The organism is Stieleria marina, assembly GCA_007741555.1.
Taxonomy (GTDB): Bacteria; Planctomycetota; Planctomycetia; order Pirellulales; family Pirellulaceae; genus K23-9.
The window spans coordinates 6,516,879-6,747,564 of the sequence record CP036526.1; the positions used below are offsets into that span (position 1 = coordinate 6,516,879).

A 230,686-nucleotide genomic window follows, 5' to 3' on the forward strand; every position below is an offset into this window, starting at 1 on the left:
TGGCACCGGACCAAAAAGAGTACGCCCAAGCAATGGTGGATAGTTTGTCTTCCTTGCTTCCCAGCAAGCAGATCCGCGTCGCACTTCTCTACCCCGAAAAAAAGACCAAAGTCGAGGCGGTTCAGCCATGGGAGCAGTCGGCAAGCACGCATGGGGACGAAAACGCATCATCGAAACCCGACGTCGCGCAACGATTCACTCAATACGCCAACTCTCTACTTGAGTCTCATGGAGATCGGATTCGAATCGACGTTGTTGTTGCGCAACCGTACGACACCGAGGACGTCAACGAAAACACGACGGCGCTTTTGGGTCAGCGCACCGAGTTGTACGACGCGGTAGTGGTTCTCGATGTCCTGCCCGTTGCTGGAAACCTAATCAAGCAAATTGAATCGGACTTAAATGGCGAAAGCAAGTTACTGCTCTCGCTAGACGACCTCGATTGGTCGAAGATCGACTATCCCTACGCTGAGTTCTCACCCGAACTTGGGCTGGATTTTTTTGGGCCAGTCGTTCGTCTATTACTGGGCAGGTCAAAGCAAACAATTGCAGTCATTTCATCTCGAGATCCAGAAGGCATCTCGCTGGGAAACGAGATTTGGTCCTCGCTTCAACGGTTCGATGGTGACCCCAACCGCCAAGTTGACTTGGCGATCTATCGGAGTTTTAAGCCGGGGAAACAAGATTTTTCGCAAATGGTCTCCGAGATAGACGATCGCCAGATCGAGCTGGTCTTCCTGGCGGGATCCGGCGAAGACGGCGCAAGACTGATGCGACAGGTTCGCGAAGCGGGCCTTGAACCGACGATTGTTTGCGGGCCAGATTTCGAGGCCTCGTTGACGTCGGCCAAAGCAGACCCGGCGCTGAATGGTGTTAAGGACAAAATCAAGAAGTGGCTTGACGAACAACAGGGACAATTGTCCGGAAGCCGACTCACAGGTAAAGATGTTTTCGCTCGGTTGCGTGCAGACGGCTATCGTGGTTCCGAAGTCGCCGTTCGTCGCTTTGTAGCCGAAAATAACGGCGGTACGTTTGTCACGTCGACGTTCGATCCGCACGCAAGTAACGGCAAGGTGCATGCCTTCCTGGATGCGTTTCGCAAGAAGTACGCCGACGCACCGGCCGACGCATCAGCCGCAGAGGGCTACCAAGCCATCCATTTGCTCTGGCACGCATTTCTGCGCAGCCGCACTCGATCGCCGCAGCTTACCGCCGAAGCACTCAAACTTTTTGTCACGGAAGGCAGCTTCGAGGAGAGTCGGTTTTCGCCACAGGGCGAATTGACGAATCGCCCGATCTATCTGAATCGCATCCTCCACGACGTATCGAAAACGCAGGGATAGTCCCGCTGGACCCAAAACTCATGTTGACACAAATGTTTGATTCTCAACTACTTGCCGTAGTTTTTCTTCATGACTACCGCATCATGGCGGCAGTCTATTTCGTCGTCTGCTTCATGGTTGGACTTGGCGGTCTGGATCGCCGTGTTGGCTTCTGGGGACATTTTTTGCTTGCCCTCATTATGACGCCAATCGTTGGTGTTGTCGTGCTATGCACGTCCGAGCCAAAGCCAAAAGCTATCCGAAGGAAGGAATAGATGTCCGCGCCGTTCATCCAACAACCGATAGGGCGTAGCAAAAAGACGCGTCCGGCGTTCAGCATTTATCGACAGATATCGATCGCGGTCTGTTGCATATCGCTCGTAACCGGATGTGGCCGTGGTGTTGTTGAGTACTCGCTTTTGGACGAACCAGAATCGTCTCAGCCAAACGCCGCATCGGAGAATCCCAACTCCGCAAAGCAATCGTCTGGTAAATCGACGGAAACACTTGTCGTAGCGAAGCGTGCAGATTCTCCATTCTTCATCGCTCCCAAGCGAGTCAATGGATCAACGGTCGGAAAGATGCTCCTGCAACGTGGGCAATCGAAGAATGACGCGATTCTAACGATCGCTGCGGTCAATATTCTCGCCAATTCCAATGCCAGTCCATCAGCGGAGCAAACGGCTGTTTGGGTGGGGCATCTTGATGAAATCGAAGCGAAGGCCAACGACGAAGAACTGGCGGGGGAGCTTATCAAACGGGTACGAGCGATCCTGCTTGAAGAACCTAGCCCAGACGCGGTCGACGGCGACCGTACCTGGGCAGTGGGAATGCATCGATTCACGGATGTTGGCTTGGGCGAACTTGTCGCAGCATATGGTGCAGACTGCAATAATCATTTTGTTCAGTTGGCCGGACTCGCACTGCTGGCAACCGCCGACCAACAGTCGGGACTTCCGACCTCCGACGAATTAAACGTACGCGTGCAGCAGTTTCTAAGCCGTGGCGCCACACGCGACTGGATTGCCTTGGCGGACGTTGTAACGCAGCGGATCGACCAACGTGCCGTACTCCAGATGCAGCAGCGACCGGGGCAAGATTGGACGCGTTTTCTCGGTCCGCAACAAAACGGTCAGTCGCGTGAAGACGATGTATGCAAAGAATGGCCCGAAGGAGGTCCGCCCGTGCTCTGGCACTTTGAAACGGGACGTGGATTCGGAGCATGCTCGATCAAAGACGGGAAGCTCTATTTGTTCGACCGTGCGGGCGATTTCAATCGATTGGTGTGCCTTGACCAAGAAACGGGTGAGATGCTCGGTGAGACGTTCGCGTATCCAGCCAAGGCAAAGTCGCCTGGAGGTTATCGTGGCCCAAGATGCTCACCAGTGATCGATGGCGATCGCGTTTATGTCATTGATGAGACAGGCGTTTTGCACTGTGTCCAAGCGGGTACGAGTAACGTTCTCTGGAAGAAAGACACTTCAGCGGAGTTCGACGTTGCGGAGAACCGTTTTGGCGTCGCTGCGACGCCAATGGTCGTCGACGATTTGCTGTTGCTGATCGTGGGCGGCGGCAAGATCGATTCGTCTTCCCATTCAAGCACCAAGCAACCAACGCCAAATGGGTCGGCGGTGGTCGCGCTGGACAAGGAAACTGGAGAGATCGTGTATGCCGTTGGCAATCATCTCGCGGATTACGCCTCACCAGTGACTGCGAAAATCAACGGCGTCGACTTGGTGCTGGCCTTCGTACGCGATGGCTTGGTCGCAACTGCCGCCAATTCCGGCGAGATACTCGCTCATTTTCCATGGCAAGCCAAGGACCTGATGAGCGTCAATGCGGCGAACCCCGTAGTGGTTGGTAATGAAGTTTTCGTTTCAAGTGCCTTTGGACAAGGTAGCGCGCTACTGCGTGTTGAACCAACGGGCTTCGTTCCCGTGTGGAAAGATGCATCAGAAAGCACTGAGAAACGTTTTGAAGCGTACTTCAGTACGCCCGTTTTCCATGATGGATACCTCTATGGATGTTCGGGAAAGGACTCGCATGACGCGGTTCTGCGGTGCATCAAATGGAGCACGGGCGAGGTGATGTGGAGCCAAGACGGACTCAATCGTGTCTCACTGATATTGGCCAGCGGCAAATTGATTTGCTTGACAGAGTACGGCGAACTCCTTCTCGTCAACGCGACTCCCGAGGCTTATCAGTTGGCGTCGCAAGCGAATCTTCCGTTGCCATCGACCGAGAGGCTTCCACCAGAGGTCCGCGTTCCCGGTTTGTTGGAATATCCATGCTGGGCTGCACCGGTGTTGTCACGCGGATTTTTGTATCTGCGTAGCGCGAACCGACTGGTATGTCTCGACTTGGTACCTTCCGAGGGAGACCGAGAGGAGGAACAAGTCATGGCGGGTTCTGATTCAGCCGAGGTTCCATCGCTCGGCATGGGCGAACAAACGCCAGCAAAGTCAGACACGAATTCCATCGCAACTGACGTATCCAAAAGCGGTCCTGATACGAAGCGTGTCGAATCAGAACAGTCCGAGCCAAATCAATCCGAGGCAGTTAGCAAAGTCGCCGATGCCCCAAGCGCCGAAGTGGTAACACGCACGAATGAGCCTGCGTCAGTCGAAACAACTCAGCGATCACGAAATCCGCTGTTGATCGGGTTTCGCGAGTGGACGACTACGAACGGAAAAAAAGGCTTTCTAGCCGTCGTTTCCGCGACCAAAGACGAAGTTCTGTTTCGTAAGACAAGCGGAGACAATCAGGCATGTCCTATGGCAGTACTCTCCAAGGCGGACCAGAGATTCATTGCCATCGCTATTAAAGAGAAACGATCACGCAGTCGCGATGCCGACGCCACTCAAGATGAGCCGCCGTCCCCCCAAGGATGGCGTAGCCGTGACAATTGATAAAAGGAGTTGACATGGTCTTAGAAGCATTTGTCGTCGCCAGTTCAATTTGGGTTGGCAAGCGAGTTTATAGAGATTCAAAAAACTGCTTGGCACCATCAAACGGGCGCAGCAGACGACGAGTCGCTACAAGCAACAAGCCACTGAAAATACTTCCCGTAAGAGAACAACGTGCGTGCCGGCAGTTGGCAGTCGCGGCATCGGGCTTGGGATTGGCTGTGGGATGCGCCGTTGGTCTCGCAGCTTTGACATTGCTAACGATTCCGATTCTTGCCTATGGAGCCGTCGCACCGCTCTTCGCCAGACAAAGGAATTCGAGCCGCTCACGACCAATCAGTCACGACTTGTTCTTTGCAATCTTGGCAGCCGGAGTCCTTGTGCAAGGATTCGTTTTGACAATCGGCGTATTTCAGCTCGTATACTACAGATCCGAGTTCCTACTGATCCGGACTCGGCCCAAGACACATCCGATGCGAAAAAACAGGAACCCAGGCTACACTCAGCTAGCGAGGCTTCCGTGTGGGAACGGCACTCGACTGGTGCCTCTGGGCGAAATTCAGATCGACGACGTTGTGATCGTCGCAGCAGAAGAGACCATCGCAATTGACGGCACGATCGTCGTTGGAGCCGGCGTCATTGACGAGAGCATGATCACGGGTGAATACGTCGCAGAAAGAACAGTGGGCGATCAGGTGTACGCCTCAACCGTGTTACTTCAGGGTGCTTTGGAAATCCTAGTGGAACGCATCGATGACCAGAATCGCAATCAGATTCCTGCCTCCGCCAAACGCAAAGTTCAATAGAGTAACATCATCAACAACGTCGCTGTTTTTAGACTGTAGCTGCACGGAGGATTCCGGGGGCAGTTATCAACGCAAGACACATTTGGTAACGATGTTGCAATCGTTGTTAAAGCGATGAGACTACTTTGCAGCAACGACGTTTTGGTGCAAAAACAAGTCTGATGAAACAAGAAGCCACCCCGTTGCGTATCTCTGCAGGCAATCGCAGGCTTCGCTAACTAGGAAAGCCCATCAAATTGGACTACCAGCTTTCTACCGCGTTTTCGCGATGCAACTGGTATCAACCAACTTGATTAGGGACAATTTATGATCGCCTGCAAGCACGAGAGGCCTGGTGACTCAAGCAGGCACAATTCAGCGAGGTAGCAAACCTTCATTCTGAACGCGTTTGAGTTCGTTAAGCGATATCATCCACTCCTTGGATCGACCTCGGCCGCTTTTCCGCGTGGATGCGCCCGAGCCGACACCATTCTCGCACCGTGAACTCGGCTTCTCCCAGGATCTGTGCGACCTCGGCCGTCGCGTAGAACTCTTTGGGAGGTTCCTGGTCGACTAAGTTGGTCAGAAGAAGCTCGATGCGGTCCAGGCGGGCCAGCAGTTCAGGGTCGGTGTTCATGGCTCTTTTTTTTCACGCGGATTTGGTCGGTGAATTCGGTTGGTCATTAGGTGACATCCGGTCGGGTGATCCGTGGAAGACACGAATTCACCAGGCCGGATTGAGTTGTTGATTGACTGCCTATTCTGGCGGCGCTTTCGCGGTTGCCGTTTGGGCCTTCTGTTTCCATTGGTTTTTGCATGCCTGCTGGCAACACTTCCAACAGAGTTCGGATTCGCGGAACAGTCCGCCCTCCATCGTGGCGATCACTGTTTCCTTCGATTGTTTTTCGCACCACGAACACGTTCCGTTTTCGTTCAGTCCACTTATGACAACTTTCATTGCTTTCGCTCCTCTTCGGTTCCAAAGTCTGTGACGGAAAACGTTCCCGTCGATCATTGATCGCTTCGAGCTGGCGGCCCGGTGTTGTTTTGGTTGTTGAATTAGCTGTTGGATTGCTCCGCTATTTTCAACAGGCTCGTTTCTATCGGTGCGGCGTTTAATCCCCTCCCCTACCGCGTGAAACGCGGTACCGGGGTTTTTGCGAAAACCCCGGTTAGTGTTAATCCCACCCAACCATCCCTCTCGTCCTTCAATTCACATCACCAGTCGTCCTACTTCCCGTCCAACATCCCGTCCCTTCATTGGAATTGCCCACGAAAAGTTGACAGTGGATCGGCAGATGTCAGACTTCTCTGACAGGAGATCCGAATTATGGACGCACGCCGAGTATTCAGCCGAGAATTCAAATTGGCAGCCGTTAAGAAAGTCACCGAACAAGGGCTGTCCTATGCAGCTGTCGCCCGAGACCTGGGCGTACGCGACAATCTGATTCGCAACTGGAAGAAAAAGTTCGAGCAAGATGGCACCTTAAAAGCAGAGAGCTCCGACGATCAGTCGGTCGAGGCTGAGTTGAAAAGACTCCGCGAAGAGAACCGACAGCTCAAAATGGAACGCGACATTTTAAAAAAAGCGACGGCGTTTTTCGCCAAAGAAAGTCACTGAGGCTCACTTTCATCGATCAGCACTGCGATCTCTGGCCGATCGCGGTGCTGTGCCGAACTCTCGAAGTCACCCGCGCGGCGTACTACCAGTTCACGAGCCGCGAACCGACAGCTAATCAGACGAAACAGATACAAATCACCCAAGCGATACGAGAGGTCCGCAAGAAAAAGCATCACGACGCTTACGGCAGTCCAGGGATGCACCGCGAATTGCTGGAGCGAGGGATCCAATGCTGTCGAAACACTGTCGCGAAATTCATGCGGAAGGCCGGAATCAAAGCGAATCGTCGCAGTAACTTCAGAATTTCCACCAGTGACTCCAATCACGATCAGCCCATCGCTGCGAATCTACTGCGGCAAAACTTTTCCACCGCATCGATCAATCAAGTCTGGCTTACCGACATCACTTACGTCCCGCTGGCAGGAGGCAAATTCACCTACCTTTGTGCTTTCATCGACCTACACTCACGCAAGGTGGTGGGTTGGAAAACGAGTCGTAACATCGATTCGGAACTTGCAGTCGCCGCTCTACGACAAGCGGTTGCGTTACGTTCGCCAGGTGCGGGCCTTATCGTTCATAGCGATCGCGGTTGCCAATATGCCAGCGAACACTTCCGCAACTCGCTAGCGCAAAATGGATTCATTCAAAGCATGCGTCGACGTGGCAACTGCTACGACAACGCACCAATGGAATCATTCTTCAAAAGTTACAAGACGGAAGAGGCCAACGAAAAATACGAAACACATGAGCATGCGACGCGAGACGCATCAAACTACATCGAACAATTTTACAACTCAGTACGCAGACACTCGTCGTTGAATTTCCAAAGTCCAATCGACTTCGAACGCCAGCTTCAGACACCGATCCTTGTCGGCGACTCCTGATCCTCAGGCTTCGCCATTTACCTTCCCGTTAAGATCGATTCACTGTCAACTTTTCGTGGGCAATTCCACGTCTCGCGGGTGAGAGAATCGATACGGAAACGCGAACCGATGAGACGTTCCAGGTGTGACTGGTGCGTCTTCATTCCCTTGATCGTTGTCACCTCCAATGCGTCATCTGGGATCCCGTCAAAGTATCTCTGAAACAAGACCGACAACTGGACGCGTTCTGTGGTGGCACGCCGGGATTCTAGCTTGCCATCAGAGAGCAAAAAGACTGGAGCGTCAGCGGTATCGGGCAGTTCTAGCCTGCCGCTTTCGACGAGCCTGATGTTCTCTTCTAGGCGATGCAGTCTTGCAGACGCCTCGGAATCGTTCTTGGTTCTGAGCGAGCGTTTGAACTTGCGTCCGGCGAACCGGAAGCTGATGTGGAAGTTGCCAGAGGGGTCAGTTTGAAGCCATGCCATCGTCTCGGTCTCTCTCATTGGAAGTGAGAGTGAGCCTAGCTCTGAGCGACGTGCCCAAGCCAGCGATACAAACCCAACGCATTCGCAGGGGTGCCACTGATCTGCCACTGATGGTTCTGAGTGCGCATAAAAAAAGGACTCAGAGCCATCGCTCTAAGTCCTTTACTCACAAGGAGTACCGAAGGAGGGACTCGAACCCTCACTGGATTGCTCCAACTGGATTTTGAATCCAGCGCGTCTGCCAATTCCGCCACTTCGGCTTGTGGTCTCTTTGTAGCAGGGCCAAAGTATATCGACCGGAATCGTGATTGACTACCATCGCAAAAACCTGTTTTTTCCGCTTCATCGACAGACCAGAGTGGGAAGCTACCTGGTTTTGCCCCGATTAAAATGCCTGACCGCCGTCGAACCCGTCTCGTTAAAGTTTGATGGTTAGGCAAACGGTGCGAGCGTCCGTTTTTTTCGAGCAGTTTTGTCCCAAGAGAGCCGATGAAACTAATGTGCGCCGGGAAGGGCGTGTAATAATCGAAAGATGTCGCCAGCTTGTTCTGGCGATTCGGGCCATGGAACGGTTCGAGCGTACTGTTCCAATTCTCTATCCAGGCCCGAGATATGCCCGTCGAGATCCTTCACACCGCTTTAGGTGTCGCGTTTACTGCTGTTTGGTTGGTTGTCGGTCAAATCATGGTCGCGTGTCGCTAACATCGGCCGCCAACTCATCGCACCTTAACGGAGCACCTTAACCGAGCATCTTGTAAAACGACTCGGTTAAGTAATCCAGCGGGTACACACAGAACGAGTGCTCGCGACTGGTTAAGACTGACTGTGCCACCGCGCGGCGCTGTGCCGCGGCCAGCTGCCGCTGCAAGTCTTGCCGGACGTCCATCAACTGATCCGCCAGCAGGCGGTTCACACGCGTCACTTTCTGATGCCACTGCGTACGCTCGCCACGGGGTGGAATCTGTCGGAGCAACGCCTGCTTTTGATCGACCAGTGACGAATCGACACCGGGTTCGTCGCGATAACGCTCTCCCTGAAAATGCGTTTCGCGAATCCGTCGTCTCAATGCGCGAACTTCTCCCGCGACATCCTTTGGTTCGACGCCCGGAAGATGCACGGTCGCGGACAGCACCATGAATCGAGGCGGCGTGATTTCAAAGAAAGCCTTCGTGACCATGTCGCCCAGTTGGTCGTACTTGCCACCTCCGATGCCATGCAAAAACAGGTCGCTCAGAACAAGCCGGGAATACATCGTCGTCAACAAGGCTCGCGGTCGTAATTTAAACTCAGGCGTCATGGCTGCTGTGAGTTGATCGATCGCATCGGAAAGGTTGCGCGTCTCAATTCGGACGGTTCGGTTGCCCAAGTCACTGATTTCGATGGCATCATCCCGCATACGCACCCAAGCGGCTTTGCGATGGGGCGACTGATTGCCGTAGATCCAAAGCGGCGCCTCGAACCAATCGTCCTTGTCCGCCAAATCAGGCACCGGGTGCGCGCTGCTGCGAATCCCGTGAGCTGCGCGATAGTAAGCCGAGGACTCGTTGTAACATTGTTGGAATCGTGGCATCTCTGTCAAAATGCTCAGTGCAAACTCCGCAAACGCTCGACTGCGACAGAAAACTCCCAGCGGAAGCTCCAACGTCTTCAGTCCAATATCGCCTTCGAGCGCATGCCTTGCTTGAGCCAACGCGCATCCAGCCACACCGCAGCGGTCGATCGCGGCTCTCGCATGAGGCCACAATTGTTCGATACAGGGGTCCGCCACCAGCGGGCGCACGGCCTGGGCGACTTCGCGGTCGAAACGATCGAAACGTTTCCGATCTCCTACCGTGGTTTGTTCGTAAGGCACGCCTCCACCGGCGACATCGTACTGAGCGGAGCGATACGCCGCTAAACCGGTCGCAGGATCAATCGTCGGAACACGGATCGCGCTCGTTTGGGCGACATCGTTGTCGACCACCAGATTGACCGCGGTCGCATTCAATTTCGCTGACAAATGACTCAAGGCAAAGTTCTTGAACCAGACTCCGGGGTGAAAGAGTGACGGCTGATGTCCCGCCATCACGATCGGACGTTCCGCGTCCTGGGAGACCCAGCTCGTGTCGCGATAAACGCGCGTGTAGCGAACGGCGTCTTTGATCATCTGCGCGCGAGCTTCATGTCGCATCGCTGACCAACGCGAATCATGCTGGGCAAGCAAGCGTCGGTTTTCTGCCAGCAGTCCCGCCGCTTCATCCAGCGGTGGATCAACAAAGACTTCCTGGTTAGCGCGCGGCGCACGGTATTGCCGAAACTCGGATGGCTCTCCTGAGTAGCGGTCGTCGGCGTTCGCTTTCATCGGAGCATCTGCTGGTGGCGGTAGCGTTTTCATTGGTTTCAAATTCGGTCGGCGGCAACCCGATAGCTGCGTCGTAACTTTGGAGACGCTTGTTGGCCAACAAACGCCCTCATACACGCTTCGTCGACGGCAGCTGACGCATGGCAGAGAGCGCCGGTCGGACAATCACCCCGATGTCTTACACAGTCGGTCGTTTTCAGCCGGGACGCAGCGCCCCGATTCCTCAACCGATCGGATCGTTTCTTCTAACACTCGATTGTAGTAAGCCAAACGTGTTTCGGCATGATCAAGTGAACCGCCAAACGATCTTTCCAAGTCCAGGTAGATCAGCGGCACCGGGACTTCGATCACCGACAGTCCCGCAGCAGAAGCTTCGACCCATAGCTGCAGTGGCATCGCGTACCCGTTGTCGGTAATTCTCAGCTGCTTCAGCGCATCGGTTCGGTAAGCCTTGAAGCCACAAAACGCATCAGTCAGCTCAAATCCCAGCCGCTGGTTCAACTCGCCCGTGATGCGACGGTTGATAGACATCCGCTCAGCAGGCGGCTCGCTATCCCCATCGTACTTTTTCAGGTAGCGACTACCCGAGACAATATCCGCGGCCGATGCTGCTTCGATAAATCGAGGAATCCGCTTGGGCTGGTGCTGTCCGTCGCAGTCCATCGTCACGATGCCGTCAAAGCCCTCGTCAATCGTGTACTCAAATGCACTCTGCAAAGCCGCACCATAACCGCGGTTTTCGCGATGCGTGATCACGGTGATATCAGAACGGCGGCTCAGCACATCTGCTGTCCCATCACTGGACCCATCATCGATCACCAAGATGTGCAACGCGTACTGGAGCACTTCATCCAAGATCTGATCAACGAAATCGACTTCGTTGAAAATCGGAATCGCAACCAACCATTTTTCGCGTGACGCCATATTGGATTTTCCCAAATTTTAAGAATCGGCAACTCATCGGAATAACCCAGCAGAGCAATCTTCGTTCCAGCGGCTGCATTTTATGACCGAAAGTAGGATGGTCAATCGAAGCGATGCTCCGCCTATTGCATCGCACATCGCAGGAAACGATAGAAATGAGGCAAATCGCGGGCTAGCAGAGAAATCTGACAGCAGTGGCAAACGTAGCCGAATCGCTACAGATTCACCGACACAATCGGGTCGCTCTCGCGCCGACTCGGCCAGATTGTCAGATTTGGCAGGGTCACTGACAGCGAATCGGCCAGCCTTTCCATCGCAAATCGTTCACTCCAGTAGTGCCCCAGCAGCCCCAGTCCAACCCCCAAAGCTTCGGCTTCCAAACAGGTATGGAATGTCGCTTCGCCGGTAATCAGAGCATCGCACCCACGGCGTTTGGCCGCCGCCAAGAAACTTCCGCCGCTACCGCAAGCAAAGGCGACTTTGCGAATCGGTTGATCCGATGGCCCTACGCGTCGTGGCGCAGTCGCACCAACACCGGTAGCCACCATCTTGATCAGCGAAACCAAGTCCATCGGCTCGGTCAGCTTGCCGACTCGGCCGGCGCCCTCGAGACAATCGGGTGACGCTTCTTCCTTTGACGGAATCAGTGGTTCCACGGAAGCAAGTCCCGCTAGATCGGCCCATTTCTGGTTGATTCCATCGGCGGCTGAATCAAACGCGGTGTGCGCGCTGTAGATCGCAGTCTGCGAAGCGATCAGACGCAACAACATTGCGCCCGCGACCGTATCACTAGTGATCTTTTGCAAACCTTTGAACGGCAGCGGATGGTGAGCGACGATCAAGTCGGCTTTTTCCTGGATGGCTTCGTCGACGACGGCCGGCGTGATCGTCAAACAAGTCATGACGCGTCGGATCGATTGACGTCGATCTCCAACCAGCAAACCGACGTTGTCCCACGTCTCAGCCAATCGCAGCGGCGCAATCCGAGCCAGTTCACCACAGATGGCTTCGAGCGAAAGCATGCGGCGCCCCTTATTTAGGAGCGATCATGCAGATCATTCGACGACCGTGTTGTTGTGGCCTGGTTTCCACCTTGCCATGTTCGCTCAAAATTTCGATGACCATCTCCATGACCTTGCGGCCTTCTTCGATGTGAGCCATCTCGCGACCACGGAACAAAACGCTGACCTGGACTTTGTCCTTATGCTCTAAGAACTTTTCGGCCTGACGAATCTTGGTACGGATATCTTCCTCACCCGTTTTCGGGCGAAGACGAATCTCTTTCGTCTTGGTGTGCGTTTGACCTTTGTTGGTCTTCTTCTTTTTTTCGTATTTGAACTTGCCGTAATCCATGATTCGGCAGACCGGTGGCCGCTCTGTAGGCGCCACTTCGACAAGATCCAAGCCAGCATCACGTGCCCGCTCAAGCGCTTGTTCGGTCGGAATCACCCCAAGTTGTTCGCCATCTTCGCTTACAACCCGAATGGGCGTGATTCGAATTTGAGAATTGATTCGTACCGTGTCTCGATTTTCAGGTTGGTTATTTCTTCGTGCCAATGCCACCAAAAACATCATCTCCGGCCGAAGGGCTGTCCGGCGCAAATAAGTAAAACAAAAACGAGAGAATCAGGTCAGTCGCAACCAACAGGACCCCGCTCAAAGTAACGGCCTCGTAGCAAAGAGAATCCAGATCATTCCGGTACTCTGTGCTGGTCGACGCCGACGCCTTCTCACGCGAGAAGTCTAGCTTGTATTTGATGGGTAAACGCAGCAAAATCGCTAAATCCGAAAAGGTCGCGTCAACCCCAATCTGCCTTTAGTATCCGGACGGGCCCCGTTCAGCGTCAACAGCGAAACCCCCGAAAAGCCAAGTTTTGGGGCAGAGAACGAGAATCAGGTGACTGACGCGATCAATTTGCATCGTCTTTTGCCTTCGTTGGGAGTATTCCCAAAGCAAGTAACCGCCGAACACCTAGATTTTTCGTGTTGGGCGTGAATGGGCCGCGACCGTTAAACCAGTCGCTAAATCCTACGACTTGACGATTCCTCAAGTCCCGAACACACTACTCAATCGATCGATAGTCGAGTGCGTTAAGCAGTTGCGGCGTTTACGACCGATCACCAAAAGACACCCGAACAATTCGGGCGATTAGCTCAGTTGGTTAGAGCGCTACGTTGACATCGTAGAGGTCACAGATTCGAATTCTGTATCGCCCATTGAATGCCCTCGTCTCATGCAGACCGCATAAGGGCGGACGGGGCCCCAAGTAAGCACCCTGCCGGCTTTTTGGAACGCCTCCTCTTTCTTCGCAGACCGGACACTCTGTCCTAATCTGCTGCGAATTCTTGCAGCCAAACCGATCGCTTGTCCAATTTCGATTGATCGCCTCAGTCACGCTTGACCGAAAAAAAGAGGCTGGCTCTTTTGATTCTTTGGCCCGGGCCGATTCACGTTGATTGATTACGATGCTCACGGACTGACCGACCACCCTATTTCAACGACACATGACTCACTACGACATTTTCAATGGCGACGCGGACGGAATTTGTGCGCTGCATCAATTGCGACTTGCCGAGCCGCGTGAAACCACGCTGGTGACCGGAGTCAAACGCGACATCAACTTGGTCAAACGCGTGGTCGCCAAGACAGGAGACTCGGCGACGGTGCTGGATATTTCGCTGGACAAGAACCGTGACGATTTGGTTCGACTACTCAGTGCGAACATGCCGGTGCTGTATTTCGACCATCACTTCGCCGGCGACATCCCTGATTCGGATCTCTTGACCTCGCACATCGATACAGCCGGTGACGTATGCACTGGCTTGTTGGTCAACCGATACTTGGACGGCGCGCATTTGCCATGGGCCGTGACCGCGCTGTACGGCGACAATCTTCATGACGCCGCCCAACAAGCTGCCAAACCGCTGGGGCTGGACCATCAGCAATTGTCACAACTAGAGACGCTGGGCACGCTGCTGAATTACAACGGATACGGCAGTACCTTGGACGATCTGTATTTTGCTCCCGACGACCTGTACCGAAAGATCCAACCCTACCGCGACCCATTAGACTTCATCGCGTCGGATGAAAACTTCCAGCGACTGCAGAATGGCTTTACCGACGACATGAATCGAGCTGAGTCGATCGAGCCAACGCTGCAGACCGATACGTGCGCGATGTTCGTTTTTCCAGAAGACTCGTTTTCGCGACGTGTCAGCGGAGTCTACAGCAATCAGCTGGCACGCCAGAACGCAAACCGAGCGCATGCACTGGCAAGTCTATTGCCGTCAGGTGACTACCTGGTCAGCGTCCGGGCGCCGTTGGCAACCAAGAGCGGCGCGGACGAACTATGTCGTCAGTTCCCAACGGGCGGAGGCAGAAAAGCCGCCGCAGGAATCAATCAGCTTCCGGCAGATCAGCTACAAGCGTTTCAAGCAGCGTTCGAGAAACAGTTTAGTTAATTTCAAAAGAACGAATGCGAAGAGGAGATCGCGGCGATCCCGTTTACTGAACTACCTGCCCCGATAACCCTGATCCCGATGACTACGTACGCAAGCTGACCAGATACTGCCCGCCGGTACTGGCGATTTCCGTGCGGACTTCCAAGTTCGGCGCGAGCCGCGAGAGTCGATCAATCAGCCAAGCGGCAACCATGTCGGCGTCTTCCTGAGTGGGGCAACGTGCCATCGCTTCACGGCCCCCTTTTCGCTCCAGTCGCTCGGCCGCGGCGATGATGGGTGCCGGGTCGACGACAATCAGGTGTTCGGCCCATGGAACCACCGGATCATTCGCGCCTTTGCCGGTGTTGCACGCCTTGTGCGCCAGGCGCTCCGGCGGCACGTGCTTCTTGTCCTGTTTTTTTTTCTTTGCGCGGGCTTTGGTGATGCACTTATCCAACGTGGCGGCACGAGGATCGTTGGGTGGCATGTCGCGGTCTACGGGTTCGTCGCACAGCCAACACCGCCAGCCGTCCGCTTCGCCGACATCATTGAGTTGTCCCATCCGTTGTGATTCCTGGATTCTTTGAAGGTTGCTCGTCCATCAGGCCTGTCCTGGCAAGTCTACTGCAACGGAGCCAAGTTGCGAAATGGAGACGACGACGCCTTGGAGGACTGCTGGACGTGTTTTTTGATGCGTTTGGCCCAAGCGGGCGGCGATGGAACGGAGGCTGAAAACACTGACCTGCGAGAGCCTCTTTGCGACTCATGGGACGTCATGTTACGGTACGTTGGATGTTACGGTAGGTTCGGGACGCTGTGCTAAATCAGGAGCGATGTCTCCTGGCCATTCCCCCCCTCCATTCCTGCGGAAGCTGTGATGCTTCTGAATCGGTAGTCTCTTGAAAGTCCCCAAGCGTATCAAGCCGCTCATCGAAGACGGACTCATTGACCAAGTCTTGGGCTCACTGATGAGCGGAAAAGAAGCCCAGGTTTTTCTGGTGCGTTGCGGCGACGAAACACGCTGTGCCAAGGTGTACAAAGACGTCACCAAACGCAGCTTCAAGAATGCAGCTCAGTATCAAGAAGGCCGCAAGATCCGCAACAGTCGCCGACAGAGAGCGATGGAAAAGCGTTCCAAATTTGGCCGCGATCAACAGGAAGTCGTGTGGCAGCGGGCCGAAGTCGATGCATTGTACAAACTTGCCGATGCAGGTGTCCGAGTCCCCAAGGCCTACGGTTTCTTTGACGGTGTGCTGTTGATGGAATTGATCACCGACGGGGACGGCGACGTCGCCCCGCGATTGAACGACATTAGCATGTCGGCTGAACAAGCCGTCAAAGATCACGCTACCGTGATGACCTATGTTTTGCGAATGCTGTGCGTGGGACTGGTGCACGGTGACCTTTCGGAATTCAATGTCCTGCAAGACGCAACGGGGCCGGTGATCATCGACTTTCCCCAAGTCATCAATGCTTCGGGAAACAACAACGCCAAGACCATGCTGCTACGTGACGTTCGCAACATCACGCAGTACTACGCACAGTACGCTCCCGAACTGGCCGATTCGCACTACGCCGACGAGATGTGGGAACTGCACGAAAAAAGTGAACTGGTGCCTGATTTCAAACTAACAGGCAGATTCAAATTTTCGACCGAAGCCGCCAATGTCGACTCGGTGCTCAAGATGATCGACTTGGCTCATGAAGAAGAACTGGCTCGGCAGGAACGTCTGAACGGTGGGTAGGCAGTGGGGGCAAGCAGTCGGGGTGAGCTTGCGGCGCAGTCCTGGCGTGGCAAGCGGGGCCGGGCGTGGCAAGCGGGGCCGGGCGTGGCAAGCGGGGCGGGGCAAGCGTGATGACCTGCTTTACGGCTCTCCGCGCCGACTTTGCACGAGCGTGCTTAACGTTGATAGATCGGCAGCAGTTGGTAGGCCGGCGTCAGGGCCAAGATAGCGAGCGAGGTGCTGTAGGTTTCGCCGTAGGCTTGTTCGTTTGATACGCCAGCGGGCCACGCACCTGTGTCACTTTGTTCGGAAATCAAATTCGCGGCGATCTGCGGAAACATCTGATTCCAGGCATCCCCACCGACCTGCGCCATTGCTTGGCTAGTGTAATAGGTTGCTAGGTAAAAATAGTTATTCTGCCACGGCTTGGGGTACGGACGCGAAAGCAACCAGCGAACCGATTGCGTCACACCAATATGCTGATGACGCCCACCCAAAATCAACGTCAGCGTGGCCGACGATGTGTTGGCAAGCGAGATCATCGGATTGGTCGACTGCGACTCTTTGGGCCGATATCGAAAAACGCCTTTTTCGGGCTTCTCATTCTCTTCGTCATAACAGCGTTCAACGAAATCTAATCCTTCGTCAAAATACTGTTTGGGAACATTGAATTCTGCGTTACGGGCCGAACGCAAAAACATCAGTGCCCACCCTGTAACCGACATGTCCGACGACGCCTGTGGGCCTTCCGGAAATCCGTATCGCCATCCGCCAAAGTCAGACTCTAAAGACTTCTTTCGACTCTGCACTTCGCGGTGATAAACCAATGCTTGATGCAGTGCTCCTTCGATTCGTTTGCTGCGGTCGCCGGACGTCATTCCGTAAACTTCGCCTAACATCAGCCCGGCGATGGAATGGTTGTATGTGACCGTTTGTGCGGGGGTCAGGTGAGTCGCTGGCGGCACGACGGCTCGCAGCGAAAAGTAACCTTGGTGACGCTGGGTGCTGAGCACAAAATCAATCGCGTTGGACAACTGCTGACCGTAGGGTCCCTGATCCGGCACGTGGCCGCGAGACAGAAACGCCATGATTGCCATCGACGTCACGCCGGGCTGAGCAATGTCGGCACTGGGAAAACTGCCGTCATCTGCCTGCTGTGTGGCCAGCCATCGCAATCCTCGGTCCACCGCAGACTCGACGCGAGACCACTCGCCCGGAGGCAATGCGGCACTCAAGTTTGAATCGACCGCGATGATCGAATCAACGGGTGGTTGCGGCTGAGCTTGCGCAGTCGGTACGACGACCATTGCAAACAACACAGCTAGGATGTTTCGGCACATGTTGCAGCTTCGTCCTAAGGTTGGGCGCCCACGAGTTCTCGGAGGCTGTCTTGATAATGCTGAATGGCCTTGCGGTATTCTTCTGGCGGTTTCTTTCCGCGGACCTGCCACAAGCCGTCCTCCAGAGTGGAACTCAGCTTGTTCCATTGTTCATCTGCGATCGATTCACCTCGTCGGGCAGCGGCAAGAACCGATTGAGCCTGATCGGATTGTGCGATCTTTTGCCAAGCCGACGAAGGCTGCTGGTCGTCTGCGTTCGGTTTCATCAACTCACGAAGCTGTCGAGCAATCTGCAGCAACCTCTCTTTTTGCTTCGCTGACTGGCCCTGGGATGCAGCTTGCGTCTCGATCTCCAACAGCGATTTTTCCATTTCCTGCTGTGCCCGTTTCGCCTGGGCGATCTTGTCTTGCTGCTCTTTCGTCATGGGTTGGGAATCCGTTTTATCCGGCCGCGGTTTGGATTGATCGCCCGCTTGGCTGCCCTGTCGATTAATCTTGGTTTCGCGTTTCACCCTTGCTCGGGCCGCGTCTCCCGATGATCCCAGCAAGGAGGCTCCCTGCTGTTGCCACATCATGGCGTCAGCCTGGATTCTTAAGTTGCGGCGTCTGCGCGGAAGCCCCAATTGAGCCGCGATATTTGGCTCACGCTCCAGGCGCGCCAAAAATTCATCCAAGGTTGGATCTCTCAAATCGGCAACGCTTGGATTGGGTTCGTCATACTGATCCAGCGCGTCAACGACAGCGCGACGCATTTGATCAAACAGATCCTCTGCTTCGGCGAGTCGCTTCAACGCGAGCTGTTGTTGACGCGACGATCGCTCCAGATCCCCTGCCTTGGCAGCGATCGTAGCGGCGACTTGGTTAAACGTAATCGACTCCATCACGCGATGAAGTTTGGAGACCAGATTCGTGACTTCTACGGGAACGATTGCATCGTCGACTTGCCGCGTGAACTCTTGCGCAAGCTCTGCCTGAATGTTCTGCATTTCCATTCGCAACTCCTGCGTTTCGATCGCCAGTTCATGCTGTTCGACGGCGGCGATCGAAGCATAGTTGGCTTTTGACAGGTACTGCACCGTCATTGCCCAAGCTTCGGACTTGGCTCCCACAATACGATTTTCTAGCAGGCGAGGAGACACAAAAACACTAATCTCTTCTTGGTCGTCATGCTCCACCTGCAGCTGATCCAGATAAGCTTCCATCGTGTCACTCATCACCACCAAGGCTTCGCTTCGTTTTTGGATCTCTGCGAATCGTTCCGGAGTAATCTGCTGAAGTAATTTTTCGGCGTCCATGGCAAGCAATCGAGCCGCCTGTGCCATTGCATCAGCATGATGGATGATCTGCGCCGGGGTGCCGCGATCGGCGTCGGCGATCAGTGGCATTTGCCGTGTGACCCGCTCGGTAAAGTCGGCGATGTCACTGGCAAGATCGTCAACGGCACCGACACGCATTTCTGCAATGATGTTCCAAAGATCATCGCGTTGCTGATCGTCGATTTCGATCCAGCCCATCATTTCGACAGTTGCCTCGTCTTGTCGCTCAGCCAGATCGGATAGCCGCGACCGCATGTTCTGATTGCGTCGGCGGGTAAGATCCAGATATCGAGACAGCAGCCTTGGATCGTCGCCAAGCATTCGGCCCAACTCTTTTAGCATTTCGCGACGCAACCGAAGATTCTCGGCAAGCTGATCCAGATAGTCTTGGTCAACTTCGATGATCGACATTCGGCGAGACATCGGATTTCGATTTTGTCTGAATTCGCGAAGAAGCTTCTGACTCTTTTCAACGATCACATCGTACATCTCGGCCGTTTCTTCGATCGACTTTTTGTAGTCCTCATCTCGTTTGACACGATCATATTTCTTCAGCAGTTTGTCCAGTCGCTCGCGAGCACGGCTGATGTTTCCCAAAGCGACCTTGGCGTCCAGATCGCTGGCACCGGGTCGACGGATCGCTGCAAAGATTCGATCCCGAGCGGGCGTGATGTGGTAGCGCGAGATATCAACCATCTGTAGACCGACAAAAGCAAATTCGTTTTCCTTTGTATCGTTTCTCAATTCGGTGACCGTGTCTTGGATTGCACCAATTTGCTGGTCCAGCTCGGTAAATTTTGCTCCGCGGGTGGAGTCGGGCAATCGGTGATCGACCAGCATTTTCAATGCTGTTTGCATTAACGCGAGCTTTTGGTCGATTTCAACAACCCGGCGACGAATGTCTTTGTCGCCTTCGTCGACGGGATCAATTTCGTCTGCGGTTGCGATCGCTGTGAGTCGTTCAGTGATCTTCAATCGCCGACGATTGGTTTCAGTGTTTTGCCCGCTTTTGGCCAATGATTGTTTGACCGAACTCCTGGTCCCAGAGGCCATCGCAGTCAGCTGCGCGGTAGTGGGTTTGCTAGATTTCTTGTCAGAAGTATCGGTCGGTGGCTGATTCTTCGGTGAGGAAGCGGCTGAGTTGTCAGCGAGCTTGGAGGAAGTGGTGTCGTCCGGCGAACGCTTCCTATTTGCAGCGGCAGTTTGGCGGGGCCGGGAATTGGGATTGGAAGCGTCGCCTTTTGCGTTGGAGGCTGTTTGATCAGACGTTTTAGCATCTGACTCATCTCGCTTGGGAGCGGATCGATCTTGACTGGTCGCCTTCGTTTTCTTCGCCGCAGCCAACTCGTCCTTGCCCGGATTCTTGGCGTCTACTACAGGCGACATGGATTCTAACGGCGACATGGATTCGTGTGCTTGTTCGGCGCCCGCATCCTTATTGCTTTGGTCGTTAGAACCAGAAGCCAAGTCGGACGGCGTGGGAGACGATTTTTCAGCAGATTCTTTGGAGGCCGCCTTCGTCATCTGCGACGCCAAATCATCTCCTTCACGCCCGGCAGGTTTTGTCGATCCCAGTTTTAACGCTCGCTGTTCTGCCGTTTGCTGTTTTGACGTTGCCCGTGCTACACGCTGGTCAGCATCAGCCACCTTGCTCCCCGGATCATTCGTGCCGTCCTTGCTTGGTTTGGAATCCGTTGACGCGATTCGGTCGCTCGGCTCTTGATCGTTCCGCAAACCAGATTCGCTCGCTTTTGCATCCCGGTTGTCCGTGACACGAATGGAATAGCTTATCTGTGCATCCTTCTGCAATTCAAACTCTTTGAGGTCCAGTTGGGTCGCACCTATGAAGTGTTTGCCTAACTTCTGATCGCCAAGAGGAATTTCACGGGTGTCCAAGATCAATGGTTCGCCGTTTTCGTCTAGGCGTGAATCGTCGTAGATCACCAATTCAGCTTTGGCGATCCCGTGGTCGTCATGAGCTTCAAATTCGATCTCGATCACTTCGTCATCCGCGACCGCCATTTCTTCGGTGGGGCTGATCACCCGTGCAATTGGCGCGGCATCGGCAATGGCTTCGATTCGGCAGGTCGCACGGTTTTCGTTTTGCAGGCCGTGCAGGCCAAGCAGTTTCGGCTCCAGCAAAATGTCATGCTGCAGTAGTCGCTGGTGGTGGTACCAACCGTCGGCATCGGCATGTAATTCGATCTCGTCGACAATCTCGGACGTTTCAGCTGAGGCATCAGACGCCTGGGAGGTCGTTAACAAGACCAGCTGCTTGAGGGCTTCTTTGGGCCGAATGGACAGCTGCAACGTCGTGCCTTGAATCACCTTGATCCGTCGGGGGACAAACCCTTTTTCGACGTCGGGCCGGCCAACGTAGGTGGGCGCGACGACTTTGAATTTCACTTCGCCTAATTCGGGGTAGTCGATCACTTTCAGCGTCTGCCACTGGGTTTGCCCATCACCGGCTCGCATTCGATAGCGAAACGATTCGTCGGCGCGAATCGAATGAATAAACTGCCGTTCGTCGTCAGCATCGGCAGCGACGTTCAAAGATTCTCTCTGTCCTGAAGGATACTCCAGTGTTAGCTCCGCCCCTATTCTTGGCACTCCCGTTTGCCGCACCGCTAGATCGACCAACTCACCGCGCGGAACGATCTGAATACTTGTCTGGTTCAGCAGTTTTGTCGCCGTGATGTTTTGAGTGGGTGACCAGAACCTCTGCCACAGCACCCACGTCTGCTGTGGATAGATCGACATGAACGCGGCCAACGCAAAGCCGCAAACAGAAAGACCGATCAGCGGACGGCGAATCGACGACAAGGGAGCCAACGCGGATGGTTTCACCAGCGTGTGCATCGCGACGGCTTCGCTGGTGACCTGTGCCTGCATGCTTTGCTCTTCGTCTGTTCCGCTGTCGGAACCAGACTGCGAGAGTTCCGTGACCGTCGACCATCTTTCTTGTAAATTTGGAATCTGCGCGTCAACGCAGCGCGCCGCATGACGAATGTCCCATGCTTTACGCAGCGGACCGACGAGCGCCAGAATCGCGGCAGTGATCGCAGTGCCCACGGTTGCGATCGTCAGGACCGTCCGCATGGACGGGCTAAACAGAACGATCAACCAATCGGCGGTCATCGCGACAATCATGCCGACAAGCAATACACCTAAGCCGATCGCGATACCGCGCGCCGTCGTCAATGCAAGTTGCCTTCGCTGAATCCAGCGTAACTTGTGCTCGATCACTGACGGCAAACGGCCGAGTGTGTTTTGTTGCGACATGAGTTTCGACGGGGTTAACGGAAAGAGAACTTAACGAGGATCATGACAGGCCACGCCACTTGCGGATAATCCATTCGGTCTGCAGACATCCAAACACGAGCCAAAGGTATTTCCATTGCGACCAAAGCGGCGTCTGCTGAATCGTTTGCGTCACAATGGGCTCCAAATCGGTCAGCGCCAAAACTTCGGCGACAGCGGACGGCGGCAAGACTTGGCCACCGGTCAATTCGGTGATCTGCGATGCCAAGACACGGTCGCAGCGAGTGTCAGACAACTCCATCGGAATGTCCGCTTGCACGGTAAATGAAAGGCCCAGATCGTGAGCCGTTTCGGATTCGGGCAATTGATCAATGAAATCGCCGACCGGAGTAACGGCATAGACGCCTGCCCTGGGTGAATTGACTTGACCGTGATACAGCCCAGGAATCTCTTCGTCGGCGCGAAGTGAAATCTGTTCATCGATGTCGCCCGATGTCACTCGCAAGCTGACATCGCTTTGATCAACCAATGGGACTCCGTCGTCACCGGAAAGCCGCACTTCCACGTCCACATCTTGCCCGGATTGATAATCCGTTTTGTCGGTGCGCAGTCGCACTTGCTTCGCTCCGCTGCTGAGTTCTGACGCGATCGCCCACCGCAACATTTGCCCCCAGAATCGATAATGGTATCGGTCACCGCGCAAGAACCGCAGTCGGTACGTATCGGGGCCCGAGAAATAGACGACGCGGCCGCGGCCAATGGGTTGCCAACAAAGAAATGAATCTTGATTCTCCGGCATCTCATCGCCGGCGATCCTCGGCGCGGCATCGGCGGCAGCACCTTTACGCGGGACGCCAACACGGCGCGGAACGACGGCGATCAAATTTTTGGCGGTCGGTTTGGGGCGACGCCATGATGACACGTCGTGAAGCGGCGAGAATCGATTAACAAAATCCCAAGCCGTCTGCGTCGCTTGTTGTGTTTCGCCGATCATCAACGCGACGTGCGAACGCCCTTCACGGGTGGCTTGAAACGCGAAACCCTCCGGTGCCCGCAAGCGTTCATTCGTTTTGGTGACAGGTAACAATTCGGCCAACGGCGACTTAGCAAAGGCGTCAGGCATCGCTCGCGATCCAGCGATCATCACCAGCGTGCCACCACGATGGCGTAGATATTCAGCCAACGACTCTTGAGCAGCGACCGGCAAGTGCTCTGGCGGCAAGTCGCCCAAAATCACGACGTCGTATTCGTCCCATTGATCGACGGTGGTCGGAAAAGTGCGGCTAGACTGACGATCCCCGGTAGCGATCAAACGCGGACGGAACAGCATTTCGTCGCATTCAACTTTGGGGTCGCGCCGAAAAAGCTGAGCCAAGTAGCGAAACTCCCAGCGGGGCATTTCATCCGCCAGCAAAACTTTGATCTGATTTCGCGTGACGTTGACGATGACCTTTCGCAAATTGTTTGTCTGCGTCATTTCTCCGTCGACGCCGCTAACAACAACGCTCAGTGACGCTTCGCCAATTTCTGACACGCGGCGCTGAAAGCGTATGGTGCGACTGACAAAATCCGAATCGAACTGGATTTCGCGAAAGTCCACGACATCCGCACCATCGAGCAATTGCACCGTGCAGCGATCCCCCTGGCATTGATACGCTTCCAGGTGGGCCTCGACTACGATGTCGTCGTTTCGCATCGCGACGGTGGGCGAATCGACGCCTACCAAGTTCACATCCCTGAGTCGGTTCGCGTTGCCGATCGGGATAATGTAAACCGGCGTCTCTCCCAACGATGCGGCGACTTCGGTTGGCAACTTGACAAAATGTGTTCGGGCTGACGTAGTTCCTTCGTCACTGACATCTGGACCGGGGTCATCGCTGACGCCGACCGTCCCAGTGTCATTGTGCGCCACATCCGAAAACACAAACGCGGCAGCAATCGGAATCTGACTCTCGTTCGATCGCAGCGGCAACAGCGCTGATGACAAATTCGTCATCGCAACCGATTGCGAATGACTTTCGGCTGGGCTCCCGTTTACGTCAGCAACTTGCCCCAATAAACTCAAGTGAGGCGATTCCACGTCATCAAGATTCTGTGAAACCTTGCTGAATTGTGACCAGCGAATATTGACGGATCGATCCATCGATTCGAGCGTTTGTTTTTTGAGCGTTCCCAAAAACGTCGCCACTCGCTCGATCCGGCTGTTTTGCGGATACGTCGCGATCGCTTGCGATTCCGCATCGGCAACCAAACGAGACAGTTCTTGCAGGACTTGCAGCGTACCGCGAACCCGGTGCTGCAGGTCCCGCAGGCTTTCACGCCAATCCGACTGCCGTGGTGTTCGCCCAGCCGACAAACGTTTGGCCAACGTTTGGAAATTCTGAAACTCGGGACTCTGCAAAAGCCGCTTTGCATTTCGCAACACGGGTTCGATCTGCTGGCTCTGTTCATGGTCGACCAAGGACGCCAACCGAAGCCGCTGGACATTGTCGCCACAACGCTGGATTGCTTTCTGCGTCGCAGCGATTGACTTGGCGACTTGTTGATCAGGGCGATGCTGGCGAACGGCTTCAATGGAAGCGACCAATTCACGATCAGCAATCCCCAACGATACCAGAGCATTGTCGGACAAAACGACCGGGTGCATCGCGGAGACGCTGCCGGGTTCATCCGACAAAGTACTCCCCGAGGCCTTGGCAGCAATCCATCGAATTTCGTCTGCTGTCCCCGGTGGATCAACTGTCGTCATGCTCGCGCTTGTGTCGGCGACGATCGCAATCGTCCGCGGAGTTGTGTCGGTTTCGACCAACACTCGCGTTGGTGCCAACAGCATCCACAAAATCGTCGCCAAGCAAATCAAACGTAGGACCGCAAATCCGATGGTCGTTCGCGAACCCAAAACGTGTCGCTCGCGATACAGCGACCAAGCAAACACAGCAAGTAAAACCACTGCAAGCAGGAGCGTTGTCGACAGACTCAGCGGCCCGTCGAATGTCGTCTCCGTCACAGTCTGCGTGGCGGTCAAATCGTTCATGCTGTCACCTCGATTTCATCGGATGATCGGTCCGTATTCGCAGGTGTGACGGGTCCTGAAGAGCCTTGAAATTGCTTGCCAACGACGGGAAACTTTGTTTCAGCGATCGCAAATTCGACATCTTCGGCGGAACCACCCGCGGACAAACCGCTCACTCCAAAGCGTTCCCTCGCCAGCACACCGGAGAGCAACAGTTCAAGCGTGATCAGCGTGATCAACCCGATCAAAAGGTACGGCCACAATGGATCCTGCGGAGTCGCAGTACTCACAGCCGAGTTCCCGGCAGCCAGTTTGACGCCGACCAGTTCGGACAATTTGACTTGCTCCGTTCGCTTCAGTGGCGACAAATCGGATTCTTGAATGTCCCGTGCTACCTCGAACGGAATCACATCGCCAGCGAGACTGGTTTCCAGCCGATAGGCGCCTGGCAGTGAAGTTCGACTCGTTCGCAGGGCGACATCGCCAAAACCATCCGCGGCCAGCTCGATCGACTCGTTTTCGGGATTCGTCAGCATGCCGGACACCGATCCGTCAGATTGGCCGACTTGATCCGCCAAGGGGTGATAAACCAGAGGATCGCCCGGCTGCAAATTGAAGTGCGTCGCACGCGGCTGTGACAGATAGTCGATCCAATCGCGTGCCATGACCACAAAGGATTGTGACCTTGCTAGATCACTCCATTGCAGCCGTAGCGGAATCGCCGACACAAACACGCGCCCCTTGCCCAGCAACTGTTCCACCACAATCGCGTCACCGTTGCTTAACGTCAGCAAGACGGAAGTTTGATGGTCCGATTCGTCGATCAAGAATCGAAATCGCTCGAAGACGGCCACTTCTCCTAAGTCCAATTGTTGATTGTCAGCGATCTGCGCCACAGCTGGATGATCACTGCCAAAAGGATTGATCGTCACGGCAGGACGCGTATCGGTTTCTGCGTCTGTCTCTGCGTTGGCCGATGTCGTCGCGGACTCCGTCACGATTCGGTCTAGGGCCACCGGCGAAAGACCACTACCACCAGCGAACCATTGCAAATTGAATTCGTCGACATCAGTCCTTGGCCCCAGCGCCACCCAAAGACCACCTCCGTCAGAAACAAACTGCGAAAGTGATTTTAATGACTCCCGATCAAGCTGCGTTAAGTTCGGCACAATCACAACGTGATACGGTCGCAGATCGGTGCTGCTGATACGATCGCTGCCGACCACCGTCGGCGCGTACACGGCACGTCCCGCGGTGGGTTGTTCATCAAGCCACCCCAGAGCGGCTCGCAAGAAAAACGAATCCTGCTGCGTGTCCGCCAGACGTGACTCGCTCTCGACAATCAAAACCGGAACTTCGTCGACGACTTCGATAACAACGCTGGCCACATCGTCGGCTGCCAGATCGTCGTCGCCCACAATTTGCGCAGCGATCCGGTGCACTCCCGGCGTGTCAAACGAATGCGTCCAACTGGTTTCCTGTGATGCCCCCGGTTCGATTGGGTCGACAAAACTGTCGTGCTGAATACCGCCGTCGATCGTCCAATCAACCGACCGTCCGGCAGCAACGGACAGTCCGTGGTGATTCCGGACTGTCGCTGTCAATGTGATCGGTTCGTCAACGCCGATACGCGTGCGACGCGAACGTACTTCGTCGACTGCAACATTGCCACGCGACAGCTTGTCTCCCGTAACCTGAATGATCTCCAGCTCAGTATCAATGACGGGCTTCGACAGGCTTTCTCGAAACCCATTCCATCCCTCGGTATCGCCCAATCGCCAATCGGCCGCCTGGTTGTCCGTCAACAATACAATTCGCCGGCCGCGCGTCGTCGCCTCCGGTTCGGCTTGAACGGCAGCCATCAAACCAGCCAGCAGATCACTACGGCCTTGAGTGGGCGTGATCGACTGAAAATCCTGAGCAATCGAATTGATCGTGGACGGGTCAATCCGCAAACCGCTATTTCGCGTCGATCGACTGCCGCGCCAAATTGGGTACGGTGCCGTGGTCAAGACTCGCACGCGATCACCAGGAGCAAGTCTTTCAAGTTCCGTTTGGGATCGTTTCAGAATTGCCTGCATCAAAGTCTGATCGCCGTTGCTGCGTCCCGTCGACATCGAATTGTCGATGACAAAAATCGTTTCGCGACGTTCACTTGATCCCAGCCAACCGCTGGGAATCAACGGCCGAGCAAGCGAAAAGATGAGCGCCGCAATCGCCAAAACTCGCAACAACAGCAACGTCCATTGTTTCAATCGTCGGGCACTGGTTTGCCTGGTCGACGCGGCGACCAAAAACTCCATTGCGCCCCACTCAATCGGTACATTCCGCCGCCGATCAAGCAAATGCAGTAGCAAAGGTGCCGCGGCCAAAGGCAAAGCGAACAGAAAGGCGATACCTAGAAAGCTCATCGCTTACCGCCCCCGGCACGCGCCAGACGACTGCGTAGAAACCAACCCAAAGTCTCCGACAGATCAGTCGAAGTCGTCATGCGGACGTACTCGCCGCCGATCGACACGACCATCTCCTCCAGTTGATCAATGAACTCGCTCATCCGCCGCAAATACTCGCGGCGGACGGCGGGTGGATCCAGGGAGATGTGTTGATGGTCGACTTCCAAAGACTGAAATTTTGACCAACGGCGAAAATCAAACGAAAGTTCTTCGGGCGCCACCACGTGCATCACAATGACGTCGTGTCCGCGCCCACGGACCATTCGCAAGCCTGTGGCCAAATCATCCACATTGCCAAAACAGTCCGAAAACAACACAAAAAGGCCCCGGCGCTGCAGTCGGGGAACATTTGCGCGGATCATCGCCCCGAGCTCGCCGCCTTTGCCAGGCTTGGCCATCTGAAGTGTCGATAGAATCGCTCGCAAATGAGCAGCATGCTGTCGCGGCGGGACAAACAGAGGCTGCTCCTGATTCAGAATCATCGTTCCGACGGCGTCGCGTTGGCGCAACAACAAGCGTGAGAGACAGGCAGCCGCACGACGGGCGTAGTCCAGCTTGCTTTGCGACGACAAACCAAATTTCATTGAACCACTCGTGTCGACAGCAATCATTGCGTGCAGATTGGTTTCTTCTTCAAACTGCTTGATGAAGTACCGATCATTCCGGGCGTAGACTTGCCAATCGATCTGACGAATCTCGTCACCGGGCGCGTACTGCCGATGCTGCGAAAATTCGCTGCAGCCGCCCTTGGTCGTTGAACGATGTTTTCCCGCCAGCAAGCCATCGACGACGGTACGCGAGAGCAACTCCAAATGCCCGATCTGCTCCATGACGCCCGGATCAAGCAAGTCCGCAATCGCTGCTTCGCCATCCGCCCCGGAGGGCGACGATGTGCTGGCTGCTTTGCGAAACGGAAAACGCATTTGAAATTTGAATACTGGTAAGCAACTTGGTTTAAAAACGACAATCTGCGGCGGTTTTGCGACAGCAAAGCGGCACCTAACAACGACCTAATCATTCCGCCGTGACGTGAAGTGACGGCGTGCCTTGGATGATTTTGGCGAGCACGGTGTCGGCGTCGATACCGGCGGCTTCGGCGTTGAACGTCAGAATGATACGGTGACGCAAGACGGGCTTTGCGACTTCGATCAGATCTTCGGTCGTGACGTGGCAACGACGGTTCAGTAACGCCCTTGCTTTGGCCGCTAGCAGGATTGAAATGGTCGCCCGCGGACCTGCTCCCCACTGAATCAAATTCTTCAGTTCGTCGGACATTGCTTCGTCGTCGCTGCGTGTGCCGCGGACCAGATCGAGAGCCGCATCATAAATGTGATCCGATACAACCACGCTGCGAACCAACGATTGCATCTCGTGAATCTGTTCGATGTTCAAGACCGTTTTTGTCTCAAAGGAATAGTCCGTCGTTTGGCGGCGTGCGATCTCGCGTTCTTCTTCGCGGTTCGGGTAAGAAACATGAATTTTAAGCAAAAAGCGATCCAGCTGCGCTTCGGGCAGCGGATACGTGCCTTCCGTTTCGACCGGGTTTTGTGTGGCAAGAACGAAAAACGGATCCGGCAAATCATGTGTCGTGCCAGAAACCGTCAACTGACGCTCCTGCATCGCTTCGAGCAACGCACTTTGAGTCTTCGGGGGCGTGCGGTTGATTTCGTCAGCCAAGATTACGTTGCCAAACAGGGGACCTTCGACGAATCGAAAGACTCGCTTACCTGTTGTGTGATCTTCCTCCAAAACCTCCGTCCCGGTGATGTCGCCAGGCATCAAATCGGGCGTGAACTGCACTCGGCGAAAATGCAAATCCGTCAACGATGCTAACGTCGATACCAGCATCGTCTTGGCCAGTCCCGGCATGCCTTGCAAAATGCAGTGACCGCGACAAAGCATCCCAATCAACAGCTGCTCGCTGACTTCATGCTGACCGACGATGACGCCCGCAAGTTGTTCACGAAGAAGCACGAGCTGTTCATGCAGTTTGTCAATCGCGTCAGCAACATCGATCGTTGAATCGTCTTTGACGCGGCCGTTTGTGTGGGCGGTCGGTGTGATGCGTGAGTTCATGTTGCACAAAGGTGGTCAGAGGGAGCAAGTTGTTGCGACGATTTTTCGATCGCGGCGACTAGCGTTCGGCTTGTTCATCGAAACGAACGGCTTCTCCGCTGGCAATCAAGCCGTCCCGGTCAAAGTCGAGCGACAGAAACTGTTGATCGGTTCCGGGGAATTCAGATCGTGACAGATCCTGATCTTGGTTGCGATCCATTCGCGTAAACCATTCCGGAACGGGAGTGGTTTTTGCAGGCGTCGACGCGTCTCGGTCGCTACGAAGATTGACCAGTTCGCGGTGCACGACCGGGCCAAGTCCAAAACACAATCGCGTCGTCGGCGACGTTTCGTCGCCACTCAATTCGCCGTCATCGTTTCGATCGGATTGCAGCAAACGTTTGACTAATTGACGTCGCTCGCGAATCGTCACGCGACCGTCTCCGTTGGCATCAGCCGCGGACAGCAGCGGATAGCCTTCGACCACCGCACCGAGCGAAACCTGATCGCTTGCACCGCTTTGGACGGCCGAAACCTCAAACGGAATCGCGCCGAACAGAAAAGTGATCGTATCGTCTGTCGCTTGCAAACGCGTCAATTTCCCAGCAAGCGACTCGTCTATTTCCACCAGTGTTAACTTTGATTTGCCGTTTGCGTCGGCAACAAAATCGACTTCGATCTGGAGATCAGCCTTGGGCAGTGCTTCGGATAGCAGCTTGATTCTCCGCTGGAACGCTTGAGGGATGACTTCGGCGTTTTTGGACGCTTGGTCGATTTCCATTGCATCAACGATCTCGTCGTTGTTGGTGTCGCACTGCGCAAGACTATCGCTGGCAATCTTTAGCTCCTTGGCGGAAAGGATCCCATCACGATCACGATCCAAAACTTCAAACACTGGACGCTGCTGGCTCCGGTACCACTGAAACGGATCCTTCAGTAACAGCAGGGGTGGGCCTGCACTCCAGTTGGTCATCAACCAAGCCACTGTTTCGTCATTGATTGCTTCGTCCCCCGATGCCCCGCCCGTTGCAACCGCATAGCGCCGCATCAATTCCTCCGGCGTCGAGGCGACGGTATAGGCAGGAAGCGAGACTGGACTTTCGACTGGAGCATCGACTGTTTTTTCTTCATCGGACGTTTCGCGATCGGCTATCGCGTCTTCTTCTGGTGGCGATTTCGCTTCGATCGAATCACTTGCCTTCGCAGGCTCCGCCATGGACTCGGCCAACGACACAAGGCCTTTGACTTGTTCGGTCCGCTGCTGAGCAAACGGTTTTCCGTTGATCCGTACGGTAGCTTTGACAGTTAATCGCGCCGATTCATTTCCCAGTCGAAACCAGAGCACGCCATCATCGTGCTGAGTAGCACTAATCGCGTCACGTTGTCGGTATTTCAACTGGTACTGTGGCAAGCGACCTTGGGGAAGCGTTTCGGGAACCGTCGTTTGGACTGGCGCCATCATTGGCATGGAGTTGTTGTCAGCAGGGCGCACCGTAGTGGCAATCGACTTGGCAGAGACCGAAAGTGGAAGTTCCCACTGTTCAGCATCCACTTGTGCTGGGCACAACAAGAATGCCAAAGCAGCCACACGGCCGGACATCGATGCAGCATGAAATGGACTCACGCCAACAGCTCCTTGATCGCCGAACCATCGGACAGTGGAATGGGTCGACCACTAGGCGACTGATTGCTGACGTCGCTGGGTAGCCCCAAGGCACGCACCAACGTCGCCATCAAATCTTGCACGCCCACTTTTCCGTCGACGACCGAGTTTCCATCTTCGCTGGTCTGACCATACGCTTGACCGCCTTTGATACCGCCGCCCGCCAAAACTGTAGACCAGGCTTGAGGAAAGTGGTCGCGACCGGATGAATTATTGATCGTCGGGGTGCGACCAAATTCGCCCATCCAGAGAATGGTTGTGGATTCCAACAACCCGCGGTCGGCCAGATCCTTCATCAGCGATGACCATCCGTCGTCCAAGATCGTCGACAGATCTTTGACGGCCGCAAAGTTATTGCTGTGGGTGTCCCATCCGATGCCTCCCGAACCGGTGCCCAACGAAACTTCGACAAAGGGCACTCCGCGTTCGACCAAACGTCTGGCCAAAAGACAGCCCTGCCCAAAGACGTTCGCCCCGTAGGCTTCACGTGTTTTCTGCGACTCTTCGCTCAAATTAAACGCGATGGCGTCCTCGCTATTCATCAGTCGCAGCGCGCCTTGATAGACCTCTTGGTGCGACACCGCCGCCCCCCCTTGGCGAGAAGCAACGAAGTCCGATTGCAGCTTGCTCCAGAACTGAAGACGTTGCTCCATTCGTTCTTCGGTAATGCCGGCGGCACGTTTCATCGACTGCACTTCAAGGCGGGGAAAACCATTCGAATCGTTTCGCATCGAACCCGGAACATCGCTGGCACCGACAAACAGCGGACCAAATTTCGGCCCTAAAAAACCGGGACTAAATGCGTCTTGGTTCAACGCCCGAAAGCTGCCAATGCTGACGTTGCTTGGCAGTTTGACGCCGTCATGGCCGAGTTGGTTAGCCAGTGAGGCGCCCAAAGTGGGAAATCTCTCGGGGCCCATCGGTTTTTGCCCCGTTCGCATCAGGTAAGTGCCGCGCCCATGATCGCCTTCCTTGGTCGACATTCCTCGCAAGATCGCCAACTGATCGGACATCTCGGCCAACTTCGGTAGGTGTTCGCTGAATCTCAGGCCGGGAACCTTGGTTTGCGTTTCCTTGAACTCGCCACCATTTTCGTGGTTCGGTTTCAAATCAAACGTGTCAGTTTGGCTTGGACCGCCACTCATCCAAAGCAAAATACAGTGCCGCTTACGTTGCGGGTCCGCTACCGCGGCGCGAGCAAAATCGCCGAACCAACCACTCGCACTCATGCTGCCCAAACCGGCGGCAAGTGATTGCTGAAACCGACGTCGTGAGATGTTACTAGTCATGATCCGCTGCGATGTGAGGCGTTAATTTTGATTTACAAAAAACGAACTAGTGATTTAGCGAAAATTCGGCGCTGTTAATCAGCGCCCAAAGCATGTCGCTCAGCACTTCACTACGAATGTTCACTGGAGCATTTTCCGGAATCGCGGACCGCAAAAGATTCCATTCCGACCCAGTTGGTTTGCGAGACAGCGTTGCCAAGAAAAGCACCTCCATGCGTTCGTCATTGGAAAAGAATGGTGCGTCGAGCGATTTCAACAATCCGCTGCTATCGACACCCGTTGCCGAATCGATCAATCCACCATTCATCAATGTCAGTGCCTGTGGAATCCCTGCGTTAAATTCGATGCGATTGCTGGCCGGCGACGCAAATTGCTGCAAGAACGCTGCTCGGCCGGAATTGCCAAAGCGGTTCAACTGAAACCCACCACCGACACCCGCATTCTGATCCAGCAACGTGGCGACCGTGATGCAGTCGTAAAGCTGGGGAGCCGTCAGCGTCTTCACTTCCATTTGCGCAAAGTGCTTCAATCGCTGCAGACCTTTGGCTGATGAATCACCCTGCGGCGAAGCACTCGAAAGTTGGTAAGCACGCGATAAAGCAATGGTTTGCATCACGTTCTGTAAATCAAACCCGCTATCGATCAATTGACTGGCCAGCAAATCCAGTAGCTCGGGTGACAACGGTGGATGGGCACTGCCAAAGTCATCGACAGGATCCACAATGCCACGACCGAACATCAGCGACCAAAGTCGATTGACAGTGGCGCGAGCAAAGTAAGGATTCTTGGGACTGGTCAGCCAATTCGCCAAACGAACTCGCCGGTCGACGGATTCATCATTTTCGTCATTGTCATCGGATCCCAAAAAGCGAGGAGGCACGATCATATCGGTTTCGGGAAGCATCACGTCACCGCGATCGACATCACGAACTTGCATCACCGACGAAACGGTTTCCAGCTCCGCCTGTGGACGCGAGATACGAGCAAAGAACGCTGCGTAACTCCAAAAATCTTCTTGCAACCAAGGCTCAAACGGATGGTCGTGACACTGAGCACATTCCAGCCGAATGCCCAGAAACACACGCGATGTCTGGGCTGCTAGTCGGTCCGGATCCAACTTGGCTGCCGAGTAAAAAAGCAGGGGCCCAGATTTGGACAAGCGTCCTTCGGCTAACAACAACTGACGTACGATCGAATCGTAAGCCTCGCCAGCCTCGAAGCGTTGGGCCAGCCAACGATCAAACTCTTCGCGGCCGCCAAATTCCTCCAGATCAACGCCTTCGGGAATCAAGAATGTTCGCAAAGTCGTCGCCAAGTGAGACGCGTGATCAGCACTAGTGATCAATCGCTGAACCAGCTCGCGATAGCGATCCGGATCGGCGTCTTCCAAATAGTGACGGGCCTCAGTCACCGTTGGCGTGCGTCCTGCGATGTCCAAGTAAACGCGGCGAAGCAATTCGGAATCTTCCGCGAGCGGCACCGGATCAATCCCTTGCTCCTGCCAAAGCTGTGCTAACGTCTGGTCGATCGCTTGGCCCATCTCCACGTCACTACGATGAACAACCGAAACGCTGGGCCACTGCGGCGTTTCGCCCCAAGACAGCGTATCGCGGACCGGATTCTCAGCGGCCGGGCTTTTGCCGGTCACGTCGGCCAAGTCGGTCGCATTGGCCAAGTCAATCGCTTTTGATGGCCCGCTTTCAGCATCGCCGCCTGACGCATCCCGGCCGGTGGCCTTGGCAACCAGACTGGCAGACTGCCGAGCGACAGCGATGGATTCAGGAGACGGATAACTGACCCTCAGCGGACGCGATCGTTTGGCGTCGGACTGATCCTGATCCAGCAATCGCACGGTTTTTGGCAAAGACGTCTTGGGATCCAACGAAAACTCCATTCGGAAACGCTGCGACGAATCATTCTCGATGGCGCAGGTGAGCAGAATTTGGTCGCCCGATTTTCGCCAACCTTCGTCTTTGACCTGCAAGCCATCCATCGCGATCTTGCCGTCAAGCGACGTCTTTCGCAGGATTAGCCGCAAGAAAGGAGGAATGTGGCGCGAATCGGATTCCGAACGGCCCGACTCAGAATCGTTTGACAAATGCGCCATCGGCTCGCCGCTGGACGCATCATCGATCTGGAAAGCAGGCTGTCGTGCAATCGCTTCCAACATTGTTGCCCAAGCATAGCTGGACGATCCCCCGAAAACGAAGAACCCCAACATCAACATCCCGGCAATGGCCGCAACCGCTGGCCAGACTCGACGCAAACGATCCCGAGCAGCCAGCCGTTTTGCGGGAACCGTTGACGGACTGCTTGTCGTCCCCCATTCGCGCTGAATCCCCCGATCGATCTTCTTGATCAACGACGGCGGAACCGGCGGCGCGTCCAGTGCTTCACGCAACAACAACGCAACGTCATTGTCGGACAGCTCTTGATTGGATGGAGATGATTCAGGGTTCATAGCCATGATCGCATGATTTCATTGGATGGCGGCTGAGGTTCAGGGTGCGAACGAGCTGGCGATTCCCCTTGCTCTGCCGAGTCGGCCGACAGCCGTGACGACGGCTGCTGGGATGTCAATTCGCTGGCCGATTCAATGTGCAAACGAACCTGGTCTCTAAAACTTTTGCGAGCACGAAATAAAATGGATTCGGCTGACTTCTCAGTCGCGTTCAAACGCTCTGCGATGACTCGAACACTGACGCCGTCGATATACTTCCACTCCAAAGCCATTCGATAGGCTTCCGGCAATCGCATCAACGCATCACGAATCTCTTGCCGGCGCAATTTACTGTCATGGTCCGCCTCCGGTGTTTGGTTTGATTCACTGGCCGCAATGGCACTGACGTTTTCCACCAAATGAGCCACTCGCGCTGCCGCTCGAAAGTGATCCTGAATTCGCCGCGTCGCAACTTTGCGGAGCCACGCGGTGGGGTATTCAATTTTGACGCCATCACCGATCGCTGACACCAATGCCAACACACTCTCACTGACGATGTCTTCGGCTAAGTGGCGATCACCGTTGACCTGTACAAAAACGAATCGCCACACCACTGGCAAATAGCATTCGCTAAGATGCTTTGCGGCGGCAGGCTCCTGATTACGGAGGCCATCGACAAATTCGTCGTTGTTCAAGTTGGTTTCGTCTTCAAAGTTGGACGTTGATCCATGGCGACAGCAACATTGTCGGCACAAATAAAAAGTCGATCAGGGGATTCAGAACACGCGGTCTATTCGACCAAAATCAGGCGTTCCTCCTAAAATACACGTCTAATCACTCCCAAAACTGACATTGTCGATCGCCTGCCGCACAAAGTCCGAAAAAAACGGGCGTGATGAAGCTCGCTGCAACGACTAACTTGTGGCCACGTTCTCGCCGAAACAACTGTCTTGACCTCAGTCTAGGAGCTTCGACATCCTTCGGATCACGATCCCTCTAGCGATGCTGATGACCGCAGGCCTGTCGAACTTCGCGTCTGCCGACATCCAACCAAGCGTTACGGCATCGATCTTTGACGGGCAACATGTCCCACAAAGCTCACTTTGGGCAATTCGCCACGCCGACAGCTTGCCCGCCGAGCAACAACTGCGATTCTTGGAATCATGGTTGTTGCCCAATCATGTCAACCAGGACGTTCGCGTCACTTGCGATTTCGTGACTCCGGAATCAGTGCCCCAGGAAACGCTCCGCGACTATTCGCCCAAAGACTTCATCGTATCGCCTTTGATACGTCTGTTAGATCTTAGCGAGGAGCATGATTCGCTTGACCGTTTAGCTACCGCTGTCGACAACCTGCGAAGTTCCAAAGGTGACGGGCACCTTGCCGCAAACAAAGCTGCCAACACCGTTGCCGTGGATATTGTGGCTGCTTTGATCGCACTTCAGGCACGCAGCACTTCCGACGACCAACAAACCGAAGCAGCGCAACTGATCAGTGATTCGCTCAAGTCGTTTACCAAGCAACCCGCTGGCCAAGAACAAAATCGCGATGCCGTTCTGATCGCTTTGGCGACTGTCTGCGAACGCCCCAAGCTGGCGGCACACATTTCATCTTCAGCAACGATGGTCGAGTCCCGCTACCGCCCGGCACAACATCAAGAGGCTTGGCACCGTCACTTGTATGCGACGCTAAACAAACTGCGGCGCAGCATCACCGTCGACGATCAGCAAAGCGCTGGCGAGCCAATTGATCAAACGATCCGCAGCGATCAATGGCATTGGGTGCCCCGGCGAACCGCGGAAACAATTGGCAACGGCTATCCGATTTCGTCGTGGCGTCTCAATCGCGGATCAGCCTTCTGCACCCAGTCCAATTCGGATGACGCGTTGTTCTTTGCGTCCCCCATGTCTGGTGACATTCAATCGCAGGCCAAGATCTTCGGGGCAGGGATGCGGCGGGGGCACATTCGATTGGCAGGCGACCTTTGGGCCGCACCAGCGTTTGATCCCAATCAAGTCGCTGTGGGGCAAACCGATGGATCGATCCAAACAATCGATTTGGTGCCACCGTTTTGGGATGTCGCGAATTCACAACCGGTACGTTATCACACGGCAATTCAAAAAGGCGAATTACAAACAGCTTTCAACGGGCGCATCGTCCACCGCCAATCCATTGCGACTGCCGACAACCTTCCTCTGTCTCCTTGGGTATCACTGCGAAGTTGCTTTCGAGCGAACAGCGGAATGGAAAACGTGCGGATTTCTGGCGATATCCGCGTCCCAGACAAGATCTTGATGATCACTGCCAAATCCTTACGGGATTGGAATGATTACTATTCGTCACGAACCAACCCGAACGCCTGGAAAGCAACGCAGACCAGCGAAGTGGGTTCGCTCGAAATCCGAAGCGAACAGGACCATCGACTGACAAACGGCAGCCATGCACCGCGATTGCTAACGTACAACCGTCCCGTACTGGAAGACGGCACGATCGAATTCGACTACTGGTACCAACCTGACCGAACTCTGGTCCACCCCGTCGTTGGTGATCACGCCCTGTTGATCACTGATTCGTCGATCGCAATCCACCAGATCACGCGTGGCCTTTCTGAACGAAGGTTAATCCGCAGCGACAATGTCCAATGGGTTTTACGTGATGCGACGACACCGCTCGCTCGTGGCCAATGGAACCGAATGCGGATCGAATTCGTTGGCTCGACTGTCACTTTCTATCTAAATGACCAGCCCATCCACGAACTGCAATCGCCTGCTGACTATCGGCGCCGACTGGGGTTGTTTCACTACGCTGATCAAACCCAAGCCCGCGTGCGGCACGCTTCATGGACTGGAAAGTGGGACAAAACGATCCCGCCAGTCCAACGACAAGACCTTGCACGCATTCCCGCATGGCTTGCGGTCGACGAATCGCAACGCATTTCACAAACCCTCGCGTACCGTTTTGACGCAAATTCGATCGAGCTCGGACAATTGAAAATCACGTCCGGCGGCGGAGAATCCACGATCACGCCGACCGACGATGGGGTCACGGTCGTTCGTCCGGCGGTAAAGGCATACCGCGAAGCCAAACTGGCGTTGCCCGTTCAACTAACGGGCGATTTTGACATCACAGCCGGGTTTAAAAATCTGATCGTCGAATCCGAAACTGGCAAAATCGGAGTCATCATGTTGGAAGCGGATTTGGGCGCCAGCGACGAAACGAATGAGGACGGTTTTCAGACCGTCATGATGCAACTGCGAGAGCGGCACTCAGGCGATTCCGTTGGGCAGCTTATGACGTTGAAAAAAATCCGTGGCGAATCTGCCAGACATTACTCGCCAGGCACCATCTCACTCGCTAGAAGCGGAAAGCTCCGACTATCACGACGCGGCGCAACCATCTATGCGTTTCTGGCAGAGAATGATTCGCAGCAGTTTTGCTTGATCGGACAATCGGCCTGTTCAACGGCCGACCTCCCCACCGACGGCATTCGTTTAGGCTCCCAAATTCAAGGCACCAGCGGTAAGACGACTGTGCAGTGGATCGGCGTTGACATTCGATCCGAAACGCTCGTTGCGCGCCAGCTACCAAGTCGCGTGGCACAGAAACGTTCCCTGCAACAATTGAACGACGAACGCAAGCGACTGACCCAATCATTTCACTACGATTTTAAGGCCGGAGTGCCTCCATCGGAACTGTTCTATTTTTGGAATCGAAATCAAAGCCCTGGCCTCGAGCCAACCGATGACGGACTGATCATTGTCTCCCCAGGAACACGCGGCTACGCCAGCGCGGGTCTGGTTTTTCAGCCAACGGTCAGAGGCGATTTCGACATTACGATTGAGTTCGATCCCGCTGGTCTTGCGAAAGCAACCAACGGAACGAATTCCTCGGTAGGCTTACAGATCGAACCGCCCGGCGGCATGCAGCTCAACTCCTTTGCCGAAAGCACAGCCGACGCGTTTGCCACACGTGCTCAACAGCGACTGCGTCTTCCAACAAATCCTCGCTCCTACGACTACCTTCGTCTGGGCACCCAAACTGGCATCGCGGATCAACTACGCATCGCCCAGCGTGACCAATCCATTTATCTGATTGCGGGCAATTCTAAGTCCGACCAACAGTGGATCATCGCCGCCAGAAACGTCGAAACAACATCATTGACGCCCGGTGGCATTCGAATGCTGGTTCACACGGGCGACGCAGAAAAAACCTCCCGCGTGTTGCTGAAATCACTCGACATTCGAGCCACCCAGCCGATTCCTATTCCGTCAGAGAAGGAAGCGGTGCCGGCTTTAAACAATTCACCGTCGATGATTCAGTCACTCCTTGATCGCTTCCAACCATGAGCACGCAACGTATTACTTTGCTTTGTTTCATGATCGCCGCCTGCGCTGCACCTGCAATGTCGCAAGGTAGCCCACGCGCATTGGACGCGATTTTTGCGGAGCAGCACGTGCTCGAAAGCTCCCTTTCGGTCTGCCGGAATTGCCAACGAATGCCTGCTGCGGAACGGTTCAAAAAACTGAGTGACTGGATCCTGCCTAGTGACACACATGGCGACTTTCGTATCACGGTGGGCTTTGCCCCCAATCCTGACAACGAACGCGGAGTGATCGTTTCTCCCATTCTGGACTGGATCGCAACGGCAAACGAACTGGGCCGGCTCTCCGAAGTACAAACTTCAGTGGCAGCAGTCAAATTAACCACGGACAGGATGCGAATTGACCAGGCTGCGATTCAGTTTCTGCTGGCAACTCAAGCAAATGACCTGAAAAAATCAACATCGCTCTCCAACGTTTTTTTTTCTGCTGCGATGTCGAGCGCCGAAACTGTGCAGAGACACCGCGATGCAGTACTGCTTTGTTTGCACCGCTCCAAAGAGTCCTTGCCCACTGCGTTGGCGGCGATCAGTCATTCGCAAAAATTAGTGGCTAGCTTTGCCAGAAACGACAACGTTACCGCATGGCACCAACATCTAAAATCGACAGCCGCAGCGCTGCGTGAGTTCGTCGACGTCAAGAAATTCGGAGTTGCGCCCGGTGAACGATCCGACTCGCAGTGGCATTCAGCACCACGTTCCCGAGCTTGGGAGCACGGGAGCGGCTTTCCAGCATCCCAATGGATGTTTGCCGACGATCGCGCCTACAGTGTTGCCAGTCACGGCGAAGACTTTTTGTTCTTTGCAGTCCCGCTTGAGGGCGACTATGACGTTGAATCCAACGTTTCCAGCTTTGGCTGGAAAGACACGCAGATCATGACCGCAGGTACGTGGACGGGTCTTATCTACGATCTGAAAAGAGTGGCCTACGGGAATGCGAGTTTCCAACAGGGATTTTCGCCTATCAACCCACCACTAACCGATCTTTCAGGACACTCGACCGTTCATCATCGCGTGACCATTCGCAACAAAAAACTGACAGCCTATTTCAGTGGTCGCCGCGCCTATGTTCAGAATTTGACGCTGGGACAAGGTGATACGCGAATCAACCCTTGGATCGCAGTTCGGAGTTCTCCCAAACACGATGGCGAAGCCGTTGATGTTCGCATCACAGGTGGCAGGATTCCCAACACGGTTTCACTGTCGGAGGTCGACAATCTGCCCGGCTGGTTCGAACACTTTACGCTGCCAAGTAAAAGCACGTTGGTCGACTGGCGACAGTATCGACAACCGCGAGACTTATCCCGAGATCAACCACAGAATGAGACCACATTCGAGATCGTTGGCCCGCAAAATACATCGCTACCGCGCGAATGTTTCAACGAAAGCATGCTGAAATACGCGCGTCCGATGATCGAAGATGGCGAGATTGAATATGAGTTTTGGTATCAACCGAGCCAATTCATGGTCAATCCAGCGATTGGACGAACCTGCTTTGTGATTCGGCCCAGCGGCCTGACCGTCCATCCGCTGTCCGATGGCAAGTATGACCAAATCGGGAGTCGACCAGGCGGTGGCGAATCCATTCCGGTGCGTCCTGCTCTCGTCCCCAATGCGTGGAACCGTGTTGCATTGCGATTGGACGGTGACAATCTGCAACTCCGGCTCAACGAAGATTTATTGCACACACACGTTTTGTCGCCAGATGCCAATCGTCAATTTGCACTCTTTCATTACAACGACCAAACAACGGCTCGAGTTCGCGCCATCAAATGGACCGGCGATTGGCCCAAGTCACTTCCATCGATGCAAGAACAGTCGTTGGCAGCGTTGGATCCTGTGCTTCATTCGACGGACCTCGCCCAAAAAGGCCAAGCATTTATTCTGCCAATCCAGACAGATTCATTCGCAAGCGGCCGACTGAATCTGTTCAGCGGGGACATGATCGAACACTTCCACCCTGACGCGGACGGGATCACCGTCACAAGGCCCAACGCTCGGGAGTATTGCGAGGCACGAATGACACCGAACGTCGACGTCAGCGGCGACTTCGATGTGACAGTCGGATTCGATTCACTGTCGGCCGAATCAATTGATTCTCCGCTGGCGTGCGCTTCTCTGGAAGTTGACGCAGTCGATTCGGTGCAAGAACAGGCCAGTTTGCGATTAAAATTTGAAGCCGACGGGTCGCAAGTATTCCAATGCACTTCGACGAAAGTCGTCGATGGAGAAAGACGCACCGAATACTTTGGTGGCCAACCCAATGACGCCAACGCCGGTCAAATGCGGCTATCAAGACGCGGCGATCAGATATTTTACTTGTTCGCCGAAAACGACTCCCAGCAGTTTCGCATCATTGGTCGTCGCCAATTCACGACCGTTCCGATTCTGAACAAAGGCATTCGTTTTGGCATGCAAATGTTGGGCAACACTGGTTCGATCACATCGCGGTTCAAGTCGTTGGAAGTGCGTGCCGACCAAGTCGGCGGATTTGCATTGGAGAATCAAAATGCAAAATTGGCCAAGCTTAACGATGCGAGACTTCGGTTCGATCGTGCTGTGAGCGTCGACTACAAAAAGCAAACGATGCGTCCGAGTGACTTTTATAGCTGGGGTTCGGTCGGACCATGGAAATCGTCTGACGGTGGCCTGCCTGTCCAGCATGTCGGCACGGACGATTGGAATAGCTCGGGCGTGGCATTTCGGCCGTCCGTCAATGGAGACTTTGACATTGAAATCAGCTTTGATTCAGTCGATCTGGGCGTCCCCAAACCGGGCCAACACTCGCGTTTGTTTCTGCAAATTCAGCTAGAAGACCCAGGCCAGTCGCAAATCAATACGCTGCTAACACATAAAAGCAAAGGTGGCCTGATCGTGCAGACGCAAACTCGCGTTGCGGATGAAAGGGGAGCCAAAATCTATTCGGATGCCCAGCACATTGATGGCACTGATATCCGTCGGCTGCGGCTGGCTCGTCAGGGCAAGACGATTTTCTGTTTGGCAGGTACGAACGATCCCAAAACGGATACCGTGCTTACCTCACTCCCGCTTGGAGACGCCCCCATCCGCAGGAACGCGATCCGTGCGTTAGTCCACACCGGCGGCTCAGGCCCTACCTCAAACATCCTTTTCAAGACCTTCGATATTCGCGGCGAGCAGTTCAGCAAAACGGCGCCTGTTAACTTAAGGTACTCGGTGCAACCTTTTCCCGAGTAGCATCCCCAGTAGAGAGCCCCGCCGAGCTCCCCGCTGAGCTCATCGTCGACTCAAAATCATTTCCCCGGTGACATAGCAAACGATCCTGCTTCATTCTTGAAAGCGACCTCGCGACAACCTTTGTCATTCAGCAACCTGTCCCCCCTTCATCTTCGCGCCCAGTTTGGCTTCGATCTCTAACACCCCGTTTTGCATGAAACGTTCAAGTAAATCTTCACTGCGCCCCGGACTCCTGGCGGCCGCCTTTGTGGTGATCACGTCCATGATTGCGATCGATCCGACTTCGCATGCTCAGGAATCGATTGATGCTCAGACGCCGATTGGTGTCCGTGTGATCGATGCCGTCAACAAAAAGGATCTAGAGTCGGCGCTGACGACCCTTGCGATTGTCAGCGACGAAAATCTGTCGCTCGACGCAATACTTGAGCAGCGTGTTCCCGCCGCTGCCGCTGCTGTCCATCGGCTGATGGTCATTCAGAGCAGCGATCAGCGGTACGATGCGTTGCTGGACTGGAGCATGCCCAACGACGACCACGCAAACGTACGTGTCCTGGCTGTCCCGGTACCGGTGGACGCGCCACCAAAGGTTTTTGCACGAGAGATCGGTCAACGCCCCAAAGATGAGACGTTCCAAGTCGCCGACATTGCTGGTATCCAAGGCATTTTCTGCAGTGGCTGGATGTTGGCAGAAGCCGCAGATGACCTTGGGCGTTTGAATCGATTGATTACTCAGCTGCAAACGCTCAGCGATAATAAAGTGGTTGGCTCCGATGCGCTTCTTCACTTAGCAATTGCCAAAAGCACACGGACTGACGTTAAACCACTTCAAGCAGCGTTGAATCTGCATTCAAAGAATTTCCCCAAGGCAATCGGCCAGGCGGAACTAGTCGTCGCAGCGGTCGCAGCTGCGGCTTCCTCGCGAAGTGCCACAGGTGAATCGGCCTTAGCCACTTTGGCCGCGCTGGACAAAACGGATTCGCCAGCACGATCATTTCTACGAACCGTCAAGGCGTTGGCGACGCAAAACTACTTTGGAAAACGACCGCCGACAGAGCTCTACCAACAAGACTTTCGATACTGGCACGGCGTCACAGGCGGCGCATCCGCTGACCGTGATCTTGGTGCTCCGCACGCCCTGTGGCTGACGCACGAAAACCACTTACTGCACGCCGCAGGAGGCCGGGAAAACACGCTGTTTTTTCGATACCCACTTGCAGGTGAATTTGAGTTCGTCGCCGAAACGCAAGGTGGCGGCGCAGTCGGTACCGACGGAGGAATCGCCTACGGAGGCTTGCACTTTGAAGCGAATGGCGCGTCAAACCAACTTCAAATTTTTGACGCCGGTGCACAAAACCAGAAACACATTTTCTGCCCATTCGTGCGTAGCGAAACAACGCCCACCTTTCATCGCGTTTCGATCCGCGGCAAAGACGGCAAACTTGCGATGGAGGCGAATTTCCATCCGATGTGGACGTTCGACAAGGCATCGCAATCCAGTCCCTGGCTGGGCCTGAGAAGTCGCGGAAAGAATCGGCCCGTTTTTCGAAATCTAACGCTCTCGGGATCACCTACGATTCCGCGTTCAGTGGCGTTGATTGGCGACAACCAACTTCGCGGTTGGCTGCCGGGAATCTCTGGCGAAACGATCATGTCCGTATTTCCCATCGACGAAGCGAGTGACGTAACGCAAGAGAACGACACTGCCAAAGCGGCCGACGTGGATCAGACGGCCGACTGGTCTGTCGACGCAGGCGTTTTGACCGGGCGATCCAGCGAGGCGAAAGACACCGCGAAGCCCAGTTGGCTTCGTTACGAACGACCACTACTGAAAAGCGAAGCCATCACCTATCAGTTCAAGCACGGTGATGGTGAAGTGGCCGTTCATCCAACCCTGGGAAGAATGGCTTTTCTGCTCCTAAAAGACGGTGTCCGCGTTCGTTGGATGACTGACCACAACAAAGACTGGACTGGATTGGCGCCGGATCACCAGCTGCTGGAACCGCTTAGTCGGCGCGGGCCGAGACCTTTGCCTTTGAAAGTGAACGACTGGAACGATGTTCGCGTCGCCCACACCGGCGACTTCGTCGACATTTCGCTCAATGGCAAACTGATCTACCACCGCAAATTGGATTTCGAAGGTGACAAGCAGTTTGGATTCTATCGCCCGCAACGAGTCGAGGTCCAAATTCGTGACGCCAAGCTATCGGGCGATTGGCCATTGGAATTACCCAAGGGGTGCTTCGATGATTTGCTGCAACTCGCCGATGCAACCAATTCAGCAGCGTCCGCAAAGGCAGCCAATCGATCGATTGGTAAACAGGTCGTTGCCAGCCAAGCCATGGGATTTCGTCGCGAACTGAGCAGCGTGACCGAATCGGAACGATACGATCGATTGGTGCAGTGGGTATTGCCATGTGAAACGCGGGAAGGTTTTCATTACGATTTCCGGCTAACAGGTTTTCTGATGCCGACCAATGCATCCCTGACACAGCAAGCGGACCCCGCATTCCAAAATTGGGGTCCCAAACACAGCAAGGCTGAGAATCTATTTTCACCCGCGTGCGATCTCGTTCGCATGGCAGCATCCAAGGGAAAGCTAGATGAGATCCAAGACCTCATCGACAAGTTCAACACGTATGACAACCACCTGCTTGTTTGGCAAAAACGAGCGATGCAGTGCTTAGTGGCCTGCCAACGCAATCAGCTCACTCAAGCAGAACAATCGCTGTCGGACTTGGGCAAGATGAAAAGCAAGCGGCCATCAATCGACGCTGAATTTTTGGTGGCGTCTACCGCAGCCCAGCGGTTTCCCCAGTCGCTGGTAGTACTTGATTATCTTTCGGGCGTTCTTGCTCGGCGAGTAAAGCAGGCGGACACGCGTTCGAGCCTGGGATTCAAAACACAGCTACTTTCGTTGGCCTTGGACATCCAACAACTGCATGCGGATGACACCGACGATGCAAACCGATCGGACGAATCGCCGGGGCAGCTGATTGCGTCTGATATCTCCTTTGCCAATACTCAAAGCGAAGGGCGGACCGCGTCACGCTGGCGATCCGCTCGCAACGGAGAGACACATCACGTCGCTGGACACGATCACGAACGCTTGTATTTTCCGGCACCGCTAACGGGCAACTACACCATCGAAGCGGATCTTGGGCCATGGTCCAGCACGACCGTCGCTCATTTGGGTGAGACGATTAAGCCAGACAAACAGCAGTTTGGGCTCGCCAAGTTGGGCCAACAATTGCGTGAAATCAAGATGACACCGCCGTTGGTCGAACCGAAACACTGGGTGCGTTATCGACAGGAGCTGAGAAGCGATCTTTCGTCCGTGTTCTTGAATGGTCGCCTGGTTTACGAACGTCACCGAAGCCAAACGGATGACCCTTGGTTGGCATTCCAAGGATGGTGGAAAGGGACCGCCAAGTTTCGAGATTTTCAAATCACGGGAGATGCTCTGGTCCCGGATCAAGTCTCCATGTCGGCGTCACTGGATCTGATCGGATGGACGCCTTACTTTGGTCGCAGCTACAACAAACATTTGCCAAACTGGACAACCGAGAACGAAAACCAAATCAATGTAATTGCTGGGCATCGCGCAAAGATTGCACGCGGCTGCCATGCCGAACGCCTGCTTCGCTACCACCGTCCGTTCGTTGAAGACGGTGACGTCGAATTCGATTTCTTTTATCGCGTCGACCAGACAACCGCATCGCCTGCTCTAGGACGACTTGCATTCCTATTTCAGCCTGAAGGGGTTCAAGAACACTGGGTGACCGACGGAAAATATGAACGCACTCTCGCGCGGCCTGAACCATCCACTTCATTCGATCAAGATCCCAAACGACGCATCCCGTTGCCATTATTGGACAACGCCTGGAATCAGGCTCGGCTGTCCGTCCATGATCAGACGCTGTCCGTTTTTGTGAACGGGCAGTTGGTGCACGAACGACCGATCCCTTCTGGCCTCGGTCGAAAGTTTGGGTTGTTTTACTTTGCTGACTGCTCCGATCTTCGCGTTCGCGATGTCAAAATGCGGGGTGATTGGCCAAAAGAACTCGCGTCGCTTTCGTCATTTGCGAATCCAATCGTCGAATCGTTGGACAAACACCGCGAATCGCTGCCCACGGTTTTCCAGCAAGCATTGAACCGGCCAGCTGGCGTTGCAAGGTACTTTGCCCCCGTCAATGGACTTGCATCCGGGCAGACACGCGACACGACGAGGGGACGCGAAGTCGTTGCCTTTGCGAGTCAAAAATGGTCGCAAATGGCGTTCACGACCAAACTAGCCATACAAGGCGACTTTGATGTCGCAGTCGGGTTTGAAGAGCTGGATGTCCCCGTGTCAGCGCGTGATGCGGGCCCCCGTTTGATCGTCACCCTCAACGACGAACTATCGCGACAATTGGTGGTCGCGATCGGTAACCATGCCAATAACTCCGCCGTCCTTCGTTGTGGTGTGACGATGATTTATCCAGACGGCACTCCACGCTACAAGAATGAAAAAGTCGTGGACGAATCAACATCGGGGCGCATGCGAATTGTTCGGCAAGGAGACCAGGCGTATTTTCTATTTGCTCAGGGCGATTCGCCGATTTTTCGTCTGATTGCTGAGTACAAAGTTTCTACCGCGGATGTCTCGCTAAATGACATTCAGATGATGCTCATCAATTCACAAAGCAAGGGCGCCTGCTCGGTCAGTTGGACCGACATCAAAATCCACGCCCAATCGATCATGCAATCCGATTCTCCCACCGACAGACTTCGATCGATCGCGGTACTGGATTTGGAATCTGCTGTCACCGAGCGCATCGCTCAAGGCAACGCTGAGCTGCATCACATGGGATCTCCCAAATGGTCTGCCGATCAGAAATTTCTTGCATACGATCGAAGCTCAGGCTCAACAACTGACTCTCGTCTCCTGGTCTACGACGTTGCCAATCGTGAAGAGACGGACATCGGGTTCGGATCGATGCCAAATTTTTCCGCCGATGGAAAATACATTGCATTTTCGGCCTATCGCCAAGGCGTCGGAATCATGAATGCCGACGGCAGTGATCGCCGGATCATCGACTCGGGAGGCTGGGGGATTCAGTGGTCGCCAGATCCAGATGTACTGTCCTACGCCAAAGGATCAAACATCATGCTCTGGGATGTTGGCACTGGAAAGTCCAAGCCTCTGCTGACAGGAGCAGCCGCAAAACAGTACCGCTGGTTTCATTGGAACATGTGTTGGTCGCGCGACGGTCGCAAGATTGTTTTCAAAGGAACGCGGACCGATGGCAACGGCGAGGACATTGCCGTCGCATCGCTGGATCAATCTGATCGCATCCAAGTGCTTCGCAAAGCCGATCGATTGGCCGTCGAATTCAGTTGGACATCGGACAATCGATCCGTGCTGGTCGCAGATTCTCCCGTCAAAGGAGAACAGGCAAATCTATGGAAGCTGCCATTGGACGATCGAAAGGATCCGGAGTCGCTGATTCTGCCTGACGTGGGCGGCAAAGTCTTCGGTGCCGTCTGGTCGCCAGACGCGAAAAAGCTCGCCTTGGTAGTCGCCCCGGAATCAAAGATGGTGCCGCTGAATGCCGATTCTGTGACGCAGTAGCTGGGCAGGGCCGACATCGAATTTGACTTTGCCAGCTTTGCTCAGCCCAGTGGAACGTCGTAAATCAGGGCTTTTTTCCACGTCTAGAGCGGAAACAGACGAGTATTTAACGCTTTTCGACTGCACATCGCTCCTTGCTATTGAGAATCGTTATCAAGAAGCCTATCGTGGTGGGCGTTGTCCGGCAAAAGCATCTCAGAACCTTTCCCCCTCCGCCCTGTGTGACGATGGCTTCCCACGACGAATCCCGCACTGACCAACCTGATGCGACCGTGGGCGGTCCGCCGACGCTTAATGCTGATGGTGCAAAAGTGATCAATTTTGAGGATCTAGCGCGGTGCGGCAATGAAGTTTGGATCCGCAATGGCGGCCAACTCTATCGGCTCCAGCAAACTCGTCAAGGAAAGCTGATCCTGACGAAGTGACAGGACGCAACTGATCGATCCTTCGACACGGCGCTCCAAACTGCGCAGCGTGCCGCCAACTCTACTTGCGAAGTTCCCGGGTGATTTCGCTGAACGCATCTCGCATCCGTTCATTGCGAAACGGTCGCAGATCGGGAATCGACAGCCCCGTGATCGAATCAAACGCGCGTCGGCTTACCGACATCAGGTCGGACAGATCTTTGCTGAGTGCCACCGTTTTGTAAGTATTCTCAGCCGTCAAAATATTTCTTTTGCAAGCCACGTTCGCTTCAAGCATTTGTCGGCGCTGTTCTTTCAGGCCGTCTTTGTAAAGAATCGCTGCATCGTACGTCAGCTGATTGCTGACGATGTTGTTGCGCAATATCTGTTTGTCGCCACCTTGCTTAATCGCCTCTTCGGCTTCATTCATATTCTGACGAGCCTGATCAATGAATCCGTCCAACTTGGGAAAGTACACTTCGTCGACATTCTGCACAAACTTTTCTTGCAGTCGCGACATGGAGTGCAGCAGCATCAAATAGACGCCGTAGTACTGTTTCGCGGCTTCCAAGTCTTCGCCCGATTCGTTGGTCAAACGCTCCAGTTCTGCCGCAAAACGTTTTGCATTATCAAAAACAATTGTGACCCGAACAAACTCATCGCCGGTGATCGAATCGAGCAACTCATCGACTTCGACAGGATCTAGCCGCATGCCGATGCGAGCAAAGTCTTTGACCAACCGTTCCTTTTCGGATTCGATTTTCTGATCCGACAGCAGAATGGTTTCTTCGCCTTCCTTGATTTTTTTGTCGTAACCGGATTTGGTTGTGATCAGGGGATTGTAAGTTTCCTTGGGAGCCGAGATCCGCTTACGCTTGTAGACCGTCAAATTTCGCTGAGTCTCCTGAATCGTCTCTCGTAAAACTCGGATGCGCTGACGTCGCACTGAGATACTGGATACTCCCATCGCTTCGCCCGCTGCATCCAGATAGCCCCCTACTTTTTCCTGCTGCGATTCCTTCGTTCGACTCAGTAGGTCGTAGAAAGGGAGTTCGTTTTCGCTGGGACGCTTTTGCGAATCATCGAACAACTCCAGCGCCGACGAAAGCGAATCGTGGGCATCTTCAAAAAACGTCGCAATTTGGTCCGCAGCGGCCGTGCTTTTCTTGTTGGGCCCGGTGGGCTTCCCCGCTTCCTGAGACAGGGCAACAGACACCAAGCCACATGCCATTACAAAAAAGCACGCGGCTACGCGAGAAAAGTGGATCATCGCAGTATTGCCGATTGTTTTCGTGGGCCAGGAGCATTCACCAACAGCTGGCGACAAAGCCAACTGATACGCCCATCTTATCCGGCTGCAATTTTGGCGGCAACATTGACATGCCAATGGTGGACAGATCGTTGGCCTCTCAGAGGAAAAGAAACAGAAAGGTGCAATTCGCTCGAGAGGGCGTTATCTTGTCAAGTCATTCCTCACCCGTTTCATATTCGTATCAGTGATTGCCAATTCATGACGCAACGCAAATCCACTTCGCGCCGTCAGTTCCTGCACCAGACCGCTGCCATCACGGCTGCGGCTTCGCTGGCAGCGACCAATGCTGCTGGCGCCAGAGCAGCAGATGGCACGACGCCCCCGAGTGACAAACTTTCGTTAGGTGTGATTGGTATTGGGCCACGGTGTACCTATGACCTGAATGCGATGCTGAAATTCAAAGACATTCAGTGCGTTGCGATCGCCGATGTTCAGGCTTCCCGCCGCGACGCAGGCAAGCAATTGGTTGATGGACACTACGGCAACAACGATTGCAAGCTGTATCGTGACTTTCGCGAACTGCTGGACCGAAAAGACATCGATACGGTTTTGATTGCGACGGGTGATCGCTGGCACGCCGACGCATCGATGTTGGCTGCCAAAGCGGGCAAAGACGTCTACAGCGAAAAACCTTGTGGGATCACGATTGACGCCTGTCAAAAACTTGCTGAAACGATGCAGAGCGAAAATCGCGTTTTTCAAGCGGGCACTCAGCGCCGCAGTGTTCCGAATTTCAAACAGGCTGTCGACCTTGTCCACACCGGCAAACTCGGCAAGCTCCACACGATGCACGCGTCCGTTTACATCCCCACGCTCGACAACACTTGGCTACCAGCTCAACCCACTCCGCCAAGTGATGTCGTCGACTGGAACCTCTGGCTCGGTCCGGCTGCTTGGCGTCCGTACAATCAACAGTACGTCCAAGGTCGTTGGCGCGGGCAGTGGGATTTTGACTCCGGTGCTCGACTGTTGGACTGGGGAGCTCACACGGTTGACCTTTGCCAGTGGGCGAACGGTGCCGATGACACGATGCCACTGACCTACGAACCGACAGCGCAGAACATTGTTTGCACCTACGCCAACGGCGTAAAACTGGTGATCGATTTCTTAAAAGAACCTTTCGGAGATCGGTCGCCTCATTACATCACGCGTCTAGGAACCTGCCCGGTCCGTTTCATCGGCGACGATGGCAGCGTCGAAACGGGCGATTCAGGCGAAATTGTGGTGACGCCAGAGAAACTTCAAAAAGAAATGCCCGCGACGACAAAGCGAATCAGGGGCTTGGATGTGTCGGCTCACTCACGAGACTTCTTTGACTGCGTTCGATCGCGAAAACAAACAGCGGCCAATCCGGATGTCATGCGTCGTTCTCACATCGCCTGCCATGCCGCAGCGATTGCGTGGATCCTGCAGCGAAAGCTAGAAATTAATCCCAAGACGGAAATGTTTGTCGGTGACGACGCCGCCAATTTGCTTCGATCTCGCCCAACAAGACAGTGGGCCGTCTAACTAAGCGATCAACGACTGCTGGGTCCTTTTACGTCCGCAATGCCAACATCGCTGCCATCCTTTGCCGACGCGCTGATGGCATCCGGAGCAGTTCCACGGTTGCCCGGCGGAAGCTTGGTATTGCCGAATTAGCTCCGCTGCTTTTCCAAAGTCTTGATTCGATACGACGACGTCGACTTCTTCTTGTCCGTCGTCTGCGATGCCGACGGGATGCGTGTGCATAAAGCACGAAATGGATTGAGACTTGAGCAATTTCACAATCCGTTTGGCCTCTTTTGCAGATCGAAAAATCGCCATCGTGGAAAAAGCCTCCTTCGCTCCCGAAGGTTCGGCGGTCGGCATGGGCAGCATCACCATGCTGGAAGCGTCGGGAATCAAACTGGTCGGTGACCGGTTGGCAAACTCGGATGCCGCGGCAAAGGTCGCTTCCATCGGGAGCCATTGCGAGGGCGTTTCCTTTTCTTGCCGCGACGGATCGTCGTTGGGCAATAGCGACCGGCAGATCACTTGCCAGGCTTCATCTGGTGTCAATTGACGGTGGCGAACCTCTCGTAGAAAACGCCGCCCATCAAAATCGCTTCCGAACAAAATCTCACCTGGTGTTTCAAGCTCCGCCCTTTGCAACCGAGACGCAATTTCGCGAAGCGTCGCAGCTTCTTTTTCAAGCAACACAATCTCAACGAAACGATCTTTCGACGCCATTTGCTCTTCGTGGATTCTGCCCTGCACATTCCTCAATCGAGCGCAAATTTCATCATCCACCGGTGACTCGGTGCACTCGGCGTACACCCGCATGACATCAGGCTCTAGCTGAGTCAAAAAACGCTGATAGATTTTGAGCGACTCGTGATAATAACTGCCGTTGGGATTCTCCAGTTCGTCAATTTCCCCTAACAGCACCACCGACGCCCACTTCTTTTCTTCGATTTGCTCCTGGAGAGCCGAGACGACTTTGCACAGACGTTCCCAGTCGCGTTTTTGAGACTCCGTGCCGTGGCGAACGGCCGCTTGACGACGAGCGTGTTTCAGTTGAACCAGCAGCGAACGGTAATGCTGTTGTTTTTCGTCGATCAGTTTTTTTAGATACTCCGGTGTCGACACCAAAAAGTCGTAGCTCTTTTTTGCGTCATCGTACCCGATCATCTTGGCGACCCAACGGTCCCAACGACGCACCGCGCCGCGGCCTTGATATTCGGGAGTGCCGAACTTTTGCTCGGTCAGGTACTCGAACAGGCTTGATCGTTCGTAGGCGGGCAACTTGCGGCGCGCATCCGCTTCGATTCGTTCGTGCTGAGCCAAATAGCATTCAATGTCTCGGTCCAACGCTGCGATGTCGTCGATCCACTGCTTTACCAGCGGATCGTCTCGGAGCAACTTCTTGAAATTGCCTACTTTGCAAGAGAGCACCAACTTCGCCGCTTGCTGTTTTTCTTGAGCAGCAGTCAGCTGGTTCTCCAGTTCGCTCTGTTGAACCTGGTTGGCTGCCAATTCCGCGCGAAGCTGACGGCGTCGGTCTCGTTTCCGAAGCAGGATATCGCCAACCTCCCGTTTTACTTCTTGCCAAGCATCGCGGAGACTTTGCTGCGTCAATTCTGGCAGATAGTGTTTCGCCAAATCGACGAACGTGTCCGTGCGTTCCTGAGTTAGTTTCTGAACACGCTGCGTTCCCGTTCGATTGGCTTCTCGAATACGACGAATCCGCTGATCGATGAGACCGAGTTCATCAGCAAGGTGGCGACAGAGATCCGACGGAGAAAGCGACATAACAAACTTCGATTCAGGGTCGAGGCAATCGGAATACGGTCAAACACTGCGAGTCCAAGCGCGATGGTGAACCCTGCAAAGCGACACGCCTCTGATCTTAGGCCAGGTTTCAGGTTAAGACCGGAAGGATACCAGATCACCCCAGGTAGTCGTGGCGTACGAAACTTCGCGAGGCATGCCATAACCTGCGCGCGGCATGCCGTAACCCACTGGCCTACTGTACAGACCGACCGTCGAGCACGATTCGCTGGACGTTGCCATTGGCGTCCCCCACGGCGACAGTTTGCGAGTCTGATTTCCCGCCAGATAGCCCAACTGGCGATACACACACCGCATTGATCCAAGTGTCGCTGACCGCGATATCAGCGACCACTTCGGCCGACTCCGGATCGATCATTCGCAGGTGACCGTCAGTACAGCCCGCGACAATTTCGGAACCACTACCGATCCAAGTCACACCGAGCGGCACGGCAGGCAAGCGGGCGAAGCGGACCATCCGGCCAATCGTTGGCTGCCAAAATCGAATCGTGCGATCTTCACTGCTTGACGCCACCATGGGCAATGCCTGAGTTCCCGGGCGAACCGACAAGTGTGACACCGGGGCGGTATGAATGTTCATGCCATGAACGAGCTTCCCCGCCGAATTCTTCCAAAGCCGCAAGCTTTGATCGATACCGGCGCTAACCAATTGGTCAGAACCGCTAAGAGCCACTATGGCGCGCACACCACGTGAGTGTCCATTCATTCGATGAACGATCGTTCCGCTGGGAACATCGTAAATCGCCACGTCATTATCCAGGCTGGCAGTGGTGAGCTGTGTTTCACTGAGCCACGCAATCGACATCACACTGTCGCGATGGTGACTTACGACTTTCTGCGATTCACCGCTTGGCCAAGAAAACAATTCCACCGTGCCTTCCTCCGAAGGTGTTCCACCAGCAACCGCCAGAACATCGCCCTGCGGCGAGAAAGCTGCTGCGTGCAAATTAGGCGACGTCGCATGGAAAACACGTCGAAGTTTCAAGCTTGGCCAATCCAAGAGCGAAACGCCTGCCTGCGAACAGGCCACCAGTGTCTTACCGTCGGGCGAAAACGTGAGCGACGCTATCGGTGGATCGGCGGCAGCGGATGTCAAGGTAAAGGCCGTCAGTAAAAAGCCGATCAGAACTTTTACGCTGCGCATGAAAACCTCCGTGCCATCGATTTGGATTCAACCGAATGGGTCAAGCGATCAGTTCCTTCACGATACGTGCACCATCTGGCGAAACTCTGACCGGACGACCATCCCGTGTGTGCAGTTCCAACGAAGGATCGACTCCCAAGAGAGTGTAAATCGTGGCGGCCAAATCACTTGGTGTGACGGCCTTGTCTTTGGCATATTCGCCCATCGCGTCACTGCTGCCATACACTTGACCGCCCCGAATCCCACCGCCCGCCAATGCAACGCTAAAAGCATTGGGCCAGTGATCGCGACCACCGGTGGCGTTGATCTTCGGCGTGCGTCCAAACTCGCCCATCACAACGACAAGGGTTTCGTCCAGCATGCCTCGATCAGACAGGTCACCGACCAAGGCTGCAAAAGCACGGTCCAGTGAAGGCAGATTGGCATGATGGTCGCCCGGGTAACGAGACTTTAAATTTCGGATGTCCTTGTGCGTGTCCCAGCCATTATTAAAAACGGTGACAAATGGCACGCCTCTCTGAACCAGTCGGCGAGCCAGCAAACAACTTTGCCCAATGCTGTTTCCGGCTCCGCGTCCGTATCGGTTGCGAACATGATCCGGTTCGCGCGAAAGGTCAAAGGCACGCTTCGCTTCTGGCGACGCGATCAAATTGTAGGCACGCTCCAAATCCGGATCCGACGTGGTGTCCGCCGACGCATCCTTGGTTCGGGAAAATCGGTCCAAGGCCGCGACCACTTGGCGCCGACGATCCAACCGCTGCAAATCCAGCCCCTGATAGAAATCCAAGTCTCGCACTTGAAAGTCCGGTTTATCAGGGTTTCCTCCGACCTCGAACGGAGCCGTCGCGGATGGCAAAAATCCGTTGCCGCTAATGTTCCCGGTAAACCGCGGAACAGCGATGCTGGGTGGCAAAATAGCGGCGGCCAAATCCGGAGTGGCCCGGTCTTGCGCAGCCGTACCCTGAACTGCCCGCACACTGGCTAACGTGGATCCGAACGTTGGATACGCCAGCGCAGCAGTAGGCTTGTACCCTGTCATCAAGTAGTGAGTGCCAAAATTGTGCTCGCCCAGCGGAGAAGTCATCGAGCGAACGACGGCAATTTTGTCCATCATTTGGGCGGTTTGTGGCAAGCATTCTCCGATGCGAACCCCCGCCAGATTGGTCGCGATCGTCGACAGTGGCCCACGCACTTCTTCCGGAGCATCCGGCTTCGGGTCGAACGATTCCAAGTGGCTAGGACCACCATCAAGCCAGATCAAAATGCATGACTTCGCTTTAGCCGCTGACAAGGTTTCCGCCGCCAACGTTTCCGCCGCCAGACTTCGCTGAATCGCAAACCAATTGCCCAGACCGATCCCCAAAGCCGACAAACCACCTACGCGGACTACGTCGCGGCGATTGAATCCGTCACATCGTTTCGTTTTCATCGTGACTCCCCTTTATCGCTTCAGTGATTGGTTGCAAATTCTTCACACACAAGGATTCCCCAGACGAAGTCCTCCAAGAAAGCAGATCGCTCTTTGGTTGTCGTCAACTGGCTCAGCAAGCTGTTCCAATGCATTTCTTCTTTTGCCGTCGGTCGCCGCCCCAGCGCCACTTGATAGAAGCCGTCGACAATCTGCCAAGGTGTTTTCCCCGCATCGATCCAACGTCGAAGACGCCCGTTTGGGGCAGCGATTCTCGCGTTCAAGAAATCACCGTTGAACAGATGCAGTTTTTGAGGCAGTGCCCCGGTCGTCGAAATCGTTTCGCAGGACATCTCCCTGCCACAACGCCCTAGTACATCGAGACTTCGCGACGGCGTTTTGGGATCGATGAGCGAGATGGCGCGGGTGCCTTTGGCCTGGTCACCGTATTGATCTGGCACCCCCAGCGTATCCGAAATCACATCTGCCAATACTTCGGGCTCCATCGGACGCCTGATCGCGTGCGAATAAAACTGTTCGTCGGCCATGTTCCATTCGTTAGTGTTGGAACTTCTCGCATACGCATCGCTCCTGGCGATAACGCTCAGAGTGTGGCGAAGGCTGTATTGGTGCGACACAAAATCGTTGGCCAGCTGATCCAGCAGTGCAGGATGCGTCGCGGGGTTGGTGTCGCGAAAGTCATCGACGGGTTCAACGAGTCCACGCCCCATCATGTGGCTCCACAGTCGGTTCACAACTGCTTTGGCAAAGAAGGGATTTTGTGAATCGGTGGCCCATTTAGCCAATGCGTCACGGCCATCGACAACGTTCGTTGCAAGGTCATGTTCGCCAGGAATCCGCTGCACCGCTGGCAAGCCCGTCAGCGGATGGATCACTTCGCCGGCAGGTTTGTCGCGAACGATTTTCCCTGGTTCAACTTTTGCAAAAATTGCCGCCAATCCGTGGTAGTCATCCTGCGTCCAACGATCCAAAGGATGGTTGTGGCAATTCGCACATCGAAGCCGACTACCTAAGAACAACTCGCTAAAAAACTCAGCTTGCTCACGCGGCCCACCAACGGTTCGATAAAAATTGGCAGGCCCGTTCTGGTGGGAGTCGCCGGTCGCAGTAATCAACTCAGTTGCAATTTGTTTGTAGCTTGCATCGCCAGCAACCTTATTAGCTAACCAGCGGTAATAGGTCCTTGCATTGACGCGATCATTCAGCTGAGGACGGACACGAAGCAACTTGACCAACCAATAGGTCCAGTATTGGGTGAATTGATCGGACTGCAGCAATTGGTCAATTAACTCATCCCGATTCAGTTTCGCACCGACGCCTTGGGTTGCCGGCAGCCGGCCCGTCAAATCCAACGTCACACGCCGTCGAAAGGCATCATCATCCGCGATTCGCGACGGAGGTAAGCGAAGTACCTGAAGGGTCGCATTAATCTCGTGGTCGATGAAGTGATTCGATGTGCCAGCGATACTTTGGACATCAACATCGGTCAGCGGAACGATGATCTCGATCGGAATCACTTTGCTCAAGTAGCGTGCGACGATGACGTGACGGCCGGGACGCTGGATCGTTGCTCTTGCCGTTTTGACGTCAACAACCACTGCCAACGGATCTTCTGCCGCAAAGACCGTCCACTTGGTGACGTCCAACTGCGAACCAGCGGAAAAATGTGCGACGGCCCGCAGGTCAATCGACTCTCCGATTGCATTGGCAATGTACTTCTGCGGAAAAATCTGGACTCGCGTCAAACGGTTCACCGATTGGTACGGAGCGCCTTGCACGATCCAATCGGTCAACCGCTTAGCACTCTCGCTGTCCAAATCAAAAACCTGTCCGCCCCCATGTTCGGTTTGCTCCGTCGGCTTGCGGACGACCAGGCTCTCGCGGGGTTGCGCCAAATTGACTCGCCGACCGTGCAACTGCCGAACCATGGCAATGTGGTCTGCTTTGGGATTGCTGCCATAAAGCGACAGCTTGAATTCGCCCCGACCGATCGCCGCGCCATGGCAGGCCCCCGCATTGCAGCCGTTTTTTGTTAGCAGAGGGATAATGTTGTTTACAAAATCGACTCGCTGGACGCTGGTGCCATCATTTGCAGACGAAAACGAAGTCCCCAACAAATTCGGCAGGGACATGGCCAGCAAAACGGCGACGACAACCTCGTATTTCATGTCGTTAATGTAAATGATCGATCGGCTGCCCGGTTGAAATTTTGCCGTGATCAACCATAGTCGACAGCTTATTGCCGTTTACAGAGAGCCTCAGAATTCCGCGATGAACCAGCCTACCGACATCCCCGTCACCGACGACCTACGAATCACCGCTGTCAAACAACTTGCGCGGCCAGAAGAACTGACGACCGAAATTCCCATAACCGGGCCAATTGCTGAAGTCGTCGCAGGTGGTCGCGAAGGAATCCAGAAGGTGCTCCGCCACGAAGATGACCGCTTGGTCGTCGTCGTCGGCCCTTGTTCGATCCACGATCCCGAGGCGGCAATTGACTACGCAAAACGTCTGGCGAAAGCAAAAGACCAGTATCAAGAAAATTTGTTGATCGTGATGCGGGTCTACTTCGAAAAACCTCGTACAACCGTCGGCTGGAAAGGTTTGATCAACGATCCGGGCCTGGATGATAGTTTCGAGATCAATACGGGACTGCGGATCGCTCGCCAATTGTTGTGCGACATCAACGCGTTGGGATTGCCAGCCGGCACCGAGTTTTTGGATTTGATCAGCCCGCAATATGTCGCTGACTTAGTTGGATGGGGCGCGATTGGCGCACGTACGACCGAAAGCCAAGGGCACCGCGAATTGGCTTCGGGTCTCTCTTGCCCGGTTGGTTTCAAGAATGGCACCAGCGGCAACGTTCAGATCGCGGTCGACGCAATCGGTTCGGCCAGTCGCCCGCACCACTTTTTGTCCGTGACCAAAGAAGGGCGTTCGGCCATTTTTGCCACCGCAGGGAACCAGGATTGCCACATCATCATGCGTGGCGGCGCCCATACCAACTACGACGCCGCAAGCATCGATGCCGCTTCAGCGATTTTGGAGAAAGCCAAAATTGATCCGCGAATCATGATCGATTGCAGCCATGCCAACAGCCGAAAGCTCTCCAGGCGTCAACGCTACGTTTGTCGCGACATTTGCAGCCAACTTGGCGAAGGCGATAAACGCATCATGGGCGTCATGATCGAAAGTAATTTGGTCGAAGGGAATCAGAAACTTAGCGACGACAACTTGGTCCGCGGCAAAAGCATCACCGACGCTTGCATCGGCTGGGACGAAACCGAGTTGATCTTGCAAGATTTGAGCGACGCAGTGGAAGCACGCAGAGCATCGTAACCATCTGATCGGCAGTTGCCCGACTCTATTGCGCCACACAAATCGACGCGCCGTACGTGAAGTAGCTTGAAAATTCGGCAAGTCGGGCGGACGACTGATATGTTTAACAGCGGTGCAATCGCCTCGCGACCAGATCGACGCTAAAATTGACCGAAAGTACTTGGCGGTACTGATCTCCGACGGGTACTGATACCATGCGCCGCCGACCGATCCATCCTGGTGCCGTTGCTTGACGTCATTGGGATTCGTATTTTCTGTCTTTGACGTGCAGCCCTATCCCATGACTGATCGCTTTCTTTCGCCGCGCCGCAAACGGCTGATCGCGTTAGATCGGCATATGAAACGGGTGGCTGTGGTTTTGCTGGCGATGATTCTGGGTTGCCAGAAACTTGCCCAAGACGCTCCCGAGGATACCGCTCAGCAGCGGACATCCACGTCCGACGTCACGAACGATTCGTCAAAAGCAGCGCCGGTTCAGACGGACGCGCGCGAGTCCGTTTCAATGAAACAGGTCAAGTCAGATGCGCCGACCAAACCGCAATGGATTGGATCAGAGTCTTGCCGTGAATGCCACACTGATCGACACGAAAGCTACCAGCAATCGCACCACAGTCGATCGCTCACTGCCGTTGATGCCAGTACGGAAAAGCTAGACGACAAAATCCTACACGAACGTAGCCATCGGAAGTATGAAGTCACTAAGCGAGGTGACACAGTTTGGCACATCGAAAAACTGTTGGAGCGATCGGGCGACTCGACGGAACCGTTGACGCTCTCGGAGTTTCCGATTCGCTACGTGATGGGAAGCGGCAAATTTGCTAAAGGATACCTCGTCGCTGACGACGACTATTTGCTGCAATCGCCTCTGACTTGGTACGCAAAAAGCCAGCAGTACGGCATGTCGCCCGGTTATGACACGCCAATGCACGGAAGTTTTTCGCGAGCGATTACCGATCAGTGCTTGTTCTGTCACGCAGGCCACGTCGAACGCCGCGACAACAACCCACACCACTTTACAATCCACGAATTGGCAATTGGCTGTGAACGCTGTCACGGCGCAGGCGGTGATCACGTCAAACACTACGAATCGCTGGCCGGAAAAGAATTGCCGTCGCAGACACCGCCAGCAAACGCGTCAATGATCAATCCAACCAAGCTTTCTCGCGAAGCAGTGCAATCGCTTTGCGCGCAATGTCATCGGCAAGGCGTCGCGCCGGTCAGCGCACCTGGCAAGCAAGACTGGGACTTTCAACCCGGCCAAGATTTTGCCGCCGTCAAATTCAACTACGACCTAATCAAAACCGATCCGCCAACCAATGAATTTGTAGGGCACTTCGCACAGTTGGGTGAAAGCAAGTGTTACCAACAGTCGCAAATGACCTGCATCACTTGCCACTCACCACACCAACACACCAGCGGCGACGCGCTGCACAATCTCCATCGCCAGCAGTGCAATTCGTGCCACCAATCAGAAGACCAAAGCTGTTCTCTGGAACTGCAAACACGAATCGACCAAGCACAGAACCGTTGCGTTTCGTGCCATATGCCCAAACGCGACAGTAGCGTGCCGCACACGTCGACAACCGATCATCGAATTGCAGTTCATAATTCGGTGGCCCATCGTCCTCCCAATGGCGCCCCCGAAGCAGAGCCAACGCTCCTTAAAAAACCGGTCGTCTATCCACTCCAGGACGTACCGGAGTCGATGACACAGCAGCAGGCAGATCGGATGCGTGCCTTGGGCCTGTTCGGTTTGTTTCGGATGAATGTTGGCAATCCAAACATGGAATCGCTATTCAACGATGCAAACCGCGCGTTGACTCAGATCGCCAGTAGTGGCCAAGGTGACGAGGCCGTTTTTGCCGCGATGGCTTCGCTGACGCAGATACAATCACAAATGTCAGTTGCGAACCGAACCGAAGCTGCCCAGAAACACGAGTATGCCATGCGTTGTGCGCAAGAAGCCATCCGGTTGAATGAACTTGCCCCCGGCGGATCACACCCCACCGAAAGCCTGGGTGATGCGATGGAAGTTGCAGGCAAGTATTTCTCCAGCATCGGGCAGCACCAGCTAGCAGCCAGAGTTTTCCAGGACCTGACAGCAATTCGTCGCCGCAAATACGACTGGGCAACTCTGGGGCTCAGTCTCGGGAAGATCGGCGACAACGTCGGCGCGGCGAAAGCTCTTCGTCAAGCGATCCACATCCACGCGGGTGACCCGGACGTGTACGAGATACTTGCCATTGTATTGAAGTCGACTGATCCGACTGAGGCAGAGCGCCTGAATCGAATTGCCGCTCGATTGCGAGAAGCCGCCAAGCCCTAAAGATGCTCGATCGCGTAGAGCAGATCGATATTCTTCCAATCCGCACCGACATGCCGGAACATGTTGATCAGCTGCGCGCGGTGATGGGTGCCATGCATTGCGAGTTGGTTAATCGAGACGCCGATGCGAAAATTAATCGGCGGTCCACCGAATTGCGCCGATACGACCCGCTGAGTTTCCTGTGCTGTCAGTTGGTCCAGGTATTCGCGGCGTTGCGTGGAAAGCGAATCCCAATCCTTGCGAAGCGTTGCAATGGTTACGTCGTCGCGAGACGTTGGATACGCCACGGAACTACCCTTCCATATTTCCGGCCACCATCGCTCGCCGTCGTACAGGTGAAGCAGGGTTTTGCGGATCGTTCCCGGCCCCATCTGAAAATCACGATCCAAAGACTCAGCAGGCAAATCAGCCGCGAAATCCAAAACCTGTCGTGTTGCCCAGTCGTGGTACTGAAACAATCGCTTCACGGCCGCATCGTCGTACGGGCACGGTTGGTCTGTCGCATCGCTTACGTCCAGACCGTAGCCTTTCAAGGCCATGACCGAATCGCAGGACTGTTTCACCGACGCAGTTGCCAGCCGGTAAAAAATGTAATCAACTCCGCCCACAAGCGTTCGGTCAAACTGCCTTAAGTAGTTCAGCGCCTGTGCACGGTGGTGAACGCCATGGCTGGCGACGTGCAACAACAGATCAGACAAGACGTGATCATAAGGCGTTTTCTTGCTGTCCTGGTAGGAAATCCGACGGGCGAAACTGTCACCACGGTTTTCGTCGATAAGCTCCCGTCGTTGTTCCGCCACGACGGCCAATGCACGACGCAGCGTGCCAACTGACATGCCTGCCGGATCCGTTGAAAACGGCCGCCATGGGACCTCTTGCCAACGCTCCATCCAAACTTGTTCGGCAGTCAGAATGTGAAAAAGTGTGGCTCGGAGTGTTCCAAAACCCATCTCGCGCGGCGTATCAAGTTGTTGATCCGTCAATCCATCGCAAAGCGTCAGCACTTTGTCATTGGCCCAATCGTTGTACGTGTATAGGTCGTCAATCAGAATGGACATGAGTTTGGATCAGAGGAAGAACGCGAGAGAATTTTCCATTGCTTGGCAAGAAATGGCTTCTCAGGAACTGAGAAGATTGCGTTTACCGTGCGTTGGGTTTTGTCATCATCAGTTTGTAAGTTCCCGCGCCAAGTAGATCTTCGACACGGCTGCGCATTTCAGGCGTGACTTCGACCTTGTACTTGTCCGTTTTCATGTGCACGACTTCGCCTTCTTTCAGTTCCATGCTGAACAGCAAGGCCTGTTTGCCAGGGTAGCCACGCAGAATTTCACGCAAACCACTGATCGTGGATTCATCGTGTGTGTGTTCATCCAGCAAAATACGCATGCCGTGCGTGTAACGAGTATCCAAGTCAGTCAGTGGAATCAACTCATCGACAATCAAGTTCGATTCATCACCACCGCGGCGGTCGACTTTTCCTTTTGCCAACACGACGGCATCGGGGATCACGTGCTGACCTTGCTCGGCAAACTGCCGCGGCCACAGAATGCAGCGGATGCTCCCCTGCATGTCTTCCAAATCAAAGTTCGCGTACTTTGATGGCGCGCCTGGTTTGGGATTCTTTGTGTGAGCAATTTTGATACTGCTCAGCATGCCGCCCAAAATCACTTCGCCGCGTTCTTTGACTTCGGCCAGTCCGTCGGTCGTGTTTGTTCGGAACGTTGCCAGTTTAGGCTCAAATTCGGCCAGAGGATGACTATCGAGGTAGAAGCCCAACACTTCTTTTTCGGCCAGAAGTTTTTCGCGGTCGGGCATTTCATCCATGTCAGGCAAAGGCGTCGGCGCCGAGTTGCCGGTCGCCGCTTCTTCTTCCTCCTCGAAAGCACCGAACAGGCTAGTTTGACCAGACTTTTTGTCGGCCTGTACTGCCGCCCCCGACTGCAACGCGCGCTCGATTACCGCTAGAAGCTGGCTGCGTTTTGCGTCAAAACAATCCATTGCACCAGCTTTGATCAACGTTTCGATTGCCGCCCGATTACACGACGACGGGTCGACTCGTTCGCAAAAATCAAAGATGTCTTTGTAAGGCCCGTTCTTCTTGCGTTCTTCTTCGATCGTGATTGACGTCGAACCACCGCAGCCTTTGATCGCCGAGAGTGCAAAGTGAATTTTGCCTTCAGCCACCGAAAAATCTGCCTCGCTAGTATTCACCGATGGATGACATACATCGATTTCCATTCGGTCGCAGTCCTCCATGTGTTCGACCAACGCGTCTTTGCGTTTGAAGTTTCGGCCGGAGATATCGCTCGACAGCAACGCCGCCATGAACTCGACCGGATAGTGTGCCTTCAGATACGCCGTCTGAAACGCGACCAGAGCGTAGGCTGTCGAGTGTGATTTATTGAAACCGTAACCAGCAAACTTGACAATCAAGTTCCAGATATCATTGGCGTCTTTTTCGGCCAAGCCGTTTTCGATCGCACCTTTGATAAACGCTTCGTAGTTTTGGTCGATCAGTGCCTGCTTCTTTTTACTAATCGCCTTAATACAAGTGTACGCATTGGACAGCGGGATCTTGCCAAGTTTGTTCAGTATCCGCATCACCTGTTCTTGGTAAACCATCACCGAGTTGGTTTCTTCGCAAACCTCTTTCAGCACGGGGTGCTTGTACTCGGGCTGCTGTCGACCGTGCTTGATATTCACATAGTCGTCGACCATGCCGCCTTCCAACGGCCCCGGTCGATACAGCGCGGCCGTCGCGATGATGTCGGAGAAATGGTCCGGTTTCATCCGCGTCAGCAAGTCACGAATACCGCCTGATTCCAACTGGAACACGCCCTTCGTTTCGCCACGCTGCAACAAGGCATACGACGCTTTGTCATCCAGGGGAAACTTCAACGGGTCAACGATTTTGCCTGTCGTCTGCTCAATCAATTTCACCGTTCGGCTCATGATCGTCAGGTTGCGTAGACCCAAAAAGTCCATCTTCAGCAATCCCGATGCTTCCACATCGTTCATTGCCCACTGCGTGATCACATCTTGCTTGCCCGGCACGCGGCCCAGCGGGACATACTCTGTCAGCGGTTTGTCAGCGATCACAACCGCGGCCGCGTGTGTGCCGACGTTTCGCGCAAGACCTTCGATTTTCATTGCTAGGTCCAGCAGCTCTTTGATCTCCGGATCACCATCGTAAGTCATCTTCAGGTCGGCACTTTTGTCGAGCGCCTTGGTGATCGTGATTTTCAACTCGTCCGGGATCATCTCGGTGATTTGGTTGACCCGCCCAAGCGGAATCCCCAGCGCGCGGCCGGTGTCTTTGATCGCCGCTTTGGCTGCCAAAGTTCCAAACGTCCCGATCTGGCAAACCATTTCGCTGCCGTACCGTTCTTTTACATAATCGATCACTTCGATACGACGCTCTTTTTCAAAGTCGATATCGATATCAGGCGGCTCGGTGCGGTTTTCGTCCAGGAACCGTTCAAACAGCAGGTCGTATTTCAGCGGACAAACGTGAGACATGTAAAGCGCAAAACAAACGATCGCGCCGACACCACTACCACGAGCCGTTGCCGAGATTCCTTGTCGCCGAGCGTGTAATACGAAGTCCCAAACGATCAGAAAATAGGTGGGGTAGCCGAGCGTATCGATCACTCCCAACTCGCGTTCCAACCTAGCCATCACCTCTTCGCTCAGTTCGCCGTCTTCTGCCCAGCGATCAGGTACATCTTGGTAGCGATCTTTGAGCCCCATGATGCAAAGTTCGCGCAGATATTGCAGCGGCGTCTTTTCATCGGGGCATTCAAAATCGGGGAAGTAGTAAGTGCCCAACTGGATATCGATGTCGACCGTGTCCGCGATCTCTTGGCTACGTGCAACAGCGTGTTCCAGTCCAGGGAACTTGTCGTACATCTCATCTGGACTGCGCAAGAAGAACTGGTCGTTCTCCATCTTCATTCGCGATGTATCGGTGCGAAAACGTCCCGTGTTAATACAAAGCATGATGTCTTGGGCATCGGCGTCGCTTTGATTGACGTAGTGGCAATCGCTGGTTGCAACCAACGGCAGCCCCATGCGATTGGCGATATCGACAGCACCATCCAACTGCATTTTTTGGATGTCGATACCGTTGTTCATGATTTCGATGAAGTAACGATCACCGAAAACCTTGTGGAACCAGCCAGCAACATCACGCGCCTGTTTTTCGACTTCAGCTGTGTCCGTTCCCTGCATCACGATGCGGCTGAATTCGCTACTGACACAACCCGACAAACAGATAATGCCTTCGCTGTGCGCTTCCAGAATCTCTTTGTCGATTCGCGGCTTATAGTAAAACCCTTCCAGCGAAGCAGCACTGGCCAGTTTGATCAGATTTTTGAAACCCGTGTGATTTTTGGCCAATAGCGTCAAGTGATAGCTGGCGTCCTTGGACCGTCCCGCGCCACCTTTATCAAAACGGCTGCCCGGTGCGATGTAGGCTTCGTAACCGATAATCGGATTGATGTTGGCCGCTTTTGCTTTGCGATAAAACTCCAACGCACCGTGCAGGTTGCCGTGATCGGTTAGCGCGAGCGCACTCATGCCGTGATCGACTGCGCGGTTGACCAATTTGCCAATGTCCCCCGCTCCATCCAACAAGCTGTAGTGGCTGTGACAGTGAAGGTGAGTGAACGGGCGGACCTGCGTTTCGCTGGACGGGTCTTGGGCCCCTTGGGTTTCGATCGTTGCAACGGCTGCGTCTGACATAGCAATTCGATTTTGGTATCGTGACAAAGAGATCTGATTTCATCAGACTAGCGAACTTGGCGACGATGGGCGACCACCAATTTTTTCGCCAACCAGGCGCCTCAATTAATATGGGTCGCGGCGAACGTGATACGATAAATGGGCCGCGTAGACGCTTTTTTGCTTCCCAACTCTTGGCACCGGAAGGCCCCCCATGGTCAATTCGACGGGCGATGTTCGAGAAGTCTATTTGGCCCTCGATCAGGGAACGCATTCATCGCGGGCGATTCTTATTGACAACGACTCCAACACGTTGGCGAAGTTCCAGATTCCCGTCGGCATTACGTACCCCGACAGCGTTTCAGCGGAGCAAGACGCCGATGAAATTCTGCAAAGCGTCATCGCTGGTATTCAGCTGGCTCTTTGCAAAGCCAAAGAGAATCACTGGCACATCCGCGCCGCCGGTCTAGCCACCCAGCGAAGTAGCGTCGTGGCTTGGAATCGCGAAACGGGCGAGATCCTGTCGCCGGTCATCAGCTGGCAAGATCGCCGCGCCCACGAACAAGTGGAAACGCTTCGCCAACACGCTCACGAAATTCGTCAGCGGACAGGGCTGCCGCTGACGCCGCACTACGGAGCCAGCAAAATTCGCTGGCTGCTAGATCACCGCGTGCCGGTTCAGCAGTGTGAACCTGAAGTCCTAGGGATCGGACCGCTCGCCAGTTTTCTAGTTGCCAAATTAACGCAGCATGACGCCAAGAAACTAGCCACCGAAAAACTCTCGCGGTACTTGGTTGACCACACCAATGCCTTGCGGACACAGCTGATGAATCTGCAGGAACTGGATTGGGACCCGCGTTTGCTGGAACTGTTTGGTGTAAGCAATGTCGTGCTGCCAACCTGCGTGCCCGTCATACACGACTACGGCAATCTGTCAGACACAACCATTCCGTTGACGGTCGTGTCCGGCGACCAGACTGCAGCCATGTTTGGTCAGGGTGCGTTTCCCGACCAGACGGCGTTAGTCAATCTGGGCACCGGAGCTTTTGTATTGACGCAAACCAAGCCAGACGAATCGATCGACGAAGCTCTGTTAGGTGGACTTTCGCTGAGCGACGATCAGTCATGCCAGTATCTGTCCGAAGGAACTGTCAACGGTTGCGGCGCCGCGACGGCATGGGCGATGGAGCAACTGGGCCTAAAGGACGAAGATCGCCAGCACTTTGATCACTGGCTCAGTGAATTTTCATCACCACCGATCTTCGTCAATTTAGTAGGCGGCGTCGGTTCGCCGTGGTGGATCGAGCAAGGCGATTCGTACTGGTGCGACCAAGATGGTCAACCGATTTCACCCCAGGAAGTTTCGCCGCGTGCGGCGATGGTTGCGGTTCTGGAAAGCATCGCATTTTTGGTTTACGAGAATCTTCGCCGCATGATGCGGCATCAAACCATCACGGACCTTCGCGTTTCAGGCGGGCTGTCTCAATTGGATGGAATCTGTCATCGCCTAGCGAATTTATCCCAATGCCGAGTGACACGATCCGCGGATATCGAAGCGACGGCCAGCGGTGTGGTGTGGTTGGCGGCAGGACGTCCCGAAACTTGGCACGATGAAAGTGATGACACTCTTTTCGTTCCGTCATTAGATGACGAACTCGCAAACCGATACAGTGTTTTGGTGTCGCAGCTCGAAAAAATTCATTAAGCCCGCCCCGCTGGAGCGGACTGCACTGTCGGTACTAATTAACGGCGAATTCGATTCGCCTCAAAAGTGCATCGTCAGACAAAGTCCTATGCCTTCTCGTCGCCAGCCGAATTGAATTCGTCTTCGATCTGGTTGTACGTGGACAACATATTGTCGAGTTGTTCGCCCAGTTTGCTCAAGTCACGACCGTTGTCGATGGATTCGGCCAGGATCGGTCGTAGCCATTCTTGCATGAGGTGGAATTGACCTTTGATTAGATCGGCTAGCACTCGAGGAACTTTGTGTTGGACAAAGACTTTCTGATCCGGCGGAGTCGCTTGGTGGTTGCTAATCGCTTCGAGCTGTTTGCTAGTTGCGCCCAGCGTTTCAGCCAGTTGATTGCCGCTGACCGACAGTGTTTGACGAATGCTGTCGATCCGTGCGTCCATACGTTCCTCCGCACCGTCGTTTTGCATCGCAATGGCTTTGCTGATGACTTGGCGAATGCTCTCCAAACCGTCTCGCATCGATGCGAGCTGCCGCATCAACTGGCCGGCTTGGTCCTCGCTGTCCATGCCTTGCATCCGCACACTTTCGACGAATGAATACTTGATACTGTCCCAACGTTCTTTCTCTTCGACCGACAGGATGCCCATCAATTCCTTGAATTTCAGCACGTTGGCCTCGTTATCGGTCGTCAGTGTCTGAGCGTCTTGTTCGTAGGCGCTGACGATCAAACTTTGTAGTTCCTGTTCGTTCATGACGCTTGCGACCTTTTCGGCCATGCGATTCATGTTTCGATACGAACCCTGAAGCTTGAACGGTGGCTCGGTGCGGTAAGCGTCGGCTTGCGCGGCACTACGAATGTAGGCGCGGTTGACTCGCAGCACGACATCTCGGATGCGAAGCAGCTTTCGCATCACTTCGTACATCTCACGGACTTCGTCCATGGAAATATTGCTTTGCAGTTCAATGCCTTCGATGCTGTCACGCTGTGCGGCACGAATGATCGCTCGAGCGTCTTCGGGCGGCGCGGTTCCCAGAGGTGCCAATGTTCCGTTGCTGGTCAGACAGTTTTCCAAGTAACTCATCTCAAACGCGTCAGCACTATCGCCGATGATCTCGCCCAGGTTGTAGACGTCGGCACGGTTGGACAGCATGTCGGGAATCTGGAACCGTTCGCCCGATTCGGTGTACGGATTGCCCGCCATCACGACCGCGACACGTCGACCGCGAAGGTCATATGTTCGCGTCTTGCCGTTGCGCACGCCTTCAATCTTTCGCGTTGCATCACAAAGCGAGATGAATTTCTGCAGCAACTCGGGATTAGTATGCTGAATGTCGTCCAAGTACAGCATCACGTTGTCGCCCATTTCCAAGGCGAGGTTCAGTCGTTCGATTTCTTCGCGAGCCGCCGCATTGGGTGCTTCCGCCGGATCCAGCGACGTGACACCGTGACCGATGGCGGGCCCGTTGATCTTCATGAACACAACGCCCAAACGATTGGCGATGTACTCCATCAGTGTGGTCTTGCCGTATCCCGGAGGCGAAATCAGCAGCAACAATCCCATGCGGTCGGTGCGTTTGTCTTCGCCAGCCGATCCCATCTGTTTGGCCAAGTTGTCACCGATCATCGGCAAGTAGACTTCGTCAAGCAATTGGTTGCGAACAAAACTGGTCAGCACACGCGGCTTGAATTCTTCCAGTCGCATGTCGTCGCGAGCGGTGTCGACGATGCGAGTCTTTGTTTCTTGCAGGCGACGGAAACGAGGCACGACGTCACCGCGATAGCTGCGAACGCGTCTGAGCATTTCGTGGTAGTGAACCCCAAGGGTTCCCTTGACGATTCGATCGTGGCTGCCTGCGATGTCCGAGAGCTTTTCAGCAACGGTCGCGTCTGTAGTGCGGAACGATTCGTTGCCGCCCGATAGAATGACCCATGCCAATTCGTCAACGTAGTTCACCGCTGGGTCGGCTTCGTCGCTCTGGTCATGCGTGTCGATAAAGGCGACGGCCCAGTTGCGTGCCAGGATGAAGGCTCGAACAGGATCGGACTCGGACGTTTTCAGTGCGGCAGTGAGCAGCTTTTGGCGTTCGTCGGCAGGAATGCTCTCAGCGAATTCCTCGAACAGTGCCGCAGCGCGACCACTGGCGACCGTTTTCTTGGGTGCGTGCGTGAGCTGGTCGAAAAGGTAGTCAGCGATGCGATGAGCAGAAACTTCGTTGGCACCTTGTGACCCGCTGCCGCTCCCCAGGGACTCTTGCGATTCTGACAGCGACGGTGAAGTACCCGTAGCGAGTGCCCGCGTCTGACGTGTGTCGAAAAGGGGCTGCCATTGATCTGATTGTGCGTCGGCTAGATCGATCAGTCTGGTCCGGAACTCGATAGCTGGCTGTGCATTGGGGTAGGCCTTAGCCAGTTTTGCGAAGCCGCCGATCCAATCGGTCATCGCCTTGCGGCTCTTGGCATCCAACAATTTGGTGAACCACAGGTTCGCCGCGGCGCGCACGCTGGGTGCGTGACGCAAAAGATCGATCGATGAATCGAACTGGAGCAAGGAACCCAGAATCGCTGCGGTGTCATGATCGTGGACGCCCTTCGAGTAGCCTTCGTCGAATCGGCCGCTGATCTGCGTCTGCACCCATGAAGATGTCGTCGCCTCGGGAAAGGCGATCTCGCCGGCCTTGATCTGCTCGAACAAATCCACGGCCAAATACTCAGCGCGATAAACGTTCTTGTTTTCGCTGATCAGTTCTTGATTCCAAAGATCTTTACTAGACGTCAGTGCTTCGTCGACAAGCGGTTCGAAGAACTGCGTCCCGGTCAGGTGCATGCACATTTCGCCGCCACGCAGGACGGTCGTTAGATCCAAAGGCTGTGTATTGACGGAGAAACGGTGCTTGCCCAATCGAATCACGTCGCCGCCATCTTCGTACAGATCTTGGCGGTCCTTCAGCTGACGCGTGGCATCTTCGCGAACGGTTTTCAACCGGCTTTGCAAATCACCGACGCGGACGGCGTCATCCAAATCGCCCAACTGGTCAATGATGTCACGAACTTTTTCCACCATCAAATCGCCAGCGAAGTACGCGGCGATCTCGTCGGTCGATTCCATTTTCCCGACTCGTGAATTGATCCCTTTCAGGATTCGATCAGCGGCGGCGGAAAGCGACTCTGCTCGACGATTCCGTTTTTCGATCAGCTGGACTTTTCGCGATTCAAACGCTGCGTAAACGTCTTCACGTCGCGTCGTCAACTGCATTACAAAATCGTCAAACTCGGCGAAGCGGCCTTCCAGCTCCTCCAGTTGCACCATGACCTTGGTCAGGTACTCGTCACATTTTTCGGGCGCGTCACAAACGTCCAAGTAGCCCGAAGTGGTTTGCTCCAACAGTTTCATCTGCGACGCAAATTCAGCGCGTCCCTCAGTGCTGGCTAGTTCACCGACACGAGCCTTCAGTGAGCTGCGAACTCGGTTTAGCGAAGCAAAAACGTCGCCGATATTGTCGATAATTTCCGTGCGTTTGGTGGTGTCTTCGATTCGCAGATTGCTGACAGTTTCGGTCAGCAGTTCCAATTGCGAAGCAGCCGTATCGACTTCTTCGCTCAACGCATTGGCTTCGCTGACGGTCGAAACTTCGACGACTTTTTCACCAGCAGTCGCGACGCGTTCTTGATAAGGATCCAGCGCGCCGGGAGTCAGCAAGAAATCGACACAACGCCGACTAACGCGTTCCGCTCGTTCGGCGGTTTGTGTTTCCAGGTCGTCGATGATTGTCTCATCGACATAGCGAAGCTCCTTCAGGCCAAGTGCGTGTCCGCGTTGTTCACGCAGTTTGGCAAGTGTGTCGACAAAATCGTCGATCGACTCAAAACGACTGCGTTCAATTTCCTTGATCAAGCTTTCGACGGCACTCTGGACATCTTTGGTCCTTGCGGCCGTATCACGTCGTACGCGAACCACTTTGTCGAACTCTTCGACAGCAGCGTTGGCAGCTTCGCGAATCTTGCGGATCGGTTCCGCAAGCTTTTGCGTTTCCTCTTTGTCGATCCAAAAATAGCTATCCAGCACGTCCGACGACTTTTTTCCTAGGTCGACATACAGACCGTCGTAGCTGTCATCTTTGTCAATCAAACTCAGCATTTCGTTGCATTCGGCCATGCCGCGTACAATTTCTTTGTTGCCAATTTTGAACAACAAAGAATCGGTTTGATTGTCGGGAACGTAATTGGGCCCAGTGAAGGGCGTTTGCCAAACTTGGATTGGGTGGTGTTTTTGCGCTTCGTCGTGAGTCGAGAAACAGACCATCTCGCCTTTCTCGAAAAACGTTTGGCCGTGGCAGACCAATGGCGTCTCGACGGTTTGCGAAATCAGGTTGTAGCGAAGCTGGATGTAGGTGCCTGTCGCTGGATTATAAAACAGATACAGGTAGTCTTCGCCATTGGAAGCAGCGACGGTGCGTTGATACCGCATGTCGGCTTGGCCGTGATCGAAGCGTTTGAATTCACCCGTTTGCAGATAGTAGCCGCCGGGAAAAATGATCCCGTGATCACCAGGCAGCATCACGGCAGCGTGCTCGATTTCATCCAACCGCATCGCTTGTTGGATTTTGTCGTTGTAAACCAGATAACGCGTGACGTCTTCCTGGTACGGCTTCATTTTCAGCAGTACCAAGTTGCCGATGATCGCGTAGTGAATCTCGGCGTCATCTAGCGTTTGATCCGGATTATCAACGGGTTCTGCGTAGATGCCTTCGCCGGATTCGGTATTGTTTTCGACTTTGATCGTCAGGTCACCGCCGACGGTTTCGACAAAGACCTTGTCATCGATTGAAATGTGAGGGTGAGCACCGTAATGATGCTGATCGCGAGTTGTGCGAGTCCAACGGAATTCGTGTTGAGCCGGTTCGCGAACTTCATGTTCGGATCGATTGTCGAGGTATTCGATCGAAGTCGGCGTGACCCGCCATTTAAACGACTTGATGTCGCGAGCGGTTTTGCCGACTTGGAAGACCATATGAAGCATTGGCCCCACACGGAAAAAGCGTGCGAAAGTCGTGCCTTTGTAGAATTTGTACAGTTCGTGAAAGTCCGACTCGAACTTCTTGTCTCCGATGACCTCCAACGATGATTCGTGGAACTGGTTGTCAGCGAATTTGTAAACGCTGAAGACATCCGCCAGTTCGATTTCGGTTTTCAACCCAAACTGAACGTTGTAGCCGAATAGAAACTCGTCGCCGATGGAGACCAAGTCTCTGGGGATACAGTTGTGCTGAGTCGTGACACGCTCGGTCGAAATCAAGTGCGTGTCGATGTTGCCGAAGACTTCGGCGCGTTCTTCATTCAGCTTGGCCAGACGGGTACGCAATTCGCCCGCCGCATCACGCAAGCGATTGCGGAGTACTTCGTATGTGCCGGCTGCGAGTTGAGTGTCGGACATGGTGTTCGTGTATTCTCGTTCTTGCGCTCGACGCGGAGATGATGCTGAATCTGTCGTTGCTTGCGACTCTCCCTTGGGGAGAGCAAATCCTTAGCGAGGAGAGGTCGAAACGGTGATGCTATCCCTACCGATGCCGTATCACTGATTACGTTCTCCGCCCGCTACTACATCCGGCTCTCCCGATGGGAGAGTCGCTTGCCAATCGTGCAATCACGATTTGGATCGGTCACTAGGCTTTGCCGTTGGTCGGCTTGGCCTGAGCGGCTAATAGTCGACCGGCTTTTTGGTCGGCGACGTTGGCGGTGCCGGCCATACCCAAAAGGCTGGTCAGCGATGACCGAACGTCTTCGGTTTTGGCCATGCCCATCATTTTAGCGATCAAAGCCGCAATCGAGAGATCTTTGACGCCGTCGGTGTCCAAATCGAATTGGCTCATCATCGACGTGATCTGGTCTCGAAAGTAATCAGCATTTCCATCGAAGAACGTGTCTTTGATGTCGGTAGCTACGCGGCTGTTGTAAACGAATCGGTCGATCGCTTTGCCACCTTTGACTGCCGAAGTGATCTGGTCGAAGAACTCGCCGTCGCCACCGACAATGTCGATGCGAGCTGCTTTGAGTGCTTCGCCCACCACACCGGCTTGGCTTTCCGCAATGCCACGTTGTGCATCGATCGCTGCAATTTCGACATCCTTTTCTTTGTTCAGCGACAGCTTGAACTCTTCGTGCTCTTTACCGACGGTGTCCAAGATTTTCATAGCTTCGGCTTTCTCGGTGATACCTTGAGCCTCGCTGCGGAACTTCTCTAGTTCCACGTTGGCTTCGGCAAGACCTTGCTTTTCGATCGCTTCGGCTTTGGCGGAAATGCCTTTCGCTTCGGCGACCGCTTTGCTTTGTAAGACGGTCGCTTCGGCGACACCCTCTTTTTCCAAGCTAACCGCACGAGCTTCTTGGACCTGAACGTCAGCCAAACCAGGAGCAGCTTTGGTAGCCGCGTCGGCTTCTGCCAACATTTTCAAACCAGACGCTTCCTTTTCGGCCGCATCGCGTTTTGCTTCCGCATCGACACGGATTTTGTCAGCCAAGTACGATGCCGCTTCTTTTTCGGCTTGAGCTTGTTGAGTCTGACGAATCAGTTCTTCCTGAGCCTTCATTTCTGCAGCGGTCACTTGGACCTTCTTCAGACGGTCAGCTGCGGCGAACTCTTCGGTATCTTTGATTCGCTCTTGCTCTTCGACCACAGCTCGCTCGACGGCGACCCGTTCGCGAATCACTTCTTGAATGTTCCGTTTTTCGACTTCGATGGCCTTTTCTTTTTCGACGTCGGCAACACCGACCACGCGGAGGCGTTCGGTTGCTTCTAAATCGCGGTCACGATTGACTCGCTCTAGTTCGACCGCGTCAGTCTTCTCTTTGCTACGCTGGGCCACCAAGACTTGACGTTGTTTATTTTCTTCGGCGACGCCCAGCTCTTCTTCGGTGGTGATTCGAGCTCGCTCGGATTCTAGACGCTGCTCTTCTTCGACCTTTTTGGATGAAGCTCGTTCGCGGGCAGTGATCTCGGCGATTTCGCGAGTTTGCTTCTCGACGGCTTCGACACGCTGACGTTCCAGAGCCAAGATTGTCTCTTCTGCTTCGACGTCTTGCTTCTTTAGCGTCTTTTCTTTGTCGCGTGTAAACTGGTTCTCTTTGACTTTTTCGTTGGACGTCAGCTCGGTGATCTTCTTGATACCTTCGGCGTCCAAGATATTCGTGGGCGAGAGCATCTCGAGCGGTGTTTGCTCCAGGTAGTCAATCGCGGCGTCATCTAGCTGGTAGCCGTTCAGGTCGGTACCGATGACTTTCAAGATCTCTTCTTTGAACTTGTCACGCTGATCATACAAGTCGACAAAATCGAATTGCTTGCCGACTGTTTTCAAGGCTTCCGAAAACTTGGCGTCGAACAACTCACGTAGTGTTTCTAGTTCGGAGCATCGCTTTGCACCGATCGACTGAGCCACTTCCTTCATCTGCTCTTCGCTGCTGTCGACGCGGATAAAAAAGGCGACCTTGATGTCGGCACGGATGTTGTCACGACAGATCAAACCTTCGCTGCCTTGACGACTGATCTCGAAGCTTTTCAGCGTCAAGTCCATGTATTCGACTCGGTTGATCACGGGATAGATCAACATGCCGCCTGCAGTGGTGACGTCCATGGCGCCCCAGCCCGTCTTGACGATGGCTTTGTCGGGACCGACGACCAGGTAACAGCTTTTGACGACCGATACAACAATCACGACTAGCACGAGGGCCAGGATGATGATGGCTGCAAAAATGGTAATGGGATCCACGGTTAGCTCTCCGAGTTGATTTTGGTGACGGTGTAGATGCGTTTACTGCGATTGAAATCGATGATTCGGACTTCCGTTCCGCGTGGAAACGTCGAACCGTCAGTGCGTACGTTCAGCAGCAGAGGGGCTGCATTTGTACGAAACTTAGCTTGCCCATAAGAAGGGTTGGCTTCGATCGACGATATTTCACAAGTTGAACCCAGCATTCGGCTGGAATCGTAGCCGGGTTCTTTGTCGAATTTGCCGACCAGAGGCTGCGTAACTGGTTTAGTGATCAAGACCGCTATAACCGCGTTGCGAATGGTCAACAGAATCGACGGGATCAACGTGGCCGAATAACGATGCACATCGAAACCGTGCCACAGCGAATAGGAGATTCCCCAAAGAGCCAACGTGAAGACGCCGCCCCAGATCGCGATGGGAATACGGCCAAAGTTGGACCACCGAACCGTCATCGCGCCCAAGCTGCCGAACAGCCCAGGGTGATTCAAGTCGGCTCCCTCCACGCCTCCGCCGCCCATGTCCACATCAACGACGTCCAAATCTGGCACATCAAGGTCCACATTCATGTCGACATCCACATCCAGTCCGGCATCAAAATCACCGACACCCAGCGCTGCGACGCCAGAGTAAATGATCATCAGCGCCAGCATGATGGATGCTGGCCAAATGGGACCGACAAGAAAGTTATCGCTGAATTGGGTGACGATTTCGGACACTGCAAAAGACCTAGCCAGGATGGATGGGAGTAAGCTCCGATTAGCTTAATGGTTAGGGCAGCAGCAGCTGGAAATCAGGGCGCGAAATCCTGGCTTTTGGTCGACAGTTGTTCCGTCAGTCAGCGAAAACCCCGGATAAAAGACGGCATGCAGATGCGACGATGGCCCGTGGATTGGCAGGGCGAATGACTTTCTGAGGAGAGAAGGTTTGTTTCTAGCGGAATGCCGCAAGCCCGCCGGTCTTTGACGTACCGGACGGCTCGCGCCGTTCCGCTATCAGTTGCCCCATTTTCAGAAAGTGACTTGCGCTGGAGCCATGGGACAGCGTCTAGACATGGGACAGCGGCTCGCTCGCCCAATTGCTAACTTGATTAGCCTAATGCGGCTCGTATACGGAGCGAATCGAGATCCAGCAGCCCGACCAGTTGCCCACTAGCGTCAACGACCGCTAACTGACGCTCATTGCGGGCAAGCGTGGGCAAGACGTCTTCCAAACTGTCGTGCTGACGCACAATCGTCGCATCATGATCTGCCATTTGACCTGCGGTCGTCGCTGGATCAACACCGTTCTGAATCGATGAACTAACGGTCGACAGCCTTAGTATTCCGACCACTGTGCCAGCGAGTGAAACCACAGGCATCGCGGCAACCGAAGACGATTGCCAGGTCTGCGAAATGGTCGCCAACGGTGTGTCCATCGAAACCGAAGGCGGGTTTTGAATCATCACATCACGAGCGACCAGACCTCGGACCGCCTCGGTAACTTCGACCTGCTTGGCTTCGGACATCCCAGCGTATGCGATGAACATGGCGATCAAAACGGGAACGGGACTTTGTTGGTCACCAGCAAACCACATCACCGCCATGATGGCTGCACAAACCAGTCCGATGCGCGACGCGATGTAAGTTGCTTTTGCGTAGCTCATCATCATGGCCAAGACACTTCGCAAGACACGGCCACCATCCATGGGAAACGCCGGAATCATATTAAAGATGACCAACGCCACGTTGATCAACGCAAGCGTGTAGACGTAGCTAAGAATGCCGATGGGCCCAAACAAACTTGCGTCTTCCATTTCGGCTGCCGCTTCGGCCATCGCCGGCGTCGTGACGGCTTCGCTTTCGGCCACCACCGATTCGGAGCCGACCATCGCAGCCCCCGTATCGACCATCAAGCCTGCGAACATTTCGCTGCCAAGCATCGTCAACAAAACCACCAGCAACACCGATGCAATCACCACATTGACGGCGGGACCGGCCACGGCGACCACTAGTTCTTTCCACGGCACACGCGGCATTCGCTCCAACCGCGCGACACCGCCGATCGGAAGCAGCGTGATGTCGACGGTTCCGATGCCGAAACGCCGGGCGGCCAACGAGTGGCCGTATTCGTGAAGCGTGACACAAAGAAAAACGCTCAGCACGATCACAATACTGAAAGCGACCTCGGCTAAGCCGCCCTCCCAGCTTTGGAACGCCACAAACGCCAACAGCAGGCCAAACGTCCAGTGAACGTACAGCCCGATGCCGAAATATTTGCCGAGGCTGAGCCGTTGTTTTAACACGATTGTCTCACAGGTCACGCGAAGTCAGCGGCATGTTTCCGCAGGTGGTTGCCGACGACTGCATCGTACCGCAAACTTAAGTTTTGCACCGCTCCCCCCATTTTTGCGCAAAGGGGCTGAGCGAATCCGAATTTCACCGCTTGGAATTGCCCGAATGCTTCGCCACAAACTGATCCATCCCCAAATTTCATCGATCCTCGCTTCCGCTGGACACCACAGTGCCATCCTGATCGCCGACGGCAACTACCCAGCCGCCAGCAAACGTGGGCCGCGAGCCGAATTGATCAGTTTGAATTTGATGCCGGGCGTGCCGACGTGTAACCAAGTGCTCGAAGCAATTTTGTCGGCCTGTCCCATCGAAGAAATCCAAACCATGGAAACCGAAACCGAGGGGCCCTATGCATTGGACGGTGATCCGCCGGTTTGGGACGACTACCGCAAAACGATTCAATCCGAAGGACTGGACTTGGAACTCAAGCCAGTCGATAAGTGGAAATTCTACGAAGCGGTCAGCACGAATGACCACGTGCTCACCATCCAGACCGCCGACCAACAACGCTACGCAAATATTTTGCTGCACGTCGGCGTCCGAATGGATTAGAAATCTCGTCGGGCCCTGACAACTCGCCGGGCCCTGACAAATCATCGGGCCCTGACAACTCGCCGAGCCCAACCAGACGAGCCCGACTAGATGCGATGAATCAAGATCGCCCGGGCCTCGCGGGACTGCTTGCTTATTTCAGCGGCAGACAGATCAGTTCACTGTCGGTTCTTGCGTAAAGGTGGCCGTCGGCAATTGCGGGGTGCGCCCAGACGACACCGCCTCGGCGATTGAGTTGTTTGCGTGTGGGCTTGATAAATTTCGCACGGGAATGGATTTCGATGCCTTGCGGCGAAAGTGTTGCGGACATCAATTCGCCGTTTTCGTTTTGGATGATTTCGCGGCTTCCGTTTTGAATAATGTAGACCGTTCCCCAGCGGTTTCGCTTGACCACCGAGAGGTCTTCCCAGACACGGTCGCCCGTTTTGATGTCCAGACAACGAAACTCACCGTAGCTATCAGCACCGTAAATGTGATCGCCACGGAATACGGGATTGCTGATCATGCAGTGAAGAGCATCGGTATTCTTTTCGTCGACGCCGACGCGATGCCAGAGTTTTTTTGCCGCCGGCTTTGTCTTGTCAAACTGAATCAACATGGATCCGTCGTAAAACGACGAAACGAAAAGCAAGTCGTCTTGGACGATCGGCGTCGGCACCCCGATGGGCATGTTGCGAGGCAGCATCGGAATGCTCCAAAAAACACTGCCGTCGGCTGGATTCAGCCCGGAGACGCTTTCGCCCGTCCAGCACACAACAACGTCTTGGCCACCTTGCTGGATCACGATCGGTGCGCTGTAGCCTGCTCGTTCGTCCAGCGAATGCCAGCGTTCCTTTCCAGTGGCCACGTCCATTGCGACAACGCACGCGTCACCTTTCCCAGCTGCGATTTGAATCACCATGTCTTTGTAGATCAGCGGCGATGCGGTGATCCCCCAAATCGGCATGCGGATCGCGTAATCGGATTGCAGATCGCGCTTCCAAATGACTTCGCCCGTCGCTGCGTCTAGGCAGTGAAAGTGCCCCATTGCTCCGACGGCATAAGCACGCCCTGCGTCAACCGTAACTGCTGCACGTGGGCCAGCCCGGTAGCTGACCGTGTAGGTCGATTCATATTGGTGCGACCAAATCGCTTTTCCTGTTTCGGCATCAAAACACAAAATGCGTTCGACTTCCGTTTCGATGTCCGCTGGTCCTCGATCGGTGACGTAGACGCGGCCATCAGCAATCGTGGGTCCGCTGTACCCCGCCCCGATCGCAACGGACCATTTTGGAACCGGCTTCTCGGGCAGCGTTTCGATTTGCTCGGCTGCACTCAAAACCGCGTCGCGATGGGAACCTCGCCATTGAGGCCAATCGTCAGCAGTGGCAAACGTTGTACAAAGAAGAAGGACACAAAGAGTGATCGTTTTACGCGAAAGCACGATAAATAACTTTTGGTAAATGCTAATGGCTGTGGTGAGCGGCGACTTGAGCAGTCGGCTACGAAACGGAGGGATGCACGTAAGGTTTGCGGTATTCGCGTTTGAGCATCGCGGTTGCTTCGTCATCGCCGACGACGGTATGCGTTGCAGGATCGAATTTAAAGGACCGGCCCAGCTTCAAAGACTGATTGGCCATGATGCATGACGCACTGCTGATGTGTCCTTGCTCGATGTCCGCAACCGGCTTGCTGCGACTATCGATTGCATCCAAAAAATCTCTCATGTGTCCGCGGATGGCAGATGCAACATGTAACTCAAGGTTCCAATCTTTCTTGTCTTTCGTGTCCGTTGGATACTTGTCCTCTTCGATCAGTGCTTCCCCATGAAGCTTCTGTCCTCCGCCTCGAGGAATGAAATCATACTTATTGACACTGAGCTTCAACGTGCCTTTGTCGCCGTAGATGATGCCTGCCCACGGATACTCGGGATCCGGTGCGGCTCCCCAACTGCGGTGCGTCCAGACCACATCCAGATCGTCAAAGTCGAAAATGGCTGTCTGGGTGTCAGTGATGTTCGCGATCGAATCGTGGTCAACCATTGTTCCCCCCGTGCTGCTGATTTGCTTTGGCCAACCCAATCCCAATTGCCAGCGAACCATGTCCAGCATATGGACGCACATGTCTCCGACGATTCCGTTTCCATATTCCATAAACGCACGCCATGAACGCGGATGGACCAGTTCGTTGTACGGACGCATCGGGGCGGGGCCGGTCCACATCTCGTAATCCAAATGAGCTGGCGGCGGCGTATTGGGCGGGTTCTTTCGCGAACGCATGTGGTAGTAGCAACAGATCTCTGCATGAGCGATATCGCCGAGCAGTCCTGCATCCACCACCCGCTTCTTTGCTTCGATCAAATGCGGCGTACTGCGCCGCTGCGTGCCAACTTGAACGACCCGGCCAGTCGCCCGCGCCGCGTCTAACATGGCCTTGCTCTCCAACACGTCTACGCCCGTCGGTTTTTGCACGTAGACATCCGCCCCGGATTGGACCGCGGCGATCATCGGCAACGCGTGCCAATGGTCAGGCGTGTCAACCAAAACGATATCTAGATCTTTTTGGGCAAGCATCTCGCGGTAGTCGCCGTAGGTCTTCGGGCGATTCTTGGAAACTTGGCGTGATGCAACGAGATCGGCGGCCTCGCTTAGCATCTTGGAATCGACATCACACAACGAAACGACTTCGATTGGTTCGATGTTCATCAACTGCAGCAGGTCACACTTGCCGTACCAACCGCAACCAATCAAGCCGACACGGCGTTTTTTAGATGACGAATCCGCATACGCACGGGATGCGATCGCGGCAGTGGATGTGGCGACAGCGGAACTGCAAAGAAATTTTCGGCGATCCATGACTCAGTGGCTCAAAAAGTAAGTTTGTTCAAAAGATCTGGCAATTTTTGAATATTGTCGGCGTCAGAGCTGCGCGTAGCAAGCGGCACTGATTACATTCTCACGGTGATCGGTGAGCTCTTAGAGCGGCAACAGTACTTTGGCCCATACTGTTGCAGTGAAATCCGATCATGCAGGGGCCAAGTGGGGCCTGAAATACTAAGCAACGCCCCCTTCATGGAATCTGAAGAGATGGATCCTGTTCGCGATCACAATCGCAAATCATGGGACTCTTTCGTCGACAAAGGTAATCGATGGACACTCCCAACACCCCCCGAAGCAATTGCCGACGCACGACGTGGCACATTGAATCTGCTGCTGACGCCCACCAAACCAGTCCCTCAGAATTGGTATCCGGATCTTAAGCAGTTGCCGACTTTGTGTCTGGCTACTGGCGGCGGCCAACAAGCACCTCTGCTGGCGGCTGCCGGTGCGATCGTTACGACGATTGACAATTCACCTAAACAGCTGGAACAGGATCGCTTGGTCGCCGACCGCGAAAACCTGACCATAGCCACGGTCCTGGGTGACATGGCTGACCTGTCGATGTTTGACGACGGCCAATTCGGCTTGGTATTTCACGCCTGTAGCAATTGCTTCTCGCAGACGATCCTGCCCGTCTGGAAAGAAGCGTTCCGCGTCTTGCGTCCCGGCGGCATCTTGATGTCCGGATTCAACAACCCGATCCGCTACGCGATCGCCGACGCGGACCATGATCGCGGTCATTTGGAGCTAACTCGCAAACTGCCTTGGTCAGACTTAACGGGGCTGAGCGAGTCGGAATTGAAATCGCAACGCTATGACGTAGACGAGACTCTGGAGTTTGGCCACACGTTGGAAGACCAGATTGGCGGCCAGTTGAACGCCGGATTCGTCCTGACAGACTTCTACGAAGACCGGTGGTCCGACGAGTCTGATCCGATCTCTGATCTGATGGACACGTTTATCGCCACTCGGGCAATGAAACCCTAGCGTCACGATGCGAGCCATGTTTCGCATACCAAACAGTGGCTACGCAACTTGCGAATACTTACTGGGGAAGGGCGTTGGGATCTGCTTCTGTCGGATCCGCATCGCCCTGGCCAGCATTGACTTCGACCGCATCGCCGCGCGGTAGAGTTACTGTCTGGCCATCCGACAATTTGACCGTCAATTTTTCCACCGTCCACGTACCCGCGGTCAAAAGAAGCTTGCCATCAACGCGTGCAGTTCCGTTGGAACCTTTCGCGTTGAAGCCGACCGTGGCATGTCCGTTGCCGTTGTTGTTTTGATAATTTTGCACGCCAACGGTCGACGTCGACTCGATCGGCGTGCCAAGTTGATTGGCAAGTTCTTCGTCTGACGAAACGTATGCGATCGCTGCGTCAATCGGAGCGTTCAACATTCCCGCGCCTGCTTTGAAACCAAAGAACGCGAGCCCACCACAGCAAACCAAGCCCGCGGCAAACAGCCCAAGAACTAACGCGACAACAAAGCCGAGGCCCTTCTTCTTTGCGGGGGGAGAAGGTCGTTCACCAGGACCGCCTTGCTGAACTGGCTGGTTGGGCGAATGACCTTGACGGCTGAAAGGATTGATTTCGTCGGACATGGGTGTGGCTGGAACGAGTGATTGATGGAAGACCAAACAATCGTGCCATCTTCCTGATCCGCATGCAAGCCGGAGAAAATTCGACAACTGAAATCATGGCCAGACATCGATGTTGACCATCGCTGACATTCCCAAGCCATCTCAACAGCCATCTCAACAGCCAGTCCGGATGCCCATCAAAAAAGGCATCTGACCGAAAATCACCCCAGAATTATCGCTGCCGTACATTTACAAATGGCGGACGCCAACTCGGGGCAAGCGAAGCATCGTCAATATTCACGCCTGCTTCACGCTGTCCGCGATTATTCAACAACGGGTGATCCGTCATCGAATTCAGTGACTGCAGCGAAACAAACCTTGTGTGCCCATCTTCGTACAGCACGTTGATCCCACGACCACTATGGCCAATCTGAGTCGAGTCAATATTTCCGTTGACGATCGCCCCCATCGGAGCATCTGACATCACAGCGAAAGTCGCACGCGACTCGAAACGCGGCGCCGTCAGCCTGTCATGATCAACGACGCCCAAGTTGTACGCATAGTGCCCGCCCGCGACGCGTTGAAGTTCTTTCAATCGGTCCACCGATGTCGAATGCAGGTCCGCCACGGGAACCAATTCATGGACGCTGGCCAACCGCGCGGCTTCGTCCTGCGGCAAGTCCATCGAAGGGCACCATCGCAGCGATGGATTGTCCAACAATCCCGCGTCGTGCAATCGAACCGCATAGATACCAGCAAAGGCTTCGGGCCCCTGAGGAGATACCGCAGGCAAATGTTCTTTAGGATTCAGCGTCACAAAAGACGACAATGCGATCCCGAATTCGCGAAGCTGATCTTGGCAGGCAATTTTTCGCGATTCGAATCGACCTTGAGCGATTGCAGGCAGCAACAAGCCCAGCAAAATCGCCACGGCAACACACCCGCTGACCCAGTCCATCCAACTGCTGGTCGAACGCGGTGAGAGTCCCGATACATTGCCCATCGGTACCAACTGAGCGGGAGACTCGATTGTCTGGTCTTCTTCGCTGGACGACAACACAGAATCATCAGCCGTCGGCAGCGGTGGCAAACTAGCCAGAGTCCGTGCGACCAGATCTTCGCTGGGGCCGGCAGGCGGTTGATAGTCTTCTTCCAGAGGACGCAACGAGGCTTCGATTCGCGCCAGTTCATCGCGGGCCGCAGGATCATCACGCAACAGTTTTGCCACGCGCCGCATTTCGTGCGGTTCCAGCGCGCCCAGCAGATAACCAAGGAGGTCTTCGTGCATTACCGTCGAAACAGTTGATCGGTCAGAATCGAAGACAAGCGAAACGTTCGCGATGTCTCTCGTTAGGTACGGCGGCAAGAATTAGAGGGTTCGCGCTTTTGCGAAACAACTGTCGCTCGCTTTGACTAATTGGCCGTTTGGCCAAAACTTCAATCTTCGACTGGCGACTGGTGGGTTTCACCCCAAAGTTGCCCCAGTCGCTGCACGGCTGCGTGAAGTCGGCTTTTGACGGTTCCCACTGGGATTTGCAACGCCTCAGCAGCTTCGCGGTATTTCAGCCCCTGATAGTAAACCAAGTGCACGACTTGTTGCATTGACTCGCCAAGCGAACTGACTGCGTCGTGGACCCAAACACCATTTTCTAACTGAGATGCGGTCACCAGCGGATCCGGAGCGCTGCCAACGATGGTATCACTCCAACTTCCCGATCGCTGATCGCTGTCCCCCGTCGATGCTCGGTCCAGACTGACCATGCGATGACGTTTGTTGCGGCGCTGAATATCGATAGCTTGGTTTGTCGCCACTGCGTAGAGCCACGGACGAAACCGTCGGCCTGCGTCGAACTGCTGACATTTCAAGTGAACTTGCAGGAAGGTGCCCTGAAACGCGTCTTCGGCTAGCTCTGCGTTCCCGATGTACCGCCGCAAATAGCTGTAAATCTCGCGTTGGTAACGACTTATCAGCCGTTCGAATAGACCGCGATCGCCCGACTGACGGTATTCCAACAACAGCTCTTCGTCGGTCACTTCGTCCAAAGCCGGATCGATTTTCTCTGCGGGAGCCGTTTGCGTGGTCATGGATAGTTCCCAGTCGACTAGAGATTAGCGGGGTGAGCGTCGAGGATCAGCGAAAAGTCGCAGCAGGGTTCGCGGTATTTGAATCGAACCTTCCTGCCGTCGTTCTATCACGCGTCGACAAAGTCGCCAAACCGCCTCTTGAGACTCCATGAATTGATGAAAATCAACCAAACAATCGCAGGTCAGCAAATCGAGCCAATGTCTCCACCGTGATTTCAGTACGCATTATGATGGAAAGTGGGTCAGCGGTCAAAGCACAGAATCCTCGTGATAACCTTCACAAAGTCCTGCGACAGTTGGTTCTCCACTCGCTGAACCCACCCATCGCGGGGGCATGCTTTGGATTTCGGCCGACGATCCTCTTCTGGTTTTCACGCAATCAGCCAGTCCGAATCGAATCGATCGATCTAATTCAAGCCCGCGGTGATTGAGTATAAAAAGACGCTGTCCATCAAACCACTTCGTCGTAGATCCGAGACATCAATCCCGTGAACGAATCATCCAACGGCGAGTTCGATTCATCGCAGGCTTACGGCCTTTCGGCAGACTCAGAATCGGCGTCCGGCAGTCCCGATGTGTCCGCGCGAGGCGACTACCAATGGATTCAGTCCGGTGACATCAACGCTTTTTTTGGGCTGATGCTGGACAACATCGTTGGACTGATGCTGATGGTCAGTTTGCTAGTCGGCTTTGGGTTTCCAAAAGAATTTGCTGTCGGTGCGATGGTACCTGGCACGGCACTGGGCGTCATGATCGGCGACCTGGTGTTCTTTTTTCTGGCATTCCGATTGGCCAAGCAAACCGGTCGCTCCGATGTCACGGCAATGCCACTTGGCCTGGATACTCCGTCGACGTTTGGCTACACGCTTTTCATTCTGGGGCCATCGTATTTGCAAGGTATCAACGCACTGGGATTGGCTCCGATCGATGCCGCGCATCGCACCTGGTACATCGGCATTTGGTGCATCGTGATGAGCGGCGTGATCAAACTGGCCTTGGCACCCATGACGGAATGGATTCGCCGCGTGGTCCCTCGTGCTGGGCTTCTGGGCTCCCTGGCGGCAATTGCATTAGTACTGATTAGCTTTATCCCGCTGACAGACATTCTGGGACATCCGCTGCCTGGAATCTTGGCCTTGGTCATCGTTCTCACCACCCTGATTGCACGCGTCCCATTGCCCGGACGAACTCCGGGAACTCTGGGCGCACTGATCATTGCTGGCGGTGTTTACTATGCGATCTGCGCGGTCGGCGGATTCGGATATGAATTTCCCGTGACACCGACGGTGCAGTGGATGCCCACCAAATGGCTCGAAGCGTGGCAGTTTCAATGGATCGGTGCCTTTGCAGACGCAGTGCCTTACTTGCCGATTGCTTTGCCATTTGCCATCGGAACAGTTGTCGGCGGCATTGACTGCACCGAAAGCGCTGCGGCGGCGGGCGATCACTACGACACAAGAACCGTGATTGGCGTCGAAGCGATTGCGACACTTTTAGCGGGACTCTCCGGCGGCGTGATTCAAACAACTCCTTACATCGGACATCCCGCTTACAAGGCCATGGGCGGTCGCGCGGCGTACACACTTGGCACGGCATTGTTGGTGGGTTCGGCCGGACTGATCGGCTACTTTGCATTGCTTGAATCTTGGATTCCTAAGCCGGTCGTGATGCCGATCCTGGTTTTCGTGGGACTCGAAATCACCGCCCAGAGTTTCTTGGCAACGCCCCGGCGACACTACGCCGCCGTCGCTTTGGCCTGCCTGCCCGCCCTGGCTGTGTTGGCCATGAATATCCCCGGGCGGATGTTTGGCGACGGCGCACTCATGGGAGCAGGCATTGGCCCTGATTCTCTTGCAAATGACGATCTTCGCGCAAGCATCAAAACGCTGACGATGTTAAGCAGCGGCTTTATCCTGACCAGTCTTCTTTGGGCATGGATGCTGGCAGCTGCCATCGACCGAAAATTAAAAATGGCAAGCGTCGTTCTGTTCGCTGCAACGTTGCTTACCTTGTTCGGCGTAATGCACTCACCGCTGCCAGGCAACCAATTATTCCTGCCCTACGGCCCCGAAAGCTGGGGCGATATCGTTATCGACGCTGACAATCGCCCACACGTTTTTGAGTTCGCTGCCGGCTATGCCATCGCCGCAGTTTTCTTCTTCACTTGGTCGTTCTATCCAGGAACTTACCAAATAAATCATCTAACAAACGAACACTGAGCTTTGAAAAACAGCCGCAGGTCCTAAGTCACTTGGATCTGACGCGGTTGATTTTCGACGCGGCATTTTTGAATCCGAATTCCGGTCGCCTGCAGCCGCTGCATCAGTTCGTCGGCGGAGCCGTCCGATTCGCACCAACAAAAAACGCTCGGCCCCCAACTGCTCTGACCGACACCGGTGGCTCCGCTCGATTGCAGCAGATCGACTAGATCAGCGATGGCCCGACTACTGTATGGCCCTCCTTGCACGCGATCGAACAATAGCCCGCTGTCATGGTTGTAGCGATGAAGAGAATCACAAAACGCTTCAAAATCACAGCTCAGTGCGGCTGGCAATAATTCCTCGCCAACTGTTTTCTGCAAGCGTTCCCGCTGCGATGCAGGAGCACTACCAAGCCGATCGAACTGATTTTGTTCGTCGGTTCCGCTAACCGTCGGAGCGGATTCGGTAGGCCGCAACACAAGAACGCGCCATTGATCGGGAAGTTCGGCGCGCTGAACGATTGCATTGAGCGAATGGCCTTCGTCGGATGATTCGTAAATCATTCCTCCGTGAAAATACCCGTGGCTGCCAACGGCCGATCGTTTCCCACGATCAGCGATCTCGGTCGTTAACAGCTCTCCGGAAAGATCGGCTCCCAGAAAAACCACCATCGATTCTGCCACAGCCATTGAAAGCTGCGTACCGGTGCCAAGTCCGTGATGCGACGGTGCTCGCTGCATGATCTCAATACGGCAAGCTGGGCGTTCGGCTAGGCCAAGCACTTCGCACAGACGATCGGCGATGTCGCTCACACGATTGGTCGAATCAGTGCAAGAAAATTGCTCTGCAGCAGTGACGACAACTTCCGTGACCGGACGATCAATCATCACGCCCACACCGCCAAATGGCGACGCGGTATCAACGAGCCCAAAATGCAAACGCGATCCAGTAGCGATGCGTACGGTCTTGCCGAAATGATCAGAGGGCGAGGTCATCTTTCGCTGGTTCGCTGGTCTATCGTTTCGCATAAAAACGCAAACGCCGCTCGTTCGCTTTCGCCGGCCGTCTTTTCGACCAAAGGTGTCAGCCGAGCGATCTGATCGGCGATTTCGTCCGCAGCAATCAAGTGAGTGCGCGTGGCCAAAATAGCTGCTTCGATCACGGCATGTTTTGCTCGGTTAAAACCAAAAAACGGTCGTTCGACGCCACTATGGACGATCCGGCAATGCATGTCGATGCGTGGCTCTTGCCCTGTTTTTGATTCAATTTCAACGGCAAACCACCGATGACAATCGTTCAAAATCCACCAAGCGTCGTTTTGGATACTGCGAACCAAGTCGCGTGCAGACAGATCATCGATCGCATCGACAGCTGCCTTTGCGAACAGCTGCACATCATCGGTAACGTGAATCACTGCATGATTGGTCGCCTGCAAGTTGGCATACGTACGAGACGAACTGAACGGACGCAACAGAAACTCGGGGCTCTCCCAATCGCCGGCCACGGTCGGCCCCATCGGAGCGATGTTGATTCGTCCTGCTAAATCTACGGTCGTAACAATTGATTCCAAAATCATGACGCGGCCGATTCAGTAACATGGGATGTGAGCGTGACGAAGTTTTCAATGACCTTCATGCCGTGATCACTCAGGACCGATTCAGGATGAAACTGGACGCCAAAAACCGGGCGTGTTCGATGACGGACCCCCATGATGATCCCATCTTCGGTCGTCGCACTGACTTCTAATTCGTCAGGCAAATAACATTGATCGATCGCTAGCGAATGGTACCGACCGACTGACATCGGCGATGGACAATCCTTAAAAACACCTTGCTCATCATGTCGGATCTGGGTGGCCATGCCGTGCATCGGCCCGCATTGATGCACCTTGCCACCAAATGCAACTGCGATGGACTGATGGCCCAAACAGACCCCCAGGATCGGCATACGTTCGTCGATTCCCTGAATCACTTCCACACTGCAGCCAGCATCCTGAGGCCCCTTGGGCCCTGGCGACAAGACAATGGCTGTCGGTCGTAGCGAAGTGCAGGTTGCAAGATCAATCGCATCACTTCGAACGACCTTGGTCTCGCAACCAGCGATGCGAAAGAATCGCGCCAAGTTGTGGACGAAGGAGTCGTGATTGTCCAGCAACAGAATCATGGCTGCAGAAAACAGTCGTTATAAAAAAGGTGGATTGGCTGCTTCAACAAGGTAGACAATCCACTCCCAGGCACACAGGACACTCCGCAATAACCAGGGCATCGGTGGTGCCTCGCCAAGCCGACCGTCCAACTGTTGCTAACGACGTGGCTTGGCGAATTTGACTTTTTCGATCAGTTTGATGATCTCGTCACCATTCTTGTAACCGCTGACAGAAGTAATCGCTTCGATGATGTACGCATACCGCAAGTTGTAGTCGGTATCGATTTCGATTTCGGGTCCATCGTTACCTTCGGCAGGTGCTCCCGTCCCAACCAGCTGCAACACTTGGCTACGCAGCGCGGTAAAGTCCGTCCCCATGTCGATCTCGTTAAGCGACATCGACGCGAGCGATCCTTCGGGCGTAGCACGCATGCGCAATTTCAACGGCAAGTCTGTCGGATCCGACACCGCACTGCTATCACCAGCCAGCGGCATGCGAATGCTAAAGTCACCTTCCATTTCGACGATCTTGAACGTCATCACAAAGAACACGAGCAGCAGAAAGACGATGTCAATCATGCTGGTCATGTTCAGCTCTTGCTTCTCCTGCTCAGCCTTGTTGCGGATTTTCATGATCGATCCTCCTTGGCTCGCAGGGCAAAGTTAACGAACTGCTCGTCCTGTGCGACCTTGATGATTTCTTGGACATCACCTGCCGCCGTATCTTGATGAGCACGAATGATAATGTTGGCGTCTTGTGGGCCTTTGTCTTCGGCCCGCATCACGGCCAATTCTTGCTTCAGTCCGGTCGAAAGCGTGTCCGCGGTAAAGCTGTCTCCGCCCAAAATGACTTCTCCATCCCTAGCAACGTGCAAGATGATGGCGAAATCCAACGGCGCCTCAGGCGGCTTCACCAACTGGCTCGATGGCAACACAACCTTGTCATTGGATTCAGTTTGCGCAAAGTTAATCAACACCATAAAAAAGGCGATCAACTGAAACGTCATGTCGATCATCGGCGTCAAATCGCCTTCGGCCAAATCAGGCTTCTTCGATTTTACTCTCATCGATCACTCACCTTCTTGGGGCGTGAAATCCTCAAATCGGCTCATCAGGTTTTCGCTGGTCACGCCGACTTCTAGCAGCAAACGTGCGACGCGGTTTCGCAAAATGTTGTAGGCCGCAATCGCTGGAATCGCGATCGCCAATCCAACCAAGGTCGTGAACAACGCAGTCGAAATCCCCTTTGCCAAGTCAGCTGGTTTAGGTGCCGACGGGCTGGTCGCGATCACGCGGAACGACGCGATCATACCTTGAACCGTTCCAAACAATCCGATCATCGGACTCAGGTTGCCGATCAGAGCCATGTAGCTCAAGCGGTGTTCCAATTTCATGCTCTCTTCTTCGCCGACTTCTTGCATGCCTTCGAGAGCTTTGTTGTAGCCTCGCGACAGTTTTGCTAGGCCGGCCGAAAGGACCTGACCAAGAACCGACTCGTCGGTGCGTGCCATGTCATAGGCTTCTTGAAACTCTTTTTCATTCAGTTTTTCTTCAAAGCTCTCGACCAGCTCCTGGGGGCATAGCGTCTCGCGGCGAGCGGCCAGCATGTTCATCACAAACAGGGACACCAACGTGACAGACAAAGCCAAAAAGATCAGCAAGTACATGTAGCCGAGCGAATCGATGATCCACATCAGCAAACTTTGATCTTCGGCGCCCGCCGCCGCTCCATCGCCTGCAGCAGCCCCTCCTGCTGCAGCATTACCAGCTGCGGCGTCGCCTGCGCCTGGGTCGTCCGCCACAGCAGCCGGTGCGGGAGCAGCGAATTCGTCGGCGGCGTCATCTTGAGCCATCGACATTGTCGTCAGCCCCAACGACGTCAACAGCGCAATCAAACACAGAGCGGCACGGATCGAAAGGGTTGGAGAGAGTGCAAGGCTGCGAGCAAGTGCGGTTTCGTGCATCTGATCGGCCGAAGCTTTGTTTTGCGAAGCATTGCCGACATCATTGCGGCGAGGGGAACCACTAGCGTTGGACATCAACGGAGCACTCCATGAGTTGTAAAAGGGGGGAGCTTAAGATTTAAGAGAAGTCGATTGGGGTCGCCAAGAACTTGGAGAACATTGAGGTTCGCAAACTGGCCGGAAAAAACCGCGTCATAGCAACTCAAGCCCTTTAGAACACAATAGTCTAACAAACGCACAGGAACACGTTTGAATTGGCCGCTTATTTGTAGTGACCGGCGGCATGCCTTGGCCAGAGCGTCAAAATTTCCAGGGCTGGTCGCTGGCCACCAGTGGTTTGGCAAGCAGTGGGTTGTCGGGGTCGACAGCTGGCCCAACAGGCAGCTCGGACGGCACGGGTGGTTTGTCTTGCTCGCTGGCCGCATCAGCATCACGCAGCTGATCAATATCTTGCAGGGAATCGACGAAAGCCATTTCCGACTTTTCAGTCTGGTGCGCCATGAGCGATCCCGCCAAACCGGCCAACGCAAACAGTGTCATGACGGCAATCGTGATCGATACCGGTTGCTGTGCTTCCTGGGGCGACCAACTAAGCAAAAATATCAGCATGAAGATCGCCGCCGGAAAAACCAAGCAAACCCAGGCGAACCAACGGAACCGTGGTAACCCGGCGGGCAGTGTCACATAAAACAACACGCAACCGTAGACCAGCATTACAGGCCCGCTACCAATGATTGACTCGATGTCGAAAAACGCCAGCGTGGTCCCCAGCAGCATCAGCGGAATCGCAGCGGCGACCAGAAAAAGACAAACCTTGGCACGGACCGTCCGCGGCGGCAACGCGAACTGCGAATTGTCGCGAGACGGATCAGCCGTCGTAACGGCGTACGGATTTTGGTCCATCACGAGGAGTTCGTTTTCAATGGTAAAGGAAACTTCCTGCCACCGGGTTACTTGCCGTATCCCGGATAGCGGTTCTGCAACTCTTGTCTTGCTTCGGCCGCTCGCTCAGGCTTGCCAACCGTCGGCCACAGTTCAACCAAATGGGACAAGGCTTCTGCATGGGCCCCCGGCTCAGTCGAAAACATCAGGTGCGTGTGCAAATAGGCCATGATCGCGCCTTCTTTGTCTCCCGATGCGACGTAGCAATCGCCTTGTGCGTTGTAGATCCGAGCCGCCATTTCGACGTCGGTCGGGTTAAGCGTTTCGATCAAAGAACTGACTAGTGACAGACCTTCGGCGCCCTGACCACTCTTTGCTAACGCGACAGCTTTCCCCGCTTTGGAAAGCGTCTGCAGCCGTACTGCTCCAGGCGTGGCGGCTTTGATTCCAATGATCTTGTCAAATTCGGCCAGCGCCTCACTATTCTGTCCTTGAGCAAGCATGGTGAGCCCGACCAAGTAAACGGAGTCGATTTTCATCTCCGTCGTCGGGGCGTTACGAAGTGACCCGTAAAAACGTGCGGCTTGCTGAGGATTGTTCATTGCGAGCGCTAAATCACCCAGCAATTTGGCGACATCATAAAAATGCCACGAGTCTCCGTTTTGCTGAACAAAGGACATTGCCATTTTGACGGCTTCGCCTTTGTCGCCGCGTCCTGCCAAAGCCATCTTGGCCTTGCACAACGTCATGTAAAACACGGCATCGGTTTTTCCAAGATCGCGTTTGATTTTGCTGATGTCGATCTTTTCCAGCTCTTCAAGTGCCTGATCGTACTGACCATCCAACGCAAACTCACGTCCTTTGGTTAGCCCGCTTGGATCGCCTTGCAACAGAATTTTGGCGATGTCTCCGGCAGGAAACTTTTTGACGTTGCCGCCCATTTTCAATTCGATGCCGTTCTTAGTGACCGTTTCGATCTGGCCACGTTGCGACTTGGTGCTGCTTTGCACATAGACTTGGTCATTCTGCGCGTGTGCTTGCCGGGCGGAAACGAAGCAACAGGCGACCGCCAGGGTGATCGTGGCGATGCGTTGGATGCAAAAGAGTCGGTCGGTTGGACCAGAATCAGTTAGACGAAGATCGTTCATAGACAGTTAACAGGCGTATCGAAAAAGTGATTCTAAATTGTGCGGCGAAATGAATTCGCGTTGATCGCAATGGGTTGTGTAGGTTCGCAGGGCAAAACGCTGGGTGATTATGCCGCTGCTTTGGCCGCGGCAGGCTTGAACGGTTTCAAGCCAGTTGGCTTTTCACCAACGGCTTTCTGGACTTCTTTTAGCAACGCATCAAACTTTGCGCGTTGCTCGGCGCCGCCCATGTCTGGGTAAAGAGCTTCAATTTGTGTGATGTCCTTGATCGCTTGCGACATGGTCGCCTTCTTGTTGGCTTTTTTGCCTTCCAAGTATCGGCACAGCCCGACGTGGTAACGGGCCTGAAAAAACTTGTCGCGAAACTCTTTTCGACCATTGGTCTGTTTGCTGATCAAACCCCAGCCCCAGATAACGTTTTTACCATTGGCACCGGGGCGACCACCCGAAAGTGCAGCGTTGTAAACACGCGACGAAAGCCCCGCGTTCTTTTGCTCGCCGGCCCAATACTCGTAGGCCAAGGCGGCTTCGATCTGCGCGTCCAGCATCATTTGGTTTTGCTTCAAGATGGCTTCCAATTCAGAAAGGGCTGATTTGTACTGCCCGAGCAATCGCAGTGCGCTGGCGTACTGATACCGTTTCGACAGATCATTGCCCATTTGCTTCTTGAAAATATCGGCGGCGGATTGGATCAATTCAGCAGCCTGACCGGTCGCCTTGAATGCGCCTGGCGGCATGGCTTCTTTGCCCATCACGATCAATGTTTGCCCGGCCCAATTCAGAGTGGCTTCGTCATTCGTTGTTTCAACCATTCGCTGCAGAAACACTTTGAAAACTTTGATCAGCTTGTCCTTCTTGGCCGGAGGTGCCGTTTTCAGTTCATTGCTCAAGTCCTGTGCCATCCGGCGGTAAATGCGACTGAGTTTTTCCTGCCCGGTCTTGCCCGGATACGCCGCTCGGAGTTCTTCCATCACTCCGGTTGACCGTTTCAACAATGCTTCGGGATCGTCGGCGGCGATCATTTCGGCAAACAGAACTTTGATCGCAATGCTGTAGAGGTCGCCGGTAAAGTTCTTGTTGGGCGGCCCCTGAGATTTGATCAATTTCATCGGCCCGTATCGGGGATGATCAAGAACCTTGATCGCCTCGCTGCTGTTGTCTTGTTCTTGGTAAACACGTGCCAATACGACCGCCGCCTGCATGGCTTCGCCCGGGATCAAGTTTCCGGAAATCGAATCCAATCCCGTCTGCAAAACTTGAGCAGCGTCAGCGACAATCGGTGCGGCTTGATCGCCCTTGCCATCGATTCGCATCTTCAGTGCCCGGTTGTAAAGTAGTTGCCCCAGCAGTCGCTGAAAGGTGCCTTGTTCGGGGCCTTTCTTCATTTCGGCAATCAGCTTCTTGGCTCCCTCGTAGTCATCTTTTTGTAGCAGTAGCTGAATACGGACTCCCTGCGCTTTGGCGGCGTCGGGATTGTCGGGCCAAGTCTCCATCAGGAAATCGCCAAGCTGCTCCAGTTGAGTCAGCAGTCCATCATTTTCGTCTTTGGGGACATCAATCAACAAAAACTGCAGCGATGTGAGCGCCCACAGCCCGCCTTGCAATCCTGCTTCGGTGCCCGGTGCGTTGCGTGCCAAATAGCTCCCCACCACGACAGTGTCGCGATACTGTTTTTGACGATACAGCGTGTAAGCCAAAAAGTGCCTTGCTTGCGTAAGCAAACCGGTATCGGTTCGCGAATGGGCCATCCCCAAACCCGCCCGCAATATTTGGACGCCAATGCTGTAGGTGTTGCGAAGGTCGTCCTGCAACGCTTCTTTCTGAGCCTTCAGTTCGTCGGTCTCTTTTTCTTGGTCAAGCAACTTCAACGACTCTTCGATGTTTTGCGTTGCAGCGAGAATCGTGCGGGCCGAATCGAGAGCGTCCTGCAAACTTTTGGGTTGTTCCGCGGTAGGCAGTTTTGCTTCCTCTTGAGTGATCCCCAGTCCGGAGAGCAGTTGCTTGACTTCTTCGGTGTGCGCGCCAGGTATCTTGGCAGCCTCATTGAGCAACGTGCGACCACTGGACTTTGCGCGTTTCATGTCCGTGGCTTTTTGATTGTCTTTGTCCACCGATTTGGCGAGGTAGGCTTTTGCCAAAGCCACTCTCAAGCGTTGCACGCTGGTGGCCGTTTTTTCGTTTGGCCGGATGCCTTTTTCCAGCGGTTTGCCAACATCAATTCCCGCTTGGAATTTCGATGGCGACTCGCCCATATAAATATTGATCAAACCGGCCGCAGCCTCGAACTTGGCGTCACGCAACGGATCGGCGTCGATCGTTTCGACCATTTCCTTGTAGTGCTCGATCGCTTTGGACTTGTTGCCAAGCAACTCTTGAATTTGCCCTAAGTACAGCGTCGCGATCGCGCCTTGCGAATAATTGGCGTACTTGTCCGCCATTTCGGTGAAGCGTTTAAGAGCCTCATCCAAAATCGGCTTGGCTTGCTTCGGGGGATCGTCGAATGTCTTGGCCGCCAGCACGCGAGTTTCGCCCGCGCTGACTTGTGCTTGCAAATACTCGAATCGGTAGGTGTCTCGCAGCGACGCCTTTTCGGGTTCATTGTCCGGGTCAATCTTCTGGCCCTTCATCTCGGCAAGCTTTGCCTTCAAGTTTTCGATAATAGCATCGAACGTTTTCACCGACGCGAGGTAGTGCTTGCGTGCCTGTTCGGATTTTTCAGCATCGACTTCGCCCATCAAACTTTGATTGCCGCGAAACAACTGTAGCTTTCCAAGTTGGATCTGCGCTTCGGACGCACGTGGGTGATTGGCTTTCTGCAGAAATTCGCTCAAGCTGGTCTCGGCATCGTCCAAGAACTGCTCCCGCTCCTGGTTGCTTCGCGACGCAACGGCGGCATCAATGAACGTCTGGGCCTTTTCCAGCGATACCGCGCTCATCAATTCGGGGTCGACGCCAGGGTACTGGTCCAAGCGGTTTAAGTAAGCGATCGCGGTGTCAAAATAGCGAGCCGCACGCAACCGTTTCAGAAAGTCCTCTGCCGGTTCGCCATCCGCCCGCGCGAAATGGGAAGTCACGCTGACGTTTGCAACGACAGCGGCTAGAAAACAAGCAGACCAGAATCGGCGGCTGAGCAATGGCATGGACAGTGCAGGCTTGGCGGTCAAATATCAGATGAGTAGCGATGTGGCCTACGATTATGTCATCATTGAATCGTCATCTTCCTGACGCCGCCCGCCAAATCCGTGACAACCATTGCCAAACAGTTCAGGCATTCGTGCTTTTGTGATTCAATCGGCCACAATATCTAGGGTAAAGTGGCATGCACAGTCCTTCAAGCGCCGCCCGGTCCCACCAGTGCTTTTCTGATGCGAATTCCCTCTCAGCTTAACGATGAATCGCTTTATGGCAGGCGTGGGCAATCGCGCCAATCGTCACAACCCAACGGCCAACCTTACCGACGGCTCGTCCGATTGTGCGTCGCTTTGGCACTGGTAGTCGTGGTGATGAAGCAAGCAAGCCATCCGGACGTGTACGAAACTTTCTTCGGAAACGAAGAAAACCATCTCGACGACAGCACAACAAATTCGGACCTGGCAACGACAGCGGCTTCAAAAGCTGCCGTCCCCCCCTCTGCAGTGCCAGCACATGACGGTACAGCCCCAAACGATAAGACTGAAACTCAGGCTGACGATGCCGCCCAGCGACGAATTCCACTTTCAGAAGTTTCAACAGAAAGTCGGTCGGTTGCCAATCTGATCACACAGTCGCTGAGCCCGAACGAACAACGGCAATGGACCGTCGTGCTGGACCAGTGGCAGTCCAACGAAACAGTTCACGTGATCGCATCGATGGTGTCTGCCATGATCGATGTGGTCCAACAAACCGAAGGCATCGACGACGAGCAACGCTTGGCTTGGGTCGCGACCTTTCGTCGGTTTGGCGAGCGGCATGCAGCAGACGATGAAATTTTTGCCGGCGCTTACTCGGACACGACGACCACATTGGGTTCGGCTCCTGGCGCTGACAAAACGCTCGGCGACGAACCACCCCATCAAGAAGGTCAACCGAAACGAAATGACGCCGCAATCGACTCGCATTTCTTGTCGGCTTTTTTGGCGCAGCTAGACCAAGCTGCAACAGACCGTGTGGTCGACGGGGCCGTTTGGCGATCAGCCGACTTCGATGCCTTCTATCGCCAACTGGATCTGGCCCCCCAGCTGGCAACCGATGGAGCGATCGGAGTGTCGGTCGTGCCGCTCATGCAACAGCCCAAAACCTACCTGGGCCAACGTGTCCGTGTTGGCGGGCAAGTTGTTCGCGCAGAGAAAAAAGTAGCAGCGGCAAACCCCTTCGGCGTCGACCACTACTGGGAACTTTGGGTACGCCCCAGCAACGGTGGCGATCGACCTTTCGTACTAATCGTTCCGGACGTCCCGGCCACTGTCGCCAAGATTGACGGAGAAACAAACGTCTACAAAGGCCCCGAGATCAAAGTCGTGGGTCGGTTTTTCAAACGACTGGCCTACGGATCCAAATTCGGCGCGGACGCTGCCCCCGTCATCATCGGCCGCGTCTTGGGACTTCGGAATCGGCAGGCAAACGCAAAGGAGCGTTCGACTCGCAAAGCGGGATCGATCACCGGCACGACCGCGCGCGGCGACTTTCTTTTGATTGCTGCAATCGCCTCGTTGTTAGGTCTCACTTTCGCAGCCAGCGTGATGTGGCGCACCAAAGTGTCCGCACGTCGTTCGCGGCAACTCCGGCAGTCGAATCGCCCCGGACCAGACCTATCGCTGATTAAATCATCGACCGCGCCGGACAATCCTATCGACCGCCCGCAATAGGCTGCCTCGCTGGATGACGCTAAGAACACTCTGCGAACATTGCCGACTGACCAATTCGAATTGCCAAAGGCTAACCGCGTGACACTCCTACGATGCCTGACCGCCTGCCTCCTGCTGCTGCTACTGCCTGGATTTGCCAGCCACGGTACGGGCGACGAATCCGTCCGGACCGGTGACTCGGTATCGGTAATTGAACTGCTAAGTGGCTTTGACCAGAAACGCATTCAGGCTGCTTATCCACCAAGCGACTCCCAATCCTTTGGCGAATTGGCCAAGATGGTCTATCGGATGGGCAGCGTCAGCCGCGACGCCGTCGTTCGCAAAGCCGGCAAGGCAGAAACCGGCAGACCAAAAACCGGAGAATCGGAGAATAGTAGTGCGGCAAAAATCGGAGATGCCATCCGCATCCAAGGCACCATTGCTTCGATTCGCACGCTGCGTGTGCCCGAGTCGTTGGTCGAGTTTCTGGAGTTCCCCGTATTTCAAGACGTTTTGATTCAGCTGGAATCAGACGCATCCCAACCGGTTCACGTAATCGCACGTCGATTACCTTCGGCTGCAAAGGCGGGCGATCGCGTTGACGCAGCAGGGGTCCTGATCGAACCGGGCGATGGCACCGACGACAGGTTGCGTGCGATCGTATCGACACCACTGAAATGGTTTCCCAAAACGCCCGCCAGCCCCGGCTGGCAACTGCTGTCCGACGCCGGTGTCGACGTCAGCGAACTCGCTCAGGTTGCTTCGCGAAATCAGCTGCCTTTGGCGCCGGAAGACAATGACGCGTTCTACCAAATGTTATCGGTCAGCCAGACTATCGGCGGAACACCGGCGGCTGCTCAAACCGATCCGATCTGGATTCAGCCCATCGATCTTTTGCAAAAACCAAAAGACCACGTCGGCGATTGGGTCCGAATGCGGCTTCAAACAGTTCGCGTCACTCGAGTCGCTGTCACCGATCCCAAACGCAAAGATCAGCTGGGCAGCGACCACTACTACCAAGTAGATGCCAACGGTGATTTAGACGGCATCATTGTCCGCATGCCTCGCAAGGAAGACGATCCGAGAGAGCCGATTGAATTCAACGGCACATACCCTGTTTCGCTTGTGATGAAAGAGCTTCCATCGTTTTTGACCAACGCGATTGGCCAACAGCAAAACGGCGAAGTCGTCACTGCGATGATCTCGCGTCCGGTTCAGATCGAAGGTTTCTTTTTTCGACTCTGGAGCTATTCGACTGACTTCATGGACCGCCGCGGTGGAGGCGACCAAGTTGGGCCGCTATTGATGGTGGCTCGCATGACCGATCGTGCTTCGGTGGCTCAAGGCGGGATCGGAGCAGAGATTTTCGGTTTTATCGCAGCCGTTGCGATCGTTGGCGGAATCCTGGCAACGTTTGTTTGGTCTCGATTCACGTCGAGCGACGATCACGAGGTTCGTGAAAAACGAAAACAACGCGAATCCGATCAGGTCAAACTGCCCAGCGATTTGACTTAACCAGCTGGTCACATTGTCACACTCGATTTGTGACGTTCGCATTTCGGCGTCCCCGTGCGGCCCCCTACTTGACCGAGCCGATCACTGCGAGACGATAGATATCGCGCAAAGCAATCGTTTTTTGCGTTTTCGTCGTCGCTCACTTTCGCCATGATCTCATGAAAACTCCCATTCGTGTCGCTGTCACTGGTGCTGCCGGACAAATCGGCTACGCACTTGTATTCCGAATCGCATCCGGCCAAGTCTTCGGCCCTGACCAGCCAGTCATTCTTCACTTCGTGGAAATCCCGCCCGCCCTTGGTGCATTGGACGGAGTTCACATGGAGCTGGACGACTGTGCGTTTCCGACACTCGCTGGTGTCGTCAAAGCTGACACAGATCACCTGAACGATGGTTTCCGCGATTGCAACTTCGTACTATGCGTCGGCAGTGTGCCTCGCGGCAAAGGCATGGAACGCGGCGATCTGATCAAAATCAACGGACCGATTTTTACAAACACGGGCAAGGCGATCCAAGAAGCAGCCGCTTCGGACGTCCGGGTCGTTGTCGTTGGCAATCCTTGCAATACGAATTGCTTGATCGCGATGAACAACGCCAAAGACGTCCCAAGCGATCGCTGGTACGCCATGACCATGTTGGACCAAAACCGCGCGACTTCGCAGTTGGCCAACAAAGCCGGTGTCGCAGTCGCCGACGTGCAGAACATGACGATCTGGGGCAATCACTCAGCAACCCAGTACCCCGACTTTTTCAATGCCAAGATCGGCGGAAAAGCAGCGACCGATGTCATCTCGGATCACGATTGGTTGAAAGGAGATTTCATCTCGACCGTTCAAAAACGTGGTGCTGCCATCATTGAAGCCCGTGGTGCATCCAGTGCCGCATCAGCTGCCAATGCTCTGATCGACAACGTCAAAGCAATTGTCACGCCCACACCAGCGGGCGAAACCTTCAGTGCCGCGGTTTGCAGTGACGGCAGCTACGGAGTGGACGAAGGACTGATCAGTTCGTTCCCACTTACCAGCGATGGCAAAACGTGGAAGATCGCTCAAGGATTTGACCACAATGAATTTGCCAAAGCCAAGCTAGACGCCACCGTCGCGGAACTTCGCGGCGAACGCGAAACGGTCGCTGACTTGCTCTAGTAGCGACAGCCAAATGAAGGTCATCGGTGACACATTGACCAGCCATTCGCTGCGACTATTTCCCCGCCGATGACCTACGTTCCTGCAAGTAAGACTGATCCTGATCGCTTAATCGAGACACTGGCAAAGTGATCACGGTGCCATCGGTTCGCTTGAGCGACACGTTGCCGGTTTCTTGGCGAATCAAAGTTGCTTCGATCGAAAACTTGCCGCTCTGATCGTTCCACGTTCGCACTGATTCGACCATCAGCGGCTTTGGATTGGTAGGCGCTCCCGAAGCACGGCGGGTCGCGCCGCGACGCGATGTTTGCGAACGAAAGGCTGGCAACTGTTGGTAGTAAACGTTGCCTTGATCTGGGGCGATCAAAAACAGGTGCAGTGAACCATCAATCGTCACCGCGATATGGTCACGATCAAAATGGTCAATCCCGGAATTGTGGCGCCGATTTCCAGGTTGCATCCGCTCGAATTCAGGTGGAAATGCCGTTTTCTTGCGTCCCAATTCTGTGGCGGATCCATCCAACGCAGTCGCCACGATCATCTCCGGTTCGATGCGATAGAAAACATCGACCGCTCGGTCGCCGACGATGATTTCTCGCTGTTCTTCGCCGGTTCGTTTGGGAGGCATCCCACGAAAAAGCCACTTACTGCCGAACCAAAATTCATTGTCGCGGACCTGCCGAATCGTAGGCATCGATTCCCAGCTCTTCTTTTGCATTGTCTGGGTCGGACGCCCCGCCGCGATTTGTGCAAAGGTACTGTGCACATCGACCGAACCGGATGCGCTGCCACCGCCGGCCTGCGTGATCACGAATTTTCCGTTGTAGCTGACCGTTGCGGTCGCATCGTCACGAATCGGGTGCCACACCTTGAAACGGTTCCGTCGTGTATCGACGACCGTGTACTTGCCGTCATTTCGATCGATATGCGATGTCACCAGAATCGCGCCAGTAAAGTACCGACCTTGCGGCGCCGACAGAGAGTTAATCATTCTTTCGCCAACGTCGACCGTTTTGGTGACCTCGGCCTTGTTGTGATCAACAACGGAAATCGTGCCTTGCCCATGATTGCCAACGTAAGTCAAGTTGCGTCGTGAAATCATTGGCCCCGGCGAAGGGCACTCGATCGTATTTTCCACGCGCTTTTCGATGACGTTCCAAATGGTCAATTTATCGCTGGCAAAATGAGCAAGAACCAGTCGCTCACCATCCTCGGAAATCACCGTCGACGAAATCGCCATCGAAACCGGAAGTCTCGCAAAATCGCCAGTCTCTGAGCCTGGCGAAGCAGCGACCATCGCACCGCCTGCTTTGGACACATCGCCTGGCACGACAAACGTATTCAGCCGCAAAAAGTCCGTTTTTCCATCGATGACCGTGCGGATCTTGATTCGTTGTTCACCGAGATCCTTGGCGATAGGTGTCCACGTAAATTTGCCGCTTTCATCGATCTGTATTTCTTGTGGCCCCTGAATCAAACTGAATTCGCCTTGGCCACCATCGGGCAGCAAAGCAAGCGACACGGTTTGCCCCAGCCCGATTTGGCTGGGTATTTCATCGCGCTGCACAGAAGGCACCGAAGCTGCGACCGATTGATTCGGTGCGGCCGACTGCTGGAATGCCTTGAGCTGTTCGTGATAGACATTTCCACTTTCTTCGGCGTAGAGAAAAACGAACAAGCGATCACCCAGCGTCACCGCCGCATGCTGAAGGTCCTCACTACCGCGGCGACCACGACCACTGCTCTTGGGACGCATTCGTTCGAACGACTTAGGAAACGAAATTTTCCTTTGCCCAACCTCAGCCATACTCCCCGTCAGTGAAGTCGCGACGATTTGCTGCGGAGCGATGGCGTACATCAAATCGACCGAATGATCCGGCACCAAGACTCGTCCTCGCTCCTCACCAACCTCTTTGGGCGGCAGACCACGAAACAGCTTGTTGCCGGCAAACCAAAACTCGCTATCACGAACTTGGTAGAGCAATGGGTTGGTATCTCCATTGCGGCCAAAGTCCTGGACCGCACGTTGATTGACAATCGCATCGAATGAGCCCTTGGCGTGCAATCGCCCTTGAGGACTAAAACCCATCTGCCCTTGCTCCAAACAGACTTTGCCGGAGTAGCCAACCGTGAACGCCATTGAACCACCCAAGTCCTGCAACGCATCGTAGCGATCGTTTTTGATGTCCAACGCATACAGCTTGGATAGGTTTCGATCAATGAATGTCGTCAGCAGAATCCGATCGTCAAAGTACTTGCCTTGCGGTGCCGAAAGGACCAATTCCCCAGCGCTGGGCGTCTGAATTTCGTTGACCAACTGCCAGGATGACTGGGAGTAGACCGACAAAGTGCCTTTGCCAATATTCGCGACAAACACCCTGTCACCACGGCACAGCATTGGACCTGGCATTGGGCAATCAATGGTGCGATCAATGACCTGCGCTGCAACATTCCAAACACTGACTTTGCTGCTCGCTTTGTGAGCCAGCAGCAAGTACTGACCGTCTTCGGTCAGCGCCGTCGATGACACTTCCATGGGCGTGGGAATCTTGGTGAATCCCGCGCAATCACTCCCCATCCAAACCACCAGAAACAGCACACTCGCGACAGGACGCCAAAAAGACAAAGAGTTCAAAACGCTCGCCTACTGCTTAAGATTTTTTCGAAATCAAAAATTACCAACACCACGCAAATGCTTGCATGCGGGGCGGCAACACTATAGTTATCGCCAGCTGACGAGTCGAATCAAGCAAGGCGATTTCAATGCAAAATTGGCTCCGTTTTGGTGCCAATGCTATCACGGTTGCGCTTTTAATTTCTCTGCGAAGCCTCGTCTTCGTTTTGGCAGAGTTGTCCAGGCTCGGTTTAAAAACATTATTGTGAAGGGCTGAATCACAACTCCTGTTTGCAGCGGCGGTGCGAAATCATCTTTTTGCTCGCTCGCTCTGTTCTTCAGCGTTGACACAACCCGCCACGAGGGCGTACTTTTCTAGCCGTGGCAATTAGGAAGCCTCTTCGGTTTGCATTTACTGGCAATCGTCAGCAAACAGCTCACTCAGGCGTGACGTCGAATTAGCAGTGATTTCGACGATTTATTCCAGTCGGTTTTCTCATTCACCAAGTCATTATGAGTCGATTTCATCCTTCGGTTTCTTGGCAATCTTCTTCGGCTTCTTCCAACCACGCTTCTCAAAAGCCATCGCAAAGTCATTCAGCTGACCTGGACCAAAACAAAGTTGTTCAATGCGACTTTGCCCCGTTGATCGCAGATAGCACCCAGAAAAAATTCGATCTTCAAAACGTGCGAGCGGACCTTCAGTCGCCTCAAACGTTTTATTTGCCGCTTCATTATGAGCCAAACTACCGGTATCCGCTGATTGTTTGGCTTCACAGCGATGGGTTCAACGAAAACCAAGTTGACCACGTGATTCCGCACATCAGCACACGCAATTACTTGGCCACAGGTATCCGTGGGACACGCGCGATGGATTCGGTAGGGCACCAGTTTCAGTGGCACGCCTCCGCGTCGGCAGTCGATTCGGCCTACGAAAAAGTACTCTGCGGCATTGATGAAGTATTTGACCGTTACAGTGTTCACGACCAACGCATTGTTCTGGCCGGCTACCGAAGCGGTGGGACGATGGCGATGCGAATTGCATTGCGTGCCCCCAATCGGTTTGCGGGTGTGATTTCGTTGGGCGGAAAAATGCCCAGCGGCGGACGTGCCTACGGCGATCTGAAAGAAATTCGCGAGCGAAAACTGCCAATGCTCTGGCAATGGGCGATCGAAGCGGACCTGTATTCCGAGGATGCTTTGCAAAACGACATTTCACAAGCACAGCTTATCCACGCCAAAGTCGACGTGCGTCAGTACAAAGACAACGACGAAATGAATACCGTCGCACTGTCGGACGTCAATCAGTGGATTATGAATCGGATCGTTGCGGGGCAACCTCTGTCAGCCGACGAATCTTGCGAAACCAGCGAGGTTGGCTTTTCCGACAACTAGGGGGGATCACCGCTCCTGTTACTTTGTGCGTAAGACCTTACGCATCGAAGAAATCGGCGTCTTTTTTCGTCGTTCTCCGAAGAGATTCGCTTGTCTGCGACCGAACATCGACGTCACGATCGGGTTACACTGTCGCTGTGCTTATTCCGCTACGGATTGCATGTCGATCGTGGAAGCTCCCGTGAAAGATGATGGCTGAACAAGACCCCAAATCTGATGCTGCAAAAAACGCCGCCCCCGCGTCCGCAGCTGTGAATTCCAAAAATAAAAAGATCCTGATCGTCGATGACGATTCGGAGATCATTGAAACGGTCAGCTATGCGCTCGAAGGTGCTGGCTACGCAGTGGTCGTCGCTCGCGACGGAAACCAAGGGCTAGCGTTAGCCGAACGCGAGAACCCTGACCTGATGATTTTGGACATGATGATGCCCAAACGCAGCGGGTTTCTTGTTTTAGAAAAACTCCGCCGCGTTCGCGAAAATCTGCTGCCCGTCATTATGATCACGGGCAACGAAGGGAGCCGTCACCAGGCGTACGCCGAATTGCTTGGCGTCTGCGACTACATCCACAAACCCTTCCCAATGGACCGCTTGCTTACCGCCGTGGATGATCTGCTAAACAAGTGATCGACCACCCACTTTCGCGCCGAATTTTGATCCTAGCCGGCATCCTAGGTGCCAGCGGAGTCGCGATCGGTGCCTTTGGAGCTCACGGTCTGGAGTCATATTTGGAAGGTCACGAAAAACTCCAACAGCGTCTGGCTCAGTTTGACGTGGGAGTGCGTTACCACATGTACCACGCCATCGCGATCTTGGCATTAGCGTCCCTACCATTCGGATCGTCACGGATGCGGATGGTCATCGCGACTCTCCTTGCCCTAGGAATCCTGATCTTCAGCGGCAGCCTGTATCTGCTGGTACTAACCGACACACCGTGGCTGGGAGCAATCACTCCGATTGGCGGCCTGACCTGGATTTTCGCGTGGCTCTCATTGCCGCTGTTATCGCGAAAACGCAAAGGAAGCTACGACGCCGCTGCGGACGATCGCACTTCCTGATCACCGCGGCAGGTCCTCCCGACTGGCCTCGATCATCACCAGACACGAATGGCACGATCCATCGCCATCGATCGAACGTTCTCCACGATCGCGTCTTCTCCGCAACCGCGCAGCCATGGGGGACTGTTGGAGCAAAGGGGATTTCGATACGGTGACGCATCAGACACGCACCGCTTCGATCCTAGATTGACCTGACTTAGATGTCTGAACCTCCGACTTTTGAAACCTCTCCTGAATCCCTGGTATTCCCCGCATCCTGGCAGCGGCGCCATCTCCTGGATTTAGAAAGTCTTTCGGCGAGCGAAATCCGCACTTTGCTGGACGTCGCTCAGCAAATGAAAGAGCTGACTGGAGGGTGCCGGCGCAAAGTTCAGTTGCTGGCTGGCAAAACCTGCGCAAACCTTTTCTTTGAAAACAGCACCCGGACGCGAAACAGTTTTTCGCTCGCGGCAAAACGCTTGGGCGCCGACACCGTCGAATTTGGTAGCAGTGGTAGCAGCGTTGCCAAAGGCGAAACATTTGTCGACACAGCCAAAACCATTCAGGCCATGGGCGTCGACTGGGTCGTCACTCGCCACAGCACACCTGGCACGCCGCATTTACTCTCTCGTGAATTGGAGTGCTGCATCATCAACGCGGGCGATGGTCCTCACGAACATCCCACGCAGGGACTGCTGGACTTGCTCACCATCCGCCAGCACCGCGGACAATTTGACGGACTGACCGTCGCCTTGGTCGGAGACATCAATCATAGTCGCACCGCCCGCAGCAATATTTGGGGGCTGAGCAAACTAGGGGCACATGTCATCGTGTGTGGCCCACCTACCTTGGTAAGTGACCGCTGGGAAGAACTAGGCTTTGAAGTAGCCCACAATTTGGACGACATCCTACCGCGTTGTGATGTGTTGAATTTGCTGCGAGTTCAGTTTGAACGCCAAAACACCCAGCCATTTCCCAGTGTCCACGAGTATGCCAACTTGTACGCGATGGATGTCGACCGCATGCGGCGCGCCAAAGACGACATTTTGATCATGGCGCCTGGACCGATCAACCGCGGCGTCGAAATCACGCCCGAAGTAGCCGACGGAAAACACTCCGTCATCTTGGAGCAGGTCAACAATGGACTCGCCGTCCGCATGGCCGCACTGTGGTTGCTCGCTGGTGCCGACGAACGAGAAAGAGGAATCACATCATGAACGCCATTTTGATTCACGATGGACGCATCGTCGACCCAAACCAAAACGTTGACCGGGTTGGCCGACTGCTCGTCATCGACGATCGCATTGCAGCGATCGACCCCAGCGATGGTGACATCCCCACCGACTGCCAACACATTAACGCCAGTGGCCACATCGTCGCGCCCGGGCTGATCGATCTTGGCGCGGAACTGCGTGAACCCGGACACGAAGAAGACGAAACCATCCAATCGGGAAGCCACGCCGCCTTGGCAGGAGGATTCACGTCGGTATTGTGCTGTTCAAGCACCAATCCTGTCATCGACTCACCAGGCGCAGTGGAATTTGTAAGGCAAAAAGCAGCTGTTTCGCGCGGGGCACGCGTGCACGTGATCGGATGCTTAAGCAAAGGACGTCGCGGCGAACAGATGGCCGAACTGGGACTGCTGGCTCAAGCGGGTGCAGTGGCCTTCAGTGACACCCCACGCGCGCAGCGCAACGACGCGTTGATGAAACGCGCGCTAGAATACTGCCGCATGTTCGACTTGCCCGTCTTCGATCGTCCTGAGGTACCAGGATTGGCGGAAGGTGGTGTGATGCATGATGGCCAAGTTTCACTGGTATTGGGTTTGCGTGGGCTACCCACCGAATCCGAAGACCTAGCTGTCGCACGCGATGTACGACTGGCCGAAGCGACTTCGGGGCGTCTGCATGTGGGCCCCCTTAGCACCATGGGTGCAGTCGACTTGTTACGGCGAGTCAAGAAACGCGGCGTCAAAGTCACGGCGTCTGTGTGTCCGCACAATCTGTGTTCGTCCGATGTGCAACTGCGTTCTTATCACGCCAAATATAAAGTGCGACCGCCACTAAGAAGTCCACGACACGTCGAAGTCCTTTGCCAAGCCGTCGCGGATGGCACGATCGACGCCATCCAAAGTGGGCACATGCCGCGCAGCCGCGAAAAGAAGATGAACGATCTGGACCAGGCTCCCTTTGGTTTGTCATCGCTGGAGACCGCATTGGCCACCGTGATCACGCATTTGATCTTGCCAGGCATCATTGATTGGCCGACCGCAATTGATCGACTTTCGGCCGCTCCGGCGCGAATCGCCGGCGTACCGGGTGGCGACTTGGCTGTCGGCAGCAAGGCGGATGTGATCGTCATCGATCCCAATCACAACTGGGTCGTTGACCCGACGCAGTTCATTTCCAAGTGCGTCAGCAGTCCGATGGACGATCAGAAACTGACCGGTGTTGTGTCCCACGCGATGGTCAGCGGCGAAATGCGTTACCATCGCAACGCCGACGTTCAGCACCTGGCATAGCTTTTCGCATCAAGCAGACCTCTGTCGGTCGCCAGGAATCATTCTGGCGACACGCAGAACGGAAAAGCGTCTAGCGTTTTTTGAGCTTTTTTGCCTAACAAAACGCGTTCTTCTGCGTCTCAATGCTGCGACCGCTTCTTCGGTCGCCCGGGATTTGCCCCCGATTGCCCAAGTCTGGGCAGATAGAATCTTGATAGGTGCTTTCGCTTGCTCGCGCATTTTCAGCGTGATGCCTTGTCCAAACGACTCGTCTTGAAGGAAGAGTTATGTTGCTGCTTCGTCGATTTCTCTACGGCTGGTTGGCTCTCTCACTTGTTCTGGCGATTCACCCAGCCTCCGGTCAAGAGCCTGGTGAAGATAACCCGGTGCCAGAGAAACGATCCGGCAAGTCGATCACATCGCTGCCAAGCATCACGCCTGCCATTCACAATGCGATGCAATCGCGGGCATACGACGACGCGATCAAACTGATTCAAAAAGAGTTGGCCGATGACGCCGTTCAGGCTCCTGACTACCTGCGGTATCTACAAGGCATCGCCCAAACGGAAGCCAAAAAGTACGACGCTGCACTGGCAACGCTCGAAAAGCTAGAACTGGATTTCCCCCAAAGTGAATGGATCAGCCGCGCTCGGTTTGGGCGTGCCCACGTCTTTGTCATGCAGCGGCAGTACATCGACGCGGGAGCAATCTATCAGCAAGAGGCGGAACGATTGTTGTCGCGCGGGCGCAAAGACGATCTAGCAAAGATCTACCTGGAATTTGCAGATCGGTATTTCCAAGGTATCCCCGCTGCCGACGCATCACAGAAAAAGGAACCCGACTACCAGCAAGCACTCACTTACTACGCGGAAGCGATCAAGCTTGGACCGACGATCAAGTTGCAACAGCAGGTCGATTTTCGGATTGCTCGCTGCCAAGAGGAGCTTAAGAACCACGATGACGCAATCAAATCGTACGCGACGTTCATTGAGCAACACTGCGGCACGAATCCTTTGTCAAGAACTGCCGCGCCCCATTCGCTGCAAGTCGAAGCAGCATTTCGACTCGGCAGTGTTCAGCTAGCCGCGGGCAAGAACACACAAGCTCGCAAAACTCTCCAGGACTTAATTTCCAACTGGTCTGATACGGATGATGACGTCGTTGATGATGCCGATCGTGAAGTAATCAGTTCGCATGTCGCCCACGCCGAATACCTTCTTTCGCATTCCTATGGTTTGCCACGCCCCAGTTCGATTGGCAATTTGGAACTTGGGGTCGCGATTGCAGAAAAGTTTCTAACGAACTACCCCGATCACGAATTGGCACCGAAGGCGGAGCTGGAAATTGCTGAAGCGTACTGGCGGCACAACCGGCATCAACAGGCCGTGGCACGCCTGCAGTCTCTGATTGATAGCCCCCGCTACCAAGATTCTCAGCACATCCCCGAAGCCCGGCAAGCACTCGGCAAAGAGTTGCTTGCGCAAGGTCTCTACGACGAAGCGATCGCGGCTTGGAAATCGTTCTTAGAAAAGCATCCGACTGATCCGCGTTGGCCAAAGGTGCAGAAGAGCATTGTCGATGCTGAGTACGCCAAAGCCGCGACGTATCGCTCCAAGAAAGAATACGCGAGTGCTCGCAAGACATGGCAAACGTTTCTGAACAAGTACCCCCTCGATCCGCGAGCCCCCAACATCCTGCTTCAATTTGGACAGATGAAGTTTGCCGAGGCGGCTGAAATCCAAGCCCAACGCATCACCGAATCACTGGAAAAAGGCGAATCAGCGCAGAGCGTGGTAATCAATGACGAATGCCGCACGCTGTTTGAAGCAGCGATCACGGATTGGCGACGCGTTGTGACGAAGTACCCGGGCAACGCCGCCGCATCGCACGCATCGTTGCTGATTGGAATCACGCTAGAAGACCGCCTGCAAAAACTGAAGGAAGCACTCGCGTCCTACAAGAACGTCACGGGCCCCTTTGAAGAGCGTGCCAGACAACGCACCAAGCGGCTGACCACACCTCAACTGACGCTGGCCACGGAACGCAAATTTCGCAGCAATGAAAAACCGCGAATCAAGATTACAACGCGGAATTTGAAGGAAGTCACGGTAAGAGTCTATCACGTCGACATGACGGACTACTTTCGCAAAATGCACTTGGCTAGCGGGCTAGAAACGCTTGACATTGCCTTGATAGATCCCGACGAACAGTTCACGCATGCCGTCGATTCTTACAAAGACTACCAAAGCGTCGACGGCGACATCCAGCTGCCCATTGAAGGCGTCGGTGTTACTGCAGTCACTGTTTCGAGCGAAAAACTAGAAGCAACCACGATGGTCGTCGTCAGCGACTTGGACATGGTGGTCAAATCATCTCGCAATGAACTGTTCGTGTTCGCGGAAAACATGCTCACCAAAAAACCGGCCGATGGCGTCAGCATATTGGTAAGCGACGGGGCGACTGTCTTTGCCGAGCAACTGACCGGCAAGGACGGAATTCTGCAAAAGACATTCGATGAACTGAAATCCGTCACCGACTTGCGTGTGTTTGCTGTCCAGGAAGGGCACATGGCTTCGACGGTCAACAATTTGAACGGGCTGGATTTCGCCGTCGTCCTTGCTCCTCGTGGCTACCTCTACACCGACCGACCGGCTTATCGCAGCGGCCAGCTGGTCAACATCAAAGGCATCCTGCGCTGGGTCGACGAAGATCGCTTTACCTATACCCCCGGCGAAAAGATGAAACTGGTTATCTACGACCCCGCCGGTCGGCGACTGCACAGCACCGACGTCGCTTTGAACCACTACGGGACGATCAACAGCAACTTCATCTTGCCTCAATCCGCGCCGCTGGGAAACTACCGCGTTGTCATCCATCGCAAGTCGCTGGGAGACGACGACACGGCAGGTTCTCTGTCAATTGATACACAATTCAAAGTCGCGCAGTACCAACTGGAACCGGTGCAGATCGACGCGAGTTTTGACAAGTCCGTCTACTACCGCGGCGAAACCGTCAAAGCGACTCTTTCGTTGAAATACTACTACGGCACTCCGCTGCGTGGCGAGACGCTCACATACCAGTTCGGCGACAACGACCAAATCCGGACGGCAAAGACCGACGATGACGGCAACATCGAAGTCGAATTTGAAACACAGCAACTGAGCGAATCCCAGCCGATCAAGCTGAACGTAAAGTACCCTGAGCGAGGAATCAGCAGTCAAAAAGTTGCGTATTTGGCAACGCGAGGTTTTGACGTTACGGCATCAACCTTGCGAGATGTCTTTGTTACTGGCGAGTCGTTTGATGCAATTTTCAAAGCGGGCGATCCCGCCGGCAATCCCGTCGAAACCGCACTCGAAGTCCAGGTGTTTCACCAGACGGTCACTCAGGGATCGTCGGTCGAACGATTGATCCAAACTCATAAACTGAACACCGACAAGCAATCCGGTGAAGCGAGCCAGACCCTTTCCCTCAGCGAGGGAGGCATCTACGTGATTCGTGCCACCGGAACGGATCAGTTTGGCAATCGCGTCAGTGGTCAGAACAGAGTATTCGTTTCGGGCAACAAAGATTCGCAGCGACTGCACATCCTGGCGGATCGTTTGCAATTCAATGTCGGCGACAATGCGAACGTCAATCTGCACTGGCGCGAAAAACCGGCCCTAGCTTTGGTCACGTTCGAGGGCGCGTCAGTTCTGGACTATCGATTGGTTCAGCTGAAAGAGGGCGACAATCCGCTGACGCTACCAATGGCTTCGGAATACGCCCCGAACTTTGTGCTGTCGGTTGCAGTGATGCAACAAAACCGTTTTCACCACGCAAAAAGTGAGTTCCGCGTCGCACAGGAACTTCGAATCACTCTAAAACCGAGCGATAAGGAACTGCAGCCCGGCGACGACCTCAATGTCCAAATCGAAGTCACTGACCCGCAGGGCAAACCGGTCAAAGCAGAGTTGTCGCTCGCTCTGGTGCAGTCCAACATGCTCAATTCTTACGGCGATGTTCAACAAGCAATCAACGCTTTCTTTGGGCAGGGATCTCGAAAGTCGTCGGTTCGCCAGTCGACCAGTTGCACCTTTGCCTATCAACCCAAGACGCGAGGAGTGAGCGAGTTTCTGTTGGCCGAAGCTGATCGCCGATCGACTTTGGAACGAGAGGTTCGGGCGTTAGCTGAACTGAACCAGCGAAACAGCGTCAACCTTCAGGCGAACATCAACGCGGGAGCGTCCGTGGTGCTAGGGGACGAAGATGGTGACAGTCCGATGGGCTGGGGATTGGAGGCTGATTTTCATGCACCCTCAGTTGCTGGCCAACCAATCGTCGGTGACTTTGCCGTGGCAGGTGAACTGCGACGGCAGCGTGGCGCAACGCAGACTCGCCAAGAACTTCGCACACGGAGCGTTCCCATAACAAGGTATCGGACGGAAATCCGTGAAGGGCGACAGGTCCGAATCCCCTACACCGAACAGGTAACGCAAAACTATTCCATTGCCGTTCCCTACACCGAACAGGTGGAGCAATCCAGCAACGCGCAAGTCCCGCAAGGTTGGGAGCAAATAGGCCGGTCAAGTCAAATGCAGTCCTACCCGACCAACTTGTCACTGGTTGTTAGTTCCGGGGCAGAAATCGTCGATCATACGATGCCACAATCTTTGTCGAACCAAACGCAAGGCCAATCGCCAGACCGCCAGCAAAATGGAACCGTTCGCTTCGACGAACAGTTTCAGTACCGATGGTTTGATTCGCGTGAAACGACCATGAATGCCATCACTGGAAATGGAAAGTTCTTGGCCGTCAACGGACGTGGTCAATTGGCAGTCCAGGAACTCGCCAGAGCCGAAGGCTTGGAATTGTTGCCTGCAATGGCCGATGCGGAGACAGCGTTTTGGGATCCAACGATCGTGACGGACGATGCGGGCCAAGCGACGATTACGATTACAATGCCCGCGCGGTCGACCGCATGGCGTCTTCAAGCCAAAGGAATCAATGGCAAAACCCTGGCCGGCGAAGCGACCGTTGATCTGATTACCAAGAAAGAACTGTTCGGCGAAATGAAATTGCCGCTCGCTTTTACGGTCGGTGACAAAGCAAGCGTCCCTGTCGAAATCCACAACTCCCTGCCCGGAGCGAGAAGCATCAAGGTCGTTTTCAAGGCTGCGTTGGGCGATAAATCGACCGAGCAATCCAAGACGATCGAGGTGCCAGGACCGGGGATTTATGCTCTGTCATTCGACATTGCGATCGACGAAGCGGCCGAAGCAGTGTTCACGTTGAACATCTCGGGCAGTGACGAAAGCAATGACAATTCATCGCGGACCGTCGCCGTGGTGCCGTATGGATTTCCGGTTTACGAAACGGTCAGCGGCACGGCATCGCAAGGCACCGTGGCTCTCGTCGATTTTGATCCTCAGCTGGATGTCGATGGAGCGGCGCTCGATATTTTGATCGGCGCGTCAGTTAACCGGTCCCTACTGAATAGCGTGATTGGCAGCGAACCGATTCCGTTTTTCAACTGCGGGTTGACCGTCCCCAGCGCGACCGAACGCAGCATCTCCGATCTGCTTGGCGGTCTTGAACTGTTGCAAATGATCGGTGACGCACGTGACGCCAATACCCCGGAAGCCCAGGCTGTGGCTGGAAAAATCACAGCGGGCGTGACGCAATTGATCGCTTCGCAAAACGACAAAGGCGGTTGGTCATGGAATGGCTTCAGCGAGGCAAGCGATCCCAATCCTTACCTTTCGTCGCGAGCGATGTGGGCCATTGCCGCCGCACGTCAGGGTGGTTTTACCGTGCCTGCGGAGTCATGGGAGAAAGGCAAAGCGTACTTAAAGTCGGCCTTTGCATCTGCCGGTCAGAGCGATCTAGAATGCCAAACGGTACTGCTGCATGCGATGGCAGAGTGCGACTGTGGCGATTTCGCCTACGCCAATCGCCTCTACCGCGAACGAAATCGTCTCAGCCCCTCGGGACTGACGCACCTCGTGCTCACGCTGGCCGCGATGAAGCACAAAGCGATGGCAGTGGAATTGATCGATCTGATCAAGATTCCCGTCGGAAGTGAAACCATGACCGCTGAAGCACGCCAGTTAACGCCACCCTGGTTGCGAAACCGCGTCGAATTACAGGCGCTATATTTCTTGGCGCTACAGGAGATTGCTCCGTCACATCCCAATAATTCGCAACTCGCAAAGACTCTTTTAGGATCGCGAATCGGTTCCCGCTGGCCGATCGAAAAAACAAATGGCCCCGCCATTGCCGCGCTCGCTCGTTGGCACTCGCATACGAGGCACGTTGAGGAAAAGTTCACGCTGACGGTTTCGGTTAATGATCACGACATCGAAACGTTCACAGTCGATCCATCAAAGGAAGGCCAGCGACGCATCGCGATCTCCGCGGATCTCTTGAACACCGACAAACCGCAACGTATCGAATTTGATTTGCAAGGACGCACCACCTTTAGCTATTCGGCCGTCCTGACTGGATTTGTCGCTGCAAGCAAGATCAAAGCCACGACCAAGCAGTGGACGGTCAGTCGCCGCTACGAACCCGCCCAGCGACTGTCTGATGGTCGCACGGTGCCTCGTGGTTTCGATGTTGTCGATGGGAGTTATCGAACCTACACGAACCCGTTGACTCAGCTACCTGTCGGCGATCGAGGCGAAGTAACACTTTCGCCACGCCGACACCAAACCACCGGTCGCGTGGGTGAACAATATGACTATCTGGTTCTGACAGAATCGATCCCGGCGGGCTGCACGATACTAGAAAGCAGCATCACAGGGGCATTCGAGCGGTATGCGATCGAGCCGGGCGAGATTGTTTTTCACATCGGCGACCGCCGTCACCCTGGCGACATTCGATACACGCTGCTGGGATATGTTCCTGGCGAATATCGGACGGGCCAATCCATTCTCCGAAGTTTTTACGAACCGTCGCAATTCGCGATCGCGACGACTAAAAACCTGCAGGTCTTGAAGTCCACCGAGAAAACCAGCGACCAGTACCGACTGACACCCGACGAACTGTATTACCTAGGGCAAAGGGAGTTCGAGAAGAGCAACTTTACTGCTGCCCACGCTCATCTAACCAATCTGTACGACTGCTGGCGATTAGATTCGGACAAACACCGAAACGCGGTTCGCTGGCTGTTTCTGTCGTCGCTATCGGAAAATGATCACGCTGACACGGTGAAGTACTTTGAGGTTTTGAAAGAAAAATTCCCCGATGTCGAAATCAGTTTCGAGGATATCCTGACGGTTGCAAAATCGTACCGCGAACTAGGCGAATACGAACGAAGCTACTTGGTGTATCGCGCCACCGTTCAAGGCAGCTTCGAACGCGAATCCCAAGTAGCCGGATTCCTGAATGCTCGTGGCGAGTTCGCGCGGAGCGTCGAGGCCATGGAACGAGTCTTACGCGACTATCCAGCCGAGTCTTATGTGGCGACCGCCACCTATGCACTGGCCCAAGAAACTTATCGCCGAGCCCCCAGCGCGGCTGACGATGTCAAGTTAAAAGAAGCCGAACTCACACGCGTGCATCTGATCCAGGGTGCAATCGAAATGCTCGACCACTTCGTCACCAACTGGCCAGAGGATCCATCAAACGATCAAGCCAGTTTTGCTTTGGCAACCGCCTTGATCGATCTGGAAACGTTTGATGCCGCGATCAGCCGATGCGAAAAATATGCCAAGCGATATCCCGACAGTCGGCTGCTGGATTCGTTCTGGTACATGATTGGCTACAGTCATTTTGAACTGGAACAACCACAAGACGCGTTGAAAATGTGTCGCAAAGTCGCTGATGCAACATTCCCGGCAAGCGAAGGCAGGGGAATCCGTCGAGCGGAAAATCGCTGGGAAGCGACCTACATCATGGGGCAGATTTACCACAGTTTGGGTGATGCGGCCAATGCGATCACGGAATACGCCAAAGTCAAACAGCGATTTGCCGATGCTGCAGAAGCGATTAGTTTTTTCAGTCGCAAAGAAATTTCGCTCGATGAGATCACAACGATCAAACCAAGCGACCCGAAAAAGGTTCAGCTAAGTTTTCGCAATCTGAGTGAAGCCGCCATCAAGGTCTATCGAATTGACTTGATGAAATTTGGATTGATGCAACGGAACTTGGATCGAATCACAGCGATCAACTTGGCAGGCATCAGGCCGTATCACGAAGAAACGGTGCCCCTGGGGGACGGCAAAGATTTTCGCGACCGAACAATCGACTTGACCATGCCGCTGACTGAGGAAGGGGCCTACTTGATCGTCTGTCGCAGCGAGAATCTATATGCATCGGGACTGGCTCTGGTTAGCCCGCTGAAACTGATGGTGCAAGAGGAGAAGGTTTCGGGCCGAGTTCGTGTGAGCGTGAAAGAGACGGCCAACGATCAGTTCGTCAGTGATGTTCATGTCAAAGTCATCGGTTCGGCAAACGACGATTTCAATTCGGGTGACACCGATTTGCGAGGCCTGTTTATCGCTGACGACGTCAAAGGCACCAGCACTGTGATCGCCGTCAGCAACAAAAACCGTTACGCGTTTTACCGCGGCACGGTGCCGCTGCAAAATGTCACCCCGGCTACCAAGGTCCGACCATCAGCCAATTCAAATGATCCCTTCGGTGGTCCGGACAACCCCTTCGGCGAAGACGAGGAAGCTTCGGCACCATCAAAGGGCGTCTCCAAACCGGGTAGCAAGGGTGGGCTTCGTGACAATCTTTTTCGCCAGAACGGCATCTTCCAAATGGAGCAAAAAGGAAACTACGACAATTTATTGAACAATGATCGACGAGGAATTAAATCCAAAGAGGCGTATTGATCGTCTTAGGTGTATAGGCCGACTTTGGCACTGCACTCATTCAGGATAAAAGCACGAAATGGCTGCAACCGAACCAACAACGCCGTTGCGACGACGGTCTCCGGTGCGGCAGTTTCTGCGTTTGGTCAAATGCCTAGCCAAATGTGTGTTCGTGCTGTCAGTCGTCTACTTGGCTATCGTTTTGGTTGGATTGTCTCCCGTTCATTCGGACTTTCATCCCAGCGACGACGGAATCGATGTGGCGGTTGTTTCCAATGCTGTGCATGCCGATTTGATCCTGCCAGTCAGCAATGCCGTGATCGATTGGCGCGAAGTTTTCCCGCCTCACTGTTTTCCGGTCGAGACGGCGGCTGCCAATTGCATCACGATTGGCTGGGGAGACAAGGGCTTTTTCTTGTACACAAAGAACTGGGGTGACCTAAAATTGTCCGTCGCAGCCAAAGCACTTCTATGGCCATCGGACACCTGCGTTCATGTCACGATGAAACAGGATGCTAGATCGATCCACTCAGCAAAATCGGTCCGCATTTCACCCCAGCAGTATCAACAGTTGGTCGACTCGATTTGCCAATCGCTAAAACTGGATGAACACGGCCAAGCGATCAGGGTAGATGGTTTTCACTACGGCCAGCTCGACGCTTTCTTCGATGCGCGAGGCACCTACCATTGCTTGAATACCTGCAACAGTTGGGTGGGACGCAAGTTACAAGCAGCCGGCGTCAAGACACCCTGGTTTTCGCCGCTGCCTAAGACAGTGAATTGGTATTTTCCTCAACCAGTTCAAGATCCTGCCTAGTAATTGATCGAAACGATGACGCCGCCCTTGGTGCGTTCGGAATCAAAGTCCTCATTGTCTGACGCAAAGCGGTCGTAGTCGGCGACCAATGAAATGGCAGTTCGGTCCGTTAGCTGCCAACGAAGCTTTGCGTTGATTCGCCATGTGACTTCATCGCGATTCACTGCTCCTGTGAAGTCATAAAAATCTCGATAGCCTAGACCGCCGCCGGAAATGAATTTCAGCTTCTCGTGCAGCTGAAAAGTCATCTCGCCATGGCCGTTCAGAGAACGAAACCGCACATCCGCGCCGTCGGTGTCAGCCCAATGCCCATCGATGCCCAGACTGTAGTTTGGCATCCAAGAGTTGCCGGTCTGAAAGAAACGGGTGATCCCTGTCGTCAGGCTGGTCCCATCCAGCGAACTGAGTTCGGGTGCGGTTCCATCGTCATCAAAATCGGAGAGTGCGGTGGTGAGGTACAGATACGTTACGTCAAGATCCGGTGCGATCATAATCATCGACGCCGTCACGCTGTGCCTGTCTCCAAGCCGATCCGAGTCCAGATGGTCGATCCCGTAGACGTAATCCATTCGACCAATCCATTCGCTATCGCCGACGGAGAAATCACGCTCTGCAAATCCTCCTCCTTGTGCACCCAGCAGATTAAACTCGCTTTGCTGAGATTCGTTTAGCGTCATGTACGCGCGGCCCAAGACACCGGTTCGCCAGCTATTGCGCTGCAGGGCAATCCACTCGAGCTCGGGGTTCAATATTGCTTGAAAACTCTCGTCGTTCGACGGAGCCAACCCTCGACTGATCGGCGTCAAACTAACGTTGGAGTTGTATAGCAAACCGGATTCGATCGCGATTCGCAAACGTTTAAGTTTTGGATCCGCATCGCTTTTGAGCTGATCAAACCGCTGATCAAAATCATCCCGGCCATCGAACGTCTGGATTTCATATCCCACGGGGTCAATTGTCGGGTCGCTACTGGAGCTATCTTGACCACCGCCCGCGTAGGCGACGTTGGCCGAACCAGGATACTGATTGCTTGGGTTGCCGTTGTTTTCCGGTCGCGCAATAAGTCTTTTGTCGTAGAGCTGCTGGGCATAAACACTTTGCGGAGCAAGCCGCGCGCATTTGGCAAAATGGCCCTGCGCCTGCGTTTTCTGTCCCCCGGCAAGCAACAGTGTGCCCAGATCAAAGTGGGCAGCGACATTTTCGGGATCTAACTCTAACGCCTTCGTGAACGATTGATTTGCGGCGAACGCGTTGCCTTCTTTTGCCTCCAGTTTTCCAAGCATCCGCCATGAATCGCTATGACCAGGGTCCCGGGCAATCTTACTGCGAATCATCGCAATCATCGGATTGGCAGCTGCCTGCGACGGCGCTGCAGCCGGTGAAGATGTCTGTGCTGTCGCCGATTGCCCCCTTGCTGCATCGCCTTGCAGAATTGGAATGCCGAGCAAGCAAATGAAAGCAATCGTTTTCGTTGTCACGTGCGGCTTTCACTGTAGTTGTGGCGTTGATTTTGGAGACACCGAGTGCCCTTCAACTCGTCTTACAACGTCCCATCCCCTTCTAGTACAAGATGCAGATATCCAGTGTGAAGACGTAATCGCGTTGGATGCAAAAGCCGCTGTTTCACGATGAAGCAGCATTCGATGTTTCTCTTGCTAGAAGTGATTCACACATGATCAAGAACCCGATCGCCTTCGCCGCCTCGCTCGTCGCGGCGACGCTATTGCTCTCAGCCCAGTTTGCATCAGCACAGCTACCAGGCGGACTGCCCGGAATCGGTAGCGGAGCATCTGGATCAGGCAGTGCTGCCGCTGCAGCCGAGCGAGTCCAAGCCCAGGTTCAGCAACGCGTCCAAGCAAAGGTCCAAGCCCAAGTTCAACAGCGTCTGCAAGCCGAAGTGCAGTCGCGCATCCAAGGCCAAGTACAATCAAGGATTCAAGCAGAGTCCAACCGAGCCGCTGAAATTGCTGCTCGTGCGGTGGCCAACGCATCGAGCCGAGCCAAGGCAGCAGTCGGCAACGCACCCAACGGTGTTCAACTGGGAATCAATGCCAACGCAAATTCACGCACCAACGCCCAGGGATTTGGCAACTCGGCCAAGCTCAACTCCCGAACTCGCCTCGGCTTGAATGTCGACGCGTCGCTGCCTGCGGGAATCACAGAAGCAGACGTCGCAATTTACGACAATCTCTTCGGAAAATTCAATCCACTTCGTCAGCCAGCAACGAATCCTGCACCACAGCTGTCGACCGATCCTTCGGCCACTCCGGCTCCCGCTCAAACGCAGCCTACAGCTGACGAAACGGCTGCCAACGAATCAGGTGAAGCAACGCCATCGGAATCAACAACAGGTTTTGCATCGTCCACAGTCGACTTGGGAGCACGTATTCAGATTGCTGCCCGCCAGCGTCGCGCCGAAATTTCTCGGATGCGAGATGAAGCCATGGCGACCAGCAACGTTGCCCTGATGACCTCCGCTGACGAACTGGAGACACGGTTGAACGCTTTTGCCAACGCACAAGCACGTATCCAATCGCGAGCTCAGGTGACTGCAGGCACCAGTGCTCGCGCAGTCGGGTTCCGACGTGATCGTGCAGCAGCCGCAGCTCAAACGCAAGTAAACGGCAGCATGAACGCTGCTCAAAACACAGCAGGTTCGGTTCAGCAATCGGCTGCCCAAGCTCAGGCCAATGGCCAAGCAGCAGCGAATTCAGCTCAGCAGGAAGCCACAGTTCCTCAGAATCGTCCTCAATTCAATGCCAGCGGCAATGCATCGGGATCACTGAAAATCAATCAGTAGTACGATCCAATATGAATCCAAAACGAAACCTCGTCGTGAAGCGACGAGGTTTTTTCATGCGCAGAATAATTCGTCGGCCGGCCAAAGCCTGATCACAACTAAGCGCGTGACGAATCACACAATTGCTTTCACACACTTGTTTCATCCACCGGCGGATGACTACTGATCAACAGGTGCTTCAGGGACCCTGCACACCTAGCCATGGCATCGTGTCGCGGCCGAACCGATTTCGCACGGGTTGAGGTACCGGTTGCTGATAGCTTGGTGGGCGAGACGCCAAATCCGACGGGCCAAGATCATCCTGAGGAAACGGGTCATGAATCGTTGCCGTGGATTGCTGATAACTCATCGGTCCCGGCGGCTGTAACAGCCGACCTTGGCAACCCACCAAGGGCGCAAGCAGCGTCGTCGCGATCAGGTACCAGTGAGAATTGCGCATGGCTGCGAGCTCGCGACGAAGGAAGACCCCAGAGAAAATCTGTTGCGAGAATACATCTTCCCCTTTGTCGACGCCAAGATGAATCGCCAAGCAAACTGCACGACCGATGCCGTTTCGAACGCGAAACGATTCGCTAGCATGGCAGTCTGGTGGACCAGACGATCCGTGACAAATGAACTGCGACGAGCGAACCGATGCGAAACAATCTGTTTGCAGTGCAAGTCGTCACACGCGAAACACTCTCAGTTCGAAGCTGGCTTTTCAAACATGAGAAAGTAGTTTTCATCGAAGCTCTCGATGTCGACATCCTTTTTTAAGCTAAATCCAGCTGATTTGATTTCGTCGCGAAAAGTGGCTTTGCCGGCACGAACGTGGGTGATCAGCCAATCGCGCGACTTGCCTTCGATGCGATCAAAATCGATCACGACCAATCGGCCCCCGGGTTTCAAAGCTCGATAGATCGAAGCGAGTGTGGCCGCTGGAAATTCAAAGTGATGGTAGGTGTCGCAAACATAGACCAAGTCCACGCTGCTGGGCGGCAACATCGTCGATTTGGAAGTGCACAGCACCGTCGTGATGTTCTTGTTACCGGCCTCTTTAATCTGAGCGTCCAGGTGCTGCACAAATTTGGGTGAAATATCAACCGCGTAGACCTTGCCGCTGTCACCGACAGCTTTGCTAAAGAGCCGGGTGTAAAGCCCCGTCCCAGCACCGACATCCGCAACCGCGTCACCAGGTTTAACATCGCAAGCGGCCATGACAGCATCGCGTGCTTGATAAACCTCGCGACTTTCGACCTCGAACCTCGCGATCCATTCATCAACTTTCAAATCGGGATCCAGAAAGTTGTCATTGATGCCAGGCTTGACGCTGGCGACCGCTGGTTTGTTTTTGGTGTCGCTAGCCGCTGGTTTATCTTGCGAATGACTTAATGAGCAAACGGAAATACAAACTAACACCAAGACAAAAATACGCATCACGTGCCTTTCATACCACTTGGGAATTGACCATAGCGTTCATGATACTGCACACGGCGTCAGCGCGAATAGAAGCCTTCTACTGCGAGAGACTGGCCACCATCATCTCCCTCAATCATCTCGCCTAGCCAATCAATTCATCGTCGCCGATGCCAGCAGTTCGTCAGACGTGACGGGCGCGGTTGGCGACCAAGCAGCGGTGAATTGCTGCGGCAAATTGCTGCGGCCATTGGACGATGTTGCGGTTGCCATGATCAGCAGGCAACACCCCACGCTACTTGTTATCCGTCGCCAATTTACGAAAGTAAGCTTCGATCGCTTCGCGGTAGTGCGTTGGCAGATCTCGGCTAATCTGCTGAAGAGCTTGCTGACGTTCGGCGGGCGGCAGATTCCCCCATCCGTCGCGATCTTCCAAGTTCTTGCGATCGACGTCTCCGTTGCCGCTGGCACCGCCGATTTGGCTGTCTTGCATGGGCGAACTTTTGCCGTTCTTGGGTGATCCTTGCCCGCCACCACCCGCTTGTTGCTGTTGTTGCTGCTGCTGTTGTTGCTCTTCGATTTTCTCGATCAACTTGGTCAGCTTGTCGATGATCTTTTGCTCTTGGTCTTGGACATCGTCACTGGCGCGGCCCAAATCCAGCCGTCGAGTCACATCGGTCATCAACCGCGAAATTTCGTCCAGCGAATCTTCTTTCAATGGCTTGATGTCGGCGACCATCATCTTGGCCGTTCGCGAAAATCGAACAGGGCACTTGTCTTCGTTCTCCAATAAACGTCGCAGGTCGGTCAGAGCCTCTTTTTTCATCAGCAAAGCGTGGTAACACGCACCGCGGTAAAAGAGCGTTGCCGCAGGATCGATCGATTCGGCTGCTTCCACTTCAGCGATCACTGGCAGCGCTTCGTCGTAGAGTCGCTGGCGAACCAATTGACGTCCGAGCCAAGTCCGCAAGGAAGCTCGCATCGATTTGGGCAAGGCTTCAATGTCTGCATAGCCAGGCTGGTTGGGATCGATCAGAGCGGCAGCTTGAATGATGCCTTGATCGGCCACGGAGATCAAATTGCTGACGGCACTTAGAACCGGGCGCACCGACTGCACGTAGGCATCCAGAGGATCAGCGTCGTTCTGTTCCAAGGCAGCCAAGAACTGTTCGCTGACGTGGTCCATGTCGTCGGGCGCGACGCCAAATTCATCCAAGCTCTTTCGCAACATCTGCGACATCGCTGCGGCATCGTAAAGGTCCCAACTGGCTCGTCGTTCGAGCGAATCATCAGCAGCGGCTGAACGCAGAGAAGAGACGGGCAACATGCCCAAAGCGAAGAACGAGACCACTGCGGCGATGAAGCCACTTTTCAACACACACTGGCCAGATGAAGCTGCCGTATCTCGTGTCACGATGGTCTCGTGGGTTATTTGTTTCGCTTAAGTACCAAATCTCGGGTGATGCGGTACAGACGGTTTTGTCGCTCTGCAAGATTCTGCAAAAGCGGCAAGAGTTCGCCGGTTTCCGATTCCCCTGATTCTAACAATCCTGAGTAACGATCCGTCGTCGATTTTATTCGGCGCTCCATCGTCCTAATCAATTTTAGCTCAGCCAAAGCCTCCACGAGCGGTTGTTCGCCCTGTTGTTGCTGTTGTTGTTGGCCTTGCTGCTGCTGTTGTTGCTTCTTTTCCAGATCCCGCTGAGCTTGCTGTAGTGCGGCAATCATTTCCTCTAAAGCAGCCAAAATGTCTTGTTGAATGCCCTGAGTGACGACATCAATCTTTGTTTCCGCCAGTCTTTCGGCCACTTTTTGAGTATCGGCACGAATTTGGTCGACCACTTCTGGGAACGCGACACTTGAGCCTTCTTCTCGCAAAAGCAGCATCGCCCGGTCGGCTTCTAACGTTATTTTCTTTTCCTCAAACGCCAAATCTCCCGCTTTGAGGTCCGTTTGACGGTTCCGCTGAATCTTCGGCGTCGCAGCCAACGCGGTCGTGTCATCCAACACTTTTGACTGCATCGCGGCCATTTTGCGCAGGCGGGATTCCAAACGAGCAAGTTCCCGCTGCATTTCTTCTTCACGAAGTTGACGCAAAATGCGTTCGAGTCGATCGATGGCTTTGCGAAGTTCTTCCTCCGCATCACGTTGCTCTTGGGTCGCGTCTTCACGCTGTGCTTGTTTGAGCTGTTCCTGCGCCTTTTGCATCTTCTCAATTGCTTTTTGCAACTGTTGCTCGGCTTCTTGCTCGGGCGACTGAGGCTGTTTGGCTTGTGATTGCTGGTCGGATTGCTGACCATCCTGAGGCTTTACGTCCTGGGGTTCGCCTTCACTTGGCCTACCAGCTTGCTTTTGGTCTGGCTTCGATTCTCCGTCTTTCTCCTGCCCGGCCTTTTTGTCTCCGTCTTTCTCTTTCGCGTCCGACTTTCTATCACCTGCGTTCTCTTTGCCGTCTTGCTCCGAGCCTTTCTTTTCATCTCCGTCCTTCTTGTCGCCCGACTTTCCATCCTGCTTCTTGTCTTCCTTGGATTGATCCGACGGATCCTTCTTGAGTTCAGCATCGGACTCTTTGTCGTTTTTTTCGTCCGACGTTTTGATAGTCGGTTCTTCCGAATCGCTAATTTCCTTTTTCACGTCTTTGCTGCGATCTGCAATCGACTTCTGCTCGGCTTCGACTTCCTTTAGATCAGCGCCGTTCTCGGTCCGTGCCCGCGTGCTTCGCTGGGCCCGTTCGATGCGTTTTAAGTCCTTGATCATCTTGGCGATACGATCTTTTTCGTCACGAATCCGCTTACTACGATCTTCGCTCATCAACAGTTTCAAAATCGCTTGCAAATCCTGTGCAGCGGCTCCCTGATTGTCGACAGCGTCCTGATACTTCTGCGATCGAAGAGACTGCGATGCCTTGCGCAATTTTTCTAAGACAAACTTGTCGCGTGACTGGCGAGCCGCACGGCGAAGCAGCGCTGACCGTTCGGGATTCTCCGCAGCTTCCACATCAGCCAAACGCAGCAACAGTTCCTCCAGCCGTTGATAGCGACTGGCTACGGCTGTCTGCTTCTGAATCAACGTGGCTTCGTCGGCCACAGCGGGAGCCGGAAAGAACGAAAGGCCAGCCAAAAAGAGAAATGCGAGGCAGGAGAGGAGACTTGATTTCATAGTTTTGGCACTTTCACTTTGTTCATCACTGATCGCCGTCCCGCCCGGCTCTCGCGTTCGCCCCGGCGGGCGGGTTCATTTGCACTGCCGCACGGCTATTCCAAGTCGTCGAACCTACGGCTTGAACATGTCGAGCACACGTTTCTTACGTTCTTCCTTCGTCTCATCAATCAATTCATCTTGGTCGTCGATCAACCCTCGGACGATATCCAGGATCTCATTGTAGCTTTCTAAGTCCAGCATTTTCTCCAAAACAGCCGTTAATTGCAGCAGCACTTCTTCGGAGGTTTGCACTGCATCCGCCGTTTTGCTGGCAGCATCCGCGGGACTTCCAACCAAGTCTTCGATCTCGGCTATTTGATTGATCAACCGAGCCAAAGGTTCCGCAACAATTTTCTTCAGCGGATCGCGCACGCCAGTACCGATCCGTTCGCGACGGTCAACCGAATCAACCCGGTTGTTGACCATCTCTTGCAGCAAATCATCCAGGGAGGCGGCGATGCCGGTCAGTTCTTCCGAGGTTTTGCTCGCCTGCAAACCACTTTGCTGCACCCTCAAACGGCGAACTTGTTCTTGGCGAGTCTTTTCACGTTCGTCTGCTGGAACTTCTTCGGATTCAAATCCGCGGCGTCGAAGTTGATCCAGCGTATCGCGGAGAGAGCGAGTTTCATCGATGGTTTGCTCTAGTCGCGAACGCATTCCCAGTTCGCGACGCTCCAGCAGAGCCAACAGCTGCTCAGGTGTGACAACTTGCAGTCGAAATACTTCGCTACGCGTTACATGAGGAGTCGCGAGATCGTACCGGTCACTCGCTTGAGCAAACACATTGATTGCGCCGCCAGGGACAATTTCATCGAGCTCACCGTCGGCCACCAAGTCACGCAAATCCAAGACCTCTTTCGCTTTTCCATCGCGGTCAAAATTCAAAATGCGGTCCGCTGTCTTGGTCGCCCCGTTATCCGTCGCGTCTTTTTCCGCATCGGTTGTGGCCGATGGCGCGACCGACAAACGCAGTTCTTTGATCCCGTAGTCGTCGGTTACGACCGCAGTCATTGGCAGCCTAGCTATCGAGGTAACCGCCGTACCGATCCCCTTGCTTCGCAATTCCAATTCGGGCGGTTCGTCCAGTACAACCCCCATGAAATAACGGTAGGCAGCCTGGGCAGAAATCCCACCTTCGTCACGCGGCACGATGCGGACCGTCGTGGCGGCATCGAAGTCATCTAGATTCAATCGCAATTCACGACGGTCATCGGAATACTGCAAATTGGTTGCACGCTGTTCGCCACGATCGTTTTTCAACATCACGTCGGCATCGCCCAGGGGCACGCTGCTGCTGGCGACCAGCGTGACGTTGCTGCCTTCATTGATTCGCAAACCCGATTTGTACTGAGACGACAGGTCCACGTCGCCGGCCCCATCGACTCGCAAGTAGTCGGGGTACCGAACGTTGACGTTCATCTCAGTGATCGCGGGCGGCACGACGGCTTCGACTTGGTAATCGTCCAGACGGTCATCCAGTCCCAAGATGCTGAACGTAAATGATTCGCTCAGACCAGCCAAAGGCGGGCCTTCCAGCACGAACGATTGAAAGCCGTCGACTACACGGCCAACACGACGCATATTGGATTGTCCGCGAGTCCCCGATTCAGTGCGATAGTAGACGGTACACAGCATGGGCACTTCGGACTCTTCGGCCTCGGCGCGAATCCGCAGCGTCGCATTGCTGCCGCGCGGCAAACGCATCGTTTTGTCGGTGAACTCCAAAAGCGTTGGCTCCAGCGTTTCTTCTTCGGACGCCGTCACAACTGGCAGTTCTACGCCGACCATTTCGATGTCGGCTCGACGAGGCCAAGGATCATTGGACAAAAGTGTCAAGCGACCGGTCGCGCGTTCAAATGCGCTAGGATTAAAGATCGCAAACCCCAGCAGCAACAAAGCCAGCGGGGCGACGACCATTCCTTTGCGGACCAATGGCTCCCAGCGAAAGACACGATTGGGATCGACTTGATCGACCGCCGACGCGGCTTCTTTGTGGACGCGTTTGAGGAGTTCGGGCGAATGCGAATCGCCGCTGCGTCCGGGTTCGTTGAGTTGCACCGCTGTCACTAAACGACCGCCCAGTTCAGGGTGATGTCGTTCGACCAATAGCGCCAAGCTGTCATCGGGAAGCGGACGATTCAGCCGCCCCAGCAACATTTTGGCAACAATTGCAATGACTAGCCCAGCTACGACCAGCAGTAACAACGTGCGAGCCAACAACGGCATCTCGGTCCCACCCAACATGACGGGCACATAGTCCATGGCCAGCCCAAGCCAAAACGCTATCAGTAGCACAGCCAGAATCGCCAACACTGAATCCCATATCACGTAGCGTCGCACCCGCTCACGGAGTGAACCGAGCAGGGTGGCGAGTTGCGGATCGAGGTAGTTGTTGGGCATGGATGATTCGATTTGAATGAGCCGCTGGCGCTAGCCACGGGCCATTTCGGTTTGATCAGGTCGGTAAAGGCCCCTGGCTAGCGCCAGCGGCTCAAAAGTTCTAAGCCAATCGGTGGAGTCGCCTAGTTACCCATTCCATCGTTAACACACTGGCGATCAACCACAGGAGCATGGCGTTGCGTCGTTCGTTGAACAGTTGGTCTGGGGTGCCAGGTAACACGGTAGTTTGGGGTTGAGGTTGCAGTGATGCCAACAAACTGGTGACCACTGAGTCATTGTTTGTACCTGCATCGATCGGCAAATACTTTCCGCCAGTGACATTTGCATACTGAGCTAATTCCTCGTCGTTTCGCTTAGGTCGTTCTAATTCGATGGTGGGCAAACGAACTTGAACACTCTGCCGCAACACTTGTTCGTCCAACGCATCTCCTAGCGTCAAGCGAATTTCGTAGCTGCCAGCTTCGCGAACAACGAACCGACCACCGTACGTGCCCGCGCGTGGTTCGCCTTTGAGTGGCGCGAGTGTGATTTCGCTGATGCGCCCACTGGGGGCCAACAACTTGGCCGGAACTTCTGCCACGTCCAACGGTTCGAATTGCTCGTCCGTCAACACTGCTCGGACGGTGATCGTGTCACCGACCATCGCACGACTATTATCGACCAATAAAACGCCGCGGTTGGAGTCACGCAGCAATCGTCCTTCGCTGACCCAGCGAATTAGTTTGGTGTAGTAACTGTCAAAGTAAGCGTCGCTTTCTCCGCGTAACCGCCAAATTTCGCCGCTGCCTTGAAAGAACACTCGGCCAGCGCCATAAAACTGCGAGGCCATGTAAATGGGAAGGGAATCGGCCAGTTCGGTAGTTGGATCGGAGAAGTATCCGTAAACCTTGGCCCCCGGTTTGGCGCTCTTGATGCCGACGTAATCATAGACGCCGCCGAAACGATCCCAAATCTCGAAACTTGCTTCCGGTCGATCGGCAATCCACAGGAATTCGGCACGGCGTGCTTCGGGCGTAAACTCGATCGGCCAAGCGTTTTCGCCGCCTTGTCGACCACCGCCAAGCAGCGGGCCACGTGTAGACACATTGACCGGAAAGAATCCCGAAATCTTGCTCACCCTTGGATCAGTTCGCAGTCGTGACCAGCGAGGGTGGTAGACCGGGCCTGCGACCAACACCATTCCGCCAGCTTGTTGTGCAAGCCAGCGATCCAGCATGTCCATCGACGAAGCGTTGATCGCGGTCCAGTCGGGATCGAACATCGCAATCGCGTCGTATTCAAAGAGTTCTTCGGCCGTTTGCGGAAACTCTGTCAGCACTTTGTCGGCATCCTGGCTCATCCCCGGCTGTCCGGTTTGAAGCCAAGCATCGAGTTCGATTGACTTATCGCGATACAGCAAGTTACGCACAAAGCGGTACTCCCGAGTGGGGCCGCCAGCGACCAAAAGAACACGCAGCTTTCGTGCAACGACCTCGTAACGAGCATCACGGATGTCGTCCCGTTTATTTTGGTCACCCGACGGAGCGATCACGCGGATCGCCAAGCGTCGCCGACCGACAGACTCAGGTTCCAGCTCGAAACGAATTCCCGTCAAAGTACCATCGTTGGCAACTTGGATTGTTTGCGAATCAAGCACATCGCCGGGAGCTTTGATTTCGTCGTTGGGTCCCCGATTCGTTCCGTCGTCCAAGCCGTCCAACAATTGCACTTCGACTTCGACACCTTTCGGGCCGCTAGCCTGGAGCACTCCTGAGATTGCAAACTTGTCACCTGGATAGACGCGGCGTGGTGCGTCCAAGTCGACGATGCGAACATTGACGGGAGCATCGCTACTGCCCAAACCAACCGGGTACAGAGCCACTTCGCTGCGGCGAGCTTGGGCAACCGAAGCCGTCGCGGAGCTTCCGCCATTGGCTTGGCCGTCGGTCAGCAAAACGATGCCTGCCAACGTGGACGGATCATGGTCCCCCAACACACTGCGAACCGCGTCGCCCACTCGGCTTTGAGCACCGGCGGCTGCGATTTCGTCGTCCCAATCGGTCACGCGAATGACAGGCGAGTCCGTGTCAGTTTCTTGGTCGGCGTCGTCTTGCGAATCGGTTGTCGCAGGAGCACTGCCGCCCAGAATCTGCGAAAGCGTCTCTTCGCTTCGAATCGCGTAGATACTTCCCAGCAACAAGGTGCCAAGGATCATTGTGATCGCAGCAGGAAAAAGTAAGTAACCAACAGTAGCGGCGCGGCCCGATGCCCCCACAGCCAACGACGACAACGAAAGCACCGCCGTGATGACCAGACAGAACGCTCCCATCAGCGCCAACCATGATGCGCCGACTTGAGATTCGGCCTGTTCAGATGCCGCATCGATTTCGCCATCACCGCCGCGTGTCTCCAGCAACCTTGGTTCGGACTGAGCATCAAATGCGTAAACGCTAACGCGATGTTCGGCAGAGAGTTTGGCCAGCAGATCAGTCTTGCCCAACAATTCAGCTGCACGCTGTGACCGGCTCTGTGCCGACGGAGTCGATTCAGCTGGCAGCGACATGCTTTGGCTCGTATCGACCAACACGGCGACTTCGCTGGAGCGTTTAACCAACCGTTGAGTTCGCCGCTGCAGATCGAAAAAGAAAAACACCAATCCGATCACCACCGTCAATCGCAACAAAATCAATGTCCACCGGACAGGCGGATTCAGTTCGGCAGCGTCGCGTCGGTAGTAACGCACACAACCAAATAAAACTAGCGCGATTACAGCAACGATCGTCGCCCAAACCCACCAGCCTTCCAGTGAAGTGGCGCGTGCGAATTCGTAGATAATTTGCCGAGTTCCGCTCGTAGCTGAATCGTTCATTACGATTTGCCTCCCAGCGGATCCAAACGTCCCGCTCCGGGAACCGAAACGTGGTAACTGGCCCAGTACGCCAACGCCTGTTCGGCTGCCAGGACGAGGGCCAATAGCGAAAACAACACCAAGGTGAGCGTCGAACTCCCCGCGGCGCGGTTTTGGTTACTCCACGCCGTACTACTGACAAACTGCACCTCCAACGGCATCAAACTCTGCTGCACTTCGGCTTTATTGGCACGCCGCAAGTCGCCTTCGCCGACCCGAATCACCGAAGCCGTCGGGATCACTTCGCCCCGTCCGTCACTCTGTGTCAGCACCCATTCGGAAATCCCGGGACGCAAAATTTCGTCGATGTTCGATTCACCAGAAATCACCATTTCTTGCGGCTGAAAATTGACCATCGGAATGGGTTCGCCCGAAATCGACTCGTCCGCATCGGTCGTTTTTGCAGGAGGTTGGGCGACGACTTCGATCGGAATTCGTGGCGGTTCATTGGTTGCGGGCAAATACATTACATCAGGCGTGTAGAGATCCGGCGGCAGTCGACGTACCAACGCATCATCAATGGCACGCTGCGTCGGCGGTGCCGCACCACTCCACAATGTGGCATTGGTCAGCAACAAGAACGGAACAAAGGTGGGGTCGCTAGGCCAGTTGGTCCAGCGTCCGTTCAATCCAGTCAGGACCGTGACGATGCGGCCTTCCCCAAGCTCATGCTGGGTGACGAGCGGTTTGTCGTCGCGTCGTTTCAGTACCGTGCGAACCCGAGGCGATTCACTGGCTGTCGCTTCGTCATCAAGCGACGGTTTCTCCAACGTCCAAGACTGCGCAAGCCCCAAGAGCGACCAAGCACCGTCACCGCCACTTCGAAGTGGATCCAGGAATGTGCCGTCATCGCCCAAGAGAACGTCCCCGGAATCACGGTCGGAAGACACAGGCAATCGGACAGCTTCGCCGAGCGGTGCTGGCAATAAAAAACGATCACGGGCGAGCAAGACACGGTTGTAGCTTTCTTTTTGAGCTTCATCGCCGATGAACCAAGCCAACCCGCCACCGCGGCGTACGTATCGGTCCAACGCACCGGCAGCGTTTTCGCTGATTTCGGGCAAATCGATAAGGTAGATCGCACGATACGGAGCCAACGTCTCCATGGTCGCCGAACGCAAAAAGGAAGGCGGCTGAATATCTGGCACCGCACCGATGCGAACTTGACTGCCGGGATCCAAAACGGAACTGACGTGGTAGCCGCCGCGAATGTCCGCGTCGCCGTCGATCACCAACACTTTTTCGACATCACTGAGGGGCAAAGTACACGCACGGACATTGTCAATCGGCAACGCATCGTCGGGCAGGGCGACTTCGATTGCATGCGTGCCTTGTTCGGTGATAAAAACCTGAAACGTCTTGGTGACCTCCGCTCCTGGATCAATCGTTTCGATCAAAAGAGCTGGCAGTGATTCCAACTGGCCGCTGAACTGTAGCGTGGGGTCCGCGGCATCCAGCGTTTTGGGATATCGAATCACGCGGTTGGATATCGAGATATTTTTGGCCGGGGCTTGGCCGTAATTGTGAACCGTAACGCTGACGACTACGGGCACACCGGCGACCCAAACGTCCTGGGTCGGTGAGAGACTGGTGATACCAAGATTAGCCGCAGGCGCGGTCGCACAGTCGATCATGCGAATTTCAACTTCGTCGGTCGGCATGCTTTGCAATGAATTGGCCAAGCGTTCGGGTGACCCCCAATCTCGCTGACGAAAATCACTTGCGACATAAAGGTACTTGGTGTCAGCGGGGATCGATGAGATCAGTTCACTTGCCAAGTCCAAGGCGGGAATCAAATCCGTGCGCACCGACGAGGCCTGTGTCGCCATCAATCGATTGATCAACCGCGCATCGGTCGTGATGGTCTGTGCGGCAAGGTCCGCTGCCGCGTCGCCCGACTCGCTCCCACCACGAACAGCCATCGCCGCGCGGCTCGCTCGCATCACCGTCAACTGATGATTGCCGTCGTCGCTGGCAAGCCGCCGTGTCAGACCTTGCAAAGACTGCAGAGCTCGCGCGTAGGCGGTATCGCCACCGCTGGCATCCCCCATCGAGTAGCTGTCATCGAGCACAACGACATGGTGAGTGGTTTGTCCACCCAACGCGCCAAGAATTTTGCCGCCACCGGTCCAACCACAGAGCATTGCAACCAATAGCGCCGCCGCAGCCAACCGAGAGAGCAGCAGCAGGAGTTGTCGCAGCCGAATCCATTTCTTTTGCTTGCGATAACTGGCAAGCAAAAAATCCATGGCGGCCCAGCGTTGCCGTCGGTGCCGAAGCATGTTGATCAGGTGGACCAACAAAGGCACGGCGACAAAAAAGAAGCCGGTCAGTAGGGCAGGGTAGAGGAACAAGGCGGTGTTGGGCTTAATTGGTCGGTGTATTACTTGTCAGCCGCTGTCGCTAGCCACGGGCCTTGCTCATCCCAGATCATACTGAAAAAGGCCCGTGGCTAGCGCCAGCGGCTAACTCATCGTTTTAGCTTCGGCAACATCTGTCGTGACGCGAGGAACTTTGCCAGCACGGCATCCAGGTGTTCGCTGGTTCTCACTTGCATGTAGTCGATCGACAACCGACCGCACGCCTTTTTGGTTTGGTTCAAAAATTCGTTCAACGCTTCCAGGTAACCTTCGCGAAGCGCTCGCGGATTGCAGTTGAGGAAGTCTTCGGTTTCGAGTCCCTCGAAACGGGTTGCCCCGTTGAAATTAAAATCTAATTCATCGTCATGCAAAACATGAAAGAGTGCGACGTCGTGCCCGCGTTGCCGCAAAACTCGCAGACCTTCCATCAAATCGTCGATCCCCAAAAGATCCGAAATGACGACGACAAGGCCACGGCGTGGAATCGACATCGCGACTTCTTTGGCCACTTTGGGTAGATCCGTTCGGCCATCAGCGCCCACGCTTTCGAGCGCACTCAAAATCCGCGTCAACTGATGCTGGTTGCTTTTTGGCGGCACCGTGGCTCGGACTTGGGTATCAAACGTGATGAGCCCTGTGGCGTCTTTTTGACGCAAAGCCAGATAAGCCAGTGATGCCGCAACGGATGCCGAATAGTCAAACTTGTTGCTTTCACCGTCACCGTACGCCATCGAAGCACTTCGATCGACCAACAGCGTCAGCCGCAAGTTGGTTTCTTCTTCGTACTGTTTGATGTGCAACTTGTCCTGCCGCGCGTACACCTTCCAGTCGATGTGACGGATCTCATCGCCGGGCGTGTACTGTCGGTGCTGCAGAAATTCGATCGACTGACCGAAATAAGGACTGCGGTGCATTCCCGACAGAAATCCTTCGACCACGCGGCGCGCCGTCAGTTCCAACCGACGAATGCGCCCCGTGACTTCAGGACGCAAATATCTTTTGGAATCGGGCATCGCGTGAAAGTTCGTCCTCGGTCGTTGGCGTAACAGAAACAATGCGTTCGATCACATCGTCGCTGGTAATTCCGTCGCTCTCAGCAGAAAAGTTAACCACCATGCGGTGGCGCAAAACAGGCTTGGCCAGATGCTGGATGTCTTCGACTTGCACGTGAAATCGACCTTCCAAAAGGGCACGCGCTTTGCCACCCAAGATCAAAAACTGAACCGCTCGTGGGCCAGCTCCCCATCCCACCAATTCGTCGACAAAGTCTGGCACGCCATCGCTGCCAACACGAGTCTGACGAACCAGCGACAATGCGTAGCGCACCACGTGATCGCTGACAGGTACTTGGCGAACCAGCTGTTGCAGTCGCAAAATCTCTTCGGCACCCAGCACCGGCTGAACAGTTTCGGTTTTTGTACCAGTCGTTCGCCGTGCGACTTCAAACTCTTCATCGAAGCTCGGATAATCGACATAGATTTTGAACATAAACCTGTCCTGCTGCGCTTCGGGCAGCGGGTAGGTTCCTTCTTGTTCAATTGGGTTTTGCGTAGCCAACACAAAGAACGGATCGGACAATTCGTGACGTGTGCGGCCAACCGTGACTTGCCGCTCCTGCATGGCTTCCAAAAGCGAAGCCTGAGTCTTGGGTGGCGTTCGGTTGATTTCGTCCGCCAAGACCACGTTGGCAAACAACGGGCCCTCCATGAAACGAAATTCGCGATGTCCGGTCGAACGATCTTCTTCGATGATCTCGGTACCGGTGACGTCGGCGGGCATCAAATCCGGCGTGAACTGGATTCGACTGAACGAAAGATCCAGCGTTTGCGAAAGCGTGCTGATCATCAACGTTTTGGCTAGCCCCGGGACGCCTTCGAGCATCACGTGGCCGCGACTGAAAAGGCAGATCAGGATTTCGTCGATCACGTGTTCTTGGCCGACGATAATTTTGCCAAGCTGCTCCAGAATGCTCCGGCGAGCTTCGTGCAATCGACTGGCATCGGCTTCGCTGAGAGCGTCCTGATTGGCCGCGGCGTCTGCGGACATGCAATATCCTTCAAAGTGTCGAATCGTAGAGGTTCAGGGCGAACGAATCCGCCCCCAACAGGATAGCAGCAACGCAAGAGGACCGCGCTGGGGGACCAGGAGGGTGTTTTGCTACCCGACCACTTCATTCCCTGCCGATTTCGACTGCTCTGGCAAATCAAGATGGACCACAAAAAGTCACAGAAGAACAAAAAGAAACAGGACAGTCAGCGATTTAACGCCCGGCGATCAAATTTGCTCCCGCCCGTCTGCTGGCTTTCTTTTTACTTTTTGTGGCTAACTTTGACCGCTAAACACTGATCCTTCGATTGGCATGCATCCGGCAGGGCCGGACGCGACAATTTCGAAGGTCGCAGGTCTAGTTCCCGCTGGACGCTGACCTTGTTGACTCAGGCAAAATGTTCACTCAGGCCGCTGGGCAACTTCACTGCCAGCTCGTGTGCCAAGGGCTTGCCACAATTCCAAGTCCACCGAATCGGTGACGCCCGTGACCGAACCGTCCAGCATCAGCACTTGGACCAGTCCGACATGCTGGCTTCGCGAAGTGATTGCGGCGTACGTCGGATTGCCGGCGATTCCGTTTTTACCTTCTTGCCATGAACTGTAGTCGATGTCGTATTCCACTCCACCACGATCAAATTTGACATTCGTGTTGGGCGACATGGTCGTGGTAAATCCCGTGTGGTGAACACGCCCGTCAGGCCATTCGGTATGCCCGGTTTCTTTGAACTGCACGCCACTGCCGGCGATCACGGCCAGTGCTTCGGGCGACGTCGGCATCGCTGTCGTGGGCGGACCGCCGTTACGCATGTATTTGTTCCACGCTTTGACTTCGGAAGCCAAAAAGGTATTGGATGTCCCGTCCAAGCAATCCCGAATTCGCATCAGCTTGTTCGGATAAAACATCCCGTCGCCACCTTTGTTTTTCAGGGGATCGTAGACGAACCACGTCCCAAAGTTGAAACCGTAGTTAGTGGGATACAGCGTTGGACGCCCATCATCAAAGACCCGCTGCTGGTCACTGCCAGGGTCGCTGGGGCACGCGTAGACTTCGATTTTCAATCCATCGATTTCGGATTGATGGTCCCACGCCACCGAAAGATCAACGCCCGCGTACACGCTGCCTTGCTCCAAGAACGGCATGATCCGACCATGAACCCCCCATGACCCGTTATTGCCTGTGCTGGTCACCGATCGATCGATCAGCGCCGACGGCGGAAACCTTTTGTATGCACTGTGATAATTGTGGCAAGCCAAACCGATCTGCCGCAGATGGTTTTGACACTGCATCCGACGCGCGGCTTCACGAGCCGATTGAACTGCAGGCAGGAGCAGCCCCACCAAAATTCCAATGATTGCGATCACGACCAGCAATTCGACAAGTGTGAAGCCACGTGGCGACACCGAATTGTTTCGCCGTGCAACGCTGCTCGGGAAAGCTCTCTTGCCTGAAAAAGCTCGGTTGTCTTGGAAAGCCATACTGCGTCGAATCGACTGTCGGGTGCGGAACTGATGCATGAGCAACTACAATGAAAAAGAAGCAAGTCGTGAACCTGTGTTGTCGCAGCTCATTATCCCTGCAATCAAGGGCTGAACCATGGCCGCTGGTATTTTGATCGCCGCTGCCGAATTATCCGCCACCGATCGATGGCCGATGATTGACGCCCAAAGCGATACTTCTGGCTAACCGCTGTGCATCCTCCGCTTTCTCTTACCCATGAGCCCGATCGTTGCCGCGACGTTTTCGATCTCTTCGATTTCGCCTGTTAATCCCGCTCGCCATGGTCTCGCTGCTGACCGCCGGTGCGATCGCGATGGGGTCTTACTGGCAAGGCGACCGCTGGGCAAAAACGCAAATCCAAACGCGTTACACGTCAATCGCCAAGACGCTTTCCGGAGCCTCCTATCCGCTGAACCAGCAAGTCGTCGAATCACTGGCGCGGCTGACAGATACCGAACTGATCGGGGTTCGCCGCCGCGGCAGCCTTTCGACCAACAGCCTCGGCGTGGCGACGACCGACATCGCCGAAAAAATCGCCACCCTAGCCGTCACGTCGGAAGCGATCGCCAGCGAGCCGATTCGACTGGGAACCAGCGAATATCGCTACGGTGTCTTTTTGCGCGGGGGGCCAGGCGCCAGCAGTGACGATGTCCACCGCGTTGTCGTTCTTTTTGACGATTCAAAATTGCGGTCGGCCAGGTTTCGCGCCGCAGCATTGCCCTTGGTGACGGGCCTATCGACGATGTTCCTGCTGACCACGGTGGTGCTCTTTTTCGCTAGGCGATTCATTGGACGATTGCACCGTCTGAGCCTCCAAGTCGACCGAATCGCCGAAGGACAATTTGACGGGGAAGTCGACGTCGGGGAAAACGACGAAATCGGATTACTGGGCAGTGGTGTTCGGCGAATGAGCGGTCAGCTGCAACAAATGTGGGATAGCCTGCAGCGCACGCAAGGTGAAAAGCTGCTTCACCAAATCGCCGGCGGCCTGGCACACCAACTTCGCAACAGTTTGACGGGCGCGAGAATGGCGGTCGAACTTCATCATGCAAAATGCAAAAGCGACGACGATTCGATTCAAATGGCACTTTCGCAGCTGGAACAAACCGAAGACTCGGTCCGGCGCCTACTCTTGGTCGCTGCTGGCAAACAAGACAACAATCGCCCTGGCGAACTTCTGACCGCCGTCAACGATGTGCGCGAAACGCTCACGCCCACGGCAGAACATTTGAACGTCAACGTGCAGTGGCAGATCGACGATCAGCTCACCGGTCGACAAATCACCGACGCACCAAGCCTTTCAGCTGCTCTATCCAACTTGGTACTCAACGCAATTCAGGCTAGCCAGAACGTAACCATTGCTGTCGATGCATGCGAAAACGAAACGGCTATCATCACTGTCAGCGACGACGGCCCCGGCCCACCGACAGATGTGCAGCAATCGTTATTTGAACCGTTCGTGACATCCAAGCCCGAAGGACTTGGGCTGGGATTGCCGCTAGTGAAACGGGCGGCCGAACGCCTAGGCGGAAACGTCACCTGGAGTCGCGAGCAAGATATGACCGTGTTTCGCCTGACGGTTCAAACCCTGCTTCTCCAGTAAACAACACTGCCGCGGACCAAGAAACTTTAAGCAAAAAGCCTTGATCAAGACTCCAGGCCTGCGAAAGCCGCTTCGATCAATTCAGCTTGCTCGATCTTGTGCGCAGCCATACTTCCCGTACTTGGGCTAGCTGATTCAGGACGGGACACTCCCCTGAACTTAAATCGCTGGTTGGCCGTGTCACCGTACTGCAACTTCAGGTACGGCCACGCGCCCATGTTCTCGGGTTCTTCCTGGACCCAGAAAATTTCCGTTCCATCGGCCAAACCATCCAGCGAACCCATCAGCTCTTCGACGCTAAGTGGGTACAGCTGTTCGATCCGCATGATGGGCACGTTCTTGATCTTCTGCTTTCGCCGCGCATCCATCAGATCGTAATAGACCTTTCCGGTACACATGATCAAACGGCGAGCTCCATCGAGCGACACTTTTCGATCCGGCAAAATTTTCTTGAACGAACCGCCCGCGACGATCTCGATCTTGCTGACCACTTTTGGGTGGCGGAGCAGACTCTTGGGAGTCAAAACAATCAGCGGCTTGCGCCATTTGCAGATCACTTGACGACGGAGCAAGTGAAAATACTGGGCCGGGGTCGTCGGCTGACAAACTTGAATATTGTGCTCAGCAACCATCGCCAAAAAGCGTTCAAACCGGGCACTGCAGTGCTCCGGTCCCTGGCCTTCGAAACCGTGCGGCAGCAACATGACCAAACCGCTCAGGCGATTCCATTTGTCTTCGGCACTGGCAATGAACTGGTCGACAATGACTTGGGCACAGTTCCAAAAGTCACCGAACTGGGCTTCCCAGGCGACCAATCCGTTCGGCAGATCGAGCGAGTAGCCATATTCAAAACCCAACACGCCAGCTTCACTGAGCGGGCTGTTGTGCAGATCCAGCGTGGCCTGATCAGGACTGACATGATCCAGCGGCGTGTAAGTCTCGCCGGTTTTGACATCGTGCAGCACGGCATGCCGATGGCTAAACGTTCCGCGCTGACAATCTTGGCCTGTCATGCGAATGGGATGTCCCTCGGCAAGCAAGGTCCCGAAAGCAGCGGCCTCCGCAGCGGCCCAGTCAAACGGCCTTTCGCCAGCAGCCATTTCGCGGCGTAGCGACATCGGACGCTTGAGTTTTTTGTGCGATGAAAACCCTTCGGGCAATCGCGTCAACGAATCGACGATTTCAGACAGTTTGTCTCGATCAAACGTCGTGTCGGTCGGCTCGACGGGCTCGGGACCGCCAAAGAAATCTTTCCAGTTCTCGGCCAACGTCTGCGTATCGGGCACAAACTGCTCGTGCTTACTCGCCTCGAACTCCGACTCCAGCTTTTCTGTTCGATCCTCTTGGATCTTCGCGGCTTCTTCCTCGGTGATTTTCCCCATCTTCAGCAGCTGATTGAGATACTGTTCGCGGACGCTGGCCCGACGATCAATCTCGGCATACATACGTGGCTGCGTGAATCGCGGTTCGTCCCCTTCGTTGTGTCCCCATCGCCGGAACGCATACAAATCGATCACGACATCGCGGTGAAACTCTTTGCGGAAATCCATGGCCAACGACACGACCTGTGCAACCGCTTCGGGGTCTTCACCGTTGACATGAAAGATCGGAATCTGCAGCATTTTGGCAACGTCGGTTGCATACGTGGTGCTCCGACCTTGATGCGGTTCGGTCGTAAAACCGACCTGGTTGTTGATGACGATGTGCAGCGTGCCACCGGTTCGGTATCCCACCAGTTCGCTCAAGTTCAGCGTTTCTTGAACCACACCTTCGCCGGCAAAAGCCGCGTCGCCGTGCACAAGAATCGTCATGACCTCTTCGCGTTTTTTGTCGCCACGGCGATCTTGCTTGCAGCGTGAACGACCAAGAGCGACCGTGTTGACGTACTCCAAGTGGCTGGGATTGAAGCACAACGAGATGTGCAATTTATCGCCCGACGCTGTCAACCAATCGCTGCTGTATCCCAAGTGGTAGCGAACATCACCGCCACCGCGACTCATTTCGGGGTTGGGGTCATCGAACGACCAAAAGATATTCATCGCTCGTTTTTTCAGAATGTTGGCCATCACATTCAAACGACCACGGTGCGCCATCGCCATGACAACTTCTTTGACGTTGTGCTGGCCGGCTTTTTCGAGCGCCAAGTCGATCATCGGAATCAGACTCTCGGCACCTTCGAGCGAAAAAGTTTTGGCACCGACAAACTTTCGTCGCACGAACTCTTCAAAAATTGACGCGTCAGCCAAACGGGCGTAGATTCGGCGTTGGACTTCCAGCGACAAATCCATTCGGTTCTGACTGGTCTCCATTCGCCGCTGAAGCCAATCGCGGATATTGCGATTGTCGATGTGCATGAACTGCGCACCAATGCTCCGGCAGTACGTGTTTTGCAACTTTTGCAAAATGGCGTCCAGTGTGCCACCGCTGACATTTTCGAGCGCTTCGCTGTCCAACGGACGCTGCAAATCCACATCGCTCAAGCCATAAAGCGTCGGACTCAGCTCCGGCACATCCGAATGATCCAGTTTGAGCGGGTCCAACTGAGCAACCAAGTGCCCGCGAACGCGATACTCGCGGACCAGTTGATTGACGCGATCTTGAATCCGGGACATCCACAGTGCTTGGTCGGTGGCAATGTTGCCACTGGAGGTCCGGTGCGTTTCGTCACCTTTGCTACCATCGGCCAGCACATCTTGGCCGGTCTTGCCCGACGAAGCACTTCCGTTGGAAACCGAACTGCCGTTAGCGATCAATTCGGCATTGGCACGTTCGCGTTCTGGCCCACCAGCGACCAAAAACTGCTCAAAGTACTCTCGCCACGTGGCTGAAACGCTCGATGGGTCGCGGACGTACTTGACGTATAAATCGTCGATGTAGTCCAAGCTATAGGTATTCATATCAGCCGAATCCAATGCCAGAGCACTGGTCGTGAAGGAGTGAATCGGAGGGCAGACGCGGATCGAATCGAAAACGCGGAACTCAAGTCGACAGAAATCGTACTTTAGTCCTGGCAACGCAAGCACCCCCAGGAGGACAAGATCCAACGCTAAATCATAGTGTCATCGGCAGATCTCGGAACATCAATCCCGCTCAATTCGCGTCAACCCACAATTCGCGGCGTGACAACCTGCTGCGAGGGAGGGTCGTTCCGGAGGCGGCATTGTCGAAGTTCGTTGCCCTGTTAAGTTTTGCTTTCGATATTCAAGTTGTTTTGCCTCGATAGACTCCGCAGAAATGGCCGTTTTGATCCAAGTCCGTGACGCTCACAAGCGATTCGGCGACCAAGTTCTCCTGGATGCTGCCGAAGTCTCCTTGGTGGATGACGTGAAGGTCGGGTTCATCGGCCGAAACGGAGCCGGCAAATCCACTTTTTTGCGTGCCATTATGGGTACCGAAGAGCTGGAAACCGGCGAAGTGATCCACCACCCGACCCTGCGAATCGGATACCTGCGGCAGCACGATCCATTCCAGGATGGCGAGTCAGCGATGGATTTTCTGATCCGTGACAGCCAGCAGCCGGATTGGCGGTGTGGTGAAGTTGCCGGGCAATTCGAGATCAAAGGGGCGTATCTGGATGGCCCCGTCAAAGCACTCTCGGGTGGCTGGCAGACTCGCGTCAAATTGGCGGCGCTGCTGCTGCACGACCCAAATTTCCTGATGTTGGACGAACCGACAAACTTCTTGGACCTGCGAACCCAGATTTTGCTGGAACACTTTTTGCGTGATTTCAACAAAGCCGCCCTGATCGTCAGCCACGACCGTGCCTTTCTGAAAGCCACGTGCTCTCAGACGCTGGAACTCTCACGGGGCAAACTGACGATGTACCCCGGTAAGATCGATTCGTTTTTAGAATACCGCGACGAACGCCGCGAACACGATCGCCGCGTCAATGCGACGGTGATTGCCAAGCAAAAGCAACTGCAGAAATTCATTGACAAAAACCGCGCCAATGCTTCAACCGCTTCGCAAGCACGCAGCAAAGCCAAGCAACTTGAACGGCTTCAGACGACCGAGATACAAGTCGACGAACCAACAGTCCACATTCGCGCCCCACGGGTGGATGCAAAAAACGGCACTGCGATGCGCTGCGAAGGCCTCGCGATCGGTTACCCGGGACACCGTGTCGCTGACAACATCCAGCTAGAAATCGAACATGGCCAGCGAGCCGCCATTGTCGGCGACAATGGCCAGGGCAAAACCACTCTGCTGCGGACATTGGTTTATTCGCTAGATCCACTCGAAGGCACGATGAAGTGGGGACACAACATCGAACTGGGCACCTACGCGCAACACGTCTACACCAGCCTGGACGAACGCCAAACGGTACTGGAACACCTGGAGTACGTTTCGGACTCCGACACGACTCGGCAAGATGTCTTGGCGATGGCCGGTGCGTTGTTGTTTCGCGATGAACACATCAACAAGAAAGTAAAAGTCCTCAGCGGTGGCGAACGTGCACGGCTGTGTATGGCAGGTTTGTTGCTGGGAACGGCAAACGTTTTGATTTTGGACGAACCAGGTAACCACTTGGATGTCGAAACCGTCGAAGCGCTCGCCGATGCACTGCAGCACTACAAAGGCACGGTTGTGTTTACCAGCCACGACCGACATTTCATGGGACAAGTCGCTACCAACGTGATCGAAGTACGTGATGGCAGCGTCAAAAACTATCACGGCGATTACGACACTTACCTGCTGTCGGTCGAAGAACAGATCAACGAAGGTGAACGCGAACGATCCGGCAAAGGAGGCGGCCCCCCTCAAGCCGCTAAGTCATCCGCCGGAAAATCGTCCAAGGCCAGCGCGACGGATTACCGACAAACACAACGCGACCAGCGCAAGATCGAAAAGGAAATCAAGAATCTTGAAAAAAAGATCGCGAGTTTGGATGACGAAAAGAAAGCGATCAACGCCAAACTGCTGACAGAGACGGATGCCAAAGAAGCAGTGCGATTGCACGAAGAAGTGACGTCGATCACCGAAAAACTAAGCGAAATCGAAGAACGCTGGATGGAACTGAACAGCGAAGAATAAGGGTGGATGCTGCGTCGGCGAGAAAGACTTTTCGCAGTTGCGTAGTCGTAACTTGTCCTGATTCTGCTGGACGATCTACTTCGGTAGTGAGTGCCGACCTCAGGCACTCGGCTATCTCAAAGTCGATGCGATTGCCGAAAGGGTGGGATAGGATGTGCCTCTCGCTCAAGCTGGAATGGATTCTCTATGCGTTGGTTTATCGCCGTGGCGTCGGTGTTGTCGATCACGACATGTCTTACTGCCGCTGACGGTCGTCGGTCCCTTGCGGACAAACATGGCCCCGCTGGAGTGATGGGTGACCATCTTCACGACAAAGGTGAGTGGATGGTCGAGTACAAGTACATGAACATGTACATGGAAGACAACCGAATCGGTGAACGCGAAGTAAGCGATTCCGCAGCGATCGGACCTGCCGGCGGATCACCAGGCATCGTTGTCGACGGCACGCAAACCAATAGTGGTGCCAGCCCGACCGACATGACCATGGAAATGCACATGGCGCACATCATGTACGGGATGACCGACGATGTGACGATGTACACCATGATCATGATGCCCAGCCTGACGATGGACCACATTCGCGGTGACATGAATCCAGCCGGACGCGGAACGACGTTCCGAACTCACAACAGTGGGTTTGGCGACATGTCCTTGGGCGCGTTGCTTCGACTGTACGAAAGCCGGAGCACTGACTTCATATTGAACCTGGGCTGTTCGCTCCCCACCGGTGATATCTATCGCGAATCCACCGCGCCGACCGGAGGACGCGTCTCGCAACCGCTGCCGTACCCGATGCGTCTGGGTAGCGGCACGTTCAATGCACGACCGGGATTCACCTGGAAACGTTACGGAGAATGGTGGAGCACCGGGATCCAAGTTCAGACGGACGTTCCCATCGGACGCAACTACCGCGGCTACAGCGTCAGTGACGAAGTCCGCTACAACTCTTGGACCAGCGTTCTGCTGACAGACTGGTTGTCCGTATCGCTGCGGGGCGAACACATCTGGCGAACCGACTATGACGGCGAAGACAACGACACGCCCGACGGTGTGATTTCAACCAATGTTGAATCGTTTCGCGGCGGCAAATGGTACAACCTGGGCTTTGGCGCTCAAATGATTCTCAAGAAGAGCTATCTGAGCACAGAGCTGATTTCGACAATCGAACAAGACCTGGATGGCATCCAACTGGAAACCGACTTCGCTGTCGTAGCCAGCTGGTCGCGAGCATTTTAGAGGTTCGTGGGGACTAGATCCCGCTGAACCGAGGGCTTCCACCGAATCAGGCCTAGACCGGGCGGCCAAAGCAGAAACAATGTGATTCAGCATTGTTTCGTTTTGACTGTCCGGTCTTTTTTATGTCTTCGTCTGATTCACGCCCCTGGCCGCCTCCACCGCTTCGTATCGGCGACCTTGTCGTCGACCCGCCGATCTTGCAAGCACCGATGGCGGGCTTCACCAACGCAGCGTTTCGCCAGGTCGTCCGCGACTACGGGGGAGCGGGCTTGCTGGCAACCGAAATGGTCAATGCACGAGGATTCGTCTGGCTGGACGAAAACACCGCCGAGCATCCCGATCGCTTGTGGGGCGTCGCCGAAGAGGCCCGACCGCTGGCCGTTCAGATCTGGGACAACGATCCCGACACAATGGCCAAAGTCGGCCTGCGTTTGGCGGAGGAATACCAAGTCAGCGTCGTCGACATCAATTTTGGCTGCCCTGTTCGCCAAGTAACTCAAAAAGCACACAGCGGCAGCTATCTGTTGCGCGAACCAGAGCGGATGTTCAAAATCATCAGCCAGTTGGTCAAGGCATGCGCGCCGACGCCCGTTACCGCCAAAATCCGGCTGGGCTGCACTCGCGACAACGTCAACTGCAACGAAGTCGCACGCGTGGTCGAAGAAGCTGGCGCTGCGGCGTTGACCGTTCACGGCCGCACCGCGCAAGACATGTTCACTGGCAACGCTGATTGGGATCGCATTAGCGAAATCAAATCACATCTGCGCAACATTCCGTTGATCGGAAACGGTGATCTGGATTCGGCGGAGAAAGTCGTCGCAGCGTTCAAAAACTACAACGTTGACGGCGTGATGATTGCTCGCGCATGCTTGGGTCGCCCGTGGCTGTTCGCGCAAGCGGCAGCGGCACTGCGTGGAGATCCGATCCCACCGGATCCAACCATGCAACAACAACGCGAATGCATGCTGAATCACTATCGCTTGGTCGTAGATCGATTTGGCGAAGAAAAGGGGACCGTCCTGATGCGCAAATACGCCTGTTGCTACGCACAGGGAAAACGCGGAGCAAGGCATTTCCGAAGCCACGTCGCCAAAGTCACCACACGGGATGACTTTTACCGAGTCGTGGACGAGCATTTCCCGATCAATGCCCAAGTCGATTGACCACAGCTGACGTTCTCATTCCGCAACTCAAGCAGTTCACCAGCGCGTAGTGAATCACGGGGCGTGCCTGACGACAGCCGGTCTTTGCACATCGTTGGACCACGAAGACCACCCGTAGTGCGTGCGTAACGAGCGAGCCATTCGACCGTGTGATTGCTGCGAAATCACGGCCCGTGTCGACGGTCGCTACAATCTAACTCACAAATGCACTGTGATCGTGGACTCTCTTGAGGGGCTTTCAATGAATCTAGACCCAAGTCACCGCCCGACCGAAAATCCTTTTGTGTCTCCAGCGGAAACGCCGCGATCAAACCAGACCGCGACGGGCAATGGCTATGAAACAGGCGCCTTAATCCCCTACAAAAATCCATCAGCTCTGGCCGCTTATTACCTCGGCCTGTTTTCACTGTTTCCCGTACTAGGTTTGTTGTTAGCAATTCCCGCATTCATTCTTGGAATCATGGGGCTTCGCGCACGAAACCGCGACCCGGCGATCAAGGGCAGCGTACACGCGTGGATTGGAGTCGTGATGGGAGGAATCTGCACAGTCGTTTGGGGACTGGCAGTGGTGGGCATCATCGCTGCAGTCATCTCATCGCAGTAGATTGACTTGCCTCGTTCATCAATCGGGCGTGTCCAGATACGGATCTTGGCCGATTTCACGCTGCATTTTCTTGCGTTCTTTTTCGTGGTGCATCAGCACCATTCGGTCGCGAAAGTGTTTCTTTTCGACCTTGCGTTGGGCGCGGCGAAATTTGGCGGCGTAGCTATCGATGCTGTTGGTCATCGACTCGCCCTGCGACTTCAACTTTTCGGCTTTGTCTGGTCCCAGCCCGCCTTTGAGAATGTCATCATCCAGGGAAAGGTATTGCCGGTACGACCCCTGATCTCCCTGACGTCCGCAACGTCCGATCAACTGACGGTCAATACGGGCAGCATCGTGAAGTTCAGTACAAATCACGTGCATGCCACCTTTAGCTTCGACCGCATCAGCCAACTTGATGTCGGTACCACGACCGGCCATGTTCGTCGCGACCGTGACACGATTGGCCAATCCTGCGTCCGCTACGATCTCGGCTTCTTGTTCGACATTGTTTGCATTGAGCACTTGGTGCTGGATGCCTCGTTCGGTCAACAGTCGCGAAACAATCTCGCTTTTGTCGATCGATCGAGTTCCGATCAGAACAGGCCGTGATGTTGCGTGAACATCGGCAACTTCCTTCACGATCGCTTCAAACTTAGCCATCATGTTGCCAAAGACTTTGTCTGGCAAACGCTTTCGCTGCGGTGGCTTGTTCGTAGGAACGCAGATCACCGGTGTGCGATAAATCTTACGCATCTCGCGAGCACTCGTCGCCGCCGTACCAGTCATCCCTGCCAAATGCGGATAGCGTAGAAACAAATCCTGGACCGTGATCCGCGCCGCTTGTCCTGTAGGGACGCTGATTTCGATGTCTTCTTTTGCTTCAATGGCTTGGTGAATCCCGTCGCGCCATTTTCGCCCTTCGGCCAATCGCCCGGTAAATTCATCGACGATCACAATTTCTTCGACGCCCTTGTCGTTGGGACGAACGACGTATTGCCGATCCAGCAAGAATTCGCGAGCGACTTTGACGGCACGTTCGGTGTACTCGTACATATCCACCAAACCCATTGTCCGTACCAAGTCAGACTTGGGTAGCGAACGCACTTTTTGACGGCCGCGGGCGGTCAGTTCGTATTGTTTGGTGTCGGGATCGATCTCGAAGTGTTCGTCCAGTTCGTACTCGGTCGCGTGCTTGGATGCCCAGTGATAGGTTTCGACAATTTGATCTCGCACTGTGTCTTCGATACTACCGATGATCAGCGGAGTACGTGCTTCATCGATCAAAATACTATCGGCTTCATCGACCAAGCAGAAATGCATTCCTCGCATGACCGGTTGATCGCCGCCGTCGGAAAAACCGCCGCCAGCATCGCCCAACATTTCGGTCTGCAGTCGGTTCTGAGCACGCAACAGCAAACGGTCACGCAGAAAGTCGAAACCAAATTCTTTGGCCGTCCCGTACGTGACTTCAGCCGCATAGGACTTTCGTCGGTCGGTCTGATCGTTGTCCGTTTGGATGATACCGACATCCAACCCAAGCAATTTATAGAGCGGTTGCATCCACTCGGCATCTCGACGCGCCAAGTAATCATTGACGGTTGCCAGGTGAGCCCCCTTGCCCACCAATGAGTGCAAATACATCGGTAGCGTGGCCGTCAGTGTCTTGCCTTCACCGGTCTGCATTTCAGTGATGCAGCCTTCGTAGAGCGCGATGCCACCGATGATTTGCACATCGTAGTGACGCATCGACAGTGCCCGACGTCCGGCTTCGCGAACCAGGGCGTAGGCCTCGGGAAGCAAAACGCCCAATTTTTCCCCCGCCATGGCACGATAGCGAAGTGCCAAAGACCGTTTCCGCAAAGCGGCGTCTTCTTCGGTCTGGAGCGTTGATTCCATCGCAGAGACCGCAGCGAGCTGTCGCCGCCATCGCAACATCTGCGGACGCAAACCTTGCCGCGAGAACAACGACATGGCTTTGTGGTTGCCGCCACTGTGCCGATCGCCGGACCGTTTGCGCGAAGTCGCATCGCTGGCGTCGGTCACTGCTTCGGACGGCTCACCGTCGATTGGCGCGGCCGCGTCGCTTGAATCTGGCGCAGGCAGAGGCATGGGTTCAGGCACCAACGAACTGGGATCGCTCGTTTCCAATGCATCGCGCGGGTCAGTTTTGGAGCCAGATTCGCCGGTGGCCATCCACGTTCTCCGTGTGAAACTGTTTCTTTTCGTAATTCCAAAGCACAAATTACACGCTAGCAACTTTGTGTTTCGCGTTGAAACAGCATTCTAACCTTTAAGCCTGGGATGCTGGAGAAGCTAATCCGGCTTTCGCATTCAAGCTAGGTAGTTTGCGGCAAGTATTCACGTGGTTCGGACAGTACTACATCTAACGATCAAACGCGTCGATCCACATATACCAGTCAAACCAGTATTCCCGGACTGAACGAGACTTAGGATGAAAATGACATTTCGAGGCGTAACACTGGCAGCACTGATGCTGTCTGCCTCACAAACGGCTTTTGCCGAAGACAAAAACAACTACGATGGCGATGGGTACGTAACTCCCGTTGCATTCGTAGGAGACATCACCAGCGAAGCCGAAGACGCTTACTTTGCAGCAGATGCTGCTGAAGCAACGCGTGCTCAGCAACGTCGAACCCGGCGTGTCGCGACAGCCGCTGCGGTTTCGCAGCCGACGCAATACGCGGTCCAGCCAGCAGCTCCTGCTTACAATCAGGTTGCACAAGTTGGTTGCCTTGGCGGTTGTGCTGGCTCTGGCTGTGGAGCATCCAACTGCGATGCACCTGGATGCGGCTTGCCCGGCCCAGCAATGAGCTACGGCATGGCACCCAGTTGTGATTCAATGGGTGGCTGCGATTCAATCGGTTGCGGCACCATGTTCTCAGGTGGATGCAATTCACCGTCGTGTGGCTGCGATGCTCCTTCGAGCGGATGCAGTGTGCTTGGCGGCGGATGCAGCTCTCCTTCTTGCGGTTGCGAGATGGGTGGCGGATGCGATTCCATGTTTGGAGGATGCGGAAGCGGCGGACGTCGCGGCGGCGGAGGCTTGGCCGGAGCATTGGGACTTTGTTCCAAAGACGGCTGGTTTCGGCACGAAGCACTTCTGTGGTTCATGCAAGATCGTAACTCGCCTGCATTGATCGCTGTGTCAGGACCTGGCGTCCTTCCACGTGAACCTGCGACGACGACGATTTTCGGAGGCGATCTCAATGGCGGATTGTCGGCTGGCTATCGTGGCGACGCTGGTATCTACCTGTCGGAAAACGTCGGCGTCGGCGGACGATTCTGGATTCTAAGCCAGAACGAAGACTCCGAATCAGTTAGCGGTAACGGCAACGATCAATCGATCGGACGTCCGTTCTACAACTCGCTGCTCAACATCGAAGATTCGCTTTTGGTTGCTTTCCAAAACAACTTCTCTGGTTCGGTTACCGGCACCAGTAAGTTGGACATGATGGCTGCCGAAGCTTACGGCCGCATCAACCTTGGCTGCACCAAGACCTGTCAGTTGGACCTGATCGGTGGCTACAGCTACTTCAGCGTCGACGATGAACTACGCGTCTCCAGCACTTCGGTTCAGAACACTGGTCGGACTCGTACGTACAACGACATGTTCGATACCGAAAACACCATGCACGGTGGTCAGCTCGGCTTTGAAGCCGTCGTGACCAACGGTCGCTGGTTTGCTCGCTCACTGACCAAGGTTCACTTGGGTGACATGAAGCAAAAGGTAACGATCGCCGGCAGCAGCACGGATTCGACACCACCGTTTAATAGTTCAGCCAACAGCGGACTGCTGGCCTTGGGCAACCAAGGAACTTACGAGCAATCGGAGTTCACGTTTGTACCTGAATTGAACTTCAAGCTCGGCTATCGATTCCGTCAGCACGTCGAAATGAGTGTTGGGTACAGCTTCTTGATGTTCGACAGTCTGGCACTGGCTGGCGATCAAATCGATCGCAGCATCGACCCAAGTGCTCTGAACACGAACGGACCATTCGGTAACCGACCTTCCTTCACGATGAACGACACAAGCTTGTGGGTTCAAGGTGTGGATCTTGGCTTAGCCATCACTTTCTAAAGCAAGACGCGCTTAGCCGGGGGCTTTGAAAACCTACCGGGAAGAGTATCGAAGCTCCGTGAAAACAGCAAAAGCGTGAATGGGAAACCATTCACGCTTTTTTTGTAATGAGTTGTATTGAATCGGAGCCTGCTGAACACGATCACGATCATTCGCGATTTGTCATCATCCGTCGTATGGCTGCTACTTGAATTCTTCGTCGAATGCGCCGAAATCGTCGGCACCAAGCTCGCCGCCGCCGAAATCATCGCCCCCCATCGGCTCCCCACCAAAGTCGTCGACCGCTTCGGCCTCGCCAAAGCCGTCGGGATTGTCGTCCTGGGGCTGGAGCCCATCGTCGTCGGCCTCACCCAGCGCCACACCGTCTTCGCCGGTCGCACCATCACTACCGTCGGCCGATTCGTCATCGCTGTCGTAGACGCCACCATAGGCGACGCTGCGCTGCGACTTCTTTTCCATCATCATGGCGACGAGTACCGCTGCGATCGCGAGCAGCAAAAAAACGACCCAAAAGATGAAATAGATCATGGGAAACGCAGGTGGTCAGAGAAAACGCAAGTATGAAACCATCCTTGGCTCCCCTGACAATAGCCCAACCTCCCGGCCAAATCAATTTACGTTTGACACGTGCTCGCGTTTGACGCGGGAAGGTTGCTGCAGTTCGGGTTGTAACGCCTAGCGGCGTCGCAATTCCTAGACTTCTTTTTCGTCGATCCAGGTCATCATCTTACGCAAGCTGCGGCCGATTTGCTCGACACCATGCTGTTGCTCGCGGCGACGGGTGGCCTTGAAGAACGCAGCTCCGGCTCGGTTTTCGCCGATCCAGTTGCGAGCGAACTTGCCACACTGAATCTCTTCCAAGATCTTCTTCATCTCGGCCTTTGTTTCGTCCGTGATGATGCGGGGGCCGCTCACGTAGTCGCCGTACTCGGCTGTGTTGGAGATACTGTAACGCATGTAGCTCAAGCCACCTTCGTACAGCAAGTCAACGATCAACTTCAGCTCGTGCATGCACTCAAAGTAAGCCATTTCAGGCTGGTAGCCAGCTTCGACCAAAGTCTCAAAGCCAGCTTTGACCAATTCGCTGACGCCACCACAGAGAACTACTTGTTCGCCGAACAAGTCAGTTTCGGTTTCTTCGGCAAACGAAGTTTCGATCACACCACCGCGAGTTCCGCCGATACCTTTGGCGTATGCCAAACCGATTTGCTTGGTCGATTCAGCAGCACCTTCGCCAAGTGCGATCAAGCAAGGAACGCCGCCGCCTTTGGTGTACTCGCTGCGTACCAAGTGCCCGGGGCCTTTGGGCGCAACCAACAAAGTGTCAATGCCTTCGGGTGGATCGATTTGACCGAAGTGAATGTTGAAACCGTGCGAGCACATCAGGACGTTGCCCTTGCTCAGGTTGTCGCGGATTTCGCTGCGGTAGATGTCGCCTTGAACTTCATCTGGAAGCAAGATGTTGATGACGTCGGCAGCTTTGGTTGCGTCAGCAATCGACATCGGCTCAAAGCCGTGCGACTTAGCCAAGTCATAGTTGGCCGAACCAGGACGCTGACCGATGACGACGTCGACGCCGCTGTCTTTCAAGTTTTGTGCTTGGGCGTGACCTTGCGAGCCGTAGCCGAGGATGGCGACCTTCTTGCCTTTGAGGTGCGATAGGTCAGCGTCATTCTCGTAGTAAATGGTGGCAGCCATGGGCTTAGTCTTTCGTGGGTATTGGTAAAATTGATTTGGAGTGTGTGCTCTTTGCCTCCCACCGTGGAGCGGGGGAGGTCGGACGCAGTAGCGGCCGGGAGGGGCATGCTGCGACAAAAATTGGTGTTGAGTTGTGCGAAGTGATGGACCGCATAGTCCTCTCACTCGCTTAGGCTCGGCCTCTCCCCGAGGGAGAGGTTTTATGTGTCGGTCGGTTAAGCCGAAACAGCTTTGATGCCGCCCGAGTTGACCTTGCCGGACATGTCTTCGCTACGCACCATGGCGATGCGTCCGGTGCGAACCAGTTCGGTGATGCCGTAAGGTCGCACGCGTTCGATGAAGGCTTGGACCTTGTTTTCGCGTCCGCTGATTTCGATCATCACTTCTTCGGGACCAACGTCAACAATTTTGCCGCGGAAGATATCCACCAGCTCACGGATCTCAGCTCGCTTGCCGCCAGGGGCAGCTGCGACTTTCAACAGCAGCAGATCACGTTCGACGTAGTCTTGGCTGCTGACGTCCAGGACTTCCACGACTGTGACGATCTTCTCCAATTGTTTGCCGACTTGTTCCAGCACGCGGTCATCGCCGACGACGACGAAAGTCATTCGCGAGAGAGCTGGATTTTCAGTTTCACCGACTGCCAATGAGTCGATGTTGAAGCCACGCGAGGCAAGCATCCCAGAAATGTGGGCGAGTACCCCGGGCACGTTCTGCACGAGAGCCGAAAGAACGTGTCGCTGGTTGGGGGAAGACATCAAGAAGCCAAGAACTGTCTAAAAAGGGGGTTGGAGGGTGAATCGAAGCGGACGATGATAATTTTGACCCGCAAAGCCAACAAGTGCTACGATTTACGCGGATCGCGATTTCTCCCCTAAAAACCTTCCCAAGGTCGCCTAATTGCCATCGACACGGCGACGATCCAGACACGAAAACCACTTTCATGGGATTCCGAATCGAACTACCGGTCTACCGAGGCCCGATCGATCTGCTGCTTTTCTTGGTCCGACGCCAAGAGGTTTCGCTCGCAGAAACGGCGATGGCTACCGTTGTGGACCAGTATTTGGAGTATCTGGAGTTTCTAAAGGAGCTGAATCTGGCCGACGTTGGAGACTTCATCGAAATGGCTAGCATCCTGGTCGAAATGAAAAGTTTGGCGGTTTTGCCAAAAGTCGTCGAAGAAGACGAGGAAGAGCAGATCGAAGACCCTCAGCACGAGCTGGTCGAACGATTACTGCAATACAAAGAGATCCGCGACGCCGCTTCGATCCTGGACGAAATGGGCAATCGGTGGCAGCAACGCTACGAACGCATGTCCGACGACCTGCCCAGCCGCCGCATCGATCCCGGCGACCAGCCGATCGTTGATTTGGAAATCTGGGACTTGGTCAGTGCCTTTGGCCGCATCATGCGGGAAGCCGCCGGACCGCCGCAGACGGAAGTCATCTACGACGACACTCCGATCCACGTCTACATGCAGCGAATCCACAAAAAACTGGGCAGCACCGACCGCGTGGCCTTGGCCGAACTGCTTGAAGGTGGCATTCACAAAAGTTCGCTGATCGGCTGGTTCTTGGCCACGCTGGAATTGACGCGTCACCACGGTGCCGCGGTCGAGCAGGACGAACACGGCGACATCGTCGTGGTCCGCACCGCGAACTACAGTAATGACTTGAGTGTCAACGAAGTCGACAACTACGGCGCCGAAGAATTCGAAGCCGCGAATATGCCGGGCCGACCACGGTAGTTTTGACTTTGTCAGCCGCTGGCGCTCGCCACGGGCATTTCTCATCCGACCAAACCAGCCGCAATCACCCGACCACACCGGTCAAGGCCCGTGGCTTGCGCCAACGGCTCACGACACCAGGGCCTGCCGTGACAACTCCTCTTCCGATATCGTCTTGCGATGGTTGAAAACGTTCCGATTCTGTCTCACACCCACGACGGCCTGACCGTCGAGGGATACTCGCGCGCCGCGGTCCAAACTTGCTGGCGCATCAACGAGTTGAAACTGCTGTTCGATTGCGGCATCCAGCCGTGGGACTTCATGGGCACGCCGACCATGTTCATCTCGCACGCGCACCTGGATCACATCGCCGCTCTTCCCGCGTACGTTTCCCGCCGCCGCATGATGAAGATGGATCCCCCCGTGATCTACCTTCCCGATTCGGCCGTCGATGATGCTTGGAACATGCTGCAGCAGTTTCGTCGACTTGATCGAGGCGCAATGCCATGCGAGCTGGTCGGACTGCTACCGGGCGACCAAACATCAATCAGCCGCGAATACATCGTCACCGCACTTGAAACACGCCATACGATCGATTCATTGGGTTTCATCGTCCACCAACAACGCCACAAGTTGAAGCCCGAGTTTGTCGGCTTAGAAGGAAACGAAATCCGCGAACTAAAAATCGCCGGCACGGAGATCACCGATGAAGTACGCATCCCGGTTGTCGCCTATACCGGTGACACCTCCCCCCCAGGCTTGGACAAAAACCCCGTCTTCTATGACGCCAAGATCCTGATCAGCGAACTCACCTTTGTCGCGCCCGAGCATCGCAAAGACAAAATCCACAAACACGGCCACATGCATGTGGACGACTATCGCCAACGCGCCGAAAAATTCAACAACGAACTGATCATCGCCGGTCACCTAAGCACTCGCTACAGCGACGCTCAAGTACGTCGCTTGGTCAAGAAAGCCCTGCCAGAAATGCTCGATGGCAAATTAAAACTCTGGCTGGATTGAAGCCGCGGAAGCCCCCGAAAACGGGCAGTAAAGCACGAGGCAGTCTTGCTGACTGCCTGATGAATTGTGCTTTCGCAAGTTCTATCCGCCGATCGCTTAAATCTTCGTGAACCTTGCAACGAAACCGCCGCCAGGGGCGAGCTTGATGTCGAGTGTTTTTTCTCGCGTGAGAGATCGTTTTTTGACTTTCAGCGGAATCGCCGTGGTGAATTCGTGCAAGTCGGCCTTTGCGTTGAGTCCCACAAGGTTCACGCGGTCCGATTTCAGGTCGTCACTCACCGTCGTGATCAAATAGTTTCCTTCGCCGAGAAACGTGAGATCCAATTGGTAGTCCTTGGTGATCTGTTCGCCGTTGAGAACACCGACGAACCACACGTCACCGCTTCGCCTAGCCATGCTGGAAAGCTTCCCGATTTCGCTACCAGGCAGAACACGGGTTTCATCCCAGACGGGCGGAATGGTTTTGACGGTGGGGAACGCATCCTTCAGAATCGGCGCGTTCATCATGGTGCTGGGGTGCTCCGCGTAGGTTTGCAGTGCGGAAGTGAAAGCGACGAGTGTCGCCACTTGATGTGCCCAGGTGGTGCGTCTCCCAGCTCCACGCTGTTCGTCCGGGACGAACAAATTTGGCGGCGCCAAAGAGTTTTGGATCCGGCGCGGGATTTAGATTCTTGATCAAGTCACTGTTGACCAACTCATTCAAATCGTCCGCCAGCATCGTGACTCGCCAAAGCGTCACGATGGGGCCGTCGACATCAAAGCCGGCGTCTCCTTCGGTGAAATCCGCGACAAGTGTTCTGTCACCGACTCCACGCAGTCGCATGCCGCTGTAGTTGTACGTCGCCGCCTTGGTAATCACGGCATAGCCAAGTTGACTGGGTAGTTCGAAGACGATCGGCGTTCCTTGGACGGGACACGGTGTGCAAATTTCGTGCGTCCGTCGTCAGCCACTCGCCGGCGTAAGACTTCAGCTTCCATTTCTTTGCAGTACGCTCGAAGTACCAAGCCTTTGCGTCTTTGATGATCTTCCAACTGGAATTCTCTCCATCGACATGTTGCGTCCCGTTTGCGGAAACCAAATAACGCAGTGCCACTCCATCATCGAAGACGCGGCACGCCAGTGACCACTTTCGCCCGCTAGGCCGATGCGTGATCGGAAAGTCCACTGCGTGTAGTGGTTGCGAGCCTGAGTGTGGACGCCGCGTATCACATAAGTCTCATCGCGACTGGTCCGCTCGGCTTTTCCGATGGTCACTTGCTCGCCCAAGTCCACCCCATCGACCGTGATCCCTCAACGGGAAGCCTCGATGATCTTCCGATCTTTCCAGCGAATGTCATAATGCAGAGCCCCGTCGTTGGCAGCTAAAACTCTTGCCTCGATCTTTCCATCAGGGCTGCGAAGTACATCAGCAGAGAAACAGGGCACACAGAGGATCGTCAGACAGCAGAAAGCGTAGCGTTTATAATACTTACTGACGTTTGAACTGCTCGTATTCCGGGTTTACATCGGCATTCTTGAAAACCGGTTTGTCTTTCCATAGGTCGTAGGTTGCCTTCAGCTGAGCGACAGACTCCGGAAACGGTCCCTTGTCGCCCGACTCTGCAATCCAAGTTTCCAAAATCTCGCGGTGCTTCTTTAGTTTGCCCGCATGCTTGGGGTCCGCAGCGAGGTTGTTCATCTGGTGCGGATCAACCGCCAAGTCGTAAAGCTCTTCGGTGGGACGCATCCCGAACCAGTGTTCTTCTTGATAGTCGTTCAGTTCGCCGGCTTTGCGTAAACGTTTGAAATCTTTGACTTCTGTTTTGTTGTCGCGGTATTGAGCTTGCAGCAACGGACGATCGGGAAAGTAGTTGCGGATATAACGCATTGTTTCGCTACGAACCGTGCGAATGCGGTCGATGGTGTAGTCGCAGCGATCGCGAGCGGAGATGACGTAGTCACGCGGTTTGTAATCGTCGCCGAAAAGATTCTGCCCATCCAAGTAATCCGGCGTCACAGCGTTGCCCATTGCCAAGGTCGTAGCGGAAATGTCTAAGCCCGACACAAGTTCGTTGCGGACGGTCCCCGCCTTCAACGCAGGGTGTTTACCTTTGACCATCAGCGGAACGTGAACGCCACCTTCGTAGCAGAACTGTTTGTGTCGCAGTGAATGGTTGCTGCCGTGATCTGAAAAGAAAAAGACGACGGTGTTATCAAGTTCACCGTCGGTTTCGAGTTGTCGTAGAATCTCTTCCACTCGCACGTCGGCGCCGCGGGCTGCGTTGTAGTGCATCGTCCACGACGCTCGGTGACCAGGCGTGTCGGGAAAATACGGCGGCAGCGGCACGGCCTCTTTCGCCAATCGTTCGCCTTTGCGAACGTGCTTCGCGTTTGCCTTGCCGCCTTTGATTTCGATCTGCCCAAACCAGGGCTGGGATTTTTTAGGCCGCGAATTCCAGGTGTCTTCGGTGACCGACATGTTGTGGTGAGCGTGATTGCCCTGCCAGCCGTTCATGCCGGCTTTATAATCGGGTTCATTGCCGACGCTGTAGAGTTTTCGCCGGTCGTAGTGAAAGTTGTAATCGTCTTTGCCGCTGTTGAATGTAAAGTATCCCGCGTCGCGCATCAGCTCCGGAATCGTCTTGATTCCTGCGGGCAAATAGATACGCAATTCTTCGGGAACGACCGTCCCATTGGTGAAACGTCCGGAGCGATGCTGGTGGGTTCCGGTCGTGGTCTGCATCACACCCGTGATGATCGCGGAGCGACACGACGAACAAACCGGCGCGGGCATGAACGCACGCTTGAACAAAACTCCTTCGGTCGCGAACTGGTCGATCGCGGGAGTGTGGCCCATGTTGATGGGATCGTCGTAGCACCCCATAAACGGCGACAGGTCTTCGGAGAAAATCCAAAGGATGTTCGGCCGGTCATCGGCAACCGCCGGGGAAGCCGGGAGCACAAAGGACGCGAGCAGAAAAACACAAAGGCACTTGGCAAAGCGGTGCATGGTATCTCGTCGAAAAGGATGGAGCGAACGATCCGTCCATTCTAACCGATGCACTCAGCTAACCGATGCACTCAGGAAGATGACTTTTCCGCGGCTCCCTGTTTGATCTCGATGGTTTGATCGACAGAATCCACTTCGTGGACCGTAGCCAGACCGCCTGGCCAAGTGACCGTGACTTCGTCGACGGTATCGACGGTTCCCAAACCAAACGTCAAAACGCGCTCTGACTGACTCAGGTAGCTCCGAGTGGGCATCAGCTGTTGCTCCCAAATTCGATCGCCTGATTTGATACTCACGCGAGCCCCCAGGCCATCACGATTGGCAGGGGAGCCTTGAAGCCGGACTCGCAAGTAATGATGACCGGTTTGCTGATCATTGCGGAAAACCTTGGGCGAGCCACCGCTAACAGAAATCACCACGTCTTGGTCTCCGTCTTCATCGAAATCGCCAAACGCAGCTCCGCGACCAACGATGGGATCGCAAAACGCTGTGCCGCTGCAAGATTCAGGCACTTCGACCAGTTCGCTATTCGCTTGACGTCCGGCATTCCAAAACAACTGAGGTGATTGTGCGTACTGTTGAGTGCGCTGCGTCTTGGCAATTTCTTCTTCCAGATGTCCGTTGGCTCCCAGCACATCGGGCCGACCATCCAGATCAACATCAAAAAAGAACATGCCAAACGTCAGTCCGCTACGAGTCGGCGGACCAAATCCCGTTGCGATCGCGCCGTCGACAAACTGAGCTCGCTTGGGCGATGCCATGTAGAGCGCACTTTGTTCGTTGGCAAAGTTGCCGATCCCGATTGCCAGTGTCCCATTGGATCGAAATACGGTGGTATCAATTCCCATCGCACCGCGAGCGTTTCCGCTGCGGTCGTAAGCAATTCCCAGCAGTCGGCCTTTCTCGCTAAACGTGCCGTCCTGGTTGTTTTCAAACAAGAAATTCCGCACCGTGTCGTTGGACACGATGATGTCAATCCAGCCGTCACGATTGACATCCACCGGAGCCAAGCCCATCGCTTTGCCAAGTGGCACGTCCGTATCGTCGTTGCGAATCTGAATTCCAGCCGACGCGGACACATCGGTGAACTTTCCTTCCCCGTCGTTGTGATAGAGATACGAATACGAACCCGCAAACGCTTTGGGCGGTCCGTAAGCACGCGACTCTCCGTCCAGAGTAAAGTTCTGGCTTAGGTCCGCCTCCTCGCTCCACGATACGTAGTTGCAGACAAACAAATCCAGCAAGCCATCGTTGTCATAGTCAAAGAAACCGCAGCTCGTGCTCCAGGCATTTTCAGCCCCCGACACGCCAGCTTGATTCGTGACGTCCGTGTATTTACCGTCGTCATTCTGCAGCAGACGGTTGGCACCCACCGCTGAAATAAACACATCCGCATCACCGTCGTTGTCATAGTCGCCGACAGCAACGCCCATACCGTACGTTTCAAAGTCGATTCCGGCCTCAGCGGACACATCGCTAAACCCAAACTGACCATTACCGGCGAAAAGTTTGCTTTTGGATTCGACCTGCTGTTCGTCCCATGGCCAGCGACGCGAATTCACCAACAACAGGTCTTGGTGACCGTCATTGTTGTAGTCCAGCACTGCCACGCCACTGCCCATGGTTTCGGGCAGCAGCTTGTCACCGTACCGTCCCGTTTCGTGTTGAAAATCGATTCCACTTTCGGCAGTCACATCGACCATACGAAGCGAGGGAATCTTGCCATCTTCGTCGACGCGTTGCTCGGGATTTTCGACGATCGCTTCGACCGCTTCCTGCTTGGGTTTCCTTAAGTTCAAGAAGAGCAGAATCCCGATCACCGGCAACATCAAGAACACCAATGCAATCAACGAAGCTCGAAAAGCGTGGCCAATGACCGCATCGTTTTCGACGTCATCATGCGTTTCATCGGTTGGCTGGTCCGGTTGTGTCATGCTTGAATCTTTAAAGGCTAAATATTCAGGATAGGTCGTTCGTGTCCTGTCTGATCGGGCACGGCGATTTGGCCGCACGCGGCAGTTAGACGAAACATCTCTTGACGACGCCAGAACCGAGTGCGTCGCTTTTTACTTCGCGACTTCAATTTCGCATCGTCCATTCTAAGGCGTCTATTTCTCGTCGCGATGCAGATCGTAGATCACCAGTGCTTCCGCGGCTTGATTGGCCGCCGGGTACTTCCGGCGAGCTGCTGGAACAGCGATTTCGGCGGCATTGTCGTCTGGCTTGTAGCGAGCGTGCAATTCCCGGTGCTTCTTCTCGCTCTCATCGTCACCCATCAATGCGTAGGATTCTGCCAGATTTGCGTGAGCCGTGACGTTCTCGGCATCAATCTCCAAAACTCCCAAGAATTGTTCTTGCGCTGCTTCAATCAACTCGTGATACACGTCAGACTTGCCCAGCACCTCAGCCTGCTGCGCCAAGTCGATCAGTGTCATGCCAAGTTGGTTTTTGACGCGGTAGTCCAACGAAAAATCAAAGCCTCGTTCGGGAACCCTGGTTGCCAACACTCCTCGAAATGACTTCGCTGCCGCTTCCAAATTTCCTTGCTGACGACTGATCATGCCGCTCAGCCAACCAGCGGTCCAACTGGGTGGCGGCGGATTCATCTCGCCTGCACGAGCGAGCGATGCGGTTGCGCCGTCCAAGTCGCCTTCGGCAAACTGCACGCGTGCCAAATTCAACGGCCCGTCGTAACGCTTCATTCTTTCGACTTCGGCAAACGCCTCGCCCGCCTGCTTCAATTCGGCTTTGCCTTTCAAGAGCAATCCAATTCCGTAATCGTTCCAACGCTGCCAAGTTGCTGGTGACGGCGGCGGCTGCAATGGCTTTGCTTGCGGCAGGCTTCCAGAAAACGTCTCGTCACCAATTTCAAACGTGACGCTGTCTTGAGCGATTTCGATGATCGGCAAATCGTTGGGATCGCCGACTTTTCCCAAGTCCAACGGATCACGCGCAGGATCACGATCCGCACGCACGAAATCCAAATACTCTGTATCAAATTTTCGGTACAGCAGCCGCGCCGTCACTTCGATCGGCTTGTCGCTGTTCAGCGGTACTTGAAATCGGTAGTGGACCGACTGCCCCGCGCCGGGCGGTATTTGGTGGCTGTACAACGGCGTGAAAATATCTTGTGCGTTCCGCCGATTGATGCGGTTACCGTTCCGGTCCAGCATGAACGTGTTGACGAAATGCGACCACGGACTGACTCGTTCACGCTGATCACGTTGCCCGCTTTTGCCGACAATCGCCCCATCCTGTGTCGCGGTCAGTTCGATCCAAATCTGATTCGAATCAGTGGTTCCTTGGGTGAAATGGTGCCCCAGTGTGAGCGTGCGGAGAACGGTTTCGATCAGATAGGTTTCGCCACGCCGGAGCTGCAGTCCTTTGATCCCCAGTGGCGCATAAAGCTTGCCATCGATCGAACCACCTTCGCGGACACCAAACAGATCAATTCGCAATGAGTCCTTCAACAACTCACGGTGCGCTTCGATTCCTTCTTTGTCGCCTGTCCAATGGCTCAGGGCCGTGTTGGCACTTGGGAATCGGTGATCGTGGACCACTTCTTTTTTCATCAATCGCGAAAACACTGCGCCGAAATCATCGCTCGCCATCTCAGGCATGTGACAGCCGTTACAGTTTTCTTGTGCAACATCCGGATAGTAAAAACTGGATGCACCGTGACCGGAAACGCCGCTTAGCAAATAGCTGTCGTAGTGGTTCTGGCCGCGAAGGAATTCTTTGTAATCGGTGACGTCACCAGGAAGCGACACTTTGTGGCAAACGCCACAGAATTCGGCCGTTTTGTGAAATGGCTTGAGCATTTCGTGTTTGTGAAACGCCGGCTTCGCTTTGACCATCAACGAATTGATCGACTGCAGAATGCCGTTTTCGCTGTAAGCAAACGGATAATGCTTGGGTTCATCAATCGTGTAATCCGCATTGCCGACCGTGCTATCGATCGACTGAATCGCATGACAAGCCGTGCAAGTGATGCCTGCGTGAGCCGTGGGGTCTGCGACATCATCGTAATTCGGGTCGTCAAATTTACCGGAAAAGAACGGCACCGGATCGTGGCAACCGGCGCACCACCGCGAAGCTTGCAGCGTGCCCGATCGCTCCGTAGCCACTCGCCGAGTCTCGCGAACGGATGCGCGATAGGCGGGATTGTTAAAACTGCTCAGTTTGTGCGCGCTGTGCAACCAGCTGTTGTGAATATCGCTGTGGCAGCTCAAGCAGTATTCGTCATTCATCAACGTATCGGCAGCAATGAATTTCCCCGTAGCAGTGCTAGCCAAGGACGGCTGAAAATACTTGTCACCGTCGGCAGGTGCCGATCCATCACTTACCAGAGGACTGGATGCTTGAAAGGCCACCATCAATCCGACGACGACCGCCGTCGCCATCGCGACGCGTTTACCGACATGCCACTTAATTTTGGGGCCCACCAAACGATGGAGCCAGTACAACCAAACCGCCAACAGTGGTGCCAGCAGGTGCGTCCAGTAGACAACGCTGCGAGCCCCCCCGCTTCCAATGTGAAACTTGCCGATTCGCATCAACAACAGACCGCTGCACAAGATTGCGATCGCAATGACGAACAAGGCGTATCCAATGCGAACAGCCCGGCGATTTCGACGGTGCCGTGAGCGGACCATATGAACCGTACCGAACAGAATCGTCGGCACGATCAACAACAATCCCAGTGCAAGGTGCACCAAAAACATCAGCTGATAGAAATGCGTTTCAAAGACTTGGTCGGTGGCGACCTGCAGCCACGTGATGCTGGTGAGATACAATCCATTGGCGGCCAGAACGCCAAAGAGTGTCAGCACTACGTACAGAACCAGACGCAACCGTTTCGTAACGGGGCGTTTGCGAAGTGGTGACGAATTCGATCGGTCTGAGTTCATAAAAAGGCAGCGTGAACGACGACAAAGCTATTAGACGCATGCAACGGGCGAATGGTTTGGTCAAACTACGCCATTCGCCACGTTTGGCACGGAAAACTGGGCTTAACGGGTACTACGGCGATTGGATTTCGTCAAACGATGGCGTCCGAAATTGACGCGACAATTCGCTCTCCTGCGTTGTCTGTGCTGTACGCGACCAAAAACTGCGAAAAGACTGCCGTCGCTGGCGGTGCGACAAATTATCCCGCTCGATTTTGGCACTTTTTGCCGCATCACCCAGCGGAGGTGGGTACGACTGCATCTGCCGAAACGGAAGTGGCCCGATCGTCTGCCCCTCCAGCGTGTTCAAATCGGCATCCTTGTCCCATCCGACACAGTGCAGCACAAAATCTCGCTGCCAGCCTTCGGGCACAGGCGTGGTCGGAACCAAAAAATCCACGCGAATTTCATCGCCCGAACTAATGACGACCATCGAATTGTCCCAGCCGCTTAGCAGGTCTTTGCAAGGCCCAAACTGCGTCACGGCTCCCCGCAACGGCGGCCACTTCGGTGATTTGGACGCATTGCGATAGTCATAGACATCTGGCTCATTTTCACTGCGTTTGACCCGCCGCGAAAAACCGTGATAGCCGACTTCGGCGCTGATCAGATCCAGCTGATGAGTGACCACCTTGGGCTTGGTTGACTGAACCACCAATGCAGCATCATCCCAATAGATCTGCGCGGACGTGCGAACTCGAATTCGCGGGTCGTCGCGAACGATCACATCGGTAACATCGACAACGATGGTCTTTGTTTTTCCACCGGGGAATCCCATGAACGGAATCGCTTTTCGCCACCCCTCCGTCTCCGTCGCATCCGGCACCCAAACCGAAGGAAATTCGATGGCTGGCAGATTGGGATTTTGATCAATCTGGATGTTCAGCGAAGTATCCGTTGGCAAGATCCATCCGGTCAAAACCAGATAGACCGATTCCTTGCTGTCATCATCCGATTCTAACTTTTCAAAATGGACATCTTCAAAATCCAGGTCGACCCAGTGCGGTGGACAGAGTCCCTGGCGAAGCCGACGATCAAAACCACGAACAAATTTTTGATCACGCTGCGACAACAAATCCGTGACGTCGTGTCCCTGGCTGTCGACGGCCTTGCGCAAGCCATGACGGTCTTCGCTACCGAAAGCGAAAATTGTTTGCTTGGCGAGATCCGGTGGTCCGACCTTTTCGTTTGTCCACACATCAACGTCTCGCGGATGGTCCACCGCGGTCAACGCCAGGTGGTCAAAGTAAGCGACTTCCCAGAGCTCCTCGGTAAATCGCAATTGGTAGCGACCATCCTTTGGCACGATCGCGCTACCGTCGACTTTGAGATATTCCCAGGGTCGGTCTTTGGCGACCACACCGGCCGCGACTTGCAGTCCCAACGGCGCGGCCCACAAACAGTCCGTCACGAAGGCGTACTTTTCGCCATCCCAGGCATACAGATAGGGGCAGGATCCCTTGAGTGTTTGTTTTTCCTGCACCAACGCATCGACTTGCGGATCACGAATCGTCTGCGTCAAACCATTTGGCATGATGACGCGGACGCTGCTGGCATCGTCGAATCGATCGAGACCAAAATGGGTTGCCGGCGAAGTAACGACATGCGATCGGTAGTGCGGTCCGAATCGCAATTCCAACACGCTACCGATTCCAAAATGATTGACGCGACCGCTGCTGGCATTGTTGTCGGCGATCCCTTTGAATCGGACCGTCAAGTGATGATTTTCGTTCTTGGTCTGATTCGTTGCGACGACCAAGTTTCCATCTGACGCGATGACCAAGTCGACGCGGCCATCGCGATTGATGTCAGCAGCAGAAACTCGCCCCACCGCGCCGGGTAAAAAATCCTCTGACATCGCCGGGCCGATCCCCCAAGGCCCAAGTCGCATCAAAACGCCCGGCAAAATCGCTTCACTCCAAGAGTCATTGTCCAAATCGGCAATCGCGATCGCGGCAGCATTCAGTTCACTTGATTGGACTTGTTCGACCGTCCAGATCCCTGCTTCGGCAGTCTGGGAAAACACTGCGGAAAGCGATTCGTTTCCGCCCACCAAAATGTCCCATGACACGTTGCCATCTAGATCGGCGATCGCGACAGACGATGCTCCTTTGACCGGCGAAATGTCATCAATCATGCGGCCGCGAAACTGCAAATGCAATTGATTTTCCAGGATTCCAGTGCGCCCGCTTTTTGGATGAACCGTGACGATGTCCAGGTCCAAGTCGCGATCGATATCGACCAACGCCATGTCGGCAGCCGGGTCAGCAGAATCAAATCCGCCTTCGTGATGCGTGACTTCAAAGAACGTCCGATTGCCTCGATTGACAAATAAACGGATGCCATCGGACTTCGTCGAAATCACAACATCCAAATCACCGTCGCCTTCCAAGTCGCCAGTGACCATGTCGATGACACCTCGGACTTCCTCCAGCCCCGACTTTTTGTCGACTAGTTTCAATACATCGCCCGGCGATGCCGACGAACGACCGTCGACACTGATCAACTGAATCGAATCGTTGCCAAAGGCAATCAAGCTGGGGAACGTGTCGTGAGCAGCTTCCGAGGAATAATCACGATCGGCTGTTTTTCCCGTGTCGCCCGAGGTTTTGATCCGTTGCGGACTGCTGCTGTCGACCATGAATAAATCCGCCACCATCAGATGCTCCGCAGAGGCATCTAATTGCAGATCGGCCGCAACGGCCCATGCTTCGCCGTCGTTTTGCCAAAGCTGCAGTTTGCCGCTGTCACTGATCGTGGCAATGTCGTCTTTCTGGTCCAAGTCAAAATCGATCGGCAATGCTTCCACAATGTCCTTGGCTGGCTCGACGGAGGTGACCGCGAACTGGATCTCCGAATCACCTTGTTTGACAGGCGACTGTTTGATCACGTCCGCCGACATGCGCCGAAGCGTCTGAAAACTCAGGCGGTCCAGCGGGTGAGGCGAAGCGCGACGCCGATCGGTTTTCAAAATTTCGGTCGGGTTAAGAACATTGAACCACTGCAACATGCGATTGCCAGCAGCGTCCCAGTTGTCGTCGTTGATCGCCGATGTGATTTCGCCAACCAACTGTTCAGGCGTGATGCCGATCGCCTTGGTGGTTTCCTGCAGCGAAGGTTCAATCGCTTTGGCCAATTCAAAAGTTCGCTGCACGTACTGTGTGGCCTTGTGATCCTGAGCGTCGATCGCCAAACGGGCAGCACGAATTGCCAAAAAAAGGTTGGCGGGATGTTTGTCAGAGAGTTTTCCAACGGCTGAATTCGCCTGGCCCAGCATGGCTCTGGGCAGACCGTCCACGGGGTCTTCCATCTCATCAATCACCCGCGTCAGCGGACCGCCCAGAATCACGGACGCGCTGTCGTCGGACGCCTCTGAATCGATCATCTTGACCAAACTGGCAAAAACATCTCGCCGCATCGATTTGCCCAGCGCGGGAACCAGTGCAGCGGAATGCAGATCGATCCGACTGCTTAGCCACAGTCCCGTGATTTCGTCATTGGCAAGCTTGGTGTACTGTTCGATGGCCTGCCGAGCTGACGTGATGGACGGCGAAAGGTTGACGCGAGCCCGCTGTTTTTCGTCGTCCGAGCTAAGGGGACTGATCACGACCCCCGAAAGTGAATCCACATCCAAGACTCGATTCAAAGCACGATTCAGAGCGATGGATTGGTCGTCGGGAAATTGGCTGCCCAGTGAATCCCAAAGCTGGTTGGCTGCGTCGGTTTCCAAGTTTTCGGTTGCGGCCAGCGCTGATCGCAACTGACCTAAATGCTGCTCCAGTTCATCCGCTTCAGCAGCGACAGGGACAGCGCCGGGGCCTTCGCCGCCGTTTCTAGGCCGCCAAAATGCGATCGCGGCAATGGCTCCCAGCACGACGAAGGCCAACAACCACCATTTTTGCGTCGAGCCAGCGGACTTGGCCAATTTTCCCTGTTCAGTCACTGATTTTCTCTGTAGCTCCCGGAGTCGCGATTGATTGGATATCCTACAGCCATGAACGTAACAAAATTCACTGATGCCACGGGCATCGCTCGCGTCGCGAAAGTGCAAGACAACCAACTTGCACCGCTTAAACTGACCACTCCGTTTGGATCGTTGGCAGGCTTGCTGGCTGCCGAGAATCCAATAGCCGCGATAGATTCGCTCGAAACGGACACTCCCGTGCCCATCGACGATTCGATCCGCTGGCTACCTCCCATTGATACCCAGGAAGTCTGGGCAGCCGGGGTGACTTACAAACGAAGCCAGACGGCCCGGATGGAAGAGTCCGAAGCGGCCGCGTCTTGCTACGATCAAGTCTACAACGCGGATCGGCCGGAGTTGTTTTTCAAAGCCACTCCCCACCGTGTCAGTGGACACAACCAACCGCTGCGGATTCGTGCCGATGCGACTTGGAATGTCCCCGAACCAGAAGTAACGCTGGTGCTGAGTCCCGCGATGAAGATCGTCGGCTTGACGGTTGGCAACGACATGAGTTCGCGAGACATCGAAGGCGAAAACCCGCTCTATCTGCCGCAAGCAAAGTGTTACAACCAGTGTGCTGGCCTAGGCCCCTGGATCACCTTGTTTGACACTCTCCCCCCCAGTGACCAGATCGGCATCGATTTAAAAATTGATCGCTCCGGCGAAATCGTTTTCGATCAGCAGACCTCGGCCGGTCAGATGGCACGTACATTCGACGACTTGGTTCAATGGCTGGCCCGTGACAATACTTTCCCCAGCGGCGCGTTTTTGATGACGGGAACTGGCATTGTTCCGACCACTGAATTCACACTGCTTCCCGGTGACATCGTCAACATCACGATCGACGGCATTGGCACTTTGTCCAACACCATCGTGCAAGGCTAACGCCGCGACGCCGATCCGTTGCACTTTTGATTTCACACTTTAGATTTCACGCTCTCAGCCCCATCTCCCTGTTTCCAATATGTCCACTGCTACATCCACCGTTCGCCCTGTCCTCATCGCTGGCCAATGGCGTGACGCTGATCATCGCGACACTTTTCAAGCGACCGATCCGAACTCCAACGAAAAACTCTCGGCTGAGTTTCCGGTCAGCACTTGGGCCGACTGCGATGCCGCCTTGGACGCCGCAACCGATGCCGCTCGGCAGCTACGCCGATTGCCAGCGTCCAAGATCGCTGACTTCATGGAATGCTACGCCGATCGCATCGATGCCGCAAAAGACGCACTGTCAGACGCCGCGTTCGCCGAAACCGGACTTGCTCGTAGCCCTCGATTGGCCGACGTCGAACTGCCACGCACCAGCAATCAGCTTCGCGCGGCTGCGGCGGCTTGTCGTAGCGGTGACTGGGCTGGAGCGACGATCGATACAGCTACCGGAATTCGTTCTTGCTTGTCGCAATTGGGCCCTGTCTGTGTGTTTGGTCCCAATAATTTCCCGTTCGCTTTCGGGAGCGTTTCGGGTGGCGATTTTGCTGCTGCGATCGCTGCCGGCAATCCCGTGATCGGAAAAGCCAACAGTTCGCATCCCGAAACGACTCGCTTGTTTGCCATCGAAGCCGCCAAAGCCCTCGAAGAAACAGGTTTGCCTGCCGCAACCGTTCAACTGATTTACCGAACCAGCCATGCCGATGGCGAACGGCTAGTCAGCGATCCCCGTATGGGAGCAACGGGCTACACAGGCAGCCGCAGCGCAGGACTGACGTTGAAGGCGGCCGCAGACAAAGCCGGCAAGCCAATCTATCTGGAACTCTCCAGTGTCAACCCCGTCGTGATCACGCCCGGCGCACTCGCTGAACGAAGTGAGGACATCCTGGGTCAATTCGTCACCAGCGCCCTGATGGGCACGGGACAATTTTGCACCAACCCCGGTGTAGTGATGTTGCTCAATGACGCGAGCACCGATTCGTTTGTCGATGCCGTCAAAGAGAAGTTCGCATCAGCCGCCGCAGGTACTCTGTTGTCACCGGCCGTTGCAAAGTCGCTTTCGTCCAGCGTCCAAAAACTTTGCGAGTACGGTGCGGAATTGTTGACCGGTGGCGGAGATATCGAATCCGGCCGTTGTGCGTATGCCAATACTTTGCTGAAAGTTTCTGGCAAGACGTTTCTTGAAAACCCCGAAGGCTTCCAGACCGAGGCCTTTGGCAACGCGTCGTTGTTTGTAGTCGCCGAGAGTATCGATGAACTCTGCCAAGCCATTGAGCAACTCGAAGGCAATCTGACCGGCTGCATCTACTCTGCTACCGACGGCAGTGATGATGAGGCCTGCGACAAGATCGCGTTTGAGCTGGAACCCAAAGTGGGACGAATTCTAAACGACAAAATGCCGACTGGTGTCGCCGTCAGCGCAGCGATGAACCACGGTGGCCCTTACCCGGCGACCGGGCATCCGGGCTTCACTGCTGTGGGTGTTCCTGGTTCGCTTGTTCGTTTCGGCAAGCTGACCAGTTTTGACAACATTCGGCCCAACCGTTTGCCGCAATTACTGCAGGACAAAAATCCCACTGGCACGACTTGGCGACTGATCGACGGCGATTGGACGCAAAACAAGGTCGGCTAAACCGACGGGACGTTACAGCCACGATTCGTACTGATGGAGCACTTTGCGCCCTGATCGGGCGGCTTTTGGACCTTCCTTAGTTGTTCACATCAATGGATTCGATGAGGGTCAATTTCATGCGAAGCCCGTTTTACTTTGTCGCGGCATTTGTCCTATCGATTTGGCTGGTCTTCTTGGTCGACTGGCCGATCCCCTACGACCTGTCGCAATGGGGCATCCACCCGCGCCGTCTGACGGGGATCCCCGGCATCGCATTGATGCCTTTTCTGCACGGCAGCTTTTACCATCTGTTCAGCAACTCCATTCCACTTGCGATCCTTCTGGTGTTGCTGGTCGGTTCGCAGCGAAAACCTTGGCAAGTCGTCACCGGAATTGTTCTGCTCAACGGCGCCCTGGTCTGGCTGATGGCACGGTCGGACACCAATCATGTCGGCGCCAGCGGGCTAGTATTTGGGCTGATCGGATTTTTGATACTGAATGGTTTTTTGGAAAAGAAGGTCGTATCGATCATCGTCGCCCTCGTGGTTGGCTTTTTCTTTGGAAGCACACTGATCAGCGGCATGATTCCGCAAATCGGCGGCGAAGTTTCGTGGGAAGCACATTTCTTCGGTGCGGTGTCGGGAGCAGTCGTCGCCTACGCCTGGTCGCAGATGAACCAACGATTGGCCTGGAAATAGACGCCGCCGGCCAGAGCAGAGCGTGGTAGATTGATAGCCGGTGGCAGATTCTGAACTGACCATGCAGTGGCCACGTATTGCTTTCGCCCCAACGCTCCAGCATTTGAGAACTCCCATGTTGCACTCCTATCTCAAGGCTCGCTCCCTTCGCTTTAGCTTGCGAACTTTGATGCTATTTAGCTTGGCTTCGTGCCTGCTAATCGCTTGGTATAGCAACGCCCATCAGCAGCATGCCGTCGAGCAGCAATTCATTGATCGGATGATCAAGACGTTGCCCGGCAGCGAAGTGCTGAGCGTCGTCACCAATGATCAGAGTGTCGCCCACGGGCAACGTTTCTTGTGAACACCGGATTCCACAACGGTAGTGGTCAACTACCGCGGCCCACGCTTGATTCGCCCCTTGGTCCGGGCACTCGGCATTGCAGTTTTCGATCGGATTACTGAGATCAATTCCCTGCTTTACGACCCGTCCAGCTCTCGCATCGAACGGGCGGACTTGGCCGCGATGGACTCTCTGGAACGAGTTTCGATGATCCAAAAGTCGGCGAAACAAGTGAGCGAATCCAACCGAAAGCAATTCGTCGATCGCATCCCTCCCTGCCGACTCGGCAACCAGCGCAGCGTGGCAAACCAAGTGGACGCAGAAATTCTCTCAGCACCGTTTTTTCTCGGCTGCGCTGACTAGCTGAATTGCGATGGACTTGATTTTCCGTTTGGGCGTTGGCCCCGGTTTCAACGGTGCCCCCCCGGAATCGTCAACGGCTTGTTGATTTGGCAGTTAGCCGCAAAACGACGGAATCAGCAGCCGGCTAATGCTAGGGCGGCCAGTAGTTTTCGGAAGCACGACTAGGTGGCCGAAGCACTCCGAATTGCTTTGAAACGAATTCTGCAGCCAAGCACTTCTCACGCGAATTGAGCTGCCGTTTCGTGAGCTGCCCGATGACATCGAAACCGCCCGATTTATCTCGGATATTTTTTGGAGAATTGTCGAAGCTTTGAGATCTGAGTTGGTGTTTTATCCTTCACCGCTTTATGAAACGTGCATCGTCGCAACGGTCGACAGCGGCAACTACTTTTTGGTGAGCGCTGAAGATGAAGATGACACTCCTTCGTTTGACGATCGTCGTCCTGGCCGCATGTTTTACTGCCACCGCACAATCCGTTTCCGCCGCCGAACTTGAATCCGGCTCCGAAACAAAAGTGCGCAAAGCCTACCGTGCCGAACGGCCCGACAGTGCTGCAGGCTGGATGATCGTGGCCAAGGAAAGCTATTGGCCTTTGTGCTACGAGCCGATGGATTGCCTGGAAAATGTTCAAAAGTTGATCGGCAAGGCCAAACCAGATCAACTGGCCGACGCACTTGAAAAGTGCGAAGCATGGCTTCGCTTAGCGAGCTCGGCAGCGCTGTCGACCGACGAGGGATACACGTTCACCGCCGCCGACCTCTGCCAGGAAGCCGCCCAGGATGTCCGATCAGGCGGCGGCACATGGACCGACGAGCAGACCGAAAAACTCTTAACACTGTGTCACATTTGCATCGCTCGATCCCACGCAAAACACGCTGAACTGACTGACGACGCGGGGCCGCCACGAGTCAAGCGCCCCAAATCGACACTGTCCGATAAAGGAATCAAATCCTACGACGTAAGACGTGCGGCGATTGAAGCGGCTGCCGACAAGCAACAACTTGCCCGCAAGCAGTATCGCTACGAAACCGTCGAAATGGGAAAGCACATCGAAGTCGCTCAAGCCTACTTGGCCGAAGCTGCGAAGACCGGAGAACTGTCACTGGACAAGGCTTTGGTTCAGGAAGTGCCAGAATTGAAGAAAGATGCGGTGGCGCAAGAAATGGTCATCTACTTAAGCCAGGAACTGCGTCCTCGCGTCCAGCAATTGCTGCTAGTTACCGATGGACAGTGCAAGAAGCTGATTGCCCACTTTGAAACCGAATCAGTACGCAACTAGTCTCAGCAATCGGGCCCACACAGATTACGCCCATAAAAGTCGAGCCAGCCAAATCGGGCTCGCCACTCGTTTACGAAACAGGCCCTGGAGCATCACGCTTCAGGGCCTGTTGTGCATCTTGGCAGCTGGCAAAACAACTGCATTTAACGACCAAACACAACTCCGCGATTCAAGTGAAACGTGCCTTTGCCGTCCAAACCAATCTTGATGTACTTCGCTTTGGTCCCCGGCGGCAGATCGATCTGATACTCCGCCTGAGGCTTTTTGGCTTTCCAAACCTGCGTGTAACTCTCACCGTCGACGCTGGTCCAAACGGCCAACCCTTTCGCACGATCGTAGAACTGCTTCGACAGTCGATTCTGAAGATAGAGGTGCCCAATTTCAGACTCGTCCTTCAATCGGATCGTAATGGCCGGCCGGTCGACATCGTGATCGCTGTGAAAGACAAACCCCCAGTCATTGGAAGGTGCGTCCGACAGGAACAGATACGCGTCACGATTCCATTCGCTGTTCTTCATTGTCCGACCGAGTCGAATGGAGGCATCGCGAGAGATTTCGTTCATCCCGTCGTGTGTTCGAAGCTTGGGCTCTTTGCGCGATTCGATCGAAACCCAGCCTTTTCGCACTTTCTTGCGAAGATCACGCTGTTGTTCCAGGTAGGCAATCAGATCCAAAAATTCGATCGGAGCGATTTGCGTGATCAATCCTTCTGGCATCGAACTTGCCTTCATGGGTTTGCGAATCTCAATCGTATCCTTGTCGATATCGACCTGCTTTCCGTTGGCGATACCCAGCGACAGAACATCGTCTGTCTCTTTCAGAATGAAGCCCGTGTTCGCCTGACCGTCCTCGTCGACAACCGAGACCGATTCGTAGCCTTTCGCGATTTCATCATTGGGAAGCAGTACGGTGGTGATGATCTGATGCCGGTTCATGCGTGAGGCGATGTCCGACAGATCAGGGCCAAATTTTTTGCCGATGTCGCCCACCATATGGCAGGCCGAACAAACCTGTTTGAACACACCAGCACCGCGATCGGCTTTTCCACCTCGGATATTGGCCAACGCGCTGATCGCTTTCTTACGAACTGGCATGGGAGCGTCCACATTCTCGGCGACCTCCAAGGGCTTCACCGCTGCTCCGCCTGGACCGCTCATCCGAATGTGCCGTGTCAGATGCTTCTTGGCTGCATCCGTCGAATTGGCCAATTGTTCTGCGGGTTTGTCGCCTTGCCAATAAGGCTGCAACGCATGAAGCGTGTGCTCCAGGGTGTAGTCGATCCAGTAGTCCATGGTCTGGTCGACTGCTTTCAACGCAATCTCCACGCCATCGGCGCCTTCGATAAAGCTCGCTCCGCGGACGGCTTCCAGTCGAACGCGTGGATTCGCGTCCGCCATCGCAGCGGCGATCCGACCTTTGAAATCAGCCACGCGATCACGTTCGTTGGTAATCGTATGGACCGCAGCGGCTCGAGCATGGAAATCTTCGCTAGCCAAAACACGGTCCAGCAAAGATTCATCCACATCGCGAAAACTCTCTTGAATCCACATCGCTTCGCATAACTGACGGGGATCATTGTTCGCGGCAATCCACTTGTTCAGCGCCGCATACACGCCCGCTTTGGGGCGATCACGTAGCTCGCGGCGAACACGGTAGCGAGTTCTAAGTTCGTAGACGTTCAACTGGTCCAGTAACTCAGGAATCGATTTATCCGCTTGCGTCAACGGCTCCAGCAAAGGCTTCTTTGTATTCACCAGTCTGTAGACGCGGCCGTGTTCGTGATCCCGATTGGGATCACGCTGGGAATACTGCATGTGGCCAATCAGTGCGTTGCACCAATCGCCAAACCAGATCGCACCGTCAGGCCCGACCTTTGGGTCGACGGGCCGGAACACCATATCGGTCGACGAAAGCAGATCGTCGATGCGTTCACCCACAAATCCGGCTCCCTCTTTTTCGTCACGCAAATTGAAACGTGGCATACCGTGCATATTGATCACACAGGCGTAGATGAATTGTCCTTGCATGTCGTCAGGTAAATGGCGCGACAGTAAAAATTCGTTGCCTACGGCTGGCCGCATGCCTTCGTTATCAAAAACAGGCGTCAGTGTTTTACGTGCGTCCACTTCCTTGCCTGCGAGCGGCGAAACCCAATGCTGCTTGGCGTTGGTTCCGTCGCCCACGATCCCGTTGCCCCACTGGTCAAACACGAGACACCAGGGATTTCCGTATCCGGGCGTCCGGTAGTGGGTGAACGACTGCGAATGCGGATCAAAAACGTAACCTCCGCCAGTATTCTTGTTGCGGAAAGGCCCCCAGGGCGTTTCCAACGTGGTCGACAGCGAGATTCCCTCCAACATGTGCAGCTGACCTCCGTGCGAGAACTCCCACGCTCCCATGGTGTGGTGCGTGTCATCGGTCGCAATTCCATCGACAATTTGTTGAACCAGATCCGCTTGATCGTCACCGTCGGTGTCTTTGATAAACAAAATTCGCGGTTCATCAACAACCAAGACACCTCCGTTCCAAAATTCAAACCCGGTCGGACAGATCAGTTTGTCGTAAAACGTTTTGCAGACATCGGCTTTGCCGTCACCATCGGTGTCCTCCAAAATCAGCAGCTTGTCATCGGGCTTTGCCGAACCAGGTTGCCACTGCGGATAATTCGTCATGCACGAAACCCAAAGACGCCCTCGGTTATCAAACGCGATTTGGTTGGGATTGGCTAGTTCGGGAAATTCACGTTCCGAAGCGAATAGTTTTACTTCCATCCCTTCTGGCACCTTCATCGTCGCGATCGACTCTTCGGGCGTCGTGTATTTCATCTCGACCGGCTCACGCATCTCGCGAAAATTGTCGCTACGCGTTCCAAACATCGTTTCGGGCTCAAACACTTCACCGGTGCTGGAGTCATCGGGTTCCGCCCCGACTTGCCGCCCCGCTGCCATGTCCCAGATGTATTGGTCTCGCACAGCCACCATGTTGCGAATCTTGCGGTACTCGGTCGGGAACGTTTCGGTATCCCAAGTCCGGCGCCCACCATAGACGTACCAACCGTTGAGCATTCGGTAATCTTGAGCGTGGAACCAAGACTTGTCGTTGACCCAACTGCGCACCTCCTCAAACGTCGAATTGTTTATCCCAGTAGGATGCTTGGATGAAAAAAGAGCCGCGTCGACCAACTGCGATACTGCCCGATCGCCTCGCTCATTCAAATGCGCGCCATTGGCCGTAAACTGGTTGCCCGACTGAGCAGAGAAAATCTTTGCCGTCGGCGAGAACAGATCAACAAAGGGGTAGCCGCCTTCGGCAGCTAATTTGGCGATCGCATCGGAGTAGGCCTTCAGATTCTTGTTCTCTTCATCTCCCGAAGGATGCAAAGGATTGCCGGTCGATTCAAAGGCGATCGGGCTGATCAGCACGAAAGATGGTTTCTTTCCTTCCGCAGTGAATCGTTGGGTCGTTTCGGCGATGTAGCTGCGGTAGTCATCAACAAACGCTTGTATTTGACTTTCCTCACGACCAGCAAACGACTCGTTGTATCCAAAGAAGCACATCATCATTTGGGGTGCGAACACTTCCAGTGGATCGTCTATCTTGGTGTAGCTACCGGGACGCTGCTGGTTGGCAACTTCGTCGGCTGGCCATCCGAAATTCCGAAAGACCAGTTCCTTGTCGGGATGCCGAGTGTGTAGGAGCGTCTCGAAATACCCGAACAGATTCATGCGTTCGGCCAGCGAGTTTCCCACCGCTGCGATGCGAAGCCGCTTGGAAAGACTCACACCAGCGGCGTCCTTTTGTTTTGCAGCGGGTTTCTTGGCTGCATCCGCTTTCTGCGGCGGCGAATTATCAAACCCAGGTTTCATCGGGCGATGATTCCACTCGGGTGAACCAACGGGATCCGGGCGTGCGGGAGACTGGCCCAGCGCGTAGTCGCCAACTTGCATGTCGGCCTCTTTCCACCAACTCTTGTCGCGAATGAACCCAAAGAAGCTGGGGTAAAACGGATCCACAAAATCAACATCGGCCCGCTGGGGAACTTCTAATCCAGTCAGATGAAACGCTGCATTGACGATCATCCGCCGAAGGTCTTCGTCAACAAAGTCGACGGACGCACCTCCGGTCGTGCAGAATGATTGCCCCTTGGTTCCATTGGGCGATGTATATTGATGCAACCAAGCGAACGGTTGCATGGGGTCGTTGCGATCACCACCAAGGTTGGGCGATTTCGGATCCAACGTTTTCGTCACCGCCGCACGCAACAAAATATTGTCCGCGTCCGTCAGGTGAATGACGCCGTAGACATCGCTCGGTGCAAAAATCTCGCCAACACTGTTCAGAATGGGGTGCGAATTCTCGACGACGCTGCGGGCTCCTTCGCTCTTATGTTTGCCGTGGTGATTGACCCACTGTTCGCCAAGAATCCGAAGCCCCCATTTTCCAAGATCAATCTCGTCTCCAAATTTGCTTGATCCGTTAAACGCATGCGTAGCCGTACGGATACCAATGACTGGTTTCCCAGCGTCGATGAAAGACGTGATGTGAGCTGCTTCGCTTGCGACCGGCTTACGAAATCGAGTGCCGATGATCATCAAGTCTGCCGAATCGAGCGCGGCGAGTCCCTGCAAACCAGCTTGGTTGTTGGGATCGACAAACGATCCGTCTTTCGACCATGCAAAAACCACAGTGCATTTAAAGGAATGCTTTTGGCTAAGAATTTTAGCCAGCATCGGCATCGTTTCTTCACTGCGATACTCTTCGTCGCCAGCCACCAAAACAATGTGCTTGGATGCCACTCCACTTGGCGGTTCGAGGACAAGCGTTTTGCTTTCGGCACGGACAAATGCAGGCGAGAGGACCAAAACGAGACCGAACGCAAGCAGGGGGAGGATCGCGATGTTTTTCATCAGGACGACGTTTTCCTTCGAGAGAGATTTTCGATAGGTAGGGCAGGGTGAGGACCCAACATTGTACACCGAAAACGCCTTGAATCTCGAGGCGATATGCCGCAGGCATGCCTCGACAGGCCGGCGCAGCGGATCACTGCCAAACACTGCGGTTTCAACGAAACGTTCACCGGCTCGCGTCAAACGGTTCGCATGACGTAGCCCGGTGTACCCGCGTTTGATCAGATTTTTCTGCGATGAACCTGCCTCCAACCGCTCAGTCACATTCCCAGCGGGTCGCTAAAACTCGCGCTGTCAGCAAAAACGCGACTCCACTGATCATCAGCACGGCTAGCTGGGGTGCCAAATCTCGCACCGGTAGTTCGCGCCAAAAAACTTTGTCATAGCCATCCAAAGCCCAAGCGTTGAAAGTCCACATCCCCATTTCGCGAACCTTTTCGCTCATGACATAGCGTGGCACCATCGAACCGCCCAGTGCACTCATGGTCAAAATCAGCACGGTGGACAAACCATTGAGCTGACCGCGCGTGCGACAGAGCGTTGCCAAAAACAATCCAAAGGCAGCAGCGGCCGACGCGGTCACCAAGGTCATCATGGCAAAGCCATCCAAGTGGCCAACCAAATCGATCCCAAAAACCAATTGGCCCCAAGCAAACATGACGCTGACTTGGACTATCCCGACCAATGTCAGGTAAAACCATTTCCCCAGTAGCAGTTGATCCATCGTCATTTGCGTCGACAACAACCGATCCAGAGTTTGGCTTTCGTATTCTTCCAGTAACGCACCGCCACCGCTGCTGGCCCCAAACAGCAAAAACATCACCGCGATTCCAGCCGCATACATGCTGACGACGGGATTGGATTTTCCTTCGCCCATCACGTCGACGATCTCGATTGATGCCGGTGAATGTGTCGGGCGTGCGACTGCGGAACGCGCGTCGGTCTGATTTGGGTTGGGCGAGACTGCGTCGGGAGCAAACGTGCTTCCTGTTGGCCCTTGATGAAGCACTGTTTTTAGCACCACGGCCGCGACGACTTGGCTGGCCACCTGATCCGACGAATCGGCTAACAGGACGGGAGTGATTCTGCCGCTTTGATTACTGAGCACCACTGCCATCGCTGCACTGCCGCGACGAACAATGTCTTCGGCCTGTTGTCTGTTCAGCGCGTCGGCGGTCTGATCACGCATGAACCGCAAACTGGTGCTACTGCGCAGTGAAGTAATGATCGATTGACTTGCCGGGACGTTGATCTCGTCAACTGCGACGACTTTGATGCGAGGAGTCCCGCTGCCACCGATGCCACCGCCAAAGATCACGGCGAATATACTGAAGAATGCCACGGGCACCAAAAACGTCAGCATCAGCTCAACACGATTGTGCATCAAACGACGAAAACTAATTTGCAAGATCGTAGCAATCATGAGCGTCTAATCTCGCAATTCATGGCCCGTCAAATGTAAAAACACGTGATGCAGTGACGGCGATTGGATTTCGACATCGGTCACGTGACACCCTTGGTCGCTGACAGACTGCAACAAGTGTCGCAACTGCACCGAAACGTCATCGATTCGCGTTTCGATCAAGTCATCGCCGACTTTGCCAGTGGTCAACTGGTTTGTTCCAACGTCGCGAAGCGGGCTGGTGATCGGTGACTGCAAACGCAAACGTACGAGACGCGATGGTCCCACTGTTTGAGCAACCAGACTGTTAAAATCTCCATCGGCCACCACGCTCCCTTGATCCATGATCACAATCCGATCACTGCGTTGTTGGGCTTCGTCTAAGTGATGCGTCGTCAGCAGGATTGACGTCCCCGCCGCGTGCAGCGCATCGAGCATCTCGAAGATACGTTCCCTGCTTTGCGGATCAACTCCGACGGTGGGTTCGTCCAGCAGCAAGACTCGCGGGTTATGTAGCACACCACAGGCAAGGTTGACGCGGCGTTTCATTCCGCCGGAAAATCCCCCCACCAAATCGTGTGCACGATCCGACAGACCAGTCCACTGAATCGCCCAGTCGACGCGTTTACGCAAATCCGATCGACTCAGGCCGTACAGTCTTCCGAATGCCCACAGATTTTCGGTGGTCGTCAGGTCACGGTAGACCGCGATTTCCTGCGGCACCAATCCAAGTCTCAACCGCCGGTGTCGTCGCGTAAGCGGGCGACCCAACAAATGCATCTGGCCCGACGTGGGTTTGGTGCGACCAGCCAAACAACGAATCAAAGTTGTCTTGCCAGCTCCATTGGGACCTAGAAAAGCCAACCGTTCTCCTGCGGCCAAGTCAAACGTGACCCCCTGCAGTGCAGCCAAATCCCCGTAGCTCTTTCGCAGTTGGTCGATCTCCAAAGCAGGTGGTTGAGATGAAATCACAGCAAAAGTCGTTTGCGCCGGGAGGAAAGTCGCACGAAGCGCAGTAGCATGCACAGTTTTTGGTTGCTTTGACCACTGCAATTTTGGCAACTAGTCAAGAACCAGCTGTCTTGCCATCAATATTATGCAAGCGATTGATCCGGGCCAGCCTTTTGACCTGTCCTTTTTTGCCCGTCATGCAGTTAAGATACAGATTGGGACTGATCGGCTCCCTTGAATCGTCCCTAACCCTATTGCCATTCCGCTCTCTTTAATACGGTCTTCCTTGCCCACGATGGACAGTTTTTTTGACGACTACGAGCGACGCGAACCGGTTTCGATTTGGAAAGCGAATCACGGCAACTGGCTGCTCGCGTTGGTCGCCGCCATTGGCGTGGTTGGCAGCTCCATCATGGTCCTACGAGGCAACGGGTTTACGTCGCCAACCGATGAGCGGTCGTTGATGCTGGGTGAAGCCGAATTGACGATCGAAAACGATTCGTCTGCCGATGAAGGACCACTGGTAACCTTGGTCGTCAAAGGGGCCGTCAGCGACGAGGGCCAAGTCATGCTGGCGATCTATGATGCCCAGAGCCAGTTCAACGACCCCAACCGTGCGATCGTAAAAGCCCCCAGACCGATCGAAAGCGGCGAGGCCAAATGGGTTTTGGCGGTCAAGAAACTACCGACTCGGTTTGCCGTCGCAGCGTTTCATGATGAAAACGCCGATGGGCTTCTCAATCGGAGTGTGTTTGGAATTCCGACCGAGCCCTATGGATTTTCCAATCAAGCGAAAAGTCGATTCGGCCCCCCGTCGTTTGAACAGGCCGTACTGATCCGCCCTGAGAAAGACCAAACGATCGAGATCTACTTGGGTGCCAAACTACCTTAGCGCGTTGCGACCGCCAGCAAAACTATTTTCCGACGTGCGAATCCATGCGTCGATCAACGGTTTCGGTATCCGAATCTCGACGACCTTGTCCGCTCAAGTAGTCGCTCCAACGTCGACGCCCGTGCGATTCGGTCGGGCCGGGTGCGATCAAAAATACGGCGCCCAATCCGAAGAGTAATCCAGCCATCGATGACCCTGCGGCCAAGATCGTACCGGACGGTCCAACGGGATTGTCGTTGACTTGGGGTGGCCCCAATTCGGCGACCAGATTCGTCGACAAAGCGGCCGAGCGACTCGCTTGGGCTTCGGTCAGCGCCTGTTCGGCATGACCCAACATCTGCGTGCGGTGTTTGACTTCGGCATCGATCTTGGCATAGTCGGTTCGTGCGACCGCCAATTTTCCTAAACGATCGATCAGTTTTTGTTTCTTCGTTTCCAAACGCTCGACTTCACGCTCTGCCAGAGCAAGTCGAGGTTCCATGCCGGCAATGACGGCTTCGATTTCCTGCTGCATCTGCTGACGAATTTTGCCTTCTGTCGCAATTGCGGCTCGTCGCTTGGGGTTGCTGTCTTTGTAATTTCCCGAAAGCTCGCTCGAGCGAAGCTGAGCTGCGATCAGTCCATCTTTGAGTCGCAACAGCGATGGTTGGCTTGTCAGCAAATCGCTGCCGCTAATCAACATCTTGTCGGTGTCTCTAACGCCGGCGACCAACAGTTCGTGCAGCGAGTGCAGTTTGCGAAGGTCTTTTTCGGCAAGCTGAAGCTCCGAGGTACCTTTCTCCAGTGCGCGTCGGGTCGCTCCGTCGCCAGCGATGCTGTCGTTTAAGTTACGCAGTTCGCTAAGATCAGTGCCAAATTTGATTTCGACTTCTCGCATTCGGGCCGACGCCTCGTCCAAATTTTCTTTGGCCAGATCGCGAACGTGATAAAGTTCGGAGATGATGCTATCGGCACGGACGCGTCGGACGTTTCGCAAGTGCTGGGTCAGGTTGTCGTACATCGCACGACAAAATTCTTTGGCTCGATCTTGATCGCTACTTTGGACTTCCAAATAAACGACTTCCGTATTGCCGAACTCGGATCCCTTGGGTGCGACTAAGTTGACGGACGATTTGATGGTCGCATCAACCGCTTTTCGGCTTGGCCAGTTTTCTGCATAACGCGGCGATGGAGGACCGATTTGAACCAGAGCGTTGGAAACGACTTCGGGATTCTGGACCATTTCCAGTATCGTTTCTTGCGCCGCTTTTAGCTCTGTTTGACTGGGAAAACGGCCCAAACGATCCACCGATCCGGTCGCTTCGTCTCGCACTACCAGCGGCTGCCGGGCGGAATACTTATCTTTGCTGACCAACGCATAACCAACGCCGCAAACACCAAAAACCAATGTCGCCCCTATCCACAACGGTGCAAACAGCACGAGGACGTTGCGGACATGTTTCCATGGAATGGGTGCAGTTGCAGACATGACAGTCGATTCAGCCGAGTGTAGAAATGTTCGGTGAATCCTACGACGCAGTTAAAGTAGGGCATCGAATTGATGCCCCAATCGCTAAAGTCCCACTTGGGTGCTGCGAAAATCTACCGGTTATGACGGTCAGTCGGACGCATGACACACGCAACTCGTCTTTCCAACGGTCTTGAGATCAAGAATCCCTCCGATGACCAATCCTTACACTTCACCGTCGCAAGAACCTGTTCCGGAACCGAATCAAATGATTCGGTCGGATTCGTTTGGTGAAATTGCACGCCGCGCGTTTTTGGCGTGGGAAAAGATGCGGTTGCTGTACATCGCGATATGCGGTGCGGTCACCTTGGCGACGGGAATGGCGAAAGGACCTGCAACACTGCTGCAAGGTGACTTTTGGCTGCTAGCAGTCTTCTACGGACTCTTCGCCAATGCACTTTATTTTGCAGGCCCTGCAGTCGACACCTACGCCACGTGGTTGGGCCTTCGGTCAAAGACGCTTCGCTGGGCAATGTTTGCGGTCGGAACCCTGTTCACAGCGACGATGGCGGCTCTTCTCCTGGCGGACGTGCTGGTACCGAATTTACAGTGAATCGGCGCTGACGCCGGATACAGCAACCTCGCTGCAGCGACGATTTGAAACCGCTGGCGGCTTCGGTCTACGTGTCTCGGCCGCCGCCAATCTCCAGCTGCATCCGCTCGGTTGGCGGAATCACTCGATCAAAGAATTCGATCGAGGATGGGTTGGCGGTCTTCAGTTCGTCGTAGAGCGACTCCAACCGGTTGAGTGACTTTTGCAGCTCAGCGGGATCATTCATCGTCTCGAGCAAAGCGGCCCGTTTTGCCCAAGCGACTAGTCGATACTTGCGGTCCACTTTTGGATCGCCTAGCAATCGATCCAAAGTTGCAACGGCTTCTTCTTTCTTCTCCTGTGACGCGTAAACGCGAGAAAGCTGCACAAGCGACTTCGCAAAATAATTGCGGTTTTTGGATGACTCGTTGGGCGGAAAATGCTTGGGGATTGCCGCCCAAGACGCGACGTCATTGCGAGCCACCGCGATCAAAAACTGCTCTTCGATCGTATCGGCTTTTACAGCCAACGGTGGCTTCAAAAGCTCGCCAACGTCACGGGGTGGATTGCGAAGCGACATCGCCAAGGCCGCCGAACCACAAATCAGCGGTATGGACAGAGCAATCGCCCAACGCAGGTAGCCGCGTCGGCGCTTACTCACAGCGGCGTCAGTGGCGCGTTGCAATCGAATCGTCGCCGCGGCGGTTCCAATCGCTCCGTAGGCTTTATCCGTCGCCATCGACGATTGATTCCGAACCGCGGAGAGCAACTCGCTGGGAGACTGGAATCGGTCTCCGGGCAGTTTGCTCATCAAACGTGTCACGACCGCGATCAACCACTCAGGCAAATCGTCATTGCCGCGGGCGCGATCCAATGGCTGAGGCGTTTCGTGCAAGTGCAAAACAGCCAGCGCTAGCGGGTCATCTGCTTCAAACGGTGGTCGTCCCGATAGCAAGTGATACATGCTGACACCCAGCGAATACATGTCGCTGCGCACATCAACAACTTTGCCTTGCACTTGCTCTGGACTCATATAGCGTGGCGTGCCCATGGTCAGGCCGGCCTGAGTCAGATCACTTCTTGAAGCTTCGGAATCGGCGCCCAGCCTGGCGAGTCCAAAGTCCGCAACTTTGATGTCGCCTCGCGCCGAGCGCATGATATTTTCGGGTTTGATGTCACGGTGCGTGATGCCGACTTCTGCCGCTGCCTCCAGTGCCGATCCAACCGAGATCAAAACTTCCGTCGCTTCCTCGGTCGTCAACGGCCCGCGCGTCGTCAACACTTCTTTCAGGTTTTGCCCTTTGATCAACTCCTGAGCAATGAAGTGTGTTTGATCGACACTGCCGACGTCATAAACCTGCACGATGCTGGAGTGGTTTAACTTAGCAGCCGCTCTGGCTTCACGACGAAAGCGAGAAATGTAGTCTTTGTCTTTTGCGTAATCGCTGCGCAGCACTTTGATGGCCACGTCGCGACCAAGAGACAAGTGACGGGCAGCGTACACATCCGCCATGCCGCCTTTGCCAAGTTTGCGCAGCACTTGATAGTCACCCAAACGGCTGCCAATCAGACTGACACCCGAACGCGTCGTGCTCTGCGAATTCGACGATCCCGACAAGCTCGCTTTGCTGGGAGCGTCGTCGTTGGAGGCGGAATGGTTTTTCGGGTTCAAACCTACAGGTCCGTTTCGAGTACAGGGGGAGGGAAAATGCCGATTCCCACTTTGTGCTGGGCTTCATTGGGCGTTGTCAACAACGGTACGTGTTTCAACGCTATCAAGTTCGGATTGGCCACGTCATACGCGCCACTACCATAGTCTAACAGTGTGATCGGATCGTCATGGATTGTTTCCGCCGATCGAAACCAATACTTGATTCAAGTTTCCTGACCGCAAACCTTGCAAATCAATCGTCAGGAATTGAAACCCGATTTCCGTCAGGTAAGACGATAAATCCAATGCCAGTTCGGGCGACAACAGCCTTGGCATCTCTGGTTTGGGCACCTCAATGCGGGCTAATTCGTTTTCGTGAACACGAACCCGACAGTCAGAAAATCCTTGTTCTCGCAACCAGTCCTCGGCCAATTCGACCCGACGCAACCTTTCGGGGGTGACCGCAACGCCATAGACAATCCGGCTTGCCAAACACGGCGAAGCCGGGACGTCGTGATTGCTTAATCCAAAATGCGCCGCGAGCTGACGCACCTGATGCTTGTCGATTCCTAAGTCTGCCAGTGGCGTCTGCACGTTCGCCAACCGTCCCGCTTCGATGCCGGGACGGTAGTCACCCATATCATCCGAATTGGTTCCCGACAAAATAATGGCATCCCCCGAAGCTTCGGCGACCGCTGCGAGTGACTGATAGAGAGTCTGTTTGCAATAAAAGCATCTTTGCTGATCGTTGCGGACATACTGTTGCAACTGGCCTTCATGGGTTTGCACCAACCGATGCGGGATGCCAATTTCACTAGCGACACGTTTTGCTAAATCGATCTGCCAGCTTGCGACACTGGGGGACTGGGCAGTCACGGCAGTGCACGACGAAGCGTCTGCTTGCTGCGCCGCTGCTGCTACGACGCTGCTGTCGACTCCCCCCGAAAACGCAACGACGACGCGCCCCATCTGGCCAATGCGTTGGATCAATTTTTGAGCAATCGGTTCGATCAATGTCATCGTGTTCGCGTTCCTGTCACGGTTGGAATCTGACTAAGATTCTAGTCGGCATTCGAATCGAACGAAGAATCCTGCATCGAGCCTGCGGATTGATTCGTCTGTCAAAATTGATCGCCCCCGCTGAATTTGACAATCACCCGCCTTTATATTGCCGCGTTGCAGGACCTGATCACCCAAAAAATCGACGATTTCATTGGTCGTGACGGCTGGTGAATGCCCGGTGACCAAGATGCGAAAATTGGAAACATCGACAACCGTCAAACAATCTTCCAAAAGTGGCCAAAGGTCGCGTTCAAGTCGCCACGCTTTTCCTTTGGGCGAATGTCCGTAAGCCGGCGGGTCCAACACGATGGTGTCATAGACTCTTTGCCGGCGCACTTCGCGTGCCACAAACGACGCGGCATCATCGACCAGATAACGGATTGGCCGGTTGGACCATTCGTTGGCGTCGGCCGCGGCGCGAGCCGCCTGCACACTCGGTTTGGCGGCGTCAACATGAGCAACTTGGTATCCAGCGGAAACCAAAGCCATGGTGCTGGCACCGGTGTAGGCAAACAAATTCAGTGCGCTGCGTGGTGATTGACTTTCATCGGCAACATCGCTCGTTGATTCGCTATCACCACCCGTTGAACCGCTATCTGCCAACCATTGCCAATTGGAGTACTGTTCCGGAAAGATTCCGATGTGTCCGTACGGCGTTGGCTGCACTGGCATTCGAAAAGCTCCGCACTGAACGGTAAGATCGCTGGGCCAAGGACTGCGATGCGTCCATGCTTTACGGTCGGCGTCAAAGCGAGACTGAGCTTCTTTCCACTGATGCGGTGTCCGCGGCTTTGTACCTTCGGCCGCAGGAGATGGTCGATCGATCAAACGACCGGCAATCGACTCCAGTTTTCGACCGTCGCCAAAATCGATCAGGCGGTAACGGAGATTGGACATGTCGATTTAGAAAGCCTGCAAGTAGAAAGTGGTCGATTGCCGCCACTGTATCAGGACTACGGGGCAAGGCTACGGGGCGGGACGGTTCGGCAAAACGACTAGGCAGGGCAGTCCCTCATTTGAAACCGGGTCAACTGTTAGCGGAACGGCGCAAGCCGTCCGCTAAAAAACGAACCCTCCCTATTCAAGAATTACTTCGCCCTGGACTACCGGATCTTCGACTTGCGACCAGCTGGTTTTTTCGCAGGCGCGTCCTTCACGGCAGCCGCCTCGGACTCTTTACTCGCTTCGCCCCCTGGCTTGCTCACGGCGGCAATTCGAACGGGCCGAGCCAATGGAGGCTCCAGATCGGGCATCGCATCAGGCGACTGCGACGTGTCCGATGAGTTCATATCGTTGTCCAACGGCCAACCGTCATCAAAGCGAACTTCGGCGGTGTAGTCCACATCGGGTCGATCAAAATTCTGTTGGATGGACCCGGTTGCCGATCGACCGCCAAATTTCAATCGACTGCCTGCCAGTTTTGTATCTTCGCGAATCGTCCCGCTCTGGAATGGTCCGACGCCAAGGACCCAAGTATCGCGGGCATTGGCAATCGAATGCTTGACACCAGATTGCCAAATGGGCTTTCGCGTTTCACGGTGGTAAGCAAACGCGACAATTTTGGCAGCGGCTTCGCGTGCATCACGACGGGCAATCGCCATTTCAGGTATTGATGGCACGTCGGGGCTGTTGGGAATCAAAGACATCGCTGACGAGAGCGCATTGTTTTCCGGGACACCGAACGTGACGCGATGATCATCGGATCCCAGCACGCCCAAGCGAGCTTCGATAATAATGTCAGCATCTTGGGAGGAATCTTGGATCAAACAGCCCGCAGCGACAATCTGCTGGCGAAGCGCGCTGGTGACGTATTCACTGTTGACGAATCCGTCGCCTTTGACATGCCGAAGATAGCTGTTGTCCAGATATACTTTCTGGTCGCTCAGTGGGCGAAAATCAAGGTGCTGAACACTCTTGTCCACCGCATCGCTCATCACCAACTGCTGCGTCGCATTTTGCTCGCCCGTCGTGCCGCATCCGATCGTGAAAACCAATCCGATAACCCAGAGCGCAGCAGACAACATCGGCAAGCGTACTTTGGACGGATACGACGAATCGTCAGGCATCCAACATCAGTGATAGGCGGGGCAAAAACGTCTAATGGACACGTGAGTCCACAAAGTACTGATTAGCTCGCCGCTGACGATTTCGGCAAGATCAGTTCCAGTGTCCTGCGAAATGACTTGACTGAAAACGGACCGAATGCCGAGTTTCACGCCAAAATCGATTCGATGGGCGTGCCTTCGCTGCGTTTCATCGGCCGGCCGACGGGGGTGTCCAGTTCTTCGGAAAAGGGCAGGTCGATCGCTTTCAAAATGGTGGAATGAATGTCTGCCACCGTGACAGGATCTTTCACATCATCCAGCGGTTTTTCGCTATCAAGCTTTGGCTTCTCGGCCGTTTCGCCGTGGACGACACCTCGCCTGATTCCGCAACCGGCCAGCAGCGTCGAAAAACCGTGCGGCCAATGGTCCCGGCCGCCCGCAGGATTGGTTTGCGGTGTTCGGCCAAACTCCCCTCCACAAACCACCAAAGTTGAATCCAAAAGATCACGTTCTTTTAACCGCTGCAACAAAGCGGCCAAACCGGGGTCCAGCGATTCGCAAGCCGAACTTTGCAGGCCGTGATTATTGACATGTGAATCCCAGCCGCCCAAGGTGACTTCGATACATCGAGCGCCTACTTCAATTAGACGCGCGGCTGCTAGACATCCGCGGCCAAATGGATTGTCACCGAACTGATCGCGAACTTTCTTGGGTTCTTCGGAAACGTCAAACGCACTGAGCTGTTCGCTGGACATCATCTGCAACGCCGCATCGGTCGCGGTCGTATGCAGTGTTTTGGTGCGATTGAGATCTTTCAAACGCCCGCGGGCAAACTGTCGTTCAACCACATTGGTCAAGTCGCTGATGCGTTGTTCAAAACGATCATCGTCCACACGTTTGCGGACATCCGGCACTGGCCCCGCAGGGTCATTGATTTTGAACGCATCGTAAGCCGCCCCCAAATATCCGCCTCGCCCTGGGAAATTCAGAGGCGAAATGGAAATGTGCCGGGGAATGTCCGCACCTGCATCACTGGCCTGGCACAGGGCCGCGCCGATCGACGGGTGAATCAGAGTGGGGTCGGGGCGAAAACCTGTTTTGACATTGTAGATGGCTCGCTCGTGGTCCCCCTCTTTTCCTGTCACGCTTCGCACCAGGGACGTCAAATGCATTTGCTCGGCGACGCGTGGAAGCGTCTCGGCGATCTGCAAACCTTTGATCGACGTATCGATCGACTTCACTTCGCCACCAAATTTGCTGCCGCTATGAGGGTCAAACGTTTCCAACTGGCTGGGACCACCTTGCATCCAAAGCAGAATCACACTCTTTGGTTTTGCTGGGTCCGTCCGACCTGTTTCGTCTGCCCAAGCCAACTTTCTTGCTAGCGACGACATCAAAATCGACCCGGTACCAGCGCCTAGCAGCGTTCGTCGCGATAGGTGCCGTTGGCGATTGCACAGTTGATGGGAAATCAGATTATTCATGTCGATATACCGCTAGTGGTTCCACGCAAGTTCGGTGCTATTGAGCAACACCCAGAATAGATCTTCGATCGCCGATGCCCGATTCTTTGCCTCTTCAATACGGTGCACAAAATGTTCTTGTTCAGCATCAGTGGGATGCCGATTGAGGACACATAAGTAAACCGTATCGACTGCGTGCGAATTGTCTTTGGAAAACATTTCGATGTGGGACGAAGCGTTCAGAACCGGGTTGTAGTCAACAGATTCCTTCAGCATATTCCCGTTCAGCATCACCAAACGCTGGGTGATGGTCACGCTTTCGGAATTGAATTCGTCTTCGCCAACATCTCCGTAGCGTTTGATAAAGTCGTTCGTGCCACCGAACTTTTGCAATTGCACCAGCAGCGACGATTCACGATCAATGGACTTGATTCGCGAGCTTTGGATAATCGCGCCTGCCATCTGCTCAGGCCGCAAGCGAACCAACGGAAACACGGCTCCCAAGCGTTCGTGCTTGGGAGTCACTTCAAAATCGGCGCGGCTGTCGACGCGAAACGCAGCTGACCGTGTGATGAGCCGAACCAGACGCCGCAGATCAAACTTGTTTTCGACGAAATCGTCCGTGAGCGATTCCAGTACGGGTGTGGTCGATTCGTCCAGCGGCAAATTGTCTACCGAATCGACCGCCGACCGTCCATACATCAACGCCCACACATGACTGACCGCAGCGCGAGCAGCCTGTCGATTCTCGGGATGCGTGATCCATTTCGCCAACCGTACCCGCGGGCGACCTTCCTCTGGCAGCAACTCGGGCGAGTACGGCACGGCCGGCTGCACGTCGGTTTCCTCTTCGGCGTCCAAGTACTTGTACTGGTAGTCGGGCTTTCCATCCTGCACCCCCTGCAAGCCACTTGTCTTTGCACTCGTAAAGAACGCGGCCAGTTGGTGAAAATCGGTTTGCCGTCCGTCTCGCGGTGATTGCGTATCACCCAAACTGACGTTTCCTAAAAAGTCGTCGTGACATTGCAAACAATCGATTCGCAATCCCAAAAAAGCACGTGATGTTCGAGCCGCCAGCCGGACAGGATCGGGTTGACCATCGTTGCTGTCGAACGTCGCACTCAAAAAATTGACTTCGGGACTATCCGTCCACAATCCTTCGGCGGTGATCAGATTGCGAACAATTTCGTCGTAACGCCAATTCTGTGCGAACACGTCAGCCAACCAAATCCTAAATCGGCGGCGGCGATAAAGAACAAACTGACCTTCATCGGTACCAACCAAAAATCTGGCCCAGCGTTCACCCCAGTAATGATGATGCCGCGAATCGTTTAACAGGGTATCGAGGTGCGCGTCTTCGCGTTGTTCCTCGGGCAGTTGCTCCAACTGGCGGATCTCTTCCAATGAAAGTCCATTGCCGACCAAAGCCAGCGACATCCTCCGGCAAATGGTGAGCCAGTCGGCGACGGGTGCAGGCGTCAGCTCTTTGGTCTGGATCGATGCGAGCCAAGCCTGATCGACTTTGGCGACGGCCTCTTCAAACGAATCCGCCTGGGCCGATTCACTGGAGACCGACGTGTCGCCGCTGCCACTTGCGCTGTCAGCTGCGATTGGATCCGGCGAATCGATGATCGGTTGGCGATCGGCCACACCGCTAGTTGTCGAAAGTCCCGCAACCAAATAGCTAAATGCCAAGAACACCAACAAAACGAACCAACTCCAGCGAAGCAGTCCGGCTAAACCAGATTTAAAATGCGCCATGAGCTATTCGGTTGGGGGGGGGAGAGTCGTTTACCAAGGCAACGTCGTTTTCAATTGGCGTTGTGCGATTGGCGTTGTGGGATGGCATGTCGCATTGCACTTGGTATGCAGTGGCGGGTGCAGTGGACAGCCTCAGTGATTTTATTCGTTAGCACGGGCTGGATCTTGGTCAGTCCGGCAAGAAAACCTGAATAATGTGCGTCGATCTTCCGATGCCGACCGCCTGAATCAACAGAATCGGGTTGACGGAGCCCAACCCTATCAAAGTTGCCTCGATGGCGATTAAGCTCTCCAGCGATGTTCTTTAGCTCTCTCGCCCGTAATTTTCGACATGTCCGAATCGACCGATCTCTTTCACGAAGCCTACGACCGAGACGACATTGCTTATGGCGATCGTCCTTCGGCAGCATTGAGTGCTTATCTCCAACAAGCCCAGTGCACTGGATCAGCACTGGACTTGGGAGCCGGCGCGGGACGCGACACCATTGCACTGGCCAAAGCTGGCTACGACGTCACTTCGGTTGACCTGAGCGAGCGTGGGCTGGAGCGGATTCGACAGCGTGCCGAAGCCAATCACGTCCTGGACAAATTACAAACCCAGTTGGCCGACGTCCGCGATCTTGTACTGGAACCCAATTCGTATTCAGCGATCGTCGCCACGACTGTCTTGGATCACATTCCCGCCGAAGACGCTGCAGCCGTTTGGCTAAACATCACCAACGCTTTGACGGACCAAGGCATGCTGTACGTCGAAGTTCACGCCACCGAAGACCCTGGATCAGGCATCGAACCGGGGCTTAGCACCGATGCACCTGTAAGTGAAACCGCCAACGCAGTGATCAACTACTTCGCCCCCAACCAGCTTGCATCGTGGGCGACGGCGGAAAAATCAAGGTTGCGAATCCTGCGTTACGAAGAACGCTTGGAATGGGATTACACCCACGGCCCCGAACACTTGCACGGTAAAGCCATTCTGCTAGCCGTCCGCGCGGGGCACCATTTTCAGTGGCATGGCCAACCGATCGCGTTCCCACGAAAAAGCTAGCTCCATCATCTGCAGCAAATCGCAGGCATACCTCTGCGACTAAGAATCGCGTAGCGCTACCGCAGGAATTCATCGATGAAGAATGTCATTTGCTTCTTGACTGCTTGCACACTGCTAGGCGTAACCTTCACCGCCTGCGGAAGCGAAAAACCCAACATCATTTTGATCTTGGCGGACGACATGGGGCCGGGTGAACCGTCGCACGAAGGCGGTTTGGTGCCAACGCCGGCCCTGGATCAAATGGCAAATCAAGGCATGCGTTTTTCCGATGCGCACACGAGTTCGGCCGTTTGCACGCCCACTCGCTACGGCATTCTTACAGGGCGATACAACTGGCGCAGCCGTCTAAAACGTGGAGTGCTTGTCGCTGCCGATTCGCCTGCGTTGATGGACCCCAATCGGCTGAGCCTGCCCGCCTTTCTACAACAATCCGGCTACCACACCGCGTGCATTGGCAAGTGGCACTTGGGGGCGGATTGGGAAAAAGTTGCGTCGACCGCAAACGCAGAACGCAAAAAGCAGTTTGGTTCTTGGAAAATTGACTATCAAAAACCATTTCGCAATGGCCCCGTCGACGTGGGATTCGACGAAGCGTTTTTTGTCCTGTCGTCATTGGACATGCCTCCGTACGTGTACCTTCGAGATGACCGAGCAGAAGAGGTCCCGACGGTCGAACGCGGATTTCCGCACAACGAGTACAACGACTACGAACGCATCGGCGCCGCAGCGAGTGACTTTGACGCGAGCGAGTGTTTGGCCGATTGGGCAACCGAGTCACGTCGGTTCATCCAAAATCGCGTGGCCGATGAAGCGGCAAAACCGTTCTTCCTCTATCTGCCGTTGACGTCCCCACACACACCGATCCGCCCAGGAAAAGCGTTCAAAGGCAGATACAAACAGTACAGCTGGTATGCGGACTTTATTGCCGAAACCGACTGGGTCGTCGAGCAGGTGCTTGAGCAACTTCAGGAATCTGGAATCGACGGCGAGACGTTGGTAATCTTCACGTCGGACAACGGTTTTGCACCTTACGTCGAAATCCCGAAAATGTTGGCAGCCGGCTACAAGCCGTCGGGACCCTATCGAGGCTCCAAAGCGTCCGCGTACGAAGGAGGACATCGAGTCCCCTTCATGGTGCGATGGCCAGGAAAAGTGGTTGCGGGCAGCACGTGCAAGACAACGATTTGCACGACCGATTTCTTCGCAACGTTTGCCGAGATTCTGGGCGCCGACGATGCCATCCCCGATGACGCTGCCGAGGACTCTTTTTCGTTTTACTCCTGCCTGACAGGCAACGACAAACCAACGCGCCCTTTCACGATCCATCATTCCATATCGGGGAAGTTTGCGATTCGCAAAGGAGACTGGAAACTGATCCTGGCCACTGATGGCGGAGGCGGATGGAAGACGCTGGCAAACGCAAAAGCACCATCGACACCAGCGAAGATGGTGCAACTTTACAACTTAGCGGTTGATCCAGGCGAAACGAAAAATCTAGAGGAAACTCATCCCGACAAAATCGTCGAACTGGTCAATGAACTAGCCGGCGCCATTGCTCAGGGGCGCACGACTCCCGGCAGCCAACAAGCCAACGATGGCTGGCCTTATCTGCACAAACCAACTTTGCAAAAGTATCCCCAGCTAGCCGAATAGCAATGCAGCGGGCTGAATAGCAAACGACAGATTAGCAAACGACAGATTAGCAAACGACAGATTAGCAAACTGGCAGATCAGCAAACTGGCAGATCAGCATCGACTTGGTATCGACCAACGGTTGCTGATCGGACCAATCACGCCTCAGCCTCGTTTGGGGCGAGGCACTTTGCTGCGTCCGCCACGTTTCATGCCTTTGCGTCCTTTCTTTTGACGCCCGGTAGCTTTGGAACCCGTCGATTCAATCTCGACTTCTTTGAGTGGCTTGCCGATATTCTCCTTGAGCTGCAAAACACGGTCACGCAGCGAAGCGGCGCGTTCAAATTCCAAATTCTCGGCCGCCGCCAGCATCTCTTGTTCGAGAGCTTCGACATATTCCAACGTGATGTAAGCTCCGTCCGCTTCGCTCTGCGCTTCGGCTGACGCCTTGCGACGTTTGGCGGCGTCGGTTTCGATGCCTTTGCGAATATTCTTGCGAACAGTTTGCGGTGTGATGCCGTGCTTCTCGTTGTAAGCCTCCTGAACCGCCCGGCGACGCTCGGTTTCTTCGATCGCCATTTTCATCGAATCGGTCACTTTATCAGCGTACAAAATGACTTTGGAATTGGAGTTCCTTGCCGCACGCCCGATCGTTTGAATCAGACTCGTTTCGCTCCGCAAGAAACCTTCTTTGTCGGCATCCAAAATGGCCACCAACGACACTTCGGGAAGATCCAAGCCTTCTCGCAACAGGTTCACGCCGATCAGGCAATCGAACGTGCCCGCGCGCAATTCTTGCAATAGTTCGACGCGTTCGAACGCATTGAGCTCACTGTGCAACCAACGACAACGGACGTTCTGTTCTTGAAAAAACGTCGCCAAATCTTCGGCTAAACGCTTCGTCAGGGCAGTGACTAAGACTCGTTCGTCCTTGGCTGCGCGAATGCGTATTTCTTCCAGCAAATGATTGACTTGCCCCCGCGCTGACACGACATCGATCTCGGGATCCAAAAGCCCCGTCGGCCGAATGATCTGCTCGACGACTTCGCCGCCGGTTCGTTCCAATTCGTAGTCCGCCGGCGTCGCGCTGACAAAACAAATCTGCGGCGTTTTGGTTTCCCATTCCTCGAATTTCAACGGACGATTGTCCAGCGCGCAAGGCAGACGAAAGCCGTGATCGACCAACGTTGTTTTGCGGCTTTTGTCCCCCGCATACATGGCTCGAATCTGAGGAATCGTGACGTGCGATTCGTCCACGAACGTCATGAAGTCCTCTGGAAAAAATTCGTACAACGTATCCGGACTACTGCCGGGTGGTTTGCCCGACAGCGGCCGCGAATAATTCTCGACGCCCGGACAGTGGCCGACTTCAGCCAGCATTTCCAAATCGAAACGAGTACGAGCAGAAAGCCGCTGCGCCTCGAGCAACTTGCCCTGGCTCTGGAACAGTTCCAGCTGTTGCTTCAATTCTTCTTTGATCACCGAGATCGCCCGTTTCACGCGATCCTCGGGCATCACAAAGTGTTTGGCGGGATAGATATAAACGTGGTCCAGCGTCCGGATGACTTCGCCCGAGACAGGTTTGATGATCGAAATTTGTTCGATCTCGTCGCCCCACATTTCGATTCGGTAAGCGAACTCTTCGTAGCTGGGCCAGATCTCCACACAATCGCCACGCACACGAAATTTTCCGCGTTCGAAGGCGACGTCATTTCGTTCGTACAACACGTCGACCATTTTCAGAAGCAAATGATCGCGGCGAGTCGTTTCGCCTTTGTGCAAACCAACAACGAGGTTCTTGTAATCAGTCGGCGAACCGAGTCCGTAGATACTGCTGACCGACGCAATGATCACGACGTCGCGGCGACTGACCAGGGAACTGGTGGTTGCCAATCGCAGACGATCAATTTCCTCGTTAATCGACGAATCTTTTTCGATGTAAACGTCGCGCTGCGGAATGTAAGCTTCGGGTTGGTAGTAGTCGTAGTAGCTGACGAAATAATGAACCGCGTTTTCTGGAAAAAAATCTTTGAACTCGCTGTACAGTTGCGCGGCAAGCGTTTTGTTGTGGCTCAAAATCAATGCCGGACGCCGACAGTTTGCGATGACGTTTGCCATCGTAAATGTCTTGCCGGTTCCCGTTGCTCCCAACAACACCTGCGTCGACTTGCCCGACTGGAATCCCCGCGTCAGCGCCTTGATGGCGTCTGGCTGATCACCTGCCGGCTTAAACGGCTGCTGAAGATGAAAGTTCGCGGGTGGAAGTTCGTCAGGCACGGTTTCGCTGGTTGCCATACGGTTCGGTGGGGGTAGATCGATCGAATTGCAATCACCTGACTACGAGCCGACGACAAGTCAACGGCGCGGGAGCCGGCAAACGGGGGCGGTAACCGTTCAACGGCGCGGCACAGCGTCAATCGACTGGTTCATCAGTGAGACAGGCTTCTCAAGGCATCCTAGCGAACAAGCCAAGCCGGGTGGATAGGCCGCTGTTATGGCGACTCAGACGCCAACGCCATCAGCGACTCTGCTGCGGCAGGAGCAGGCGACACGCAGTAGAGTCTGATCTGAGCAAGCTTTTTGTCGCCGATTCCGTGAATTCGTTTCAAATCGCCCAGAGATTTGAAAGGACCGTTGAGCTGTCGATCCGAAACGATTCGCCGAGCCAACACGGGGCCTACGCTGGGCAGCAAAGAAAGCTCCCGCAATTCGGCTCGATTGACGTCGACCAAGACACCCGTGGCGACTCGATTGGCAGGTACGTTATCCTGGGCCGGATTAGCCAATTGCGAGAACCGAATTTGGCTGACGAACAGCAAGCACACGACCAGCACGATCAACAACTGCACGGGCCGCTGCATCAGGGGAACGGTCGTCATTTTAGTGACAGGCAGATTCGTTGGGGGCGTCTTGGTTGTGAGAGACATCCGAAATCAACGCTGGGAGATTGGTTCGCTGTTTTTGGGCCGCTGTTTTTTGCGTCGACGGCAGAGCCTATCAAACGCCGCTCGTCAGCGATGACGTATTATCAACCTTTCCGACGCGCCGCTGCAACTCGATGAAACGATTTTCGTAGCGAAACTATTCGCGGCCAGCTACTGAGTAGCTTTCCGCCGCCGGACGCAGGATCAAACAACGCCCTTCCGATACTGCCCCAAACGCAGCACACGTTCCACACGGTACTTTTTGAAAGCCACTTATGACCGACTACGTCACCGTCACCGCCGATCATCCGCAATTGCAAAGTGATTTGCGAGCATTGGTTCGTCTTTCCATCGCTGAAGACCTTCGCAATCAGTACGACTGGACGACGGTGTGTCTGATTGGCGAAGAACGAAATGGCGGCTGCCAAGTGGTCCCGCGCGAAGCAGGCATCTGCGCGGGACTGGTCACGGTGCCTTGGATTGTGGACGAATTCGATGGCGATCTTCAAGTCGAACTGCTTTGTGACGATGGCGATCCGCTGGTGCCCGGCCAAGCGATTGCAAACTTGACGGGAAATGTCCGCGATCTGCTGACCGCCGAACGCACGATTCTAAATGTGCTAAGCCGGCTGTGCGGCGTGGCAACGCAGGCCTTTCGATACAGCGAAGTGATCGCGGACTTTAAAACGCGGCTGTACGACACGCGAAAGACGACGCCCGGTTGGCGGCTGCTAGAGAAATATGCGGTCGTATGCGGCGGCGGACACAACCATCGCCTAGGGCTGCACGACGGCTTTTTGATCAAGGACAATCACCTTGCACTTGGCGGCGACAAGAACGGGCCGATGAAAACCAGCGACGCCGCCGAGAAAGCACTGCTGTGGCGATCGGCCCAAGTCGATGCCATGACCGCACCGCCCATCGTCGAAATCGAAGTCGATTCGCTCGAACAGCTCGCCGATGTATTGCCGATCGGACCGAACATTATCCTGCTGGACAATTTCAAACTGCAGGACCTGAGCACCGCTGTCAAACTGCGCGACGAAACCAACCCGGCCGTGGAGCTGGAAGCATCCGGAAACGTCAGAATCGACACGATCGCTGAAATTGCGGCGACCGGCGTAGACCGAATCAGCAGCGGAGCTTTAACCCACCAAGCGACCTGGTTGGACCTGGGATTGGACTGGTTCGATGCATCGACGACCTAGGGTTCAGTGAACAAACAGTTGTTTCGCCCGGGCATAGAATAGGTTCACGCTCGGGACATCGACCAACAGCTTCGCACAAAACCCCGCCGTCGCTTTTCGCACCCATTATGCACACTCGCTCTCCAATCAATGCCCAACGCGGCTGGCTTGACCTTATCCAACCCGCGATCGACGCTGTCGCGATCATCGGCGCTCTCGCCCTGGTGTGCTGGTCCAGCAGCGAGTACTTCGACGGCGCGACCTGGCTGACAGGATTAACCGCGGTTGTTCTCTTTTCGCTGATTTCGCAAGCCACTGGTTTGCAGCGACGCCAACAGCAAGACAGCGCGAACAGCGAACTGACGGCAATCATTACGACTTGGTTCGTAACCGTGCTGTTTCTGTCGCTGGTCGGTTTCATGACTCGCTACAGCGACCAGTTTGCCCGCTCGGTGATTCTGGGCTGGGCGATCCTGGCACCATCGTTAATCGGCCTGGGACGAATGGGGCTCAGGATTCTGCTGCAGACACTGGTCAGTCGCGGGTATCGCGTTCGACGTGTTGCCATCGCAGGGCTCAACGACCTCGGCCGCCAAACCGCCGCCAACATTGCGTCGCAACCCGCGCTCGGATTAAAGCTTACCGGCTTTTTCGATGATCGCATTGAAACCCGCAGCGATGAAAACGCAGGGGGCACCGACGAAACGCTGGCCGGATCGCTGGCTCAACTGGTTGACTTGGCCCGCGCAGGCGAAGTCGACACAATCATGATCACGTTGCCGATGCGTGCCGAAGATCGAATCAAGTTTTTGCTAGACAAGCTGAGCGATTCAACGGTGTCGGTCTACATCGTGCCGGACTTCTTCGTTTTCGAGCTACTGCATTCACGCTGGACGACGATGGGCGACCTGCCTGCCGTAAGCGTTTTTGAGAATCCACTTTTCGGCGTTGATGGAATGCTCAAACGCGGCGTTGATCTGTCGATCGCCATTGTTGGACTGATTGCAATTTCGATTCCGATGCTGCTGATCGCCCTGGCCGTCAAACTGTCATCCGCCGGACCGGTTTTCTTTCGGCAAAAGCGTTACGGAATCGACGGTCGCGAAATTATGGTTTGGAAGTTCCGTTCGATGCGGACTTGCGACAATGGCCCTGTCGTAAAGCAGGCCACCAAAGACGACCCGCGCATTACTCGCATTGGCGGCATTTTGCGAAAGACCAGCCTGGATGAGTTGCCCCAGTTGTTCAACGTGATCGGTGGCAGCATGTCACTGGTGGGACCACGCCCACACGCGTCGGCACACAACGAACAGTACCGCGGCCAGATTCGTGGCTACATGCTCCGCCACAAAGTCAAACCTGGCATTACCGGTTTGGCCCAAGTCAACGGATGCCGAGGCGAAACAGAAACGCTGGACAAAATGGAACGCCGCGTCGAGTGGGATCATCAGTACATCCGGCGATGGTCGCTGTGGCTGGACGTTTCGATCTTGCTGAAGACGTTCACGGTGATCTGGGGCCAAGAAGAGGCCTACTAACGGCGGGCTGGAGATCTTGCCCAGTTGTCAGGGCATTTCGGCTCTGCAAATCAGGTCGCCCCGGCTTGTTGGTACAAATCGAACAGTTTTCAGTACTAGCCAGAATGGGCGGCAGGCTGTATTCTTCGGCCTTACATCGGGGCGATGCCCCATCAGCTCAATAAGGAATAGACTCCCCCGCTTCGCATTCGTGCGACACGTCGCGGACTTCTTCCATTGCAGTTGCCGGGTCGTTGTCCACTTAAGTTTCGTAGTTTGTAGGAGTTTGTTATGCCACAAGGCGTGATCAAAAAGTTGGTATCCGATAAAGGTTTCGGATTCATTGCCCGTGATGACGGCAAAGATTTGTTTTTCCATCACTCAGCTGTTGAAGAATCCCAATTCGATGACCTTCGCGAAGGTCAAACAGTCGAGTACACCGAAGGCAGTGGCCCCAAAGGTCCTGCAGCTGAATCGGTGCGTGCGGTTTAATCGCACTCGTTGCTTTTTACCAGCCGACCCTGGCTGCCATCTTTTTTTCGCGGAGTAAAGTTGATGTTTAAGTGCTATTTTTGTGAGCAGATCACACCACCAAAGACGACTCGTCATAGCGTTGTGATTGAATTGCGGGAAAAGCGTTATTCAACTCGCCGACGCGAAACAAAACGAACTGGCGGCGGTGGTGGTGGTCGAGGCGGATTCCGTAGTCGCGAAGAACCTGTTCAGGATCGCGGCGGAAAAGGCCAGGAAATCAGCAAGGAAGTCCCAGCGTGCCCTGCATGTGCTGCAAAGCATCATGAGGCAAAAGTGATCGCTGCTGAAGTTGTTATGCCGACTGATGCAGCGACGGAAACAAATTTGGACGCAGCAACGGAAGCGACCACGGACGCAGTCACTGAGACGGCGGACAAGGAAACAAACTCCAGCGAACAAGAATGACGCGATCAAGCCCTCGCGGCAACTGATCCTTAACACACCCAAAACACCGTTCATTGCAATCGCAGTGGACGGTGTTTTGTTTTTTCGAACCGATCACGTCACGTCAAACGAGCCTGCGACCGCTAGAGTTTTTATTGCCCGATTCTGGCCAAATCCTCGCTTCGCAGATACGATCATGCTGGCGGCCCAGGACCTGTTGAACCAGGAACTGTTGAACCGGCACCCATCGGCCTTTCTCTCTGACCCACCATGATCTACCTAGACAACCACGCTTCGACACGATGTGACCCCCGCGTGATCGAAGCGATGATGCCATGGCTAAGCGAACACTATGGCAATCCGCACAGTGGATCACATGCTTTTGGCCGTCAAGCAGCCGAAGGAGTCGATGCGGCAGCTCACGATTTGTCCAAGATGCTGGGTGTCGAACCCGAATCGATTGTGTTCACCAGCGGTGCCACCGAAAGCAACAATCTTGCGATACGAGGCGTCTGCCTGCACCCACGGCAAAAGCGTCGGCACATTGTGACCGTGACGACCGAGCACCCAGCCGTGCTTGACGTTTTTTCAGAACTGGAAAACGATGGCTTCCGGGTCACCCATGTGCCCGTTCTACGCAATGGCGATCCCAATGCAGGCGTTGTTGACCTAAACCAACTTGCCGAAGCAGTCGATGACGACACGGCCCTGGTATCGATCATGTGGGCCAACAACGAAATCGGTGCGATCGCGCCGATCAGCGAAATTGCCGACATCTGCCACGAACGAGGCGCCCTGCTTCACAGTGATGCCACACAAGCCGTCGGCAGAATTCCCGTCGATGCCAAGGCCGCGGATGTTGATCTGCTCAGCGCGACCGCTCACAAGTTTTATGGCCCAAAAGGCTCTGGCATTTTGGTGGTTGGCAACTCCAATCGCCGCGTTCGGCTAAAGCCACAAGTCACCGGCGGCGGACAACAAAATGGACTTCGCAGTGGAACCGTCAACCCAGCCGGAGCTGTCGGGATCGCAGCAGCACTGCAGCTATGTGTGGTGGAGATGGAACAGGCACACCCGAAAACCCTGCGGCTCCGCAAGCAGCTTTTCGATTCGCTGGCTGCGGGTATCGAAGGCCTCCAAATCAACGGCCCGGAACTGGAGAGCGAGCATCGCTTGGCGGGAAACCTGAATATGATTTTGCCGTCCATCGAAGGGGCGGCGTGGATATCTGCGACTCCTGAAGTTGCTTTCAGTAGTGGTTCGGCGTGCAGCAGCGTCGAGTCAAAACCATCGCATGTTTTGACAGCAATTGGCAACGACGAATCGCAGGCGCGTCGAAGCGTTCGGTTCGGCGTCGGGCGCTTCAACACCACTGACGAAATCGAACAAGCGTCCACGCTACTAACGCGTTCTTATCGCGAAGTCGCTCAGCTTGGGTAGCCTAAGTCGCCCTGGTTAATGCTAGCAATTTGCGTCGAATGCCCCATAGTGTCTGGTTTACGATTTAGCTTGTCTTTTACCCAGAAATCTGCCTTTACGCTTTGATGTTACTGCGGGTAACATTCGCGGTGAAACTCACGGGGAAGGTCGCCCAAGGTCGGTCGACAGAGTCCCGCGGAACAGAACATCATTCAAGGATTGAAGCGATGGGCGGACTACTCGTACTGCTTGCTGTCGCAGCTACCAGCGTCACTTTCGGTTGGCAACCCGATGGCACCGGTGGCGTGGAGTACCTCGTGCAAGTGTCACCTGACAAACTTGCTCAAGTGCGTCAGACCGGCGAGATCACCAGCACCATTCCTTCTGAAATCCAGGGGCACGTATCGCGCGTCGTCATCCGGGTTGGTGATGGCCCGCTGCCTCGAACCATTTCGTCGTCGATGCAACGGCAAGCCGAAGCAAATCGACTCTCCCAAGCGGATCGTCAAAACGTCCCGATCCCACAGATTGGCTCGACCGACAGTGTTGAACGGGTCATGAAACCGCAGAACACGTTCTCGTTTCCCGATGCCGCCACGCGCGCTGGCGATCGAGCGTCCTCCGGAGCCTCCGCCGCGGCTGACCGTCTTCGCTCCGGCGCAACCGGAGCCGTAAATAACCTTCGCGACAACGCACGTCAGGCAGTCGGCACGTTTCGCAACCAAGCCGCTGACAGCATGTCCGCCAATGCCGAATCGCTTCGCAGTGCGGGCACCGACGCCATGCGACGAGCAGCCGACCGAGCTTCTGAATCGATTCGCGACGACAAGTGGTTTGAACTCAACGAAAATCAGCGACGCGCAACGTCCACCGATCCACTTCGAGCTCCCACCACGAACCTCCCGTCCACCAACGACATCCGAGACCCGAACTTTGTCGGGCCGATGCAACCAGCCAATCAACGCGGTGGTCAGGCTGGTCGGTACACGCAAGCCGAACTCGATCGCATGCGTCGCGAGAGTACCGCTTCGTCGAATACTCGTTTTGCCAACACACGCACGCAAACCAACGAATCATCCAATCGAGGTTTTGGCCCCAGCAACTTTGGGATGATGCCGTCGGGAATGTCCAGCGCTGATCGGGCTTCTGTCGAAGAAGAGCGACGTCGATCCGAGTTGAACTCAGGCAGAAATTCCGAAATCGGTTTTGCCGACGGAAGGCTTCCACTGGATCGCACCGCCAGAGTCACCGACACAGAGCGACAGCCTTTCGGGACTCGACGCACGACTGATGCGCGCAGTCAGGATCCACGAAATCTGGACGCTCGCAATTTGGATCCTCGCACAACCGACCCACGTGACTTCCGCCAAGACCCAAGCCAATTGACTAGCCGGGACACGGATGCTCGCTGGACCAACGATCCTCGCAATACAGCAGCGGATCGCTCGGGTCGCACCGACGCCTGGCCCAATACCAATAACTCATCCGCCAACACCAACTTGGCTGCGGATCGATTGCGTGGAGGCAATGTTGATCCAACGCTTAGCAAAGCTGATGCCGATCGCTTGCCCGCTGGCGCATGGTCGTTTGACATCTACGACAATCCAATCGACAAACACGGCCGAGTACTAGATCGACACGGTAGTCCCGTGTCGCAGCAGCGAGCGTATGAACTGACCACCGGTCGCAACGCCCCCTCCATGTCACGCCCCAACATTGCAACTGTAACTGGCATCCCGATGCCCGGGAGCAATCCGATGTCGACTTATCCAGGACAAGCAAGCTTCAACGGTGCGCCCAATTTGCAGTACCCGAATCTAGCAGCGAATCAGCCCACCATTCAGACGAATCGGCCGGTGACCAATTTGACCCCGGGCCTGCGAAATTCGGGCACCATTGATTCAGCCAGCGACCGCGGCGCTGTGAACTCCGACCGAGGGGCGACGGATCGGAACCGACAATCCGTCGAAGCCCAGCCTTTGTTCAACGGTTTGCTGCTAATTTCGATTGTCGCAAACGTCTACTTGATCTTCTGGCTCAAGAATCTGCGGCATCAATTCCACGACCTGGTTGCCAGTAAACGGGTCGTCTCAAGCGATGTGATGGCTGCCTAATCGGGCTGCTCAAGAGCTTCTTTGAGGCCATTCTGAACCGCAAATTGGCGGCCCGAAAACAACTTTGGTCATCTCCAATTTATAAATTCTGGTCACCGCTAAGCTTTTTAGCCGGCACGAACTGACTTTTTCCGCGTCTAATTGGGTGGAAAAGCAGGAAGTTACTCGCAAAAACCTGGGAACCCATCCCCGAAAGAGTGATAATCTGTAGGATAATAGGAGTGTGGATTCGCGAAATGTATTTCGCAATTCACTAGGTGACGTTGTCGGGGGGGTAGATCATCACCAAATTGTTTGCATTTAGCAACTTTACCCCGTCTTTGGGGGTTGCTTGGACCCGTAGAATGATTAACAAAGTTGTTCTACCAGATTTGCGAACGATTAACGGTGGGGCGCCACGCGAAAAGCTCATTTCCTTCGTGAAATGAAACTGCGTGCCACATACGCAAACTTTTCATTTTAGGAATTTCAATGAGCAAAAAACTACTTATCGTCGACGATCACGAAGTCATCCGAGTGGGGCTTAAGATGATGTTGGAAAACACGGACATCATTGTTGATGCCGAAGCCACATCAGCTGCCGAAGCACTGGAAGCCGTCAAAAAATCGGTACCGGATGTTGTGCTGATGGACATCCGCATGGAAGGCGGCGACGGACTGAACACGCTTGGTCGTCTCAAACTAGATCACCCCGATCTGCCAATCGTTTTGTTCTCCGCTTACGACAACCCAACCTACATTGCTCGTGCGGTTGCTCTGGGAGCAGCAGGATTCATTCTGAAGTCCGCTGATCGCGAACGACTCGTCGGTGCTTTGCAAACAGCTGCCTCAGGCGAATCAGCTTGGACACGCGAAGAACTTCGTCGTGTAACCGGCGCGTTGGCGACACCGCGATTGGGCCAAGACATCGAAGTGCCTTTGACACAACGCGAAAGCGAAGTGCTACGTCAAATGGCTCAAGGCCTGACCAACAAAGAGATCGCCAAGATGTTGGGCATCAGTTATGAAACCGTCAAAGAACACGTTCAACACATCTTGCGAAAGATTGGTGTCAGTGACCGAACTCAAGCGGCTGTCTGGGCTGTTCGTAAGAATTTAGTCTAAGAACACTTCGACTTGTGTTTTCAGAAAAGGCGTTGCCCATTGATTGGGCGACGCCTTTCTTTTTGCACTAGCTGCTATCATTCACGTCTCGAAAAAAGCTCCGGCTGACATCACTCAACAAGCGTCACCCGGTCCAAATGAATCACGTCAATGAACTGAGTTTTCAATGCCAAATACCGACTTGCGGCAGTTCGATTTGCAACTGCGAACCGAAACGTACCAGTACCGCACACCGATGAAGTTTGGCGGGCGTGTGGTGACCGACGTGACAGTGCTGTCAGCCGACTGCGAAGCGGCAAGTGATGCTGGCCAAGCTCGCGGAATCGGCAGCATGACGATGGGAGTCGCCTGGGCCTGGCCCGATCCCAATGTAGACGGTGACACCAAACTATCGGTCGTCATCGAATTGGCGCAGCGAATAGCCAAGTCATACACGTCGGCCGATCAGTCAGGACACCCGCTACTGATCTGCCACCGGCAAAACGAAGTGCGGGAAAAAATTGCGTCTGACTTAGCGACTGAGCGTGGGATCAAAGGCGGCATTCCGGAGCTCGCAGTTCTGTTGGCGGCATCGCCAATCGAAGCGGCAATCTTTGACGCCCACGGTAAAGCCGCCGGCGTAAGCAGCTACGAACTGCTTTCGCGTGAACACTTGCCCGGTGATTTGTCACCGTTCTTGGGCGACGACTATCAAGGTGTGTACTTGGACGAATTGATTTCCAAAACACCGACAGAATCATTGCCTCTGTATCACTTAGTCGGTGCACTGGATCCCTTGACCGACGACGATGTCACGGAACCGGTCAACGACGGATTGCCCGAGACGTTGACGCAGTGGATCGAACGAAACGATCTGACGCATTTAAAAATCAAACTCAACGGCGACGACCTGGACTGGGACGTCGATCGAGTTCGCAGAATCTACCAAACCGCCATCGCATCACGATCAGGTGAATGGGCGTTTTCCCTTGATTTCAACGAACGCTGTGATGATGAAGCTTACGTGCTGTCCCTCTTGGAGCAATTAGAAGCCAAGCAACCAGCAGCGATGCCGTGTATCGCCTACATCGAACAGCCAACGCATCGTGATTTAGAAAGTCACCCTGAGTTGACGATGCACGAAGTCGCAAAGAAGTTGCCTGTCGTGATTGACGAATCTTTGACCGACCTCCGCAGTCTTCGGACCGCCGTTGATCAGGGCTACAGCGGGATCGCATTGAAAGCATGCAAGGGACACGCCGAAGCGCTATTGCTGGGCGCTGTCGCAGTCCACGAAAACCTCTTCCTGTGCGTTCAGGACCTGACCTGCGTCGGTGCATCGCTTTTGCATTCTGCTTCGCTGGCGGCGCACATCCCTGGCGTCACCGCGGTCGAAAGCAACGGCAGGCAATACTCGCCAGGCGGCAACGAACGTTGGATGAAAGACTTCGGCGATTTCTTTGAAATTCGCGGAGGCCGCATTCCTACAGGACAACTAGCTGGTCCGGGCCTGGGCTACGGCGACGACCCGATCTTTCAGTCGTAGCAGACCACGCTTCGGTTCGACCAGTTGGACCTTCGCATTCTGGTAGGCTGCGAAACCTACAGCAGGAAAGCGGCCCTACGCCGCGTGGCGAACGTGCTGCACCACTTGCGGTTCCGTTTCAACGTTTGCGCCAATCGATCGAAACAGCAAACTGACTTCATACGGTTTGCTAACCACCAATTGGACTCCGCCCGCAATCGCCGCGCGAGTTTGTTCGCGTCGTGGCCAACTGGCCAGCCAAACATGTCGGCGTTGACGATTGCCCTCACCCATCGGTGAATCAAACGCAGCGAGTCGGTCGGACCAGTCGGATGATGTGGTCGGCCTTGCAGCCGATTCATCCCACCAAACGACGTCAACGTTTCGGCAAATGTTTGTACTCGGGCGTTTGCACCATAGGGTGGCTGCTCCTGTCGAAGCAGCAAGGTCCATCAAGGGCTGCGCGTTGGGCAAAGTGTTTGCCACGACAGCGATCGAAAACGTCGACCGCGGATTGATGACCGGCACGATGCCACAATCGCCAAGCCAGGTGGGCAGGTATTGGTTCCATTGAAACGCGTAGATTGTTCTTTCGCCAAAGGGCCCGACAGATCGGGGACGCTCACCGGCGCAAAGCGACCCGAGCAATTGGACCATCGTCGCACCGCGATAAGTCTCTTCGACCGCAGAGAGGTCTGCTTGGCAAAACTCCTCACGTGTTTGCCTGGTGATCACGACGCCCGCAACTCCCGACGCGGGCCGATCCAAACAGTCGCGTAGATTTCGACGCAGAGCTAACTGCGGAACAAGCGTTTCACAGTATTGGTAGATCTCGCGAAATTCGTTGCCGTCACGATTTCCGATCCACAACAAGGTTCCCGGCAAATGGGACTGTCGCTGGCCGCGCAGCGTACCGGGGTGAATCTGCTTATCGGCCGGGGGCCGCTGATTGAATTGTGCCATCACCTAACGTCCCTGTTGGTTATCGCAGAACGCATCATTCGTTGACGCGATCGCTGACTACTCTTCTTCTTCGTTATCCGCTTTGACGCGAACTTCGGCTTCATTGAGTAGATGCCAGGCATCCGCCGAAGATTCGCTTTCACGCAGCTGAATCAAAAATTCATCATCCGAAATCAATCGGCTCAATTGCGCCAGGATACGGAGGTGCGACGAATCATCGTAAGAGCAGATCAGAAAGAAGATGTCCGTCAATTGACCGCGGTCCGAAAACGGAATCGCTGACGGACAAACCGCCAATGCAATCACCGAATCAGCCAAAATCGACGTCTGCGGACGCCGAGGGTGCAACAACGCCACGCCACAGTCCAGGGCGGTCGGATGCATTTGCTCGCGATTTTTGACTGCATCGGCCATCGCAGGGGCGTCCCACATCAGCCCAGATTTCGTGGCCAAATCGCACATCGATCGGATCACCGACCCACGCGTTCGAGCGTTCAGTGGGACGCAGGTGGTCTCAATCGTACACAGATCGGCGATTGGCCGCTCGACGGTGTCGGACGCCACACGATTGACGACTTCTTGCACCTTTTCCAGTTCATCCACGTCGCTCACACCGATGCGATCCTCCAGCCAGTGATGAATCTCGGCTTCGCTGAATCGCCAGCTTCCCCTGACCTTGCGACCGGGGATACGCCCCCGCACAGCCATTTGAGTCACCTTGTCAGGTGTCACATGCAGATACTGGGCTAATCGGGCTACGTCTAAGTCTTCCATCGAACAGTATCAGTTGCTTGCAAATCAGAATTGAGTGGAATGCGGGCTTTCCGAGCGAGCGGCATTGTAAGTGGCGGGGTATCGCAGCGGCACTATCAAATCTGTTGACGAACATGAAGTTTCTCTGCGTTTTTTCTTAAGTTCAAAGCATCCGCAGCCGGGACTCGCCTTGACCATAGCCATGACAAACAAGTAATCCCAAGGTGACCACCGCTATTCGTCCGTCGTTCGACGCGCTAATCAAACTGATGCTGCCCATCTCGCCAACGCAACCAGCCATGAATCCCAAGCTCGATCCGATCGAGAAAGGCTCAGTAGTGCGCGGCACGGCACAAACAAGAACACGCAGTATTCTGCTGCAAAGCGTCCGTCAGTCGTTGATCGCGACGATCGTTTTGTCCCTCCTGTCGATTACAGCACCGGCGGCCTTCGCTCAGTCGTCCCTCGAAACACCTCAGACGACCCTCGCGCCAATCGACGGCCTTTATCGTCCAGCAGGCCCCAGCGGTTTTCAACAAAACGGATTTCAAAACGGAGGACTCAACGCTGTTCAGCCCAATGCCTACGGCTATCCCAATTCGGCACCCCGGATTCGGCTTGGCAATTCAGGCGCGCCTTTTGATCCCTATTCGGCTGGTGGCGCCAGTGGGACGTTTGCACCAAGCGGTTACCCCACCGCCCCGATGATGGCCCCCAACCTGAACGGTCACGCCTACAACCAATCCGTCGCACCGCCACCTTTTGGCGGAATATTTGGTGGCACAAACAGTGGCGGCGGTGTTTTCTCCGGCGGTGGCACGCAAGCGCCTCCGGTATTCGGTAGCGGCGGAATGACAGGCAACGGAACTGCTTTGGGTGGTGGATTTGGAAGCACGATCTATCCGCAAACCGACATCGCCTCAGGTAGTCCGTCGACACTCTTTCCCGGAGGCCTTTTCGGCAACAACTTCGGCGGCAGCGTGTTCAATGGCGGATCGACGGGAACCTCCTTTCAATTGATCCAAGGTCCGCGAGTTCGTCACACTTATGTCTTTGGTGGTGACTCAGGCGACGATCTATCGACGAACGACACAGAAGTCTCGCTACCGTTTGCGTGGCCAAACTTCCTTGGTTCGACGCGCCCGATCTTTATCGTCCCCTCCTTTTCGTTGCATCTCTGGGACGGACCGCATACCTCGCGCGGAGCCGATCTCCCCGGCAATGCTTACAGTGCATTTCTGGACTTGGGTTGGCAAACCGATCCCAATCAGATGTTCGGCCTAGAATTCGGAGCACGAGTCGGTTCCTTTGCTGAGTTTGGTGTCTGGAACAGCGAAAGTTTGCGAGTCATGGGCAAAGGACTTGCTTCGTTCAGACTGACTCCGTTTTCGACCATCAAAGGTGGCGTCTACTATCTGGATCGCAATCGCTACAAGTTGCTTCCAGCGGGAGGCGTGCTTTGGCAGCCAAACCCTTACACACGATTCGACATCTTTTTTCCTCAGCCCAAGATCGCACGCTACTGGCGCACGGTCGGCACGCGTGACGTCTGGGGATACCTCAGTGGTGATATCGGCGGTGGCAACTGGGCTGTCAAACGCGACGACGCTGGGAGAACGACTGATTCGGTCGACATTAATGAAATCCGAATCATGGCCGGACTGGAATGGGGGCTGACCGATCTGATCCGCTCCGGGCGACGCAGCGGTTTTCTGGAAATCGGATACGTTTTTGACCGCGAGATTCGTTACGACGAAACCTTTGCCCAAGGCACCAACAAGACCTTTAACTTGGACGATGGCTTTCTGATTCGCCTAGGCATCGGATACTAGTCCGACACAACGATCCACCTGTTTGGCGAAAAGCGAAGTCGCCGGATCCAATGTCCAGCACGCGCCAACCGACTTGGGAAATCGTTAGAATGGGCGAAACGGCCTTTTCCACCATCCCATGACATTCACCATGCGACTCTTTCTGATTGCCAGCTTGGCGATTTTTGTGGGCAATATTTCTTACGCCGACAAACCCAACATTGTGTTTTTGATGTGCGACGATTTAGGCTACGGCGACATCAATTGCCTGGCTCCCGAGACGTGCAAAATCGACACCCCTGGCGCAGATCAACTTGCCAAAGAAGGCATGATTTTTACCGATGCACACTCCGGGTCGTCTGTTTGCACCCCCACGCGATACGGATTGATGACTGGCCGCTACAGCTGGCGCACACGATTGCAGAAAGGCGTGGTCACTGGTTTTGCGCCTAGCTTGATCGACAAAGATCGTCCGACGGTTGCCAGCTTTTTGAAGTCACACGGGTATCACACCGCCGTGATCGGCAAGTGGCACCTGGATTTTCAGTACCTCAATCCTCAGACCGGCGTTGCCTACAAAGCCAAAGACCACAAGACGCCGCCTGTCGGAGCCAAAATCCCCGACGGCCCCATCCATCGCGGCTTTGATTACTACCATGGGTTTCATCACGCGCGCAATATGAAAGCGGTGATCGAAAACGATGTCGTCATCGAACACGACGACGAGGTCAACATGCTACCGCGTTTGACGCAAAAATCCGTCCAGTACATTCGGTCTCGTAGCAAAGACTCCCAGCCATTCTTTCTCTATCTCCCACTTGGTTCTCCGCACACACCAATCGTCCCCTCGGCCGACTGGCAAGGCAAAAGTTCGCTTGGAAATTACGGTGACTTCGTGATGCAAACCGACAACGTGGTCGTGGAGCTCAACAAGGCGCTGCGTGATACCGGCTTAGACCAAAACACTTTGTTCATTTTCACCAGCGACAACGGGTGCTCAAGAGCCGCTGGCATTGACCAACTGGCAAAGCAGGGGCACATCGTCAGCGCTCATCTGCGTGGCTCCAAAGCCGACCTGTGGGACGGCGGACATCGCGTGCCGTTCATTGTTCGCTGGCCGCGCAAAGTGGCACCGGCGTCAACTAGCGAGCAACTGATTTGCTTGACGGATCTGTTCGCAACCACCGCCGACTTGATTGGCTCAGAAATTCCGTCCGACAGCTGCGAAGACAGCGTCAGTTTTCTGCCGGCTCTTTCGGGCCAACCCATTACGTCAACACGCCGCGGAGTCATCCACCACTCGTTCTCGGGGCATTTCGCCTATCGCACGGGGAAGTGGAAACTGCTTTTGGCAAAGGCATCTGGCGGTTGGAGCTCACCAAAGGAAAACCAAGCCTCTGCAGATGCTCCCAAAGCACAACTGTACGACATGGATGCTGATATTGGCGAAACAACCAGCCAGTTCCAAGCCCAGTCGCAAATCGCGGACGATCTATTGGAGCAGCTGACCAGCGACGTTGAGCGAGGCCGCAGCACAGAGGGCACCGAATCGAAAAATGACGTCAGCGATATCCTGCTTTGGAAAAGCGAAGTCGCCTCAAAACGGAAAAACAAAAAGCCAAAGAAAAAGTAGCCACCACGAATCGGACAGCGGCCTGGAGCGATCCGCTGTCCGCTTTGCAAATTCCAGGGTTTGTGATTGCGCGATCCTATTCAGTTGGTTTCACCCAAACTGAATTGAGGAACGATTCAACTTGCCACATCGTCCAATGAAAGTACTCGCCTCCATTTCGTCCGTAGTTAAAAAAACTATGCCCTGCACCGGGGTAGATCGTGACTTCGCATCGACTCCCCACCGCTTTCATTCTTGCCTGAAATGCGTCCAGCATTTTGGGAGTGATGATATGGTCCTCGCTACCGGACATCACCAGCGTTGGCGGCAAACCAGCACGGACATGATGTGCTGGTGAAAAAGTCATGGGATCGATTCCTGCGGCTTCACACTTCTCGCGTCCGCCCTCCCAACCTTCGACGAGGTCGATTGCTGGGTTAAATAGCACCATTCCGCGTGGTGAATCGGTGATTGCCGGATCGTTTTCCAAAGCGATCGTCAACAACGCCAGCGACAGGTGCCCGCCCGCAGAACCGCCACCAATCACTAGGTTGGCTGGATCGATTTGATGCTCAGCGGCATTATCGATCAGCCATCGATACGCTTTCCGAGCATCTCGCAAAGTGTCGGCCGGCGTTACGTCACCCTTGGGAGCGCGAAAGTGAACAGACACGGTGTGGATCCCGCGGCGTTGCAGATACACACATTGAGGCGCCAAGATTGCGGGGTTTCCTCCCCAGCCACCGCCATGGAAAAACACCACGCAAGGACGCTTCTCGCCGTCCTGGATATCCAACGGCGAAAACAGCCAAAGCCGATGCTGTGCGATCGATTCGTCGCCGTATACCAGTTTCTTGCCCGTCTCCAGCAGACGCTTGTTGATTCGATTGGTCTCTTCGCGTCCCGCCGGCTTGTACGTCAGATCATGCTCGCGATTTCCGTAGGCATCGACGAGTGGCGGTTCATCGGCGTCAGCCAACGTTTGCTGCATGAATTTTGCAAGCTGCTTCGCCGCAGCGCGGTCATTGTCGTTCATCAACAAAGGATCGACAGTGATTTCTTCCAACGGCTTTTCGGTCAGTCGAAAAAGCCGTCCATCGCGAAACAACTTGTAGTCCTTATTCACGGCAAACACATGCCTGCGAAAGCGTTCTTTGTCCCACCCCGGTCGCGAGTCATACCAAAAGAAAGCGGTTTCGCGCTGCGGACCTGGTGTACTGAACAGACGCGGCGCAAAACTGATGCCGTCGCGTTTTGCATTGTCCGGCATTGATGCCCCCGAAAGATCCATCAAGGTGGGAACAAAGTCGGATGCGTCGACCAACGCGTCGCTTGTCCCCGGCGCGATGTGCTCCGGCCAATGAGCAATCAACGGAACGTGAATCCCCGTTTGTTTGGGAGTCGCCTTACCACCAGCAATGCTACGTCCATCACTTAACTGTGACCGGACATCCAAATGGGTTCCGTTGTCGCTGTAAAACAGCACAATCGTGTTGGAGTGCATGTCCCTTTGCGACAATCCCTGCATCAGATTCCCGACGGAGGTGTCCATGTATTCGATCATATCATCGGAATACTTCAACGCCGTCTCTTGTGGCTTAGTCGGATCCCAACTTTCGCTGTGCGGTGTCGGCTGGAACGGCCAATGCGGCAAAGCCATCGGGTAGTAAACGAATTTTGGCTGACTGGATTCCTCGTCCAAGAACTTCAGAATTTGCTCCACCCAAATGTCTTCGCCGTAGCGACCCTCATACGTTTTTAGCGTTCCCGCTTCACCTCTGCGACCTTCCAGCATGGTTGGATTGGCGTACCGCGAACCTTTGTCCTCGGTGTGCAGGGCATGGAAAAGTGAATAGCGATCAAACCCTGCATCCTTGGGGTGCATGCCTGTGCTACGTCGCTTCTCTGCACCCGGTAGATCCGGCGGATCGTACGACTGAAGCTGCCACTTCCCGAAGATGCCAGTCGTGTATCCGGCCGCCGACAGTGCGTGCCCAAAGGTCTTTTCGTTGGGATCAAGAATCCCAAATGACATCCAGTTGCGATGGTTGTATTTGCCGGTCATCAACTGCACACGCGTGGGCGTGCAGAGTGGTTGGGCATGCGCGTGTGTGAACCGCATCCCGTTAGCCGCCATCGCGTCCAAGTGGGGCGTTTTATACGAAGTGCCTCCGTAGCATCCCAGCCCTTCGATACCAACATCGTCCGCCATGATCAAAATGATATTGGGCGGATCGTCAGCAATCGTTTTCGCGTTCGTCGTGGCAACCAATGCCAGCGCAAGGACAACGCAGCGAGTAAAGTTCAACACAAATGGGCTCGTTCTAGGGTTACGCAGGGGGGCGGCTTTCGATGGAATCGCATTCCATTTTAATTGTGTTTAGTCTCACTTGTGCTCCGACACGTCAGCTTTAATGCTCTGCACATGCGATTCCATTTTCGCTTTTAATCGAGCGACGATTTCTGGGTGATGACCGGCGACATTGTTCTGTTCTCCGATGTCGTCTTTTAAGTTCGCCAAAAACAGCTTGTCGACGTTCGACGGGCGTTGCCGCGACGTGGTGTCTTTGACATTACCCAACAACTTCCAGTCACCCTGGCGGACGGCCCACTGCGGGTTCTTGCCGCTGCCGAGTAACCAGAAAAAGTGATCGTGAGGACTGGCGGCTTTTTCGTCGTTCAACACCGACTTCAAACTCTTTCCATCATAAGCTCGGTTTGGCATTTCGATGTCACACAGGTCTGCGATCGTGGCAAACCAATCACATCCAGTTGCGACTTGCTGACGAACTTCGCCGCTTGGTATCGCTCCTGGCATCGACGCGATCGACGGAACACGAATACCGCCTTCGAACAAGCTGGCTTTTGCTCCACGGTACGGCCCCGCATTCCCGCCGCCCCAGAACGCGCGTTCTTCGGTCGAATGCCCATGGTCTGACTGAAATACGATCAGCGTATTTTCACGTAGCCCCAGTTGGTCCAGCTTGGCTATCAGCTCACCAACTTTTTCATCGACCGTCGAAACAAACTCTGCATACTGGCGTCTGGGCGAAGGCAGATCCTGATAACGCTTCCGCCATTGGCTCGTCCCCTGCATCGGATAGTGCGGTGCGTTGATGGCCCAATACAGAAAGAAGGGCTTTTGCTGATTGGATTCGATGAACGCCTGTCCTTCATCGACCATCAAGTCCAGAAAGAATTCACCGTCACGAAAAACTTCGTTGCCGTTGCGCCAGAGATCATGGCGATTGGGACCATTCCAATAAAAGAAATGCGAATAGTTGTCGATGCAGCCGCCCATGTGCCCAAACGAATAATCAAAGCCTTGGGCGTTGGGCATCGTTTCATTGGTATAACCTAAATGCCATTTGCCGATATGCGCGGTGGCGTAACCAGCGTCTTGAAGAAGTTCGGCGATCGTAATTTCGCTTGCCGGCATCCCTGCGTGCCCACGATGTGACGACACATTGCCTGGAACACCTGCTCGCGCCGGAAAACGTCCCGTCATCAATCCCGCCCGCGATGCAGAGCAGATTGCCGAAGGCGAATACATCTGTGAAAATCGTACTCCTTGGCTGGCAAGCTGATCTAAGTGGGGCGTCTCCAAATCACTGGAACCGTAGCAATTCAGATCCAGACTCCCTTGGTCGTCGCTGTAGATCACCACCACGTTAGGGCCAGCTGACTCCGACTCGCCGGCCGACAGCATCCAACAAGTGATCGCAAGCAAGACACTTCGACCCCAGCAAACCGCATTCGCTTTTGACATCAGCACACCATCGATTTTTGTGACCAACCGGAAAGCCACCACTGTAATAAGTCGCATTGCCACCGGTGCGCAACTTGGCGTCGAATCGCAACGACTGTTCCGAATTTGCGAGCTGAAATCACGTGTTTTCTGTCACAAGTAAGTCCATAAACGGACGGCCGCTCTGCTGCAACCTAGATTTCCCACGACAACCGGTCATTTCCAACGCGTTTTTGTTTCCAACTGTTCTTGATGACGCTCACGATGAATATACTCCCGCCCAAATTGACTCAGTCCAGTACGGTTCTTTCTGGCACGACTCAGTTCCTATGCACACTTGCTGTTACGAGCGTGATCTGTCTTGTCAGCGCTGGCTGTGAAGACATGGCAGGAGCCGTAATGGAAAAGGCGATCGAAAGCGATGTAGGCGGAAGCCCCAAACGTGCGTCTTTTGCGGCAAAGTTCCGCAGAGTCAAAGAAGAATGCCCCGTCACGGTCAACGAATACCTGACGTTGGAGTGGGTAAAAATGAAGGGTTTAAACCGAATCGAATTTCGCTACCGGGTGTCCGAATCAGGTCGCCCTTTCGTCAACATGAACAAGTGGATGGATCTGAATCCGGAGATCATCCAACGCACCGCAGATAGCCCATTGGCCGAATCGGTCGAAGCACTGGACCTCAGTGTTGACCACGTATTCAAAGATACCGATGGCATCCAAATGTATTCCAAGACGGTTACAAAAATGGATCTCAAGAAAGCGAAACTGAAGGCCGCCGTGGCAGAAAAGCGAAAGAAAGCCGAAGCCAAACTGGCTCAGACAAAAGCGAAAGCTGACGCTGCAAAACCAAAGGGGCTGACGATCACAACCCTGGATGCAAGCTCTGCTTTTGACAGCGTCGATGTCACCAACCCCGTCATGAACGGTGGCAGCTCAACAACACAAGTCAAAAATGGCCAAGCGTCCAGCACAACCGACGACTGGACCCCCGAACAATGGCAGGGCCCCGAGCGAAACAGCTCTAACCCAGCCGGTGTGCAAAGTAACCCGTACGCCAACTAGATCCAACTTCCTGCCAAGGAATGTCAACTCAGGTCGCGGAAAATCACTTTTTGATTTGTGACGGTTCCAGCGGCCATACGTGCGAGCTCGTCGCCAATTCGCGGTAGTGTTTCTCTAGCTTTGCACGCAATTGATCGACTAGTTCACGATTGTCCGCCGCCAAGTCGTTTGACTCCGAAACATCTTCGCGTAAGTCATAAATTTCGATGTCGGTCAACTTGGCATCTGCAACCAGCGTCTGCGTTTGGTTCGTGACATTCTGCACTTGCGCGACTTCGCCACCTGACAACTTGGCTAGCACTTTGTATTTTCCGTCGCGCATGGCAACGCGATGTTCGTTGGTTGCGTTGTAGTACGCCCACACAAGCGGCTTGTCGCGAACGAGTGGCTGGCCATCAAGCACCGGCAGGAAATCGATTCCGTCCAGTGCCACACCCGATGGAGTTTCGGTTTCGGCAAGCCGACAGAACGTGGGCAGAAAATCGAGCGATGAAACGGCCGTCGAACTAGTTTGCCCGGCTGCAATTCGCCCAGGCCAATTCATGATCCCGGCCACCCGAAAACCGGCCTCCGTCGTATGAAGTTTCATGCCGCGGAGCACGCCAGGCTGTCCGTACGATCGCTTGGCTCGCTGGTATCGCTTCAGAGTTTCCGGGCCGTTGTCGGACGTAAAGATCACTAGCGTGTTGTCTCGCATTTTCATTTCGTCCAATGCGTCCATGAAACGACCGACCGCAGAATCAACATTCGCAACATTGGCAAAGTACTCGGCCTCGTCTCGGTTCTGGCTGACGCTCATGTATTGCTGGACCAACTTGGGAGGCGACGCGACGGGTTCGTGCGGTTCATGAAACGGCATGAACACAAAGAACGGCCGCTCGTCATTCGCTGTTTCTTTTAGCCACCCGATGGTTTCATCGACGACGATCTGACAGCTAAATCCGTCCACCTTGCCAATCGGCTTGCCGTTGCGAACAAAGTTGACGGGGCCATCGTGAGTAGGACTGGCGTTGTTCTGGGTTGCCAGCCAATGGTCAAATCCAAAGTCACCTGGCTGCGGTTGCGTGTCCGAATTGAACTGGCTGTTGCAGTGCCACTTGCCTGCCATGCAAGTCCGATAGCCAGATCCTTTTAGCAAAGCCGGGATCGTGACTTCGCTCGATCGCATATGCACTTGTTCTCGCCCGTCGGGACGCGGCTTTGAACCGGGGGGGATCCAATCGTAGACACCAGCCCGATTAGGACTGCGGCCCGTCAGCAAACCGACGCGTGAAGGCGAACACACCGGCGCGGCCGAATAGAAATCCGTGAATCGAATCCCTTCCTGCGCTAGCTGATTCAACCTTGGCGTTTGAAGATGTTGATGCCCGTAGCACTGCAAATCGCCGTAACCAAGATCGTCACACAGAAACACGACGATGTTGGGACGATCCTGGGCCAACGCAGCAGACACGGCAAACGAACTAAAAAGCAGTGCCTGAAAAATCGGCGACTTCAATATCCAAGAGCACATAGGGGCTTGCCTTTGATCGAAACGAAATGGGGTTCCGTCAGGCTAACGGCGTCTGAAGCCAGCGGCAACTAATTTGCCAGCCATTGGCAAGATTGTTTCGATGATCGATTTCGCGTAAATTCTGGTGTCTGTCGGTCACTCAGTCGATCGATGCACTCGGGAACTCGGTTCGACCGCGTTATTAGCCGAGCCCACCTCAAAACCTATCGGAGTTGCTCACTTGTCTTGTTTCAAATCTTCGTTTGCCATTTGGGTGCTGCTTTGCCTGGCAGGATGCAATTCAAAAACCGCAGCACCGGTCGCGGGAACTTCAGCTACCGAATCAGCCGCCACCGAAAACGCTCGGCCTGCTCAACCCGCGGACGATCCTGATGTGCTGCAAGCCGTCAAATCGGTAACGGATAAGATGCGTGTCGACGGTGGGAATGTGATCGAAATTGATTTTCGTGGCCAAGAGATTGACGACTCCGCGGTCGCCAACCTGGAAAAACTGCCACGACTTCGCAGCCTGCTGCTTGCAAAAACCAAGATCACCGATGCCGCTCTACAGAGCATTGGCAAAATCACCACGCTAGAGAATCTTGATGTGCGTGAATGTTCGATTTCGGATGCAGGATTGGCGCATCTGACGGGGCTTTCAAAATTAAAAGCCTTGCGAATGTCCGGAAAGGATGTCACCTGCGATGTCAGTGATGACGGAATGGAACACGTTGCGAAGCTTCCTAATCTGAAAGTGCTTGTCCTGGATTTTTTGTGGGTCAGCGAAGACGGCTTGGCAAAGCTAAGCGATCAGAAGCAACTTTCTGAACTTTACATGGCAGGCACCACCATCGGCAACGACGCCATCAAGGTGATGTCTCAGTTTCCCAAGCTCAAGAAACTGCGAGTCGCAAGCTGTCCGATCGACAACGATGCGATGCAGCACTTTCTCGGATTGCCAAACCTAGAAGAATTGGATCTGAGCGAGTGCGCCCAGTTGGACGATAGTGGAATGGCACCGCTGAGCAAGCTGTCCAAACTGAAGAAGCTAAATCTCTGGCGGGTAAATCTGACCGACCAAGGCATTTCGCACCTCGCTGGCCTGACGAATCTGCAATGGCTGAATCTGGACAACACGCGGCTTAGTGATGACGGAACGAAGTATCTGAGCGGATTAGAAAATGCCACTTTCATGCACTTGGGCTCGACTCAAATCACCGACAAAGGGCTCGCGGCGCTGGAGCCGCTTTCGTTGTTGAAAGACCTGATTGTGACGCGAACGGGGGTCACCCAAGCGGGTGCTGACAAGCTCAAGGTAAAGCTACCCGAGACGAAAATCCAGTTGAAGTACATTGCTGGTCAATAAAGTACCGCGGTCTTGCGGCTCAGCCGTCACGGTCAAAGCAGCAAACTTTGCTTGACCGGAGTCACTCTCCTTGGTCAACCGCATATGAAGCTGTGTCACTGAAGTTGCCGATAACGCGATCATAGCAAGTCCATTGAAGCTTGCTGATCGTTTTCTCTGCGACGCGTTTCAAAATGACACGGCCATCTTGGAGTCATATAAATAGCGTCGCTCGAGGACGCTGGGTCGAAATCCTTGCTGCTGCAGGGATTCCCGCCGACCGACTGGATGGACGTGGTCACGCTTGTCCGCGATGCGGTGGCAGCGACCGCTTCAGCGCGTTTGAAAACATCCAACAGCGCGGCGCGGTGCATTGCCGACACTGCTTTACCAGCGGAAGTAGTATCCGCCCGGGCAATGGCATCGCAACACTGATGTGGTGGGCCGGCGGCACGTTCACGTCCACACTTGATTGGCTAAGCGACCATCTAGGCGTCGGCGAAGCGAGTGGTAGCGGACACAATCGCGATTGGATCGGCGCATCAGGATCGCCAACTCATCAGCCCGCCAAGCCACGTGAATCAACCGCCGCAGAAGTTCGCCGAATGACGCAGCTGACATCGCACGCGATGCGTTGCATCACAGCCGTCCAATTCCACGAACTATCGAATCACCTGGGAATCAGCGAATCAAGCTTGCGGTCACTCTGCGTCGGCTACTCTACCGACTATCAGGCGACGACGTGGCCGATGCGAAATAGCCAGGGCGACGTGGTGGGCATTCGACTTCGCAGCACGGTGGATGACAAAAAATGGTCGGTCCGCGGCAGTCGATCCGGTTTGTTTTTGTCGCGGAATCATCGCCCCGACGGAGAGCGTGTTTTTATTGTCGAAGGACCAAGTGATTTGGCAGCGGCACTGGACTTAGAGATCGCCTGCATCGGTCGCCCTAGCTGTTGCGGAGGCACTCACCAGATCGGTCAGTACCTTGCACGCGTAGGCTACCGGCAGGCAACGATCATCGCTGACCGCGACGAAGCGGGAATTGCCGGCGCGATGTCTTTGGCCAAGCGGCTTTCGATGCGGGGAGTCACGACAAGCGTCGTGACGGTCGCCGATCACGCCAAAGATTTACGGCAATGGCGACAGAAAGGTGCCACCAAGACCGATGTGCAAACTCTCGACGTGATTCAGCATTTTGCTGCAAGACCCATCAGCGAACAACTGAATTTTGATTTCGCAGCCTGAAACGCAGCGTGCTTCAGCTCCGCGTAGTCCAGCGTAATTCGGCGTAACAACGTCGCATTCAATTTGCCGGCGCAAAAAACGCCTTAGATGTCGATATCTGCCGGAGCATCATTGCTTTGCTTCTTCTGCGATTCGAGCAACCGTTTCTTTAGCTGTTCGACCTGCTTCTTCAAGTTGCCATTTTGCTTTTGCTGCTTCTTCAATTGCTCACCAAGTTTGACGGCATTCTGATCCGACTTTTTCTTGGCAAGCTGAAGCTCTTGAATTGTCTTCTTCGATTTTGCGAGTTCGTCTTTCGCCTTTGCCCTGTCGATGTTGGCCTTCTTGACTGCTTCTTTGCTCATTTTCTTCGCATCGGCAATCGCTCGATCGCGAGCCTTGACGATTTTGTCTTGAGCAGATTCGTACGCTCGTTTTTGCTCGGCTGCAGCTTCGGCAGCTCGTTTTGTGGCCAACTCCGCTGCTTCACGAGCCTTGCCTGCGTTTTGTTTCGCTTGCGTTCGCGCCTGCAACGCTAACTTTTCGGCGTCCTCCAAAGCCACCTTGTTTTGCTTCGCGGCTTGGATGGCTTCTTGCCTCTCTTCTTGGGCAGCACTGAGTTGCTCTTTCAGGTCAGCCAACTGGCTTTCGATCCGTGCGACCGACTTCTTTGTCTCCGCGTTCCTTTGTGCCATCGCCTCGCGTTGCTGCATCGATTTCTGCTTTGCCAAAGCGGCCGCTTCCTGAGCCTCCTTCATTTGACTTTGCAGTTCGACCAATTGCTTTTGAGCCTCCTTCAGTTTTGACTCCGCTTTGTCGGCACGAATTGATGCTACTTTCATCTCATTATGTACGTTTTCGTTAGCGGTTTCCTGCGAATCAACTAGCTGCTGCGACTTTTCCGATGCGGCCGCGTGTTTCTGCGATGCTTCCGTCGCCTCTGCCAACTGGGCTTCAAGATCAGCGATCCTCGAACGAAGCGAGGGTGTGATCGCGTCCGCACTGGACTGATAGTCGACTTGGGAAATGGGTTGATCGCTGGATGACTGTTGCAGGACCTCCGCTGCTGTCAGCAAAGCAGGTTGCGATGCCAAAGCCTGCCCATCGTACAAATCGACGACTTGATACTCAGTTTGGTGCTGAACCTGGTAGCCGACTTGGCACGCACTGCTCGGTTCGATGTATAGCTGTGCAGCGACGACAGCAACGCTTCTTGTTGGAATCGCGAAGGTGACGTCTGCGGCACACTCGTAAACCACCGGCACGGCCGCCAGGAACGAATCGCAACCAATCGTCGGAGACAATTCCGCAGTCTCACTGACATAAACCGATGCTGTTTGTTGCGGACATTCATTGACCATGCACGGAATGGACTGCTGGCAACTACCAACGGCACAACAGTTTGCTTGGTTGCATATCGGCTTTCGCTTGGCCAAGAAACACGGGCCCGATGCGGTGCTAGGAATACACAGTGCCAATAAAGACAAAAACGTGATGCAAATCGAGAAGCATTTCATAGTCAGTTCCATTGCTAGATTGTCAAACTTGATGAGGGTCCTGATCGTCTCCCTGACTCGGTGCATGTCATGCTTGCTCTCCAAACAAGTACGAGCCTAGCGGCAGCAGAAGAGTCGCCCACAATATGGGAGTTCTGGACGCTGCGTGCAAATCGCCGCATAGAGAATCGCCGCATAGAAAATACGATCAAGTCGAGCTGGCCACGGTGATACGCGGCAACGTGCCATCGAAAGAACTCTTCGACCGCATCAATCGACAGCCAGCTTGTCCCTCATCTCTGGAACAACAGATCAGGGCACGACATGATCGGTCCCCTGCAATTCATTGACGGCGCGATTGACGACACGGACGATGTATTTGTTGGGCTGATTTTTCAGGGCTGATTTTAGATCATCCAGCGCATCGGCTGCCTGATCATCCATTTCGTCCAAGACGATTGCCGCTGACAATCGCCCCCACTGGTGCTTGCTCTGCAGTTCTGACTTCAATACATCGAGTGCTGCCTCCGTTTCCCCCAACTTCGCTGCGGCTCGTGCAGCCGCGATTCGAACACTGGGAGAGGGATCTTTCAACGCAGCCAGCACTGGCATTTGGGCCGACGAAGCGTCTTGGCCAACATTGCCGATCCCGGTTGCCGCCCAGTAACGCACCGAAGGATCGTCATCCTCCAAAGCAGACAGCAGGTCATCGAGCATCGCTGGCCCCTGCGATGCCTTGGTTGCAATGTCGACCAAGCGTTCTAGCTTGGAAGCCGAATCCTGCCCGCGATGCAAAATTGCGAACCGCGAACCAGCCGATTCTTCTTGGATTTCGATTTCAGCTTCCGGGATCAATCCAATGTCGCCGATTTTGTTCTGCCAATCTTTCAATGCACCTCGCATCTCCGCCAGCTTGTCGACCAACGCTGGATCGTCCGCCAGATTGTTGATTTCATGGGGATCGGACTCGCAGTCGTAAAGCTCCTCGACGGGCTTCACAGCAGCGCTGAACAACGCCATTGTGGACGACAGCTTGCCGGCAGTTTCAGCCTGCCGAATTTCGCGCATCGTGGCGCCTTTCTCCGGCGTATTCATGTACTGATAGTAAGGCTTCAACGGTTCAAAATTTCGCACATAGCGATAACGCTTATCCCGAACAGTGCGAATGATGTCGTAGCGTTCGTCCATGCGGTCACGTGCGCCATAGACATAGCGTCGCGGCGACGGCAAATCTTTCCCCAAAAATGGTTGACCTTGTGATCGCTCTGGCAAATCGACGCCGGCAAGATTCAAAACCGTCTGCCCAAAATCCGTCGTATCGATCAACCGATCATCAACCGTCCCGCTGCGACCTTGGCCATCGACTTGAAACGCATCCGGGATTCGGACCACCAACGGAACACGAGTCCCTGAGTCGTAGAGCCATCGTTTGGCCCGCGGGAGGCCGACACCATGGTCGGACCAAAAAAAGATGATCGTGTCGTCGTAGACATCGGCATCTTTCAATTCTTGGATCAAGTCGCCTGCCCAAGCGTCCATCGCGGTGATTAGTTCATAGTTACGTTTCCAATCTTCGCGAACAATTGGCGTATCGGGATAATAAGGTGGCAAAGTCGTCAGAGCATCCCCATCTTGTCGCTGATCGGCGTTCAGATCCTGGGTCACTTTCTGGTACTTGTCCTCGTTCTCGATGCCGCTTTCGTGACAACCCGTGAAATTAAAAACAGCGAAAAAGGGCTGATCGTCGTTGCGATTTTTCCAGTGCGCTTTGGAACTGCATTGGTCCCAGATCGCTTTCTTAGAAGGCTGGGTGAATTGATAGTCCGTCTTGCTGTTGTTGGTGCAATAGTAACCGGCCTCTTGCATCAACTGAGGAAACGGCTTGAGCCATGCAGGTAGCTTGGCGTCGCATCGCATGTGATGCGTGCCGATGCTGTTTTGATAAAACCCTGTGATGATGGACGATCGGCACGGAGCACAAACTCCAGCCGCCGTAAACGCGTGGCTATATCGAACACCCTCGCTCGCCAGCTGATCAATGTTTGGCGTGATGGCGTGCGGATCGCCGTAGCAGCCAAAATGCGGACTGATGTCTTCAGCCGAAATCCAGATGACGTTTGGCGTTTTTGCAGAGGCAGCGACGTCAAACAACGTGCTCGCAATCAACGCAGTCGCAAAGAGCGTCACGGTCAAAACAATCGGTCGTCTTATCATTGATTTCAGTCGTCCAAGGAAGAGAAACTATTGATGGGGAGCCGCGTAAGGATTGTCGCTTGGCTGGTCAGCCAGCGGACGGCCGTCAAAATTGCGAGACAATGGCCCGCTCGGTTGGCGATCGACAAACACTGCTCTGATTACCAAGACATACGCGGTAATACTCAGTGCGTAGCTGAACGCATTGGTCAACGAAAACACCGTCAAAAGCTGAGAGTTGTCAAAGTAACGCATCACCGCGAAATGCAAGATTCGATTTCCGACGGTCGAGGTCAATAGCAGCGAAAAAGCCCAAAGCAGCAGCGAAGCAGGGCGACCGTATTGTTGACGTTTCATCGCGATGTAAATGATCGCTCCGACCAGGAACAAAAACCCGCCAAGTGAGACGATCGATTGCAGCAACATAGGAATCCACTCGAGACCTGCCGACATTCTGTATTCCTTTGCACTGCGATGATGCGTCGCGAATTCGTATCGGACCGGCCGAGCGGTGGTGTTGTCCAGCATCTGCCCACCGCCTGGCCAGCTTTCGTCACCGGGGATGCTGGGCGACATCGACATTTAACGTCAGCTATCATAGCCAAGCCACCCAAGTCGTGCTGTAACCAACTCATCGCGTCCTTCACGCCGAACGTCGGCTTGGCGTAGAATAGAGCGCATGCCGGGGCTGTAAAAAACTCGGGAAATCCTCAACGACCAACTCGTCAACTGCGACACTTTTGACGAAGACATTCCCTGCAGTCAGGAACACGCGGATGAAACTTTGCTCATGTTTAACACTGACGCTGGCACTAGCGTGTGTTGTCGGCTGCGATGAACCATTAGACGAATCGTTATTGAACGAGCCGCCTGCTGTCGCCGAGGCCGCGCCTGTTGACGAAGCCGCGGTTGAGGGTGCCGCGGTTGAGAACGCCTCCGAATCACGCCCCGTCGTGACGATCGACGACACACAGTCGGAAGCACAGTCTGAGAACACAGACGAACCAACGCAAAAAACAGTGCGGGGAAGCTACAACGCTCTCAGCCCCAATGCCGCGTTTGTGCTTTTGCGAAAAGGCACCGAACCACCTGGCGATGGCGGCTACACCCTGACCAAAGACCCCGGGACGTATATCTGCCGCCAATGCAATGCGATGCTCTATCGAGCCGATCAAAAATTTGAGAGCCATTGCGGATGGCCCAGCTTTGATGACGAAATCAAGGGAGCAGTCCGGCGGCTACGTGATCAGGACGGCAGACGAGTCGAAATCGTTTGCGCGAATTGTGGGGGACATCTTGGGCATGTCTTTCAGGGCGAACGGCTGACCAAGAAGAACGTTCGCCATTGTGTGAATTCGATCTCGATGAAGTTTGTTTCCAAAGGCAAACCGCTGCCGGCAAAGATCGTTGCAAAACCCACTTCCGCGCCGGAAATGCCCGAGGAAAAGGTTACCGACAAGGCCGCCGCTCGCCCCCAAGAATGACCCAGTGGTTGGCCGCGGTTGATTTCATTGCGTCAATTCCATCGCCTTCACTCCACTCGCCCAACCATTCGCGAAGTTCGTGGCGAAAGTTACCCTGGAAAAGGCAATGCTTTTCTGACGCGGCCTAATTCGTCAACTATGATGTGGCATCGAAGCGATTGACACGCTTCAGAGCGTCCTTATCTGTTGCCTAAGACTTGCCGTGACCCGCGTCCTGATCACCGCCTTCGAACCGTACGACCGCTGGAAAGAAAACTCCAGTTGGCTGGCGCTGGTGGATTTCACGGGTTGGTACGACGGCGAGCTCGACGTGACCACACGGCGCTACCCCGTCGATCTCGGACGGATGAGCGAAAAACTGCGTGACGATCTACGCAGCGACTTTGATTTGGCAATTCATTTGGGCCAATCGCCTGGTTCGCCATTGGTCAAAGTCGAATCAGTGGGCCTGAACGTCCGTAGCGATGGGACACCGTTGATTCAAGACGCACCGGCCGCATACCGTTCGACGCTGGATCTGGTGCCGGCATCGCGACTTCTGACTGACGCTGGCATCCCCAACGAATTGTCACATCACGCGGGAACCTATTTGTGTAACGCAGTGATGTTTTTGAGCCATCATTACATTACCGAAATGAACAACCACACCAAAACGGTCTTTGTTCATTTGCCGCTCACACCAGCTCAAGCCGCCAAGGATGCCGGCCGACTTGCCAGCATGAGTACGCCAATGTCGAGCGCGGCAATCGCGATGATCATGGAACAGCTAGCAACCCAAGTCTAGACTCGCCCAGTTTCAATTCGCGAGACACGGCTTCAATTCACGAGACACGGTCGCCTAGCGCTGCTCTAAGCGGAACCCGCTGGCTCCAGTCAATTGGCCGAGTCAAACGCAGAAGTTCAGTTGCAGAAATGCAATCGCAAGAGCCCTGTTTCTACCACAGGGCGTCAGGTTTCGAGCTTCAGCGACGCCGTATCAATTTCCCCAGATGCGGGAGCACAACTCGATTCTTTGGCGAGTCGATCCGTGCGAGCGGCAGGTTCGCTGCAAGGTTGCCGCCAATTTTTGCCTTGCCCGCTTGACCGGTGGTCCTACAATTCCGCCGCATCAACGCATGTTCATTTCATTTTTTGCTTGGGAAGAGTCTTTATGTCCGTTTCGCGTCGCCGTTTCATCGGAACCACCGCCGCCATGTCCGCCTTGGCAGCCACCCCTGCTCTGGGAGCCCGTTCAAGCGCGCTTGATCAGACAGACTTCGCTGGCTCGATTGATTTAAACAGTGGCCCCGTCAACGGACCTCGCGTTGAAAAGATCATGCTCTTGGCGTCGCAGTATGCGCTGCGAATGGAACACTGGCACTTAGGCACCGAGCATCTATTTTTTGCACTTGTCCAAGAGTCGGAACTGTCCGGCAGCCACTGGATCGATGATCTAGGGATGACATCTGAAGAAATTGACTGCGTGATCAACTACGTCGTCGGATTTGGCAAAACCACCGACCGCCCGATGCCTACTGCATCGGATTTGATCGCTTCGGACAATCTGGTCGCTTGCTTAGAACAATCGACTCAAGCTGCCGCCGAATTGGGGCACAACGCCATCGAACCCCAACACTTGATGCTGGGAATCATCGACTCGTTCGGAACCACAGCAAACATGCTGCTCAACGAGATGTGGATCGAACGCGGCTCCATCCGGCACGTCGCACTTGAATCACTCGGTGCTTAATGCCTTCTGATCCGCAGTAGTCCATGCTTAGCGGCGACCTTGTACTTCGCCGCTCGCTACTCGGATCGCTTCATTGGCAATAATGTGCGGCGTATTGAGCCCCTGCACGTAGCCTTGGCTACCGGCGATCGTCACTTCGCTGTTGATGTGGTGTCGCAAGTTGACTCCGGGCGACGGGGTCACGTAAGCGATCGTGTTGCCGAGATTATCCGTCAAAGCATAAGGCGGACTGTTTTGGCGAGCCGAGTAAACTTGCACCAGATAGCCTGATGCGGCAGGAGTTGGTGGAGTGACAGGCTGTGGCAACATTTGGCTGGTGGTATTGAGCACTCCCTGCGGCACTGCTTGTTGCCCGACAACTTGCTGCCGCGTTCCTTGCTGCAACGCTCCTTGGTTGAGCAGCGTGCCGTGACCATCCAACGTTCCCGAGGCAGGAACATTTGCGCTGGCTGTGATCACGGGAGAACCCAGATTGTTGGTGGCATAACCGCCGCCATTGGATCTCATCGCATCGGCGTTGAATCCGTCAGCGCGAACAACAGCTTGACCGTCACGTCGTTGTGCGATCCGTTGGTATTGCACGACGCGCTCGTTTAACAAACGAGCCCGAGCCGTTATCAAATCGTCGCCGCTCGACGAAGCCAACTGACCAGCCGCTTCGGCAATCGGTTGTGTTTCGATCGCAGTCGCACTGCTGGCCATCAATCGCGAAAGCATCAGATGCAACTGCTCGACGCTCGCGTCTCGAGCTTCGGCTGCAATCGATTGGATCGATGCTTGTGAAACGACCTTCGGAGTAGCCACATTACCGCCGTTGTCGATCACAGCTTGAACTGGAACAACAGGATGTCCGTACGCGTTTCTCTGTCCTGACATGGCCAGCGAAGCAGGCAACGACTGGTGAAGTGGGGCGGCATTGGATTGTCTTGCTGCTCCTACGATCCAGTTTCCATCGTTTGCAACGTCGGCTGATCCGGGTGCAGCTGTCTGAACAGTCGAACCGATATCAATCAACCGAGGTCGACTGACAAAATCAGCCGCAGCCAGTTGTGGTTCGCTGCGGATCGGCGCTGGTAAGGATTGAGTTTGCCCCGGTGTCGCTACAGCGTAGTTTGGCTGAGCAGGATTGGCGGCGGTTTGATTTGCATTTGTCTGCCACTGTGAACGAAGACCACTGCCGACGGTATCAGCACTGACGACTTCGGATCGCACTGCGACAGGCACCTGAGGCCGCGGCGCGGCGCTCAGCACGGGTGCGTGCTGAGCAGGCACGGGCTGCAACGCGTTTGCGTCGGCGGTGTTTTTGACAAGTGGCTTGGTGCGTCGTGATGACGCTTGATTCGCTTGTGTCAAACGGTCCGCGTCGCTGACCATGGGATCGTTGGCTCGCCGCGTCGATGACAGCAGTTCGGAAACTTGCATTTCCAGCTCGCGTTTTGCGGCCGGTTCGATGCTGGCGACTTTGGGCGCGGCTTTGGTTTTGTCTGGCATCGCCTTGGCCAAAATCGATTTGCCACGATCAGCCAAGTTGCCGAATCGCGACATCGATGGCTTGGCATCCGATTCGGTATCGACGGTGGCAACCGTATCTGCAGCGTCTTGTGTGCTCTCAGTGGCTTTGGCTACCAGCTCTTCGGCCGACTGCACCACTTGATCTCGGTGCACCCAACGAAATTCGCCTGACGGGGGTACAATGCGATACCAAAGCTGAGGTCCATCGGGTCCTTCGCGTTCACTGCGACCGATGATCGAAACAGGCTCGCCTTCGGCCAACTGCACTTGCCAGCGGTATCGCTTCGCGCGTCCCAGATTGGTTCCAATCCAAGCAACGGTGCGGTCTTCGATCACTTCGCCCGATTGGCCACGATCCGATGTTTTCACAGTCGAGGCGGGCACCCAGCAAAAGCTTTCTTCGGGTGGACGGACTCCTAACCAGCCGTCATCCGTTTCCACGTAGACTTGCAGCTTTTGTCCGTGACGTAGCGGATCAGTGCGATAGTACTCGCTCGATGGCCCGCACCTTGCAAAGGCTTTGTCGTACGAGACAAAGACGGAGTAAGGTTCGCTTGCCAAACCTTCGCCGGCGTCCGACGTTAACGCGGACGTGCAAACCGCCGTCGCAATGACGACCGCCAGGATGGCAAGGTTGGACAGAGAGATCAAAACAGTGCGTGGAGCCGTTTTCATCGCGAAGGTTTCTCGTTGACGCAAAAGGAGCACGAGCCCAAACGCCATCCAACAATCGATGACATTTTTCTCGTTGCAAAAGCATTCCAACGTCCTCGATAGCGAAGTTCGATCGCCCGGCACAAGACGAATCCCAATACATTGCAAGCAAAACGCAGTCAAGAACCAGTGCAGTCGATGTTTACCCGGCCAACTGCCACCGCGTACACTATTGGGCTGACCGAGCCATCATTGCGTCCATCAAGACTGACCAGACGCCGATACTTTTACGCCTGTCAAACGCCCACTTTTCCATTTTCGTTTTCATGTGCATCTTGATCAGTTGCGAATCCGGTGGCGCGAATCTCCCGGCTCAGCTTCTGCGATCACACCCGTCGGCAAACGAAACGGACTCTCCGCATCCAGAGTCGACCGCCAACGAAGCGGTGACAGCCAACAAAAAACTTTCGGGCAACGCTGACGTCGCGGCCCAATACGCCTCGCGCCGCATGTCGGAGCGATTGGGTGCTCCGCTGATGCAGTATCAGTATTCACTCGACGCGATCGATGTGACCCGGTCGCTGCGTCATCCCAAGCTCTTTTCCAAAGATGCTCGGAAACTGTCCGCAGACGATCGCCAGCAGCTGATCAACGACTACTACCTTCCTTACCGATCGGCGGTCAAGCACTCGCTTCGGCAAATGATGCGGCGTCACCGTTACGTGGTCCATCTGTCGGTACGGACGTTTGATCTGCTAGGCCCCAAGCAAAAGCGTCGTCGAGCGGATGTGGGATTGCTGTACGATCCGGCCTGCGACGACGAATCCGACTTGAGTGCTGACTGGGCCGAAGAGCTTTACTTTGAAGCGGACATGCTAAAAATCCGTCGAAATTATCCACGGCGCGGAACCGTCGAAAGCTTGACCAAAGCCATGCGATCCGAGTTTCAAGGCCAACAAACCGGGCCAGCCAGAAACACGAACCAGACGTATTTGGGCATCGAGATCTTGCTCAATCGAGCCTGGGCGGGGCGAGCGATCCAAGTCCGTGATACCGCCATCGACCAACTGTGCGACACCCTTCGTGCTGCTTTGCAGCTCCAGCAGAGCGAAGCAGCCTGAGCGGCTAGCCCCCCCAACCGCCCAACAGTCCGAATCACCGCTACAAAACCGCCCCTAGCGAACCCAAACCGGCCTGGCTGAGTCATTAAAATGCGAACGGCCTTGCGACCAGCCCAATCCCCGCTAAAATCTCGCTTCCAAGTTCAAGCTGCGGCGGTTCAAACCGCAACAGCCAACCAACTAGGCCCAAGCACCCCTAGCTCAACTGGATAGAGCATCGGTCTACGGAACCGAAGGTTAGAGGTTCGAATCCTCTGGGGTGTACTTGCTTTTACGGGGCCAAACGACTCTCGAAGCCGTTTTCGGAATTGACTGGTCAGCAAATTACGCTGTCCATACCTCATCTGAGGCAACCCGGATGGCGTATCAGCCGGATTTCTTCCCGGGTGGTTTCATAGCACGGATCGCTGCAATCTGAGCCGATTCGTCTTGATGCGTGTATCGCATTGTCGTTTTGATGTCTTTGTGACGGGCCGGCTTCATAACCGTCGGTGCGTCGGCTCCCGAGTCACAGGCCTTCGTCACAAAGGTGTGACGCAGTGCCTGGAAGTCCGCGAACTCGCCAATTTCGTCCTGGTAGGGCAGGCCCGCAGCCTCAAGATCCTCTCGCATCATGTCAGCGGTCTCGCGTTGGGCGAGTAACGGGAACAGTGGCTCGCCCGGCTACAAGCTCGAGACCTTGTCCCGGATCGTAGCGACCATTTCCGGATGCAAGAAGACAGTGTCGACCTCGCGATGCTTGCTGTCGGCAGCTGAGACGATCAATCGCGGAGGTTCGTCGAATATAAACGATGCCGCC

152 protein-coding genes and 3 tRNA genes (1 of these 155 running past the window's edge) are annotated in these 230,686 nt (G+C 54.6%); 66 read left to right on the forward strand and 89 right to left on the reverse strand.

Annotation, left to right across the window (positions count from 1 at the left end; translation table 11 throughout):
- The 4 genes from K239x_RS23205 to K239x_RS28905 form a co-directional block, all read left to right on the forward strand.
- Window positions 1–1,343: the 3' portion of a type 1 periplasmic-binding domain-containing protein gene (locus K239x_RS23205; protein ID WP_145420727.1), read on the forward strand. 481 nt of this gene lie to the left of the window's left edge; only the last 1,343 of its 1,824 coding nucleotides appear in the window; its start codon lies beyond the left edge, outside the window; its stop codon occupies window positions 1,341–1,343.
- A 20-nt stretch (window positions 1,344–1,363) separates the two neighbouring features.
- Window positions 1,364–1,597 (forward strand): hypothetical protein, encoded by a 234-nt coding sequence (locus K239x_RS23210; RefSeq protein WP_145420728.1) that lies wholly within the window; start codon window positions 1,364–1,366, stop codon window positions 1,595–1,597.
- Window positions 1,598–4,231 (forward strand): outer membrane protein assembly factor BamB family protein, encoded by a 2,634-nt coding sequence (locus K239x_RS23215; RefSeq protein ID WP_145420729.1) that lies wholly within the window; start codon window positions 1,598–1,600, stop codon window positions 4,229–4,231.
- Window positions 4,232–4,701: 470 nt separating this feature from the next.
- Window positions 4,702–5,034, forward strand: a complete 333-nt coding sequence (locus K239x_RS28905) for a P-type ATPase actuator domain-containing protein (protein ID WP_419189314.1) — start codon at window positions 4,702–4,704, stop codon at window positions 5,032–5,034.
- Window positions 5,035–5,431: 397 nt separating this feature from the next.
- Here the strand turns inward: K239x_RS28905 and K239x_RS23225 are convergent, their stop codons facing one another.
- On the reverse strand, window positions 5,432–5,650 hold the full coding sequence (locus K239x_RS23225; RefSeq protein ID WP_145420731.1) for a MerR family transcriptional regulator: 219 nt from the start codon (window positions 5,648–5,650) through the stop codon (window positions 5,432–5,434).
- A 120-nt stretch (window positions 5,651–5,770) separates the two neighbouring features.
- Window positions 5,771–5,971, reverse strand: a complete 201-nt coding sequence (locus K239x_RS23230) for a hypothetical protein (protein WP_145420732.1) — start codon at window positions 5,969–5,971, stop codon at window positions 5,771–5,773.
- A 372-nt stretch (window positions 5,972–6,343) separates the two neighbouring features.
- Between K239x_RS23230 and K239x_RS23235 the strand changes: the two genes are divergently transcribed.
- Window positions 6,344–7,518 (forward strand): IS3 family transposase gene (locus tag K239x_RS23235; protein WP_145420733.1). Its coding sequence is split into 2 segments (ribosomal slippage): window positions 6,344–6,593 and window positions 6,593–7,518, totalling 1,176 coding nucleotides; the frame shifts between segments, so codons are not numbered across the junction.
- Between the two features lie 640 nt (window positions 7,519–8,158).
- On the opposite strand, the gene K239x_RS23245 is transcribed toward K239x_RS23235, so the two are convergent.
- The 5 genes from K239x_RS23245 to infC form a co-directional block, all read right to left on the reverse strand.
- A tRNA-Leu gene (locus tag K239x_RS23245) sits at window positions 8,159–8,242 on the reverse strand.
- A gap of 479 nt (window positions 8,243–8,721) precedes the next feature.
- Window positions 8,722–10,356, reverse strand: a complete 1,635-nt coding sequence (locus K239x_RS23250) for a hypothetical protein (RefSeq protein ID WP_419189315.1) — start codon at window positions 10,354–10,356, stop codon at window positions 8,722–8,724.
- A 132-nt stretch (window positions 10,357–10,488) separates the two neighbouring features.
- The gene (locus tag K239x_RS23255; protein WP_145420735.1) at window positions 10,489–11,247 is read right to left on the reverse strand and encodes a glycosyltransferase family 2 protein; all 759 of its coding nucleotides are present in this window, start codon (window positions 11,245–11,247) and stop codon (window positions 10,489–10,491) included.
- 215 nt (window positions 11,248–11,462) lie between these two features.
- Window positions 11,463–12,269 (reverse strand): Nif3-like dinuclear metal center hexameric protein, encoded by an 807-nt coding sequence (locus K239x_RS23260; RefSeq protein ID WP_145420736.1) that lies wholly within the window; start codon window positions 12,267–12,269, stop codon window positions 11,463–11,465.
- 10 nt (window positions 12,270–12,279) lie between these two features.
- Window positions 12,280–12,822 (reverse strand): translation initiation factor IF-3, encoded by a 543-nt coding sequence (gene infC / locus K239x_RS23265; RefSeq protein ID WP_473163550.1) that lies wholly within the window; start codon window positions 12,820–12,822, stop codon window positions 12,280–12,282.
- A gap of 568 nt (window positions 12,823–13,390) precedes the next feature.
- On the opposite strand from infC, the gene K239x_RS23270 reads away from it, so the two are divergent.
- Window positions 13,391–13,464 (forward strand) — tRNA-Val (locus K239x_RS23270).
- Between the two features lie 288 nt (window positions 13,465–13,752).
- Complete coding sequence (locus K239x_RS23275) at window positions 13,753–14,709, forward strand: acetyltransferase (protein WP_145420738.1); 957 nt, start codon at window positions 13,753–13,755, stop codon at window positions 14,707–14,709.
- A gap of 82 nt (window positions 14,710–14,791) precedes the next feature.
- On the opposite strand, the gene K239x_RS23280 is transcribed toward K239x_RS23275, so the two are convergent.
- Window positions 14,792–15,250, reverse strand: coding sequence for a hypothetical protein (locus tag K239x_RS23280; RefSeq protein WP_145420739.1), 459 nt, complete (start codon window positions 15,248–15,250; stop codon window positions 14,792–14,794).
- 337 nt (window positions 15,251–15,587) lie between these two features.
- On the opposite strand from K239x_RS23280, the gene K239x_RS23285 reads away from it, so the two are divergent.
- On the forward strand, window positions 15,588–16,433 hold the full coding sequence (locus tag K239x_RS23285) for a PA4780 family RIO1-like protein kinase (RefSeq protein WP_145420740.1): 846 nt from the start codon (window positions 15,588–15,590) through the stop codon (window positions 16,431–16,433).
- Between the two features lie 155 nt (window positions 16,434–16,588).
- On the opposite strand, the gene K239x_RS23290 is transcribed toward K239x_RS23285, so the two are convergent.
- From K239x_RS23290 to K239x_RS23335, 10 genes are all read right to left on the reverse strand, one after another.
- Window positions 16,589–17,752 carry a prenyltransferase/squalene oxidase repeat-containing protein gene (locus tag K239x_RS23290; RefSeq protein WP_419189316.1) on the reverse strand — a complete coding sequence of 388 codons (1,164 nt, stop codon included), beginning with the start codon at window positions 17,750–17,752 and terminating at the stop codon, window positions 16,589–16,591.
- 14 nt (window positions 17,753–17,766) lie between these two features.
- The gene (locus K239x_RS23295; protein WP_145420741.1) at window positions 17,767–22,350 is read right to left on the reverse strand and encodes a hypothetical protein; all 4,584 of its coding nucleotides are present in this window, start codon (window positions 22,348–22,350) and stop codon (window positions 17,767–17,769) included.
- Window positions 22,351–22,390: 40 nt separating this feature from the next.
- Window positions 22,391–25,363 (reverse strand): hypothetical protein, encoded by a 2,973-nt coding sequence (locus K239x_RS23300; RefSeq protein ID WP_145420742.1) that lies wholly within the window; start codon window positions 25,361–25,363, stop codon window positions 22,391–22,393.
- The gene (locus K239x_RS23305; RefSeq protein ID WP_145420743.1) at window positions 25,360–27,753 is read right to left on the reverse strand and encodes a BatA domain-containing protein; all 2,394 of its coding nucleotides are present in this window, start codon (window positions 27,751–27,753) and stop codon (window positions 25,360–25,362) included. Before K239x_RS23305 ends, K239x_RS23300 begins: the two co-directional genes overlap by 4 nt.
- Complete coding sequence (locus K239x_RS23310; protein WP_145420744.1) at window positions 27,750–28,718, reverse strand: DUF58 domain-containing protein; 969 nt, start codon at window positions 28,716–28,718, stop codon at window positions 27,750–27,752. Before K239x_RS23310 ends, K239x_RS23305 begins: the two co-directional genes overlap by 4 nt.
- 91 nt (window positions 28,719–28,809) lie before the next feature.
- Window positions 28,810–29,871, reverse strand: coding sequence for an AAA family ATPase (locus K239x_RS23315; RefSeq protein ID WP_145420745.1), 1,062 nt, complete (start codon window positions 29,869–29,871; stop codon window positions 28,810–28,812).
- A 58-nt stretch (window positions 29,872–29,929) separates the two neighbouring features.
- Window positions 29,930–31,474 (reverse strand): EF-hand domain-containing protein, encoded by a 1,545-nt coding sequence (locus K239x_RS23320; RefSeq protein ID WP_145420746.1) that lies wholly within the window; start codon window positions 31,472–31,474, stop codon window positions 29,930–29,932.
- Entirely contained in the window at window positions 31,471–32,802 is a 1,332-nt protein-coding gene (locus K239x_RS23325) for a DUF1501 domain-containing protein (RefSeq protein WP_145420747.1), read from the reverse strand. The genes K239x_RS23320 and K239x_RS23325 overlap by 4 nt, the downstream gene beginning before the upstream one ends.
- A 46-nt stretch (window positions 32,803–32,848) precedes the next feature.
- Window positions 32,849–35,263, reverse strand: coding sequence for a DUF1553 domain-containing protein (locus K239x_RS23330; RefSeq protein ID WP_419189317.1), 2,415 nt, complete (start codon window positions 35,261–35,263; stop codon window positions 32,849–32,851).
- Window positions 35,260–35,937 carry an RNA polymerase sigma factor gene (locus K239x_RS23335; RefSeq protein WP_145420748.1) on the reverse strand — a complete coding sequence of 226 codons (678 nt, stop codon included), beginning with the start codon at window positions 35,935–35,937 and terminating at the stop codon, window positions 35,260–35,262. Before K239x_RS23335 ends, K239x_RS23330 begins: the two co-directional genes overlap by 4 nt.
- A gap of 307 nt (window positions 35,938–36,244) precedes the next feature.
- Between K239x_RS23335 and K239x_RS23340 the strand changes: the two genes are divergently transcribed.
- From K239x_RS23340 to hemP, 4 genes are all read left to right on the forward strand, one after another.
- Window positions 36,245–39,589, forward strand: a complete 3,345-nt coding sequence (locus K239x_RS23340) for a DUF1583 domain-containing protein (protein ID WP_145420749.1) — start codon at window positions 36,245–36,247, stop codon at window positions 39,587–39,589.
- A complete protein-coding gene (locus K239x_RS23345; RefSeq protein ID WP_145420750.1) occupies window positions 39,586–42,837 on the forward strand; it encodes a DUF1583 domain-containing protein in 3,252 nt (1,083 codons plus the stop codon). Before K239x_RS23340 ends, K239x_RS23345 begins: the two co-directional genes overlap by 4 nt.
- A 193-nt stretch (window positions 42,838–43,030) precedes the next feature.
- Window positions 43,031–48,448, forward strand: coding sequence for a DUF1583 domain-containing protein (locus K239x_RS23350; RefSeq protein ID WP_145420751.1), 5,418 nt, complete (start codon window positions 43,031–43,033; stop codon window positions 48,446–48,448).
- Between the two features lie 227 nt (window positions 48,449–48,675).
- Entirely contained in the window at window positions 48,676–48,873 is a 198-nt protein-coding gene (hemP, locus tag K239x_RS23355) for a hemin uptake protein HemP (protein WP_145420752.1), read from the forward strand.
- A 61-nt stretch (window positions 48,874–48,934) separates the two neighbouring features.
- On the opposite strand, the gene K239x_RS23360 is transcribed toward hemP, so the two are convergent.
- Window positions 48,935–50,122, reverse strand: coding sequence for a hypothetical protein (locus K239x_RS23360; RefSeq protein ID WP_145420753.1), 1,188 nt, complete (start codon window positions 50,120–50,122; stop codon window positions 48,935–48,937).
- 240 nt (window positions 50,123–50,362) lie between these two features.
- Here K239x_RS23360 and K239x_RS23365 point away from each other — a divergent pair, with 240 nt between their 5' ends.
- The gene (locus K239x_RS23365) at window positions 50,363–51,673 is read left to right on the forward strand and encodes a Gfo/Idh/MocA family protein (protein ID WP_145420754.1); all 1,311 of its coding nucleotides are present in this window, start codon (window positions 50,363–50,365) and stop codon (window positions 51,671–51,673) included.
- Here K239x_RS23365 and K239x_RS23370 read toward each other — a convergent pair whose 3' ends face one another.
- From K239x_RS23370 to K239x_RS23385, 4 genes are all read right to left on the reverse strand, one after another.
- Complete coding sequence (locus K239x_RS23370) at window positions 51,674–53,437, reverse strand: hypothetical protein (protein WP_145420755.1); 1,764 nt, start codon at window positions 53,435–53,437, stop codon at window positions 51,674–51,676.
- 214 nt (window positions 53,438–53,651) lie between these two features.
- Entirely contained in the window at window positions 53,652–54,620 is a 969-nt protein-coding gene (locus K239x_RS23375) for a WD40 repeat domain-containing protein (RefSeq protein WP_145420756.1), read from the reverse strand.
- A 40-nt stretch (window positions 54,621–54,660) separates the two neighbouring features.
- Complete coding sequence (locus K239x_RS23380) at window positions 54,661–56,049, reverse strand: DUF1501 domain-containing protein (protein WP_145420757.1); 1,389 nt, start codon at window positions 56,047–56,049, stop codon at window positions 54,661–54,663.
- 20 nt (window positions 56,050–56,069) lie between these two features.
- Entirely contained in the window at window positions 56,070–58,217 is a 2,148-nt protein-coding gene (locus tag K239x_RS23385) for a DUF1553 domain-containing protein (RefSeq protein WP_145420758.1), read from the reverse strand.
- Window positions 58,218–58,320: 103 nt separating this feature from the next.
- Between K239x_RS23385 and K239x_RS23390 the strand changes: the two genes are divergently transcribed.
- Window positions 58,321–59,388, forward strand: a complete 1,068-nt coding sequence (locus K239x_RS23390) for a 3-deoxy-7-phosphoheptulonate synthase (RefSeq protein WP_145420759.1) — start codon at window positions 58,321–58,323, stop codon at window positions 59,386–59,388.
- A gap of 280 nt (window positions 59,389–59,668) precedes the next feature.
- A complete protein-coding gene (locus K239x_RS23395; protein WP_145420760.1) occupies window positions 59,669–61,714 on the forward strand; it encodes a tetratricopeptide repeat protein in 2,046 nt (681 codons plus the stop codon).
- On the opposite strand, the gene K239x_RS23400 is transcribed toward K239x_RS23395, so the two are convergent.
- Complete coding sequence (locus K239x_RS23400) at window positions 61,711–62,772, reverse strand: DinB family protein (protein ID WP_145420761.1); 1,062 nt, start codon at window positions 62,770–62,772, stop codon at window positions 61,711–61,713. The genes K239x_RS23395 and K239x_RS23400 overlap by 4 nt on opposite strands.
- Window positions 62,773–62,854: 82 nt before the next feature.
- The gene (gene dnaE, locus K239x_RS23405) at window positions 62,855–66,457 is read right to left on the reverse strand and encodes a DNA polymerase III subunit alpha (protein WP_145420762.1); all 3,603 of its coding nucleotides are present in this window, start codon (window positions 66,455–66,457) and stop codon (window positions 62,855–62,857) included.
- Window positions 66,458–66,650: 193 nt separating this feature from the next.
- Here dnaE and K239x_RS23410 point away from each other — a divergent pair, with 193 nt between their 5' ends.
- Window positions 66,651–68,141 (forward strand): FGGY family carbohydrate kinase, encoded by a 1,491-nt coding sequence (locus tag K239x_RS23410; protein ID WP_145420763.1) that lies wholly within the window; start codon window positions 66,651–66,653, stop codon window positions 68,139–68,141.
- A gap of 86 nt (window positions 68,142–68,227) precedes the next feature.
- Here the strand turns inward: K239x_RS23410 and K239x_RS23415 are convergent, their stop codons facing one another.
- From K239x_RS23415 to K239x_RS23430, 4 genes are all read right to left on the reverse strand, one after another.
- Complete coding sequence (locus K239x_RS23415; protein WP_145420764.1) at window positions 68,228–73,561, reverse strand: DNA repair ATPase; 5,334 nt, start codon at window positions 73,559–73,561, stop codon at window positions 68,228–68,230.
- A gap of 229 nt (window positions 73,562–73,790) precedes the next feature.
- Complete coding sequence (locus K239x_RS23420; RefSeq protein ID WP_145420765.1) at window positions 73,791–75,890, reverse strand: flotillin family protein; 2,100 nt, start codon at window positions 75,888–75,890, stop codon at window positions 73,791–73,793.
- A 2-nt stretch (window positions 75,891–75,892) separates the two neighbouring features.
- Window positions 75,893–76,609 (reverse strand): OB-fold-containig protein, encoded by a 717-nt coding sequence (locus K239x_RS23425; protein WP_145420766.1) that lies wholly within the window; start codon window positions 76,607–76,609, stop codon window positions 75,893–75,895.
- 371 nt (window positions 76,610–76,980) lie between these two features.
- Entirely contained in the window at window positions 76,981–78,174 is a 1,194-nt protein-coding gene (locus K239x_RS23430; protein WP_145420767.1) for a site-2 protease family protein, read from the reverse strand.
- A gap of 154 nt (window positions 78,175–78,328) precedes the next feature.
- On the opposite strand from K239x_RS23430, the gene K239x_RS23435 reads away from it, so the two are divergent.
- Window positions 78,329–78,775 (forward strand): RbsD/FucU family protein, encoded by a 447-nt coding sequence (locus K239x_RS23435; protein ID WP_145420768.1) that lies wholly within the window; start codon window positions 78,329–78,331, stop codon window positions 78,773–78,775.
- A gap of 133 nt (window positions 78,776–78,908) precedes the next feature.
- Here K239x_RS23435 and K239x_RS23440 read toward each other — a convergent pair whose 3' ends face one another.
- Complete coding sequence (locus K239x_RS23440; RefSeq protein WP_419189318.1) at window positions 78,909–80,198, reverse strand: PQQ-binding-like beta-propeller repeat protein; 1,290 nt, start codon at window positions 80,196–80,198, stop codon at window positions 78,909–78,911.
- Between the two features lie 58 nt (window positions 80,199–80,256).
- Complete coding sequence (locus tag K239x_RS23445) at window positions 80,257–81,609, reverse strand: Gfo/Idh/MocA family protein (protein ID WP_145420770.1); 1,353 nt, start codon at window positions 81,607–81,609, stop codon at window positions 80,257–80,259.
- A 216-nt stretch (window positions 81,610–81,825) separates the two neighbouring features.
- Here K239x_RS23445 and K239x_RS23450 point away from each other — a divergent pair, with 216 nt between their 5' ends.
- On the forward strand, window positions 81,826–82,620 hold the full coding sequence (locus K239x_RS23450; RefSeq protein ID WP_145420771.1) for a class I SAM-dependent methyltransferase: 795 nt from the start codon (window positions 81,826–81,828) through the stop codon (window positions 82,618–82,620).
- A 58-nt stretch (window positions 82,621–82,678) separates the two neighbouring features.
- Here the strand turns inward: K239x_RS23450 and K239x_RS23455 are convergent, their stop codons facing one another.
- From K239x_RS23455 to K239x_RS23465, 3 genes are all read right to left on the reverse strand, one after another.
- The gene (locus K239x_RS23455) at window positions 82,679–83,236 is read right to left on the reverse strand and encodes a cytochrome c oxidase assembly factor Coa1 family protein (RefSeq protein ID WP_145420772.1); all 558 of its coding nucleotides are present in this window, start codon (window positions 83,234–83,236) and stop codon (window positions 82,679–82,681) included.
- Between the two features lie 211 nt (window positions 83,237–83,447).
- Window positions 83,448–84,503 (reverse strand): hypothetical protein, encoded by a 1,056-nt coding sequence (locus K239x_RS23460; protein ID WP_145420773.1) that lies wholly within the window; start codon window positions 84,501–84,503, stop codon window positions 83,448–83,450.
- Between the two features lie 149 nt (window positions 84,504–84,652).
- Window positions 84,653–85,300 (reverse strand): RNA polymerase sigma factor, encoded by a 648-nt coding sequence (locus K239x_RS23465; RefSeq protein WP_145420774.1) that lies wholly within the window; start codon window positions 85,298–85,300, stop codon window positions 84,653–84,655.
- A gap of 638 nt (window positions 85,301–85,938) precedes the next feature.
- Between K239x_RS23465 and K239x_RS23470 the strand changes: the two genes are divergently transcribed.
- The gene (locus tag K239x_RS23470; RefSeq protein WP_145422534.1) at window positions 85,939–87,519 is read left to right on the forward strand and encodes a permease; all 1,581 of its coding nucleotides are present in this window, start codon (window positions 85,939–85,941) and stop codon (window positions 87,517–87,519) included.
- 23 nt (window positions 87,520–87,542) lie between these two features.
- On the opposite strand, the gene K239x_RS23475 is transcribed toward K239x_RS23470, so the two are convergent.
- From K239x_RS23475 to K239x_RS23515, 9 genes are all read right to left on the reverse strand, one after another.
- Complete coding sequence (locus tag K239x_RS23475) at window positions 87,543–88,496, reverse strand: GHMP family kinase ATP-binding protein (protein ID WP_419189319.1); 954 nt, start codon at window positions 88,494–88,496, stop codon at window positions 87,543–87,545.
- Window positions 88,493–89,077, reverse strand: coding sequence for a DUF447 domain-containing protein (locus K239x_RS23480; protein ID WP_145420776.1), 585 nt, complete (start codon window positions 89,075–89,077; stop codon window positions 88,493–88,495). The genes K239x_RS23475 and K239x_RS23480 overlap by 4 nt, the downstream gene beginning before the upstream one ends.
- Window positions 89,074–89,664, reverse strand: coding sequence for an anthranilate synthase component II (locus tag K239x_RS23485; protein ID WP_145420777.1), 591 nt, complete (start codon window positions 89,662–89,664; stop codon window positions 89,074–89,076). The genes K239x_RS23480 and K239x_RS23485 overlap by 4 nt, the downstream gene beginning before the upstream one ends.
- A 138-nt stretch (window positions 89,665–89,802) precedes the next feature.
- The gene (locus K239x_RS23490) at window positions 89,803–90,279 is read right to left on the reverse strand and encodes an ExbD/TolR family protein (RefSeq protein ID WP_145420778.1); all 477 of its coding nucleotides are present in this window, start codon (window positions 90,277–90,279) and stop codon (window positions 89,803–89,805) included.
- On the reverse strand, window positions 90,276–90,713 hold the full coding sequence (locus tag K239x_RS23495) for an ExbD/TolR family protein (protein ID WP_145420779.1): 438 nt from the start codon (window positions 90,711–90,713) through the stop codon (window positions 90,276–90,278). The genes K239x_RS23490 and K239x_RS23495 overlap by 4 nt, the downstream gene beginning before the upstream one ends.
- A gap of 3 nt (window positions 90,714–90,716) precedes the next feature.
- Window positions 90,717–91,610, reverse strand: a complete 894-nt coding sequence (locus tag K239x_RS23500) for a MotA/TolQ/ExbB proton channel family protein (protein ID WP_145422535.1) — start codon at window positions 91,608–91,610, stop codon at window positions 90,717–90,719.
- Window positions 91,611–91,910: 300 nt separating this feature from the next.
- Complete coding sequence (locus K239x_RS23505) at window positions 91,911–92,513, reverse strand: hypothetical protein (RefSeq protein WP_145420780.1); 603 nt, start codon at window positions 92,511–92,513, stop codon at window positions 91,911–91,913.
- Between the two features lie 47 nt (window positions 92,514–92,560).
- A complete protein-coding gene (locus K239x_RS23510) occupies window positions 92,561–93,640 on the reverse strand; it encodes a tetratricopeptide repeat protein (RefSeq protein ID WP_145420781.1) in 1,080 nt (359 codons plus the stop codon).
- A 107-nt stretch (window positions 93,641–93,747) separates the two neighbouring features.
- Window positions 93,748–96,714, reverse strand: a complete 2,967-nt coding sequence (locus K239x_RS23515; RefSeq protein ID WP_419189320.1) for a tetratricopeptide repeat protein — start codon at window positions 96,712–96,714, stop codon at window positions 93,748–93,750.
- A 291-nt stretch (window positions 96,715–97,005) separates the two neighbouring features.
- On the opposite strand from K239x_RS23515, the gene K239x_RS23520 reads away from it, so the two are divergent.
- The 3 genes from K239x_RS23520 (at window position 97,006) to K239x_RS23530 (ending at window position 101,123) form a co-directional block, all read left to right on the forward strand.
- A complete protein-coding gene (locus K239x_RS23520) occupies window positions 97,006–98,484 on the forward strand; it encodes a hypothetical protein (RefSeq protein WP_145420783.1) in 1,479 nt (492 codons plus the stop codon).
- 78 nt (window positions 98,485–98,562) lie between these two features.
- Entirely contained in the window at window positions 98,563–99,978 is a 1,416-nt protein-coding gene (locus K239x_RS23525) for a hypothetical protein (RefSeq protein WP_145420784.1), read from the forward strand.
- A gap of 158 nt (window positions 99,979–100,136) precedes the next feature.
- A complete protein-coding gene (locus K239x_RS23530) occupies window positions 100,137–101,123 on the forward strand; it encodes a malate dehydrogenase (protein ID WP_145420785.1) in 987 nt (328 codons plus the stop codon).
- 55 nt (window positions 101,124–101,178) lie between these two features.
- Here K239x_RS23530 and K239x_RS23535 read toward each other — a convergent pair whose 3' ends face one another.
- Entirely contained in the window at window positions 101,179–103,758 is a 2,580-nt protein-coding gene (locus K239x_RS23535) for an SHD1 domain-containing protein (RefSeq protein WP_145420786.1), read from the reverse strand.
- A 492-nt stretch (window positions 103,759–104,250) separates the two neighbouring features.
- Here K239x_RS23535 and K239x_RS23540 point away from each other — a divergent pair, with 492 nt between their 5' ends.
- The 7 genes from K239x_RS23540 to K239x_RS23570 all read left to right on the forward strand — a co-directional run bounded on the left by K239x_RS23540 (window position 104,251) and on the right by K239x_RS23570 (window position 118,286).
- Complete coding sequence (locus K239x_RS23540) at window positions 104,251–105,132, forward strand: alpha/beta hydrolase (protein ID WP_145420787.1); 882 nt, start codon at window positions 104,251–104,253, stop codon at window positions 105,130–105,132.
- A gap of 251 nt (window positions 105,133–105,383) precedes the next feature.
- The gene (locus tag K239x_RS23545) at window positions 105,384–105,758 is read left to right on the forward strand and encodes a response regulator transcription factor (RefSeq protein WP_419189321.1); all 375 of its coding nucleotides are present in this window, start codon (window positions 105,384–105,386) and stop codon (window positions 105,756–105,758) included.
- On the forward strand, window positions 105,755–106,189 hold the full coding sequence (locus K239x_RS23550) for a DUF423 domain-containing protein (protein ID WP_145420788.1): 435 nt from the start codon (window positions 105,755–105,757) through the stop codon (window positions 106,187–106,189). The genes K239x_RS23545 and K239x_RS23550 overlap by 4 nt, the downstream gene beginning before the upstream one ends.
- 200 nt (window positions 106,190–106,389) lie before the next feature.
- Window positions 106,390–107,385 carry an aspartate carbamoyltransferase catalytic subunit gene (locus tag K239x_RS23555; RefSeq protein ID WP_145420789.1) on the forward strand — a complete coding sequence of 332 codons (996 nt, stop codon included), beginning with the start codon at window positions 106,390–106,392 and terminating at the stop codon, window positions 107,383–107,385.
- On the forward strand, window positions 107,382–108,689 hold the full coding sequence (locus K239x_RS23560; protein WP_145420790.1) for a dihydroorotase: 1,308 nt from the start codon (window positions 107,382–107,384) through the stop codon (window positions 108,687–108,689). The genes K239x_RS23555 and K239x_RS23560 overlap by 4 nt, the downstream gene beginning before the upstream one ends.
- 266 nt (window positions 108,690–108,955) lie before the next feature.
- Window positions 108,956–117,490 (forward strand): tetratricopeptide repeat protein, encoded by an 8,535-nt coding sequence (locus tag K239x_RS23565; RefSeq protein ID WP_145420791.1) that lies wholly within the window; start codon window positions 108,956–108,958, stop codon window positions 117,488–117,490.
- Window positions 117,491–117,548: 58 nt separating this feature from the next.
- Entirely contained in the window at window positions 117,549–118,286 is a 738-nt protein-coding gene (locus K239x_RS23570) for a TIGR02117 family protein (RefSeq protein ID WP_145420792.1), read from the forward strand.
- Here the strand turns inward: K239x_RS23570 and K239x_RS23575 are convergent.
- Window positions 118,283–119,764, reverse strand: a complete 1,482-nt coding sequence (locus tag K239x_RS23575; protein ID WP_145420793.1) for a tetratricopeptide repeat protein — start codon at window positions 119,762–119,764, stop codon at window positions 118,283–118,285. The genes K239x_RS23570 and K239x_RS23575 overlap by 4 nt on opposite strands.
- 194 nt (window positions 119,765–119,958) lie before the next feature.
- On the opposite strand from K239x_RS23575, the gene K239x_RS23580 reads away from it, so the two are divergent.
- Entirely contained in the window at window positions 119,959–121,086 is a 1,128-nt protein-coding gene (locus tag K239x_RS23580; RefSeq protein ID WP_419189322.1) for a hypothetical protein, read from the forward strand.
- Between the two features lie 178 nt (window positions 121,087–121,264).
- Here the strand turns inward: K239x_RS23580 and K239x_RS23585 are convergent, their stop codons facing one another.
- The 10 genes from K239x_RS23585 to K239x_RS23630 form a co-directional block, all read right to left on the reverse strand.
- On the reverse strand, window positions 121,265–121,525 hold the full coding sequence (locus K239x_RS23585) for a membrane or secreted protein (protein ID WP_419189323.1): 261 nt from the start codon (window positions 121,523–121,525) through the stop codon (window positions 121,265–121,267).
- 242 nt (window positions 121,526–121,767) lie between these two features.
- The gene (locus K239x_RS23590) at window positions 121,768–122,502 is read right to left on the reverse strand and encodes a class I SAM-dependent methyltransferase (protein ID WP_145420795.1); all 735 of its coding nucleotides are present in this window, start codon (window positions 122,500–122,502) and stop codon (window positions 121,768–121,770) included.
- Window positions 122,503–122,776: 274 nt separating this feature from the next.
- Window positions 122,777–123,895, reverse strand: coding sequence for a hypothetical protein (locus K239x_RS23595; RefSeq protein WP_419189324.1), 1,119 nt, complete (start codon window positions 123,893–123,895; stop codon window positions 122,777–122,779).
- A gap of 14 nt (window positions 123,896–123,909) precedes the next feature.
- Window positions 123,910–125,640, reverse strand: a complete 1,731-nt coding sequence (locus K239x_RS23600; RefSeq protein ID WP_419189325.1) for a coiled-coil domain-containing protein — start codon at window positions 125,638–125,640, stop codon at window positions 123,910–123,912.
- Window positions 125,641–125,754: 114 nt separating this feature from the next.
- Complete coding sequence (locus tag K239x_RS23605; RefSeq protein ID WP_145420796.1) at window positions 125,755–128,082, reverse strand: polyketide synthase; 2,328 nt, start codon at window positions 128,080–128,082, stop codon at window positions 125,755–125,757.
- 100 nt (window positions 128,083–128,182) lie between these two features.
- On the reverse strand, window positions 128,183–130,930 hold the full coding sequence (locus tag K239x_RS23610; protein ID WP_145420797.1) for a vWA domain-containing protein: 2,748 nt from the start codon (window positions 130,928–130,930) through the stop codon (window positions 128,183–128,185).
- Window positions 130,930–133,323: a BatA domain-containing protein gene (locus K239x_RS23615; protein ID WP_419189326.1), complete on the reverse strand. Its 2,394-nt coding sequence runs from the start codon at window positions 133,321–133,323 to the stop codon at window positions 130,930–130,932. The genes K239x_RS23610 and K239x_RS23615 overlap by 1 nt, the downstream gene beginning before the upstream one ends.
- A gap of 116 nt (window positions 133,324–133,439) precedes the next feature.
- Window positions 133,440–134,321 carry a DUF58 domain-containing protein gene (locus tag K239x_RS23620; RefSeq protein ID WP_145422539.1) on the reverse strand — a complete coding sequence of 294 codons (882 nt, stop codon included), beginning with the start codon at window positions 134,319–134,321 and terminating at the stop codon, window positions 133,440–133,442.
- Window positions 134,311–135,375, reverse strand: coding sequence for an AAA family ATPase (locus K239x_RS23625; RefSeq protein WP_145420799.1), 1,065 nt, complete (start codon window positions 135,373–135,375; stop codon window positions 134,311–134,313). The genes K239x_RS23620 and K239x_RS23625 overlap by 11 nt, the downstream gene beginning before the upstream one ends.
- A gap of 402 nt (window positions 135,376–135,777) precedes the next feature.
- Window positions 135,778–136,893, reverse strand: a complete 1,116-nt coding sequence (locus K239x_RS23630) for a DUF1559 domain-containing protein (protein ID WP_419189327.1) — start codon at window positions 136,891–136,893, stop codon at window positions 135,778–135,780.
- 212 nt (window positions 136,894–137,105) lie between these two features.
- Here K239x_RS23630 and K239x_RS23635 point away from each other — a divergent pair, with 212 nt between their 5' ends.
- Window positions 137,106–138,479 carry a sensor histidine kinase gene (locus K239x_RS23635; RefSeq protein WP_145420800.1) on the forward strand — a complete coding sequence of 458 codons (1,374 nt, stop codon included), beginning with the start codon at window positions 137,106–137,108 and terminating at the stop codon, window positions 138,477–138,479.
- Between the two features lie 44 nt (window positions 138,480–138,523).
- On the opposite strand, the gene K239x_RS23640 is transcribed toward K239x_RS23635, so the two are convergent.
- On the reverse strand, window positions 138,524–141,376 hold the full coding sequence (locus tag K239x_RS23640; protein ID WP_145422541.1) for a 2-oxoglutarate dehydrogenase E1 component: 2,853 nt from the start codon (window positions 141,374–141,376) through the stop codon (window positions 138,524–138,526).
- 337 nt (window positions 141,377–141,713) lie between these two features.
- On the opposite strand from K239x_RS23640, the gene K239x_RS23645 reads away from it, so the two are divergent.
- From K239x_RS23645 to K239x_RS23660, 4 genes are all read left to right on the forward strand, one after another.
- Window positions 141,714–143,513, forward strand: a complete 1,800-nt coding sequence (locus K239x_RS23645) for an ABC-F family ATP-binding cassette domain-containing protein (protein ID WP_145420801.1) — start codon at window positions 141,714–141,716, stop codon at window positions 143,511–143,513.
- Between the two features lie 186 nt (window positions 143,514–143,699).
- On the forward strand, window positions 143,700–144,749 hold the full coding sequence (locus K239x_RS23650; RefSeq protein WP_145420802.1) for a transporter: 1,050 nt from the start codon (window positions 143,700–143,702) through the stop codon (window positions 144,747–144,749).
- A gap of 122 nt (window positions 144,750–144,871) precedes the next feature.
- Complete coding sequence (dusB, locus tag K239x_RS23655; RefSeq protein WP_145420803.1) at window positions 144,872–145,912, forward strand: tRNA dihydrouridine synthase DusB; 1,041 nt, start codon at window positions 144,872–144,874, stop codon at window positions 145,910–145,912.
- Window positions 145,913–146,153: 241 nt separating this feature from the next.
- A complete protein-coding gene (locus tag K239x_RS23660; RefSeq protein ID WP_145420804.1) occupies window positions 146,154–146,516 on the forward strand; it encodes a DUF4190 domain-containing protein in 363 nt (120 codons plus the stop codon).
- Window positions 146,517–146,534: 18 nt separating this feature from the next.
- Here the strand turns inward: K239x_RS23660 and K239x_RS23665 are convergent, their stop codons facing one another.
- On the reverse strand, window positions 146,535–148,691 hold the full coding sequence (locus K239x_RS23665) for a preprotein translocase subunit SecA (protein WP_145420805.1): 2,157 nt from the start codon (window positions 148,689–148,691) through the stop codon (window positions 146,535–146,537).
- A 259-nt stretch (window positions 148,692–148,950) separates the two neighbouring features.
- Between K239x_RS23665 and K239x_RS23670 the strand changes: the two genes are divergently transcribed.
- A complete protein-coding gene (locus K239x_RS23670; RefSeq protein WP_145420806.1) occupies window positions 148,951–150,597 on the forward strand; it encodes a BBP7 family outer membrane beta-barrel protein in 1,647 nt (548 codons plus the stop codon).
- 183 nt (window positions 150,598–150,780) lie between these two features.
- On the opposite strand, the gene K239x_RS23675 is transcribed toward K239x_RS23670, so the two are convergent.
- From K239x_RS23675 to ilvN, 3 genes are all read right to left on the reverse strand, one after another.
- Complete coding sequence (locus K239x_RS23675; protein ID WP_145420807.1) at window positions 150,781–151,125, reverse strand: hypothetical protein; 345 nt, start codon at window positions 151,123–151,125, stop codon at window positions 150,781–150,783.
- Window positions 151,126–151,290: 165 nt separating this feature from the next.
- On the reverse strand, window positions 151,291–152,295 hold the full coding sequence (gene ilvC / locus K239x_RS23680; protein WP_145420808.1) for a ketol-acid reductoisomerase: 1,005 nt from the start codon (window positions 152,293–152,295) through the stop codon (window positions 151,291–151,293).
- Between the two features lie 215 nt (window positions 152,296–152,510).
- Window positions 152,511–153,053, reverse strand: a complete 543-nt coding sequence (gene ilvN, locus K239x_RS23685; RefSeq protein ID WP_145420809.1) for an acetolactate synthase small subunit — start codon at window positions 153,051–153,053, stop codon at window positions 152,511–152,513.
- A gap of 185 nt (window positions 153,054–153,238) precedes the next feature.
- Here ilvN and K239x_RS23690 point away from each other — a divergent pair, with 185 nt between their 5' ends.
- Window positions 153,239–154,042 (forward strand): segregation and condensation protein A, encoded by an 804-nt coding sequence (locus K239x_RS23690; protein ID WP_145420810.1) that lies wholly within the window; start codon window positions 153,239–153,241, stop codon window positions 154,040–154,042.
- Window positions 154,043–154,201: 159 nt separating this feature from the next.
- A complete protein-coding gene (locus tag K239x_RS23695) occupies window positions 154,202–155,044 on the forward strand; it encodes an MBL fold metallo-hydrolase (protein ID WP_145420811.1) in 843 nt (280 codons plus the stop codon).
- A 96-nt stretch (window positions 155,045–155,140) separates the two neighbouring features.
- Here K239x_RS23695 and K239x_RS28910 read toward each other — a convergent pair whose 3' ends face one another.
- The 7 genes from K239x_RS28910 to K239x_RS23720 all read right to left on the reverse strand — a co-directional run bounded on the left by K239x_RS28910 (window position 155,141) and on the right by K239x_RS23720 (window position 166,926).
- Window positions 155,141–155,551 carry a glycoside hydrolase family 97 C-terminal domain-containing protein gene (locus tag K239x_RS28910; RefSeq protein WP_419190112.1) on the reverse strand — a complete coding sequence of 137 codons (411 nt, stop codon included), beginning with the start codon at window positions 155,549–155,551 and terminating at the stop codon, window positions 155,141–155,143.
- On the reverse strand, window positions 155,484–155,903 hold the full coding sequence (locus K239x_RS28915) for a glycoside hydrolase family 97 N-terminal domain-containing protein (protein ID WP_419189328.1): 420 nt from the start codon (window positions 155,901–155,903) through the stop codon (window positions 155,484–155,486). Before K239x_RS28915 ends, K239x_RS28910 begins: the two co-directional genes overlap by 68 nt.
- Complete coding sequence (locus K239x_RS28920; protein ID WP_419189329.1) at window positions 155,845–156,210, reverse strand: glycoside hydrolase family 97 N-terminal domain-containing protein; 366 nt, start codon at window positions 156,208–156,210, stop codon at window positions 155,845–155,847. The genes K239x_RS28915 and K239x_RS28920 overlap by 59 nt, the downstream gene beginning before the upstream one ends.
- Before the next feature lie 303 nt (window positions 156,211–156,513).
- Window positions 156,514–158,034, reverse strand: a complete 1,521-nt coding sequence (locus K239x_RS23705) for a sulfatase family protein (protein ID WP_145420812.1) — start codon at window positions 158,032–158,034, stop codon at window positions 156,514–156,516.
- A 71-nt stretch (window positions 158,035–158,105) separates the two neighbouring features.
- Window positions 158,106–159,968 carry a CRTAC1 family protein gene (locus tag K239x_RS23710; RefSeq protein WP_145420813.1) on the reverse strand — a complete coding sequence of 621 codons (1,863 nt, stop codon included), beginning with the start codon at window positions 159,966–159,968 and terminating at the stop codon, window positions 158,106–158,108.
- A 174-nt stretch (window positions 159,969–160,142) separates the two neighbouring features.
- Window positions 160,143–162,944 (reverse strand): multiheme c-type cytochrome, encoded by a 2,802-nt coding sequence (locus K239x_RS23715; protein WP_145420814.1) that lies wholly within the window; start codon window positions 162,942–162,944, stop codon window positions 160,143–160,145.
- 112 nt (window positions 162,945–163,056) lie between these two features.
- Entirely contained in the window at window positions 163,057–166,926 is a 3,870-nt protein-coding gene (locus tag K239x_RS23720; protein ID WP_145420815.1) for an FG-GAP-like repeat-containing protein, read from the reverse strand.
- Window positions 166,927–166,977: 51 nt separating this feature from the next.
- Between K239x_RS23720 and K239x_RS23725 the strand changes: the two genes are divergently transcribed.
- From K239x_RS23725 to K239x_RS23750, 6 genes are all read left to right on the forward strand, one after another.
- A complete protein-coding gene (locus tag K239x_RS23725) occupies window positions 166,978–167,832 on the forward strand; it encodes a fumarylacetoacetate hydrolase family protein (protein WP_145420816.1) in 855 nt (284 codons plus the stop codon).
- A gap of 79 nt (window positions 167,833–167,911) precedes the next feature.
- A complete protein-coding gene (locus K239x_RS23730) occupies window positions 167,912–169,507 on the forward strand; it encodes an aldehyde dehydrogenase (NADP(+)) (RefSeq protein ID WP_145420817.1) in 1,596 nt (531 codons plus the stop codon).
- 116 nt (window positions 169,508–169,623) lie between these two features.
- Window positions 169,624–170,184 (forward strand): rhomboid family intramembrane serine protease, encoded by a 561-nt coding sequence (locus tag K239x_RS23735; protein WP_145420818.1) that lies wholly within the window; start codon window positions 169,624–169,626, stop codon window positions 170,182–170,184.
- Window positions 170,185–170,299: 115 nt separating this feature from the next.
- Window positions 170,300–170,527, forward strand: coding sequence for a hypothetical protein (locus K239x_RS23740; RefSeq protein ID WP_145420819.1), 228 nt, complete (start codon window positions 170,300–170,302; stop codon window positions 170,525–170,527).
- Between the two features lie 21 nt (window positions 170,528–170,548).
- Window positions 170,549–170,869, forward strand: coding sequence for a hypothetical protein (locus K239x_RS23745; protein ID WP_145420820.1), 321 nt, complete (start codon window positions 170,549–170,551; stop codon window positions 170,867–170,869).
- A 407-nt stretch (window positions 170,870–171,276) separates the two neighbouring features.
- On the forward strand, window positions 171,277–172,149 hold the full coding sequence (locus K239x_RS23750; RefSeq protein WP_145420821.1) for a hypothetical protein: 873 nt from the start codon (window positions 171,277–171,279) through the stop codon (window positions 172,147–172,149).
- 143 nt (window positions 172,150–172,292) lie between these two features.
- Here the strand turns inward: K239x_RS23750 and K239x_RS23755 are convergent, their stop codons facing one another.
- The 3 genes from K239x_RS23755 to K239x_RS23765 all read right to left on the reverse strand — a co-directional run bounded on the left by K239x_RS23755 (window position 172,293) and on the right by K239x_RS23765 (window position 179,430).
- The gene (locus K239x_RS23755; RefSeq protein ID WP_145420822.1) at window positions 172,293–177,056 is read right to left on the reverse strand and encodes a PVC-type heme-binding CxxCH protein; all 4,764 of its coding nucleotides are present in this window, start codon (window positions 177,054–177,056) and stop codon (window positions 172,293–172,295) included.
- 256 nt (window positions 177,057–177,312) lie between these two features.
- Window positions 177,313–178,479, reverse strand: coding sequence for an ABC transporter permease (locus K239x_RS23760; protein ID WP_145420823.1), 1,167 nt, complete (start codon window positions 178,477–178,479; stop codon window positions 177,313–177,315).
- 6 nt (window positions 178,480–178,485) lie between these two features.
- Window positions 178,486–179,430: an ABC transporter ATP-binding protein gene (locus K239x_RS23765; protein WP_419189330.1), complete on the reverse strand. Its 945-nt coding sequence runs from the start codon at window positions 179,428–179,430 to the stop codon at window positions 178,486–178,488.
- Between the two features lie 274 nt (window positions 179,431–179,704).
- Here K239x_RS23765 and K239x_RS23770 point away from each other — a divergent pair, with 274 nt between their 5' ends.
- A complete protein-coding gene (locus K239x_RS23770; protein WP_145420825.1) occupies window positions 179,705–180,301 on the forward strand; it encodes a DUF2141 domain-containing protein in 597 nt (198 codons plus the stop codon).
- 22 nt (window positions 180,302–180,323) lie between these two features.
- Here K239x_RS23770 and K239x_RS23775 read toward each other — a convergent pair whose 3' ends face one another.
- Window positions 180,324–181,769, reverse strand: a complete 1,446-nt coding sequence (locus K239x_RS23775; RefSeq protein ID WP_145420826.1) for a GumC domain-containing protein — start codon at window positions 181,767–181,769, stop codon at window positions 180,324–180,326.
- A 193-nt stretch (window positions 181,770–181,962) separates the two neighbouring features.
- Between K239x_RS23775 and K239x_RS23780 the strand changes: the two genes are divergently transcribed.
- On the forward strand, window positions 181,963–182,361 hold the full coding sequence (locus K239x_RS23780; RefSeq protein ID WP_145420827.1) for a hypothetical protein: 399 nt from the start codon (window positions 181,963–181,965) through the stop codon (window positions 182,359–182,361).
- 67 nt (window positions 182,362–182,428) lie between these two features.
- Here the strand turns inward: K239x_RS23780 and K239x_RS23785 are convergent, their stop codons facing one another.
- From K239x_RS23785 to K239x_RS23810, 6 genes are all read right to left on the reverse strand, one after another.
- Window positions 182,429–184,012 (reverse strand): serine/threonine-protein kinase, encoded by a 1,584-nt coding sequence (locus tag K239x_RS23785; RefSeq protein WP_419189331.1) that lies wholly within the window; start codon window positions 184,010–184,012, stop codon window positions 182,429–182,431.
- Between the two features lie 165 nt (window positions 184,013–184,177).
- On the reverse strand, window positions 184,178–185,011 hold the full coding sequence (gene larE / locus K239x_RS23790) for an ATP-dependent sacrificial sulfur transferase LarE (protein ID WP_145420828.1): 834 nt from the start codon (window positions 185,009–185,011) through the stop codon (window positions 184,178–184,180).
- Window positions 185,012–185,044: 33 nt separating this feature from the next.
- Complete coding sequence (locus K239x_RS23795) at window positions 185,045–185,950, reverse strand: class I SAM-dependent rRNA methyltransferase (RefSeq protein WP_145420829.1); 906 nt, start codon at window positions 185,948–185,950, stop codon at window positions 185,045–185,047.
- Between the two features lie 206 nt (window positions 185,951–186,156).
- Window positions 186,157–187,119, reverse strand: a complete 963-nt coding sequence (locus tag K239x_RS23800; protein WP_145420830.1) for a DUF6655 family protein — start codon at window positions 187,117–187,119, stop codon at window positions 186,157–186,159.
- Between the two features lie 146 nt (window positions 187,120–187,265).
- Window positions 187,266–188,582, reverse strand: coding sequence for a DUF1501 domain-containing protein (locus tag K239x_RS23805; protein ID WP_145420831.1), 1,317 nt, complete (start codon window positions 188,580–188,582; stop codon window positions 187,266–187,268).
- Window positions 188,583–188,594: 12 nt separating this feature from the next.
- Window positions 188,595–190,322, reverse strand: coding sequence for a DUF1549 domain-containing protein (locus tag K239x_RS23810; protein WP_145420832.1), 1,728 nt, complete (start codon window positions 190,320–190,322; stop codon window positions 188,595–188,597).
- 331 nt (window positions 190,323–190,653) lie between these two features.
- On the opposite strand from K239x_RS23810, the gene K239x_RS23815 reads away from it, so the two are divergent.
- Together K239x_RS23815 and K239x_RS23820 are read left to right on the forward strand one after the other, a co-directional pair.
- Window positions 190,654–191,367 (forward strand): class I SAM-dependent methyltransferase, encoded by a 714-nt coding sequence (locus tag K239x_RS23815; protein WP_145420833.1) that lies wholly within the window; start codon window positions 190,654–190,656, stop codon window positions 191,365–191,367.
- 75 nt (window positions 191,368–191,442) lie between these two features.
- A complete protein-coding gene (locus K239x_RS23820; protein ID WP_145420834.1) occupies window positions 191,443–193,020 on the forward strand; it encodes a sulfatase family protein in 1,578 nt (525 codons plus the stop codon).
- A 144-nt stretch (window positions 193,021–193,164) separates the two neighbouring features.
- Here K239x_RS23820 and uvrB read toward each other — a convergent pair whose 3' ends face one another.
- Complete coding sequence (gene uvrB, locus K239x_RS23825; protein WP_145420835.1) at window positions 193,165–195,294, reverse strand: excinuclease ABC subunit UvrB; 2,130 nt, start codon at window positions 195,292–195,294, stop codon at window positions 193,165–193,167.
- Window positions 195,295–195,491: 197 nt separating this feature from the next.
- The gene (locus K239x_RS23830; RefSeq protein ID WP_145420836.1) at window positions 195,492–195,926 is read right to left on the reverse strand and encodes a ComEA family DNA-binding protein; all 435 of its coding nucleotides are present in this window, start codon (window positions 195,924–195,926) and stop codon (window positions 195,492–195,494) included.
- A 272-nt stretch (window positions 195,927–196,198) separates the two neighbouring features.
- Between K239x_RS23830 and nadC the strand changes: the two genes are divergently transcribed.
- The 8 genes from nadC (at window position 196,199) to K239x_RS23870 (ending at window position 205,707) form a co-directional block, all read left to right on the forward strand.
- Window positions 196,199–197,131: a carboxylating nicotinate-nucleotide diphosphorylase gene (gene nadC, locus K239x_RS23835; protein ID WP_145420837.1), complete on the forward strand. Its 933-nt coding sequence runs from the start codon at window positions 196,199–196,201 to the stop codon at window positions 197,129–197,131.
- Between the two features lie 107 nt (window positions 197,132–197,238).
- Window positions 197,239–198,648, forward strand: a complete 1,410-nt coding sequence (locus tag K239x_RS23840; protein ID WP_145420838.1) for an undecaprenyl-phosphate glucose phosphotransferase — start codon at window positions 197,239–197,241, stop codon at window positions 198,646–198,648.
- A gap of 270 nt (window positions 198,649–198,918) precedes the next feature.
- Window positions 198,919–199,119 carry a cold-shock protein gene (locus K239x_RS23845; RefSeq protein WP_145420839.1) on the forward strand — a complete coding sequence of 67 codons (201 nt, stop codon included), beginning with the start codon at window positions 198,919–198,921 and terminating at the stop codon, window positions 199,117–199,119.
- A gap of 63 nt (window positions 199,120–199,182) precedes the next feature.
- Entirely contained in the window at window positions 199,183–199,566 is a 384-nt protein-coding gene (locus K239x_RS23850; protein WP_145420840.1) for a hypothetical protein, read from the forward strand.
- 249 nt (window positions 199,567–199,815) lie between these two features.
- Window positions 199,816–200,985: a cysteine desulfurase family protein gene (locus K239x_RS23855; protein WP_145420841.1), complete on the forward strand. Its 1,170-nt coding sequence runs from the start codon at window positions 199,816–199,818 to the stop codon at window positions 200,983–200,985.
- A gap of 206 nt (window positions 200,986–201,191) precedes the next feature.
- Window positions 201,192–203,078 (forward strand): hypothetical protein, encoded by a 1,887-nt coding sequence (locus tag K239x_RS23860; RefSeq protein ID WP_145420842.1) that lies wholly within the window; start codon window positions 201,192–201,194, stop codon window positions 203,076–203,078.
- Between the two features lie 471 nt (window positions 203,079–203,549).
- A complete protein-coding gene (locus K239x_RS23865) occupies window positions 203,550–204,182 on the forward strand; it encodes a response regulator (protein ID WP_145420843.1) in 633 nt (210 codons plus the stop codon).
- A gap of 166 nt (window positions 204,183–204,348) precedes the next feature.
- A complete protein-coding gene (locus K239x_RS23870) occupies window positions 204,349–205,707 on the forward strand; it encodes a mandelate racemase/muconate lactonizing enzyme family protein (RefSeq protein WP_145420844.1) in 1,359 nt (452 codons plus the stop codon).
- A gap of 75 nt (window positions 205,708–205,782) precedes the next feature.
- Here the strand turns inward: K239x_RS23870 and K239x_RS23875 are convergent, their stop codons facing one another.
- Together K239x_RS23875 and K239x_RS23880 are read right to left on the reverse strand one after the other, a co-directional pair.
- Window positions 205,783–206,649: a hypothetical protein gene (locus tag K239x_RS23875; protein ID WP_145420845.1), complete on the reverse strand. Its 867-nt coding sequence runs from the start codon at window positions 206,647–206,649 to the stop codon at window positions 205,783–205,785.
- Between the two features lie 57 nt (window positions 206,650–206,706).
- Window positions 206,707–207,423 carry a PTS sugar transporter subunit IIA gene (locus tag K239x_RS23880; protein WP_145420846.1) on the reverse strand — a complete coding sequence of 239 codons (717 nt, stop codon included), beginning with the start codon at window positions 207,421–207,423 and terminating at the stop codon, window positions 206,707–206,709.
- A gap of 278 nt (window positions 207,424–207,701) precedes the next feature.
- On the opposite strand from K239x_RS23880, the gene K239x_RS23885 reads away from it, so the two are divergent.
- Together K239x_RS23885 and K239x_RS23890 are read left to right on the forward strand one after the other, a co-directional pair.
- Entirely contained in the window at window positions 207,702–209,234 is a 1,533-nt protein-coding gene (locus tag K239x_RS23885) for a hypothetical protein (protein WP_419189332.1), read from the forward strand.
- A gap of 130 nt (window positions 209,235–209,364) precedes the next feature.
- Entirely contained in the window at window positions 209,365–210,846 is a 1,482-nt protein-coding gene (locus tag K239x_RS23890; protein WP_145420847.1) for a sulfatase family protein, read from the forward strand.
- Window positions 210,847–210,922: 76 nt separating this feature from the next.
- Here the strand turns inward: K239x_RS23890 and K239x_RS23895 are convergent, their stop codons facing one another.
- Both K239x_RS23895 and K239x_RS23900 read right to left on the reverse strand, forming a co-directional pair.
- The gene (locus K239x_RS23895) at window positions 210,923–213,136 is read right to left on the reverse strand and encodes a sulfatase-like hydrolase/transferase (protein WP_145420848.1); all 2,214 of its coding nucleotides are present in this window, start codon (window positions 213,134–213,136) and stop codon (window positions 210,923–210,925) included.
- Between the two features lie 75 nt (window positions 213,137–213,211).
- Entirely contained in the window at window positions 213,212–214,651 is a 1,440-nt protein-coding gene (locus K239x_RS23900; RefSeq protein WP_419189333.1) for a sulfatase-like hydrolase/transferase, read from the reverse strand.
- A 186-nt stretch (window positions 214,652–214,837) separates the two neighbouring features.
- On the opposite strand from K239x_RS23900, the gene K239x_RS23905 reads away from it, so the two are divergent.
- Window positions 214,838–215,635: a hypothetical protein gene (locus tag K239x_RS23905; protein WP_145420849.1), complete on the forward strand. Its 798-nt coding sequence runs from the start codon at window positions 214,838–214,840 to the stop codon at window positions 215,633–215,635.
- Between the two features lie 43 nt (window positions 215,636–215,678).
- Here the strand turns inward: K239x_RS23905 and K239x_RS23910 are convergent, their stop codons facing one another.
- On the reverse strand, window positions 215,679–217,148 hold the full coding sequence (locus K239x_RS23910) for a sulfatase-like hydrolase/transferase (protein ID WP_145420850.1): 1,470 nt from the start codon (window positions 217,146–217,148) through the stop codon (window positions 215,679–215,681).
- Window positions 217,149–217,368: 220 nt separating this feature from the next.
- On the opposite strand from K239x_RS23910, the gene K239x_RS23915 reads away from it, so the two are divergent.
- Both K239x_RS23915 and K239x_RS23920 read left to right on the forward strand, forming a co-directional pair.
- Window positions 217,369–218,493 (forward strand): leucine-rich repeat domain-containing protein, encoded by a 1,125-nt coding sequence (locus K239x_RS23915; RefSeq protein ID WP_145420851.1) that lies wholly within the window; start codon window positions 217,369–217,371, stop codon window positions 218,491–218,493.
- A gap of 173 nt (window positions 218,494–218,666) precedes the next feature.
- Window positions 218,667–219,719: a primase-helicase zinc-binding domain-containing protein gene (locus K239x_RS23920; RefSeq protein WP_145420852.1), complete on the forward strand. Its 1,053-nt coding sequence runs from the start codon at window positions 218,667–218,669 to the stop codon at window positions 219,717–219,719.
- Between the two features lie 83 nt (window positions 219,720–219,802).
- On the opposite strand, the gene K239x_RS23925 is transcribed toward K239x_RS23920, so the two are convergent.
- The 3 genes from K239x_RS23925 to K239x_RS23935 form a co-directional block, all read right to left on the reverse strand.
- On the reverse strand, window positions 219,803–221,059 hold the full coding sequence (locus K239x_RS23925) for a coiled-coil domain-containing protein (protein WP_145420853.1): 1,257 nt from the start codon (window positions 221,057–221,059) through the stop codon (window positions 219,803–219,805).
- A 447-nt stretch (window positions 221,060–221,506) separates the two neighbouring features.
- Window positions 221,507–223,408, reverse strand: a complete 1,902-nt coding sequence (locus K239x_RS23930) for a sulfatase-like hydrolase/transferase (RefSeq protein ID WP_145420854.1) — start codon at window positions 223,406–223,408, stop codon at window positions 221,507–221,509.
- 27 nt (window positions 223,409–223,435) lie between these two features.
- Complete coding sequence (locus K239x_RS23935; protein ID WP_145420855.1) at window positions 223,436–223,969, reverse strand: hypothetical protein; 534 nt, start codon at window positions 223,967–223,969, stop codon at window positions 223,436–223,438.
- A gap of 194 nt (window positions 223,970–224,163) precedes the next feature.
- Here K239x_RS23935 and K239x_RS23940 point away from each other — a divergent pair, with 194 nt between their 5' ends.
- From K239x_RS23940 to K239x_RS23950, 3 genes are all read left to right on the forward strand, one after another.
- Window positions 224,164–224,871, forward strand: coding sequence for a methionine-R-sulfoxide reductase (locus K239x_RS23940; RefSeq protein WP_145420856.1), 708 nt, complete (start codon window positions 224,164–224,166; stop codon window positions 224,869–224,871).
- 202 nt (window positions 224,872–225,073) lie between these two features.
- Complete coding sequence (locus K239x_RS23945) at window positions 225,074–225,655, forward strand: pyroglutamyl-peptidase I (protein WP_145420857.1); 582 nt, start codon at window positions 225,074–225,076, stop codon at window positions 225,653–225,655.
- A gap of 366 nt (window positions 225,656–226,021) precedes the next feature.
- A complete protein-coding gene (locus tag K239x_RS23950; protein ID WP_145420858.1) occupies window positions 226,022–226,600 on the forward strand; it encodes a Clp protease N-terminal domain-containing protein in 579 nt (192 codons plus the stop codon).
- Window positions 226,601–226,627: 27 nt separating this feature from the next.
- Here the strand turns inward: K239x_RS23950 and K239x_RS28925 are convergent, their stop codons facing one another.
- A complete protein-coding gene (locus K239x_RS28925; protein ID WP_419189334.1) occupies window positions 226,628–228,787 on the reverse strand; it encodes a hypothetical protein in 2,160 nt (719 codons plus the stop codon).
- A gap of 305 nt (window positions 228,788–229,092) precedes the next feature.
- Between K239x_RS28925 and K239x_RS23960 the strand changes: the two genes are divergently transcribed.
- Entirely contained in the window at window positions 229,093–229,887 is a 795-nt protein-coding gene (locus tag K239x_RS23960) for an N-formylglutamate amidohydrolase (RefSeq protein ID WP_145420859.1), read from the forward strand.
- A gap of 190 nt (window positions 229,888–230,077) precedes the next feature.
- Window positions 230,078–230,151 (forward strand) — tRNA-Arg (locus K239x_RS23965).
- A gap of 102 nt (window positions 230,152–230,253) precedes the next feature.
- On the opposite strand, the gene K239x_RS23970 is transcribed toward K239x_RS23965, so the two are convergent.
- Entirely contained in the window at window positions 230,254–230,502 is a 249-nt protein-coding gene (locus K239x_RS23970) for a tyrosine-type recombinase/integrase (protein ID WP_145420860.1), read from the reverse strand.
- Between the last annotated feature and the right edge of the window lie 184 nt (window positions 230,503–230,686).

Excerpts from the sequence above, each read along its gene's own strand:
- K239x_RS23210 (WP_145420728.1), top strand. The coding sequence starts at position 1,364 with ATGTTGACACAAATGTTTGATTCTCAACTACTTGCCGTAGTTTTTCTT.
- K239x_RS23215 (WP_145420729.1), top strand. The coding sequence starts at position 1,598 with ATGTCCGCGCCGTTCATCCAACAACCGATAGGGCGTAGCAAAAAGACG.
- K239x_RS28905 (WP_419189314.1), top strand. The coding sequence starts at position 4,702 with ATGCGAAAAAACAGGAACCCAGGCTACACTCAGCTAGCGAGGCTTCCG.
- K239x_RS23225 (WP_145420731.1), bottom strand. The coding sequence starts at position 5,650 with ATGAACACCGACCCTGAACTGCTGGCCCGCCTGGACCGCATCGAGCTT.
- K239x_RS23230 (WP_145420732.1), bottom strand. The coding sequence starts at position 5,971 with ATGAAAGTTGTCATAAGTGGACTGAACGAAAACGGAACGTGTTCGTGG.
- K239x_RS23250 (WP_419189315.1), bottom strand. The coding sequence starts at position 10,356 with ATGAAAACGCTACCGCCACCAGCAGATGCTCCGATGAAAGCGAACGCC.
- K239x_RS23255 (WP_145420735.1), bottom strand. The coding sequence starts at position 11,247 with ATGGCGTCACGCGAAAAATGGTTGGTTGCGATTCCGATTTTCAACGAA.
- K239x_RS23260 (WP_145420736.1), bottom strand. The coding sequence starts at position 12,269 with ATGCTTTCGCTCGAAGCCATCTGTGGTGAACTGGCTCGGATTGCGCCG.
- infC (WP_473163550.1), bottom strand. The coding sequence starts at position 12,822 with ATGATGTTTTTGGTGGCATTGGCACGAAGAAATAACCAACCTGAAAAT.
- K239x_RS23275 (WP_145420738.1), top strand. The coding sequence starts at position 13,753 with ATGACTCACTACGACATTTTCAATGGCGACGCGGACGGAATTTGTGCG.
- K239x_RS23280 (WP_145420739.1), bottom strand. The coding sequence starts at position 15,250 with ATGGGACAACTCAATGATGTCGGCGAAGCGGACGGCTGGCGGTGTTGG.
- K239x_RS23290 (WP_419189316.1), bottom strand. The coding sequence starts at position 17,752 with ATGTGCCGAAACATCCTAGCTGTGTTGTTTGCAATGGTCGTCGTACCG.
- K239x_RS23295 (WP_145420741.1), bottom strand. The coding sequence starts at position 22,350 with ATGTCGCAACAAAACACACTCGGCCGTTTGCCGTCAGTGATCGAGCAC.
- K239x_RS23300 (WP_145420742.1), bottom strand. The coding sequence starts at position 25,363 with ATGAACGATTTGACCGCCACGCAGACTGTGACGGAGACGACATTCGAC.
- K239x_RS23305 (WP_145420743.1), bottom strand. The coding sequence starts at position 27,753 with ATGAGCTTTCTAGGTATCGCCTTTCTGTTCGCTTTGCCTTTGGCCGCG.
- K239x_RS23310 (WP_145420744.1), bottom strand. The coding sequence starts at position 28,718 with ATGCGTTTTCCGTTTCGCAAAGCAGCCAGCACATCGTCGCCCTCCGGG.
- K239x_RS23315 (WP_145420745.1), bottom strand. The coding sequence starts at position 29,871 with ATGAACTCACGCATCACACCGACCGCCCACACAAACGGCCGCGTCAAA.
- K239x_RS23325 (WP_145420747.1), bottom strand. The coding sequence starts at position 32,802 with ATGACTAGTAACATCTCACGACGTCGGTTTCAGCAATCACTTGCCGCC.
- K239x_RS23330 (WP_419189317.1), bottom strand. The coding sequence starts at position 35,263 with ATGAACCCTGAATCATCTCCATCCAATCAAGAGCTGTCCGACAATGAC.
- K239x_RS23340 (WP_145420749.1), top strand. The coding sequence starts at position 36,245 with ATGCTGATGACCGCAGGCCTGTCGAACTTCGCGTCTGCCGACATCCAA.
- K239x_RS23345 (WP_145420750.1), top strand. The coding sequence starts at position 39,586 with ATGAGCACGCAACGTATTACTTTGCTTTGTTTCATGATCGCCGCCTGC.
- K239x_RS23350 (WP_145420751.1), top strand. The coding sequence starts at position 43,031 with ATGAAACGTTCAAGTAAATCTTCACTGCGCCCCGGACTCCTGGCGGCC.
- hemP (WP_145420752.1), top strand. The coding sequence starts at position 48,676 with ATGGCTTCCCACGACGAATCCCGCACTGACCAACCTGATGCGACCGTG.
- K239x_RS23360 (WP_145420753.1), bottom strand. The coding sequence starts at position 50,122 with ATGATCCACTTTTCTCGCGTAGCCGCGTGCTTTTTTGTAATGGCATGT.
- K239x_RS23365 (WP_145420754.1), top strand. The coding sequence starts at position 50,363 with ATGACGCAACGCAAATCCACTTCGCGCCGTCAGTTCCTGCACCAGACC.
- K239x_RS23370 (WP_145420755.1), bottom strand. The coding sequence starts at position 53,437 with ATGTCGCTTTCTCCGTCGGATCTCTGTCGCCACCTTGCTGATGAACTC.
- K239x_RS23375 (WP_145420756.1), bottom strand. The coding sequence starts at position 54,620 with ATGCGCAGCGTAAAAGTTCTGATCGGCTTTTTACTGACGGCCTTTACC.
- K239x_RS23380 (WP_145420757.1), bottom strand. The coding sequence starts at position 56,049 with ATGAAAACGAAACGATGTGACGGATTCAATCGCCGCGACGTAGTCCGC.
- K239x_RS23385 (WP_145420758.1), bottom strand. The coding sequence starts at position 58,217 with ATGAAATACGAGGTTGTCGTCGCCGTTTTGCTGGCCATGTCCCTGCCG.
- K239x_RS23390 (WP_145420759.1), top strand. The coding sequence starts at position 58,321 with ATGAACCAGCCTACCGACATCCCCGTCACCGACGACCTACGAATCACC.
- K239x_RS23395 (WP_145420760.1), top strand. The coding sequence starts at position 59,669 with ATGACTGATCGCTTTCTTTCGCCGCGCCGCAAACGGCTGATCGCGTTA.
- K239x_RS23400 (WP_145420761.1), bottom strand. The coding sequence starts at position 62,772 with ATGTCCATTCTGATTGACGACCTATACACGTACAACGATTGGGCCAAT.
- dnaE (WP_145420762.1), bottom strand. The coding sequence starts at position 66,457 with ATGTCAGACGCAGCCGTTGCAACGATCGAAACCCAAGGGGCCCAAGAC.
- K239x_RS23410 (WP_145420763.1), top strand. The coding sequence starts at position 66,651 with ATGGTCAATTCGACGGGCGATGTTCGAGAAGTCTATTTGGCCCTCGAT.
- K239x_RS23415 (WP_145420764.1), bottom strand. The coding sequence starts at position 73,561 with ATGTCCGACACTCAACTCGCAGCCGGCACATACGAAGTACTCCGCAAT.
- K239x_RS23435 (WP_145420768.1), top strand. The coding sequence starts at position 78,329 with ATGCTTCGCCACAAACTGATCCATCCCCAAATTTCATCGATCCTCGCT.
- K239x_RS23445 (WP_145420770.1), bottom strand. The coding sequence starts at position 81,609 with ATGGATCGCCGAAAATTTCTTTGCAGTTCCGCTGTCGCCACATCCACT.
- K239x_RS23450 (WP_145420771.1), top strand. The coding sequence starts at position 81,826 with ATGGAATCTGAAGAGATGGATCCTGTTCGCGATCACAATCGCAAATCA.
- K239x_RS23455 (WP_145420772.1), bottom strand. The coding sequence starts at position 83,236 with ATGTCCGACGAAATCAATCCTTTCAGCCGTCAAGGTCATTCGCCCAAC.
- K239x_RS23460 (WP_145420773.1), bottom strand. The coding sequence starts at position 84,503 with ATGCACGAAGACCTCCTTGGTTATCTGCTGGGCGCGCTGGAACCGCAC.
- K239x_RS23465 (WP_145420774.1), bottom strand. The coding sequence starts at position 85,300 with ATGACCACGCAAACGGCTCCCGCAGAGAAAATCGATCCGGCTTTGGAC.
- K239x_RS23470 (WP_145422534.1), top strand. The coding sequence starts at position 85,939 with ATGCTGGACAACATCGTTGGACTGATGCTGATGGTCAGTTTGCTAGTC.
- K239x_RS23475 (WP_419189319.1), bottom strand. The coding sequence starts at position 88,496 with ATGACCTCGCCCTCTGATCATTTCGGCAAGACCGTACGCATCGCTACT.
- K239x_RS23480 (WP_145420776.1), bottom strand. The coding sequence starts at position 89,077 with ATGATTTTGGAATCAATTGTTACGACCGTAGATTTAGCAGGACGAATC.
- K239x_RS23485 (WP_145420777.1), bottom strand. The coding sequence starts at position 89,664 with ATGATTCTGTTGCTGGACAATCACGACTCCTTCGTCCACAACTTGGCG.
- K239x_RS23490 (WP_145420778.1), bottom strand. The coding sequence starts at position 90,279 with ATGAAAATCCGCAACAAGGCTGAGCAGGAGAAGCAAGAGCTGAACATG.
- K239x_RS23495 (WP_145420779.1), bottom strand. The coding sequence starts at position 90,713 with ATGAGAGTAAAATCGAAGAAGCCTGATTTGGCCGAAGGCGATTTGACG.
- K239x_RS23500 (WP_145422535.1), bottom strand. The coding sequence starts at position 91,610 with ATGCACGAAACCGCACTTGCTCGCAGCCTTGCACTCTCTCCAACCCTT.
- K239x_RS23505 (WP_145420780.1), bottom strand. The coding sequence starts at position 92,513 with ATGGACCAAAATCCGTACGCCGTTACGACGGCTGATCCGTCTCGCGAC.
- K239x_RS23510 (WP_145420781.1), bottom strand. The coding sequence starts at position 93,640 with ATGAACGATCTTCGTCTAACTGATTCTGGTCCAACCGACCGACTCTTT.
- K239x_RS23520 (WP_145420783.1), top strand. The coding sequence starts at position 97,006 with ATGCGAATTCCCTCTCAGCTTAACGATGAATCGCTTTATGGCAGGCGT.
- K239x_RS23530 (WP_145420785.1), top strand. The coding sequence starts at position 100,137 with ATGAAAACTCCCATTCGTGTCGCTGTCACTGGTGCTGCCGGACAAATC.
- K239x_RS23540 (WP_145420787.1), top strand. The coding sequence starts at position 104,251 with ATGAGTCGATTTCATCCTTCGGTTTCTTGGCAATCTTCTTCGGCTTCT.
- K239x_RS23555 (WP_145420789.1), top strand. The coding sequence starts at position 106,390 with ATGTCTGAACCTCCGACTTTTGAAACCTCTCCTGAATCCCTGGTATTC.
- K239x_RS23560 (WP_145420790.1), top strand. The coding sequence starts at position 107,382 with ATGAACGCCATTTTGATTCACGATGGACGCATCGTCGACCCAAACCAA.
- K239x_RS23565 (WP_145420791.1), top strand. The coding sequence starts at position 108,956 with ATGTTGCTGCTTCGTCGATTTCTCTACGGCTGGTTGGCTCTCTCACTT.
- K239x_RS23570 (WP_145420792.1), top strand. The coding sequence starts at position 117,549 with ATGGCTGCAACCGAACCAACAACGCCGTTGCGACGACGGTCTCCGGTG.
- K239x_RS23580 (WP_419189322.1), top strand. The coding sequence starts at position 119,959 with ATGATCAAGAACCCGATCGCCTTCGCCGCCTCGCTCGTCGCGGCGACG.
- K239x_RS23585 (WP_419189323.1), bottom strand. The coding sequence starts at position 121,525 with ATGCGCAATTCTCACTGGTACCTGATCGCGACGACGCTGCTTGCGCCC.
- K239x_RS23590 (WP_145420795.1), bottom strand. The coding sequence starts at position 122,502 with ATGCGTATTTTTGTCTTGGTGTTAGTTTGTATTTCCGTTTGCTCATTA.
- K239x_RS23600 (WP_419189325.1), bottom strand. The coding sequence starts at position 125,640 with ATGAAATCAAGTCTCCTCTCCTGCCTCGCATTTCTCTTTTTGGCTGGC.
- K239x_RS23605 (WP_145420796.1), bottom strand. The coding sequence starts at position 128,082 with ATGCCCAACAACTACCTCGATCCGCAACTCGCCACCCTGCTCGGTTCA.
- K239x_RS23610 (WP_145420797.1), bottom strand. The coding sequence starts at position 130,930 with ATGAACGATTCAGCTACGAGCGGAACTCGGCAAATTATCTACGAATTC.
- K239x_RS23625 (WP_145420799.1), bottom strand. The coding sequence starts at position 135,375 with ATGTCCGCAGACGCCGCGGCCAATCAGGACGCTCTCAGCGAAGCCGAT.
- K239x_RS23630 (WP_419189327.1), bottom strand. The coding sequence starts at position 136,893 with ATGCATCAGTTCCGCACCCGACAGTCGATTCGACGCAGTATGGCTTTC.
- K239x_RS23640 (WP_145422541.1), bottom strand. The coding sequence starts at position 141,376 with ATGAATACCTATAGCTTGGACTACATCGACGATTTATACGTCAAGTAC.
- K239x_RS23645 (WP_145420801.1), top strand. The coding sequence starts at position 141,714 with ATGGCCGTTTTGATCCAAGTCCGTGACGCTCACAAGCGATTCGGCGAC.
- K239x_RS23650 (WP_145420802.1), top strand. The coding sequence starts at position 143,700 with ATGCGTTGGTTTATCGCCGTGGCGTCGGTGTTGTCGATCACGACATGT.
- dusB (WP_145420803.1), top strand. The coding sequence starts at position 144,872 with ATGTCTTCGTCTGATTCACGCCCCTGGCCGCCTCCACCGCTTCGTATC.
- K239x_RS23660 (WP_145420804.1), top strand. The coding sequence starts at position 146,154 with ATGAATCTAGACCCAAGTCACCGCCCGACCGAAAATCCTTTTGTGTCT.
- K239x_RS23665 (WP_145420805.1), bottom strand. The coding sequence starts at position 148,691 with ATGGCCACCGGCGAATCTGGCTCCAAAACTGACCCGCGCGATGCATTG.
- K239x_RS23670 (WP_145420806.1), top strand. The coding sequence starts at position 148,951 with ATGAAAATGACATTTCGAGGCGTAACACTGGCAGCACTGATGCTGTCT.
- K239x_RS23675 (WP_145420807.1), bottom strand. The coding sequence starts at position 151,125 with ATGATCTATTTCATCTTTTGGGTCGTTTTTTTGCTGCTCGCGATCGCA.
- ilvC (WP_145420808.1), bottom strand. The coding sequence starts at position 152,295 with ATGGCTGCCACCATTTACTACGAGAATGACGCTGACCTATCGCACCTC.
- ilvN (WP_145420809.1), bottom strand. The coding sequence starts at position 153,053 with ATGTCTTCCCCCAACCAGCGACACGTTCTTTCGGCTCTCGTGCAGAAC.
- K239x_RS23690 (WP_145420810.1), top strand. The coding sequence starts at position 153,239 with ATGGGATTCCGAATCGAACTACCGGTCTACCGAGGCCCGATCGATCTG.
- K239x_RS23695 (WP_145420811.1), top strand. The coding sequence starts at position 154,202 with ATGGTTGAAAACGTTCCGATTCTGTCTCACACCCACGACGGCCTGACC.
- K239x_RS28910 (WP_419190112.1), bottom strand. The coding sequence starts at position 155,551 with ATGATGAACGCGCCGATTCTGAAGGATGCGTTCCCCACCGTCAAAACC.
- K239x_RS23705 (WP_145420812.1), bottom strand. The coding sequence starts at position 158,034 with ATGCACCGCTTTGCCAAGTGCCTTTGTGTTTTTCTGCTCGCGTCCTTT.
- K239x_RS23710 (WP_145420813.1), bottom strand. The coding sequence starts at position 159,968 with ATGACACAACCGGACCAGCCAACCGATGAAACGCATGATGACGTCGAA.
- K239x_RS23715 (WP_145420814.1), bottom strand. The coding sequence starts at position 162,944 with ATGAACTCAGACCGATCGAATTCGTCACCACTTCGCAAACGCCCCGTT.
- K239x_RS23725 (WP_145420816.1), top strand. The coding sequence starts at position 166,978 with ATGAACGTAACAAAATTCACTGATGCCACGGGCATCGCTCGCGTCGCG.
- K239x_RS23730 (WP_145420817.1), top strand. The coding sequence starts at position 167,912 with ATGTCCACTGCTACATCCACCGTTCGCCCTGTCCTCATCGCTGGCCAA.
- K239x_RS23735 (WP_145420818.1), top strand. The coding sequence starts at position 169,624 with ATGCGAAGCCCGTTTTACTTTGTCGCGGCATTTGTCCTATCGATTTGG.
- K239x_RS23740 (WP_145420819.1), top strand. The coding sequence starts at position 170,300 with ATGTTGCACTCCTATCTCAAGGCTCGCTCCCTTCGCTTTAGCTTGCGA.
- K239x_RS23750 (WP_145420821.1), top strand. The coding sequence starts at position 171,277 with ATGAAGATGACACTCCTTCGTTTGACGATCGTCGTCCTGGCCGCATGT.
- K239x_RS23755 (WP_145420822.1), bottom strand. The coding sequence starts at position 177,056 with ATGAAAAACATCGCGATCCTCCCCCTGCTTGCGTTCGGTCTCGTTTTG.
- K239x_RS23760 (WP_145420823.1), bottom strand. The coding sequence starts at position 178,479 with ATGATTGCTACGATCTTGCAAATTAGTTTTCGTCGTTTGATGCACAAT.
- K239x_RS23770 (WP_145420825.1), top strand. The coding sequence starts at position 179,705 with ATGGACAGTTTTTTTGACGACTACGAGCGACGCGAACCGGTTTCGATT.
- K239x_RS23775 (WP_145420826.1), bottom strand. The coding sequence starts at position 181,769 with ATGTCTGCAACTGCACCCATTCCATGGAAACATGTCCGCAACGTCCTC.
- K239x_RS23780 (WP_145420827.1), top strand. The coding sequence starts at position 181,963 with ATGACCAATCCTTACACTTCACCGTCGCAAGAACCTGTTCCGGAACCG.
- larE (WP_145420828.1), bottom strand. The coding sequence starts at position 185,011 with ATGACATTGATCGAACCGATTGCTCAAAAATTGATCCAACGCATTGGC.
- K239x_RS23795 (WP_145420829.1), bottom strand. The coding sequence starts at position 185,950 with ATGTCCAATCTCCGTTACCGCCTGATCGATTTTGGCGACGGTCGAAAA.
- K239x_RS23800 (WP_145420830.1), bottom strand. The coding sequence starts at position 187,119 with ATGCCTGACGATTCGTCGTATCCGTCCAAAGTACGCTTGCCGATGTTG.
- K239x_RS23805 (WP_145420831.1), bottom strand. The coding sequence starts at position 188,582 with ATGAATAATCTGATTTCCCATCAACTGTGCAATCGCCAACGGCACCTA.
- K239x_RS23810 (WP_145420832.1), bottom strand. The coding sequence starts at position 190,322 with ATGGCGCATTTTAAATCTGGTTTAGCCGGACTGCTTCGCTGGAGTTGG.
- K239x_RS23815 (WP_145420833.1), top strand. The coding sequence starts at position 190,654 with ATGTCCGAATCGACCGATCTCTTTCACGAAGCCTACGACCGAGACGAC.
- K239x_RS23820 (WP_145420834.1), top strand. The coding sequence starts at position 191,443 with ATGAAGAATGTCATTTGCTTCTTGACTGCTTGCACACTGCTAGGCGTA.
- uvrB (WP_145420835.1), bottom strand. The coding sequence starts at position 195,294 with ATGGCAACCAGCGAAACCGTGCCTGACGAACTTCCACCCGCGAACTTT.
- K239x_RS23830 (WP_145420836.1), bottom strand. The coding sequence starts at position 195,926 with ATGTCTCTCACAACCAAGACGCCCCCAACGAATCTGCCTGTCACTAAA.
- nadC (WP_145420837.1), top strand. The coding sequence starts at position 196,199 with ATGACCGACTACGTCACCGTCACCGCCGATCATCCGCAATTGCAAAGT.
- K239x_RS23840 (WP_145420838.1), top strand. The coding sequence starts at position 197,239 with ATGCACACTCGCTCTCCAATCAATGCCCAACGCGGCTGGCTTGACCTT.
- K239x_RS23845 (WP_145420839.1), top strand. The coding sequence starts at position 198,919 with ATGCCACAAGGCGTGATCAAAAAGTTGGTATCCGATAAAGGTTTCGGA.
- K239x_RS23850 (WP_145420840.1), top strand. The coding sequence starts at position 199,183 with ATGTTTAAGTGCTATTTTTGTGAGCAGATCACACCACCAAAGACGACT.
- K239x_RS23855 (WP_145420841.1), top strand. The coding sequence starts at position 199,816 with ATGATCTACCTAGACAACCACGCTTCGACACGATGTGACCCCCGCGTG.
- K239x_RS23860 (WP_145420842.1), top strand. The coding sequence starts at position 201,192 with ATGGGCGGACTACTCGTACTGCTTGCTGTCGCAGCTACCAGCGTCACT.
- K239x_RS23865 (WP_145420843.1), top strand. The coding sequence starts at position 203,550 with ATGAGCAAAAAACTACTTATCGTCGACGATCACGAAGTCATCCGAGTG.
- K239x_RS23870 (WP_145420844.1), top strand. The coding sequence starts at position 204,349 with ATGCCAAATACCGACTTGCGGCAGTTCGATTTGCAACTGCGAACCGAA.
- K239x_RS23875 (WP_145420845.1), bottom strand. The coding sequence starts at position 206,649 with ATGGCACAATTCAATCAGCGGCCCCCGGCCGATAAGCAGATTCACCCC.
- K239x_RS23880 (WP_145420846.1), bottom strand. The coding sequence starts at position 207,423 with ATGGAAGACTTAGACGTAGCCCGATTAGCCCAGTATCTGCATGTGACA.
- K239x_RS23885 (WP_419189332.1), top strand. The coding sequence starts at position 207,702 with ATGAATCCCAAGCTCGATCCGATCGAGAAAGGCTCAGTAGTGCGCGGC.
- K239x_RS23890 (WP_145420847.1), top strand. The coding sequence starts at position 209,365 with ATGCGACTCTTTCTGATTGCCAGCTTGGCGATTTTTGTGGGCAATATT.
- K239x_RS23900 (WP_419189333.1), bottom strand. The coding sequence starts at position 214,651 with ATGCGACTTATTACAGTGGTGGCTTTCCGGTTGGTCACAAAAATCGAT.
- K239x_RS23905 (WP_145420849.1), top strand. The coding sequence starts at position 214,838 with ATGAATATACTCCCGCCCAAATTGACTCAGTCCAGTACGGTTCTTTCT.
- K239x_RS23910 (WP_145420850.1), bottom strand. The coding sequence starts at position 217,148 with ATGTGCTCTTGGATATTGAAGTCGCCGATTTTTCAGGCACTGCTTTTT.
- K239x_RS23920 (WP_145420852.1), top strand. The coding sequence starts at position 218,667 with ATGACACGGCCATCTTGGAGTCATATAAATAGCGTCGCTCGAGGACGC.
- K239x_RS23925 (WP_145420853.1), bottom strand. The coding sequence starts at position 221,059 with ATGGTCAATGAATGTCCGCAACAAACAGCATCGGTTTATGTCAGTGAG.
- K239x_RS23930 (WP_145420854.1), bottom strand. The coding sequence starts at position 223,408 with ATGATAAGACGACCGATTGTTTTGACCGTGACGCTCTTTGCGACTGCG.
- K239x_RS23935 (WP_145420855.1), bottom strand. The coding sequence starts at position 223,969 with ATGTCGATGTCGCCCAGCATCCCCGGTGACGAAAGCTGGCCAGGCGGT.
- K239x_RS23940 (WP_145420856.1), top strand. The coding sequence starts at position 224,164 with ATGAAACTTTGCTCATGTTTAACACTGACGCTGGCACTAGCGTGTGTT.
- K239x_RS23950 (WP_145420858.1), top strand. The coding sequence starts at position 226,022 with ATGTCCGTTTCGCGTCGCCGTTTCATCGGAACCACCGCCGCCATGTCC.
- K239x_RS28925 (WP_419189334.1), bottom strand. The coding sequence starts at position 228,787 with ATGAAAACGGCTCCACGCACTGTTTTGATCTCTCTGTCCAACCTTGCC.
- K239x_RS23960 (WP_145420859.1), top strand. The coding sequence starts at position 229,093 with ATGTGCATCTTGATCAGTTGCGAATCCGGTGGCGCGAATCTCCCGGCT.
- K239x_RS23970 (WP_145420860.1), bottom strand. The coding sequence starts at position 230,502 with ATGATGCGAGAGGATCTTGAGGCTGCGGGCCTGCCCTACCAGGACGAA.